General features: G+C 45.6%; 229 protein-coding genes and 1 other annotated feature (2 of these 230 cut by a window edge). Of the genes, 27 read left to right on the top strand and 202 right to left on the bottom strand.

Annotation, left to right across the window (positions count from 1 at the left end):
- The 5 genes from JOD82_RS07580 to zwf form a co-directional block, all read right to left on the bottom strand.
- Nucleotides 1-338, bottom strand: the 5' portion of a protein-coding gene (locus JOD82_RS07580) for an OsmC family protein (protein WP_069010234.1). 109 nt of this gene lie to the left of the window's left edge; 338 of the gene's 447 nt are visible here — the first part of the coding sequence; its start codon is at nt 336-338; the stop codon falls past the left edge of the window.
- Between the two features lie 55 nt (nt 339-393).
- Nucleotides 394-1602 carry an MFS transporter gene (locus JOD82_RS07575; RefSeq protein WP_069010235.1) on the bottom strand — a complete coding sequence of 403 codons (1209 nt, stop codon included), beginning with the start codon at nt 1600-1602 and terminating at the stop codon, nt 394-396.
- Between the two features lie 380 nt (nt 1603-1982).
- A complete protein-coding gene (locus JOD82_RS07570) occupies nt 1983-2657 on the bottom strand; it encodes an SOS response-associated peptidase (RefSeq protein WP_209948064.1) in 675 nt (224 codons plus the stop codon).
- Nucleotides 2658-2816: 159 nt separating this feature from the next.
- Nucleotides 2817-3710, bottom strand: coding sequence for a phosphogluconate dehydrogenase (NAD(+)-dependent, decarboxylating) (gnd, locus tag JOD82_RS07565; RefSeq protein WP_209948062.1), 894 nt, complete (start codon nt 3708-3710; stop codon nt 2817-2819).
- A gap of 54 nt (nt 3711-3764) precedes the next feature.
- A complete protein-coding gene (gene zwf, locus JOD82_RS07560) occupies nt 3765-5267 on the bottom strand; it encodes a glucose-6-phosphate dehydrogenase (RefSeq protein WP_209948060.1) in 1503 nt (500 codons plus the stop codon).
- Nucleotides 5268-5557: 290 nt separating this feature from the next.
- Here zwf and JOD82_RS07555 point away from each other — a divergent pair, with 290 nt between their 5' ends.
- Together JOD82_RS07555 and JOD82_RS07550 are read left to right on the top strand one after the other, a co-directional pair.
- Entirely contained in the window at nt 5558-5878 is a 321-nt protein-coding gene (locus tag JOD82_RS07555; RefSeq protein WP_007430161.1) for a winged helix-turn-helix transcriptional regulator, read from the top strand.
- A gap of 142 nt (nt 5879-6020) precedes the next feature.
- A complete protein-coding gene (locus JOD82_RS07550) occupies nt 6021-6350 on the top strand; it encodes a hypothetical protein (RefSeq protein ID WP_165175555.1) in 330 nt (109 codons plus the stop codon).
- 10 nt (nt 6351-6360) lie between these two features.
- Here JOD82_RS07550 and JOD82_RS07545 read toward each other — a convergent pair whose 3' ends face one another.
- The 7 genes from JOD82_RS07545 to JOD82_RS07515 form a co-directional block, all read right to left on the bottom strand.
- Nucleotides 6361-7284, bottom strand: coding sequence for an NAD(P)/FAD-dependent oxidoreductase (locus tag JOD82_RS07545; protein ID WP_209948058.1), 924 nt, complete (start codon nt 7282-7284; stop codon nt 6361-6363).
- Nucleotides 7285-7524: 240 nt separating this feature from the next.
- A complete protein-coding gene (locus JOD82_RS07540; RefSeq protein WP_025722870.1) occupies nt 7525-8127 on the bottom strand; it encodes a nitroreductase family protein in 603 nt (200 codons plus the stop codon).
- Between the two features lie 109 nt (nt 8128-8236).
- On the bottom strand, nt 8237-8515 hold the full coding sequence (locus tag JOD82_RS07535; RefSeq protein ID WP_209948056.1) for a hypothetical protein: 279 nt from the start codon (nt 8513-8515) through the stop codon (nt 8237-8239).
- A gap of 130 nt (nt 8516-8645) precedes the next feature.
- A complete protein-coding gene (locus JOD82_RS07530) occupies nt 8646-8972 on the bottom strand; it encodes a (2Fe-2S) ferredoxin domain-containing protein (RefSeq protein WP_061830316.1) in 327 nt (108 codons plus the stop codon).
- Nucleotides 8973-9007: 35 nt separating this feature from the next.
- Complete coding sequence (locus tag JOD82_RS07525; RefSeq protein ID WP_165175558.1) at nt 9008-9508, bottom strand: metallophosphoesterase family protein; 501 nt, start codon at nt 9506-9508, stop codon at nt 9008-9010.
- Between the two features lie 24 nt (nt 9509-9532).
- Nucleotides 9533-9967, bottom strand: coding sequence for an Rrf2 family transcriptional regulator (locus JOD82_RS07520; protein WP_013310015.1), 435 nt, complete (start codon nt 9965-9967; stop codon nt 9533-9535).
- Between the two features lie 97 nt (nt 9968-10064).
- Nucleotides 10065-10442, bottom strand: coding sequence for a DivIVA domain-containing protein (locus JOD82_RS07515; protein ID WP_023988297.1), 378 nt, complete (start codon nt 10440-10442; stop codon nt 10065-10067).
- Between the two features lie 144 nt (nt 10443-10586).
- Here JOD82_RS07515 and JOD82_RS07510 point away from each other — a divergent pair, with 144 nt between their 5' ends.
- Nucleotides 10587-11156 carry a TraR/DksA C4-type zinc finger protein gene (locus JOD82_RS07510; RefSeq protein ID WP_209948054.1) on the top strand — a complete coding sequence of 190 codons (570 nt, stop codon included), beginning with the start codon at nt 10587-10589 and terminating at the stop codon, nt 11154-11156.
- Between the two features lie 92 nt (nt 11157-11248).
- On the opposite strand, the gene JOD82_RS07505 is transcribed toward JOD82_RS07510, so the two are convergent.
- The 5 genes from JOD82_RS07505 to hrpB all read right to left on the bottom strand — a co-directional run bounded on the left by JOD82_RS07505 (nt 11249) and on the right by hrpB (nt 17628).
- On the bottom strand, nt 11249-12253 hold the full coding sequence (locus JOD82_RS07505; RefSeq protein WP_025722876.1) for a Gfo/Idh/MocA family protein: 1005 nt from the start codon (nt 12251-12253) through the stop codon (nt 11249-11251).
- A gap of 19 nt (nt 12254-12272) precedes the next feature.
- Nucleotides 12273-12635 carry a replication termination protein gene (locus JOD82_RS07500; RefSeq protein WP_013310011.1) on the bottom strand — a complete coding sequence of 121 codons (363 nt, stop codon included), beginning with the start codon at nt 12633-12635 and terminating at the stop codon, nt 12273-12275.
- A 315-nt stretch (nt 12636-12950) separates the two neighbouring features.
- On the bottom strand, nt 12951-14123 hold the full coding sequence (locus JOD82_RS07495) for an acyltransferase (protein ID WP_029519036.1): 1173 nt from the start codon (nt 14121-14123) through the stop codon (nt 12951-12953).
- Nucleotides 14124-14393: 270 nt separating this feature from the next.
- A complete protein-coding gene (locus tag JOD82_RS07490) occupies nt 14394-14981 on the bottom strand; it encodes a general stress protein (protein ID WP_029519034.1) in 588 nt (195 codons plus the stop codon).
- A gap of 118 nt (nt 14982-15099) precedes the next feature.
- A complete protein-coding gene (gene hrpB, locus JOD82_RS07485) occupies nt 15100-17628 on the bottom strand; it encodes an ATP-dependent helicase HrpB (RefSeq protein WP_069010244.1) in 2529 nt (842 codons plus the stop codon).
- A 314-nt stretch (nt 17629-17942) separates the two neighbouring features.
- Between hrpB and gluQRS the strand changes: the two genes are divergently transcribed.
- Complete coding sequence (gene gluQRS / locus JOD82_RS07480; RefSeq protein WP_069010245.1) at nt 17943-18938, top strand: tRNA glutamyl-Q(34) synthetase GluQRS; 996 nt, start codon at nt 17943-17945, stop codon at nt 18936-18938.
- A 64-nt stretch (nt 18939-19002) separates the two neighbouring features.
- Here gluQRS and JOD82_RS07475 read toward each other — a convergent pair whose 3' ends face one another.
- The 13 genes from JOD82_RS07475 to JOD82_RS07415 all read right to left on the bottom strand — a co-directional run bounded on the left by JOD82_RS07475 (nt 19003) and on the right by JOD82_RS07415 (nt 30746).
- Complete coding sequence (locus JOD82_RS07475) at nt 19003-19377, bottom strand: DnaJ family domain-containing protein (RefSeq protein ID WP_069010246.1); 375 nt, start codon at nt 19375-19377, stop codon at nt 19003-19005.
- Nucleotides 19378-19501: 124 nt separating this feature from the next.
- On the bottom strand, nt 19502-19696 hold the full coding sequence (locus JOD82_RS07470) for a Rha family transcriptional regulator (RefSeq protein ID WP_029517081.1): 195 nt from the start codon (nt 19694-19696) through the stop codon (nt 19502-19504).
- A gap of 109 nt (nt 19697-19805) precedes the next feature.
- Nucleotides 19806-19973, bottom strand: a complete 168-nt coding sequence (locus tag JOD82_RS07465; protein WP_071558834.1) for an aspartyl-phosphate phosphatase Spo0E family protein — start codon at nt 19971-19973, stop codon at nt 19806-19808.
- 304 nt (nt 19974-20277) lie between these two features.
- Complete coding sequence (locus JOD82_RS07460) at nt 20278-21696, bottom strand: helix-turn-helix domain-containing protein (protein WP_208332492.1); 1419 nt, start codon at nt 21694-21696, stop codon at nt 20278-20280.
- A 332-nt stretch (nt 21697-22028) separates the two neighbouring features.
- Nucleotides 22029-22211, bottom strand: a complete 183-nt coding sequence (locus JOD82_RS07455; RefSeq protein WP_069010248.1) for a hypothetical protein — start codon at nt 22209-22211, stop codon at nt 22029-22031.
- A gap of 390 nt (nt 22212-22601) precedes the next feature.
- On the bottom strand, nt 22602-23486 hold the full coding sequence (locus JOD82_RS07450; RefSeq protein ID WP_069010249.1) for a PD40 domain-containing protein: 885 nt from the start codon (nt 23484-23486) through the stop codon (nt 22602-22604).
- Between the two features lie 46 nt (nt 23487-23532).
- The gene (locus JOD82_RS07445; protein ID WP_069010250.1) at nt 23533-24438 is read right to left on the bottom strand and encodes a copper amine oxidase N-terminal domain-containing protein; all 906 of its coding nucleotides are present in this window, start codon (nt 24436-24438) and stop codon (nt 23533-23535) included.
- A gap of 86 nt (nt 24439-24524) precedes the next feature.
- Nucleotides 24525-25415, bottom strand: a complete 891-nt coding sequence (locus JOD82_RS07440) for a copper amine oxidase N-terminal domain-containing protein (RefSeq protein WP_208332490.1) — start codon at nt 25413-25415, stop codon at nt 24525-24527.
- A gap of 973 nt (nt 25416-26388) precedes the next feature.
- Nucleotides 26389-27270: a copper amine oxidase N-terminal domain-containing protein gene (locus JOD82_RS07435; RefSeq protein ID WP_069012758.1), complete on the bottom strand. Its 882-nt coding sequence runs from the start codon at nt 27268-27270 to the stop codon at nt 26389-26391.
- Between the two features lie 122 nt (nt 27271-27392).
- Nucleotides 27393-28283, bottom strand: a complete 891-nt coding sequence (locus tag JOD82_RS07430; RefSeq protein WP_208332488.1) for a copper amine oxidase N-terminal domain-containing protein — start codon at nt 28281-28283, stop codon at nt 27393-27395.
- 470 nt (nt 28284-28753) lie between these two features.
- A complete protein-coding gene (locus tag JOD82_RS07425) occupies nt 28754-29038 on the bottom strand; it encodes a hypothetical protein (protein ID WP_069011430.1) in 285 nt (94 codons plus the stop codon).
- 319 nt (nt 29039-29357) lie between these two features.
- The gene (locus JOD82_RS07420) at nt 29358-29672 is read right to left on the bottom strand and encodes a hypothetical protein (RefSeq protein WP_141695489.1); all 315 of its coding nucleotides are present in this window, start codon (nt 29670-29672) and stop codon (nt 29358-29360) included.
- 798 nt (nt 29673-30470) lie between these two features.
- Nucleotides 30471-30746, bottom strand: a complete 276-nt coding sequence (locus tag JOD82_RS07415; RefSeq protein ID WP_176715718.1) for a hypothetical protein — start codon at nt 30744-30746, stop codon at nt 30471-30473.
- Between the two features lie 137 nt (nt 30747-30883).
- Between JOD82_RS07415 and JOD82_RS07410 the strand changes: the two genes are divergently transcribed.
- Entirely contained in the window at nt 30884-31057 is a 174-nt protein-coding gene (locus tag JOD82_RS07410) for a hypothetical protein (protein ID WP_176715717.1), read from the top strand.
- A 430-nt stretch (nt 31058-31487) separates the two neighbouring features.
- Here the strand turns inward: JOD82_RS07410 and JOD82_RS07405 are convergent, their stop codons facing one another.
- Together JOD82_RS07405 and JOD82_RS07400 are read right to left on the bottom strand one after the other, a co-directional pair.
- Nucleotides 31488-32558, bottom strand: coding sequence for a hypothetical protein (locus JOD82_RS07405; RefSeq protein ID WP_081317569.1), 1071 nt, complete (start codon nt 32556-32558; stop codon nt 31488-31490).
- On the bottom strand, nt 32548-33123 hold the full coding sequence (locus JOD82_RS07400; RefSeq protein WP_039273518.1) for a sigma-70 family RNA polymerase sigma factor: 576 nt from the start codon (nt 33121-33123) through the stop codon (nt 32548-32550). The genes JOD82_RS07405 and JOD82_RS07400 overlap by 11 nt, the downstream gene beginning before the upstream one ends.
- Before the next feature lie 611 nt (nt 33124-33734).
- Here JOD82_RS07400 and JOD82_RS07395 point away from each other — a divergent pair.
- The gene (locus JOD82_RS07395) at nt 33735-34943 is read left to right on the top strand and encodes a helix-turn-helix domain-containing protein (protein WP_069011428.1); all 1209 of its coding nucleotides are present in this window, start codon (nt 33735-33737) and stop codon (nt 34941-34943) included.
- 135 nt (nt 34944-35078) lie between these two features.
- Here JOD82_RS07395 and JOD82_RS07390 read toward each other — a convergent pair whose 3' ends face one another.
- The gene (locus JOD82_RS07390; RefSeq protein ID WP_069011427.1) at nt 35079-35849 is read right to left on the bottom strand and encodes an SDR family NAD(P)-dependent oxidoreductase; all 771 of its coding nucleotides are present in this window, start codon (nt 35847-35849) and stop codon (nt 35079-35081) included.
- An 817-nt stretch (nt 35850-36666) separates the two neighbouring features.
- Between JOD82_RS07390 and JOD82_RS07385 the strand changes: the two genes are divergently transcribed.
- Nucleotides 36667-37641: a stalk domain-containing protein gene (locus tag JOD82_RS07385; protein ID WP_029517069.1), complete on the top strand. Its 975-nt coding sequence runs from the start codon at nt 36667-36669 to the stop codon at nt 37639-37641.
- Nucleotides 37642-38093: 452 nt separating this feature from the next.
- On the opposite strand, the gene JOD82_RS07380 is transcribed toward JOD82_RS07385, so the two are convergent.
- Nucleotides 38094-38279 carry a hypothetical protein gene (locus JOD82_RS07380; RefSeq protein ID WP_069011426.1) on the bottom strand — a complete coding sequence of 62 codons (186 nt, stop codon included), beginning with the start codon at nt 38277-38279 and terminating at the stop codon, nt 38094-38096.
- Nucleotides 38280-38933: 654 nt separating this feature from the next.
- On the opposite strand from JOD82_RS07380, the gene JOD82_RS07375 reads away from it, so the two are divergent.
- Entirely contained in the window at nt 38934-39770 is an 837-nt protein-coding gene (locus tag JOD82_RS07375; protein ID WP_069011424.1) for a copper amine oxidase N-terminal domain-containing protein, read from the top strand.
- A gap of 679 nt (nt 39771-40449) precedes the next feature.
- On the opposite strand, the gene JOD82_RS07370 is transcribed toward JOD82_RS07375, so the two are convergent.
- From JOD82_RS07370 to JOD82_RS07330, 9 genes are all read right to left on the bottom strand, one after another.
- On the bottom strand, nt 40450-41259 hold the full coding sequence (locus JOD82_RS07370; protein WP_023988269.1) for an SDR family oxidoreductase: 810 nt from the start codon (nt 41257-41259) through the stop codon (nt 40450-40452).
- Between the two features lie 265 nt (nt 41260-41524).
- A complete protein-coding gene (locus JOD82_RS07365) occupies nt 41525-42361 on the bottom strand; it encodes a hypothetical protein (RefSeq protein WP_069011423.1) in 837 nt (278 codons plus the stop codon).
- Between the two features lie 12 nt (nt 42362-42373).
- Complete coding sequence (locus tag JOD82_RS07360) at nt 42374-43126, bottom strand: vWA domain-containing protein (RefSeq protein WP_013309992.1); 753 nt, start codon at nt 43124-43126, stop codon at nt 42374-42376.
- A gap of 84 nt (nt 43127-43210) precedes the next feature.
- A complete protein-coding gene (locus JOD82_RS07355) occupies nt 43211-45256 on the bottom strand; it encodes a serine/threonine-protein kinase (RefSeq protein ID WP_069011422.1) in 2046 nt (681 codons plus the stop codon).
- Nucleotides 45257-45457: 201 nt separating this feature from the next.
- Nucleotides 45458-45733: a WXG100 family type VII secretion target gene (locus tag JOD82_RS07350; RefSeq protein ID WP_013309990.1), complete on the bottom strand. Its 276-nt coding sequence runs from the start codon at nt 45731-45733 to the stop codon at nt 45458-45460.
- Between the two features lie 247 nt (nt 45734-45980).
- Nucleotides 45981-46517, bottom strand: a complete 537-nt coding sequence (locus JOD82_RS07345) for a WXG100 family type VII secretion target (protein WP_029517064.1) — start codon at nt 46515-46517, stop codon at nt 45981-45983.
- 5 nt (nt 46518-46522) lie between these two features.
- Nucleotides 46523-47365 (bottom strand): hypothetical protein, encoded by an 843-nt coding sequence (locus JOD82_RS07340; protein ID WP_029517063.1) that lies wholly within the window; start codon nt 47363-47365, stop codon nt 46523-46525.
- A 16-nt stretch (nt 47366-47381) separates the two neighbouring features.
- Nucleotides 47382-51377, bottom strand: a complete 3996-nt coding sequence (gene essC, locus JOD82_RS07335) for a type VII secretion protein EssC (RefSeq protein ID WP_029517062.1) — start codon at nt 51375-51377, stop codon at nt 47382-47384.
- A gap of 67 nt (nt 51378-51444) precedes the next feature.
- Entirely contained in the window at nt 51445-51765 is a 321-nt protein-coding gene (locus tag JOD82_RS07330) for a hypothetical protein (protein WP_029517061.1), read from the bottom strand.
- A gap of 389 nt (nt 51766-52154) precedes the next feature.
- On the opposite strand from JOD82_RS07330, the gene JOD82_RS07325 reads away from it, so the two are divergent.
- Complete coding sequence (locus tag JOD82_RS07325) at nt 52155-52394, top strand: hypothetical protein (protein WP_013370782.1); 240 nt, start codon at nt 52155-52157, stop codon at nt 52392-52394.
- Nucleotides 52395-52523: 129 nt separating this feature from the next.
- On the opposite strand, the gene JOD82_RS07320 is transcribed toward JOD82_RS07325, so the two are convergent.
- Nucleotides 52524-52673 (bottom strand): hypothetical protein, encoded by a 150-nt coding sequence (locus JOD82_RS07320; RefSeq protein WP_023988262.1) that lies wholly within the window; start codon nt 52671-52673, stop codon nt 52524-52526.
- A 216-nt stretch (nt 52674-52889) separates the two neighbouring features.
- Between JOD82_RS07320 and JOD82_RS07315 the strand changes: the two genes are divergently transcribed.
- Nucleotides 52890-53909, top strand: coding sequence for a flagellar motor protein MotB (locus JOD82_RS07315; RefSeq protein WP_209018285.1), 1020 nt, complete (start codon nt 52890-52892; stop codon nt 53907-53909).
- A 118-nt stretch (nt 53910-54027) separates the two neighbouring features.
- On the opposite strand, the gene JOD82_RS07310 is transcribed toward JOD82_RS07315, so the two are convergent.
- From JOD82_RS07310 to JOD82_RS07300, 3 genes are all read right to left on the bottom strand, one after another.
- Complete coding sequence (locus JOD82_RS07310) at nt 54028-54366, bottom strand: L,D-transpeptidase (RefSeq protein WP_029517059.1); 339 nt, start codon at nt 54364-54366, stop codon at nt 54028-54030.
- Between the two features lie 12 nt (nt 54367-54378).
- Entirely contained in the window at nt 54379-55569 is a 1191-nt protein-coding gene (rsgA, locus tag JOD82_RS07305; protein ID WP_208332486.1) for a ribosome small subunit-dependent GTPase A, read from the bottom strand.
- 479 nt (nt 55570-56048) lie between these two features.
- The gene (locus JOD82_RS07300) at nt 56049-56645 is read right to left on the bottom strand and encodes a DUF2087 domain-containing protein (RefSeq protein WP_029517057.1); all 597 of its coding nucleotides are present in this window, start codon (nt 56643-56645) and stop codon (nt 56049-56051) included.
- 294 nt (nt 56646-56939) lie between these two features.
- Here JOD82_RS07300 and JOD82_RS07295 point away from each other — a divergent pair, with 294 nt between their 5' ends.
- From JOD82_RS07295 to JOD82_RS07285, 3 genes are all read left to right on the top strand, one after another.
- On the top strand, nt 56940-57911 hold the full coding sequence (locus JOD82_RS07295; RefSeq protein ID WP_029517056.1) for a YpdA family putative bacillithiol disulfide reductase: 972 nt from the start codon (nt 56940-56942) through the stop codon (nt 57909-57911).
- A gap of 22 nt (nt 57912-57933) precedes the next feature.
- Nucleotides 57934-58377, top strand: a complete 444-nt coding sequence (locus tag JOD82_RS07290) for a DUF441 domain-containing protein (protein ID WP_039273550.1) — start codon at nt 57934-57936, stop codon at nt 58375-58377.
- A gap of 115 nt (nt 58378-58492) precedes the next feature.
- Complete coding sequence (locus tag JOD82_RS07285; protein WP_039273552.1) at nt 58493-59005, top strand: hypothetical protein; 513 nt, start codon at nt 58493-58495, stop codon at nt 59003-59005.
- A 134-nt stretch (nt 59006-59139) separates the two neighbouring features.
- Here JOD82_RS07285 and JOD82_RS07280 read toward each other — a convergent pair whose 3' ends face one another.
- Nucleotides 59140-59442 carry a HesB/YadR/YfhF family protein gene (locus JOD82_RS07280; protein ID WP_039273555.1) on the bottom strand — a complete coding sequence of 101 codons (303 nt, stop codon included), beginning with the start codon at nt 59440-59442 and terminating at the stop codon, nt 59140-59142.
- Between the two features lie 582 nt (nt 59443-60024).
- On the opposite strand from JOD82_RS07280, the gene JOD82_RS07275 reads away from it, so the two are divergent.
- Both JOD82_RS07275 and JOD82_RS07270 read left to right on the top strand, forming a co-directional pair.
- Nucleotides 60025-61782 (top strand): ABC transporter ATP-binding protein, encoded by a 1758-nt coding sequence (locus JOD82_RS07275; RefSeq protein WP_069011420.1) that lies wholly within the window; start codon nt 60025-60027, stop codon nt 61780-61782.
- The gene (locus tag JOD82_RS07270) at nt 61782-63869 is read left to right on the top strand and encodes an ABC transporter ATP-binding protein (protein ID WP_069011419.1); all 2088 of its coding nucleotides are present in this window, start codon (nt 61782-61784) and stop codon (nt 63867-63869) included. Before JOD82_RS07275 ends, JOD82_RS07270 begins: the two co-directional genes overlap by 1 nt.
- Before the next feature lie 125 nt (nt 63870-63994).
- On the opposite strand, the gene JOD82_RS07265 is transcribed toward JOD82_RS07270, so the two are convergent.
- The 3 genes from JOD82_RS07265 to JOD82_RS07255 form a co-directional block, all read right to left on the bottom strand.
- A complete protein-coding gene (locus JOD82_RS07265; protein ID WP_069011418.1) occupies nt 63995-64963 on the bottom strand; it encodes an S-layer homology domain-containing protein in 969 nt (322 codons plus the stop codon).
- Between the two features lie 263 nt (nt 64964-65226).
- Nucleotides 65227-66957, bottom strand: a complete 1731-nt coding sequence (gene argS, locus JOD82_RS07260) for an arginine--tRNA ligase (protein ID WP_069011417.1) — start codon at nt 66955-66957, stop codon at nt 65227-65229.
- Nucleotides 66958-67019: 62 nt separating this feature from the next.
- Nucleotides 67020-67276 (bottom strand) — a binding site (T-box leader).
- Between the two features lie 77 nt (nt 67277-67353).
- The gene (locus tag JOD82_RS07255; RefSeq protein ID WP_029517049.1) at nt 67354-67683 is read right to left on the bottom strand and encodes a four-helix bundle copper-binding protein; all 330 of its coding nucleotides are present in this window, start codon (nt 67681-67683) and stop codon (nt 67354-67356) included.
- Nucleotides 67684-67947: 264 nt separating this feature from the next.
- Here JOD82_RS07255 and JOD82_RS07250 point away from each other — a divergent pair, with 264 nt between their 5' ends.
- Nucleotides 67948-68463, top strand: coding sequence for a MogA/MoaB family molybdenum cofactor biosynthesis protein (locus tag JOD82_RS07250; protein ID WP_029517048.1), 516 nt, complete (start codon nt 67948-67950; stop codon nt 68461-68463).
- A gap of 66 nt (nt 68464-68529) precedes the next feature.
- Here the strand turns inward: JOD82_RS07250 and JOD82_RS07245 are convergent, their stop codons facing one another.
- The 103 genes from JOD82_RS07245 to JOD82_RS06735 all read right to left on the bottom strand — a co-directional run bounded on the left by JOD82_RS07245 (nt 68530) and on the right by JOD82_RS06735 (nt 174624).
- The gene (locus JOD82_RS07245) at nt 68530-69993 is read right to left on the bottom strand and encodes a nicotinate phosphoribosyltransferase (RefSeq protein WP_069011437.1); all 1464 of its coding nucleotides are present in this window, start codon (nt 69991-69993) and stop codon (nt 68530-68532) included.
- Nucleotides 69994-70111: 118 nt separating this feature from the next.
- Nucleotides 70112-70678, bottom strand: coding sequence for a cysteine hydrolase family protein (locus tag JOD82_RS07240; RefSeq protein ID WP_029517047.1), 567 nt, complete (start codon nt 70676-70678; stop codon nt 70112-70114).
- A 66-nt stretch (nt 70679-70744) separates the two neighbouring features.
- Complete coding sequence (locus tag JOD82_RS07235; protein ID WP_023988247.1) at nt 70745-71533, bottom strand: NUDIX domain-containing protein; 789 nt, start codon at nt 71531-71533, stop codon at nt 70745-70747.
- A 65-nt stretch (nt 71534-71598) separates the two neighbouring features.
- On the bottom strand, nt 71599-72021 hold the full coding sequence (locus JOD82_RS07230; RefSeq protein ID WP_029517046.1) for a PaaI family thioesterase: 423 nt from the start codon (nt 72019-72021) through the stop codon (nt 71599-71601).
- A 122-nt stretch (nt 72022-72143) separates the two neighbouring features.
- Complete coding sequence (locus JOD82_RS07225) at nt 72144-72596, bottom strand: YlbF/YmcA family competence regulator (RefSeq protein ID WP_023988245.1); 453 nt, start codon at nt 72594-72596, stop codon at nt 72144-72146.
- Between the two features lie 80 nt (nt 72597-72676).
- On the bottom strand, nt 72677-74230 hold the full coding sequence (gene miaB / locus JOD82_RS07220) for a tRNA (N6-isopentenyl adenosine(37)-C2)-methylthiotransferase MiaB (protein ID WP_209948052.1): 1554 nt from the start codon (nt 74228-74230) through the stop codon (nt 72677-72679).
- 300 nt (nt 74231-74530) lie between these two features.
- The gene (gene pduL / locus JOD82_RS07215) at nt 74531-75103 is read right to left on the bottom strand and encodes a phosphate propanoyltransferase (protein ID WP_013309962.1); all 573 of its coding nucleotides are present in this window, start codon (nt 75101-75103) and stop codon (nt 74531-74533) included.
- Between the two features lie 142 nt (nt 75104-75245).
- The gene (locus JOD82_RS07210; protein WP_029517044.1) at nt 75246-76334 is read right to left on the bottom strand and encodes a low temperature requirement protein A; all 1089 of its coding nucleotides are present in this window, start codon (nt 76332-76334) and stop codon (nt 75246-75248) included.
- A gap of 177 nt (nt 76335-76511) precedes the next feature.
- Nucleotides 76512-77579 carry a dipeptidase gene (locus JOD82_RS07205; protein WP_029517043.1) on the bottom strand — a complete coding sequence of 356 codons (1068 nt, stop codon included), beginning with the start codon at nt 77577-77579 and terminating at the stop codon, nt 76512-76514.
- 122 nt (nt 77580-77701) lie between these two features.
- Nucleotides 77702-77962 carry a stage V sporulation protein S gene (locus JOD82_RS07200; RefSeq protein WP_007430104.1) on the bottom strand — a complete coding sequence of 87 codons (261 nt, stop codon included), beginning with the start codon at nt 77960-77962 and terminating at the stop codon, nt 77702-77704.
- A 129-nt stretch (nt 77963-78091) separates the two neighbouring features.
- Nucleotides 78092-78886 carry a TIGR00282 family metallophosphoesterase gene (locus tag JOD82_RS07195; RefSeq protein WP_013309959.1) on the bottom strand — a complete coding sequence of 265 codons (795 nt, stop codon included), beginning with the start codon at nt 78884-78886 and terminating at the stop codon, nt 78092-78094.
- Nucleotides 78887-78963: 77 nt separating this feature from the next.
- Nucleotides 78964-80508, bottom strand: a complete 1545-nt coding sequence (gene rny, locus JOD82_RS07190) for a ribonuclease Y (protein ID WP_013309958.1) — start codon at nt 80506-80508, stop codon at nt 78964-78966.
- A gap of 374 nt (nt 80509-80882) precedes the next feature.
- Nucleotides 80883-81632, bottom strand: a complete 750-nt coding sequence (locus JOD82_RS07185) for a regulatory protein RecX (protein ID WP_069011415.1) — start codon at nt 81630-81632, stop codon at nt 80883-80885.
- A gap of 195 nt (nt 81633-81827) precedes the next feature.
- The gene (gene recA / locus JOD82_RS07180; protein WP_023988239.1) at nt 81828-82889 is read right to left on the bottom strand and encodes a recombinase RecA; all 1062 of its coding nucleotides are present in this window, start codon (nt 82887-82889) and stop codon (nt 81828-81830) included.
- 242 nt (nt 82890-83131) lie between these two features.
- A complete protein-coding gene (locus JOD82_RS07175; protein WP_039273576.1) occupies nt 83132-84400 on the bottom strand; it encodes a competence/damage-inducible protein A in 1269 nt (422 codons plus the stop codon).
- A gap of 95 nt (nt 84401-84495) precedes the next feature.
- Complete coding sequence (pgsA, locus tag JOD82_RS07170; protein ID WP_013309954.1) at nt 84496-85083, bottom strand: CDP-diacylglycerol--glycerol-3-phosphate 3-phosphatidyltransferase; 588 nt, start codon at nt 85081-85083, stop codon at nt 84496-84498.
- Nucleotides 85084-85292: 209 nt separating this feature from the next.
- A complete protein-coding gene (locus tag JOD82_RS07165; RefSeq protein WP_013309953.1) occupies nt 85293-85784 on the bottom strand; it encodes a YajQ family cyclic di-GMP-binding protein in 492 nt (163 codons plus the stop codon).
- A gap of 144 nt (nt 85785-85928) precedes the next feature.
- Nucleotides 85929-86093 (bottom strand): hypothetical protein, encoded by a 165-nt coding sequence (locus JOD82_RS07160; protein WP_023988236.1) that lies wholly within the window; start codon nt 86091-86093, stop codon nt 85929-85931.
- Between the two features lie 84 nt (nt 86094-86177).
- On the bottom strand, nt 86178-87266 hold the full coding sequence (locus JOD82_RS07155; protein WP_208332484.1) for a RodZ domain-containing protein: 1089 nt from the start codon (nt 87264-87266) through the stop codon (nt 86178-86180).
- Between the two features lie 30 nt (nt 87267-87296).
- Nucleotides 87297-88070, bottom strand: coding sequence for a DUF3388 domain-containing protein (locus JOD82_RS07150; RefSeq protein WP_013370747.1), 774 nt, complete (start codon nt 88068-88070; stop codon nt 87297-87299).
- A 227-nt stretch (nt 88071-88297) separates the two neighbouring features.
- On the bottom strand, nt 88298-88552 hold the full coding sequence (locus tag JOD82_RS07145; RefSeq protein ID WP_013309950.1) for a DUF3243 domain-containing protein: 255 nt from the start codon (nt 88550-88552) through the stop codon (nt 88298-88300).
- A gap of 102 nt (nt 88553-88654) precedes the next feature.
- Nucleotides 88655-89422, bottom strand: coding sequence for an elongation factor P 5-aminopentanone reductase (ymfI, locus tag JOD82_RS07140; RefSeq protein ID WP_209948050.1), 768 nt, complete (start codon nt 89420-89422; stop codon nt 88655-88657).
- Nucleotides 89423-89442: 20 nt separating this feature from the next.
- On the bottom strand, nt 89443-90723 hold the full coding sequence (gene yfmH / locus JOD82_RS07135) for an EF-P 5-aminopentanol modification-associated protein YfmH (RefSeq protein ID WP_039273585.1): 1281 nt from the start codon (nt 90721-90723) through the stop codon (nt 89443-89445).
- Between the two features lie 2 nt (nt 90724-90725).
- A complete protein-coding gene (yfmF, locus tag JOD82_RS07130; protein ID WP_209948048.1) occupies nt 90726-92006 on the bottom strand; it encodes an EF-P 5-aminopentanol modification-associated protein YfmF in 1281 nt (426 codons plus the stop codon).
- Between the two features lie 160 nt (nt 92007-92166).
- Nucleotides 92167-93018 carry a spore cortex-lytic enzyme gene (gene sleB / locus JOD82_RS07125; protein ID WP_209948046.1) on the bottom strand — a complete coding sequence of 284 codons (852 nt, stop codon included), beginning with the start codon at nt 93016-93018 and terminating at the stop codon, nt 92167-92169.
- Between the two features lie 226 nt (nt 93019-93244).
- A complete protein-coding gene (locus tag JOD82_RS07120; RefSeq protein WP_209948044.1) occupies nt 93245-95917 on the bottom strand; it encodes an FtsK/SpoIIIE family DNA translocase in 2673 nt (890 codons plus the stop codon).
- A gap of 103 nt (nt 95918-96020) precedes the next feature.
- Complete coding sequence (locus tag JOD82_RS07115) at nt 96021-96233, bottom strand: YlzJ-like family protein (RefSeq protein ID WP_023988229.1); 213 nt, start codon at nt 96231-96233, stop codon at nt 96021-96023.
- Nucleotides 96230-97078, bottom strand: a complete 849-nt coding sequence (locus JOD82_RS07110) for a ClpP family protease (protein WP_029517034.1) — start codon at nt 97076-97078, stop codon at nt 96230-96232. The genes JOD82_RS07115 and JOD82_RS07110 overlap by 4 nt, the downstream gene beginning before the upstream one ends.
- Before the next feature lie 229 nt (nt 97079-97307).
- Nucleotides 97308-98987, bottom strand: coding sequence for a ribonuclease J (locus tag JOD82_RS07105; RefSeq protein WP_013309942.1), 1680 nt, complete (start codon nt 98985-98987; stop codon nt 97308-97310).
- A gap of 349 nt (nt 98988-99336) precedes the next feature.
- The gene (dapA, locus tag JOD82_RS07100; protein WP_029517033.1) at nt 99337-100218 is read right to left on the bottom strand and encodes a 4-hydroxy-tetrahydrodipicolinate synthase; all 882 of its coding nucleotides are present in this window, start codon (nt 100216-100218) and stop codon (nt 99337-99339) included.
- A gap of 39 nt (nt 100219-100257) precedes the next feature.
- Nucleotides 100258-101475, bottom strand: a complete 1218-nt coding sequence (dapG, locus tag JOD82_RS07095; RefSeq protein WP_069011410.1) for an aspartate kinase — start codon at nt 101473-101475, stop codon at nt 100258-100260.
- Nucleotides 101476-101498: 23 nt separating this feature from the next.
- Nucleotides 101499-102536, bottom strand: coding sequence for an aspartate-semialdehyde dehydrogenase (locus JOD82_RS07090; RefSeq protein ID WP_013309939.1), 1038 nt, complete (start codon nt 102534-102536; stop codon nt 101499-101501).
- Nucleotides 102537-102670: 134 nt separating this feature from the next.
- Nucleotides 102671-103264, bottom strand: coding sequence for a dipicolinate synthase subunit B (locus JOD82_RS07085; protein ID WP_029517031.1), 594 nt, complete (start codon nt 103262-103264; stop codon nt 102671-102673).
- The gene (gene dpsA, locus JOD82_RS07080) at nt 103261-104160 is read right to left on the bottom strand and encodes a dipicolinate synthase subunit DpsA (RefSeq protein WP_029517030.1); all 900 of its coding nucleotides are present in this window, start codon (nt 104158-104160) and stop codon (nt 103261-103263) included. Before dpsA ends, JOD82_RS07085 begins: the two co-directional genes overlap by 4 nt.
- Before the next feature lie 185 nt (nt 104161-104345).
- A complete protein-coding gene (gene dut / locus JOD82_RS07075; RefSeq protein ID WP_013309936.1) occupies nt 104346-104792 on the bottom strand; it encodes a dUTP diphosphatase in 447 nt (148 codons plus the stop codon).
- Nucleotides 104770-106035, bottom strand: coding sequence for a M16 family metallopeptidase (locus tag JOD82_RS07070; protein ID WP_209948042.1), 1266 nt, complete (start codon nt 106033-106035; stop codon nt 104770-104772). Before JOD82_RS07070 ends, dut begins: the two co-directional genes overlap by 23 nt.
- Before the next feature lie 66 nt (nt 106036-106101).
- Nucleotides 106102-107106, bottom strand: a complete 1005-nt coding sequence (locus tag JOD82_RS07065; protein ID WP_209948041.1) for a polysaccharide deacetylase family protein — start codon at nt 107104-107106, stop codon at nt 106102-106104.
- A gap of 229 nt (nt 107107-107335) precedes the next feature.
- Nucleotides 107336-109438, bottom strand: a complete 2103-nt coding sequence (gene pnp, locus JOD82_RS07060) for a polyribonucleotide nucleotidyltransferase (RefSeq protein ID WP_039274655.1) — start codon at nt 109436-109438, stop codon at nt 107336-107338.
- Between the two features lie 214 nt (nt 109439-109652).
- Nucleotides 109653-109922, bottom strand: a complete 270-nt coding sequence (gene rpsO / locus JOD82_RS07055) for a 30S ribosomal protein S15 (protein WP_007430074.1) — start codon at nt 109920-109922, stop codon at nt 109653-109655.
- 132 nt (nt 109923-110054) lie between these two features.
- The gene (locus tag JOD82_RS07050) at nt 110055-110993 is read right to left on the bottom strand and encodes a bifunctional riboflavin kinase/FAD synthetase (RefSeq protein WP_029517026.1); all 939 of its coding nucleotides are present in this window, start codon (nt 110991-110993) and stop codon (nt 110055-110057) included.
- A 169-nt stretch (nt 110994-111162) separates the two neighbouring features.
- A complete protein-coding gene (gene truB / locus JOD82_RS07045) occupies nt 111163-112101 on the bottom strand; it encodes a tRNA pseudouridine(55) synthase TruB (RefSeq protein WP_209948039.1) in 939 nt (312 codons plus the stop codon).
- Entirely contained in the window at nt 112098-113075 is a 978-nt protein-coding gene (locus JOD82_RS07040) for a DHH family phosphoesterase (protein ID WP_029517024.1), read from the bottom strand. Before JOD82_RS07040 ends, truB begins: the two co-directional genes overlap by 4 nt.
- Nucleotides 113076-113126: 51 nt before the next feature.
- Nucleotides 113127-113477: a 30S ribosome-binding factor RbfA gene (rbfA, locus tag JOD82_RS07035; RefSeq protein WP_010346342.1), complete on the bottom strand. Its 351-nt coding sequence runs from the start codon at nt 113475-113477 to the stop codon at nt 113127-113129.
- Nucleotides 113478-113497: 20 nt separating this feature from the next.
- Complete coding sequence (gene infB / locus JOD82_RS07030; RefSeq protein WP_029517022.1) at nt 113498-116053, bottom strand: translation initiation factor IF-2; 2556 nt, start codon at nt 116051-116053, stop codon at nt 113498-113500.
- Entirely contained in the window at nt 116046-116369 is a 324-nt protein-coding gene (locus JOD82_RS07025; protein WP_029517021.1) for a L7Ae/L30e/S12e/Gadd45 family ribosomal protein, read from the bottom strand. The genes infB and JOD82_RS07025 overlap by 8 nt, the downstream gene beginning before the upstream one ends.
- On the bottom strand, nt 116362-116670 hold the full coding sequence (gene rnpM, locus JOD82_RS07020) for an RNase P modulator RnpM (protein WP_007430067.1): 309 nt from the start codon (nt 116668-116670) through the stop codon (nt 116362-116364). The genes JOD82_RS07025 and rnpM overlap by 8 nt, the downstream gene beginning before the upstream one ends.
- Before the next feature lie 23 nt (nt 116671-116693).
- Complete coding sequence (gene nusA, locus JOD82_RS07015) at nt 116694-117791, bottom strand: transcription termination factor NusA (protein ID WP_013309927.1); 1098 nt, start codon at nt 117789-117791, stop codon at nt 116694-116696.
- Nucleotides 117792-117892: 101 nt separating this feature from the next.
- Nucleotides 117893-118354, bottom strand: a complete 462-nt coding sequence (rimP, locus tag JOD82_RS07010; protein WP_029517020.1) for a ribosome maturation factor RimP — start codon at nt 118352-118354, stop codon at nt 117893-117895.
- 311 nt (nt 118355-118665) lie between these two features.
- Nucleotides 118666-122982: a PolC-type DNA polymerase III gene (locus JOD82_RS07005; protein ID WP_209948037.1), complete on the bottom strand. Its 4317-nt coding sequence runs from the start codon at nt 122980-122982 to the stop codon at nt 118666-118668.
- Nucleotides 122983-123186: 204 nt separating this feature from the next.
- Complete coding sequence (proS, locus tag JOD82_RS07000) at nt 123187-124635, bottom strand: proline--tRNA ligase (RefSeq protein ID WP_039274666.1); 1449 nt, start codon at nt 124633-124635, stop codon at nt 123187-123189.
- Between the two features lie 51 nt (nt 124636-124686).
- A complete protein-coding gene (gene rseP, locus JOD82_RS06995) occupies nt 124687-125958 on the bottom strand; it encodes an RIP metalloprotease RseP (RefSeq protein ID WP_069011406.1) in 1272 nt (423 codons plus the stop codon).
- A 105-nt stretch (nt 125959-126063) separates the two neighbouring features.
- Nucleotides 126064-127203, bottom strand: coding sequence for a 1-deoxy-D-xylulose-5-phosphate reductoisomerase (locus JOD82_RS06990; RefSeq protein ID WP_165147574.1), 1140 nt, complete (start codon nt 127201-127203; stop codon nt 126064-126066).
- 145 nt (nt 127204-127348) lie between these two features.
- Complete coding sequence (locus JOD82_RS06985) at nt 127349-128140, bottom strand: phosphatidate cytidylyltransferase (protein WP_029517015.1); 792 nt, start codon at nt 128138-128140, stop codon at nt 127349-127351.
- Nucleotides 128141-128157: 17 nt separating this feature from the next.
- Nucleotides 128158-128925, bottom strand: coding sequence for an undecaprenyl pyrophosphate synthase (locus tag JOD82_RS06980; RefSeq protein ID WP_039274672.1), 768 nt, complete (start codon nt 128923-128925; stop codon nt 128158-128160).
- Between the two features lie 84 nt (nt 128926-129009).
- Nucleotides 129010-129564, bottom strand: coding sequence for a ribosome recycling factor (frr, locus tag JOD82_RS06975; protein WP_069011404.1), 555 nt, complete (start codon nt 129562-129564; stop codon nt 129010-129012).
- Nucleotides 129564-130292, bottom strand: a complete 729-nt coding sequence (gene pyrH / locus JOD82_RS06970; RefSeq protein WP_013309918.1) for a UMP kinase — start codon at nt 130290-130292, stop codon at nt 129564-129566. Before pyrH ends, frr begins: the two co-directional genes overlap by 1 nt.
- Before the next feature lie 120 nt (nt 130293-130412).
- Nucleotides 130413-131063, bottom strand: coding sequence for a translation elongation factor Ts (tsf, locus tag JOD82_RS06965; RefSeq protein ID WP_013309917.1), 651 nt, complete (start codon nt 131061-131063; stop codon nt 130413-130415).
- Nucleotides 131064-131193: 130 nt separating this feature from the next.
- Nucleotides 131194-131892 (bottom strand): 30S ribosomal protein S2, encoded by a 699-nt coding sequence (rpsB, locus tag JOD82_RS06960; protein WP_013309916.1) that lies wholly within the window; start codon nt 131890-131892, stop codon nt 131194-131196.
- Nucleotides 131893-132145: 253 nt separating this feature from the next.
- A complete protein-coding gene (locus tag JOD82_RS06955; protein ID WP_069011403.1) occupies nt 132146-132793 on the bottom strand; it encodes an endolytic transglycosylase MltG in 648 nt (215 codons plus the stop codon).
- Entirely contained in the window at nt 132790-133422 is a 633-nt protein-coding gene (locus tag JOD82_RS06950) for a hypothetical protein (RefSeq protein WP_069011402.1), read from the bottom strand. Before JOD82_RS06950 ends, JOD82_RS06955 begins: the two co-directional genes overlap by 4 nt.
- Before the next feature lie 41 nt (nt 133423-133463).
- Nucleotides 133464-133784, bottom strand: coding sequence for a hypothetical protein (locus tag JOD82_RS06945; RefSeq protein ID WP_029517010.1), 321 nt, complete (start codon nt 133782-133784; stop codon nt 133464-133466).
- An 82-nt stretch (nt 133785-133866) separates the two neighbouring features.
- Entirely contained in the window at nt 133867-135276 is a 1410-nt protein-coding gene (locus JOD82_RS06940; RefSeq protein ID WP_039274680.1) for a flagellar assembly protein A, read from the bottom strand.
- A 44-nt stretch (nt 135277-135320) separates the two neighbouring features.
- On the bottom strand, nt 135321-136109 hold the full coding sequence (locus JOD82_RS06935; protein WP_013309911.1) for a FliA/WhiG family RNA polymerase sigma factor: 789 nt from the start codon (nt 136107-136109) through the stop codon (nt 135321-135323).
- Nucleotides 136110-136123: 14 nt separating this feature from the next.
- Nucleotides 136124-136537 carry a hypothetical protein gene (locus JOD82_RS06930; RefSeq protein ID WP_029517008.1) on the bottom strand — a complete coding sequence of 138 codons (414 nt, stop codon included), beginning with the start codon at nt 136535-136537 and terminating at the stop codon, nt 136124-136126.
- Between the two features lie 2 nt (nt 136538-136539).
- Nucleotides 136540-137037, bottom strand: a complete 498-nt coding sequence (locus JOD82_RS06925; protein WP_010346358.1) for a chemotaxis protein CheD — start codon at nt 137035-137037, stop codon at nt 136540-136542.
- Nucleotides 137030-137656, bottom strand: coding sequence for a chemotaxis protein CheC (locus tag JOD82_RS06920; RefSeq protein WP_029517007.1), 627 nt, complete (start codon nt 137654-137656; stop codon nt 137030-137032). The genes JOD82_RS06925 and JOD82_RS06920 overlap by 8 nt, the downstream gene beginning before the upstream one ends.
- 3 nt (nt 137657-137659) lie before the next feature.
- Entirely contained in the window at nt 137660-138121 is a 462-nt protein-coding gene (locus tag JOD82_RS06915; RefSeq protein ID WP_007430046.1) for a chemotaxis protein CheW, read from the bottom strand.
- A 62-nt stretch (nt 138122-138183) separates the two neighbouring features.
- The gene (locus JOD82_RS06910) at nt 138184-140280 is read right to left on the bottom strand and encodes a chemotaxis protein CheA (RefSeq protein ID WP_069011401.1); all 2097 of its coding nucleotides are present in this window, start codon (nt 140278-140280) and stop codon (nt 138184-138186) included.
- Between the two features lie 33 nt (nt 140281-140313).
- Nucleotides 140314-141864, bottom strand: a complete 1551-nt coding sequence (locus tag JOD82_RS06905; RefSeq protein ID WP_029517004.1) for a chemotaxis protein CheB — start codon at nt 141862-141864, stop codon at nt 140314-140316.
- 30 nt (nt 141865-141894) lie between these two features.
- Nucleotides 141895-142782, bottom strand: coding sequence for a MinD/ParA family protein (locus JOD82_RS06900; RefSeq protein WP_069011400.1), 888 nt, complete (start codon nt 142780-142782; stop codon nt 141895-141897).
- On the bottom strand, nt 142779-144221 hold the full coding sequence (gene flhF, locus JOD82_RS06895) for a flagellar biosynthesis GTPase FlhF (protein WP_069011399.1): 1443 nt from the start codon (nt 144219-144221) through the stop codon (nt 142779-142781). Before flhF ends, JOD82_RS06900 begins: the two co-directional genes overlap by 4 nt.
- Complete coding sequence (gene flhA, locus JOD82_RS06890) at nt 144218-146251, bottom strand: flagellar biosynthesis protein FlhA (RefSeq protein ID WP_016820963.1); 2034 nt, start codon at nt 146249-146251, stop codon at nt 144218-144220. The genes flhF and flhA overlap by 4 nt, the downstream gene beginning before the upstream one ends.
- Nucleotides 146252-146274: 23 nt before the next feature.
- Nucleotides 146275-147387, bottom strand: a complete 1113-nt coding sequence (gene flhB, locus JOD82_RS06885) for a flagellar biosynthesis protein FlhB (protein ID WP_039274693.1) — start codon at nt 147385-147387, stop codon at nt 146275-146277.
- Complete coding sequence (fliR, locus tag JOD82_RS06880) at nt 147387-148172, bottom strand: flagellar biosynthetic protein FliR (protein ID WP_023988198.1); 786 nt, start codon at nt 148170-148172, stop codon at nt 147387-147389. Before fliR ends, flhB begins: the two co-directional genes overlap by 1 nt.
- Before the next feature lie 10 nt (nt 148173-148182).
- Nucleotides 148183-148452 (bottom strand): flagellar biosynthesis protein FliQ, encoded by a 270-nt coding sequence (gene fliQ, locus JOD82_RS06875; RefSeq protein WP_007430038.1) that lies wholly within the window; start codon nt 148450-148452, stop codon nt 148183-148185.
- 37 nt (nt 148453-148489) lie between these two features.
- Nucleotides 148490-149245: a flagellar type III secretion system pore protein FliP gene (gene fliP, locus JOD82_RS06870; protein ID WP_013309901.1), complete on the bottom strand. Its 756-nt coding sequence runs from the start codon at nt 149243-149245 to the stop codon at nt 148490-148492.
- Nucleotides 149242-149775 carry a flagellar biosynthetic protein FliO gene (locus JOD82_RS06865; RefSeq protein WP_029517000.1) on the bottom strand — a complete coding sequence of 178 codons (534 nt, stop codon included), beginning with the start codon at nt 149773-149775 and terminating at the stop codon, nt 149242-149244. Before JOD82_RS06865 ends, fliP begins: the two co-directional genes overlap by 4 nt.
- 12 nt (nt 149776-149787) lie before the next feature.
- Nucleotides 149788-150153, bottom strand: a complete 366-nt coding sequence (locus JOD82_RS06860; protein ID WP_010346372.1) for a response regulator — start codon at nt 150151-150153, stop codon at nt 149788-149790.
- Nucleotides 150154-150182: 29 nt separating this feature from the next.
- Complete coding sequence (fliY, locus tag JOD82_RS06855; RefSeq protein ID WP_029516999.1) at nt 150183-151493, bottom strand: flagellar motor switch phosphatase FliY; 1311 nt, start codon at nt 151491-151493, stop codon at nt 150183-150185.
- Nucleotides 151483-152481, bottom strand: a complete 999-nt coding sequence (gene fliM / locus JOD82_RS06850; RefSeq protein ID WP_029516998.1) for a flagellar motor switch protein FliM — start codon at nt 152479-152481, stop codon at nt 151483-151485. The genes fliY and fliM overlap by 11 nt, the downstream gene beginning before the upstream one ends.
- A 43-nt stretch (nt 152482-152524) precedes the next feature.
- Nucleotides 152525-152998 carry a flagellar basal body-associated FliL family protein gene (locus JOD82_RS06845; RefSeq protein ID WP_023988194.1) on the bottom strand — a complete coding sequence of 158 codons (474 nt, stop codon included), beginning with the start codon at nt 152996-152998 and terminating at the stop codon, nt 152525-152527.
- Complete coding sequence (locus JOD82_RS06840; protein WP_013309896.1) at nt 152995-153219, bottom strand: flagellar FlbD family protein; 225 nt, start codon at nt 153217-153219, stop codon at nt 152995-152997. Before JOD82_RS06840 ends, JOD82_RS06845 begins: the two co-directional genes overlap by 4 nt.
- A 60-nt stretch (nt 153220-153279) precedes the next feature.
- Nucleotides 153280-154089 carry a flagellar basal-body rod protein FlgF gene (gene flgF / locus JOD82_RS06835; RefSeq protein WP_016820955.1) on the bottom strand — a complete coding sequence of 270 codons (810 nt, stop codon included), beginning with the start codon at nt 154087-154089 and terminating at the stop codon, nt 153280-153282.
- 103 nt (nt 154090-154192) lie between these two features.
- Nucleotides 154193-154573 carry a TIGR02530 family flagellar biosynthesis protein gene (locus tag JOD82_RS06830; protein WP_039274704.1) on the bottom strand — a complete coding sequence of 127 codons (381 nt, stop codon included), beginning with the start codon at nt 154571-154573 and terminating at the stop codon, nt 154193-154195.
- Nucleotides 154570-155103: a flagellar hook capping FlgD N-terminal domain-containing protein gene (locus JOD82_RS06825; protein ID WP_029516995.1), complete on the bottom strand. Its 534-nt coding sequence runs from the start codon at nt 155101-155103 to the stop codon at nt 154570-154572. Before JOD82_RS06825 ends, JOD82_RS06830 begins: the two co-directional genes overlap by 4 nt.
- Nucleotides 155104-155122: 19 nt before the next feature.
- On the bottom strand, nt 155123-156580 hold the full coding sequence (locus tag JOD82_RS06820; RefSeq protein ID WP_069011398.1) for a flagellar hook-length control protein FliK: 1458 nt from the start codon (nt 156578-156580) through the stop codon (nt 155123-155125).
- A gap of 26 nt (nt 156581-156606) precedes the next feature.
- Nucleotides 156607-157590: a magnesium transporter MgtE N-terminal domain-containing protein gene (locus JOD82_RS06815; RefSeq protein ID WP_023988189.1), complete on the bottom strand. Its 984-nt coding sequence runs from the start codon at nt 157588-157590 to the stop codon at nt 156607-156609.
- Nucleotides 157591-157637: 47 nt separating this feature from the next.
- The gene (gene fliJ / locus JOD82_RS06810; protein ID WP_029516992.1) at nt 157638-158081 is read right to left on the bottom strand and encodes a flagellar export protein FliJ; all 444 of its coding nucleotides are present in this window, start codon (nt 158079-158081) and stop codon (nt 157638-157640) included.
- Between the two features lie 10 nt (nt 158082-158091).
- Nucleotides 158092-159411 carry a flagellar protein export ATPase FliI gene (fliI, locus tag JOD82_RS06805; protein ID WP_029516991.1) on the bottom strand — a complete coding sequence of 440 codons (1320 nt, stop codon included), beginning with the start codon at nt 159409-159411 and terminating at the stop codon, nt 158092-158094.
- Nucleotides 159398-160234, bottom strand: coding sequence for a FliH/SctL family protein (locus JOD82_RS06800; protein WP_029516990.1), 837 nt, complete (start codon nt 160232-160234; stop codon nt 159398-159400). Before JOD82_RS06800 ends, fliI begins: the two co-directional genes overlap by 14 nt.
- The gene (gene fliG, locus JOD82_RS06795; RefSeq protein ID WP_013309887.1) at nt 160227-161243 is read right to left on the bottom strand and encodes a flagellar motor switch protein FliG; all 1017 of its coding nucleotides are present in this window, start codon (nt 161241-161243) and stop codon (nt 160227-160229) included. The genes JOD82_RS06800 and fliG overlap by 8 nt, the downstream gene beginning before the upstream one ends.
- 11 nt (nt 161244-161254) lie before the next feature.
- The gene (gene fliF / locus JOD82_RS06790) at nt 161255-162838 is read right to left on the bottom strand and encodes a flagellar basal-body MS-ring/collar protein FliF (RefSeq protein ID WP_013309886.1); all 1584 of its coding nucleotides are present in this window, start codon (nt 162836-162838) and stop codon (nt 161255-161257) included.
- Between the two features lie 35 nt (nt 162839-162873).
- Nucleotides 162874-163188 (bottom strand): flagellar hook-basal body complex protein FliE, encoded by a 315-nt coding sequence (gene fliE / locus JOD82_RS06785; protein ID WP_029516989.1) that lies wholly within the window; start codon nt 163186-163188, stop codon nt 162874-162876.
- A 39-nt stretch (nt 163189-163227) separates the two neighbouring features.
- Entirely contained in the window at nt 163228-163680 is a 453-nt protein-coding gene (gene flgC / locus JOD82_RS06780; RefSeq protein WP_029516988.1) for a flagellar basal body rod protein FlgC, read from the bottom strand.
- Nucleotides 163681-163686: 6 nt separating this feature from the next.
- On the bottom strand, nt 163687-164094 hold the full coding sequence (gene flgB / locus JOD82_RS06775; protein WP_013309883.1) for a flagellar basal body rod protein FlgB: 408 nt from the start codon (nt 164092-164094) through the stop codon (nt 163687-163689).
- A gap of 409 nt (nt 164095-164503) precedes the next feature.
- A complete protein-coding gene (gene hslU, locus JOD82_RS06770; protein ID WP_029516987.1) occupies nt 164504-165904 on the bottom strand; it encodes an ATP-dependent protease ATPase subunit HslU in 1401 nt (466 codons plus the stop codon).
- Nucleotides 165905-165940: 36 nt separating this feature from the next.
- Nucleotides 165941-166483 (bottom strand): ATP-dependent protease subunit HslV, encoded by a 543-nt coding sequence (gene hslV, locus JOD82_RS06765; protein ID WP_013309881.1) that lies wholly within the window; start codon nt 166481-166483, stop codon nt 165941-165943.
- Between the two features lie 26 nt (nt 166484-166509).
- On the bottom strand, nt 166510-167850 hold the full coding sequence (gene trmFO, locus JOD82_RS06760) for an FADH(2)-oxidizing methylenetetrahydrofolate--tRNA-(uracil(54)-C(5))-methyltransferase TrmFO (protein ID WP_039274718.1): 1341 nt from the start codon (nt 167848-167850) through the stop codon (nt 166510-166512).
- Nucleotides 167851-167877: 27 nt separating this feature from the next.
- Nucleotides 167878-169980, bottom strand: a complete 2103-nt coding sequence (gene topA / locus JOD82_RS06755; RefSeq protein WP_029516985.1) for a type I DNA topoisomerase — start codon at nt 169978-169980, stop codon at nt 167878-167880.
- 352 nt (nt 169981-170332) lie between these two features.
- The gene (dprA, locus tag JOD82_RS06750) at nt 170333-171451 is read right to left on the bottom strand and encodes a DNA-processing protein DprA (protein WP_029516984.1); all 1119 of its coding nucleotides are present in this window, start codon (nt 171449-171451) and stop codon (nt 170333-170335) included.
- 226 nt (nt 171452-171677) lie between these two features.
- On the bottom strand, nt 171678-172607 hold the full coding sequence (gene sucD / locus JOD82_RS06745) for a succinate--CoA ligase subunit alpha (protein WP_029516983.1): 930 nt from the start codon (nt 172605-172607) through the stop codon (nt 171678-171680).
- A gap of 49 nt (nt 172608-172656) precedes the next feature.
- Nucleotides 172657-173817: an ADP-forming succinate--CoA ligase subunit beta gene (gene sucC / locus JOD82_RS06740; RefSeq protein WP_029516982.1), complete on the bottom strand. Its 1161-nt coding sequence runs from the start codon at nt 173815-173817 to the stop codon at nt 172657-172659.
- A gap of 336 nt (nt 173818-174153) precedes the next feature.
- On the bottom strand, nt 174154-174624 hold the full coding sequence (locus JOD82_RS06735) for a MarR family winged helix-turn-helix transcriptional regulator (protein WP_209948035.1): 471 nt from the start codon (nt 174622-174624) through the stop codon (nt 174154-174156).
- A 147-nt stretch (nt 174625-174771) separates the two neighbouring features.
- Between JOD82_RS06735 and JOD82_RS06730 the strand changes: the two genes are divergently transcribed.
- A complete protein-coding gene (locus tag JOD82_RS06730) occupies nt 174772-175200 on the top strand; it encodes an organic hydroperoxide resistance protein (RefSeq protein ID WP_209948033.1) in 429 nt (142 codons plus the stop codon).
- A gap of 280 nt (nt 175201-175480) precedes the next feature.
- Here the strand turns inward: JOD82_RS06730 and JOD82_RS06725 are convergent, their stop codons facing one another.
- From JOD82_RS06725 to JOD82_RS06590, 28 genes are all read right to left on the bottom strand, one after another.
- The gene (locus JOD82_RS06725; protein ID WP_209948031.1) at nt 175481-177100 is read right to left on the bottom strand and encodes a YifB family Mg chelatase-like AAA ATPase; all 1620 of its coding nucleotides are present in this window, start codon (nt 177098-177100) and stop codon (nt 175481-175483) included.
- A 161-nt stretch (nt 177101-177261) separates the two neighbouring features.
- Nucleotides 177262-177813, bottom strand: a complete 552-nt coding sequence (locus JOD82_RS06720; RefSeq protein ID WP_209948030.1) for a nitroreductase family protein — start codon at nt 177811-177813, stop codon at nt 177262-177264.
- 155 nt (nt 177814-177968) lie between these two features.
- Entirely contained in the window at nt 177969-178352 is a 384-nt protein-coding gene (locus tag JOD82_RS06715; protein WP_039274735.1) for a YraN family protein, read from the bottom strand.
- Nucleotides 178352-178651 (bottom strand): EscU/YscU/HrcU family type III secretion system export apparatus switch protein, encoded by a 300-nt coding sequence (locus JOD82_RS06710; protein ID WP_023988176.1) that lies wholly within the window; start codon nt 178649-178651, stop codon nt 178352-178354. Before JOD82_RS06710 ends, JOD82_RS06715 begins: the two co-directional genes overlap by 1 nt.
- Nucleotides 178648-180774: a prolipoprotein diacylglyceryl transferase gene (locus JOD82_RS06705; RefSeq protein WP_209948028.1), complete on the bottom strand. Its 2127-nt coding sequence runs from the start codon at nt 180772-180774 to the stop codon at nt 178648-178650. The genes JOD82_RS06710 and JOD82_RS06705 overlap by 4 nt, the downstream gene beginning before the upstream one ends.
- Nucleotides 180775-180866: 92 nt before the next feature.
- Complete coding sequence (locus tag JOD82_RS06700) at nt 180867-181514, bottom strand: ribonuclease HII (RefSeq protein WP_081112524.1); 648 nt, start codon at nt 181512-181514, stop codon at nt 180867-180869.
- A gap of 209 nt (nt 181515-181723) precedes the next feature.
- Entirely contained in the window at nt 181724-182584 is an 861-nt protein-coding gene (gene ylqF / locus JOD82_RS06695) for a ribosome biogenesis GTPase YlqF (RefSeq protein ID WP_029514994.1), read from the bottom strand.
- 86 nt (nt 182585-182670) lie between these two features.
- Nucleotides 182671-183297, bottom strand: a complete 627-nt coding sequence (gene lepB / locus JOD82_RS06690; protein WP_029514995.1) for a signal peptidase I — start codon at nt 183295-183297, stop codon at nt 182671-182673.
- A 101-nt stretch (nt 183298-183398) separates the two neighbouring features.
- Nucleotides 183399-183743 (bottom strand): 50S ribosomal protein L19, encoded by a 345-nt coding sequence (gene rplS, locus JOD82_RS06685; RefSeq protein WP_010346403.1) that lies wholly within the window; start codon nt 183741-183743, stop codon nt 183399-183401.
- A 224-nt stretch (nt 183744-183967) separates the two neighbouring features.
- Nucleotides 183968-184786 carry a tRNA (guanosine(37)-N1)-methyltransferase TrmD gene (gene trmD / locus JOD82_RS06680; protein ID WP_209948026.1) on the bottom strand — a complete coding sequence of 273 codons (819 nt, stop codon included), beginning with the start codon at nt 184784-184786 and terminating at the stop codon, nt 183968-183970.
- Nucleotides 184786-185301 carry a ribosome maturation factor RimM gene (rimM, locus tag JOD82_RS06675; protein WP_013309864.1) on the bottom strand — a complete coding sequence of 172 codons (516 nt, stop codon included), beginning with the start codon at nt 185299-185301 and terminating at the stop codon, nt 184786-184788. Before rimM ends, trmD begins: the two co-directional genes overlap by 1 nt.
- Before the next feature lie 97 nt (nt 185302-185398).
- Nucleotides 185399-185629 (bottom strand): KH domain-containing protein, encoded by a 231-nt coding sequence (locus JOD82_RS06670; RefSeq protein WP_013309863.1) that lies wholly within the window; start codon nt 185627-185629, stop codon nt 185399-185401.
- A gap of 23 nt (nt 185630-185652) precedes the next feature.
- Nucleotides 185653-185925, bottom strand: coding sequence for a 30S ribosomal protein S16 (gene rpsP, locus JOD82_RS06665; RefSeq protein ID WP_013309862.1), 273 nt, complete (start codon nt 185923-185925; stop codon nt 185653-185655).
- A 66-nt stretch (nt 185926-185991) separates the two neighbouring features.
- Complete coding sequence (gene ffh / locus JOD82_RS06660; protein WP_069011393.1) at nt 185992-187368, bottom strand: signal recognition particle protein; 1377 nt, start codon at nt 187366-187368, stop codon at nt 185992-185994.
- Between the two features lie 51 nt (nt 187369-187419).
- Entirely contained in the window at nt 187420-187788 is a 369-nt protein-coding gene (locus tag JOD82_RS06655) for a putative DNA-binding protein (RefSeq protein ID WP_029514999.1), read from the bottom strand.
- A gap of 166 nt (nt 187789-187954) precedes the next feature.
- Complete coding sequence (gene trhA, locus JOD82_RS06650) at nt 187955-188605, bottom strand: PAQR family membrane homeostasis protein TrhA (RefSeq protein ID WP_025721713.1); 651 nt, start codon at nt 188603-188605, stop codon at nt 187955-187957.
- 165 nt (nt 188606-188770) lie between these two features.
- Entirely contained in the window at nt 188771-189787 is a 1017-nt protein-coding gene (gene ftsY, locus JOD82_RS06645) for a signal recognition particle-docking protein FtsY (protein WP_025721714.1), read from the bottom strand.
- A gap of 38 nt (nt 189788-189825) precedes the next feature.
- The gene (gene smc, locus JOD82_RS06640; protein WP_165147625.1) at nt 189826-193395 is read right to left on the bottom strand and encodes a chromosome segregation protein SMC; all 3570 of its coding nucleotides are present in this window, start codon (nt 193393-193395) and stop codon (nt 189826-189828) included.
- Nucleotides 193396-193651: 256 nt separating this feature from the next.
- Nucleotides 193652-194350, bottom strand: a complete 699-nt coding sequence (rnc, locus tag JOD82_RS06635) for a ribonuclease III (RefSeq protein WP_029515003.1) — start codon at nt 194348-194350, stop codon at nt 193652-193654.
- A gap of 12 nt (nt 194351-194362) precedes the next feature.
- Entirely contained in the window at nt 194363-195601 is a 1239-nt protein-coding gene (fabF, locus tag JOD82_RS06630) for a beta-ketoacyl-ACP synthase II (protein ID WP_029515005.1), read from the bottom strand.
- A 228-nt stretch (nt 195602-195829) separates the two neighbouring features.
- On the bottom strand, nt 195830-196063 hold the full coding sequence (locus JOD82_RS06625; RefSeq protein ID WP_007429985.1) for an acyl carrier protein: 234 nt from the start codon (nt 196061-196063) through the stop codon (nt 195830-195832).
- Between the two features lie 108 nt (nt 196064-196171).
- Nucleotides 196172-196921, bottom strand: coding sequence for a 3-oxoacyl-[acyl-carrier-protein] reductase (fabG, locus tag JOD82_RS06620; protein ID WP_039274753.1), 750 nt, complete (start codon nt 196919-196921; stop codon nt 196172-196174).
- Nucleotides 196922-196971: 50 nt separating this feature from the next.
- A complete protein-coding gene (gene fabD / locus JOD82_RS06615; protein WP_209948024.1) occupies nt 196972-197916 on the bottom strand; it encodes an ACP S-malonyltransferase in 945 nt (314 codons plus the stop codon).
- A gap of 81 nt (nt 197917-197997) precedes the next feature.
- Nucleotides 197998-198987, bottom strand: a complete 990-nt coding sequence (locus JOD82_RS06610; protein WP_029515009.1) for a beta-ketoacyl-ACP synthase III — start codon at nt 198985-198987, stop codon at nt 197998-198000.
- Between the two features lie 8 nt (nt 198988-198995).
- Nucleotides 198996-199988: a phosphate acyltransferase PlsX gene (gene plsX, locus JOD82_RS06605; RefSeq protein ID WP_039274759.1), complete on the bottom strand. Its 993-nt coding sequence runs from the start codon at nt 199986-199988 to the stop codon at nt 198996-198998.
- The gene (fapR, locus tag JOD82_RS06600; protein ID WP_069011389.1) at nt 199972-200568 is read right to left on the bottom strand and encodes a transcription factor FapR; all 597 of its coding nucleotides are present in this window, start codon (nt 200566-200568) and stop codon (nt 199972-199974) included. Before fapR ends, plsX begins: the two co-directional genes overlap by 17 nt.
- A gap of 281 nt (nt 200569-200849) precedes the next feature.
- Entirely contained in the window at nt 200850-201023 is a 174-nt protein-coding gene (gene rpmF, locus JOD82_RS06595) for a 50S ribosomal protein L32 (RefSeq protein WP_007429979.1), read from the bottom strand.
- Nucleotides 201024-201209: 186 nt separating this feature from the next.
- Nucleotides 201210-201728 (bottom strand): YceD family protein, encoded by a 519-nt coding sequence (locus JOD82_RS06590; RefSeq protein ID WP_029515015.1) that lies wholly within the window; start codon nt 201726-201728, stop codon nt 201210-201212.
- 356 nt (nt 201729-202084) lie between these two features.
- Between JOD82_RS06590 and JOD82_RS06585 the strand changes: the two genes are divergently transcribed.
- Nucleotides 202085-203320 carry a nucleotidyltransferase gene (locus JOD82_RS06585; protein WP_209948022.1) on the top strand — a complete coding sequence of 412 codons (1236 nt, stop codon included), beginning with the start codon at nt 202085-202087 and terminating at the stop codon, nt 203318-203320.
- On the opposite strand, the gene JOD82_RS06580 is transcribed toward JOD82_RS06585, so the two are convergent.
- Nucleotides 203310-204341: a YlbL family protein gene (locus JOD82_RS06580; protein ID WP_029514737.1), complete on the bottom strand. Its 1032-nt coding sequence runs from the start codon at nt 204339-204341 to the stop codon at nt 203310-203312. The two genes, JOD82_RS06585 and JOD82_RS06580, sit on opposite strands and share 11 nt — an antisense overlap.
- Nucleotides 204342-204538: 197 nt before the next feature.
- Here JOD82_RS06580 and JOD82_RS06575 point away from each other — a divergent pair, with 197 nt between their 5' ends.
- Nucleotides 204539-205822: a nucleoside recognition domain-containing protein gene (locus JOD82_RS06575; protein WP_069011387.1), complete on the top strand. Its 1284-nt coding sequence runs from the start codon at nt 204539-204541 to the stop codon at nt 205820-205822.
- Here JOD82_RS06575 and coaD read toward each other — a convergent pair.
- The 8 genes from coaD to JOD82_RS06535 form a co-directional block, all read right to left on the bottom strand.
- On the bottom strand, nt 205785-206306 hold the full coding sequence (gene coaD / locus JOD82_RS06570) for a pantetheine-phosphate adenylyltransferase (RefSeq protein WP_013309846.1): 522 nt from the start codon (nt 206304-206306) through the stop codon (nt 205785-205787). The genes JOD82_RS06575 and coaD overlap by 38 nt on opposite strands.
- On the bottom strand, nt 206299-206940 hold the full coding sequence (gene rsmD, locus JOD82_RS06565) for a 16S rRNA (guanine(966)-N(2))-methyltransferase RsmD (protein ID WP_209948020.1): 642 nt from the start codon (nt 206938-206940) through the stop codon (nt 206299-206301). Before rsmD ends, coaD begins: the two co-directional genes overlap by 8 nt.
- A gap of 313 nt (nt 206941-207253) precedes the next feature.
- Complete coding sequence (locus tag JOD82_RS06560) at nt 207254-207376, bottom strand: cyclic lactone autoinducer peptide (RefSeq protein WP_023988155.1); 123 nt, start codon at nt 207374-207376, stop codon at nt 207254-207256.
- Between the two features lie 5 nt (nt 207377-207381).
- The gene (locus JOD82_RS06555; RefSeq protein WP_209948017.1) at nt 207382-207897 is read right to left on the bottom strand and encodes an accessory gene regulator ArgB-like protein; all 516 of its coding nucleotides are present in this window, start codon (nt 207895-207897) and stop codon (nt 207382-207384) included.
- Entirely contained in the window at nt 207890-208522 is a 633-nt protein-coding gene (locus tag JOD82_RS06550) for a hypothetical protein (protein ID WP_209948015.1), read from the bottom strand. Before JOD82_RS06550 ends, JOD82_RS06555 begins: the two co-directional genes overlap by 8 nt.
- A 171-nt stretch (nt 208523-208693) precedes the next feature.
- Nucleotides 208694-209812, bottom strand: a complete 1119-nt coding sequence (locus JOD82_RS06545) for an acyltransferase family protein (RefSeq protein WP_209948013.1) — start codon at nt 209810-209812, stop codon at nt 208694-208696.
- Between the two features lie 138 nt (nt 209813-209950).
- Nucleotides 209951-211768, bottom strand: coding sequence for an APC family permease (locus tag JOD82_RS06540; protein WP_029514744.1), 1818 nt, complete (start codon nt 211766-211768; stop codon nt 209951-209953).
- 193 nt (nt 211769-211961) lie between these two features.
- Nucleotides 211962-212798: an AraC family transcriptional regulator gene (locus JOD82_RS06535; protein ID WP_029514745.1), complete on the bottom strand. Its 837-nt coding sequence runs from the start codon at nt 212796-212798 to the stop codon at nt 211962-211964.
- 138 nt (nt 212799-212936) lie between these two features.
- On the opposite strand from JOD82_RS06535, the gene JOD82_RS06530 reads away from it, so the two are divergent.
- The 3 genes from JOD82_RS06530 to JOD82_RS06520 all read left to right on the top strand — a co-directional run bounded on the left by JOD82_RS06530 (nt 212937) and on the right by JOD82_RS06520 (nt 217557).
- Nucleotides 212937-214964, top strand: coding sequence for a beta-galactosidase (locus JOD82_RS06530; protein WP_209948012.1), 2028 nt, complete (start codon nt 212937-212939; stop codon nt 214962-214964).
- 69 nt (nt 214965-215033) lie between these two features.
- A complete protein-coding gene (locus JOD82_RS06525) occupies nt 215034-216260 on the top strand; it encodes an MFS transporter (RefSeq protein ID WP_209948010.1) in 1227 nt (408 codons plus the stop codon).
- 556 nt (nt 216261-216816) lie between these two features.
- The gene (locus JOD82_RS06520) at nt 216817-217557 is read left to right on the top strand and encodes a BclA C-terminal domain-containing protein (RefSeq protein WP_397376022.1); all 741 of its coding nucleotides are present in this window, start codon (nt 216817-216819) and stop codon (nt 217555-217557) included.
- Between the two features lie 246 nt (nt 217558-217803).
- Here the strand turns inward: JOD82_RS06520 and JOD82_RS06515 are convergent, their stop codons facing one another.
- From JOD82_RS06515 to JOD82_RS06495, 5 genes are all read right to left on the bottom strand, one after another.
- Nucleotides 217804-218634 carry a DegV family protein gene (locus tag JOD82_RS06515; RefSeq protein ID WP_039274794.1) on the bottom strand — a complete coding sequence of 277 codons (831 nt, stop codon included), beginning with the start codon at nt 218632-218634 and terminating at the stop codon, nt 217804-217806.
- A 21-nt stretch (nt 218635-218655) separates the two neighbouring features.
- Nucleotides 218656-219093: a MarR family winged helix-turn-helix transcriptional regulator gene (locus JOD82_RS06510; RefSeq protein ID WP_069011383.1), complete on the bottom strand. Its 438-nt coding sequence runs from the start codon at nt 219091-219093 to the stop codon at nt 218656-218658.
- Nucleotides 219094-219480: 387 nt separating this feature from the next.
- Nucleotides 219481-220062 (bottom strand): NAD(P)H-dependent oxidoreductase, encoded by a 582-nt coding sequence (locus JOD82_RS06505; RefSeq protein WP_069011382.1) that lies wholly within the window; start codon nt 220060-220062, stop codon nt 219481-219483.
- A gap of 78 nt (nt 220063-220140) precedes the next feature.
- Nucleotides 220141-220563 (bottom strand): MarR family winged helix-turn-helix transcriptional regulator, encoded by a 423-nt coding sequence (locus tag JOD82_RS06500; RefSeq protein WP_039274799.1) that lies wholly within the window; start codon nt 220561-220563, stop codon nt 220141-220143.
- 212 nt (nt 220564-220775) lie between these two features.
- Nucleotides 220776-221897 (bottom strand): NADH:flavin oxidoreductase, encoded by a 1122-nt coding sequence (locus JOD82_RS06495; RefSeq protein WP_069011381.1) that lies wholly within the window; start codon nt 221895-221897, stop codon nt 220776-220778.
- Between the two features lie 246 nt (nt 221898-222143).
- On the opposite strand from JOD82_RS06495, the gene JOD82_RS06490 reads away from it, so the two are divergent.
- Complete coding sequence (locus tag JOD82_RS06490) at nt 222144-222740, top strand: TetR family transcriptional regulator (protein ID WP_029514753.1); 597 nt, start codon at nt 222144-222146, stop codon at nt 222738-222740.
- Nucleotides 222741-222835: 95 nt separating this feature from the next.
- On the opposite strand, the gene JOD82_RS06485 is transcribed toward JOD82_RS06490, so the two are convergent.
- Nucleotides 222836-223987: an iron-containing alcohol dehydrogenase gene (locus JOD82_RS06485; RefSeq protein WP_069011380.1), complete on the bottom strand. Its 1152-nt coding sequence runs from the start codon at nt 223985-223987 to the stop codon at nt 222836-222838.
- Between the two features lie 253 nt (nt 223988-224240).
- Here JOD82_RS06485 and JOD82_RS06480 point away from each other — a divergent pair, with 253 nt between their 5' ends.
- The 4 genes from JOD82_RS06480 to JOD82_RS06465 all read left to right on the top strand — a co-directional run bounded on the left by JOD82_RS06480 (nt 224241) and on the right by JOD82_RS06465 (nt 227500).
- Complete coding sequence (locus tag JOD82_RS06480; protein ID WP_029514755.1) at nt 224241-225275, top strand: C40 family peptidase; 1035 nt, start codon at nt 224241-224243, stop codon at nt 225273-225275.
- A 270-nt stretch (nt 225276-225545) separates the two neighbouring features.
- Nucleotides 225546-226076 carry a GNAT family N-acetyltransferase gene (locus JOD82_RS06475; protein ID WP_029514756.1) on the top strand — a complete coding sequence of 177 codons (531 nt, stop codon included), beginning with the start codon at nt 225546-225548 and terminating at the stop codon, nt 226074-226076.
- Between the two features lie 202 nt (nt 226077-226278).
- Nucleotides 226279-226650: an iron chaperone gene (locus tag JOD82_RS06470; RefSeq protein ID WP_029514757.1), complete on the top strand. Its 372-nt coding sequence runs from the start codon at nt 226279-226281 to the stop codon at nt 226648-226650.
- Between the two features lie 172 nt (nt 226651-226822).
- Nucleotides 226823-227500, top strand: coding sequence for a tetratricopeptide repeat protein (locus tag JOD82_RS06465; protein ID WP_029514758.1), 678 nt, complete (start codon nt 226823-226825; stop codon nt 227498-227500).
- A 102-nt stretch (nt 227501-227602) separates the two neighbouring features.
- Here JOD82_RS06465 and JOD82_RS06460 read toward each other — a convergent pair whose 3' ends face one another.
- The 5 genes from JOD82_RS06460 to JOD82_RS06440 form a co-directional block, all read right to left on the bottom strand.
- Nucleotides 227603-228247, bottom strand: coding sequence for a GDSL-type esterase/lipase family protein (locus JOD82_RS06460; RefSeq protein ID WP_039274815.1), 645 nt, complete (start codon nt 228245-228247; stop codon nt 227603-227605).
- Nucleotides 228248-228318: 71 nt separating this feature from the next.
- Nucleotides 228319-228741, bottom strand: a complete 423-nt coding sequence (locus tag JOD82_RS06455; protein WP_039274816.1) for a GNAT family N-acetyltransferase — start codon at nt 228739-228741, stop codon at nt 228319-228321.
- 43 nt (nt 228742-228784) lie between these two features.
- Nucleotides 228785-229339: a nucleotidyltransferase family protein gene (locus JOD82_RS06450; RefSeq protein ID WP_039274819.1), complete on the bottom strand. Its 555-nt coding sequence runs from the start codon at nt 229337-229339 to the stop codon at nt 228785-228787.
- A gap of 19 nt (nt 229340-229358) precedes the next feature.
- Nucleotides 229359-230612 carry an MDR family MFS transporter gene (locus JOD82_RS06445; protein ID WP_029514763.1) on the bottom strand — a complete coding sequence of 418 codons (1254 nt, stop codon included), beginning with the start codon at nt 230610-230612 and terminating at the stop codon, nt 229359-229361.
- A gap of 54 nt (nt 230613-230666) precedes the next feature.
- On the bottom strand, nt 230667-230686 hold the end of the coding sequence (locus JOD82_RS06440; protein ID WP_209948008.1) for an ATP-binding protein. 1696 nt of this gene lie beyond the right edge of the window; the window shows 20 of its 1716 coding nt (coding positions 1697-1716); its start codon lies off the right edge, out of view; the stop codon is at nt 230667-230669.

Raw genomic sequence — 230686 nt, 5'->3', positions numbered from 1 at the left:
TCGATCTGCGATTCTGTCGCATCGGCGGCCAATTGAACCTGCGGACGATGCACAATTCGGCGATATGTAAAAATATTGTTCGTTACATCGACAATCCCTTCGGATTTCAGCGCCAGTGACGCCACCGGGAGACTCGCGCGCTCCATCATCGCCGCCAAAGTAATCAAATAGCAGGTAGCGGCGGCACCGAGCAGCATTTCATCTGGATTGGTGCCCACACCAGGGCCTCCCATCTCGGCCGGGATCGAAATTGCAGTCCGCAACTGTCCAGCCTCAATACGACCGTCACTGTTGCGCCCCCCGTTCCAGTCTGCCTTGAGCAGAAAGGTATGCTCCATTTCAGGTCACTCCTCTCTCTTATATTATGAATCTTCACACAGGTGAATGTAAAGGTTAGTCAATCTCTTGATTTTTGGTTTCCGTACCCAGCAACCATACAGCCGCTGCTCCGATCAAGATAGCTACGAAGAAAATCACAAAGATAGATGGTAACGCTACGCCCTGTCCTACGAGTATACCGACTGCAAAAGGCCCGATAACGCCTCCAATACGACCAAACGCAGCCGCCATACCCACACCGGTTGAACGGACGGATGTCGGGTACAATTCTGGTGTATAGGCGTACATGGCTCCCCATGCACCGAGATTAAAAAAGGACAAGCAGATACCAGCAGCTAGCAGCATTCCCGCCGTTTCCGAGGTGCCAAACCAAATGGCAGACACGGCTGTGAGCAGCAAGTAGATGATCAGTACGAATTTGCGGCCCAGCTTTTCAATTAGATAGGCGGCGGTAAAGTAACCTGGGAGTTGGGCAAGCGTCATGATCAGCACATACTCAAAGCTTTTAACCAGTTCGAAGCCTTTCATAAACATAATGCTAGGCAGCCACAGGAACATGCCGTAGTATGAAAATACAACTGTGAACCATAAAATCCACAGCATCAGCGTAGACTTGCGATTAGGTCCCGACCAAATCGAAGCCAATCGTGCACGCAGCGGAAGTTTAACGCTTTGCAGCTTGTAACGCGGTGAATCATCAATAGCTCTACGCAGATAAAGAGCGTACAGCGCAGGTACTGCGCCGAGAATAAATGCCATTTGCCAACCATACTTTGGAATAACAAAATAAGCAATAAGAGCCGAAAGGATCCAGCCTGCCGCCCAGAAGCTTTCCAGCAGCACAACCGCTCTCCCTCGTTCTTTCACAGGCACTGATTCTGACACCAGCGTCGAAGCAACCGGCAATTCCCCGCCCAAGCCTGCACCAGCAATAAAACGCAGCACCAGCAGCATTCCGAGGCCTGTCGCCAAAGCTGATAAGCCGCTGGCAATAGAAAAGATCAACAATGTCCACACTAAAATGGCGCGTCTGCCGTAACGATCAGCCAAAATCCCCGCCATAGCGGCTCCGAACACCATTCCTATCGAATTCATTGCAGTCAGCAGTCCAATTTGCTCAGATCCCAGATGCCACTCCTTTGCCAACGCTGCGACTATAAATGAAAGCAGCCCCACATCCATAGCATCAAACAACCAGCTAAGCCCTGCGCTAAACAGCAATTTTCTTTTTTTGGCTGGTGGTAATGAAGTTAATTCACTCATGATTTGCTCTCCCTTAAAAATATATCGTATGTAGACGTATATTCAGGTGTCTTGTCACCTGTAGCCTAGCATCTATTGTACCGTAAGCTTCCTTAATCTGCGAGCTTTTTAACACAGAAAAAAACGGAAGATTGCCTACGGCAATTCTCCCGCCTTCTGGAACCTGCCACTTACCGGTTTTGGACCAGACCGATGATCGTCACCATGAGCACCAGCAGCTGGATGAGTGTATCGTTACTCATTCCAATCGCCTCCATCCCATATGAGATACTCCTTCGGCCGTTTCCCCTCTCCCCGGATCATGACGCTTGTTCCCCAATACATACCTATGCAGGTGGCGGGAAGCTTATGATCAATAATGGATGAAAATCTTCATACGTTTAAGGTTTAATCCAGGACCACTGCAAATCCATTTCCTGAATACATTCACGGTTATCATGTTCATCATTGGCCACCAGTGGGGTCACTGGATAGATGCTCATGTCGCCTTGCTCATACGTGCGCAGTAGAGGCAACAGCTCATCTATGTTCTGGACAGACGGATCTAGCCATGAATCTATATGATCAGCTTCCAAAATAGCTGGCATACGGGTATCGAATTCACGTATATCCGTATTGGCCTGAACGGTCATCATCGTACAGGTGCGTAAAGGCTCCTTACGACTATCCTGCCATACTTCATATAGCCCCGCGACCGCAAACATCTTCTGTTCCGGCAGTACCACCCGTACAGCACACATGCGTTTACCCAATTTTCTCCAGTAATAAAATCCATTGCATGGAATGATACAGCGCCGGGTTTCGGCCATCTTGCGATAACTCGGATTTACCCGAACCGTATTCAAATCTGCATTGACACAATCCTTGCCCCAGTAGGGAATAAATCCCCAGCGAAATTCATCAAGTACCCGTTCTCCATCCTGATGCAGCACAATTGGTACATGCTGAGTGGGACTCATGTTATAGCGTGTTTTGTAATAATACAGCACCCGTTGTATACCAAAGTGATCCCTTACCTCATCCAAATCAGCCGATAACGAAAACCTTTTGCACATTTGCTATTCATCCTTCCGCCTTTTTCACCTATTGTGCGGATATACAAGGAAAAATATGCATATACAGGTTTTGCTAAAATCCAATAAACGCCAAAACACATAGCAATATCCCCGCAGTTGTGAAGCTACTACGGGGATAGATACTAGCTTATATTGTTATTACTTCTTTTCTACCGCGTGACCGCCAAATTCATTGCGCAGCGCAGCAACCACTTTCCCGTTGAACGTGTCCGCATCAAGAGAACGATAGCGCATCAGCAGGGACAAAGCAATGACTGGAGTTGCAGCTTGAATGTCCAACGCTTCTTCAACCGTCCATTTTCCTTCACCAGAAGAGTGCATAACCCCACGAATTTCGTCCAGGTTTGCATCTTTGGAAAATGCACGTTCAGTCAAGCCCATCAGCCAAGAGCGAATAACAGAACCGTTGTTCCACACACGCGCTACTTGTTCATAATCAAAGTCAAAGCTGCTTTTTTCTAGCACTTCAAATCCTTCACCGATGGAAGCCATCATGCCGTATTCCACACCGTTATGAACCATTTTCAGAAAATGTCCGCTTCCGGATTTACCTGCATACAGATATCCATTTTCCACTGCTGTGTCGCGGAAAACAGGCTCAACAACCGCCCAAGCTTCCGGATCGCCACCGATCATGTAACAAGCGCCATTGCGTGCGCCTTCCATCCCGCCTGAGGTTCCGGCATCCATGAAGCTGATACCATATTCTTTTAGACGGGCATGACGAGCAATTGACTCTTTGTAATGGGAATTACCACCTTCAATAATGATGTCCCCTTTGGACAACATCGGTTGAAGCTGATCCAGCACAGAATCAACAATTTGGTGAGGAACCATAATCCATAATACTCTAGGGGATTGAGTTGTCTGTACAAGCTCTTCCAATGTAGAAGCACCTTTAGCTCCATAATCCTTCATTTCTTGAATTGCGGCCGCATTGACGTCGTAAGCGACAAGTTCATGCTTATGATCGATCAAATTTTTTCCGAGATTCAAGCCCATTTTTCCCAAACCAATTAATCCTACTTGCATAGTAAAGGCCTCCTGCCGTAGCAAACATATTTTGTATATACTTTCTTATAAGTGTTAAGAACGAACGACTGCTTTCTCAGAGCTTTCGGACTTTTCGTCCAACCACCATGTAAAGCCTTGCTCCTCTAACAATTGATCTGAAGCTTCTGGACCGTAAGAGCCTGCTGCATACGTGTGAAGTGGAACCTCACCACGAGCAAAAGCTTCCAGTACAGGTTGAACCCACACCCATGAAAGCTCAACTTCGTTCCAATGAGCAAAAAAGGTGGAATCGCCGCGCAACGAATCAAAGATGAGGCGCTCATAGGCTTCTGGTACATCCTTGGCCTCGGAATGATAATTCATCAGAACCGTTTCCAGTTGACCAGCGTTTAGCGGGTCTCTGCTATTCAGACGCAGCGTTACCTTTTCATCCGGGTTAACATGGATGATCAGCAAGTTCGGGTCAGTCGGTTGCCCTTGAGCGGCATAAGGATCTGTGCTGTCCTTTTTGAATTCCACGACGATACGAGTAGATTTTTCTTTCATACGTTTGCCGGTACGAATATAGAACGGCACACCAGACCATTGTTCGTTGTCAATCCATAGGCGAGCTGAAATGAACGTATCATTTTGTGAATCTGGACCGATGTCCGGCTCTTCTTTATAGGAAGGAACTGCTTTTCCGTTGATCTCACCGTTGGTATACTGTCCTCTTACCACGTTGGAAGCAATGTCGGAAGGATCAAGCGCACGAAGCGCGTCCATAACCTTACTTTTTTCATCCCGCACCTGGTCAGCCGTGACATGTCCCGGCTTGTTCATAGCCGTCATCATCAACACCTGCAGCATGTGATTTTGTACCATATCACGAATAGCGCCGGAATGATCATAGTATCCCGCTCGCTCCTCCACCCCTACAGTCTCGGAAGCGGTAATTTGCACATTGGCGATGTATTGATTGTTCCATACCCCTTGAAGCAATGGATTAGCAAATTTTAAGGCTTCCAGGTTTTGTACCATGGGCTTACCTAAGTAATGGTCAATACGATAAATCTCATCCTCAGCAAAGGTTCTGCTTAGCCGATCATTCAGCTCACGTGCTGATTCCAGATCGTGCCCAAATGGTTTTTCGATAATGAGCCGTTTCCAACCCTTTGTTTCAGCTAAACCACTTTCTCGAATATTGAGGGCAATCACATCAAAAAATTCCGGTGCCACCGATAAGTAAAACATGCGGTTCCCCGGAATTCCCAAGTCATTTTCACGTTGCTCAGCAAGCTGTAGCAGCTTTTTATAATCTTCCGGGTGGTTGACGTTCAATGCGCTATAACGGAAAGCACTTAAGAACTGATCCATCTGTGCACGGTCTTCATTCACGTGTCTGGAAAAATCCTTAATGGATTGCTCTACATTACTTTGAAATTGCTCGTCCGCCACTTCACGACGCCCCATCCCAATTACAGAAAAGGAAGCCGGAATTTTACCTTCTACAAACAAATTATACAAGGCAGGGTAAATTTTGCGTTTCGCCAAATCCCCTGTCGCTCCAAATAAGACAAATGTCATTGAATCCATGAAATATTCCTTCTTCCCATTATAAAGATGAGGTTATTAAAAGTTACCTGAGGAATTAACGTAACCCATAATACACCCAAAATAAGGGGCAAGTCAATCAAATTTTAGCGAAATCGTGAACATTCGATATATCCTGTAATGATAACGTTTTCTGTGGTATGATTGACGAAAGGAAAGAGAAAAAACTGTTAAATATGTCACAGTTGATACAAAGCGTTATAGTTACTATTGGTATACAGAGTTACTTTTAGTATACTGTTTAAAACAACAATGAAATTGAGGGGATTCAGATGAGCGACGACAGGCAGCCTAAGCTTTTGTGCGGTAAGGTGGAACAGTCCTTTCAGATCATCAGCAAAAAATGGACCGCTCTCATCATTCATACTTTGATGGAACATCCCAAACGATTTAGTGAAATTCACGTCTCCATACCTGATCTTAGCAAACGCATGCTGAACGAACGCATCAAGGAACTAGAGCTTTCCGGCCTGATCCTTCGCAATGTCATCACAGAGCGGCCTGTGCGTACTGAGTATTCGCTGACACGCAAGGGTAAAGAGCTAGGTGATGCATTGAATGGTGTGGAGAGCTGGGCCGAGAGATGGCTTTAACCGCTAACAGGAGGTCATCATACATGGTCTCCTGTTATTGTGTTACCCCATGTGGATCATAATACAAACTATAGTACGAAATTAATGGGACAACCGCGTAGCAGCTCATGATTTCAGAATGAGCCAAGGAAGGATGAAAACGATGGCATTTGGCATTACTCGCCAGGAACTTATGGCCTGGAAAAGAAAGGTCAGTCGTGGTGAAATTGCTTTTCTGACACATTACTGGCTGGATGATCGCTTTCCAGGCATTACAACTGTCACCAAGGTAGGATGTTCTGATTTGGACAAGCTGCGCTTATGGTGCAACCAAAACGGATTAGACCCCCAATATATTCATCAGCGTCAGCCCTATCCGCATTTTGATCTCATCGGTAACAAACAAGCGGAAATTTTACGTAAGTATGGCATTAGCGATCAATTTAAACGCTTTGAACTTCAACTCCCAACGAGTACACGCCCATCGTTCTAAACCGCAGCTCTCAGAGCTGCGGTACTTTTGTTTTCATACCAGTTAATACCTTGTGTATCCAAATCGCTGACATAGCCCCTTCTCCCATCGCCACAGTCGCTTGCTCGGCATGAGCTCCTAAGTCCCCGGCTACCCATACATTTTCCACATTTGTCATTTTGCTGCGAGGATGAGTTTCAATATGCTTATTGTGCAGCAGATGTACACCCAGTTGCTCTGCCAGCTCTGAATGAACATGATTGCTGCCAAAAGCTAAAAAGCCCCGCTCTGCTCGAACCACTTGTCCATCAGCCAGCCGCACTCCTTCAAAACAGCCCGGTTCTCCGGTTATAATCTCAGAAATGGCTTCTTCCTTATAGCCAATCCCTTTTTCCCGCAGCTTCACAATCAGCTCGTCCGGCACCTCTGAACGCTCATGATTGACATAAACAAGTTGATCGGTGCGCGCTGATAAAATCAGTGCCATGGAAGCTCCTGCTTTGCCAGCCCCCATGACGACCGTACTGCGATCCTGAACCTCATAACCGTCACAATCCGGGCACACATATACACTGTTGCCCAAGCAAGCTTGTAACCCATCCAGTTTTGGAAAACGATCCGTTAGCCCTGTCGCCAACAGCAGCGTCTTTGACGAATACATGGAGCCTTCCTCCACTTGAATGTCAAAAAGCTCATCCCTTTTGACGGCTTTGACCGCCTTTTCTTCAACAAACTCAGTTCCTAGTTTCGTAGCCTCGCTACGTCCACGCCGTCGCAGCTCTTCACCAGAAATTCCGTCAGGAAAGCCCAAAATATTATGATACTGGTGGCACAGCGTAGATCGACCATAGCCCGAATCTATCACTAGAACTCGATGACTGCTGTATCTCCCCAATTGAATCGCTGCTTGCAATCCGGCAATTCCCCCACCAACAATAATGCAATCATAGTTCATCATTTTTCCTCCTTTGAATGCGCGTTATCCTAGACATCTGCATAAAACCGCAATAACACCAATGTAAACTTCTCATCCAATTTTAAACATAATATCACCCACTAACGGATGAATTAACCCCTGTGTCCGTCCATATCAAAGCCTATATGCCTTAAAAATGGAATGACAAAAAGCACTGTGGATACCCACAGTGCTTTACCAGGCCGAGCCTGAATCGTCATTTTATCGTGAAAATTATAATTATTTAAATGTTTTTACTCGTTCTTCAACAGGCTGGAATTCTTTTTCACCTGGTTGGAATGTCGGTTTACCAAATGGCATTTCAGCAATCAGTTTCCAATGCTCAGGAATGTTCCATTCGTTTTTCACTTTTTCATCAATCAATGGGTTGTAATGCTGAAGGGATGCCCCCAGTCCTTCTTGCTCCAGAGCCGTCCATACTACCAATTGCAACATACCATTAGATTGGTTGGACCAGATTGGGAAATTGTCCGCATAGGCTTCAAATTGTTGTTGCAGACCAGCCACCACGTTATTGTCTTCAAAGAACAAGACTGTTCCGTATCCGCTGCGGAAACCGTTCATTTTCTCGGCAGTAGACTTGAATTGCTCCTCATTGCCTACAACCTCACGCAAAATATCTTCTGTAATATTCCACAGTTTATCATGATGCTCTCCGAGCAACACTACAGCACGTGAAGTTTGGGAGTTGAAAGAGGTAGGTGTATACTTAACAGCTTCCTCTACAATCTCTTGAATCCGTTGGTCAGAAATAACCTGTTCTTTGCTAATACCATAATAGGAGCGTCTGTCTTTCAGAGCTGTGAAGAAGTCTTTAGCCATTTTTTTGTTACCTCCTGAGAAAAATTAATTACTTTTCGTAACTTAATATACATTACATATATCTTAAAGTCAAGAGATTTCTTTCTAAATATCACCAGTTAGTTGATGATTATACGCCACCATTGTATTTTTTCTCACTGGAAGAGGTGTGCTTGGTTGCATCCTTGTCTCTCTCCTCCTGTCTTTCCATCTTCAAATCCTCTACAGGAATGGCGTCTACCGTCTGCTCGATCTCAAAACGGTCGAAAAAGCTTTCCTGCTCTGTCGGATACTGCTCTGCATGATCTCGATTGATCGACTGTTTCTGATGTTTAGACTCCGTTGTTCCTTTCCCCGTCTGTCCTTTCTGCTGATTATGATCGTGCAGGTTATCTTCAAATGGGGCCATTTTACTTCCCTCCCTATCGGATTGGTGTCCACAGTATACTTTTACCTTTCACATCGGGGATTAAACGCAAAAAAGAGAAAATCTCTGCAAAGATTTTCTCTACTCATGTACTTATAGATGGTTGATTGAATTATTCCGAACTGGATTGACCTGTACACTCATGAAAAAGATGAGGTTCCAGCTTCTCTCCCGTTACGAGCTTCTGCACCAGTTGAGTCCCCGAGTCAGGGGTCATTTGACCATACCAGTCCCCTTGAGGATATACGATCACAACCGCAGCATCATGACAACGCCCATTACAGCGAGTTCTGGTCGTGTGAATATATGCTTCTGCATTTTGTTTACGAATTTCATCCCGAATTGCCTGTGTAACTTCTTCACCCTCATGTCGCATACATGTGCCTCCATTGCAGATCAACACATGATGCTTCATTGGTTCTAATTCAAAAATAGCCATAGCTTCCCCTTTAATCAACAGTTGTTGGTTTTAAATCAATGTTTATCTGGATAAAGAACAAGCTGTGCTTCCATCTGATCAGCTTCAATCGTCAGCACGATAAATGAATATTCGTCTTCGCCACGTTTGTCCGTCGGAGACCCCGGATTAAGGACAAGCTGACCGTCAATCGTTTTGACCACCGGAATATGCGAATGTCCATAAATCAGACAATCCAGCGTTTCTCCCTTAAACGTATTCAATGCGATATTTTCTGTCGTTCCTCGCCAGCCGTGACCGTGAACCATACCGATCCGCTTGCCTTCAACTTCAACGATTCGCTGATAGCCTAAACGCTCCACGATGTCCATTCCATCATTGTTTCCGGCAATGCCTTGCACAGGCGCAAACTCAGCTAGACGTTCATATACGAACCAATCCGTCCAGTCTCCGGCATGGAGAATGAGGTCACTGCCTTTTAACTCCTGTACAAGCCGACTAGGCAACGTTTTGCTTCTATGCGGCATATGAGTGTCTGAAAGTACGATGATTTTCATATCAATTTCTCCTTACCAGCGTCTTTACACAGATGAACTTTGTTGCCCCACGCGCTGCTGAAGTGCCTGCTCCAGATCTCGCAGCGTAACGGTCTCGAAAAACGCCTGTATTTTCTGCTCTGCCACGGTATATAAACCATCCAACAATGCGTCTATGTTCCTGCCTACCTCACAATTATGATTGCTATCGGTATGGATGGCGAACAACGGACCTTCATCCTTGGTCGCCTCATAGATCATTTTCAGATTGATGTTTGAACTGGACATACTTAGACGAAAGCCGCGTGCTCCAGGCGACGAATCCACCAAACCCGCTTGCTTGAGTCGGCTCATAATCCTTCTCACAACTACCGGGTTTGTATTGATGCTGGAAGCAATAAGTGACGATGTCATTCGCTCCGGTGCCCCTTCAGCCAGAAGAAGCAGACAATGGATACTAACGGAAAAATGGGTACTCATGTTAACCACCTTTATGTGTGTGCCTCATTAAATGTTTGGTAAAATGCATGTTTCCATCATACCACAATAGAGGCACTAACACAGTGCTTACTGCACCTTACTCCGGAAAATAGTCATTTTCAGGACGTACTCGCACTTTTAATTGGCGTACACTATATTCCAACTGCTTAACGATATCCTCCAGTTGACGACGGTCAAGTCCATTAAGGTCGGCGGCAGGTTTAGGTGCATTTTTCAAATCACGTATGGTTGCCTGCTGCTCCTGCCACTTGTCCATCAGGTCGGCTATATTCGCATAAAAGCGTTCGTAATCCTTAATCACTTCATCCAGAAAGGCATCCACCTCGTCCGGATCATAGCCGCGCATTTTATTCTTAAACTGTTTCTCATGAATGGAGAGCGCGTCCAGCTGAATGCCCAGTTGCTTAAACAACTGCTTTTGCTTATCCAGACGACGCTTCATATGTTCATCCATCGGTTATTCCCTCCTTAACACACTATTCTTTTTATATCACATTCTAGGCTGGGAATAAAAGTCTCTGCTGATTGCCCAGCCCTATGAACGGGTATAAAAGAGCATACGTGTCACTTATCCAGACCACGAAGGGGAGAGATGATCATGAACCACTTGAACGATTCGCAGCTTGCAGAGCTGAAACATATGTTGTTGGAGCAGAAAAAGGATTTAGAAAAGCATTTTGAACAAAACGGTCAGGAAAACGCTCCATTGGGAGAAACACTGACAGATTCTACAGGTGAGCTCTCGTCCTATGACAACCACCCTGCTGATATAGGGACAGAAACCTTTGAACGGTCCCGTGATCTGGCGATTAATGATTCGCTGCAAGACGAGCTGGAGCAGGTCAATGCAGCCCTTCAACGGATGAAGGATGGGACGTACGGGATATGTGTGGAGAGCGGGGAAGAAATTCCTTTTGAACGTTTGCAAGCCATTCCATATACAGCCTATACCGTCGAGCACACGCCAACTCGAGAATTATCGAATGGCCGCCCGGTAGAGGAACAGGTCATGACTCCGCCACCCAAGGGTGCAGGTGAGGTTCGCCAACGAAATGCAGGACGATTTGATGATGCGGGCGCATGGGACGCCGTAGAAAAATACGGTACATCGAACTCGCCTGCAACTGCCGCCAAGCGTGATGTCACCGATTATGATGAAAATATGTAATGCTATACGCTTATGTATTCGTTCATCTAAAAAAGCAGCTTGTCCTTTGGACAGGCTGCTTTTTATGCCTTACGGGAATACGGTGATCCCGTTTATCCAATTTCTATCCGTTTTCGACTGCGAGCTGACTCAATACAAGCGTCGATCACCTTCATATTGCTCACCGCATCTTCTGGCTCATACGGCAACGGGACACCGTCAAGCACCGCTTTAGCAAAAGCATCCGCTTGTAGTTCAAAGGAATTAAAACCTTTCAGACGTTCCTCACGCGTAACCGAACCGACGTGGACGAAAATTTGCGGTACTACAGACGTTCTTTCCCAACCGAACATTTTGGGCATCGCAATCGTACCCTTGCTACCGAGAATTTCCATGTTGGAACGGTTGGCTGCCCACATGCCACAATCGAAAGTAAGGTTGACTCCACCCGGAAATTCCAGCAAGCCGGAAGCCATCATATCGACGTTGTCATGCTCCGGGGAAAATAAGGCATGTACCGTCACTGCCTCCGGCTCCCGGTCCAAATACATACGAGCGGCTGATATCGGATAGACGCCCACATCATATAGCGAGCCGCCGCCCATGTTTTTATTAAAGCGCACATTATCTGCCTGATCGGTATTGTTAAACGTAAACGTGCAATGGATGCCGCGAATGTCACCAATTTCCCCACTATTGATAATTTCCTTAATTCTTCGATGTTTGGGATGATAGCGATACATAAAAGCCTCTGCAAAGATCACTCCTGCACGTTGACACGCTTCAATCATGCGTCTTGTCCCAGCCGAGCTAAGAGAAGATGGTTTTTCACACAAAACGTGCTTCCCAGCCTCCGCTGCCCGAATGGTCCACTCTTCATGCAGATGGTTTGGCAACGGAATGTACACCGCTCCGATTTCGGGATCAGCCAACAGTTCATCATAGCTTCCATAACTTTTTGGAATATCGAACTCCCGGGCGGCCTCAGCGGCTTTATCCGCATTACGACTAGCAATCCCAAGCACTTCTCCGCGTTCAGATTGCTGAATCGCAGGAATTACAGCGATTTGGGCGATCTCCGCAGTGCCTAAAATTCCCCATTTCAGCTTTCTACCCATCATTCTCATCCTTTCGTGGTTAGGAATAGTTGTCTTGTTCCGCTTTATGCAGCATACCTAAGCAACGGTCCAAATCAGCTTTGACCTGCTTCTTGTACAATCGGGCTTTCTCCTCCCCATCATCTGTAAAGTGATAGAGTACAATCTCCTGAAAATCCACGCGCGGGTCTGTTCCTTTCAATCGCTTGGTACGGTAAAAAACGCCTTCCTGTACCAGCTCATGCAGCGCCCGGTAAACTTCGCTCTGAGGCGGAACATATCCAAACCCACTAAACTCATCCTTCATCGATTCGAGCATCTGATATCCATAACCGCGATGCCTCTCCACCATTGTGATCAGATAAATTTTGATAAAAGCCCGCTGGGATATCATAAACGCCATTTCACAGCCTCCTCCACACCTTATTCATACACCTTACCTTCCATTATAAACCACTCTGCGTCCATAGACTATTTCCTTTGATGATATGAGAGCTTATGAGAACTCTCCATCCCTTGTGACCTGTTTTAAGATGGCGAGAGATATAGAATGAGGCGATATAGAGTAGTGTGCGAAGTGCTGAGAAATGAGTTTATGGTTTACTATTATGAACTTTTCATATGTTGAAATAATATAATATCAGTTAAAAAAGTATCCCTTGGCCTTATTTCTTGGCTTTGGGATACTCTTGTGAACATATGTGATTGGATTATCAAATCAAGCTTGCTTTTGTACGGCTGGCGGACTCCCAGTCGGGCGAGGACGAACCCGAAGCCCCACGATCCATTTGCCCAGAGGCAAACGTGCCAGCAGCCATGTTCCGGCAACGGAAAAGATCATACAGAGAACGAATGAAGCCAGCATACGAAGAACGTGGCTCCAGTCTGCAAACAACGTCTCGTCAAAATAATAGGTCACACGCAGCATAAAGGCATGCATGAGATACGCTCCATAGGACAACGTTCCGATGGCCGTCAGCATACTCGCCGCACGTCCCCCCTTATGAGCAATCCACGTCGCTACCCGATAAGCTACAAAAATAGACGCGACGCAATATACAGCCATGACCGGACGCAGCAGAGACAAATAGTTAAAGGAAAGAACTGTACCTTGCGGTGTCTGGAACTGACCGATCATCTCATACAGCAAGTAGCCAGTAATTACGATAAACAACGGCCAGTATATCATTTGTGCTTTGGTTACCCATGCATTCCAACGCTTGACGTTCATCCCGGCTGCCGCTCCCAGCACAAAATAAAAGAAAAAGTAGATCACATTCCGGTCAGCATACAGGGTAAACCAAGAGGTAATGACCGGAAGCTGGAGCTTATCCATCGCTTGGTATACGGGTCCAACGGCGAACATGAGCAAAATATATAGCACGCCGAATACAGCCAATGCAGCGGGTCGCCATGTTGATGGCAGTAGCGCAGACAAACGACGGACAGCATAACGAAACACAGGAAATAACACATAACATTGAATAATCATTACGATGTACCACAGATGATAGCTACTTTTCCCGTTCAACAGCTTCTGGAAAAAATCCAGCGGGTGAATATATCCTCCACTTTGAGCAAGCTGATTTCCCAATTCGTATAAAAGAGACCATATGATATAAGGAACGATGATGTCCAGGAATCTTTTACGTAAAAACGTTCCGTACTTTAAGGCTCCATCATAATTGTAAAATAGCACCATTCCAGTGATAAATACAAACACAGGAACTGCAAATTTGGAACACAGCAGTAAAAGTGTCATCAATACCCCGTCCTGGACGCGCGCCCCCTGCGCAACCGCATAGTGTGCGACGGAATGCTGAAGAACAACGGCCGCAAAAGCCAGCCCTCTCAGCAAAGCGACTTCGGAAATTCTCTCTTTTTGACTCATGCCACTCTCCTGTTACATCTAGCAATTTATAAATCCAGGATTTTTTCAAAATCCTCAATCTATTATAACGACAATTCTGTAAAAATATATAGAAGGTTAAACGTGCCAACGGCAAGCTTAGCATCATTTATCTCAGATTTATTCTATGATCCACAAATATGTAAAAACAGCAGTCCTCCCTCTCGGGGAGACTGCTGCTGTAGAAACAACCCATATACAAAGGAGATAGGAAAGCCTGTTAAATCACGTTCTCAACTAGCCGTTAGGTTTTTACAGGTTCCTTCTCGTATCTGTGTATGCATCTGTACGCGGCGTGTCTGCCAACGTATCATCATACGTTCTGTAACGATCCGCATTCAGCGAACGGTTGGTGCGGAAAATATCATAAACATCCCTGTTATGGTCAGCGGAGTCCACCAGCACTAAAATCTTGCCCTGATCGACGTAAGTCTCGTATTGACGTGCATCATCTTCCGGAATACCCAGCCCGACCAGTCCACCGACCAAGCCACCTGCTCCCGCTCCGACAGCTGCTCCGGTAAGGGTAGCCGCGATAGGTCCAGCAGCGAGGATTGGTCCGATACCTGGAATAGCCAAGGCCCCGATGCCCGCCAGCAACCCAGCAACGCCGCCTACAACGCCGCCGGTAGCCGCACCGGTCGCTACACCCTCCGGTGCTTTGGTGCCTGTCTCTTCACTAATCGTCCTCAACTCGTCACGGTCACGGGTGATCACAGAAATTTCACTGCTTGGGATTCCTTTGCTCTGCAATTGTCCTATCGCACGAGATGCTTCCTGCTCTGTATCAAAAACACCAACAATCTTCTTTTCATTATAATCGTTTAAGTTATTAGCCATGATAGTTGCCTCCCAATATTTTAGTGTTGAGTGGTTCGTTTTTCATTACCCCGCTATTATGACGTTTAAACGATTTTACAAAAATTCAAAAAGTCGATTAGCATAAAACAGCTTCTATTTAACGCTTTGGCTTTGCTCTGTTGGTCGCCACAGCTTCCAGTGGATCATCCGGCCAATAATGCTTGGGATATCTGCCTTTCAGGTCCTTTTTGACTTCAAAATAAGCCTCGCTCCAGAAGCTGGACAAGTCGGATGTCACTTGGACAGGTCGCTGGGCAGGTGACAGTAAATGCAATACAATGGGCACACGTCCGCGTCCAATACGAGGCGTATCCCTCATACCGAACAATTCTTGTAGTCGTACGGCCAGCGCTGGTGCCTCAGGATTCGAATAATCGACAGGAATGCGGGAACCGCTGGGTACACGGATATGCGTCGGCGCTTCCTGATCAAGCTGCTGCCGCTGTTCCCAGTCCAGCCTGCCAAGCAGCAATGCAGCACTGTCCAGCCGTTGCAGATCGGATACGTTTTTGGCTCCTAGAGCAAAAGGCAACAGCCACGATTCCAGTGAATCCAGCAATGCCAATTCCGTGCAGTCCGGCCAGTCTTCAGGCGCTGAGAAGTGCATAAAAATCAAACGAGCCTGCAACTGGAGGGTTTGCCGATTCCATGACAACAGCTTCAGACCGCGTTCACGGACACCCTGCATCAAGGCGGCAGCAACTTCCTCTGCCGGAGGTCGCTCATAGGACGTTTCCTTTAAGACGAGTGAGCCCAGTCGCAGTACCTTGCGGGCTCTCACTGCTGAGGCGGAGCTATCCCAGTATACGCTGGCTTGTTCCAGCAACAAATCGCTGCAATGCTGGGTCAGCTCTTGCAGTTCAACCGGTGCCGCCAACTGAATGGCACCATCTGCTCCCTCGTCGTCCACTTCGGCGGCGACGAGATAGGATGAACGCGACATCCACTCCACTTGTCGGAGTCGCGCGCCCCGGCCGCCGCTAAGCAAAAAGCGGCCGTCCCCTCGGCCCTGCGCGATCCGATCCGGATACGCAAAGGCCAATAGCAGCCCGCAAGCCGCGGAGCCGTCAGGCTCGTCCTGCGCTGCGACTACTGTCGGCAGCGAGGCTAGCAACTGCCGGCTCTCTTGCACGATACGGCGAATCACCGTATCGTCTGCCGTCCGCAGCAGGCTGTGCGTGCTGCGGGCATGGGTCGCCTCGCGCAGGGCATCCAGCCGCGGGCGCAAATCCGTTCCGCCATGGGCGCGGAACGGGTCCCGCTCTTGCAGCAGCGCAGCCAGACGGCTGGCAATCAGGGCCAGGCCAAGGGCTGCTGCACGCAACAGCATGTGCCCGAGGCGTGGGTGCGTGCTCAGGGCGGACACCTCGCGCCCATGCGCGGTGATGACGCCTGTAGTGCCATCGGCTGCTTCATCCAGACAGCCGAGCTGGTGCAGCAGACCTGTGGCCTGGCCGTACGCGGCCTCAGGCGGGGCATCCAGCCAGGCCAGCTCGGCGGGCTCGCGCACGCCCCAGGCCGCCAGCTCCAGCGCGAGCGGGGCCAGATCCGCCGCCGCGATCTCCGGGCGGCTGGCTTCGGGGAGCGCTGCATGCTCCTGCGCGCTCCACATCCGGTAGCATACGCCCGGCTGGAGACGCCCCGCCCGTCCGCGCCGCTGGTCGGCGGAGGCCTTGGACACCTTGACGGTAGTCAAACGGCTCATGCCAGTTCGCGCGGAAAACAACGATTCCCGCGACAGTCCGCTATCGATCACCACCGTGATCCCGGCGATGGTCAAGCTGGACTCGGCAATCGAGGTGGCCAATACCACTTTTCGACTGCCCGAAGCCGATGGTCGTATTGCCTCATCCTGCTGCTCCAGCTTCATGCTGCCGTACAGCGGAATTACTTTGACGTGTGCTGGTAAATGCTTTGAAGCCAATTCTCGTTCCGTTCTATGAATTTCTCTGGCCCCTGGTAAAAACACCAGCAGATCGCCTTCATGAGCATGAAGCGCCTTTTCTACTGTCTCAGCCGTAAAGGACTCTAATGAGGTTGACGAAGGCTTGGACATATGGAAGGTTTCTACCGGAAATACGGTGCCTGGACATTTCAGTAATGGCGCATCCCCTAATAGTCTACATACAGGCTCTGCCTCCAAGGTGGCAGACATGATCAATATCTTCAAATCCGGTCGCAGCAGCGCCTGGCTTTGCAGGGCAAGTGCCAATCCCAAGTCTGCATGCAGGCTGCGCTCATGAAACTCATCAAACATAATCAGCCCGACTCCCTCCAACGCCTGATCATGTTGCAACATCCGGGTGAGTACGCCTTCCGTAACCACCTCAATCCGCGTGTTTGGCCCTACTTTTGTATCCATGCGAACCCGGTAGCCCACCGTCTTTCCGGTGGGCTCTCCCAGCGTTTTTGCCATTTGTGCTGCTGCTGCACGTGCTGCCAAACGCCTCGGCTCCAGCATAATTATCTTTTGCCCTACCAGCCACGGCTCATGCAGTAGCTCCAGCGGTGTTACCGTCGTTTTCCCCGCTCCCGGCTGTGCAATCAGTACCGCCGCCGAATGAGATTGCAGTGTATGTTTAAGCTCGGGGATCACTTGCATAATAGGCAGTTGTTTATCTGTCAATGAAATCTCTCCAATGATACGCTTGATGCGTAGAATCTAAGTTTTAGTTCTTTTATTATTGTGAATTTTTCATTACCTGTAATTATTGAATAGAAAAGGTTAAGCTGCCCTCTGGAACTTCTCCTCGGTCTGTCATACATAATTCTTCTAAATCTATTATACAGATATTTAAATTTCCCGTCTGATCATCGCGGCTATGTATGCTTCGTCTTTAGCTTCTATACCTATCGGGATGCACTCACGGCAAGATCGTTTTATAATATAGTTGATATGGATTGCTGAAGGACGGAACACAGAATCGAGGTCACTTTCGTATGGAATTACAGGCCCAACCCATCAGAGGGCGATTTGCCCCAACACCATCGGGATGGATACACTTAGGAAATGCTCGTACCGCCTTATTATCCTGGCTGCACGTTCGTTCCCTGGGCGGAACCTATATTTTGCGCATGGAAGATATTGATATGACGCGAGCTCGCAGCCAGTTGGCGCAAGGGATAATGGAAGATTTGCGCTGGATCGGTCTGAACTGGGACGAAGGACCCGACGTAGGCGGTGCCTACGGTCCCTACACTCAAAGCCAGCGGCTGGATCGCTTCCAATCTGCATTGGAGAAGCTACAGGGGCATGATTTGCTATATCCTTGTTTTTGCAGTCGGGCTGACATTCTGGCTGCCTCTCATGCTCCACATGGACTGTCTGGTGAAGGACCCGCATATTCAGGGGCATGTCGTAATCTTAGCTCTCAAGATGCCGTAGCCAAAGCACAGCATAAACTCCCTTCACTTCGCTTTAAAGTACCGCAAAGTCCAGATGCCGTTATTTCGTTTCATGATCAGGTAGCAGGTCATGTGACCTTCGGTGCGGCAGAAGGCGGCGATTTTATCGTTAAACGAGCGGACGGCATGTTTTCCTATCAGCTGGCTGTCGTTGTCGATGATGCGGATATGCATATGACCGACGTACTCCGCGGGTATGATCTTCTCGATTCAACGCCCCGTCAGCTATTGCTGTACCAAGCTTTGGGCTTGCAGCCGCCACGTTTCGCACACGTTCCCCTTGTCCTAGGCCCTGATGGACGAAGGCTGGCCAAACGACATGGTGGCGTAGCACTCCGAGCCATGCGTCGACAAGGGGTCTCACCGGAAGCAGTCATTGGCTGGCTCGCCTATTTTTCAGGGCTGCTGGATTCACCCGAGCCTGTGAAGGCAGTAGATTTAATCGATGACTTTCATTTAGACAAACTGCCCAAAGAATCCGTCATCCTGACGAAGCAATGCCTCACGAGATTATCTGCACTGCAACAGTAATGAGGTAAAGCGTAGAAATTAAAGTGTACGGGCAAGGGCCTTCCGCCCTTCGCTCCTCTTGTTTCTATTCCTCCAGTCGCTTACGCATAGCGGACTCATATTCATAAAATACAGACGACGTATTCAGCCCTCTTTCCTCCAGCAGCATACGGAGACGAAGTGATTTTTCAGTCAGCCTGCGACTGATCCGCTCTTGCTCTCCCGCCTCATGACAAGCGTGAAGCAAATCACGTAGCTGGACACATTCCTTTTGCAGCTGAAGCTCTTCCGGTAAAATGCCTGCATTCTTCAACAGCTTGTACGACATCCGCAGCTCCTCTGGAACATGTGACAAATCCTCGATCACCAGTGGCTTGCCCTCTCCCGGTAAATGATCAAATTCCCCTTTGGCCATCGCCTCCGCAATCTTCTGCTCTGCCATTCTGGAGAACATTCCCATCGACCCTTTCCACTCCTTGTATTAAGCATCCTATGTATAATCTATATTAAATAAACCCGGAGTTCTTTGCCACTGTAGCTTACATATCATTAGGATGTCTTGTATCCATAAAAGAGAAAGGGAGTTATTCTTCGATCCCCAGCAATTGAGATACTTGTACTCTATATTTTTTGGCCTTACGTGTTCCATGAATGAGATTAGACAAGCGGCTAGCAGGAATATGGTAGGTATCACAAAATGTTCTCTGATCCATTTGCCTCTCGACTAGCTTTTCTTTGATTTTCCAGCCAAAAGGGGTTACAGGATTTCGTTTGTTCAACAACGTTATCACCTCTTCATAGTATAAGATTTAGGATTTAGGATTTTGATTGGGGTTTGGAGATTGGATTTCACGCTCTTCCTTTAGCAATATGGCATGAACTCATTTGTTAGGATTTCATTTTGTATATTTGGTATTGATTCAATAGTTCATCCAGTTTCATGGATTGTTCAATCACTTTGGGATGCGTTAAAAATCCGTATTTCTTCTGGACTTGGTACAGTCTTTTTCTGGCCCGTTCGACACGAAGTAAAGTCACACCTGGATTCATCAGCATGATTCCCCCTTCTGTGTCATATCTTAATGCAAAACGTAAATTTTTGGATTTTTTTAAAATACGCTTACCAAAAAAAAGTGCTTCTGGAATATTCCAGAGGCACTTTTTGTCGGTATATGTTTATTTTTAGTTGGTTTCAAGTTGTTCACAGGGTAGTTTCAATCAACAACACCACCCATTAACAAAAAAGTTTAGTGAATGTTAATTCTTATTTTACCTTTAAGCACCTCCAATAGTATCGTTAAGCTGAATAATATGGTGTTGGTTATAATCATGATTAGGTACAGCCACGATAAATAAAAAGCTAGCTGCGACGATCAGAAGAACCATTTTTCTTAACATTGTCTAACCACACCTTTTCAATGAAATTTAAAAACTGCGTCTTTGTTTCATGTGCTGCATTCATTCTGAAATGTAAGAATAATCCCATGCAGTTTATAAAATAAGTTTCATTATTTATTATATGTGACTTTAGCATTGCATACATCAAGTGTTTAAAACCATCGTTATACCTCCCTTGATGCAAATAGTAATAAGCTAACTCGTATCCAAGACGTGCAAACTGTTCTGGTATCACTTGTTGGGTATACATATCAGATGACGGATTGTGTTGGGCAAATAAGTCAATTTTCTTTTTAAACCTTCGAAGTATATGATCTACATCTATACTATACTGGTTTGCCGCCGACATAACATTCAACACTTTTGTAACCATTTCTTTTTCAGAAGCATCTGGCGATGCAGCAATATATTCAACATAATTGTTTAGTACACTTATATCTCCAGATAATAGTTTATAGGTGTAGATATTACCTTCTGCCCAATCTTGAAACTGTTTAATCCAATGCAGAGTATCCTCGTCAGTCTCTTTGACCCAATCTAAATTAGCATAGGCGTATGTATATTCTAATGCCTGCTCATAATCGCCTTTGGCCTCATATACACTGGCACACAGTAAATCAGAATATGTAATGTACACAAATAATGGACGGCTCAGCCTCTTTTCAATTTCCGCAGGCTTTCGTTTTTTCTGCTGATGCTCTAATGTATATTGGATTTCCGCTTTATCTCTCATTTTTCGAGCAGTCACATCAAGCCGATCCCATAAACGCAAAGAACGATACACATTCGCCAAATCTTTTAGCGCATCAAGTTGGTCTATTTCATCCAGGCGTTCCACGAAGGGTTCAAATAGCGTTGCTGCCTTGAGATTACGGCTTTGGTCGTCTCCAACTTGAATCGAGAATATACGATATTGGCAGGTGGCCAAGCGTTCAGAATGCTGATATTTCTCCACTTCTGCGACATTCTCATAGAGAGGCAGCGCAGCAGCATGTCGTCCCTGTTCAAATAATGCTTCTGCAACATCAAATAGCCTGGACGCATACAGCGGATTATCCATGATATGCCCTACCATTCGACGGATTGCATCCAGCTTGTCCAGTTCTGCACAACGATACAATAATGGCTCGATTCGCCTAAAATTCGGGGAAAGATCAATGATGTAATTTTCTATGTATAGGTCATAAAAATAGCCTTCTGGCAAATCCATAGCCACAGTAATTCGGTCCAGCTGCTGTACGGAAACAGGACGATGCTGAGTAATCCAATTACTAAGCGTTCTTTGATGTACCCCTGAATATTCGGCAAATTGACTCAACGTCATATCATTTTGTTTTAGATAATACTCAAACTCCGCTGAAATCGTAGGTGTATGCTTCAAGTCATAACCACCCTTCACATAAAAATTCCATTATTTTAAAAATCACCCTCTATTCTTCTCCATAATTAACCATCTGTCAATATATTATGCAACTAATGTTCATAACGAAAATTCAGCATAACTTACACATATTGAGACATATTGGACGAACGACATCCTGAAATGATTGGATGGTTCCAAGTAAAAGGTTTCACAATGTTGACATGACTATAGCATTTCCCTATGTGCATTCTCACCAGTAAATGATATAGAGATCCCATGCAGAAACTCTGTTGGACCTTTTAATTACATGAAAAATCCCCTGATGTTGATGCAATCAAGGGATACATAGGTCATTTCTCTCGCTTTGATAATGCAAAGTTGATTATTTCTCCAGTCACAATTCCTGTCAAAATTGCATAGATTCCCATAGCGCTCATCTTATACCCCAAAGCGTAAAATAAGCCTATACCTATTGCGTAGCTCAATAAAATCGCTGCATAACGCCTTAGAAACTTACTCATGAAAATGCTCATAAGCAACTCCCCGGTTAATTTTATACTTCAATTATTGTAAAAGTTTGGTATCAATTATCAACACAAATTCCGTAATTGTTTCTCCTAGCTGTGAATATCCTTCCGACCGCATTCTCTAACTTTGTGCCTCTTCATTCTAGACAGATTGCATTGCTGATATCGAGTATTTGCGCGTCATTGCGAACCACACATACTTTCGTCCCATGATCAGCGCGGCTAATTTCCATCACATATGCTTTTTTCAGCCCTTTGTTGACCACAAGCAATCATTAAATATTCAAAAGTAAATCTATAATGTTGATAGAGTGCATTAAAGTTGAAAAAAGTGGAGTTTAAAATTATGACTATATAGATGATACGGTTTCAAAATACTCTCTCTGTATATGTCAATCAAGATTTCGGTGTTAATTGAGATATCTTCTGCTCATCATTCTTAGTTAAAGAACCCTTCTTTAAAATTGATTTTTTTGTTTCTGAGTAAGTATAGAGTACTGCTTGTGGAGAATCGTCACCTTTACTCACAAAGTCAAAACTTTTCCCATCTTTATGCCAAACTATAGATGAAATCAATGTAAAGTCCTTATCGGACACATGCATATAGCTCTTACGCTCAACATTGTATAGTCCGATATAACTTGAACCTAGATCACCGATTCCAAACGCAATCTTTTTTCCATCAGGCGACCAGTTATAGGCATCAATCTTTTCGCTCCCGGCTCCGTCACTATTCATCTCAAACATGTTTACAATAGTTTGAGTCCCATCGGATAAATTAATTAAAATAAGTCTACTCCCCTCGTGATCGCTTACATGAAGAGCTACCTGGTTGCTTTTAGATAAGGAAAGTGAGTTAACTCTCAAAGGTCGTGGGTTGAGCTTAACGAGTTGCTCTCCACGCTTACCTTTTATTTTCATAGAATTCACAACTTCATTGGCTTCGGCGGCTTCTTCCCCTTTAGCGTTAGTTAATTTTGCTGTAAAAGTAACGTCTTTATTTTTCCATACAATCTGTTTCCCCGAAACTACAACCTTAGATTTGTCTTGGTTATTATCATACTGAGAATAATCTAAGGTATTCACCTTTTTAACAGTTGCTCTAGATGTTTCTACAGTTGCTTTTTCGTCTACTTTTTTTACACCTTCCTTTGTGCTGTTTACCCCGGTATTATTCACTTCGGTCTGAGGTAGTTGATGATTTGAGCTTGCCTTACCACTACACCCTGAAATCACTAACATCACTATCGCACCTACAGACATAATCTGCACGAATTTCATAGTTTCCTCCTTACAATACAATGTGTCGTTATCCCTGCGTTCCCTTTTATAGTTGTTCTTCTTCTGGAATAGAGAAAAACATTTGCTTCGCCTGATCTTCAGTCGCTTCCCCCAGACGAGTTTTTTTGCCAGCTTTATCAATAGTCCCGAACGTGGTGCCACCCGGAACGCTATAATTATAATAAACTACGCCCTTTTGGATCGTTGGCATTTTGCCGCTTTGTTCAACAATTTTGTTGGTGAGGAACGGCAGGCTTGCATTTTTAGCTTCCTGTTGCAGGTTCAGCCTTGCAGACCAGAGCAGTTCTACATGTGTGTCAATGATACGATAGTAATTCACACTGTCCATGTGTTGTTCAAAAAATTCACTGGATTGGTTTTTTGGGAAGTAGCGAATATAAGCCATACTATCCCCTTCTTTACCTGACAGTACATTAACTTTGGCAATACGTGGAAGACTGTATGCACCATGACGAGCTACAGAAATATCGCTAGATTGGATTTCTTTCAGCATCTCTTCTGTCGGCTTAGCTACGTAAACTGTACGATCTGGGGCATCCCAGTACACTTGAGAACCGGACGCATCTGCAATGAAACGCAGCGGTACCATAACACGACCATTTTTCATTGCAGAAGAGGTAGACAGCGTTACTTTTTTATCACCTACCATTGTCTCTTTTTTACCAGCCACCAGTGTTGATTTTGTTCCGTTATTATCTACAGTTACCGTTTTAGAAGTATTGTTCCAGTTGATCGTTACACCAGGAATCGATCTTATCATATTCAATGCTACTAATGTGGAACCATTCTGAACATAGGGGTCTACATCCCCTGGCATGGGTACGTTATTCACTTGCACAATAATGGACTTGGAGGCTGCTCCAGAAACACCGCTAGCAAGCATACTAAAAGATATTGTTGATGCAAAAGCCGCTTTGAAAAATGTATTCATAATTATATTCACCTCAATAGTGTCTTCTTGTCAGCATTTCAAACTAAATTGAGCTTAGTAGTATTAATACATCGATTCAGTATTAGCTAGTGTTTTCTCGTCTCATTAGGAATAGGTTGGATAATATCTGTATAGGATTTCGCCTTTGCAGTGAGATCTTTTTGTTGACCTTTATCATCTTTGTATACAGCTTTGATATTCCCATGCTCATCATTAAACATCAAGATATCAGTCACCCATCCGACGTAATTATAACTTGGTTTTTGGCCAGCACTAGACACAATATCAGACATACCATTTCCTTGCGTAAATTGCCAAACTGCTTTGGCTACTCCATTTTTAACTTCGACTACCGTATTACCAACTCTGTTTAAATACATATATCTGGATGAATCCCCTCTCGGGAAAACGTAAGTATAGCTTAGATTAGCCCCCGGTTTTTCTAGAGAAGAAAGCGATTTGTAAGAGAATTGAATCGGCAACGATATAGCAGCCTGACGGGCTGCTTGTAAATCTTCTGCCTGTAAGCTCTCTTGGTCTACCTTATAATTACCGTCTTGAATAAATAAAATAGACCGAATCTTCTCATAGTTTGCCTTGTAGCCAAAGTTCTCCGACACAAAACGAATAGGTACCAATATCCTTCCTTGAGTCATTTGGACAGGAACGTCTACCTGAACTGCTTGGTTATTTTTAAATGCTTCTTTTTTGTTGGCTGTCAGCTTAATTTGATCTGTGCCTTTTGTGATGAAAGCAGATTGACTTTTACTATCCCATTGATAGGTTACCCCCAGTGAAGCAAGCGTGCGTATAGGGACCAAAACACGCCCGTCCTTAATAATAGGTGAAACATCGGTTGCTATAAACTTCCCATTCACATTCACCGCGTTAACGGATATCGGATTGGCAGCATCAGCAATCGCCCAGGATTGAAACATAAGTACGAAGAAAAACACAAACACAATAACCTTTTTCAAGATAAATTACCTCCTTTTTCAATAAGCACCCTTACATAAGACGTATGAAATAATTCGAAAGTTTCTAATCTATACCAAAAAATTCATATGTTTTGAGATGATGAGCGAAATGTAGCGTTCATGGTGTTTTTTGCCCTCCCTAATCCCTTTTCAAGGTCCTTCATTCGCTCCGTGGGTCTTGCCACCTTAGAGCCAGTAGCAATGAGCCTGCTTCCCTGTCTTATCCTGCCTACTCTCCTGCTCACCGATCTGGAAGCCAGCCGCTTGCTACAGTATCCAGGCTGGTTCAAACCAGCCTTTAGGGTTACAACCGGCCATTAAAAAAGAACGCTCTTGGATTCCTCCAAAAACGCCTTTTCTAAACAATGACCTTTTCCGAAATTACTTTCCTTTACGAATTATGCTCATTTTTGTAAACTTGCACGCAAAAACTGTATAATAATTGTATAACTGTAAACTAGGTGAGGGGAGAGAACGATGCTAAAAAATCCTTATTATTTAACTTTTGTTCTTTTGGTATGGCTCATAGCTAGTCTAGTTTTGCGAATTTCATATAATTATCCGAACACTCTTTATAACTGGTTGTTAGCATCATTAATAATCCGTTTAATTGTACGCGCTATTCATGCAACATATCAGAAAAATGGGAAGACCAGTAGGATAACTGATTGGGTTGTAGAATTATTTATGCTTCTCATTTCATTCGGAGTTATCATATCCATATTTTCAACTAAAGACTTTTTATGGTCAGATCAATTAATTTTTCTGCTTGCAGAGCTATATTTACTTATTGGTGTGTGCGTTAATCTTATCAAAATCAGAAAAAAGGGGTGCTCCTAGATTTCTCTAGCCCCCTACTAATTGTTTTTTTTAGCCTATCGACTTCCTGAAGCTCGGATCAGAAAACTTAAAAGGAAAGCATAGATAAAGGACGTCCCTTATTGCTCAGAACGTCCAAAATGAAGTGAAAAATCTATTTTATTTGATCTTTCCTTACTTCGCCGGAAATAGGTACAATAATATCTGCTAATCCTGTAGTATTTTTAGGCAAAGCTTGCGTTACTGGCTTCTCGGTCCCCACTTTACCATATGTGACACTATGATCCACACGTTCTTGTAAAAAATAATATTGTGTTTTGTCTTCCGATGGACGCTTTCCTTTTTCTTTCATTTTCTTCCTCGAATCTTCTTCTACACCTTCCCAAACTATATGTTTAACATCATCCTTAATTTCATAGTAAGTATATAAATTCCCAACAACATAATAATATCTCAATGCTTCTCCTTCAGGAAAGATATACTGATAATAAACACCCTCCTCGGTATTATGAAGCGCATTTTCATCCTTAGAAGGAAGATTTACAGCGATTTTACGTGCCGCCACCAAATCCGTACCTTGATACAACTTCTTATATTTTTCTGCTTGGTCAGCACTCCGAATAATGACAGTATTTTTGTCCGCTTTCCATTTTACCTCTGCTTTAAAGGCTTCGCTGATGAAGCGCAATGGTACAACTACGCGATTCTTGTTTAATTGAGCAGGCACATCCAAAGTAAGTGTTTTTTCTCCATAAAAAGCTTCTTTTTTGCCGATCGTAAGTACAAGTTTTTCTTTTACCCCAGGAGCATTGACAGTCACCGTCTTCTTGTCCGCGTTCCAGACTAGATTAAGCTTTAGCGGCTTTAAGGAAGCTAAAGAAACCATAGTCCTTCCTGCAACGGAAACAGGTGGAGCATCTGAATTAGCGACCTCACTATTGATCACCAATTGAATGGATGGTGCAGCAGAAAGCGGAATAGCAAATGTTAAAAGCATACCTAAAGTAAGCATAGATGAAAGAAAGATTTTTTTCATACCCAACTAACCTCCAATAATTTGTAATTCACTAAAAATCCATTGCTGCTTATAATTTGAATTCATAAGCAAAATAAAGAACATCCCTTGCTAAGGACGTCCTTAATAAACTGGTTCAGTTACTATTGTTTTCTCGTCTCATTAGGAATAGGTTGGATAACATCTTTATAGGATTCAGCTTTTACAGTGAAATCTTTCTGTTGACCTTTATCATCTTTGTATATAATCTTGAAATTTCCATCTCTATCATTACCCATTGTAATGTCTGTTACCCATCCGACGTAATTATAACTTGGTCTTTGGCCAGCACTAGATACAATATCATCCAGACCATTTCCTTCTGTAAATTGCCAAACTGCTTTGGCTATTCCATTTTTTATTTCGACTACCGTGTGTCCAACATTGTTTGAATACATGTATCTGGACGAATCCCCTCTCGGGAAGGCGTAACCATAGTCTTTATTAGCACTGGGTTTTTCTAATGAAGAAAGCGATTTGAAGGAGGATTGAACCGGCAACGATATAGCAGCCTGACGAGCGGTTTGTAAATCTTCTGCCTGTAAGTTCTCTTGGTCTACCTTATAATTACCGTCTTGAATAAATAGAATAGACCGAAGCTTCTCATAGCTTGCCTTATAGCCAAAATTCTCCGACACAAAACGAATAGGAACTAATATCCTTCCCTGAGTTACTTGGACAGGAACATCTACCTGAACCGTTTTGTTATTTTTAAATGCTTCTTTTTTGTTGGCCGTCAACTTAATTTGATCTTTGCCTTTTGTGATGAGAGCAGATTGGCTTTTACTATCCCATTGATAGGTTACCCCCAGTGAAGCAAGCGTGCGTATAGGGACCAAAACACGCCCGTCCTTAATAATAGGTGAAACATCAGTTGCTATAAACTTTCCATTCACATTCACCGCGTTAACGGATATCGGATTGGCAGCATCAGCAATCGCCCAGGATTGAAACATAAGTACGAAGAAAAACACAAACACAATAACCTTTTTCAAGATAAATTACCTCCTTTTTCAATAAGCACCCTTACATAAGACGTATGAAATAATTCGAAAGTTTCTAATCTATACCAAAAAATTCATATGTTTTGAGATGATGAGCGAAATGTAGCGTTCATGGTGTTTTTTGCCCTCCCTAATCCCTTTTCAAGGTCCTTCGCTCCGTGGGTTGCGTTAAGCGAGCGCCAGGAAAGTAGAGCGCCTTGGCCGGACGCTTTCTCCCGGCGTAGGCGCTCTAGTTATCGGCGTGAGTAGCGGCCCAGCGGTGCGTACTGGCTCTTAGGTGGCCGCTCTTGCCGCCTTAGAGCCAGTAGCATGAGCCTGTTTCCCCCACTCTTGTCCTGCTCGCTCCCTTACTTGCCGATCAGCGAGTCTATTTTTTACAGATATCCCGGCTGGTTAAAACCAGCATTTAGGGTTTCAACAGGCTCATAAAAAAAGACTCTTCCGGTTTCACAGAAACGTCCTTAATAATCTTCAACCCACAAAGATACATATATAAATAATACGTAAGCTAAAAGGAAGAACCCAATCACACTAAAAAGGATAATCCAGATAAAACGTTTTTTTAATGGAGACAGGATTTCCCCGCATCGTCTTAGGATTCTCTGACGGGTAGGCAACAACTCATATTCTAATTTCTTTATAACATGTTCTGCTTCTTCCTCATCTCTAACTAAAAGTTCACTCCATAATTGCTCATAGCGTTCTTGAATTTCTTCTTTTTTAGAACTATTCTCTAGAAAAGCCATTTAGTACCTCCATAATAATCCATTTATGTATAAAAGATTTGAAAAATGTACAGCGCCATTTTCCGAAGTCTTCTATTTTCCAACCTTACACATTGCCCACGTAACATAAAGAAAAACACAGGTTCCTTTTTGTTGGACCCGTGTTTTATCGTTTATTAAATTAGTTGTGGTCGATGGATAAGGCCCCGCTTATGGTATTAGCACTGTTATATGTGATACCAAAGAAATAATTTTATTTTTATTTAAATTGTAAATGCGTACAAAAATGCGCTCACCTGTTTTAAAAGTGGAACTGGACACAGCGTTATTACTGCCTAATTCATATACAGTAATGGTATAGATTCCCTAATGTGGGTAATCCTCCATTCACAGTTCCTCTAATTTTAATTTCTCCTGAGCTGTTTGTAGGGAAATAGTAGTTAGTATAAATAGTGTCTCTTACACCTGAAAATTCAGCAATATAAGTACCTTGGCTGTTAATGTTCCAGAACAAGGTTGGGTACGTAATGCTGAATAACCCTAAGCTGCTTGAAGTGCTTATTTTCTTAGGATCAAGAGCAAACGTCTTATCTGTTGCTGGATCTAATATTTCGACTTTAGCATCACTCGTTGTTTCTATAACTGGTTTATTCATATTATCTACAATACCAATTTTATCTACCGCTTTTTCGTTACTTCCAGTTCCTACTGGCAGAACTTCGACAGAAGGAGTCGCCTGATCTTTAGTTATTTGCTAGCGGCAGGAACCGAAGCGGCGGATACAGAAGCACCTAAAGCAGCAACCATTGTAAGTGTAGCAAGCATAGTAAACCATGTTTTCTACATTTGTAATTCCCTCCATCCTTTAATTTTTATTCTATTGATGTATAATCTTTGTATGCAAATAGTTACTAATCTTTTTTTGTAATTTACAACTATTTTTTTATATTTTTCGGAATATCCATGTTAATTATACAGGTAACTTGATATTTTTTCCAACATACTCAATTAATCAATAGCGAATATACCGGAATTGAATATATAGCACTTGTTTTTGTTAAATGCGCAATTTAGGAAGATTCACCTTCCCCATGACAACTTGATTTTTCAACAATTATAATCTCGTATATTTTTTCAGGGGGGAATTTACATGGGCTTTTTGATCTTCGTACCACAGTTTCTAATCCAGGTGTTTACCATAGTCGTCGCTTTAGTGATATACGATAGATTTTTCAAAAGAAGATAATCAATCAGTAACATAGTAGAATACATAATCACGTAAAAAAGAGCGATTTTTATCGTTCTTTAACATTCATTTATATGTATTCAGTTGATTATCCTGTCCGTCGCTCCCTGATCTCATCAGAAAAGTTATGTACCAGCTTCCCTTGGTATATCAACGTTTTTAACTGATTATGTGATAATGAGGGGATATTTCGCACCCATGTTTCGTTTATCGCGTTTTACTTAACAGTATCAAGCCCCCATACACTTTAGCTGTGACGAAGTTTACTGCCTGGCTAGCAGGGTCCACAGCCCAAAATACATCAAAGTAACCCCCTCTGCTATTATCCGCATAAACAATGGTAGCACCTTTTACAGTGCTTACTCCCCAACCTGGTATACCCAAAAACGAAAAAATACCGGTAAAGGTTCCTCCGGATATTGCGAATTCTCCCTGTACTTCATTTGGCGTTGCTACTGTACTGCTGATAACAAGCATTAGCATAACGGATGCCATCCAGGCTGATACAAATTCCTCATTTTACCACCTACCACCTAATAATATGATATAATTGTAACAACAATACATAGAGTACATATATATCACTATTGGCACACTTTTTTTAGAAGGAGTTTTCAATTTTGAAGAATATCGCAACAATCTTGGTCGTTGGATTTTTTACTGGAATATTGACTATATATATACTTAATGGAAAGGTAGAACTAAATGGTTTATTAGTTTGCTTTTTAAGCGCAGGTATAGTAGCACTAGGCTTCTTGGCTGTACATTTAATAAAAAAGTGCGTAAAAAAATGAACACACTCTAAAATGAGTCCGGATCTCATGGACTCATTTTCATTCACACACTACAGCGTTATCGCATATTGTTTTAGCTGGCATATGTATAAAACCCAACATTTTGTGCACATGTCTGCCCCTCCCACGATCGCAAAAACGGCCGTTTTCGGCCTTATCCTTCGGCGGCTCATGGACGTTTACTTCTCCAAAAGCTTCAGCACGTTGTCCCAATCACTCGGCAGTCGGATTTTTGCCTATTCTGCCGGCATTTCTTCGTCTTCAAATTGACTCAAAATGAACTTTCCCTTCTGTATCAATGATGACCATAAACAACCAACCCATGCCCTATTTTTTGACTGTAAAGAAGCCATTATTGCATTTCGAATGCAATGTAAGAATATCTAAAAAATAAAATACAGGCGCCATTTCTGGCGCCTGTATTGTCTTCCTACCAAGGCGTTTCCGTTTTGTGTTCAATCACTTTCAATACTTTGGGTTCCAGAATCCGTTTCAATAGTTCCAGCGTACGATCGTCATCAGTAGCTGCACCATGCGGATCGGCTTGGATTTGTTTTTTTGCCTGCGTACTTGCGATTACGTCCATGACTTGTTGTTTGGAAATCTTTTTAGATGCTGCGATCTCGACGACAGATGCCCCCTTTGCCAATTCTTGTTTCAAGTCTGCTGGACTCATGTGAAGTAAAGAAAAGAGCTCTTCATCGTTTAAAAAGGCATCCGCAGTATAGTCAGGCTTGCCGTTAGTCATGAAAAAGCCTTCCACGGATGGAGCAGGGCCGCCTCCGATCAGAGAAACGCTGATCGTATTCCCTTGAACGAATGCCTGATAAAACGGCGTTGTTGATCCCTTTTCGGTGTAGTTCAATATAAATGTTTTTTGGTCCGGGTTCTGCATCGGCTCCATGTTACATTCGTACTTACTGGAGCTGCCGTACAGTTTGTTAATGAGGTCATCTACTTTCGATTTGATTTCTTGATCGGTTAAGGAGATGACCGGCTTCTCCTGAGGCTCCCAATTCTCTTGGTTCACTTGTTCGATTTCACCCGTGATACCGTTCAAATCAAGTCGGACCTTTTTGCCGTGAGCTCCCTTTTCCTGCAGCACGATGCTTGTTTGAATGGCTTTCCCCTGACTTGTATTCGCGGGGTCTCCTCCAATCTGGCTGGCGTCGATAATTTCAAACGACTTGGTTTCCGGATAAGAGCGATACAACTTTTCAAGCGCTGCTTGGCCAACCGCATCCATCTTGACTTGTTGGGCTGTCATCGGTGTCCTCGTAATCATTTCAATCAGGGGAGGGGCCGCGAATGCCGCGGTTGGAATCATAATTACTGCAGCAACAATGCCGCCGATCAATCGTTTTTTCATCGTTTTTTTGCTCCTTTGCCGTTGTACGTATTGAGAATAGGATTGTTCGATTCGTTTGGAAACAGCCGGGGGACATTCCATGGTCTCTGCCTCTTGGTGCAGGTACTCGCTGACTTGACTTTCAATAGGCATTGTTCTTTTCCATCCTTTCCAACGGGAGATTTCCCAATTGTTTTCGAAGCGACTGCAGGCCGGCATGATATCTGGACTTGACTGTACCCAGCGGAATATCGAGTAATGTCGCAATCTCCTCCAGCGTATAATCGTGATAAAAGCGGAGGATGATCACCGTTCGCTGTTTATCGGTCAGCTTGTGCATGGCCCTCGATATCTCGGGGTCTGTCCCATCCGTCCTCAACGTGGGCTGATCCCAATGATACTCTTCCCGAGAAAAGACACGGATGCGTTCGAAAATTCGGAATCTCCTCCAGCTTTTCACCCGGAATCTTTGCACTTGTCGGATGACCAAGCCGTGCAGCCAGAAGTGGAAAGGACGATTCGGATCGTAGTTGGGAAGCGAGGTCCACATTTGCATGTAGATCTCATTCATAATATCTTCGCGATCCTGCGGATGATCCACCAGAAAAGAGACGGTCCGGTAGACATCCTTGTAGGTGGCATCATACAACGTATGAAACGCCTGCTGATCTCCTTCGATCATTTTTGTGAGCACGTGGTACATAGATTCACTTTGCATTCAGAGGGCCCTCCTGAGTAAGCAGCTTACACCCTATATTGTCGCTCGATGGAAAAAAGGTTCGGTTTTTTATGTTTTCGGTTGGGAGCCTATGGATTGTAAGAAGGCGAGCAGCGGCATGAAAGCGTGGAAGACATGTTGTTCTTCCGTCAGACTGCACGGTGAGCTCAAGGAATTAGGCCTTTGCAGGAGCTATCTGATCAAACCCAATAAAGATGAGTTCTGAACAATAAAGTTGAGTTCTAACTGAAAAAAATACAATAAAGTTGTGTTCTCAAAATTAAAGAGACCCGACGGTAGGTTACATCATAAGAACTCTTTTAGAGCAATAAGGGTAATTGATAATTAATTCAAAACTCAATATTATTGTATATGCTCGAATGAAAATGATGATTTTGTGAGACCAAGAACTCTACTTTATTGTCCATAGAGGGTTACAGAAGAAAACACCATTTTTTTTTACTCTAGGATCTCCAAAAGAAAAAGTGATCGATGTTATGGGTACTTCAACGTCAATCATAGAAACTCATGGTCTATAGCAATAATGAGGTTATACTATAAATCTTAGTTATTGACTGACAGGTTACTTAATCAATTTAGGAGTGGCAATAATGGTGAAACAAAACTTAGAATATATCTCTCAATTGATCTATGACACATACAATATTCCTCTTTTTATTTTCAAGAATAAAAGTCATCGTATTACTAGAAGTGGAAAACAGCTAAGACATCCTCTTTTTGATTCAATAGAAACATTTATAAACAGGCTCATTCAACCTGGCGATCAACAAAACGTTCCTTTGATTAGAATAACAAACTATCTAGAAACGCTCATTGTATTTCATTCATCTTCCACAGAAACGATAATAATCGGACCTTTCACTTCCTTTGAGGTTACCGAGAACACCGTAAATGGTATTATGCATGATCATCAAATATCCTCTAGTTATCAGCAAGAGTTATGCCATTATTACAGTCAATTAGAGCTGTTAAACCAAAAACAAATTGTATCGCTTTGTTCACTCACGTATTTTTTAATCTACCAAGAGCCTATGGATGAAGAAATAGTGAGATCTCAATTAATGAATTTTAACGAAATTGAACCCACTCATATTGAACAAGCAATACGGCATCTTCGTCTGGAAACGTCTTTTCATTTAGACCATAAAACTGAGCAGAAAATATGGCAATATGTGAAAGAAGGCAAGAAGGAAAAGCTGTTACAGCATTTAGAATCAATTGAAATGGAGGGATTGAGTCAACTTTCGAAAAAAAGCCACCTTCGTAACATTAAAAATCAAATCATCATTTATATTGCACTTGCGACGAGGGCAGCTATTGAAGGCGGTCTTTATCCTGAAATTGCCTATACAATGAGCGATATTAGCATTCAAAAAGTTGAAGAAACGTTTGACCTACAAAAAGTTTTATTAATTGGTGATAACTTATTATTTTCATTAGTTGACCGTATGAATGAAAATAGGGAAAGTGCACATTCTAAGGCTGTGAATACTTGTAAAAACTATATATTCAATCATATATTTGAACAAATTTCGATAAAGGATTTAGCAGACCTCGTCCATTTAAATCCAGTTTATTTATCGCAGCTCTTTAAAAAAGAAACAAACAAACATATTGGAAAATATATCCAAGAAGAAAAAATAAAAGAGGCACAAAAATTATTGATCCAAACGGACTATTCTGTAGCCGACATTTGTATGTTGCTTCATTTCAATAACCAAAGCCACTTTTCAAGCCTATTTAAAAAATTTACGGGTGTAACACCAAATCAGTACCGAAAAAATATACTCAATCATTAATTGATTGTTCACGAAAAAAACTGCTAATCCATGCAGATTAGCAGTTTTTTCTTATTAGATGCGTCTATCTCTCTATTAACCTATACCTATTAATAGCATAGATCGCAATATGCACCATCTATTTCATTTAAGGTATTAAGCGTTAATAATGACACCGCCATCTACATTGATTGTTTGTCCCGTAATGTGTCTAGAGTCTTCACTCGCTAAAAACAGTACGACAGGTGCAATATCCTCGTAAGGCGTGCCAAACCTTCTTATAGCAGTTTGTGAGAAACCTAAATAAAGTGGATCTCGTTGGCCTTCAGGCATTTGGTCCAAATATGCTTGAATCGCATCTGTAATGGCACCTGGGTTTACGACATTTACATTAATATTGTCAGGTCCCCATTCACGCGCAGCTACTCTCGAAAGACCACGAATTGCTTCTTTAATCGCTGCATATGCTGCATAGCCTTCTTGTCCTTCATTCCCACTTCCAGAGCCAAAGTTAATGATTTTACCACCATTTTCTTTCAGGTATGGATAGCAAAGTTTCATAAAGTCCCATGTTGTAACAAGACCCGTCTGGTAGCTTCGTTCTAGAGTCTCCCGCGTATGATCTAAGAACGAATGAGGTGGCTCAATCGCCATCGCTAAATTTACTAAAATATCTACAGTTTGATATTGTGCAACCGTATCGGAAATAAATGCTGTTGACTCTTTAAGATCAGTAGCATCAAATGCTTTTGCAAATACATCTGCACCTTTGCTTTTACATAATTCAGTAGTTTCGTTAAGCCCTTCTGCATTGATATCACATAATGCCAGTTTAGCACCTTCTTCTGCAAAACGAAGTGCAATATATTTACCTAATCCGCCACCTGCCCCAGTAATAACAGCAACTTTTCCAACTATTTTGTTCATAATGTCTTCTCCTTCTTTGCTAACAATTGCTTTAAAATCGATGAAGTAGCCTGTTAGTCAATAACAAAGATTTGTAGTACGGTTTCATTTTAAGCAAATTTTTTAGTGTAAAATATGCATTTTTAAAGATTTTTATAAGGATTTATAGGATGTTTACTTTTTGTTATTTCAAAATATTTAATTTATTTTATCAGGGTTACGTAAGACAATTGAAAGTGCAATTCGTAATGGAAAAGTAAAATCCAGTTTGGAAACAATCAATAATACTCCTGTTTTTAAAATCTTATTTTTGTGCTTAACGATGTAAATGCAATACCTAGAGTCATCCCTTATACCACAATCGGGCGCATTTGTGGAGTAACGCAGGATGAGTACTATTTTTTCTAATGAATAAATTTAAAATTATGGAATTTAGTACACAACTTTATTGTATGTACACACTATCAGCACCAAATATTAAGTTGGCTATAATTTTGTATATAAATCTGTTTGAGTGTAATGGACATGGCCGCAACCAATTTTAGAACTGAAAAATTACTAAAGGAGCTGGAGGCTCTTTTCCAAAATTGATTGAGTCACTTGCAGAGTAAATGGGATCAGAACACCAGACCACTTCAACCTTGAAGTGGTCTTTTTTATATAGAGAATAAGCTCTACAGGAATGTTTAGCGCAACAAGGCAGCTGATCCATGAGTCTGTGGTCAGCCAATCTATGGATGGAAACTTTTTCAAGTTCACCCGCGTCTAACATACGAATAAAGATTGCTGGTATGCATTCGGAAAGAACGCTGCCGTCATGAGAACAGGAGTGGATACTATGAAAAAGCTTCTATGCACATTCGCCGTCATCGGTGCATTATCCGTCGGTACAACCGCATTCGCCACCGTGGATATTGGCATTACGGTGAGGAGCAAGCCGATCGCGACCGACAGTCCCCCCATCTACGATCAGGGACGGGTGCTCGTGCCGATCCGAGCTGTCTCCGAAGCACTGGGCGCTGCCGTCGATTGGGATGCGAAAACGGACACCGTGGTCGTCCGAAAATGGTCGCAGACGATTAAGCTGACCGTCGGGAAGAAGACGGCCGCGACCGAGACGTTTGGGAATAACTCGTCCTCGTCGGGTCCGATTTCGCTCGACGTGCCAGCGAAGGCCGTCCATAATCGCGTCTACGTGCCTCTGCGCTTCGTCTCCGAGCAGTACGGCTACAAGGTGGAATGGAAAAACAACACTGTCGCCATCGAGTCGCCACTCTCCGATAAGCAGCGGGACGCGCTCTATACCGGCGATCTGGCCGCAAGCAGGAATCTGGTCATGGAAGCGATGTTCTCTGGAACCCATTACGAGCATACGCCACTGCGGACGCTCCACGAATCCGAGGATTACAGCACCGCCTTCCTCTTTCCCGAAGGAGAGGCACTCCGCTTCTTCACCATCGAGGGCAATGAGACGGCGACCTATTACGAATACAAGGACGATTTCCTTGTCGCGACATGGCAGGCCCATTTTGACGGAAGCATTGGAGATAGCTTTCAACTGCTGCTGGAGGAAAAGCTGAAGGACCGTACGGGTCCGACGCCGAAAATCGACAAGCCGCTGGTATTCTATAGCAGAGGCATTGCCGGAGATTCCAGCACCGAGGAAAGCGGCCTGATCGGACTGGACGGGAAGGTCACCCGGATCGGCTTCGAGCATACAGTCGGCGGTTCCGTGACCGACTCGTCTGGAAAGCTAACCGTGACGCAGCCGGACGAGGTGCGCAAGGAGGTCGTTCCCATCCCGCAAAATTAACAGCCTCAACGGATGTTCAAGTCTATTGCTTCTATCAGGAGGCGCCAGTAGGCAAAAAGGGATGGGATAAGATTATAAGTTCTTGTCCTTTTCGGGTACCGATTCATGTCTTGGGAAAGAACATGTATCACGATAAAAACAAAAATCCGCGAAATCCGCGAACCCGATACGTAATATGTTCTTTTCCTCCGACACATCCGTCAGGAGCATCGGAGAATTAACTGAATAGACCAGTGAATCTTGGCGTTTAACATGATTTTTTCGGATAAAAAATAAGTTGGGGCTACCGTGTGGCGCAGCCTCTTCGAAGTTAAACTAACGTTCTCCGTTAGCTTAGTCTTTTCTCAGGTTTTGAACAGGTTGTCCCCGTACTATGAATTTCTTAACATCTGTAGACTGGAATTGCTTAATAAAGCGGGTATTATCTCGTGAACGCGCACCGGATTTTGATGTTAGTCTTGTCTCTGCTCAATGCTCAAAAGGTCGACAATAGACTTGACATAGGAACGGGCGAGTCCACTTGTCATCGAGATGTGAACACCACCTGTTCCAAGCTTCTCTAAGAAGCCTTCGTTCATGACGACGCTTTCGACAGATGCATCATCCCATAAAATGGTTGCAACAATTCCCCTGCTCATTACTGTCTCAACCGGCCGGGACGCCAGCTGTGCGCCCTGAGCAACTAGGAAAAAATTAATGCTACTCTCTTACCTTGAACCAGCGCTCGAAGCGTTCGATGTTGGCCTGTAAATCAGCGCGGAATTGCTGTAACCCACCGATCTTCTGGTCAGCCTCTGCGAGATGCTACCGCAGGATAGAGAGGACTTTCTGCTTAGGTTGTACTCCACTAGGGTCAATGAAATAGAGATCAATAACGTCCCTTATTTCTTCCAGGCTGGCGGTTGATGTTGGTTTGCAGCATAGTACAGAATGTAATGACTGGGCTCCTTTCATGCTCATTGAAGGTGTAAAAGAGCCTTATACTTTTAAGCCACGCTTTGAGCCTGATCAAGAAGTACAAATGAAATTTTATGTCCCTTCTGACTACAAGATCGACAAGACTATAATGACGGATCATACATTAGAAGAGTTCGTTGGGCTACATCCTACATTGGTAAAGATTCAGAAGATAATATTCCTTGGCGAAACAGTCAAACCTATGATTATTGTTCTATGCCACGGAGTAAAGTTGTAGTGGATTACGTACATGGAGGAGAGGAAACAGATAATATATTTTTAGATTGAATTCCATGAGGGGCTGCTAGCCCCTCTCTTTTAAGGAGGATATTTTTATGGGAAAGATGTTGTTCAGAATTATGCTTATAGGTGCATTGTTTCTTTGTTTTTCTCTACCCTATATAGGAAAAATGTCAGCTCAGAGTATAACTCCAAACACTCCATTTTTGAAGATTAACAATTACTATGTCTTGTTCACAGCCCCCAAAGCACCTTATATTGATCAGAATAATCGCTATATGGTACCTTTGAGATCCATAAATGATTTGTTGGGAGGACAGACTACGTTTAACCCAACTTCTAATACGGCTACAATTAAGTTTGGAACACACAAGGTTGAGTTTAAAATGAACTCCACTGAGATTGTTACCGACTCGAGCTCGTCCGTGATGGATACCGTCCCTGTGCTTTATAAAAATGCGATGTTTGTCCCTTTAGGGGTACTTACTAAGCACTTAGACATACACCAGGAATGGGATCAGCAAAATAAACTGTATTCCCTCTCTGGGAAAGAATTAATGAAGACACCTTTGATGGAGAATGTAGAAGATTTGGATCATTTTAGAGAACAAGTGGATAATGAAAATGCATTCCAGTTGTTATCGTACAAATTGACCATGGGAGAAAAAATTCATCTGGCCATTACAGCTAAGAATATGACAGGGAAAAAGATTAGTGAGGGCATTGAAGATTTAAATACCACTTTTATTTTTTCTGACAATAGCACGGCCGGGGAAAATAGAAATCGTAAAAGGCCCAGTATAGATAAGGATGAAATTGTAACTCGCGAAGATGACATAGATTATGTGAAAACAATAGAGAATAATAAAATTATCAAACATGAACTGTCGTATATTCTCTTTAAGGGCAGAACTCTAAAGACTCACAAGTAAAAAAGTACTTTTACTTGTAGAGTGGAATGGGTCAATAGTAAAGCTGATCCTAGAAAGGATCAGCTTTACTATTAAATATTAGATTTGTGAGTTTCAAATTCCTTACGTTCATAAAAATACCCCAACCTACTCCATTGTCAATTAGGGACAAACTTGATAAATAGTGATTGCTTTCTCCGTTCCGAACGGCGTTTTACTTGACTGATTATTTATGTATTAGAAAGTTTATCAAGAGTATGTCTATATTTTCGACTGCCTTCTTTATTCTGGGGTGTTATCATGACGATCATCATTTTTATTCATATAATCCTCCTCGTGCAAATCTTCGTTTATAAAATAAAAATGCTGACTGTACTGAACCACGACTTGTTCTAAACCAAACCTTTTACCAGCCAACAAATTCGCAATCCACGCACTCATATAGAGTGCGACGACAGCGAAAATGAAGGAATTAATACCCTAATGATATCAATTCCATGCATTTCCGAAAAAAACGATGCCAAAAAAGCTTGAATCGACTATTGACTTCTAACGAAGAAAGCTAATTTAAAACCATTTCGACAAATTTCGAGGTGCGAAAGATCCAGGGTTTTTATGTGAGCTTCACATTTGCACCGTAACCAAGACATACACTCAGGATACCACAAAACATTTCTCTGTCCCAGACAATGCTCTATTTCTAAAACAATAACGACTCTGCCCCGTCAATGACAATTTGTGCGCCAGTAATGTGACGCGAATGATCTGAGGCCAAAAATGTTACCAAATCAGCTACCTGCTCGGGTTGACCCGGTCCATCTGCCAACGGTTGCCCTCCTTCAGGAAACTTGACGGGGATGGTAATTTGCTTTAACCCTTCCGACTTCTCCGTGGTTTCATCAATATTCGTCGAAATGGCACCCGGATAGATGACATTGACACGAATACGAAACTTAGCCAGCTCCAGTGCAGCCATTTTAGCAAAACCAGTTTGACCCGCCTTCGATGTGCTGTAGGCTGACATCCCAAAGCTGGTAAAGCGCTGATTTCCATTAATGGAACTGGTAATAATAATGCTGCCGCCACCGTTCTTTTTCAAATGTGGAATTGTATACTTCACCGTCAGGAAGGTACCGTCCAGATTCGTGGACAATGTTTGCCGCCAATCCTCAATGCTCAGATCCTCGATCGGTCCGACGACTCCGTTAATCCCCGCATTAGCAAAAATGATATGCAGACCGCCAAATAATTCAACCGCTTCCAGAACTGCTTTTTCCACACGCACCGGATCGGCAATGTCCACGTCAAATGCCCGCGCTGACCCTTCACGTATAGCATTAATTTCTCTTTCTGTCTCCAAAATACGCTCATTACTTACGTCAAAAAGAGCGACATTCGCTCCTTCTCTAGCCATTTGAATGGCCGTTGCCTTGCCAATGCCAGAACCAGCCCCCGTGATCAGAGCCGTTTTTCCTTCAAAGCGTGCGCCTCCTGCATATGTGTAGCTCATATGTATCGCTCCCTTTCAGTAATCTGTATAATCACAAGATTACCCAAAAGGATATACTTTATAATCACCATTTTTGCGCATTTTTTGCTATTCCTTTGCGATATTTAAGAAAAGTACGAATATTACGCGCATTAGCGCGTCTTTCCTTCTCCTCCTCGTTACATTCTATAAATATCTTAACGAATCGTAATGTTCTATGTATTCATCAAAAAAAGGACGTATACATCCATATCCATGGTTGTATAACGTCCTTTTGCTTATTCATTTACCACTGCAGCTCAATAAATGCAGCATCATCATCAAGTCCCCCGGTGTGGGATGCATCCAGCAATACCTGTATCTGCTCATCAGGGACAGGCTCGCGAATGGGGTCCAAATCGGATAAACCGTCCGTATATACCTGTAATCTCATCGGCATATCTGCGGATATGCTTCTTTCATACCAATGAGGCTTCCCTCCAATCGGCCCACGGCTTGTAGACCAGCGCTCCGCTGTAGAGAAGGTATGATCGAACAGCTCGCTGATTTCTTCGGCACCGTTCCATAGTCGCAAACGTGAATCCCCTTGCCAGGCAAGTCGGAGACGGCCACGGCTGCCACGCTTCGGCAGTTCGATTTTACCGCAAATATACATGGACTGGCTACCTTGACGACGTTTATCTTCCAATACCGAACGCATTAGGCCTGATTCGTGATCCAAAGGCTGCCGATCCAGTTCCTCTGCCGCTGTACCTGCCAAACGTTCAAGGTACACTCTCAATTGATCAGCAGACAGATCTTGTCCCCGTTCCATCCAATCCAGTAAAGAAGAACCCAGATAGCGGGCCGCAAAATCTCCTCGGTAACTGAGCCCGACACCATCACACAAGACAAAACAACAGACGGATTTATGAATACGTACTGCGGCGAAATCCTGTCCGCTTTCTCCCATACTGGCAGATTCGGCAGACCTTCCATAGCCATAACGACACATAAAACGACTGTGATGAGATGATAAAGGCTGATCGCCTGTCTGAGAGCTTATGTAAGCAAATTGCTGAGTCAGCCTTGCATTCATTCCCTTTTTTTTGCTCGCGGGGAGCAGGGACAGCGGTGGATTCATGCTTTTACCTCCTTACCGTACAGGCGTTGCGGCCGACATTTGAAACCCAATGGACACCAGCTCCGCACAGGTTCCGGGCAGCATCATAATGGCTCCTTCACCTAACTGATAATCTGCCTCAAATAGCATTTCCCGATAGCTTTCAGGCAGCACAGAAGACATATCACGCAATTTCACAGCATGTTCATCCTGCAACGGCGTATTATGTGTCAGACCTTTCCAGCGACGGGGGTCCTGAATAGGCGTTTCCAGCAACCTGTCGGATAAAAATATATTTTCCACCAGTACATTACCGTCCGGTACGCTCATGCTCATAATACGCTTCGCAATCGGTTCGGGATCATCACCTGTGGAAACTCCATCTGTCATATGACAGACCAAAGGTGCAGGACAGTCCTGCATCCCTGGTAATTCCGCTTGCAAAATACGCTCAGCTTGCAAGAAGGCCTTTGCTGAATCTGAAAACCGTTTGGGCGTCAAATCGGGCAACGAACCAATGGCCGCGATTTCATCAATTCCCTTGACACCATTCAGCAGGTCATACACGTCGTCACTATAAGCCAAAATCGCAATCCGATAGCGCGCTGTCAGCCGATTTCCTTTGGTTGATCGAAAAACCATCTGCCGGATCGCCAACGATATAGCTTCATATACAACGTCAATACGCCGCCGCCCCTCCATCAGCATGTTCATCGACGCGCTGATGTCAATCAGGTAAATGATCAGGGCGGGAGTGCGTTGTGAAGCCTGTATTGTATAATTCATGGTTTGTACATGCTCCCCTCAGTTACCTTCTATCTCCATCTGTTTCGTATCTATCATTCCGCCTATATATAAACATATGAAATATTAAATTTTAGGCAGTCTAAAATTCGTATCTCCTAAAAAATTATAAATAGAGGAGGCCCGATATCCTACTTCACCTACCGAACGATAATAAGAAGGATTACTATCATATAGTGATCTAAAACGCTTCGCAAAGCTCTTTGCCTTCGCAGCGCTGCCACCTTCCTGAGAGGCATACGCCTTGTTGTACAGGGAAATAAGCTGAAGAACGTTCTCCTTGTTTCGTGCATGCATGGACTCTTTTTGCTTTTGTTCCGCCTCGGCTGCTGCCTTACGAGCTGCCTCTTCCTGGGCGGCACGAGCTTCCTGCTCTTTTTTCAAAGCCAAGTATTTTTCATACTTTGCCTGTTGATCATACGCTTTTTGCTTCGCCAACTTGGCAGCCGCCTGCTTATTTTGTTCCTTTTGAGCGAGATAAGCTTCATATTTAACCTGTTGAGCGATAAGGGCTTGCTGTTTCTTCTGCTCTTCCTGTTGCTTTTGAGCAGCAAGTGCCTGTTGTTTGGTCTGCTGTTCCGCTTCCTGTCGTTGTTTCTCCGTCAGCAATTTTTGAGCCGCTTTCTGCTCGGCTGCCAGCTTTTCCTCGGCCGCCTTTGCAGCCTTCGCTGCCTCTTCCTGCTTGGCTGCCTCGATTTGCCGCTGATTGGACTGATCTGCAAGAATATTCACGGCTGGGATTCCAGCTGCCAATAGAACGACTGCGGCCGCAGTTGTCACGATAAACGCTTTGGAGCGATACCAGGCTTTTGTTTTTTCAGGTTGCTCTGGCGTCATGGGATTCAACTGCTCCTCTAGTCCTGTGATCGCAGCTGACACCTCCACATGCAAAGGACTGCCGTCTTCTACAAAATGATACAACGACCGGTATACTTCCAGCGCTGCAGCAGGTTTGTTTTGCTGCTCCAAATCACGTGCCTGTCGGAACAGCTTGTCCGTTACCCCACGCTCTCCTTGCTCCAGGGCGGCCTGATTTAGCAGTGCAGCCTGTTCAGTCTTGAGCGGTGCAGGCGCTGACAAAGAGGATGCAGCTTCACTGGAAAGGCCACCCACCGCTGCCGATTCTATTGTTTCTGTCGCAGCAGGTTCCGGTTCTATAGCCTCAACTGAAATTTCCTGCTCAGTAACCGCATTAAGTACAACCAGCCATTCGCCAAAAGTAGGGCAACTGCTTAAATCCTGACTATCCCAAGCACGGCTGAACAATTCTACCACCTTGCTGCCCCAACGAGATTCCAGCGATTTTCGTAAAATAAAATAACGTTCGCAAGGCGTCTGCATTTCATGCTGATCAAAATAACTTTCGCCCCACGCTTTGTCGACTACTACACGGTCAGACCAGCCTAACATTTCTCCTATAATGATTGCCCCTGCAAAACGGTCTGCATACGCACTCCACAACCCGCTGTGGACGGTACGATGGGCGGCATACCCTGGCGAACCTGCCAATAGAGCGTCTGGACGATCCATTTTAGTACTATACATTTGTTCCACGTCCACCAATTCCACAGCTGACGTGCCTTCAGGCAGTTCCACTTCAGAAAAAAACGGAAGCATCACATTCGGCGCCGATAAATCACAGTGCGCCAATCCTTTTTGCTCCATAGCTGAACCGATCCCTGCCAATGCTCTGGCTAAAGCCAGACTATCGGAAGCCTCAAGCTGACGCTGATCTGTGAGACAATCGAACCATGTCATACCGTGAACCCATGGCATCAGTACCGCATACAGCAAATCAGGCTGCTCGGCAATCAGACTTCCGTTTCTTTCTGGAGTGAGCACATCACGCTTGCATACCTGCAAACCGGGAATATCCCCGTATGCTTCCATATGCTCAGATTGATAAACCATAGCCGGGATGCGGAACTTCGGAAAAAACACCTTAAGGGCTTTTGCCTCATGTGGCGCTCCGTTTTTGGCATTTAGCTGGTATACAATTCCCTGACGCCCTGCTTGAGCATAGGCTAAACCGGGTGCAGCGGGATGTCGTCCAACCACATAAGCTGTGCCGTTTATGATCAATTCGTCTCCCGGATTCGGTTGAAAAGACATGAAACATCCCTCTCCTTACATCATTCAGTATGCTAGTTTTCCTCACCTTATTATATACATCTATGGATGGCAAGAAAACCGGGTATCCGAAGATCGCCCGGTTTTTCCTGAACATCCTGTGCCAAACCGTGAGGAATGGCTCACATATTGCTTCTTAATAGAGTGGTATATGATAAGTTAATGCCTATCAGGCAAGACAACTTATTTCGTTTGGTCAACCGTGCGGAATTTGTTAGCGATAGCTGTCAATTCTTGACTGATGCTGTTCAAAGTCGTTACGAAAGCTTGCATTTGTTTGCTAGCTTCCTGAAACTCTTGGAAGAAGCGTTGTTTAGTCATACCTTCCCATTGACCTTCCATACCTGAGATGGACTGTGTCAAACTGGAAACGATCTGCTGGCTTTGCTCACCACTTTGTTTAAATTGGTTAGCCACCTGATCAACCTGTTCTGGGGTAATTAAAATGCGTCCTGCCATTTTTTGAGTCCTCCTTGATGATAAATAATGTTTTTGTTTATCTGGTTCAAATTGTACTATGGCTATTTAATTCCCTACAAAAGGCAAAGGACCTAATTGTAACAATCCCACTTTTTAACTATAAAACAGCACCTAACAGTATAATATTAACAAAAAAACACCTAATAAGTCCCATAAAGCCGGGAATTGTGGAACGAGCTCAAGTAATTTTGCAATCGATCCAGATTGTCCCGGAACGCGATCCCAACTAAGCGACAGGCTGATCTCTTACTGTAGACGGATCAGTAAAATACCAATCCTGCGGACTGCTAGAAGACGCCTGCATCAGAATATCCTGATGCAACGTTTCTACATCCGAAGACTGTACACCAGAAATGGCATGTACGACAGACTGCGGGTTAGAAATCAGGCTGCTTCCTTCCGAAGCTTGCCCAGGCAGAATAGACGGTGATTGCTGATTCGACCAATCGAGCATCGTGACGGGTCGTCCCAATGGTTGGCTGGCAAATGACAGTATCGTTTGATAGTTGTGGTCAACAGACTGAAACTGCTCTGCCTTTCGGTTCAGTTGTGTACCTGATGTATGGAGGTAAGCATGGATCTGTTCTGACATCCGCTTGGCCTGCATCCAATGATTCAAGATCGCCTCGCGTGCAGATACATCCCAATCCAGCGATTGTAACGCCTGCTCCAAACCTGCTGTTAACTGTTGAATTTGCTCCGCCGCATGCTGTAGCTGCCCGCTAAGCCCCCGAAGCACATCCGGTTCAACTCGAATGCGCATATCCATCACCCTTCTTCTGTCACTTCTTCATTCACTGCCGACTGTTTCAACCAATTTAATAATAAATCCACAAACTGATCTCTTGAAGCCATAGCTGCAATCAGCCAGTCCCCGTTACCACTAGAGCTCATCCGAAATATCCAGTTCATTGCAGGACACAGGACAAAGGCTGCCCGTTGTGATTCCCACTCCCTGCCGTTCCAAACCAGCAATTGCAGTTCTCCCTCAGCTACACGGGAACTCAAAGACTGAGCCAGTCTTGCAGACCCCTCTGCATCTCCGCTAGCCTCGGTCAGTTTACTGCTGATCAAAGACACACTTTCCCCTGCCGATTGCTCGTAAATTTTATTAAACGCCTGCTTGGAGAACATTAGTGCGGGGGATTCAGGCACAAGTCGATCTACCCAACCCATTTTATCAATCAATGTCTCGCAAGCCTTTTCCACATTACCCAGATCGTACAATCGATACTCATCGGGTTCATCAGCGGATTTCACGAGTTCCACTACACGCTCGTTCGTGCAATGGAGATAGCCTTCAAATTGCTTACCTCCCCGCACATAGCGTATACGGCAAGCCCTGTTGGATAATCCCGCGATAGCGACTCTTGAAAAAACAGTAGGAGGCATTGCTAGCTCTTTGCCCTTATCTACCCGCTTTAGATAACCCTTTTCCAAAAGAGTAGCTTTTACTTGCTCCCACTCTTCCGCCAACTCCTCTGCTAGATAGCCCTTAAACGGATCTTCCACCCCAAGCAGTCGGTCAGAACCCAATACGCCTGCCAGAAAAAACAGTTCCTTCGCCTTGAGGGTTATTAACTTCTGCTTGGAAGCTTGAAACGTTAACATTATGAGCCACCTCCCTTCAAACTACAACATGCCATCGGTCACGAATTTTCGTTATCCAATCCTCACAGCTCACTTGCTCTGAGAAGGGAATTGCCGCTTTTATCCTGGTAAATTTGCGCCGTACGTAGTACCCCTGCCCAGGTGGCAGGACTTTTAGTCCACCAGTAGCGGCGTTCGCCTCCGAATAAGGGATACGAAAGAACGATAGATCATTCGAATCTAGTGTTCCAAATAGCATACCGCTTTGGCTTGCCTTGACATCATTAAACCAGTCCACACCAAAGGTAGGAAAATCAGATGGCACACCCGAGAGCACGACATGCACATTGCGATCACGTCCCAACCGTACAATGGCGGAGAGCTGATCCTTTATCATAAAATCATTCAGTTGCTTGCTTAACATATCCGCATCATCAATGACCAGGAGCAATTCGGGATCATTCCCCTCCTTGTTCCGTTGTTGAACAATATCATACACTTGCTGTACCAGAGGTCCCATTTCTTCCTCACTTTCAGCAGCAGCCTTAACATGAGGAAGATGTCGTAATCTAGATAGTCCCCCGCCTCCATAGCGTGTATCGATCGTATAGACTTCCAATTGATCGGGTGATGTGTAATAAGCCAGCGATATAATCCAGCTCATTAGAAAGGAGGTTTTTCCACCCTCCATTGGACTACCCACAATAAAATTGGGCCCTTCTTTCAGATTCAGGAGAAAAGGCTCAAGATCGTCACTCTGTAGGCCTACAGGTACTTCGTAAGGTAGTGCGCCCGATGGTCCACTCGTCCGATCCCACTGCTGAAGCAGCTCCGATAGTGGAATCCGCTCAGGTAATGGTAGGATAGCTGGTGCGTGCTTGCCTTTCCATTCCTGCACAATGCCAGCAATATTGCGGCGTAGCCGTGCTGATCGCTCCGCCTCATCTTCTCCTGGTGAAGGCAGTGCCGTCTGGAACTCCAGCGGAGGAACATGCCCTTTAACCAGAGCGCGACCTGGAATTAACGGTCCTGGCGTTTTGGCTGGTCGCCCTACCGCATAGTAATAGTCACTCGGGTCGGACATTTCAAAAGAAACAGCATTCGGTATGTTACTGCGGAATTTCTCAAACACATCGGTAATCCGGTTCGCTGTAATGATAAACGTGATGCCTAGACTACCCCCTTCTCGCAAAAGAGATTCCAGCAGTTCATTTTCATCTGGATAAGCATTACGGAAATTAAGATATCCATCAATAACTACGACAATTTGCGGAATATCCTCGACAGCAGAACGTCGATAAGAGCTTATTGTTTTGACTCCAGCCTCGGAAAGCATTTCCTTGCGTACGGCCACCATCTTGAACAGATAACGGAACAATCGCTTGATCCGGTCATCCTCCTCAGCCATCATAACAGCCCCGATTTGGGGAAGTTCCCCAAAGTCGCGCATCGTTCGACCCATGTCAATGATATAACCGTTCCAATGATTCGCAGCAAATCGCTGAGCCGTGGACATCAGCAACGTATGCAAAAAGGTTGTTTTCCCCATGCCGGGCATGCCATACACAGCCCAATGACCATGATCTAGCGATGCATAAATTGGCTCCTGTCGCTGATTCGGCAAATCATCCACTAGACCAATAAGAGCCTTCAGCTCCAAAGGTGATGATGTACTATCTATTTCGGTGCATGCCGGCAAATTTGTTAAATCCAGCAATTCAGGCAGCGGCGGAAGCCACGGTCCCTGAAGCCGTTCGATCCCTGCCTTAGCAGCCTCATTCGCAATATAATCAATAAATACTTGAAGCTGTTTAGGGGCTTCTTCTCCTTTTAAGCCCGAGCTTGCCCGTTCGCCGCCCGTCAGTAGCGCTTCACGTTTTCCGTTCAGTCTCACTTCATGTACAGGTAGTGCAGAAGAAATATCGCTGTTGCCTATATACGGCGCACCGCTCCAAGCAAACTGCATCTCTTCAAATACTTCGTCACTACCCACTTGGAAATATCCTCGTCCCGGCTTCGTAATCCACGCGGCATTCGGTATTTTCAACATGTCACGGCTATCGCCTTCGCTTTGCACCCGTAAGCAGATGCGGAATCTGGAGTTACTCCAAATCTTGTCATCCACGACACCTGCGGGCTTTTGCGTCGCCAAAATCAAATGGACACCTAGTGTCCGCCCAATCGCAGCAATACTGATTAGCTCGTCCATAAACTCTGGCTGATCCCGCTTTAATTGTGCAAATTCATCAATAATAATAACCAGATGAGGCAGCGGTTGTTCCTGCCGCTGCCGGAGTAGTCTGTAATATTCATCAATATGCTGTAAATTGCCTGCATCGTTCAATATCTTCTGCCGACGAACCAGTTCTGCTTTAAGAGATATTTTGGCACGTTCAATCAAATTATTGTCCAAGTTCGTGATCGTACCCACAACATGCGGCAAGTTAACGAACGTGTTGGACATGCCTCCACCCTTGTAATCGATCAGCATAAAAGCAAGATCATGCGGATGAAACTCGGCAGCAAGCGAGGCTACAATGGACTGGATAACCTCACTCTTTCCTGAACCCGTTGTACCGGCGATCAAGCCATGGGGACCATGCCCTTGACGCTCTATCTTATCATGCAGGTTAATCATAATCTTCTTGCCGCCTGCTCGCACGCCCATTGGCACAGGTAAGGTATCAGGATGGCGGTTACGTCGCCACCGATCTGCCACATCCAGTTCTTCCACACTTGCTACGCTCATCATATCAAACAGAGGCAGCACAGCGGGAATATCAGAAGCAGAGGAACGCTTCAAGCGAATAGGAGCCATGTACCGCGCTAATGCATCGGCTTCCTCTTTTGACAAACGATCCGGTTTAAAACTTTGCTGTTCAACCTCCGCCGACTCTGATTTACGGGCATATACGCCCTGCTCTTTGGAAGCCTCCACAATCAGCTGACACTGCATCGGCAAAGCCTCTTTACGAGAAGCCAGCACAATCGTACACGCATCAATGGTTCGGCCGTCTTCCAATAACAACGGCAGTAACGGTTCTTCCTCAATCAGCTGGGTGTCAGATAAAACAACGACATAACAAGGGACTTCCATCCCTTTGCCTTGACGCTCATTACGATTATTTTTACGGCGGTTCAGTCTGGCAAACAGAAAATCTGCTAATTGATGTGCACTACTACTGCGGTCTGACATCATTCTCTGGATTCGGTCATCATCCCACACATGTGGAAGCCAGCGCATCCAGGTCCATTCACTTTCCTCTCGCTCGTCATAGAAGGAAGCAATTTTCACTTCATCTGGCGAGTGACGAACCGTCACTTGTGCCAAAATGACTCTTAACGCAGCAAGGGTATGTTCCCGATCGCCGACCAATCCAACCACTTTGGATTGAAACAGCGGTAATGCAATGGAAGCAGCGTCTACCAGACGAAATTCTTCTTCCAGTTCATCCGCAGCTCCCAACAAAGGATCTCGGTCATAACCGTCTGGGCGTGGAATTTGCAATTTTATATGAAAGGGAACTTGTCCAGTTCCAATACGCACCTGCAAAAAGTCCTCATCCTCCGGTGATCGTTCCCAAAGTGAACTGTTGCGGTTTTTGACAATTTGAGTGCATATTTGCGGGTCACCGTGAATTTCATATAGTGTGCGAATTTGCTCCTCGCGTTTCATTTCAAGTTCTTCACGATGCTTTTGGAGCTGTTCCCGGTACATGCGGTCCCGTTCCTCTAGCTTGCGCTTGTATTCCTTCTTATTATTTAGATAGACAAAAAAAGGAATCGTATAAGATGTAAGCATCATGACCACAGTGACCATTTGGAACATCAAATAGTTACTGTTACCCATCTTGCCTGTTTTGCTCATATATACGTAAAAGCCTATAGTCACCAACGTCATCATTAACGGAATAAGTATAGATATAATAGAAAAAGACGGCTTGCTCGGCTCAGCCGGAGGCCGTAAAATCTCCAGCTTCTCCTCTCGGAGCGCCGGCCTTAATCTCGGGGATCGCTGGTATAATGCATTCAAGACAAAAGTCCCCCTTTTCGCTTACTATTTCATTTTACCAAGGTTTCATATAATTTCATGTGTGTATTTACCCATTTTTTTCATTTTGAAACAGAGAACGCCTTCCATACACAGGCGCTTCGTCCTGAGTTGTCGAAAAAGCGCGCTGAATACGCACAGTACAGCCTTCCCGCAAGCCGGATCCTGTAAGTAGCTGGTTATCTCCCACCCTGAACCAGAGCCCTTCCGGGAACTTTGCTTCCATAATATATTGCATGCCTTCCGCCGGAGGCTCGCCGAAAATGCGCACACCCAGCATCAGCTTTAAATGTTCCACCGAGTATTCATCAGCTACCTCGATGTCAAACCACTCTGTTTCCTGTCGTCCTGAAAGCACGGTCAGGATCATCTGTCATCCCTCCCGATCCTTAATATATAGCAAAGTTCACGCAAAAAGCCTATTTCCACGGAAATATGGCTATCGTAACTGTAGCATCCGACTATTAGACTGTCAATTTGTTACAAAATACCCACTCCAAAAATAAAATAGTGACTTTGGTCATATTTTCTCATATTAGTAGAGTCATTGGTATCAATAATATGTATTGGATCGGTTCTAATATGGGTATATACGTCATTTTGTCGATTAGTTAGAACTAAATTCGATTGTTACCTAGATTGTTGTGAACACTTTGTAAATTTTTCAGACCTTTATGTTTTTATAAGGTGTTTTTAAGGTAATTTTAAGAAACGGGCACTACAATTAAGCCATGAAATAACTCAGGCGAGGTGATTTTTGTGAGAACATTAATTACATTTCAAAACAAACGTATTCCCGTATACTTCAATCAAGAAAATAAGCAACCAGTACAAAAAACATTAAAACTTCTAAGTAACACTTTGGAGAATAAAATCTCCAGCGGCAAGCGTGCCCTTCAAAAATGCCTTAACTCTTTGATCAGTATAGAGATTGTCGGTTGTGAAGCCATCCTGCATAGTGTTAGTGAAAATGATTCATTGGCATTGTCCCTCTATTAAGAGGGACTTTTTTTTGTCCACTTTAGACACACAAAAAAGAGAGGGACATTTCAGCACCCTCTCCATATCAGCAGCTTTAAAACATGATACATGTGACTTACCGCAGCTTATGGATTGATCAGACTTTATTTAAAGTATTCTGCGATAACCTTTTTTACCGCCTCGTTCCTTATTCTGCGCCTTCTCAATCCGTATTCTAAACAGTTCTAGTAAATTAGCGCGTGTATGCTCTTCCCGGCAGTTGTCCAGCTTTTTTAAGATAAAACGGTCAATGGACATATGACTCAGGCTCCTTTACAGCAAGCTGCCCCTGCTTTTCAAGGGGATGATCAGGCTATCCATTTTTAACCATTCTGCCTGTTGTTTAAACAGGTACGTTCCTTATAGGATAAAGCAGGCGGGATTACATACCCTTTAATAAGGGTAAATACATAAAGTTTCGATAATTTTATCACGTTAAGCCTGGAAGCTATGGACAAGGAGCGAACAAAAACCATGAGTAAACACATGATTACCAAAATAGTCTGCAACCTTTTATTCGCATTCTTAATTCTAACGATGCTGGCTGCATGCAGCAGGGAAAAAGCTTCAACCCGGAGTATAGCCCAACATGAAGCTGAAGCACGTGCCTACACCGTAACGGGTAATCCCAACCAAGGTGCATCATCCCTTGATGAACGAGCTGCCAATCATACACCTGTCCATCAGCAAGGCAGCAGCTATGTCGAAATATCAGGTGGCGTCAGCATTGATAAAAATACCGTGAAGGTTACAGGACATTCCAACCTCCCGGCCGGAGCACGGATCAAAGGGAATCTTGCGGTCAAAAACTCCCTGTTAACTGGGTACACGGATGAGACAACCGTTCAAAAGGACGGAAGTTTTGTACTCCAGGTACAACGCCCCGGAATACAGGGCAGTATGGATCTGACTGTTCTGTTCCGTCCAGATGACCAAGACAATGAAATACGAAATCTGTATGGCAGCGGTGGCAACAAATTGGAAGGTCCTTATGTATATCAATACGAAGAAAACAAACAGCTTCTGTATGAAGTTCGGATTGGGGCTGAATTTGATCCTGAACAAGAACGCAATACCCCTTTAGTTAAGCCCGTCTGGAACAAACCTAAGGACTACGGCAGCCCTCAAGTGTGGATTAAGCCTGATGTGAAGCAAGAGGGTAACTATTATCATGTATATGCGCGCAGCAATTTGCTGGAAGGGTCGGACGTCAAACTCAAGATTGATTTTCCGGGACGATGGCAGTTTGGCTACGATGATCAAACCAAAGTTATGCCTGACGGCTCCTTCAGCATGAGGGTCAAAAAGCCGAGCCTTGCCAACCGCTACATCATAGTCATAAGTTTCGAACCAAACGAAGATATGTGGACCAACGCCAAACAGGCGTATGGTACACAAGGAGAACGTCTTTCGGGACCGTTAGTCAAATCTGCAGACGAAAAAGAGGGCTCCAAACAGATTGAAGCCCGTATCCCTATCCAACCCAAATCGTAACTAAACGCAGCATCTAACTTAAAGTTACGGCCGTTCGCCATGAAATACGCTTCACAGATACAGTCTATGACGCGGTTTCCACGTATGAGTAGATACAGAGTCTCATGTCGTCTAGCCGCTACGGCTGTATCGTGACTGGCGTGCCTATACTTACCCTCTCCTGAAGCTCAAGCACATCCTTATTCTGCATTCGAATGCAGCCATGTGACACCATCTTGCCAATGGACCATGGCTCATTGGTGCCGTGAATGCCATAATGCGGCTTGGACAGCCCCATCCAGAACGCTCCGAAAGGTCCGCCCGGATTAGGTTGTTTGTTAATAATCGTAAATTGCCCATGCGGTGTCTGTGTAGCCAGCTTGCCAATACCGACTGGATAATTAAGAACAATCTGATCTCCATCCTTCAAATATAAACGACGATCCGATAAATCCACCACAATGCTGTAGTTCGGCATATATTCACCCCTTTATACCATATGCCGACTACAACATAGATTTTCGTATATTTTTACATTTGATACTTCACTGCAGTTCGGCTCACCACTCCACATCACGTCGCCAGCCACTTCGCTGATCCCTAGCCAGCCACTTCGCTGATCCCTACGCCCCGGGGTTGTGCTTGAACGACTATCTTTCCTGCGCCGGTCTGCTTCCTTACGCGCCTGATATTCCAGTTCCCGCTGCATTTTGCGATAATTGTTCACTCTGGATTCCGACAATTCCCCTCTCTCTATAGCTTCCTCCACTGCACATCCAGCTTCGCCCTTATGCTTGCAATCTGCAAAACGGCACTGCTGCGCCGTTTCCATAATATCCGTGAAGGTATGAGCGACACCCATGGAATCATCCCATAGATTAAGCTCGCGCATACCAGGTGTATCCAGCAAAACGGCTTGCTTTGCGATAGGAAAAAGCTGTCGGTGAGTGGTTGTGTGCCTGCCCCGACTGTCTTCCTCCCTCACATCCTGTGTCAGTTGAACCTCAGACTCGGAGAGCCAGTTTACTATCGTGGATTTGCCACTACCGGAAGAGCCTGTCAAAGCAACTGTAGAGCCAGGCTGAAGAAACGTCTCCAGTTGCTCTCTGCCTTCATTCTGCAAAGCAGAAATAACGATAACAGGTACACCAGGGGCAACTCCCTCCGCTTCAGCAACCCGTTGTTCGACATCTTCACAAAGGTCACTCTTACTCAAAACGACAACCGGGTTTACCCCGCTGTTCCAAGCCATAATTAAATACCGTTCCAGTCTGCGCATATTAAAATCATGATTCAGCGCATTAACAAGGAACAGCGTATCCACATTGGTAGCGATCAGCTGCTCCCTCGTCTCAAAGCCCGCTGCCTGTCTAGATATTCGACTTTTCCGCGGCAAGACGGCATGAATTACTGCATCCGACACTTCATCTGGCGTAGTGATTGCTAGCCAGTCCCCTACAGCAGGCATTTCCGCCGGATCGACAACAGCATGTCGTAGCTTACCTGAAGACACTCCCCAGCGTTCTCCATCCATTGTGATAAGCTTCACCTTTTGTCCGTAATCGGCAATCAAGCGAGCAGGACGTACCTGTGTATTTCCTGTGCGTTCCTCAAAGCCTTGCTTCCATTGGTCCCAAAAAACGTTCCAGTAATCAGACCAACCGTATTCATGTATACTCATTGTTTTCCTCCTGAATTCATTGTTCATTTTTGATCGTAATGTTATTTGATAGGTGTACATTTTCTCCCCGCATGCGAACAACGCGAAAAATCCGCAGGGGTTTCCCTGCGGAGGGTATACGATTCAGGTCGATGCGATCCGTTCGTTCACTTAAGCAAGCAGTCTCTCACAGACCACTCCCCAGAACCAACAACTGGATAACAAGACGCCTAACCATAAAAAATCCGCAGGGAATCACTCCCTGCGGATTTTGTTGGTTCTACTGTCCAACCAACTGCTAAGCCAAGACTATAGATCTATACAGTCTTTAACTGTGCATTGTCCGTGCGGGAGACAAGTCATTCTGCTGCTGAACCCATCCATTCATGTTCGTACGCATATAACATCGCCTCCTCCTAAAATTTCCTTTATCATACAAGTCCATCAATTGTCTGTCAAGGCAGCTACGAAACTTTTTTGAAATCTTTGTCAAGTTTCGTTTAGCGTACCTGATCCCAGCGCGTCCACATCTCACGCGGGTTCAATTCGTACATTTCCCGTTCCCTGTACATAAACTGATGCATAATCAGCTCACGCCGAATCGTTGCAAAATCCTCATGGTATTGCTTGATCCACTCGTTTAATTCACGTTCAGGATACATGCGGCCTGGCTCCAGCTTTTCTGCCAGCATCTGAAGTACGATCAATTTTTTCTTATACTGCGCAGGGATTTGGCGCAACTTGCCGTCCTTGGAAAAAAAATTGCGTAAGACCGATGCCTCCAGCGTTTCATTCAACTCTGACATCTCTTCCTCCCCCTCTCCTTTTTCGAAAATAAATCGCACCGTCGCCTCGGCATGCTGCCGGATCAATTCTGGATTCAGTGTAAAATACACCGTGTTTTTATCACGTCGTTCCTTAATCAACCCAGTCTCACGAAGTTTGGAAGCATGATGCGTAACAGTCGGTTGGGACAAATTCAGCTTTTTCGCCAAAGCTTGGCCATGCATCTCCCCACAGGACAAAAGAAGTAGTATCCGCATTCGCGTTGGATCAGCAAGTGCTTTATGATAATTGACCATTTTATCCAGTTGCATCGTTATTGCACCTCTTTTCACTAGTACATACTTGCTATGCAAACGAATTCAATCACATAAATTAGATATATATCTAATTATATGTTCACTAAATGTGGCTGTCAATCTTCACCGTCTGTCATCTTTTCTGAAAACGGCTGGATATTGTGTTCGCATTGCGGTAGGATTATTATTTGAAAACTTCTCACATACTGAGCGATTTGCTTCAATCCTGAGATCCGTTTTTAATCGTCAAAATAATGTTAACCCTACAAAACTGGCGTAATAAACCAATACAACTGGAGGTTCAACCAAATGCACGACGTAATCATTATCGGTGGCGGACCCTGCGGACTATCTGCTGCAATCGAATGCAGCCGCAGAGGTTTGCAAACTGTCATTATTGAAAAAAGCAACATCGTTCACTCCATTTTTCTGTATCCGACGAACATGCAGTTTTTTAGCACCGCTGAACTACTTGAAATCGGTGATATTCCATTCAGTACCCCTAATGACAAACCTTTTCGTCATGAAGCACTGGCGTACTATCGTAAGGTAGCTACACATTATAACTTGAACATTCAGCATTATGAGGAGGCCCAGTCTATTCATCGCCAGGATGACGGTACATTTACTGTACATACCCTGAGCAAAGGAGAAATAACCAAAACGTATTCGTCACGCTATGTCGTTGTGGCTACAGGATATTTTGATCATCCGAACTATTTGGGCATTCCCGGGGAACAATTGGATAAAGTCACTCACTATTTCAGCGAAGCCCATCCCTACACAGGAACCCGGGTTGCAGTTATCGGTGGCAGTAACTCTGCGGTAGATGCTGCGATGGAATTAGTGCGGGTCGGAGCTACGATTGATATGGTATATCGTCGAAGCGAGTTGTCCCAATACATCAAGCCGTGGGTTCGTCCACTGTTTGACAGTATGGTACAAAAAGGGAAGATCACGCTGCATTTAGGCGCACGCATTACCGAAATTCATCCAGACCATGTCGTAGTCACTCCGCTGGACACTGAAGCATTCCGACTCGAAAATGATTTTGTACTGGCACTGACTGGATTTCACCCGGAACGAAAACTACTGGAGTCTGTCGGCGTTCATATGGCTGAAGATCTGGACAAACCAGAATTTAATCCTGCCACGATGGAAACGAACATCCCAGGTATATATGTCGCGGGGGTCATCGCTTCAGGCAGCAATGCCAATGAAGTGTTTATTGAAACAGGCCGCTGGCACGGGCGTCAAATCGCGGAGCATATCCAAAGCTAAATAAACGAAGGAGAACATCTGTATGGATTACAGCTCACTTATCTTACTGGTATTGGCTGGTCTTGGGATTGTTAGTGGCAACTCTACCGTGACTATTGCCATGGTTGTATTACTGCTGCTGCGGGTAACCAGCTTTCATTCTGCTTTCCCCTGGCTCGAAAAGTATGGCCTGACGATCGGAATTATTATTTTGACGATTGGGGTCATGACCCCGCTAGCCAGCGGTAAAATCAGCATCAATCAGGTGATGGAGTCCTTCCTGCACTGGAAATCACTGCTCGCGATTGGTATCGGAATTCTGGTAGCCTACCTTGGCGGCCGCGGAGTAACTTTGATGTCTGGACAGCCCATTATTGTGACAGGTCTACTGATTGGGACCGTCATTGGCGTTGCCTTCTTTAAAGGAGTTCCTGTTGGACCTCTAATTGCTGCCGGATTGCTTTCCTTGTTAATTGGCCGCAGCTAAATTCGTACAACAAATATAGGAATAAATGATAGCAATCTGCATGTCGGGCTGAATTCAGTCCCGCTTTGTGGTATACTCATATCGCATAATTTGGTAAATGCAGGAGGCTTGACCGATGTCTCGACAATTTGTAACGGAAGCTGTAATGGTGGCTATATATGGCCAACTTCTTACATCTCCCGCCCCTGTGGAATATATGGTGCCTTACACATCACTGCTAGAGCTATACGAATTCCAGGATAGCACAGAGCCGCTCATGGATAATCCTATGGACGATCAACATGTGAAGCGGAAGGTAAGCGAGTTGATCAGTTATTTTGAGGAACCGTTGAATCAGAAAAAAATTCGGCGTGCGCTTCAGATGCCTTGGGCCAAGAGCTTGCCTATTCTATTCGATGCCAATACATCACTCATTATCATTAATGCTGTTGATACAGCACATTACGGAGAATATTTTGATCCAATTGAGACTGAACTGGTGTTAACAGCTCAGCGTGAATCATTACCCATTCTGACGGATCAATTGGACTGGATCCACCGCATTATCGAAGCTTCCGTACCTGTACATGTGTACGACATTGATGATTTTGATTTTGCACTCGATGGCCCGATACTTAACAACCCTTAACATACGACATACCCGCCTTAACCACAAAAAAGCGGCGGAGTATCGTGTTACAGGTTCATCTCCTGTAACACGATACTCCGCCGCTTTTCATGTCCAAGAACAATTATTTGCACGCTATGATTGACAGTGGAGTACTAAGCTTGTCCATCCTCAACATAGGTATAAATAATGTCATCATGTTCCTCCAAATACTTAACTTCCAGATGATGGCCCTTGAGATACCAGTAATCCTGGTCCTCCATATAAAACGTAATGCCAGCCGCTTCATGCTGTAATACGGGGTGCTGCGGAGGCTCTACGGCAATTCCCAGAGAAAAGCCTGGATGCAACCCACCGCCAGAGCTATAGCGAACAAAAAAACGGATCGAATCTCCACGTTTCAAACCAAGCTCCTTAATGTACCACTGTGCCGCAGGTTCAGTTACCTGTATGCTCATACGCTATTCTCATCTCCTTATACAATGACGTCTGCTAACTATATCATAGCATTTTTTAGAATGACCACCAACCGTCCTAACCCAGCCAGCTTCTTGGAAAGCCATATACATTTTTTTGAAAAAGGTTTGACAATTCGCAAAAAAGGGTGTTAAGATTCAACCATACGAGAACCATTTTGAAATTTATTACCAATTTGAACGATTACTCATGTTAGAATGAATCCATTTTGAGGAAGAAAGGAGTGTTACCGGTGCTAAAATTTCCTATTGCATTTTACCCACATCTACAAACACAACAACTTCATACCGGAGCATCTCCCCTGTCGCATCCTTCAGAATTGGGCCATTCATGTTGTATGGTTTAATACGAGTGGCTGCCTGCGTTTGAGCAGTTTTTCAGTGGTGAGTGTGCTGAAAATACCTGCGCGCCATATGATATTGAGATTTAAGGCATATCGTCTGCGGACGGTATGCCTTTTTTTCGCCTGTTGTCGGATCATACTTGTGGCAGCAAGCCCTGTTGTTTCTTCAAAATGGTACACAACTCTCGAATGAACTTGTCATGAAAGGATGGGATTCCTCTTGTTTTCAGTACTTAAAAATTTAAGCTGGTTTTTTAAAAGAGAACGAAGCCGATACTCCATTGGACTGTTTTTGCTGATAGCTGTTGGGGTACTGGAGCTTGCTCCACCTCGGCTGCTAGGTAGTGCCATTGATGAAATTGTGCGCGGTTCGATTTCCTGGTCCTCACTTTGGCATTATATTTTGTACATCATAGGCATTCTAGCCGTCATTTACTACATTACGTACATATGGATGCACAAGCTGTTTGGTGGTGCCAATCTGGTGGAGCGCTTACTGCGCACACGCTTTATGAATCATCTGCTGCGGATGACCCCTCCATTTTTTGAACGTAATCGCACTGGCGATCTGATGGCTCGTGCTACGAACGACCTTCGCTCCGTAGCAAGTACAGCGGGCTTCGGCATGCTGACACTGACAGACTCTACGGTCTATCTGAGCGTGGTATTAGTTGCCATGGGCACCCTAATCAGTTGGAAGCTGACACTGGCAGCTATCCTGCCCCTACCTTTTATTGCACTGGCTATGAGCATTTACGGTAAAGCCGTTCATGAGCGTTACACACTGGCACAAGATGCATTTGGTGATATGAACGATCAGGTGTTGGAATCCGTGGCTGGTATCCGGGTCATTCGCGCCTATGTGCAAGAGCGAATGGACGAAAAGCGTTTCGCTGATATTACTGACGATGTATTTCGTAAAAATCTGGCTGTCGCCCGGATGGATGCCCTCTTTGAACCAACAATCCGTTTATGTGTAGGACTTAGCTACGTCATTGGACTCGGGTATGGTATTTATCTGGTATTTCATAACGATATCACGCTAGGCGAATTGGTCTCCTTTAATATGTATCTAGGAATGATGATTTGGCCGATGTTTGCCATTGGAGAGCTGATTAACATTATGCAGCGCGGTAGCGCTTCACTGGACCGGGTCAATGAAACTCTCGATGTCCAGCCAGACGTTCAGGATGCCGCTCAACCTGTTCCAGTGGACCGCCTCGAATCCATCAGGATGAAAGACGTTACCTTCCGTTACCCTACCTCCACTATTGACAATCTGTCACATGTGAGTCTGGATCTCAAACGCGGAGAAACGCTAGGCGTCGTCGGTAGAACTGGCAGCGGAAAATCCACTCTGCTCAAACAGTTACTGCATGAATATCCGACGGGTAGCGGTGATATTTTAATCTCCGGCATACGTTTGGAGGACATTGCAGTAGAACAACTACACAGCTGGATCGGCTACGTGCCGCAAGAGCAAATTTTGTTTTCCAAATCAGTGCGCGAGAACATTCAATTCGGGAAACCTCATGCAGCTGATGACGACATTATGGAAGCAATCCGTACTGCTGCCTTCGATCAGGATTTAGGTACCCTGTCTGACGGGCTAGATACACTGGTCGGAGAAAAAGGTATCGCCCTGTCTGGCGGCCAGAAGCAGCGCGTTTCGCTGGCACGCGCCTTTATCGGTGACCCGGATATTCTATTGCTCGACGATGCACTGTCTGCAGTAGATGCCCGGACGGAAGCTAGAATTATTGACAATATCCGACGCAAGCGCTCAGGTAAAACGACTCTGATCTCCACCCACCGCCTCTCCGCTGTAGAACATGCAGACCGGATCGTCGTGTTGGAGCAAGGACGCATTATTGAGGAAGGAACCCACAGCGAGCTGCTTCAGACTGACGGATGGTACCGACAACAGTATGAACGGCAACAAGTGGAATCTGATCTGACCTCAGGGGAGGTATCCTAATGAAACCCAATATCGGCAAAAGGCTATTCCAGTACGCACTGACGAGCAAAGCAGGCTTTATCGCCGCTCTCATCGCTTTGGCTATCGGAGTAGCCGCCGAGCTGGCTGGTCCCTTCATCGCCAAAACGATGATCGACGACCATATGCTCGCTATTGAAAAACCATTTTATGAAACAACTCGTGTGGACGACGGCACTGTAAGCTATGCGGGAACCCACTTTAAGCGTGAAGATCGCTTTGAGTCCGGGGAGACTAAAGGTCGCGAAGCGAGAATTTTACAAGTTGGAAAATCTTTCGTATTTGTGGATGGCTCGGTTCAAGTGGCTGACGGTAATCGCTCCTTTACGAACGGAACGCTGACTGTGACACGTGGCTCCGACACCTTTCGCTATGAAGCCAAGGTTCTGACAGCTGATGAACTGTATAGCTTTTACAAACCGGAAATGCCCGGTATCTTTCAACTGATTGGTTGGTATTGCTTCTTCCTGGTTATTTCCATTTTTGCTGAATTCGGCAAAACATACTGGCTGCAATCCTCGGCGAACAAGGTCATTCAAAAGCTTCGGCTTGATTTCTACGCGCACATCCAGCGGTTGCCAGTTTACTTTTTTGATAACTTGCCCGCAGGTAAGGTCGTATCCCGTGTTACGAATGACACTGAGGCAGTCAAAGATTTGTTTGTGGCTGTGCTGTCAAATTTCACTTCAGGGATTGTAACGATGGCAGGAGTATATGTTGCACTTTTTTTACTGGACTTCAGACTGGGTCTTATCTCTCTGTTTATTGTACCGTTACTGATCTTGTGGATTGTATTGTATCGTAAGGTCGCCACCCGCTATAATACGATCATTCGGTCCAGACTCAGTGAGATTAATGCGATTATCAATGAATCGATTCAAGGGATGTCCATTATTCGCGTATTCCGACACCAGAAACAAACGCAGCAAGAGTTTGAAGAACTGAATGATGACTACATGAAGCATCAGAATAAAATGCTGAATTTGAACGCCTTCACTTCGCACAATTTAGTCAACGTGTTGAGAAATCTCGCCTTTGCCGTCGTGTTGTGGTATTTCGGATCTGAGGCGCTTGGCACTACAGGTAGTGCTGTATCACTAGGCGTATTGTATGCCTTCGTCGATGTATTGGGACGACTGTTCCAACCTATGACGGGTATGGTCAACCAACTCGCTGTACTGGATACTTCCATCGTATCCTCAGGACGCGTATTTGAGTTGATGGACGAAACTGGAGAGCCAGTGACGGACGGCACGATGCCGCGCTACAAAGGCCAGGTAGAGTTTAACGACGTTTCCTTTGCTTACAAAAAGGATGATGTACTTAAACATATTTCCTTTACAGCACACCCCGGGCAAACAGTTGCCCTTGTTGGACATACCGGATCAGGCAAAAGTTCGATTATCAACCTGCTATTCCGGTTCTATGATCCGCAAAAAGGAACGATCACCATTGACGGAACGTCTGTCAAAGACATCCCTAAGCAGTGGCTTCGACATCATATGGGCATTGTTCTTCAAGATCCATATTTGTTCACAGGTACGGTAGCCTCCAATGTCAGTCTCGGAGACAGCCGAATCACGAGAGAACAGGTAAATAAAGCGCTGCATGACGTTGGAGCCGACAAATTGCTGGCCCATTTGCCGCAAGGATTCGATGAGCCCGTTATTGAAAAAGGCAGCACCTTATCAGCCGGACAACGCCAGCTTATTTCCTTCGCTCGTGCACTAGCCTTTGATCCCGCAATTTTAATCCTAGATGAAGCTACCGCCAATATTGACACCGAAACGGAGGCGCTCATCCAATCCGCTCTTGAGGTACTCAAGAAGGGACGTACAACCTTTATCATTGCTCACCGTTTGTCCACCATTCGCAGTGCGGACCAAATTTTGGTGCTGCATCGGGGTGAAATTGTTGAACGGGGTAGCCATGACGAACTTATGGCTCAAGGCGGTCGTTACTTCCAAATGTATCAGCTCCAGTCGGGAACAGTTGCAACAGAATCAGATTCATCCTCTGCTACACCTCCTGCGCAAAATGACTTACTTACTGGCAAAGTCAGCATTTAAAGCTTGAATAGCCCTATTCTTTAGGGCTAACGATGAACATTTGGCATCAAAAAAACCAGCAAGTCTCCCCTACACATTGGAGACTTGCTGGTTTTATTTTTATATAGGACATATGGCTTGTAATTTTATTTAGCTACAGACGTGCCTGTTCCTGTGGGTGGAAGCACTGTTCCATCTACTGCTTTGAGCGTAACCTGATACTTGCTGTCTACCAACGTACTTGTGTGGGTATCCGTAATGACCTGAATATTCATTTCCCCTGGCTTTGGACTAGTCAGCTTGTAGTAAATTACTGCATTTGTATCATCTACGTAGTCGATGTGATCCACTTCAATGCCGTAACCTGGATTAGGTGCCTGCAGACGGGTGATTGTCACTTTGTTCAGCTGGTCATTTGCCTTCTCTATACTCATACTAATATTGTTTTGTTGAACCGGATCTACAGGCTCAGCCGGATTTTCAGGAGTAGCTTCAACCGTTTTATGACTTTGTACAAATTCGGATGCGTTATAGACCATTTCTGCTGCCTCCATCCGCGTTACTTTACGATCCGGGTTAAAGTTGCTCTGTTCGTCCAATTTTGCAATTTTGGTCAGTAGCAGGAATTGAACTGCTGCGTTTGATTCCTGGTCTAGTTTATTGCCATCCGCTACATTAATTAACATACGGACAGTTGGATATTCACCCGTTGCACTCACTGCTTTATACAGAATATTAGCAAATTGTTCTCTTGTCATACGAGTGCTTGGATCAATATCTGGTGACAAAGGGATTTGGTGTTGGGCTGCAATCCGATAGGACTGAGCATACCATGCGGAAGCCGGAATGTTTGCAAAGGAACCCGTTGTAAAATCAGGCATTACCTGAAGATCCATGGCACGAACAACCAAGTGTACTCCTTGTGCATACGTGAGCGTTTGATCCGGTACAAATTTATCCTTGGTTATTCCTTGAATAATTCCTTTGTCCTGAAGTGAGTTTACGATCTTCTCCTGTTCAGCTCCCTTTATATCACGAAAAGCAGAGGCCGACGTTGCTACTGCCAATGAGCAGATGACAAGCAGGGCAGCTGTCACGCTTTTGTTCTTTTTCATGAGATACACCTCCATGTTTACTTTGCTTCTACACTTACCGACGCAATAAAAGCATCAAATGTTTCAAATATGCACAAATTGGTTGCAAGACAGTGGAATACCTGCGATTAGTGTAACCCGTCTAACTCTTTTCTGCTCACAATCTTTATACATACCCAAAAGTGCTTGTAACAGATTAATCTTTTACAGTATTCCTTTGGAAGAGCCAGGTATGGTAGCAGTCATCCCGCCAGCAAAAACTCGCTGCCCTTTGTTCGCTTTGCTTACATTCGATTCGGTGCTTTCAGACCAAGAAGTTGCAACGCGCATGCCAGAATATCCGCAGTTTGTTCCGCCAACTGAATACGCCACTGTCCACCATCGACAATCCTTTCCTTGGCGTAAAAACGGTTAAACGCCTGGGACGTATCCAATGCAAATCTCGCAATTACCGAAGGCTCCAGTTGGCGAACCGCACGTATCAGTTGTCCGTGATAGCGACCCAACTGCTTAAGCAGCGCCCAACCTGCGTCACCCAACATTTCATCCGATACGTCATTCAAATCACGAGAATGGCTATCTTGGACAAGATCGTTGTCGCTAGGATTAGTATTAACATCAACATCGGCGCGAGCATGGGCTTTCTCCAGAAGGCTGCGGATGCGCGCATGAGTATACTGTACATAAGGCCCGGTCTCGCCTTCGAAGGTCAGCGCCTCCTCCAACGAAAAGTCCACTTCATTCAGCCGGTTGTTTTTTAAATCACCAAAAATAATCGCCCCAATTCCAACGTTCTCCGCTATTGCCTGCTGTTCCTGTAAACCAGGGTTCTTCTGAGTAATGATGCCTTGAGCACGCGCTACAGCTTCATCCAGCACCTCCTCCAGCTTCACAACCTTGCCACGTCTTGTGGACATTTTCTTACCCGCAAACCGCATTAATCCAAACGGCACATGCTCACATTGCTCCGCCCATGCCTCCCCTGCATGCTTCAGCACCGCAAACACCTGCTGGAAATGCAACTTCTGTTCCCCACCAACAACGTACAGCAACCGATCAGCCTTCATCACTTCATGACGATAAATCGCTGTTGCCAGATCACGTGTCGGATAAATGGTGGTTCCATCCTTTTTCAGAATAAGACACGGAGGCAGTTCCTCGTCTTCCAGGCGAACTACGAGCGCCCCATCACTTTCCTCCAACAATCCTTTTGCTCTTAATTGATCAATAACTGCCTGCATCTTATCATTGTAAAAACTTTCTCCCAGCACATGGTCAAATGTAATGTTTAGACGCTGGTACATACGATCAAATTCACCCAGACTGATTTCAACAAAAAACTCCCATAGTTGTTGAGCCTCAGCATCCCCATGTTCCAAACGTCGGAACCACTCGCGCCCTTCATCCTCCAAAGTCGGATCATGATCGGCCTCCTGATGAAAACGCACATATAGCTTTAGCGATTCACCAATCGGATCATGTTGTAACTGCTCCTCATTTCCCCATCTTTTATAGGCCGCAATTTGCTTACCAAACTGTGTTCCCCAATCCCCAAGATGATTCACACTAATAGGTACATAACCTGTTTCACCAAGTATGCGATACAAGGCAGCACCGATAACCGTAGAGCGAAGATGACCGATACCAAACGGTTTGGCAATATTAGGCGAGGACATATCAATAACTACCCGCTGCCCGTTCCCGATATTAGGCCTGAGGAAATCAGCCTTGCTCAATTCAGCAAGCATAAGCGGAATATGAACCGATCGATCCAAGGTTATGTTTACATAGGCACCCGATGCTGAAGCGGTTAAACCTTCTTTATGGCCTACTAGTTCCGCCAATTCCAGTGCAATGTGCTGCGGAGACTTTCGAAACTTTTTAGCCAGCACAAAACACGGAAACGCCATATCTCCCCATTCAGGCTGCGGAGGCACCTCAAATAAAGATAAAATTTCTTTCTCCTCCAAGCCCGTATGGGCCAATATCGCTTGAGCAGCAATCCTCATTAACATGATGATCTCTCTCCTTCTTTTTATAGAATCTAACAAAAAAAGCCCCCGCCTCTTGAAATCATTCAAGAGACGAGAACTTCAATATCCCGCGGTACCACTCTTCGTAAATCGGTTGTGCAGCTAAAGCTAACTACACAAATCGCGATTTCACTCCAATGACTAATAACGGTGTCTGCCGGGCTGATCTACTAGAAGTTCTGCTCGTTGGATCAACCGTCTCCCGGGTGCGCTTCACATCGGATCTCATACCGGCTTCCACCTCTTCCGGCTCGCTGTAATGATATGGCTTCGCTGCTACTCTCCCGTTCCATGACGTTAATTCCAATCATTATACAAACCTATTCAGTAGAAAGCAACCTTTTATTTCCTCTTCAGGCACTAGTTCCATATATGTAATTATACTGCCACCAATTGGCGGCAGGCCTGAACGCAACGACGGCAGGCTTCTGCACAATGATTGCAATGATCATGGGAATGCTTGCTGCATTCAGCAGCACATACCTCACAGGCCTTGGCGCACAGCTCACAGATTTGCTCGGCAAAATCCGTTCCACGCTGCAGCATTTGGGCAGCAAATCCGCATATTTCTGCACATTCCCTACTCACTCGAATACATTCACGCAGCATAGCTAAATCATATTCCTTCAAACTCGCTACGTAACATACATTGCAAGCGTTCATACATTCCAGGCAAGCATCCACGCATTGTTGGTATGAATGATTCATATTACATTACCTCCCAGTTGTTGACCCTGCTGTACTATTACCCGCTGTCCCTTGAGGTTAATCATTTGATGTGCGCGCTTTCAATAATAAAACAAAACAATATAATCCCGACTTATGTAAGGAAGTGTACTATATTCCAGTGTGCAAATGCAAGGATATTAATCACATAGATTTTTAGCCCCTGTTTCTGACTTGCATACGCTCAGTCATTGCTCTATTGTAAAAAGTGTATGTCTAACCACCGATCAAGGAGTGAACATTTTAATGAATATGTCTTCTGTAGAGGAACACCGTCAGGAATCCCCCCAACAAGTGAATTGCATGGTCGTGACTGTCTCGGACACACGCACCGTGGAAACAGATACTGGGGGACGACTGCTCATGGATCTACTAGAAACCAATGGATATACAGTTGTTCGATATGTCATCGTCAAGGATGACTACGAAGGTATTCAGCAGTTAGTATCCGAAGCAGCGGCACAGGATGACATCGAGGCTGTTCTTTTGACAGGTGGTACCGGTATTTCTCCACGTGATACTACATATGAAGCTGTCTCTTCTCTACTGGATAAGGAACTACCTGGCTTTGGGGAAATCTTCCGTTATTTAAGCTTTGCTGAGGACATTGGTTCAGCAGCTATCTTAAGCCGGGCTGTAGCTGGCACTGTGGGCCAGACAGCTGTATTTTCTATGCCTGGCTCACGCGGAGCCGTTCGTTTGGCAATGGAACGCATTATTGTCCCTGAGCTACGACATGTGATGAGAGAAATTTATAAATAAGCTCCTATTTCCTACATGCTTCAACACAAAGAGGCACCCCATGCATTCATGAGGTGCCTCTTCCAACTATTCTTTTTCTTCAACTTCGGGCTGCATATAGCTGTCGATCAGCTTTTGCTTTAGCTCCCATACCTTCTCGCTCAGATTTACACGATAAATTTCAGGGTTCAGCTTCCGCAAATATTCTGGCCAGAACAGTTTCAACTGTGAAGTATGGTAGGCACGAATTTCATCCAGCTCGGGAAGCTCATATACCTTCTGTCCATTTATAAAAATAGGCTCAAGCATCGGCACGGCTTCGTAATTTTCTACATACTTCTTCATATACGGATGCAAAGGGTTAAACAGCTTCAGGCGCTTACCATTACGCGGACGCTCTTCATCCGGAAAAGAAATATAATCGGCTACAGCTCTCCCTTTCTTCTTATCCACAATGCGATATACATCCTTTTTGCCTGGTGTGGATACTTTTTCTGGATTCCCCGAGATCTTAATCGTCGGCAGCATTTCGCCATCTACTTCACGCTCAACCAGCTTGTACACCCCGCCAAGCGATGGTTGATCCGAAGCCGTAATAAGCTGTGTTCCTACACCCCATACATCAATACGTGCCCCTTGGGCTTTCAGGTTAAAAATCGTATTTTCATCCAAATCATTGGAAGCTACAATTTGTACGTAATCTAAGCCTTCAGCATCGAGCATTTCCCGCGCCTGAATGGATAGATAAGCCAAGTCACCGCTATCCAGACGAATTGCATTCATACGCTTGCCCTGACTCTCTAGCATTTTTGCTGTCCGAATCGCATGAGGAACACCGCTTTCCAGCGTATCAAAGGTGTCTACCAGCAGTGTAACCTGGTCTGGCAAAACCTTCGCATAGACGTCAAACGCCTCCTGCTCCGTCATAAAGGTCTGCACCCATGAATGGGCATGTGTCCCCTTCGTCGGGATTCCAAAATGTTCGCCTGCCAGCATATTAGAAGTCGCGTCAAAACCAGCCACATAAGCTGCTCGTGCTCCCCAAATCGCTGCATCTGCCTCCTGCGCACGCCGTGTTCCAAATTCGAGCAGTGTATCGTCACTTGCCACCTGCTTGATGCGCGATGCCTTTGTCGCAATGAGTGTCTGATAGTTCATAAAATTCAGCAATGCCGTTTCGACAAGCTGCGTTTCCATAATCGTTCCTTCAACACGTACCAGAGGCTCGTTGGGAAAAACAAGGGCCCCTTCTTTCATCGAATGGACCGTTCCACCAAACTCAAACTGGCGAAGCGCCTCCATGAACATGGGATCGTACTTCTCCTCCTGTTCAGACAGGTAGCGAATGTCCTCTTCTGTAAACCGCAAATTTGAAATATAATTCACAATGCGTTCCAGACCCGCGAACACGGCATATCCATTACCAAAAGGGAGTTTACGAAAATACGCCTCGAACACAGCTTTACGCTGGTGACTTCCGTTCACCCAGTGGGCGTACATCATATTAATCTGATATTTATCTGTATGTAATGCGAGGCTCGTTGACTGCATTGTAATCATCCTCTCTGACTGTCTCCAGGTTTGTGGCGCTACCGCCTCATCTGTCCAGATTCAGCAATATCCGGCTCCATTTTGTTATCGGACATTGGTGCACAATCGTTAAGTTATTTTACTTCTTCTGGCGTAAAACCGTATCCTCAGCCGATCGTACCGCGGCTCCAAGACTTCCCTCAAAATGACCCAAAGCCCAATCATGTCCAGCTTGATTAAAGCTCGCCACAGCGTCCTTGTATACAGTAATAGCAAAACCTTTGTTATAAGCATCTACAGCCGTATGCAGTACACATATATCCGTACATACACCAATCAGATGAACTTCCACAATACCACGTTCTCGCAGCCTGAGTTCCAGATCTGTGCCCGCAAAAGCACTATACCGTGTTTTATCCAACCAGTAGATAAGATCACTTTGTTGCTCATAGAGGCTATGAAGCTTGCCATACAAATGTCGTCCGTTGGTTCCACGTATATTATGCGGAGGAAACAGCTTGCTCTCTGGGTGATAAAGGTCGTTCTCCTCATGCAAATCCACAGCCATGACGACAAAGTCCCCTTGATCTACATATGCCTGCGTAATTGCTGCGATCCGTTCATCCAACTCAATCGCAGGTTGTCCTACAGGCAAACTACCATCCACAAAATCTTTCGTGTAATCAATCACAATTAGTGCCTGCATCGTACGGTCAGCTCCTTATCCTCAAAGTGAAATTGTACGTTCTATGCGTACCTATTACATTAGACGTTACGTGTAGATAGATAAACGCGGTACTCTGTCACTAAAACGGTACAACTGTGCCGGTCTTTGTGAATACTGGTTGGAACTGAGCGGTTTGCCGTTCTCATCACGCACCTCTTCCAGAATTCCCTGTCTGCTACGAGTCGATGTTATTTTGCGAATAAAGTTTGGCTCTTCGAAGTCCGGTACGACACTCTGTATCACCTGATATAATTCACCCAGTGTAAAATGTAGCGGTAAAAACTGCTTGGCGATCGTCGTCTGAAGCATCTGCAACTGAATTTTGCGATAAGCATCTACTATGATATCCCGGTGATCAAATGCCAGCTCCAATTCCTCCAACGCTTCGCGGATTGTGAATAGCCCCACCTCGGAAGCATCATCGGCCGCCTGACGCTGTTCCAACATCCATTCTTCTACCAGCGCAAAAAATGCATGCGATATGATCCAGCCGCGCGGATCACGTCCCGGTCCACTATATACACCCAAATACTCCAGATGCCCGCCGTCCACACCCGTTTCCTCTAACAGTTCCCGCTTGGCAGCTCCATACATGGATTCATCTTCCTGACAAAACCCTCCAGGCAACGCCCAGCGTCCTGCAAACGGCCAACTGCGGCGCTTGATGAGCATCACTTTCAGCTCCCGAATCGGCAATGTCTTTGTTACCGTCTTGCGCTCCCGCTTCGTTAAGGTAAACATAACGATATCCGCCGGAGCTCCATCTGGAGTGCGGTATTTCTTAATGTTATACGACGCCTTTTGCGCCTCTTCGTTTATACGATTGCTATCCATTGGCATCACCATATTATATCGTTTTGATAAATTCATTATGACATAATAAAAATTTTTGTCAAGCGTCAGGCCTTACCTGAATCACTTGCTTGTGTACGTAATACTCGGAAGGTTGCTGTAGATGTAGACCCAAGTGTGCCTTCACTATCCCTTACTTCCGCCTCAGTGGTTATAGTCCGACCTCCCTGATGAAGAATCCGCGCCCTAACCTCCAGTCGGCCTTGCCTCATGGCTGACAAGAAATGAACATTCAGGTTCGTCGTTACACATGGATCCATATTTCGTGAAGCCATACTGACCATCCCCATCGCCTGATCCATCAATGAAGTAAGCACACCCCCATGGACAATACCCATCACATTGGTATGCTCTTGTTTGGCTTCCAAAGCGATCTGTACCTCGTTTGCATCAGCTGCAATCAGCTCACACCCTAAATACTCCCAAAAAGTATTATTTTCGCCCTCTAGCATCTTACCGAACTTATCCATTCCCTTGCTTCCATCCCTTCTATGTTGTCCCATTTCTCTTGATGTCTTATAAATATATACGATGGCAAATTGCTTTCGAAAAAAAGGCGTGGAAGCTACGCCTCCACACCATAAATTTCATTCTAATCACTGCAATTCGACGAGGAAGTACTTTTTCCCTCTTCAACGTTCACCTTCTCAGCAACGGTATCACGAATCGCCATGATCACCATTTGCAGTAGCTCATTAATTTCCACCTGACTCTGCTGAAACTCCGTTACAATTGGAATACCATCAAGTTCTTCCTGTAGCTCCTGTAGCTCGGCCTCTATTTTGGCAATCATTTTTTGATTTTTTAAGGATTCAAATGCAACAATTTCCTTTTGCTTCTTTTTCATCGTTGCAATCAGTTGCTGAATGCGCCCATGATCCTGAATCTTTTCTTCTGCTTTCCGGAATACCTGTACTTCCTCACTGCTACCCAAAATACCTGCTAATTCTTTGGCTTTTGCCAATATCATTTCGCGATTGACCAAATGATCATGCTGGCGCGCCGCCGATTGAAGTTCTGTTTGTTGCAACCGCTCCTCTGTCATTGTCCATCGCTCCTTTTCTCACTTAGACGGCCCTGCACACAACCTTACTCAGACCGCATGCAACCCGCTAGAATATTCTTTTATCCGTTAACTGCTACAGCCGTTTCAACCAGATCACCTTTGATGTAAAAGGTCATAGGTTCCGTAATTTTCACTTGAACAAAGGAACCAATCAGGTCCTGAGAACCCTCAAAATGTACAAGCTTATTGGAACGGGTCCGACCGGCAAGCACTTTGCTGTCATTTTTGCTCTCGCCTTCCACCAACACTTCAACCACTTCGCCACGCAATCGACTATTAAAGCGAAGGCTGTTTTGGTTCACCGCAATGTTCAGACGCCGGAGACGCTCTTTTTTGACCGACATAGGCACATTATCTTCCATCGAAGCAGCTGGCGTACCTTCACGTGGTGAATAAATGAATGTGTAGGCAAAGTCATAGCCGACCTCGCGCACCAAAGATAGAGTATCTTCAAACTGCTCGTCTGTTTCGCCCGGGAAACCTACAATGATATCCGTTGTCAGAGAAACATGCGGAACAGCTGCTTTAATCTTCGCTGCCAGTTCCAGAACACGCTCACGGGTATATTTTCGGTTCATTTTCTTCAATATATCCGTATTACCGGATTGAACAGGCAGATGGATATGCTCCACCAAATTACCACCCTTACCGAGCACTTCTACCAAATGGTCATCAAAATCACGTGGATGTGATGTTGTAAAACGTACACGCGGGATATTGATTTTGCGCATATCATCCATCAGATCCCCGAATCTGTAATTCAAATCTTTCAAATCCTTACCATAAGCGTTAACATTCTGCCCCAGTAAGGTGATTTCTTTAAAACCTTGACGTGCCAAATCCCGTACTTCAGCGATAACATCCTCTGGACGACGGCTTCTTTCCTTACCACGTGTAAAGGGAACAATGCAATAGGTGCAAAATTTATCACAGCCGTACATAATGTTCACCCAAGCCCGCATACCCTCGCGCTTCTTCGGCAAGTTTTCGATAATGTCGCCTTCCTTAGACCACACTTCGACCACCATTTCTTTGCTAAAGAGTGCTTCCTTGACGAGCTGAGGCAGACGATGAATATTATGGGTACCAAAAATCATATCGACAAAACCGTGTTTTTGCATAATCCGGTTAACGATGTTCTCTTCCTGTGACATGCAGCCACACACGCCGAGCAGCAGTCCTGGCTTTTCTGTTTTGAGATGCTTGAGGTGACCCAGCTCGCCAAACACTTTATCCTCCGCATTTTCACGGATAGCACAAGTGTTTAGTAAAATGATGTCTGCTTCCTTCCGATCCTCGGTTGATTGGTAGCCCATTTGCTCCAGCAAACCTTTTATGGTTTCGGAATCATGCTCGTTCATTTGGCAACCAAATGTGTATACGATGTAATGCTTTCCCTCACCGATATGCTTTAGCTCATCCGGGACTGCGTTATCATATAATACCTGTACATCCTCTTTACCGCGTTGCTTTTCTTTTCTATGGTTCGGCTCCGCCATAATGTTGATTTCACGTCCGCGAATACGGATCTTTTTGCTATGCTCATCTTCAGAAATAATCTTCGCATCCGAGAAATCAAAATATTTGGAGTAATCTTTTGTTTTCTTTTCCATTCCTTAGTCACTCCTTACACCATCTATTTCACGAGCTAATTTGTGATTTTACTGTATCTTTAGGCATGGGTAAATTTATTTTAAGTTCTAAAAAAACCTTTAAAAAAGGCATTACACTAAATTATAGCATGATTTATAGGCCATCGCCATAGATCAACCGCAGATACCATTGAGTGCAAAGTGAACTCATGTTCTTTTTGTACATAAGTGAAGTATCTGTGAATTATATAGTATGTAAAAAGCCCGATTCTTTTGCAAGAATCGGACTCTTTAAGCCTTCCGGCATTTAAATCGTGTATATTAGTCTACGATTTCAGCGTTGTCACCGTTTTTCACACCGGCACCGTTCGCTTCATCTGTATCAATGTGCATATCCAAAGCAAAAGAATCGGACACACGTGCAAGAACATTTTCAAATACAAGACCACGTTCGCCGCCAACACGTACTTTCAGCAACTGCTTGTCCTTAATGTCCCATTTAGCTGCATCAGATGTATGGAAATGAATATGGCGGGCTGCTACAATCACGCCTTCTTGCAGTTCCACTTCACCAGCTGGTCCTTTTACTGTGATTCCTGGTGTACCATCAATGCTACCCGATTCGCGTACAGGTGCTTTTACACCAATAGCAAAGGAATCAGTGCGAGAAATTTCCAACTGGGAAGCGGGACGAGCAGGTCCCAAAATGCGAACCTTATCAAATTGGCCCTTAGAACCAATTACAGCTACCGTTTCATTTGCGGCAAATTGTCCTGGTTGGGACAAAGGTTTAAATTCGGTTAATTGATAGCCTGCTCCGAACAAAATTTCAATATGCTCTTGAGTCAGGTGAATATGACGGGCGGAAACGCCGACAGGTACGATTTTACTCATCGTGTGGTCACTCCTTTTTCTCTATACAATACTTTACACATCCATGCTATTATACTCCTATTTTGCCAAGAAAGAAAAGAAGAGCGTATAAAGTTCCCTTTTTCGCCCCAATCATCGTTAAATATCATCCCTATAAATCAGATCAAATCGTCGTTTTAGCGAACAGGAGAAAGAAAAGCATGATTTCAGCTACAATGAGATGAGGGGGGACGACAATAAATATATTAAGGATAAACAGGACACAGAGTATTCCAGTTAAGAAAAAAATGACTCTGAGACGGGGTTTAAGATGACTTAATCTGTACTGATGAAATACCAGTAAAACCGACAAAAAGTAAATAAAAACAGAAGCAAAGGTAAAGCAAAGCACAAAGATATAGTCTACTTGTCCCAAAAACAAGAGCTGAATCGAAGCAGCTAGCATGCTAAGGGAAAGATAAATAAACAAATGACCATAAATAATAGTCTGTCCTGCTGATTGTTTTGATTTATCTACGCGCTTCTCCATATTCTCAAAATATTGCCACCAGATTGCGATGACTAATATAAAAGCCAAAGCGGCAAATACAACGGAAGAAACCGTAAAATGATCGGATTGTAAAACAGAAAGCATACTTATCACAGATTCGCCAAGCAGAATTAAGGTGAACTGTGCAAATCGTTCTAAAAGATGCTCCGTATGGATTGGTGTGATCACCAACTTTTTACGACCAATCAAAGGAACGAGGATATCAACAGCTATACCGGTATATAAAATCAAATATCGAACCCAAGAGTCAAAGAAAAGGGAGAAACTAGAGATGACTATTCCAATCCAAAAATAGGTTCCGAAAAAACGAGCTGTTTCCTGTTTATGAGCCGTTTCTTTGGGCGCCGAAAGTAAATATTGAACGACAGTTAAACCTCTTAACCCAATATAGCCAACAAAAAAAGATACATAATACGCATCAAAATCTATATTCAAACTGGCAGTCATGATTAACACGAAAAACAATTGCAGGATCATAAAGATTCGATGCGTTATACTGTCTTGACCAAAACGGTTGTTGTAGACAGTTTGCCCCACCCAAGCCCACCATATCGGGATAAAAATCATAATGAACTTCTCCATATGTTCCCACGAGATACTACCATGCTCAACATGTAGTAAAACATGAGTGGCCTTAGAGACAGCAGCTACGAATAGTAAGTCATAAAAGAGTTCAAGCCAGGTAACCTTTTTTATTAACATTGTGTAATGGAGCCCCCTCTGGTATAGCGGTGCAGCATGGTGCACCATCAGTCTCGCTCCATTGTCTGCCGTATTTCTGCAAATATTATTTAAAATCTAAGATACTTCTCATTATTTCGTAATCGTTCTCGCTTTGTCAAGAGTGTTCGCAGCCAAAACATCCCCTTAAATAGCTATTTAAGAAGACATTTTAGAAGGCAGATTCGTTTGCAGATATTCCAGGGCATGACCTCCCAGCCATCCTTTGACTAGCTCCTCAGGGTAATGCTTCAGCAGCAGTTCTGCAAAAGCCGGATATTTCCCCGAGTGTTCCAAGCCTTGCACATGGTGCTCGATACCGTCAAAATCAGAGCCAAACATCAAATGCCTTTCGCCCCCTAATGAACAAATATGCTCAATATGCGGTAGCAGATCCTCAGCAGTTACTGTATCCTGCTCTTTGAGAAACATGGTGACGAAGGTCAAACCAATCCGTCCGTTACGGGCGATCAGTGCACGAATCTGTTCATCCCGCAGATTACGAGGATGAGCACATCTCGCAAAGACATTCGAATGCGAGGCGATGGGCGGTAGAGTAGCCTCCTCCAGCACCTCCCAGAAGCCCTGTACGGACAGATGCGACACATCTAACAGCAGTCCCAGGTCATTACAGCGATTGACCAAATCGCGCCCCTTGCTAGTCAGCCCGCCACCTCTATGTTCCATAATGCCGTCAGCTGCCCAGTTCGCATAATTCCATGTCAGCCCAATCAATCGTATTCCCATGGCATAGCATAATTCTGCATAAAAAGGGTTCCCTTCCAGCGCATCTACCCCCTCCAGTGAGAGCAAAGCCCAAGGTGCCCATATATGATCCGTCCCATTACCATCCAAATACGTTATCTTTTCCGTGCGCTTCTCTTCTCCTGCCTGCTTTACTTGCTCTTCCTGATGCACTGCGGACGCATTTTTCCACATTGCCAAGTCTTCCTTCCACAGCAATGGTCTCAACCCACCGGAGATAGAGGTAACATGCTGCCTGAACAGCTCAATTTGACGTACCACATGCTCAAATCTTGGTGTGCCTAATACCTGTGAAATATATATAGCAAACGTTTGCAACTGCACGTTACCTTCTAGCAAACGTTCTTTTGTGACATCAAGCGATGGATGACTGAAATCGATCTGCGCATCGAGCTGCATTTTACATAACACATCACAATGAAAGTCAACAACTGGCCAATTCACTTTTAGCTTATCATTCATGCATCTTACCTCCATTTATAGATTGAAGCACCACAAATTTATTTTAAAAATCATAGTAACAGACTCACAATGCAAAAAAGCCCGTTTACAAATCGTAAACAGGCTCAGGCAACTTACATTTATTATCTTGGCTCTACAATCAATTTGATCGCAGTCCGATCTTCTCCATCAATAACAATGTCTGTAAAAGCAGGAATACAAATCAAATCCACTCCGCTTGGTGCGACAAATCCCCGGGCAATGGCTACCGCTTTAATGGCTTGGTTTAGTGCACCCGCTCCAATCGCCTGTAATTCTGCATTTCCGCGTTCACGCAGTACTCCTGCGAGTGCGCCTGCAACTGAATTAGGATTGGATTTTGCTGATACTTTTAATACATCCATAGTAAGTACCTCCCCTGGGAATGATGATGGTTTGATTCCACTATTAGATGTTATTCGAGGGTCAGCAAAAAATTCCTGCTTTTTGGTGACAGTTTTCCTTATTCTTTCCTTAAGCAGCTTACAAAAAAGTTAATCCATCCGCCATTCATCTTCTTTGAGTCTGATTTTCTGAATTTTGCGGGCTTTTCCATCGTTATCATTCAGCTCTACGCTGATGGCATGGAAATGCCATTTGCCCATGTCCACTTGAAAACGCACCGGAAGCTGGGTCTGGAATTTCTGTAACACAGCCTCTTTCTGCATTCCAAGCACTCCCTCATAAGGACCTACCATTCCCGCATCTGTCTGATACGCAGTTCCTTGTGGCAAAATTGTATCGTCATTGCTCTGTACATGTGTGTGCGTACCTACCACGATTGAAGCACGTCCATCCAAATGCCAACCCATAGCGATTTTTTCCGAGGTTGCTTCGGCGTGAAAATCAACTAGGATATGTTTATGTTTTTTGCGCAACTCATCGACAATTTCATCTGCTGCACGGAATGGATCGTCAATAGCTGGCAAAAAGGTTCTACCTTGCAGATTAACAATAGCCAGCTCCTTACCTCCACCCTTTACAACGGTATAACCTCGGCCCGGTGTTCCTGGTGGAAAGTTAGCCGGGCGAATGATCCGTGGCTCATCATCTATAAAATCAAATATTTCCTTATTGTCCCAAGTATGATTTCCCATCGTAATCCCATGGACGCCCCAATCAAAAAACTCTCTGGCGATAGCAGGGGTTATGCCTCTTCCCGAAGCTGCATTTTCTCCGTTCACGATAATAACATGCGGATTGTATTTTGATTTGAGCGAAGGAAGATTTTCCCTCAGTGCCTTTCTGCCTACACTGCCGACGATGTCTCCAATAAATAATACGTTGATAGAAAGCCCTCCCTAGTCTGCCTTACATAAATGAAAAGTGGCCCTACAAACAGTGGCCACTTTTCATTGAAATGCTTTTATTTTGCGTATTCTACCGCACGGGTCTCGCGAATAACAGTAACTTTGATATGTCCCGGATAGTCCAGTTCATTCTCAATCGTTTTCGTAATATCGCGGGCCAGTCGGAATGCTTCCGCATCATCAATTTTCTCTGGCTGTACCATGACACGAACTTCGCGTCCGGCTTGAATCGCGTATGATTTTTCAACGCCTTCAAAAGATTCGGAGATGCGTTCCAGCTTCTCAAGACGACGGATGTACGTCTCTAGCGTTTCACGCCGCGCTCCCGGTCTTGCTGCTGATAGAGCATCTGCCGCCCCAACCAGCATGGCGATCACTGAAGTCGCTTCGCAGTCGCCGTGATGTGAAGCAATGCTGTTGATGACGACCGGGTGTTCCTTGTACTTCTTCGCCAGTTCCACGCCAATTTCAACGTGCGATCCTTCCACTTCGTGATCCAGCGCCTTCCCGATGTCATGCAGCAATCCTGCCCGTCTTGCCAGTACAACGTCTTCGCCCAGTTCCCCGGCCATTAGACCTGTCAAGTATGCAACTTCCATCGAGTGCTTTAATACGTTCTGTCCGTAACTCGTACGGAACTTAAGACGTCCCAAGATCTTGATCAAATCCGGATGTAAGCTATGCACGCCCACCTCAAAGGTGGCCTGCTCACCATATTCACGGATTCGTTCGTCCACCTCTTTACGGGATTTTTCCACCATCTCTTCAATACGAGCCGGATGTATCCGTCCGTCCGCTACGAGCTTTTCAAGCGCAGTACGCGCAATCTCTCTACGAATCGGATCAAATCCGGACAAAATAACAGCTTCCGGCGTATCATCAATAATGAGGTCAATTCCTGTAAGGGTTTCAAGTGCACGGATATTACGGCCTTCGCGCCCGATAATCCGGCCTTTCATTTCTTCGTTCGGCAATGTGACGACAGAAACCGTCGTTTCTGCTACATGATCTGCCGCACAGCGTTGGATGGCCAGTGTGATGATTTCACGAGACTTTTTGTCCGCTTCTTCTTTGGCCTGCTGTTCAATTTCTTTAATCATCTGAGCTGTTTCATGACGAACTTCCTGCTCTACGTTGGTCAGAATAATACTTCTTGCATCCTCCATCGTCAGATTGGAAATACGCTCCAACTCAGTTACCTGACTCTTGTAAATCAAATCAATTTGCTGCTGGGTTTCATCGATTCGTTTCTCTTTGTTGGCCACCTGTTCTTCTTTGCGTTCCAGCGATTCCAATTTTTTATCCAGCGATTCTTCTTTTTGCAGCAATCTTCGTTCCTGTCGTTGAATTTCATTGCGACGTTCACGAGTTTCTTTTTCAGCTTCGGCACGGATGCGGTGAATTTCATCTTTCGCTTCCAATACCGTTTCCTTCTTCAGCGCTTCTGCCTCTTTTTTCGCGTTCTCCACGATTTGCGCGGCAGCTTCTTCCGCACTGGAGATCTTAGCTTCTGCAATAGATTTGCGAATAAAATAACCAATCCCGAACCCAAAGAATAACGCGGCTACAGCAACGAGAACGAACCAGATCGCAGTCATCATACTGTTCACCTCCCCGTTGGTTCCTCCAAGGCATTCCTTGGGACTTTTTGCAATTGTCACATTTACTTTGATCGTCAAACTAAGATAACGACACAAGGTCGTTTCATTTCATATGCACATGCTTTCACATGTACAATTCCGCCTGGCATAGCGGCATCACTTGTTATTTGGCGATGAGAACTCACCGGTGGATTCCGCTTTTTTGGAAGGAAAAAGGGCGTTCCACAAGTATCGTTTCATATATATTTTATTATTTGACAAATGGCATTGTCAAGGGAATGCAAACATTAGTAGAGTACCATGCAGCTTTCCATGTAATAACTAGCTCATCCTATCCGTTCATACTAGCCCAAGGTTCAGCAGCCGTTTGGCAATTATTCCTCCCACTGCAACAATTCCTCGTCATCTGAAGCAGCGTCATGCTCGGCCGCAGTGAGATGATTGACCACTCGGCGTGTCATATCCCCCGAATATCCGCGTCTCATGAGAAAAGGGTAGGTTTTCCTTTTTTTCTCCATTATATCACCACGTACCTGATTCCATTTCTTACGTCCGATCGTCAAAGCACTCTCCCACTCCTCATTATCGGTGATTTCACCTAACGCTTCCCCAATAGAGGCTTTAGAGATGCCTTTCTGACGGAGTTCTTGCCTAACCCACATCTTCCCCTTACGTTGGCTAGTTATACGCTGCCTTGCCCATTGGCGGGCGTACAAATCATCATCCACGAGTTGCTCCCTTTCCAGTCGGACCATTACTTCGTCAATAACAGACTGATCCAGTTCTTTTTGCACCAAACGCTGGGCAATTTCCTGACGTGTGCGAGGCTTTCGCCCCAAATATCGAAGCGCGAGTACATAGGCCTGTTGCTTTTCATCTGCCAGAACAATATCTTCCAGTTCTTTTTTGACGAATGACGTTCCTTTGAACATATTGTACTTGATCATTACATCTTCTAATACAGACAATGAATACGGGCCAAAATGAATGATATAGCGTCCACGTTTGCGTCCCTGTCCCTGCTCTACCCTAGTAATCATCAATTCCTCATGATCCGGAAAAAGAGAAATCTCTTGTTGCTTATTTGCTTCCGCAGAATATTCATCTTCATCGTCCAACTGCAATATGTTTCCCTCACTTTGAAATTCACGAAAGCAGTCTTTGGACAACTGCTACGCAAAAGTTAGATTCCGCTGACAAAGCAGCTTTAATTGATGCAAAAATGCCCTGCACAACTGTGCAGGGCATCAGAATCATGCTATTCAACCGGATTGTGCCATAACCCTGGCTCCAGTTCACAAATCAGGATTCACCAAGCTTTATTCAAGCTCCAACAATTCCTGTTCTTCCTTGGCTTGCTGTGCCAACTCTTCTTCTGTAGGCGGAGCAACCGTCGTAATCAAATTGCTTGCCACCCGAATTTTTTGCTCGATCGTACTAGCAATGTTCGGATTTTCCTTCAAAAATTGCTTCGCATTCTCACGTCCCTGACCAAGGCGCTCACCTTCGTAGGAATACCAAGCTCCACTCTTGTCGACAATGTCATGCTCCGTACCGATATCGATCAAGCTACCTTCTTTGGAAATGCCCTCACCGTACATAATGTCCACTTCAGCCTGACGGAATGGAGGGGCAACTTTATTCTTCACGACTTTAATACGTGTGCGGTTACCCACAATGTCGTTACCCATTTTCAAACTTTCAATACGACGAACATCCAAACGTACCGTAGAGTAAAACTTCAAGGCACGTCCACCTGGTGTTGTTTCAGGGTTACCGAACATAACACCTACTTTTTCACGTAGCTGGTTAATAAAAATAGCAATAGTTTTCGATTTGTTAATGGCTCCAGACAGCTTACGCAATGCCTGCGACATCAGACGTGCTTGAAGACCGACGTGGGAATCTCCCATTTCGCCTTCAATCTCTGCCTTCGGCACAAGTGCCGCTACGGAGTCAACAACTACAATGTCTACTGCTCCACTACGTACAAGGGCTTCGGCAATCTCAAGCGCCTGCTCTCCTGTATCTGGTTGCGATAGTAACAACTCATCAATATTGACACCCAGCTTGCTTGCATACGACGGATCAAGCGCATGCTCGGCGTCGATAAAGGCGGCTTGTCCGCCTGTTTTTTGCACCTCTGCGATAGCGTGAAGAGCTACTGTCGTTTTACCGGATGATTCCGGTCCGTATATTTCAATAACCCGGCCTCTTGGAAAGCCGCCCGTTCCTAACGCAATATCCAAAGCAATCGAACCACTGGGGATCGTTTCCACTTGCATGTGGGTAGACTCACCCAACTTCATAATGGAACCTTTACCAAATTGCTTTTCTATTTGACGGAGCGCCATATCCAGCGCAGCACGACGATCTGACAATAAACTCACATCCTTCATTGTTTGTACTTTAATAATACCTTGTTTTGACACGCTTGCCAAGCATTTTTTCGAACATACATTCGTTTTTTTTATTCACACAGCTCTCTTCTGTAATTACACCTGTCTCTTAAAACAAAAAAAGAACCGCTGGCAAAAGGCTTTGCAACGGTTCTTCCGATAAGGTGATTATATCATGAATATCTATCTAAAACAACTCTACGACCCACACTGTACATAGATGATTAAGAGAGTTTCTCGTTCTCTACCAGCCTGCGCCACAATCTGTACAGAATCGCTTTGACTGATCGCAGTCGGATTGTTTCGCGGTTACCACTCAGTCTCAGTTCATGTACTTCCGTTTCCTTGTCGCGTTCAGCAATGCCAATATACACTAGACCGACTGGCTTCCGTTCGGAATACCCAGGCCCGGCTACACCAGTAACTGAAAGTCCAAAATCGCTGTCCATGATCATTCTCGCCTGCTCTGCAAGCACAAGGGCCACTTCCTTACTCACTGCACCTGGCGCTTGATCCCCTTCCAAATAATCACAAGGCACGTTGAGTAATTTCATCTTCATTTCATTGGAATAGCACACGATGCCACCTTGAAACATAGTAGCACTGCCAGGTATAGAAGTGAGGTGTTCCATCAGCATTCCACCTGTACAGCTTTCTGCCGCACTCACAGTGAGTCCGCGATTGGCCATTAGATCTACGATAACCTTCTCCAGCGTAACATCTTCGCTTGCATACATAAATTCCGAAAGACGCTGCTGAATTTCTACTTCCGTAGCCGTCAGCTTAATCAATGCTTCACTTTCGCTGGCCGCCTTGGTGGATATACGGATCGTGACTTCCCCTTCCTTGGCATAAGGAGCAATCGTGGGGTCTGTCTGGGATTGGATCAGATCTAACAAACGGGTTTCAAGAGCTGACTCACCAATCCCTGCAAATTTTAGCATTTTTGAATAAATTGGCATTTCCTCACCGCTCAATGCCTGCTGAAGCAACCAAGGTTTGGCCTGGTTTGCAAACATCGGTTTGAGTTCCTTAGGAGGTCCAGGCAAAACTACATAAAATTTACCATCCTGTGCAATTGCGTCGCCCACAGCTAGCCCTGTCTCATTTTCAAGCGGAGTAGCACCTTCAATAGAAAGCGCCTGCCGGCGGTTATTTTCGGTCATTTCTACCCCACGGTTACGAAAAAATTGATCTAGCTTGTCCATTGCAAGACGATCTATGTGCAATTTTCGCCCCAATACAGACGCTATCGCATCTTTCGTCAAATCATCCTGGGTCGGTCCCAGACCGCCAGAAAATAAAATAATATCCGCACGCTTCTGAGCAATTCTTATGGCTTCCTGAAGCCGATCTATGTTATCGCCAACCACAGTCTGAAAATATACATCGATTCCAATTGTAGCCAACTCTTGTGACAAATATTGAGCATTTGTATTCACTATTTGTCCGAGCAATAACTCTGTTCCTACCGCAATTATTTCAGCTTTCATCAATTCTTCCTCCTGTACTGCGAATATGATGGGAATTATATAAAGAAACAGCAATAAGTTTAGTCCCTATTGCTGTTTCCATAAAATTTATACTGTTAAACCTTGGAGGAGCTCAGCAAATGGATATTTTTCACGAAATAATCAATACCCGAATAAATGGTGATCAACACCGCTGCCCATATCGCTATTAAATCAAACGGTATACCAAGAAAAACAAACGGGAAATTATTAATGAGCAGCGCTACTATAGCAACAATCTGAATGATCGTCTTTAATTTGCCCCAATTGCTTGCAGCAACCACAGACCCATCCAGCAAGGCAATCTGACGCAGCCCCGTAACCGCAAACTCACGGCTAACAATCACAACAACAATCCACGAATCAATTTTCCCCATTTCTACCAAGGAAACCAAAATGGCGGTTACCAAAAGCTTATCAGCAAGGGGGTCCAACAGCTTGCCCAAATTGGTGACCATATTATTTTTACGTGCCAAATACCCGTCAAGACCGTCCGTGCTGGCTGCTACAAGGAAAATGATAGCCGCAATCAGCTGATTATACGGCAGCTTGAAAGCTCCGATCTCAATCGGTGGCGGATAAAAATCAAAGTCCACCAGCAAAGCCAGCATCATCACCGGGATAAGGCAAATCCGCGTTATTGTAATTCTGTTGGGTAAATTCACAACACACTCTCCCCTGATTATCGTACTTGATTACAAATGGCAGTTTTCGGATTAAATTCAACCCTATGTAAATCGCTTTCGGCGAGCGCTATACACCTGAATTGTCTGCATTTTCGTTACAAGTATAATATGGCGCAAAACGCATGTCAAAATAACCTGCCGCACATCAAGCAACGTTTTTCCTGCAAAATATATGAGGGAAAACGTCTTTATTTCATGTTTGTAAATTGAAGCTCCAATGGCAAATCAGCTTTACGTAGCAATTGAATGATCGCCTGTAAATCATCCCTGTTTTTCCCGGTCACCCGGATTTGATCACCTTGAATCTGACTTTTAACTTTTAGCTTGGAGTCCCGAATAAGAATGTTAATTTTCTTGGCATTATCCTGATCAATTCCCTGCTTCAGCGAAAGACGCTGACGCACTGAACCTAGAGAAGCGGGTTCCAATTTGCCATACTCCACATTTTTGAGGGACAGACCTCGTTTAGCCATTTTAGACTGCAAAATATCAATCACCGCATTCAGCTTGTATTCGTCTTCCGATGCAATCGTAAGAGCTTCTTTCTCAAGCTTGAGGCTACTTTTGCTATCCTTGAAATCAAATCGTGTTTCAATTTCACGCTCCGTCTGATGAACCGCATTTGTTAACTCCTGCATATCCATTTTGGAGACGATATCAAATGAATTTTCTGAAGCCATCGTTTCACTTTCCTTTCCACAACAAAGTTCAATATCTAATTATAGGCTAGTCATTTACAAAAATCCAATAATCGGTTGACTAAAAAGGCGTTCTTGCCAGTTTTCCTGACAAAAACGCCTTTATTTCATTTACGGTCAAAATATCTAATTATGGCTTCGTGTTGGAGTTCGGAACATATCCAAAAGTCCAAGCACAATGTGAGCAAGACCAAAGCCCAGTATGCCATAGCCCCATGCATTCGGTGTCAGATAATAGCCCAGTAAACTGACAATTATACCGAGCCCAGTCACAATCCAGCTGACGGTCATAACGTATACACCTCACTTTGCGGAAAATGAAATGACTGCCTTTCCAGGAATTACAGTCATTAGTATTTCCTCGCACCAAGGCGTTTATTCACCATTAGTAGTTGTAGAATCTGTACCACTTTGTGCTGAATCCGTACTGCTACCTGTCGTAGAATCTGCAGGTAAACCCGTCACCCCTGCACTCGTTCCGGTCGAAGAGGCTTCTCCTTGCTGTATCAGTACACGAGTAGTCGATTTATTATCTGTTATCGGTTGACCTGCTACGGAAATATCTGTGGCAGAAGACCGCCCTGATTTGATATATAAACCTTCTGGACCAATATCGAAAGACATGGCATCTCCACTTTTAGTCATACCATAACTCAGCTTTTCTCCACGGGAATTTTCTCCCTTGTATACTTCAAGCCAGCTTTCACCCGTAGCTTTAATATCAACCTTGGCTGTGGCTCCCGTTGCACTGGAAACTTTAAAAATCGTCGTCTTGCCTTGCTTGCCGTCCTGTGCCACAGTTACACCTTGTTGTGGAGTAGTCGTATCCGGCTGTTGTCCAGTATTTGGAGTAGTAGCATCCGTATTCCCCGTACCATTTGGCTGAGTTTGTCCGGTTTGCCCCGCACCAGGAGTCTGCCCACCAGCACCATTTGGAGCCGTCGTTTGACCATTGTTCGGCTGTGTCGTAGTGGTATCAGGAGTAGACGTGTTTGGTGTTGTACTCGGTGTTGTACTCGGTGTTGTACTTGGTGTAGTAATCGGTGTTGTGTTTTCTGCTGTTTTTGGAGTTGAATGGTTGTTGCTCACCCAATAAGCATAAATAACCCCAACAATGAGAACTAGAAAAAGCCACATTAACGCTGTAGGCAACCATTTAAGATTACCAATCGTGGCGGGACGGCTGGAGCGTTTCTGTGTAACAGGCTCCATGACTGCTTCCGGTTCAGGTTCAGGCACATTGCTTTGATGCCCTTCCAGAATCTCATCAGGATTCAACCCGACCGTTTCAGCGTATGTTTTAATAAAAGCTCTGACATAAAAGCTTCCCGGCAGCACTTTGTAATCGCCCGTCTCAATGGCTTCCAGATAACGTTTGCGTATCTTCGTCATTTCCTGAACATCGTCAAGGCTCAATCCTTTTTGCAGCCGGGCCTCCTTTAATTGCTGACCCAGTTCTGACATGTCATCATCTCCTTGTGTAATTACGCTTATTTAAAGATCTTCTGTATAACTGGCTGTAAAGGTATCATAAATAATTTCCTCAGCCGGATTATTGCGAAGTTCAATAATGATATTGAAATCGTCAAAGCTGTATCCCGACTCACGTACAAATACATCAGGATGCTCAATCACTTTAGTACTTGGCATGCTCATAATTTCCTGAAGCAGGTGATAATGTCTTTCATTTGACCGAATTGTACTCACAATACCATCAATAATAAACACATTGTTTGGGTTCATTTCTTCTTCAGAGAGCTGACTGCGTACCGTCTGTCGTAGTAGCGTCGAAGATACAAAAGTCCAACGCTTCATTGCGCATACACTACTGGCAATAATGGATTCCGTTTTGCCCACACGTGGCATCCCGCGAAGACCGATCACCTGATTGCCGTCCCTCTTTAATACTTCACCCAAAAAATCGACCAGCAACCCAAGCTCATCGCGTGTAAAGCGAAATGTTTTACGATCATCCGAATCCCGATCGATGTAACGGCCATGTCTTACTGCCAATATATCAACCAGTCTCGGAGCACGTAAGGCCGTGACTGTAATGTTGCTCGCTTTTTTTAACGTGTCTCCGAGAATACGTATCTTCTCATCATCGTCTGTTTCAAGCAGCATTCCCCGTCTTTCACCTTCAACACCGTTGATCGTCAGTATATTAACCCCCAGAATACCAAGCATGGAAGCAATGTCTCCCAGCAGTCCGGGTCGATTTTTATGTATCTTGTACTCCATGTACCACTGTTTCGTTTCTTCCGTCACGTTAGCACCTCATTCACATTCAAACCGTCAACAACTCCAAATCAAAGCATTATTGTATCATAAAATAACATCTTTCGACAAAACCAATTATTGAAATTTGATAGGCTGCATTGTGTTGTAAGCCTCAATCACGTTTATGATATATAAATTACAATGGAATTACAAGAACAGCTCTGTAACCATTACAGAAAAGCCCCCAAAAGGGAGCTTTTCATGTTGGTTCTTACTTATGCGTTGCTCTTGGCCAATTTAACCATTAGCCGGGCGATGGTGTGACGCTCGTCCTCATCGGCAACTCCCCACAGTTCTTTCAATGCGCGGTTGGAGTGGTTGGCTGGATCGACCTTCTCATCCAGAAAATCACCGATTTCATAAGCAAGCTCTGAAATGGTATCTTGGCTGATTCCCAGCTTCTCCGCTTGCTCTACACGCTGACCGAGGAACTTTTTCCAAACATCAAAATTCTGAACAACTGTTGACATACTTAAATCCTCCTTAGATGATTCAGATTTAAAATCAACAGTTGTAATATGCTCTTCTCAGACGCTTACTATACTGGTGGATTCCTCCAAGCGCTATTTCCCTTAAGTCACCCATCCTCCGTTAGGACTTATGACCTGGCCATTAATATAACCTGACTCAGGAAGCGCAAGAAAATAAACCAGGGATGATATCTCATCAGGTCGAGCCAATCGTCCGGCAGGAATTTCTTCTTCCAAACTGGTAATTTCGCCTTCATCTAAATGATCCAGCATCGACGTATTCACTGCACCTGGAGCTACTGCATTCACTGTCACCCCGGAAGGTGCTACTTCTTGAGCCAGCGCTTTAGTGAAAGCGTTAATGCCTCCCTTCGTGGTGGAATACAACACCTCGCACGAAGCCCCACATATCCCCCACACGGAGGAAACATTCACAATGCGGCCATAGCGTTGGGAAATCATATGTGGCATAAAAACCTGCGTACACAGAAAGGTTCCCTTAACATTGACTGCCATCACTTCGTCCCATTCCTCTTCCGAAACATCTGTCAACAGCCCATAATGAGATAATCCGGCGTTGTTCACAAGAATATCCGGCTTCATCCCGTGATTATCCAGCTTTTCCCGCATGCGTTCGATCTGCTCCTTGCTCTGCAGATCCGCTGACACGGTCATTACCTTGCCTGAATAAACCATGCAACGACGGGCAACTTCATTTGCTTTTTCATGGGACTTCATGTAGTGAATGACCACATTCATCCCTACAGCTGCAAAACGCTCAGCAATAGCCGCACCAATTCCGCCACTCGCTCCTGTAATCAGCACAGTTGTATCGCCAATCGCTTTTAATTCTCCGCCCTCAGTGGTCATCGTTTCCCTCTCCCTGGACATTACGGACTCACCACTAGTGATATTGCGAGTTGATCCCACTGGATATGGTCTTTCAGACGGCGATTTACATCCTCAAGCGTAATACTTTCATAAATCGGAAGCAGTTGGAAAAAATCACTGCCCCGGAAGCGATGTCTTGTAAATTCATGCGCAATATTTTCTGGTGAATTGAGTGTACGCAGATAACCACCGATTTTCTTTTTGCGTGCCCGTTCAAAATGTTCTGCTGCGAAGCCCTGCTTCTGGATGGACTCCACCTCTTCACGTATTCTCGCCAACAGCCGATCCGGGTCTTTGGTATCTCCACCGATTGCGGAAAATGCATATTGCTGCGTACTATTGTACTCATGGCCAAAACTGTCCGAAATCAGATCCTCATCGTAGAGCTTTTGATACAGTTGTGTACTGGAACCAAATAGGAGATCAAGCATCAGCTTGGTTTCCAGATCATGACGAAGCAATTCTTCACCCGTTAAGCCTACTTCAGCCTCCTTGAATCCAAACAGTAGCTTTGGCAGAGAAACGGCCAGCTTCACCTCACGACGTGGTTCTGCAACTGTAGTGGGTTCATCGTCGAAAATCCGCTCAATCTCTCCCTGCGGCTTATAGTCCTTTTTGGCCTGATTGTTACGTACCAGCTCTATTACTTCAGCTGGATCCACTCCTCCCACTACAAAAAGAATCATATTGCTTGGGTGGTAGAAAGCTTCATAGCAACTGTACAGCGTTTCCTTTGTAATCGTACTGATGGATTGAATCGTACCTGCGATATCAATATGCACCGGATGGACCTTGTACAACGCCTCGATCAGACCAAAGTAACTCCGCCAATCGGGGTTATCTTCATACATATTGATTTCCTGGCCAATAATGCCTTTTTCCTTCTCTACATTTTCATCTGTAAAGTAAGGATGTTGAACAAAATTGACCAGCGTGGTCAAATTTTCTTGAATACGCTCAGTTGCCGAAAACAGATATACGGTTTGATCAAAGCTCGTAAATGCGTTCGCCGATGCACCATTAGAGGAAAAGGTAGCAAAAATATCTCCTTCAGGCTCTTCAAACATTTTATGCTCCAAAAAATGGGCTATGCCATCCGGCACCTTTACGGGCTGTTGACCTTCTACGCGGAAATGATTATCAACCGAGCCGTATTTAGTCGCAAATGTGGCGTACGTCTTCTGAAAACCCGGTTTGGGCAACACATAAACGTGTAAGCCGTTATCCATTACTTCATAGTACAGCGTTTCCTGCAAATGCTCATAAGGTATATGCTCCACCGTTATTCCCCTTTCTGGTCTCTCAAGAAATAAATAGTGTCCAGTCGGAACGTCCGGGCGGCATCCTGAACATCCTGCACCTTGACTGCCTCCACCTGACTCAGCAGCTCATCTACCGTCCGCTCTTTACCGGAAAGCTGTCTGTTAAAATCATAGGCGATCATCTCAAAAGCGGAATCCTGCATCTCCTTCAGCAAGTTGCGAATCATCGCCTGCGTTTGGGTCATTTCCAGCTCAGTAATCGCTCCGTTTTGCGTATCTTCCAGTTGCTTGCGGATAATAGTAACCGCTTTTTCATAATTAGGAATTTCAATACCAGATTGAATCGTACCAATCCCTTTATGCCCGTCATATCGCGATGAAGCGTAATACGCCAAACTTTCCTTTTCCCTTACATTAACGAACAGCTTTGAATGCGGATACCCGCCCAGAATGCCATTGTACATCAGAGCGGATGCATAGCGATCGTCACCATACGTAATAGGGGTCCGCAATCCCATGTTGAGCTTGCCCTGGTTCACATCAAGACGCTCTACAACAGTTTGAACATCACGCTCTACCAACTTGGGCTGTTCCGGAACATACCCTGCTTCCGCTGAACGGTTCAATTGAAAATAGCGATCAACAAACTTCTCAACTTCTTCTAGCGTCGTATCTCCCACAACGTATAAATCCATGCTGGCATGATTCAGCCATTCTCCATAAGCCTCATACAAGCTCTGTGCATCTATACTGTCCAGATCAGATCGTTGACCAAGAGGGTGCAGACGATAAGGCTCATCTTTGCACATTTCCTCCATGCAGCGCTCACCAGCATAACGTATTTTATCGTTAACTATAGATTCCAGCTTCTTGCGCACATTTTCTCGTTCCTGCTGAACGTATCCAGTTTGAAATGCATCATTTTCCAATGCAGGCTTCGTCAGCACTTCTCCAAGGAAAGCAAACGAACGATCCAGCAAACTATCCGGACTGTTTACAAAGCTGTCATTAATCGTATCCATGCGAAATTGCACGATCTGATAATCTCCACGTTTATACACATCGAATCCGAAACCTGCGCCATACAATTGCTCTAACTGTTCTCTGAATTGTGTAGTCTGCGGATACGATTCTGTACCCCGGCGCAGAACGAAAGGTACCAGCCCCACTTGAGTTACGGTTTCCTCCCGTAGCGGAGTGCCTACATACAATGATATAGCAAACGTCTTAAAGCGCTTGGTTGGCAGTACATGAATCCTCAGTTGTCTGCGTGTGCCACGCTCGAAACCTGTTTTGTTCAAGTCCAAAACTCCTTTGTGACGTCAATTGGCGTCTAGCCTTTGATTAGCATTAGCTGCTGTAAATCGTCCTCCTGTAAAGAGGTAAAGTGTACCAATCTTTATTCTAACCATGCAAAAGCCAAGAAGCAACCGGAGACAAGCTCCCGGCTGCTTCGGCGTTTTACATGCAAAAAATATGTTCCCCGATGGTTTTCACCTGCGGACGGGTCCAAATCCATTTGGAGGTGGCTGTTTTTGGATTAAAATAATAGAGACATCCTCCGCTTGGGTCCCAGCCGTTCAGCGCCTGTCGTACTGCCTTCTGTGCAGTTTCATTCGGCGTAAGCCAGATTTGTCCGTCTGCTACAGCTGTAAAGGCCCCCGGCTGGAAAACCACCCCAGATGGTGTATTTGGAAAACTAGGTGATTTAACCCTGTTCAAAATAACCGCCGCCACGGCAACCTGCCCTTCAAAGGGCTCGCCACGGGATTCACCGTAGACCGCATTAGCCAAAATCTTAAGATCGTTTGCAGATAGTCCCATGGTGTTGGCCGATCCCATTGTTTCATCATTTTGATCCGCTTTATCATTATTGTCCGCTGTGTGTCCCTGAGCGGAACCTTGATTGTTACGATGCATAGGAGTTTCCGTTGGCTTCCAGTTAGGGGTAGCATTCACCAGCTTTAATTTCGTCTTTGCTCCGACCACTCCATCGGGACGGATACCAAATTCCTTTTGAAAACCTTTAACAGCTTTTAGTGTACTGCTGCCAAAATGGCTGTCCACTTTCCCGCCAAAAAAGCCCAGCAACTTCAAACGTGATTGCAACTCATATACATCCTGACCGTAAGATCCAAAATCAACCGCTCCCGAGCTGAATGTCGGCTCGGATGGTTGCGCCGCTTGTACTTTCTGCTGTGTGTTGAGCGACTCTGTTTGCTGCTGTGCAGAGTCATTTTTAAAAAGTCCTGTGTACGTAATAGCCGAGGCTGCGAGGATACCCGTGCAAATCCAGACCATTGTCTTTTTCATATGCTGCGCTCTACCTTTCTTTTGTGGGATTAACAGGATGGCTACGTTTATTATGACAAGCTCCGCTTAAAGCTATTCACCCTTTTAATCTTCTTTCAGCAGGTAGTCGCCACACCTCAAAAAAACATCACAAAAAAACGCTGTTTGTACACTTGGAGTTGTCATTTTAGAACAACTACCTTGCGAACGAACAGCGTTTTAATGTAGTGCTGGGTAGAGATAATGCTTAGGAACTAACTTTATTTTGCTGATATTGCTCCATTGAGATAAGAACCTCACGGGGCTTGCTGCCCTCGTAAGGGCCGATGACTCCGCGAGCTTCCATGGAGTCAATCAATCGAGCAGCACGTGTATAACCGATCCGCATACGGCGCTGAAGGAGCGAAACGGAAGCTTGTTTAGCCTCTAAAATGATGTTGACAGCCTGATCGTACAGCTCATCCAGCATTTCATCTGCATCAGCCGATACCTCTTCCACCTCCGGCACTAGCGTCTCATCATACTGCGCTTCACCCTGTTCACGTACGTAGTTAACAATATTTTCGACTTCTTGATCGCTCATGAACGCTCCCTGAACGCGGACTGGTTTAGAAGCACCCATTGGCATGAAAAGCATATCACCACGTCCGAGCAGCTTCTCGGCTCCACCCATATCCAATATGGTACGGGAATCTACCTGCGAGGAAACGCCGAAGGCAATACGTGAAGGAATATTAGCTTTAATTACCCCGGTAATTACATCAACCGAAGGTCTTTGCGTTGCAATGATAAGGTGGATGCCTGCTGCGCGCGCCATTTGGGCAAGTCGTGCAATCGCATCCTCCACATCTCCCGCAGCTACCATCATTAAATCTGCCAACTCGTCCACAATAACGACGATGTAAGGCAGAAATGCATCCGGGTTATCTTTCATCAAATTATTGTATCCCTCAATATTACGGGTTCCTGATTTGGAAAATAACTCATACCTTTTTTCCATTTCGACTACAATTTTCTTCAATGCAAGTGAGGCACGCTTTGGATCAGTCACGACCGGAGCCAACAAATGCGGGATTCCGTTGTACACGTTCAACTCCACCATTTTAGGATCGACCATCAAAAATTTGACCTCATCCGGCTTTGCTTTGTACAAAATACTCGTGATGATCCCATTGATACACACTGATTTACCCGAACCTGTTGCCCCAGCTACAAGAAGATGGGGCATCTTGGCCAAATTACCGACAATCGTCTGTCCTGCAATATCACGTCCGAATGCAATAGACAAGCTGGAAGCTGACTCCTGGAAAACGGTTGTCTCCATTACCTCACGCATCGTTACAATGGAAACTTCATTATTCGGAACCTCAATTCCGATAGCAGATTTGCCAGGAATCGGAGCCTCCATACGGATATCTTTGGCAGCAAGTGCAAGCGCAATGTCATCCGTCAGACTCACAATACGGCTGACCTTCACTCCAATGTCCGGCTGAATTTCATAACGTGTTACGGCAGGGCCACGGACAACCTCCAGCACCTTCGCCCGCACACCGAAGCTTTCCAGCGTTGCTTCCAGTTTGCGTGCCGTTTGCATATAATCCTTTTGTCCCATACCTTTGCCTGCATTTTGTGGTTTAGCAAGCAAACGAAACGATGGTAGCTTGTACGGTTTAGGCGGCGGCGGAGCCGGGATAGCTGTATGGGTACCTTCAACCTCTTCGCCTGCCACCCCAGTTGCAATCGTCTGAGCTTGTCCCTGAGCACCTTCTAATGTCCCCTGAATCGTAGTCGAATCATCCATATCCTTATTCGCATTGGCACCCACAAAGTCATCATCCAGGGGTTCGTCAATAATGGAAGTCGTCTGCTCTGCCCCTGTCAGGGACTCTCCAAATTCAGCTTCCGTTCTTCTTTCCTCATGCTTTACTTGTTCGAAGAAATCCCTAATAATCGGCGACCTTTTTACCGGAATTGCAGCTTCCTGCTCAGCGTGTTCGACTACGTCAGACAGCTCTTCACTCTGGTTGCCATTTCTCCACTGGGCCTGCGCGTCCTCAGCTTCATATGGAAAATCATGCTCATCCTCATCGACGGAATGCTCTTCCTTGTCCGCTTTATCTGAATTCTTAAGACCAAACAACTGAAAGAAAATCGGTTGTTTGCGTGCAGGAGGCTGCATTTCGTCAAAGTCATCATCCATGTCTTCCTCATAGGCAGGAATCGGCTCAGACTTGATCTTTCTATTTCCATTACCTTTGCTAGATGCCGAAAGCGGAGTAGCTTTACCAGTCCACTTTTTGCGCACACTTCCCCCAGCTGCTAGCAGCTTGGTCTTTACAATCCGCACCAAATCCACATAGGACAGTTGAGTCATCAGCATGAAACAAATGACGAACATAACAATCATGATCAGTTTAGCTCCCGTGAGACCAAACAGCCACAACAGAACAGTAAGCTGCAACGCGCCTACGTAACCCCCGCTGATATCCTTGTTCAGCATTGAGGAATGGCCCTGCTGATCAGGCGACAGCAACTGCTCGCGCATATCTATATGTATCTGGGTCATCACTCCGCCCGGCTGAAGCGCGTTGATCGGCCCCAAACGCTGCTCCATAGATGAAATAGAACTCATAAGTGTAAAGGCAAATACCAACAGGAGCAAACCCGTTTTACGCGAGTTCCACTGGTTCGGCCACTTGCGGTGAATCATCACCATCAGACCATAATAAATGCCAATCAGAGGGATAACAAAATAGAATTTCCCCAATACGAGCCCAAACATCTTGGATAGCGACCGACCAACTGCCGCTTCACCCGATAACGCAATGACCGCTAATGTAATCAGCACAATGCCGTAAATTTCAAATTTTAGAACTCCGCCAAATGCGGCTTTCTTTTTTCTTTTTCTTCTTCTGGACATACAAGGTCACCCCCCAGAAGAATATTATACCACGTCACCCGGTATCCGCACATATGTTCTTTTTCAGCAGTAAATGACCGATTTCTATACTATTCGACACCTTTTACGACCATTCGATGACTTGACCGGGTCCATAACGCGGATTCAGGTAGGCTTCCAGCGGGCAGTCCAACAACCGTACAATGATCCCCCGACGACTTTCAAGCGGCTGTACCTGCATAAGTAGACCGTCTACTCGAACCTCTGCAAGCTCCTCAGCCTCTTTCCACATCCCTTGCCACACCATTTCCATTGGCATTACAGTATATAATGTCATTGAGATAGCTCCCCGCTATGCTCCCCTGACAGTGTCTCTGTAGGAGTTCCTGTGGCACTGGGAATAAAAGGAGCATACGGAGCCTGCTGTTGGATCCCAGCGTTCCCGTTTTGCTGACGCCGCGTTTCAATAATGGTGTTCAGCTGTTTTAAAGCCTCTCCGATCCCTCCAACCGCGTCCATCAATCCATACTTCACTGCATCGGCTCCCCCAACCGCTGTACCAATATCGCGGTTTAACTCACCGGTTTTAAACATCAATTCCTTAAACTGCTCTTCTGTAATACGAGAATGAGAAACGACAAAGCGTACGACACGTTCCTGCATTTTTTCCATATATTCAAAAGTCTGTGGGACTCCAATGACCAGGCCGCTCATACGAATAGGATGAATGGTCATCGTCGCACTCTCCGCAATGTAGGAATAAGTGGAAGACACAGCAATCGGCACACCGATGCTATGCCCCCCGCCTATCACAATGGTCACCGTTGGTTTACTCATCGATGCGATCATTTCAGCAATAGCCAGTCCTGCCTCTACATCACCACCAACTGTATTCAGCAAAATCATTAATCCTTCGATACGAGGATTTTGTTCTGCCGCTACCAGTTGGGGAATAATGTGCTCATATTTTGTCGTTTTGTTTTGAGGCGGTAAAATGAGATGCCCTTCAATCTGACCGATAATCGTCATGCAAAAAATATTGGACTCGCCTCCAGGCATGGAGGTTTGACCCAGTTGCTGCAAAGCCTCCATAGCAGGTAACGCGGGTCTTTGCCCAATTTCTGGTTGATCTGGCGTTTCCGTTTCCTCGTTGCCAGATGATAGATTGCTGTATTGTTCCATATGGGTGATCTTCCTTTCGCTTTACGCATCTATATGACCCGTAGTCACCCTATAGTATGGGATGTAAATGGAATATTTTATACCTACCCCCATGCTTTTCCTTACCCCGAAAAATCAAAAAAGCCTCTCCTTCCGCGGAAACCGTCCAATATTTCCTGCGGGAAGAGAGGCGACTGTGTGCCTGTGACTTAAGTTTTTAATTCAGGTTTTTGAACAAATTTCAATTGAATCACACTTCCATTATAATTGGCAGGATCATCGGTCTGCGACGAGTTTGCTCATACAAGAAGCGACCCAGTGCATCCTTGACATTTGTCTTGAGGGAAGCCCATTCATTTACATTTTCACTCATGAGCTTATGCAGTGTACTTGAGACAATACGATTCGCTTCATCAAGCAAACCTTCCGATTCACGGACATAAACGAAACCGCGGGAAATGATATCTGGACCCGATTTAATCGTTCCGTCTTGCTTGCTCAGCGTGACAACCACCACCAAAATACCGTCCTGTGACAGCAATTTACGGTCGCGCAATACGATATTTCCTACATCCCCTACGCCTAGTCCATCGATCAGTACGTTACCTGCTGTAACTTTACCAGCTCTGCGTGCTCCGCCATTCTGAATTTCAATGACTTCACCGATATCCGTGATGAAAATATTTTCAGGCTCAATACCTACGCCTTCAGCAAGAAGGGCGTGACGACGTTGCATTCTGAACTCACCATGAATTGGCAAGAAGAACTTTGGTTTCATCAGATTCAGCATCAGCTTAAGTTCTTCCTGGCTTCCGTGTCCAGAAACGTGAATACCTGGATTAGCTGCGCTGTAATATACATTGGCACCCAGACGGAACAGTTCATCAATTGTGCGTCCAACGTATTTTTCATTACCCGGTACCGGAGTAGCTGCAATGATGACTGAATCCCCTGGAAGAATGTCAACCTTTCGATGTGTGGAACGAGCCATTCTTGTCAAAGCGGACATCGGTTCGCCCTGACTGCCTGTGCAGAGAATAACTACACGGTCCGCTGACATTTTGCCAACTTCTTCAGGCTCAATCAGCATTCCATCCGGAATTTCCAAATAGCCCAAGTCCGAAGCAATGCCTACGACATTAACCATGCTTCGACCAATAACTGTTACTTTACGTCCCGTTGCTTCAGCAGCATTAATTACCTGCTGAATACGATGTACGTTAGAAGCAAAAGTGGCTACGACCACACGCTGTCTCGACTTGCGGAAAATGTCTTCCAGCACAATACCAACGCTCTTTTCCGAAGGTGTAAAGCCCGGTTTCTCGGCATTCGTACTGTCTGACAAAAGAGCCAGTACGCCACGTGTGCCAATTTCAGCCATACGCTGCAAATCTGCATATTGTCCGTTCACCGGAGTATGGTCAAATTTGAAGTCACCTGTATGAACAACAGCGCCTTCAGGAGTATCAATACATACACCTACAGAATCCGGAATACTATGGTTGGTTCTGAAGAAGGTTGCTTTTAGTGTGGAACCCAGCTTGATTTCGGAATCAGCATTGATCAAAATACGTTTGGTTTCACCAAGCAGATTCGCTTCCTTCAGCTTGTTTTCCACCAATCCCAGCGTCAATTTGGTACCATATACTGGTACATTCAAATGTTTCAACACGTAAGGCAAACCGCCGATATGGTCCTCGTGACCATGAGTCAGCACAATGCCTCTTACTTTGTCGCGGTTCTCTGTAAGGTAGGAAATATCAGGAATAACGATATCAATGCCCAGCATGTCCTCTTCCGGGAATTTCAGACCGGAATCCACCACGACAATGTCATTGCCGTATTGAACGACATACATATTTTTCCCGATTTCACCGACGCCGCCCAAAGCGAAAATCATCAATTTATCGTTGTTTGTTTTTTTAGACAAATGAATCTAAACCTCCTATGGTAGTTGGACGTCGTACCTTGATTTGTTATTTAATTTTCAAAAAAATACCGCACCCAGTCACTTGACCCCATTATACATGATTAAAATACGAAAAAACAAGTCATCCTGTTCGTTACGCTAGGTTTCCCATTGCCGTCTCAAACCATTAGTATCTGTCATTTTATCTATATGCATGGTTAAAAGCACAGCAAAAAGGACGTCCTATAAGAACGTCCTTCATGCTGGAGGACCTTGTCAGACAATAAACTCTATCGGTTTTGTACCTACCGACTGCCCTTAACAAGGTTACTCCTTAGTATTAATTAATATCCTACATTCCTATTTGTCTTTAGCGGGTAAATAATTTCTTAATAAATTCCGCTTCATCCTCAGTTGGAGGAATGAGCGGCAACCGAACCGAACCAACCCTAATCCCCCGTAATTCCAATGCATATTTTACTGCCACTGGATTAGGCAGAGGATGAGGACAGCCAAACAAACCCTTGAAAATCGGGAACAACTGCTGATGCAACTTTGCTGCCTCCTGAGAGTGTCCTCCTACAAGTGAATCGATCATCTGCTTCATTTCAGCACCTACCACATGGCTCGCTACGCTGATAATACCATAAGCACCTACAGCCATAGCAGGCAACCCAGAAGCATCATCCCCGGAATAAACCAGAAAACCCTCTGGCGCTGCCGCTGCAATCTGTGTAACCTGCGCAAGTGATGCACATTCTTTGGTTCCCACAATATTTGGAATTTGTGCAAGACGCAGCGTTGTTTCAGCTGTTAGACTCGCTCCAGTACGGCTTGGAACATTATACAGTATAGCTGGAAGGGATGTGGAGTTTGCAATACTTTCGAAATGCTGATACATCCCTTCCTGATTCGGTTTATTATAATATGGCACTACCAGTAGAACACCATCTGCTCCTGCCTGCTCCGCGGCACGGGTAAGATGAATGGAGTGACGCGTATTGTTGCTGCCAGTCCCGGCAATAATTTTACATCGTCCAGCTGCTTTTTCTACAACAAAAGCAAACAACTTGATTTTCTCATCATCGCTCAGGGTAGGAGACTCTCCTGTTGTTCCAGATACAACAAGTGACTCTGAATGCTGTTCTTCTATTAAATAATCAATCAACGAGGACAATGCAGTCCAGTCAATCTCTCCTTGCTGATCAAAAGGTGTCACCATCGCGGTAATCAATCTGCCGAAGTTCACCATGCTGCCTCCTTTTTGCAAATCCGAGCACGGACCATGCACCTATTGATGGAGTTCAAATTTATTATGCAATGCGCGTACAGCCTGCACCATATCTTCTTTTTTAACAAGTACCCAGATCGTCGTGTTGGAATCTGCGGATTGAAGGATCTGTACGTCTGATTCTGCCAATGCCTCCACAATCGTCGCCATAATGCCCGGTACCCCGTTGATACCACCGCCTATGACAGAAACTTTAGCACATCCGGCCAGTATCTTAGGTTCTAGACCCAACCCGTTCAATACTTCAACCGCTTTGCTTCCATCATAATCGAACACAGTATAAACTGCCCCCGATGGCGTTACATTAATAAAATCAACGCTGATTCCATGTTCAGCCATAGATTTGAACACTTGTAATTGCAAGTGCTCCATACCCGGCTTTAATTCAACATTAATCTGAGTGACATTGCCAACATACGCAATACCGGTCACGAAACGGTCTACGATGTCTGCCTGCACGTCTTTAAAGCCTTCCGGATGGGTAACTAACGTACCTTCTCCTTCGGAGAAGGTAGAGCGAACACGGACCGGGATATTAGCCTGCATGGCGATTTCAACAGCACGAGGATGGATAACCTTTGCTCCCTGATGAGCCATATTACAAATCTCCGTATAGCTAACATGTGTAAGCGGCTTTGCGTTTTCCACAATGCGCGGATCGGCGGTCAATATACCATTCACATCCGTATAAATATCAACCATATCCGCATGTAGAGCAGCACCTAGAGCAGTAGCTGACGTATCGCTGCCTCCCCGACCCAAGGTAGTCATATCACCGTCTGCTGTTTGTCCCTGAAAACCTGTCACAATGACAACTCTGCCTTGGTTCAACTCTTCAACAACACGGTCTGGCTTTATATCCAAAATACGAGCATTGCCGTATTGATCATCCGTAATAAAGCCCGCCTGTGCCCCAGTTAGCACTGTAGCAGGAATACCTTCCTTCTCCATCAGGCTGCATAATGTAGCAGCAGAAATAATTTCACCACAGCACAGCAATAAATCCCGTTCGCGCTTTGGCAGACTGTCGCCGTTAGACACCGCCCAATCCAGCAGCGTGTCGGTGGCATAAGGCTCTCCTTTTCTCCCCATGGCCGACACAACAACAACCAATTGAAGATTTTGTTCCAGCTCCCTCTTCACATGTGCCAACACAAGTTTACGTGCTTCAGGTGTGGAAAGCGAGGTTCCTCCAAATTTTTGCACCAAAATACCCATTATTTTTCCCCCATATTGGAACGTTACTCCGCGTTTGCAGCAATAATTTCCGCGATTTGCACCGCGTTCCATGCCGCTCCTTTGAGCAGATTGTCGGATACGACCCACAAATTCAATCCACGGCTATTGCCCAAATCACGGCGTACACGCCCCACAAATACGTCAGGTTTTCCTGCAGCTTCAGATGCCAGTGGATAAAGCTGAGCAGCAGGATCGTCCACTAGCGTTACTCCCGGTGCTGAAGCCAGCAAATTACGGATTTCTTCTAAATCATAATCTTTTTTAAGTTCTACATATACAGATTCCGAGTGACCATATACAACAGGAATACGTACACACGTTGCTGTTACGTCCACCGATTCGTCACCCAGTATTTTTTTCGTTTCACGTACCATTTTCATTTCTTCCAGTGTATAACCATTGTCCTGGAATTTATCAATTTGCGGAATAGCATTGAAAGCAATCTGATGTTTTACTGGCAACGAGCCTACTGGCAACAGATCAGGCTGAACTTCATCACCGTTAAGAATCGCTGCGCTTTGACGATTCAATTCATCAATAGCTCGGCTTCCAGCCCCGGAAACGGCCTGGTATGTGGATACTATGATACGAGAAATGCCATACTGATCATATAATGGTTTCAAAGCAGCTACCATCTGAATGGTGGAGCAGTTCGGGTTCGCAATAATGCCTTGATGCTCGGCAATTTTGTCGCTGTTCACCTCAGGCACTACAAGAGGAGCTGTCGGATCCATTCGGAATGCATTGGTGTTGTCAATACAAACTGCCCCATGACGAACAGCATGCGGCGCCAATTCCTTACTTACGTCTCCACCTGCACTAAACAAAGCAATGTCGATTCCCTCAAAGCTGTCGGGGGTAGCAATCTCTACTGGAATTTGCTGACCTTTAAAGCTAATTAACGTGCCGGCAGAACGAGGCGAAGAAAGAAATTTGATTTTGTCCACAGGAAAATCCCGTTTTTCCAGCAGATTTACGATCTGTTCTCCTACAGCGCCTGTCGCTCCAACGACAGCTACATTAAACTTTCTATTGCTCATCTGGTATATCTCCCCTTCTCGACTAAAAAACCATTTTTTATTCTGAAAGCATCCACCGCCAACAAGAAATTAGACCCGATACAATATCGAATCATCTTCTAGGCGAGGGATGCTCAGCAGTTAACTATAATACTTCATGGGGTCTTGCGTTCCACAATCATCGGCTGAAGCTGTTTGCCCTGCAATGCTTCATAAGCAGCCTCCGGAATCAACTCCATGTTAGCTACAAGCGAGTTCGGCTTTTTAACTGGATTGTCCTGTCCGAACGGTACAAAAAAGATATTTTTGGCTACGAGTAATTTGGCGATATTGGCAGCATTTAGGCCCAGTCCATCATTAGTAGATATGGCTAAAAGAAGTGGACGGCCGTTGCGCAATTGCGCCTTGGCAGCCATCAAAACCGGACTGTCTGTCATCGCATTCGCTAACTTACTCATCGAATTCCCCGTCAAAGGTGCAATCACCAGCACATCGAGTATTTGGGAGGGACCCAGTGGCTCAGCCTCCACAATTGTAGAAATGATATCATTCCCTGTTATATCTTTCAACTGTTTTTGCCAACTTTGCGAAGTACCAAAGCGAGTATCCGTTGTTAGCACTGTATTGGATATAATAGGGACGACCTTTGCACCCTCATCAACAAAGCGCTGTATAACAGGCATTACCTCTTCAAATGTGCAATGTGAGCCTGTAATTGCATAACCTACTGTTTTCCCTTGCCAACTCATTGTGCATCCCCCCGATCAGGATTATCTTCCATTAACAACTGCACCAGCGTATTCGCTATAATGGCACCAGCAGTTTTGGGAGCAACAATACCGGGAAGACCAGGGGCAAGCATAGCCTTGATTCCACGCTTTTCCGCATAACGGAAATCACATCCGCCCGGGGCGGAAGCAAGATCTATAATCACGGTGCTCAGTGGCAATTTAGACAGGATTTGCGCTGTGATAATCATAGAGGGTATCGTATTAAAAATCAAGTCAACTCCCTTTGTCTCATGTGCTAAATCCCTTGTCATAAAAGGCTTCCAACCCATTTCCACGGCTCTCGCTGCATCCTCTGCCCGCCGTACTCCAACCTTCACTCTAGCTCCCAATCCCTGTAGTGCCCTTGCCATGGTAAATCCAGTCCGTCCCATGCCTAGAACCATACAATCTGCACCGTGAATCGTAAAATCAGTATGCTGAATGGCCATCATCAGTGCGCCTTCGGCCGTAGGTATAGAGTTGTATATGGCCACATCATCTCGCTCCAGCAGCTCTACCAGCTTTAACTCATGTCTGGTACAAATTTCTTTTAAGTACGTCCGCGCCATTCCTGTATATACAATACAATGAGGTGGAAGAGCAGCAGCATGCTCATTCAGGAACTGAAGCTTCTGTGCTCCGAAAAGTGCATTTACGTTGCCTTCCTCATCGCATCCCACCACCGGCAAAATCAATGCATCTGACGATTCCAGCAGCTTGACAGACAGTGGTTCTAGTGTCACTCCTTTGAGTGGTACTTCAAGCTTGTCAAAACCGACCACACTGACGGTAGCATCCATGTCCACACATTTACGGATTACCTCAAGCTGCCTCGCATCGCCACCCAAAACAACGACGCGTATTCCTGTTAGCATCCGGATCACTCCTTTCCGAGACACGATATGCTTTTAGTCTATGCGAGTGCCCGGAAAGGGGTGAAAAAACACAAAAAAAAGCCGCCTCTTTATGAGGCGACCTTTATATGCATACATGCTCTTAAGCAAGTAAATTCGAAGCTTTTACAAAATAGATATTCGTACATTTTAAACCAACCATCGCCTCAGCGTCCTGTATGACCAAAGCCTCCAGCACCACGCACTGTTTCAGATAATTGGTCTACTTGTTTCAGCTCTACCTCAGGTACAACTTGAAATACCATTTGTGCAATTCGCTCATTGCGCGTAATCGTGAATGATTCCTCGCCCAAATTAATAAGAAGTACCTTAATCTCCCCACGATAATCCGCATCAATTGTTCCCGGTGTATTGAGACAAGTAATACCATGCTTAAGAGCCAGTCCACTTCGCGGACGGATCTGTGCCTCCAATCCCGCCGGCATAGCTATTGCAAATCCGGTTGGAACGAGGCAACGCTTGCCGGGTTCCAGTACCAGATTTTCCTGTACTGCTGCATACAAGTCAAACCCTGATGCAAGCTCTGACATTTTGCGGGGCAGCTCAATATCTTCATTGCCCGCGAGTCTGTTAATTTCCACGTAAGTTAACAAAATAGTCCCTCCTCATATCCTTTACCGCTGAATCACTCGCTCCCACCATCGACAGGGCAAACGGCTCCGAGAACATCCGATCCAGCACTTTGTTCACATCATTCGCCGTCACTTGCTCGATATGTTCGATCATTTGATCCAGCGTATAATGCTGACCAAGCATTAATTCATTTTTTCCAAGCCGATTCATCCGGCTACCTGTACTTTCAAGGCTTAAAATCAAACTTCCTTTTAATTGCTCCTTACCTTTACGAAGCTCATTAGCGTCTAAACCGTTGACAGCCACATCTCGTAAAAGCTCCAGAGTCAAATCCAGCACGTCCTTTGTTTGTTTAGGAGCCGTACCTGCATAGATCGTGAACATGCCACTGTCCGCATGGGAGCTATGATAGGAATAGACCGAATAAGCAAGCCCACGCTTTTCCCGAATTTCTTGAAACAAACGTGAACTCATGCCGCCGCCGATCGCGTTATTCAGCAAAACCATAGCATACTGGAGGTCGTCACCCGTCGCAAATCCAGGTAGGGATAAACAAATATGATTTTGCTCCGTTGCTTTCTCATGATACAACAGTTCACCGTTAAACGCAGGTACTGTCAGCGGCGAAACGGTTCCATGATTGTCAAAATGTCCAAAATGTCGCTCCAACAATTCTACCAAGCGATCGTCAACATTACCAGCCACACTGATAACCGTATTGTCGATTGTATAATGTTCCCTCATATAATGGCTGAGATGTGAGCTATCCATAGCAAGCAGGTGATCTTCGGTTCCGAGAATCGGATAAGCCAGTGGATGTTCACCATAGGCGGCGCGAGATACAAGATCATGCACCATATCATCCGGTGTATCCTCATACATGGAGATTTCCTCCAAAATCACATTCTTCTCTTTTGCCAATTCTTCCTGATCTAGTTTGGAATTAAAAAACATATCAGACAGCACATCAACTGCGATCGGTAGATGCTCATCCAACACTTTGGCATAATAGCATGTATATTCCTTCGAAGTAAAAGCATTAACATTTCCTCCGATGGCATCGAATTGCTCAGCGATTTCCTTAGCGTTAAAACGCTCTGTTCCTTTGAAAAGCATGTGTTCGATAAAATGAGAAATACCGCTATTGTCCGGCGTTTCATTCCGGGAGCCAGTTTTAACCCAGATGCCGAAAGAAACTGAACGCACGGTTGGAATTTTTTCAATGACCACTCTTAGGCCGTTTTTGAGTTGAATTCTTTCCACGATTGGCCCTCCTAAACTGAATTGCATACTTAGCCATAATGTTCAATCCTAACAGAAAAAAGACGTTCACTCAACCGGAACAGGTAGCTGCCGATCAGGAGAAAGCGTCTGACTGACAGTTCCGAGCATAAGTCCCTTACTACGAATGGCATGGATCATGCCTTTGAGAGCAGCCGCTGAGGAATCTGTTGGGTGCATTAATATCAGGGAGCCTGATTCAACCTTACTACTGATTTTGTTAATCACCGATTCCGGTGACGGATGTTTCCAATCTACTGTGTCCAATGTCCACAACACTGTTTTGAGCCCACTTTCTGCTGCTATATCCACCGTTTGCTGATTAAAATCACCCGAAGGAGGGGCAAACCAGTAATTTTTGATACCCAAAGTTTCTTGGAGAAGTACTTGAGTCTTTTCAATTTCTTGTGTGGCTCTGGCCCGACTCAGACGGCTCATATTCGGATGAGAGTAAGCATGATTTGAAAGCTCATGCCCTCTTTTTTGAATCTCCTTGGCGAGATCAGGATTTTTTTTCAACCAACTTCCATCAAGAAAAAATGTAGCCTTGATCTTTTCCTGATCCAACGTGTTCAGTATCGGCAGGATAAATTCATTCCCCCATGCTACATTGATCATGAAGGATACCATCGGCTTTTCGGGATTTCCCCTGTATATTGGAACATTACCAAGCTGATTTAAATGTATTTTAGGTGCCAATTGCCGATATACATATTGAATGGGTCGATCCGGAGATGCAATCGCTTTGCGATAGGTAGCATCCAAATCCACCTCCAGCCCGTTATAGCCTGGAATAGCCCTCCATACCCTGTCGATCTTGGCATCAACTGGCTCCCGCCGCTGACGGGCTGCTTCTGTTCTTAGTCGCTGCATAAGCGCATTATCGGGTAAAGCCGCCATCGCCATCGCTGTTTCAACTTTAGGCTCCCCAACTCCTGTAACGTCTCCATTGCGTAATTGATCAGCGAAGTCACGAACCCCGCTAAACTGTCCGATTACCAGTGTGATGGCTAAACTGGCTACCACCCACACTGCTCTTTTTGTCCTACTCATGATTCCTTCAGCCTCCCGCCCGTTTGTCCACATTGTATGCGGAGAGGAAAAGAACTATGACGCAGTAGCCTCTAGAAGCCCACTTTGGCGCAGCTTGTGCATATGTATGAAAAAAGAGCCAGAAACGTAGCTCTGCCTCTTTCCAAAAGCTTAAACAATGCTATTCAAATCCCTTGTACTGTTAATACGAAAAGCTACTCCTGTCTTTCTAGTCTGCAACATGCAGGTCCTAGGATTTTGCAGGTGCTTCTGCTGTCAGAACAGCCTTACGGGACAGATTGACACGTCCTTGTTGATCAATTTCGGTTACTTTCACCGTAATTGTATCCCCAATAGCAATTACATCTTCAACTTTGGCTACACGCTCAGTAGACAGTTGAGAAATATGAACCAGACCATCTTTACCTGGTAAAATCTCAACAAATGCACCGAATTTCTCAATCCGTTTTACTGTACCGATGTAAATCTCACCGACCACGACTTCCTTTACGATACCCTCAATAATGGAACGTGCTTTTTCATTCATCTCTTGATTTGTGGAAGCGATGAACACACGACCATCTTGTTCAATATCGATTTTCACGCCGGTTTCTTCGATGATTTTGTTGATGATTTTACCACCAGCACCAATAACGTCACGGATTTTGTCCGGGTTAATGTGCATCGTCATAATTTTTGGAGCATACGGAGACAACTGCTCACGTGGCTTCTGGATCGCTTCCATCATTTTGCTAAGAATGAACAAGCGTCCTTCTTTAGCTTGCTTGAGTGCATCCTGCAAAATCTGGCGGTCAATACCGTTAATTTTAATATCCATTTGAATGGCAGTTACGCCTTCCGCAGTACCAGCAACTTTAAAGTCCATATCGCCCAGGTGATCTTCCATACCTTGGATATCAGTCAATACGGAGACATGATCTCCATCCTTGATCAATCCCATCGCTACACCTGCAACCGGAGCTTTAATTGGTACACCTGCATCCATCATAGCCAGTGTACTTGCACAAATACTAGCTTGTGAAGTCGAACCATTCGATTCCAGTACCTCGGAAACCAGACGGATGGTGTATGGAAATTCAGTTTCGGAAGGAATTACTTTGGAAAGCGCACGTTCACCAAGAGCACCATGTCCGATTTCACGACGACCTGGCGCACGCAAAGGACGAGCCTCCCCTACGCTGAATGGCGGGAAATTGTAATGATGCATAAAGCGTTTTGTTTCTTCCAGATCAATACCGTCCAAAATTTGCACATCACCCAATGCACCAAGTGTACAAATGCTAAGTGCTTGCGTTTGACCGCGTGTAAATAAGCCCGAACCATGAGTACGCGGCAAGATGCTAGTGTCGCTTTCAATCGGACGAATTTCGTCAAGCTTACGACCATCAGGACGCACTTTATCATGCGTGATCAGACGACGTACTTCTTCCTTGACGATATCATAGAGAACTTCGCTCACGTCGCTCAAAAGCTCTGGTGTCTCTATGTATTGTGCTTCAAAATGGGCAACTGTCTCTTCGTTGACTGCATCAATCGCCTCTTGACGGGCATGTTTTTCTGCAATTTTAACAGCTTCCATTAAACGTTCAGCTGCATAAGCACGTACTTCACTGTTCACTTTTTCATCAACAGCATGCAGTTTAACCTGCATTTTCTCTTTACCTGCTACTTGCACCAATTGTTCAATGACTGCCACAATGTTCTTAATCTCATCATGACCGAACATAATGGCTTCCAGCATAACTTCCTCTGGAATCTCATTGCCTTCGGCTTCTACCATCATGATGGCATCTTTCGTTCCGGCTACAACCAGGTACATGTCGCTTGCATTCTGCTGTGCAATATCCGGGTTAATCACAAATTGTCCGTCTACACGTCCTACAGCGACTCCACCGATTGGCCCATTAAAAGGTACATCCGAAATGCTAAGTGCTGCCGAGGTTCCGATCATTGCTGCAATTTCAGGTTCGCAATCCTGATCGACACTCATAACCAGGTTCAACACCTGTACATCATTCCGGAAACCTTCCGGGAACAATGGGCGAATTGGACGGTCTGTCAAACGGCTGGACAAAATTGCTTTTTGACTCGGACGTCCTTCACGTTTAATAAATCCGCCAGGAATTTTCCCCACAGCATACAATCTTTCCTCATAGTTTACGGTCAGTGGAAAAAAATCCAAATCTTTCGGCTCACGGGAAGCGGTCACGGTACAAAGCACAACTGTTTCTCCGTAACTCACTTTAACTGCCGCATTGGCTTGTTTCGCAAGACGTCCTGTTTCCAGCACCAGCTTTCTTCCGCCGAGCTGCATTTCTACGCGTTGCTCCATGGTATCCCTCCATTTCATTTCATTGTAAAAGTTCTATACATATTCAGTATTTCCTGCGCAGGTCTTATTCATAAGAAGCTCGCAGGCAAACCAGGATATGTAATTCAAAAAAAGATTCCTCATTTCAAAAAAGAACCCGGCTGCTGTCCGCCGTCGCCTTAGCAGGGACAAGCGGTGAACAACCAGGCTTCTTTTCTCATTACATGTCTGAAAATTAACGACGCAGTCCGAGACGCTCGATCAACGCACTGTAACGTTTAACATCAGTCTTCTTCAGGTAAGCCAAAAGTTTACGACGCTGACCGACCATTTTCAACAACCCGCGGCGGGAGTGATGGTCTTTCTTGTGCGAACGAAAGTGACTTTGCAAGTTGACGATGTTTTCAGTAAGGATAGCGATTTGTACCTCTGGTGATCCTGTATCGGATTCATGAGTTTTGTACTCCTCGATCAATTGCTGTTTACGCTCTTGAGTCAATGCCATCCTGTTCACCTCCTTCATTATAATCGCCATTAGCCTCGTAGCCGCCGGTGAAAGCGGACAACCAAGCTAAGGTTCATCGTTGTTTACACAACATAAGTCAGTATAACACAGCGCCTGTCTTATGTAAATAAATTAGCCTAACAGCTTTTTAGCCGTTTGTGCGTCATTGCCAATTTGGTTGATCAGCTCATCCACCGAAGAGAATTTGCGTTCAGGACGGATGTAGTGGTGAAGCTCCACAAGTACAGACTCTCCATAAATTTGCTGATTAAAATCAAATAGATGTACCTCAAACGACGGATTCAGCACACCTTCATGGAAAGTAGGCTTAACCCCTACATTCATTACACCGTTTATCCAACGATCACCTACTAGTGCTCGTACAGCGTATACACCCTTGATCGGAATCACGTAAGTATCATTCAGTTTGAGATTAGCGGTCGGAAAACCGATCGTACGTCCACGCTTCTCCCCATCCATTACAGTACCCTGGATACGATAAGGACGTCCCAACCAGCGAGAGGCATGCGCTAGATCCCCAGTCTGTAAAGCACGGCGAATTCCAGAGCTGCTCACCTTGTCTCCATCCAGTTCGAACGGTGGTACGGTGTGCACAGACATCAGCTTTCCCCCCAGCGTCCGAAGTGTATTCTCATGCCCTGCTCCCCGGTGGCCAAACCGAAAATCAAAGCCTACTACCGCTGTTCGAATTTGCAATGGAAGCAGCACGTCGCTCATAAACGCCTCAGGGCTGACCTTGGAAAATTCTTCGTTAAAACTCAAAATATAAAGTACATCCACACCCATATCAGCCAGAATAGTCTGCTTGTCCGCAAGCGGTGTTAAATAACCTTCATAATCGCCTTTTTTCATGACTTCCTTCGGATGAGGGTGAAATGTCATGACAGATACCGGCATTTGCTGTTCACGAGCCAGCGCAACGGCCTCGCGTATCACGCTTGCGTGTCCAAGATGAAGACCATCAAACTGACCGATCGCCGTGACCTGTGGACGTCCCCATTGCTGCAAAAGCTCATCACTCAATGGATAAGATAACGATACGGTAATCATTATTAATTCACCTGCATTTCACATCATTTGACTAACTTCGTCAAAATTATAGCACAATTCAAGGTAAGAAAAACGTCTATCGACGTAATTCACGGAAGCCAGACCACGTCTAGCGGAAGTTTTTCTTGCGATTATAGAATTGTTCAGCTCCCCTGAAAATCTATAAATTCTATAATCTTAAAAAAACTTTAATGGGAACAATCGCGTCTGATTCATCCCGACCAAATATGCCTAAAAACGTTTTATCCTCTTTATACAAACGGAAGGGCTGGTTGTCCGTCACAGGTGGTGAAATCATATTCAGCGACAGGCGTTGGCCTTGCAGAGCCGCAGTTACCTTGGCTTCAGCCACTATATGCTCAGGCATATAGTCAATCGCCTGATCCGTTGTAATAAGTCGCTCTCCAAGACTGCCATCCGCTACGAAACGCTCTATCTCTTCGAAAGTCAGACAACGTTCCGCAGGAATTCCCGCAGACATGGTTCGCTCCAGCTTAACCATCGTTGAAGGATATCCTAATTCACGGCCAATATCAACACACAGTGTACGGATATAAGTACCTTTGGAGCATAAGGCACGAAAAGAAATATCCACATACGCCCCCGTCTCCGCGAATCCCGTCATCTCCAACTCATAAATGCTTACTTCACGGCTTTGGCGCTCAACAGTTTTGCCTTCTCGAGCCAGCTCATATAGACGCTTGCCGTCCACTTTTAGCGCGGAGTACATTGGAGGCACTTGGGAGATCGTACCAACAAAATGCTTCAGAACCGCTTTGACTTCCACTTCCGTCACCTCTACTGGACGTTCACTTTCTTCCGTAATTTCCCCAGTCAGGTCCTCGGTATCCGTGGCAATGCCTAATCGCAGTGTAGCCCGATATTCCTTGGGCCGCTCTTGCATGTATTCCACCACGCGGGTGGCACGTCCCAGACACAAGGGCAAAACACCGGTTACTTGCGGATCAAGCGTTCCAGTGTGTCCGATTCGCTTCATACCTAATAAACGGCGAGCCTTGGCCACCACATCATGAGAGGTAAATCCAGCAGGTTTATAGACTGGTAGGACGCCTTCCCAAGTTGCCTGTTCCTTCTTTATCGGGTTCATAGCTCAGACTTCACCCGCCCTACAACTGTCTTAATGATATCTTCCAGTTTACCCTCTAGCCGACAGCCAGCCGCACGCACATGTCCACCGCCTCCAAATGATTGAGCCAGCGCGGCTACATCTACATTCCCTGCCGATCTCAAGCTGGCCTTGACCGCTTGATCATTAATAACCTTAAAGAAAATGCCTACCTCAACACCACGAATATTTCTTGGGTAATTCACGATGCCTTCCAAGTCCTCATTTACAGCGCCACATTCTGTCATATCGTCAGGTGATACAACGACCCAAGCGACTTTTCCATCCTCCGACATCGTGAGCGTTTGCAATGCTTTTGTCAGCACCTTCATTTGTGGAAAGGTCATCTCTTCGAGCAATTTCTCGGATAAAGAGGGACCATCTACACCGTAAGTAAGTAGCTGTGACACCGTAGACATTACTTTCGGTGAAGTGTTGGAGTAGCGGAAACCTCCTGTATCCGTCAGCAACCCTGTATATACAGCCGTTGCTACTTCGACGTCCCAGGTTACTGCAAACTCTTCCAGTAGATCAAAAAGAATTTCCGCTGTTGCTGCAGCATCCGACTTAATCACATTAACTGTACCATAAGCATCATTTGTTGGATGATGATCAATATTCAGGATAATGGCATCTTCCGTAAAAAACTGCTCTGTCAAACCAACACGACGGTAATCCGCACAATCTACACAAATGATCCGATTGTATTTCCGTTCTGGCGGTTGCTGGCTCATATCCATAATCTCATCGGCATGCCATAAAAAATCCATGCGCTTGGGAATAGGTCCCTCATTCAGCATGGTAAATTTCTTCCCCAGACATGAGAGAAGCCAGCCCACCGTTACGGTGGAGCTGACTGCGTCTCCGTCCGGCTGTACATGCGATACGATCAGGTAATCATCATGCTCCAGAATAAATTCCTTCGCTTGTTGAAGCGCCTGTTCATAGGTATGCATTGCCTTCTCCTTTACATTCAGTTCATGGTTCCTTCAGACAAACTAAAAGTTTTATTTTTCATCCTTGTCGATATCACTCAGCAGTTTTTCAATTCGACTGCCGTAAGCAATAGATTCGTCAATTTTGAAAATCAACTCAGGAATATGGCGCAGCCGTATCCGTTTGCCGAGTTCAGAACGAAGATAACCGTTCGCTTTGTCCAATGCTTTCAGGGAAGAATTTTTTTGTTCTTCATCCCCGAGCACGCTCAAGTATATTTTCGCTTGGGACAAATCATTTGTAAGATCGACACCCGTTACCGTGATAAAACCGATGCGGGGGTCTTTTAATTCAGTTTGGATAAGTTGGCTTAGCTCCTTCTTGATCTGCTCGCCAACCCGACCTGTACGTATTTTAGCCATGGATGCTCACCTCTCTGCCGTTAGCGCTCCACTGTTTCCATGACGAACGCTTCAATAATGTCGAGTTCCTTAACATCATTATAGCCATCAAGGGTAATACCGCATTCGTAACCTTGGGCAACTTCTTTTGCGTCGTCCTTAAAGCGTTTCAGTGAGTCGATTTTACCTTCAAAAATGACGATGCCATCACGAATCAGGCGTGCTTCTGCTGAACGGGTAATTTTACCGGATGTCACCATACAACCAGCGATCGTACCGACTTTAGTAACTTTGAACACGTTACGTACTTCAGCATGCCCAATCACATTTTCTTTATATTCAGGATCCAGCATGCCCTTCATGGCTTGCTCTATTTCTTCAATGACATTGTAAATGACACGGTGTAGACGAATGTCCACTTTTTCAGCTTCCGCTGTAGATTTCGCCTGGTTATCCGGACGAACATTAAAACCAATGACAATAGCATTGGAAGCTGCTGCCAAAATAATGTCGGATTCGGTGATTGCTCCTGCACCACTGTGAAGAATTTTAACGCGCACACCTTCGACTTCAATCTTGTTCAAGGAACCTTTCAACGCTTCGACAGAACCTTGCACGTCACCTTTAATAATGACGTTCAGATCCTTCATTTCGCCATCCTTGATGTGTTGGAACAGGTCATCCAGTGTTACGCGTGTATTACTGCCCAGATCAGATTGGCGTTGTGTGATCGCACGTCTGTCAGCAATAGCACGAGCTTTCCGCTCATCCTCAAACACCATGAATGGATCACCAGCAAGTGGAACCTCTGTCAAACCAGTAATTTCAACTGGAGTGGAAGGTCCTGCTTCCTTAAGACGACGACCTTTATCGTTGACCATGGCACGCACACGTCCGAAGCAGTTACCCGCTACGAAAGCATCGCCGACTTTCAGTGTACCATTCTGAACGAGGATACGGGCTACAGAACCGCGGCCTTTATCCAGCTCTGCCTCGATGATGGTACCACGTGCCCGTTTGTTCGGGTTTGCTTTGTACTCATTCACTTCAGCTACGAGCAGAATCATTTCGAGCAGGTCTTCCAGACCCATTCTTTGTTTCGCGGAAACGTTGACGAAAATCGTATCGCCACCCCACTCTTCAGGTACCAATTCATATTCAGTGAGTTCTTGCTTCACTTTATCCGGGTTGGCATCCGGTTTGTCGATTTTGTTCACAGCTACGATAATTGGCAGACCTGCCGCCTTCGCATGGTTAATAGCTTCGACTGTCTGTGGCATAACACCGTCGTCAGCTGCAACCACGATAATCGTCATATCTGTCACTTGAGCACCACGTGCACGCATAGCGGTAAAAGCTTCGTGACCCGGTGTATCCAGGAAAGTGATTTTTTTGCTATTAATTTCAACTTGGTATGCACCAATATGCTGTGTAATACCGCCAGCTTCGCCACCAGTTACATTAGTCGAGCGAATGGCATCCAGCAAAGTTGTTTTACCATGATCGACGTGACCCATAATCGTTACAACTGGTGGACGTGTTTTCAGATCCGCAGGATCATCATTTTCTTCCACCGTTTCAAAACGATCTTCTTCGACCGGAATTTTCACTTCTACCTCGACACCAAAGTCTCCGGCAAGCAAGAGAATAGTATCCATATCCAGTTCCTGGTTAATGGTCGCCATCGTTCCGAGCATAATCAGCTTTTTGATGACTTCTGACGCATCTTTATGAAGAAGCTTGGCAGTTTCGCCTACGGTCATCTCACCACGAACAATAATTTTCTTTGGCGTGTTGTCGATTTTCTCGCGACGTTCCTGTTGTTGACCTTTACCACGATTGTTAAATTTCCCGCCACGATTGCTACCACCGCGATTATTGCCTCCACGACCACCGTTACCACCGCGTCCGCCGCCTTGACGGTTATCGTCAAAACGTCCTTGACCGGAACGGTTACCACCGTTGTTGGAGTTACTGCCTGTACGGTTGCCACCACTACGGTTCGCATTGTTGCTACCTGTGGAGGATGATGTTCTTACAGCCGTACCACCCTGACTACTTCCCTGAGGGCGTGAGTTAGTGCTTTGGCTACCTTGAGGACGCGAACCTGTGTTACCGCCGGGACGCTGTTGTCCTCCCTGTTGTTGACCATTACTGCGGTTTTGTGTACTTTGCTGACCAGTGGGTCTGCTAGTACTTTGTTGACTGCGGTTTTGACCGCCCTGCTGACTGCTTTGCGCTTTTGGAGCGCTGCTTCGGTTACTGTTTTGGTTGTTGTTTGTCCTATTCATACTTACCTGCTTTTCCTGTTGATTTTTGGTTTGCTCAGTTGAATGATTACTATTCTGGCTTGAACCGGCCTGATTCGAGCTTACTTGCACCGTACCTGCTTCGCCTTGCTTGGCCGCAGCATTGGATTTAATATTCTTAAAAAAACTTTCCACTTTACCTACGGCATCATGTTCCATGACGCTCATATGGTTGTTCACGGGAATATCCAGCCGTTTAAGAATGGTGATAATTTCTTTGCTGCTCATGTTCAACGATTTGGCGTATTCGTATACCCGCACTTTGTCTTTGTTTTCTTGTTTACTCAATATACTCCACCTCCGACATTATCCCCGTATGTTTCTTGATCAATTTCGCGAATCCTTGATCCGTCACAGCCAGCACAACCCGTTCAGGCTTGCCGATACTGCTTCCCAAGCTTTCCCGGTCAAATCCTATCATTAAGGGGATTTTGTACGTCCCGCATTTGTCGCGGAATTTCTTTTGAGTATTCATTGAAGCATCTTTCGCAAGAATGACCAGCTTGGCTTCTGAAGACCTGATCGCTTTATAAACGATCTCATCACCTGTTAGCAGCTTGCCAGCTCTCATGGCAAGACCCAATCCAGACAGCGCCTTATTCATCCTGCACGCTGCCTTGTGCCGCCAGGAATTCTTCCTCGACGGCAGCAAAATCACGACTTAGCTGCTCATAAATATCAGGATGAACCGAGTGCTTCAATGCTCGATCCAGTGCCTTGCTCTTTTGAGCCAGCTTGAAGCAGGCGGCTTTGCCGCACAAGTAAGCGCCGCGTCCCGACTTTTTGCCAGTCAAGTCAATCAACACTTCGTCTTCAGGGGTTTTGACGACACGGATCAACTGCTTCTTTGGCATCATTTCATGACAGGCCACACATTTGCGCAAAGGTATCTTTCTCTGTTTCATGCATTAACCCCCCTACACTCCGCTTAATCTACAGAAACGGAATCCTGATGCATTTCATCGGTGGATGTTCTCGGTCTGCCGAGTTCTTCCTCCGCCTGTGTTTCACTCTTAATATCAATTTTCCAACCCGTAAGCTTAGCAGCAAGGCGAGCATTTTGTCCTTTGATACCAATAGCAAGAGAAAGCTGATAATCAGGCACAATAACACGCGCCATTTTCTCTTCTTCAAACACCTGCACTTCGAGCACCTTGGATGGACTCAGCGCATTAGCCACGTATTCATCAACATTATCGGAATAACGTACAATGTCGATTTTTTCGCCACGCAGCTCGTTCACAATAGTCTGTACACGTGTTCCTCTAGGACCCACACAAGAGCCGACCGGATCCACCTCGGCGTTACGGGAATGAACCGCGATTTTAGAACGGAAGCCTGCTTCACGCGCTACGGAACGAATCTCTACAACACCATCAAAAATTTCAGGCACTTCGAGTTCGAACAAACGCTTAAGCAGACCCGGATGTGATCGGGACAGCATAATTTGCGGTCCTTTGGTTGTGTTTTCTACTTTGGTAATATAAGCCTTAATTCGATCCAGATGGCTAAATTTCTCATTAGGCATCAATTCGCCTAACGGGAGAACCGCTTCCACCTTACCAAGATCAATATAAATGTTACGTGGGTCTTGGCGCTGTACAGTTCCTGTTACAATATCTTCTTCCTTGTCCACAAACTTGTTGTAGATCAGTCCCCGTTCCGCTTCGCGGATACGCTGGGTCACGACCTGCTTCGCAGTTTGTGCAGCAATCCGTCCAAAATCACGTGGTGTAACTTCAATTTCAGCGATATCTTCCAACTGAAAATGCGGGTTAATCTCACGAGCCGCAGGCAATGAAATCTCGGTGCGAGGATCCAATACCTCCTCAACGATCAGCTTGCGGGCATATACCTTAATGACTCCCGAGTTGCGGTTCATATCAACACGCACGTTTTGTGCGGTGTTGAAATTCCGTTTGTAACTAGAAATCAAGGCTGCTTCAATGGCCTCAAACAGCACATCCTTGCTGATCCCCTTTTCTCTTTCCAACTCGTTCATTGCTTCAATAAAATCCATACTCATGGATTACTGCTCCCCCTTTCAAATGATGCACCTGCGTACTGGTCGGCACACGAGGCAAAAAAACATGTAGTACATGTCAAACAGCAACAGTCAAATCTGAATTAAAATATGATCGCGAGCCTTGCACCAGCTACCTTGTCATAAGGTATAGCATGCTTCTTTTGTCCGCTTTGAACGGTGAGTTCCCCATCTTCAAAAGAAAGCAAACGACCTTCAAATTCCTTCAGGCCGTTGATCGGCTCGTATGTAGTAACGAATACGTTTTTGCCTACCGCTTTAGTAACGTCCTCCGCTTTTTTTAGCGGTCTTTCGGCGCCTGGTGAAGACACTTCCAGAAAATATGCTGTAGAAACAGGGTCATTTTCATCCAACTTTTGACCCAAATATTCACTGATCATACTGCAGTCGTCCAGATCAATTCCTCCGTCTTTGTCTACAAAAACGCGAAGAAACCAATTACTGCCCTCTTTGACATACTCGACATCGACCAGTTCAAAACCATGCTCTTCGAGGTAAGGTTGGGCCATTTCTTCTACTACTGATTTGATCTTTGGTGTGCTCAAAGATTATAACCTCCAAAAGTGAACTTTCCTGTGTTGAAAAAAAGATGCCCTATTGCATGGACAATGCTTCTCCATCACCGGCATTTTCATTTTCATTTGATGTAATGTTCATTTCGGGCTCACTGCAAATAAACCGGCGTACCGGTTTCGTGCCCAAAAACTACCTTTTCACGTTGTAACTGTATATCAAACAGTAAAGAGTGGGTTTCCCCACTCTTTTAGCAACGGTTTTATCTCCATGATTACCAAAAAAATTATAACATAACCGTAGTTATGTGACAAGTGCCAGAGCTTGACTACTGTGGTTCGGATTAAAACAGAGACAACTGATTACTCTCTGGAAGACCTCGAAAGCAACCCATCTGGGACAGCATTTCGACAATGGTTTTACTAGCCTTCGATTTTTGTTGAAAATCCTCGACAGACAAAAATTCACCATGTTCACGGGAGGCTGCGATGTTACGTGCCGCGTTGTCTCCAATTCCCTGAAGAGCTCCGAATGGCGGAATGAGTGAATCTCCATCCACCTTGAAGCGTGTAGCTTCGGAACGGTACAAATCAATGGATTTAAAACTAAACCCGCGAGCCGTCATTTCCAGAGCCATTTCCAGGATCGGAAGCATCCCTTTTTCTTTGGGAGGTGCCTGAAAACCGAGTTGCTCGATTTCGACAATCTTCCGCGCGATTGCATCATATCCCTGACAGCACAGCTCAATATCAAAATCGGCTGCACGTACTGAAAAGTAAGTCGCATAATATTCAATCGGATGATACAGCTTAAAGTACGCTGTGCGCACTGCTGAAATAACATACGCTGCAGCATGCGCCTTCGGAAACATGTACTGGATTTTCAGACAAGAATCAATGTACCACTGTGGCACCTTGCATTTTTTCATTTCTTCAATCCATTCAGCACTAAGCCCCTTACCTTTACGTACGCTCTCCGTAATTTTAAAGGCCAGACCTGCGTCCATGCCTGCCTTGTAAATCAAAAACAGCATGATGTCATCACGGCAACCAATTACAGTCTTGATGTTACAGGTATTATTCTTAATCAGTTCCTGTGCATTCCCCAGCCATACGCCCGTGCCGTGAGACAGTCCGGATATTTGCAGTAAATCGGCAAAAGAACTTGGCTGCGACTCTACTAGCATTTGGCGCACAAACTTCGTCCCCATCTCTGGTACACCATAGGTTGCTACAGGCGTGCGGATTTGCTGGGGTGTAACACCGAGCGCCTCCGTGGAGTTGAACATGCTCATCACCTTAGGATCATTCATTGGAATGGTCGTAGGATCGACACCAGTCAAATCCTGAAGCATCCTCATCATGGTCGGATCATCATGACCCAGAATATCGAGTTTGAGTAAATTCGCATCAAAAGCGTGATAATCAAAATGCGTTGTTTTCCATTCCGAGCTTGTATCATCGGCGGGGTACTGTACCGGCGTAATATCCTCGACCTCAATATAATCGGGAACAACGACAATTCCGCCTGGATGTTGCCCGGTACTGCGTTTGACCCCTGTACAGCCCGAAGCCAGCCTATTCAGCTCAGCCCCACGCCATTTTTTATGATGCGCCTCTTCATATTTCTTGGCAAAGCCAAAGGCTGTCTTCTCAGCAACGGTACCGATGGTTCCAGCACGGAATACACTTTTTTCACCAAACAGTACTTTCGTATAGTTATGTGCGACAGGCTGATATTCGCCAGAGAAGTTCAAGTCAATATCGGGAACTTTATCTCCCTTAAACCCAAGAAACGTTTCAAACGGAATATCCTGTCCCTCACCCTTCAGTTTGCCGCCGCAATTCGGACAATTTTTGTCCGGCAAATCAAATCCACTCGGCACACTACCGTCCAAAATCCATTCGCTATGTCTGCATTCAGGATTACCGCAAATATAATGTGCAGGCAGTGGATTAACCTCGGAAATACCGAGGAAGGTAGCGACCACAGAAGATCCAACAGACCCCCGTGAACCTACCAGATATCCATCCTTATTAGACTTTTTAACCAAGCGCTCGGAAATAAGATAGTTGGCAGAGAAACCGTATTTAATAATCGGCTCCAGTTCTTTTTCAAGGCGAGCTACAACCACCTCGGGCAATTCCTCACCATAGATAGATTTAGCCGTCTCATAGCAAGTGTTACGGATTTCCTCGTCCGCCCCATCCAGCAAAGGTGTAAACAGCTTGTCAGGGAACAACTCCAGCTCCTCAAATCGATCCGCCAACTCACTGGTATTCTTCACAACGACTTCATAGGCTTTCTCCTCGCCCAAAAACTCGAATTCTGCCAGCATTTCGTCTGTGGTGCGTAAATGCGCATCAGGCTTACGAATATCTTTTAGCGGACTAAATCCCGTAATGCCATGTATCGTAATATCACGGTACAACTTATCGCGCGTTTCCAAATAGTGAACATTGCCTGTGGCAATTACGGGCTTATCAAGTCGCCGCCCAATTTCGCATACTTTGCGTATTGCCGTTTTCAGAGCATCAGGCCCGCTTACCAGTTGTTTTTCTACTAAATGCATATACATCGTCAAAGGTTGAATCTCCAACACATCATAAAACTGTGCTATTTCCTCGGCTTCTTCCTCGGACTTGTTCAACACAGCCTCGAAGAACTCTCCTTTTTCGCAGCCAGAAATAATAAGCAGTCCGTCCCTCATTTCTGACAATTTTGATTTAGGAATGCAAGGCACACGCTTGAAATATTCGGTATGAGACATCGAAACCAGCTTGTACAGATTTTTTTTACCAATCGGATTGAGGGCATAAATACAACAATGAAATGGACGAACGGTCGATAAGTCCTTACCCACATAATCATTCAGACGATCGAGCATTTTTAAACCCTTAATTTGTTCCGCATCATTCAGCAAGCCATTCAGCACTTCAGTCAGTGCGACTGTATCGTCAATGGCTCGGTGATGGCTTTCGAGCGCCACTTTATATTTGGTCGTCAGCGTATTCAGACGATGGTTTTTCATTGTTGGAAACAGTAAACGAGCCAGTTCGAGCGTATCCAGTACCGGATTGGTCATTTCAGGCAAACTCATATTTCGAAGGGTGGCCTGGATAAAACCGACATCAAAACGCGCATTATGGGCAACCAATACAGCATCGCCAGCAAAAGCTACAAACTCCTTCATAACAGGTTCTACATCCGGCGCGTCCTTGACCATTTCATCGTTAATGTTGGTCAGTTGCTGTATATTATATGGAATGCGCTCATGCGGATTGACAAAGGTAGCATAACGATCAATTTCTTTGCCATCATGCATTTTCACAGCTGCAATCTCAATGATTTTATTCTGTGTAACCGATAAACCGGTGGTTTCAATATCAAAAACGACATAAGTCGCTGTTTTCAAATTTAATGGCTGTGCCTGCATTACAACCTCAACGGCATCATTAACCACATTGGCCTCAACACCGTAGATCATTTTAATGCCGTTTTTCTTTGCAGCCTTAGCAGCATCAGGGTAGCACTGCACTCCGCCATGGTCGGTGACTGCAATCGCCTTGTGCCCCCATTTGGCGGCTGTTTTAACGTATTGATCAATCGAGGCAACAGCATCCATTGCGCTCATCTTTGTATGGAGATGGAACTCGACTCGTTTTTCCTCTGCTTTATCCTTACGTGTGGGTGGAGCCTGTACTTCAACTAGATCAGAGGGAATCATAACCAGCTCGGGAATTTGCATAAAACGATCATATTCAACTCGACCCCGTACTTTGACCCATTTCCCGTTAGCCAACAAGCTGAGGATCTTCAGATCTTCTTTAGTTTTAGCAAACATTTTCATTTGCAGGGAATCACTAAAGTCGGTCAAATAATACGTAAACAACGTACTGCCATTGCGCAATTCTTTACTATCCAAACCGAAGATTGTTCCTTGTAAAGTGACTTTCTTCTCTTCGTCCTGAATATCTTGCATCGGAACAGCCGGTTCTTTGATGTCATAACCGAATTGAAGCCGTACGTCTCCTTCTTCTTCATCCAAAGGCGGCATTTCGGATTCCATACTTTCCATCATCTGCTGAATGACTTCGCGTTCTTCCTGCATTTTTTTCTCTTGGAATTGCTGTAACGCCTCCTGGTTACTTTCACCCACCTGGACTTTAATGCGCATAGAAAGCCCGAAATATTTATCGTAAAATTTGATGATAGCTTGATCTATCTGCTTTTTACGCGCCAGTTCCAACGACATACCGTCGCTCATCGTTAGCAATAATAGACCGTCGTCCCACTCATGCACAGCCCGATTCATCCAACCGTTAACCGATGGAATCTCACGATGTACCCACTCTAGAAAAAGTTTCCAGTATTCACTGATGATATCACCAGGCTGAATCTGCTCACTGTACTGAAAACGGAACGTAATTTTTGCGATGTGACTCATTTTTTCCTGTACTTGAATACAGAACGTACGATACACCTGAGCGGGGACCAATGTCTCCTTGGCAATGGTGATGTTCCAATCCTTATTGGTTCGGCTAATCTCCACTTGGTCAATCCAACCGTCCAAAAAATAAGGTTCAACCACTCCCGCCGGCATCCCAACTTGCTTCATTAGCAGTTCCAGCCGCTTTCTCTTTTCTTCAGCTCCGCCCATGGCTCTCCCCCCAATTTCAAATCTACCATTCTGAAAACATGAAAAGCTTCTGCGTCAAAAACATCTCCGACCGCAAAAGCTTTTCGTAGCCCTCTTCAATCCTCTTCACAACGACACATAGATCCTTCGGGACATTGTCCCGTAACAGTTACCATGTCAGCGAAGAGAATGAAGTGAGTATAGTGGTATTGCCCTACTTCTATATTAGTACGCCCGTGCGAACACTACTGTATGCTTGGCAGGTTTGCCACAGCACAAACATGTGGACTTTTGCTCGTTTGTTTTAAACGGTATATTACGGCTTGTAGCACCTGTCACTTCTTTAACTTTATCTTCACATTCTTCAGATCCGCACCAGCCTGCCAAAGTAAAGCCGCGTTTTTCTTCCATGAGAGTCTTCATTTCATCCAGCGTATCAACGGAATAGAAGTTTTCTTCCATGAAATTTTTCGCACGATCAAACATCTCCTGCTGTACCTGTGCGAGCATCGCGTGTACTTCCTCAACCAGATTATCCTGCTGCACGATTTTTTTCTCACCGCTGATACGGGATACGAGCACACAGACACCGTTTTCCATATCACGCGGCCCGATTTCCAGACGAACCGGCACACCGCGCATTTCATATTCATTAAATTTCCAGCCTGGGCTTACATCGCTGCGGTCGTCCATTTTAACACGCACTCCAGCTTGTTTCAACTGAGCGAATAGTTCATCTGCACGAGCGATAACGGCATCACGCTTCTTAGGTGGCCCAATTGGAACCATAATAACCTGCGTAGGCGCAACTTTAGGAGGCAATGCCAAACCACGGTCATCTCCATGGACCATAATCAGTGCGCCGATCAAACGTGTACTTGTTCCCCATGAAGTCGTATGCGCGAATTCCAGGTTGTTTTCACGACTCAAATATTTGATATCAAATGCAACTGCAAAATTAGTTCCCATATAGTGGGAAGTTCCAGCTTGTACTGCCCGTCCATCCTTCATCATCGCTTCCAGTGAAAATGTATCCTTCGCACCTGCAAACTTTTCAGAAGGTGTTTTCTGTCCAGTAATAACCGGAATAGCCAGAACTTCCTCAATAACCTCACGGTATACTTCCAGCATTTTCATCGTTTCTTCACGTGCTTCTTCTTCTGTTTCATGGGCCGTGTGACCTTCTTGCCACAAAAATTCACTTGTGCGCAAGAAAGGCAGCGTGCGTTTTTCCCAACGCACTACATTAGCCCATTGGTTAATAAGCACGGGTAGATCACGATAGGATTGAATCCATTTGGAGTACATATGACCAATCATGGTTTCCGAAGTCGGACGAATTGCAAGACGCTCTTCCAGCTTTTCCCCGCCAGCCTCGGTTACCCAAGGCAGTTCAGGATTAAACCCTTCAACATGCTCTTTTTCCTTTTGAAAAAAGCTTTCTGGAATGAACATTGGAAAATAGGCATTACGGTGACCTGTTTCTCTGAAGCGCACATCCATGGCTTCCTTGATATGCTCCCAAATTTCAAAACCATCGGGGCGGAATACAATACATCCGCGAACAGGGGAATAATCCATCAGTTCTGCTTTTTTAATAACATCAATATACCATCGGGAAAAATCTTCACTCTGTGGCGTAATTTCCTCGACAAACTGTTTATCGTTCGACATAGAAATGCATGTCCTCCCATACAGACCGTTTTTATATAAGTCCGTCTCTAATTAACCATTAATTAAGCGTAAAATATCGTTATACGTGACCGCAATCATAAGCAGGAATAGCATAGCAAAACCAACGAAATGGACCATACCTTCCCTACTCGGATCAACGGGACGTCCTCTTACCGCCTCCACACCAAGGAAAACAAGTCTGCTTCCATCCAGCGCCGGAATAGGCAATAAATTAAATATCCCCAGGTAAAGACTCATTATAGCAGTCCAATACGTCAACTGCTCAATCCCCTGCTTGGCAATTTGCCCTGTCACTTCAAAAGTACGTACCGGGCCTCCCAGGTCATTGATAGAAAAACGTTGGATGAGCTGGCTAAATCCTTGGAAAATAATATCGGTCGTTCTGACCATAGATTGGCCGGCAAATTTGAACGTTTCTCCCACACCTGCTTGGCGTTTTGGAAGTTCGGGTACAATACCCACCTTGCCACCCTTTTGTCCTTCCATAGCACGAGGTGTAATCGTAAGATCAAAGGTCTTACTATCACGGCGAACCGTCCACTTCATCGGCTTGTCTTGAGAATCCGCAATCAGTTTGATCATGTTTTCAACATTTGCACCAATGGCTATTCCATTCACCGATTCGATGATATCTCCCTTATGCAAATCAGCTTCAGCAGCAGGCATACCTGCTGTAATTTCACTAATTTGGACATAAGTCGGGTTGTCCACTTGTATGCCGACCATCTGAATATGCAGACCAAACAAAATAAAAGCAAGAATAAAATTCATCAGGGGTCCAGCAAAAATAGCCATCGCACGCTGTCCTACTGTTTTACTCCCGTACTGCCGATCCTTGGGTGCAATCTGAATGGATTGACCTTTGGTTACCATCATCGCTTGCGGATGTACAGTGTATTGCTGATCTTCGCCATCCACATCCAATTTTAAAGTTAATGACTGTTCCAGATCAATATCCAACACTTCGCCGCGCACCACATTTTTACGATTATCCAGTTGATCTAGATAGATGGTTTTAACGACGTCATCCGTTACGCGTACAGCAATCGTTTGTCCGGCCTCAATTTCATTGACCTCCGGATCCTCTCCCGCCATGCGGGCAAAGCCACCGAACGGCAACAAACGCAACGTAAATCGCGTCTCGTTTCTTTTATAAGAAAACAGTTTCGGACCGAAACCGATCGCAAACTCCCGTACCAGAATCCCGGCGCGTTTGGCAAAATAATAATGCCCCCATTCATGCACCGTCACTATGACGAAAAACATGAGCACCGTCATCAACACTATTTGAATCGTTTCCAATCGTTTCTGTTCCCCTTTCAATGAGATCGAGTTTGTCTTCCTAGATTATCATTATTCTCCGATCCCGCACAAGAGAATCACATTTCGTTTCTAACCCAACTTAGCCTACAACCCCGAAGATATGCTACGAGTCTCTTCGTCACAGGCTTCAATTGCAGAAAGATCAGGATTAGCCACATTGACATGCCGCTCCAACACACGTTCAATAATAGCTTCAATATGCAGAAAAGAAATTTCTCCACGCAGGAAACGGGCAACTGCAATTTCATTAGCTGCATTAAATGCGGTCGGTGCTGTACCACCCATTTTACCACATTCGAAGGCAAGCCTTAAACAAGGAAAACGATTATAATCCATTTCCTTAAAATGGAGTTTACCCACTTCAGCCAGTGACAACGGCTTCGCCGGGGACTTCATACGCTCAGGGTAAGTCAATGCATATTGAATGGGTACTCTCATGTCCGGATTCCCAAGTTGAGCAACAATGCTTGTATCCTGAAACTCAACATAGGAATGAATAATGCTTTCCGGATGAAGCAACACATGAATGTGCTCATAATCAATTCCGAATAGCCAATGCGCCTCAATGACTTCCAGCCCCTTGTTTACCATCGTCGCTGAATCAATCGTAATTTTGGCCCCCATTGACCAATTGGGATGCTTGAGTGCATCTTTCACTGTAACTTCACGCAACTGTTCTCTTGTCAAATCTCGAAAAGAACCCCCTGATGCTGTGAGGGTAATATGTGCCACATCTTTCATACGCTCACCATTCAAGCATTGGAAAATAGCTGAATGCTCACTGTCAATCGGCAGCAACGGCACTCCTTTCGCCCGAGCTCGCGCTGTGACCAGATGACCAGCAGTAACCAGTGTCTCCTTATTGGCCAAACCGATCTGTTTTCCAGCCTCAATCGCGGCCAGCGTGGAGTGCAATCCGACACTGCCCATTACAGCCGTCACAACCATATCCGCCTCCGTGTTCGCAGCAAGCTCAACGAGTCCTTCATTTCCCCAATACAGTTCCATTCCAGAAGGCAGTAAAGGACGAATTTCATCCGCCAACTGCCGAGTACCCACAGACACTTTTTTGGGTTTATAAAGATGCGCCTGCTCAGCAAGTAACTTTATATTAGAACCACCTGCTAAAGCCTCAACAGTAAACTGATCCGGGTGCATGGACACTACATCCAGCGTTTGAGTTCCAATAGAACCGGTTGAACCAAGTACCGTAATTCTTTTCATGATGCACCTTCCTATCCTGAAAATCACTTTTATCCAGGAGCTCATTGATTATTATTCAGGCAGCTATGCTACTGGTTCCAACCTTCTAGTAGCGCAGAGTGAGCAGCATAGAGATTAGCCTGAGCATAAACTGTAATCAATAGACTCATGGAAGCAGCATCAGCATATGTACAAATGGAAAAACGACAATCCAGCTGTCGCAACGGTCTAGTATACCACCGTGCCCTGGCAGCAGATTACCGGAATCTTTAATGCCGTACACTCGTTTGTATGCAGATTGTACCAAATCGCCCAGTTGTCCCACAACTGCACATGACAAACCGATGCCGATGGCTTTGCCCCATGGCAGCAGTCCACCCGATAATCCAGCGAATACAAGAGCTATAACCAACGCTAAAACGATGCCGCCAATGGATCCTTCGACCGTTTTATTCGGACTAATCGCAGGCCATAATTTCGTCTTTCCTGCCATTTTGCCTACAAAATATGCCCCTGCATCACTTGCCCAAATACAAGCCAATAATAAAAATGTCCATAACAGTCCATGTTCCATATGACGTGATTCCGCAATATACGAAAATCCAAACCCTATATAAACGGTACCAAGAAATAATATAGCTACCGTTTGAATCGGGATTTTATTTTTTGTTCCTACCGTGATGATCATAAAAGCTATCATTACCAGCCAAAGCATACTGGCAAAGGGTAAGGGTGAGTGCAAGCCAAAAGGTTCATACGGGAATACAAAAGCTAATATGCTTACGTATCCAAGTATTGCTGTACCTCCAAAAGGAGATACCTGCGTCATTCGTGCGAACTCATAAAATCCGATTAGGGCCATCGCCAATATAAGCAAATGGTAGGCCAAGCCGCCCCACAGGACCATCGCCAAAAAGAATATGCCTGCCAGAATACCGGTAATTAATCTCTGTCTCAACGGCTTTCATCCTCCATTTACTTCAGTCCGCCATACCGTCGTGTTCTTTGCTGATATTCGATCACTGCTTCGTATAAGTGTTCTTTCTTAAACTCAGGCCAATAAATATCAGTAAACCACAACTCACTGTAGGCAAGCTGCCAGAGCATAAAATTACTAAGTCTAAGCTCACCGCTTGTTCGAATCAGTAAATCAGGGTCTGGCATACCGCTAGAAAGCAACGTACTACCGATCAGCTCAGATGTTATATCTTCCGATTTAAGCTTCCCATCCGCAATTTGACGGCCCAATGTTTGCATGCATTCGGTGATTTCCAACCGACTTCCATAATTTAATGCAAAATTAAGAACAAGTCCGGTATTATTTTCAGTTCGTCGAGTCGCTTCAGTCAGCGCTTCAACGGTATGGGAAGGTAAATGTTCTTTATTGCCCATCATACGTACTTGCACATTTTTTTCAATCAACTCATCTAGCTCAATAGCCAGAAATTCCTGCGGTAAGCGCATTAGAAAATCAACTTCGTCCTTTGGACGCGTCCAATTTTCAGTTGAAAATGCAAACAAAGTCAAATACTTAATACCCAGTTCATCCGCCGCAATTGCTGTGCGTTTCACTGCCTTCATTCCATTTTGGTGCCCTACAATCCGCGGCATTCCAATCCGTTTGGCCCATCTGCCGTTCCCATCCATGATGACAGCAACATGCTGCGGAATATTGTCTTTTGAAATGGCCGGTATTTGCTGTTTTTGTTCCCCGTTCCACCAAGACCGAACCCGTTTGATCATTCCAGTTCCTCCAGCATTCTCTGAAAATGTGCCTCAGGCTTGAAAAGAGACAAACCCCACCGTAAGGGAGGGGCTGCCAATCTTTTAGACTTCCATGATTTCTTTTTCTTTTGCAGCTAAAACTTTATCCACTTCAGCGATAAACTTATCAGTTGTTTTCTGGATATCTTCCTGATGTTTACGAGATTCGTCCTCGGAAATATCACTTTTCTCCAATTTTTTGATGTCATCATTGGCATCACGACGAATGTTACGAATAGCGATCTTCGCTTCTTCACCGTTCTTCTTTGTCAACTTCACCAAGTCAGTTCTGCGCTCCTCCGTCAAAGCAGGAATGCTAAGACGAATGGTGTTACCGTCATTCGAAGGTGTCAAACCTAAATCGGATTTTTGTATAGCGCGCTCGATATCGGCCAAGGAAGATTTGTCCCAAGGCTGAATCATCAAGGTCCGGCTGTCAGGTGTATTGATATTCGCCAGTTGGTTGACTGGAGTCATTGTACCATAATACTCTACCTGTACACGGTCCAGTAAAGCTGGTGTCGCCCGTCCTGCACGCAAAGATGCAAGATCACGTTGCAATGCCTGGATTGCTTTTTGCATGCGTTCCTCAGCACTCTTTTTCACAGATTGTGGCATTAATTTACACTCCCTTTGACGATCGTACCAATTTTCTCACCCAGCACGACACGTTTAATGTTACCTTGCTCTGTAATAGCAAAGACAATCAACGGAATATTGTTATCCATGCACAACGAGGAAGCAGTAGAATCCATGACACCGAGATTTTTGTTGAGCACATCCAAATACGTAAGCTGCTCATATTTCTCAGCTGTGCTATCTTTAAACGGATCAGCAGAATATACGCCATCCACTTTATTTTTAGCCATCAGAATCACTTCCGCTTCGATCTCAGCGGCACGCAGTGCAGCTGTAGTATCAGTCGAGAAGAACGGATTACCTGTACCTGCTGCAAAAATAACAACCCGACCCTTTTCTAAATGACGGATAGCTCTACGACGAATGTAAGGTTCTGCAATCTGTTGCATCGCAATGGATGTTTGTACACGGGTAGGTACCTCAATCTGTTCCAAAGCATCCTGTAAGGCCAGTGAGTTCATCACCGTTGCCAGCATACCCATGTAATCTGCCGTGGCCCGGTCAATTCCGTTGGCACTTCCAGCAATACCGCGCCAGATGTTACCGCCACCACACACGATAGCAACTTCTACTCCCAGTTCCACTACGTCTTTGACTTGTTCTGCAATGGATGCAATCGTATCCGCGTCAATACCGTAACCGTTAGGACCTGACAGCGATTCACCACTAACTTTCAGGACAACACGCTTAAACACAGGTTTTTCCAAATGATCACCCTCCAATATCATTTATACTTTATGTAACAGGATAGGTGTCCTGTTGCAAGAAATGGAACACTGATGTGTCCCATTTCCATTTTTCCATATGCGATTACCGTTCGTTGGTAATTATTGTTTCACTTGAGACATAACTTCTTCGTAGAAGTTGTCTTCTTTTTTCTCCAGACCTTCACCCAGTTCAAAACGAACAAAGCGACGCAGGGAGATGTTTTCGCCAATCGTACTGATTTTTTCGTTGATAAGCGTGGAGATTGTTTTGTCTGGATCTTTGATGAAAGATTGCTCCAACAAACAGAACTCTTCATAGAACTTACCAATACGGCCTTCAACCATTTTTTCAACAATTTTTTCTGGTTTACCTTCGTTCAGTGCTTGTGCTTTCAGGATTTCTTTTTCTTTTTCGATCTCTTCCTGTGGCACTTCTTCACGACGAACATAACGAGGGTTCGATGCAGCGATATGCATTGCAATGTCGCGCACAAAATCTCTGAACTGGTCTGTTTTAGCTACGAAGTCTGTTTCGCAGTTTACTTCTACCAGTACGCCGATACGGCCGCCAGCATGAATGTAGGATTCAACAACACCTTCAGTAGCAATACGACCTGCTTTGTTGGCTGCAGCTGCAAGTCCTTTTTCGCGCAGAACTTCAACCGCTTTTGTCAAATCACCGTTTGCTTCTTCAAGCGCTTTTTTACAATCCAGCATTCCTGCGCCTGTTTTTTCACGAAGCTCTTTTACTGCGCTAGCATTAACTGCCATATTATTTCCCTCCAAATTTGATTTTCAGTGGTATACCGTGCTTATTCCTTAAAAAAAGGGTAGTGAGAGGTTATACACCTGCCAACCACCCTTTTCATTTAATTCATATAGTTATTTCCTAATGGAAATGTTATGCTGTAGTTTCTTCGCCTTGGTTTGCTTCCATAACTGCATCAGCCATTTTACCTGTCAGCAATTTAACAGCGCGGATTGCGTCGTCATTACCTGGGATAACATAGTCGATTTCGTCTGGATCGCAGTTTGTATCAACGATACCTACGATTGGGATACCCAATTTGCGAGCTTCAGCAACCGCGATACGTTCTTTGCGTGGATCAATGATGAACAGAGCACTTGGAAGGCCCTTCATGTTTTTGATACCGCCCAAGAATTTTTCAAGACGATCTTTTTCTTTGCGAAGAATGATAACTTCTTTTTTAGGAAGAACTGCGAATGTACCGTCTTCTTCCCAAGCTTCTAGTTGTTTCAAACGGTCAATACGTTTTTGAATCGTTTGGAAGTTAGTCAGCGTACCACCCAACCAACGTTGGTTAATGTAGAATTGACCAGCGCGTGCTGCTTCTTCTTTAACGGAATCTTGTGCTTGTTTCTTCGTGCCTACGAACAGAATTGTACCATTCTCAGCTGCAATGCTTTTTACAAAGTTGTAAGCTTCCTCAACCTTTTTCACTGTCTTTTGCAAGTCAATGATGTAAATACCGTTTCTTTCAGTGAAGATATAACGATCCATTTTCGGGTTCCAGCGACGTGTTTGGTGACCAAAGTGAACCCCAGCTTCCAAAAGCTGTTTCATGGAGATTACTGCCATCTTCACGCACCTCCTAAGTTTGGTTTTTTGTGTGTCCTCCGCCGACATCATTTTTCATAAAGACTTTCCATTGGAAAGCACCCTTTATAAAATTAACCGACGTGCGTTTTTAACACCGTTAATTAATATACCATAACACTTGCATCGTTGCAACCAACTTTTCGACAATAGTTAGAACAACGCAAGATGTGACGTTTTACGCCTCTCATTGAACTTTTCAGCAAGAATAAAAGCCGGCCACTTCCCAGTCTGGTCAGTTGGACGGCTTTTTCGTAATTTTAGTAATGATAGAACTGAAATCCTCACCTTTAGCAAACTGATAGGTACCGGTACGAATTTTGGTATTGATTTTTTTAGCCTTAGCTGCTGCCTCAAATGCACTAGCATCCGATACGACCCCTGCCCGTTGCAATCCTGATGCCACACTTCTCAAATTGCTTCCGGATGCAATGTTATACTGCACTTGTGGGGTGGCAGGCTGCTTGGGGATATTGGGAGTCGCTGTAGTGCCAGAACTTTGAGTTTGCGGCTTATTCGGACTTTGTGGAACCGATGTGCTGGTCGAAGGTTTAGAACCAGCCGAGGATATGCTGTTTGCAGGTGCCTTTGGTGTTGCTGGCGTTTGAGCTGGTTTAGCTTTTTGGGGTGCAACGGGAGTTTTATTACCTTCCTTGATTACCTTATTACGCCATTCCTCTTCTGTCATTTTCGGGTTAGAGCTGTCACTGACCTGGAGATTTAATCCGGCTGCTGCCTTTTCTAATTGCTCTCGCGTCATGTTTTTCGGGTCTGTGGAAGATTGCTGCGATTGCCCCTGACCGATCAATGCCAGTTGCAATAGCAATGCCCCCGTTATAAGACCAGTACCCATGCCTAGCATAAATGAACGGTTTTTGATCACGTTACATCCTCCCGCTCCGCGAGTTGCAAAATAAGCTGTACTTCACCCCGTTGAATGCCTGATTGCTTAGCTATATAGTCCACTGACTTGCCTTGCTCATGCAGCGCAAACAACTCTTGATAACGATCACGGATGGACTCTGCTTCCTGCTCAGTTTCAGGATCTTGTAATGCCGTCTGTTCCTCCATAGTTATGAGGGGAGCTTCTGAACCAGAGTAGCCTTCCTGCACAGACATTTCAGGTTGCGGACTTTGAAATTGACCGTATGCAACCGCTGCCTGCTGAGAAGCAGTTGTATGTTGTATCTCCTTAGGTACAGGCTCGGTATTCATAGACACAGTTGCAAACATAGCCTGGCGCTCAAGCTCCACGATACGGCTCCGAAGCTCAGCTACTTGCTCCTGTAATGCCGCCTGTTTCACTGTATGCTCCTGCTTCATACCAGAAACGAGCTCAATCAACTCGTCATTATCGTTTTCAATATCGGCCATATATTGCTCTAATGTGGCCTCGACCTTTTGGACGACGGCCTCTTCTGTTCCCCGGCCTGGCTGACGCTTAGGCTGTAGCCAGGCATAGACAACAGCTGCGGCGCCCAGCAGAACAATATAAATCCATGGTTGATCCACTGCCCATCGTCTCCTTTAATAACGCTTCTCCACCTGTCGGATCAGAGCGAAAAATCAATATGGTGTCCCTTGAACGGATGCTCTGCCGGATGCTCCTTAGGCAGTTCAGCCTCATCTGGCCGGGAGCGGCTCTGCTGGGAAGAATCTCTGCTCTGTCCCCCTGTTTGCCGCTCACCGACAAATGTTTCCGCAGACTGATCTACAGCACTGCTTCGCTGACGCATGTTCTCCGTCTCCAGCGCGGCCTTTTGTCCAAGCAATGCTTGATCATTCATCGGCCGCTGCTGGGACTCACTTTGGTATTTTCCAGCTTCGCTGGTGCGAGGTACGGCAATTTGCAATTCAACAGCCTTCAAGCTCATTGGACCACACCCTTTCCGATTGGGCATCCGTATCTTTCTTCCAAGGAATACAATGTTAAATGTTGTTTATCAGTGTGCCGAATTACACGTAGGAGGACATGCTGATGTCTCCCTCATGATAATAAAACGCCATTCTTTCCACTGAATCTTTAATAAATTTTGTATATCTGCCGATAACTATTTTAGAGCCACCGTAAATCACATTTTTCACTTCTACCCGTGCGCGGCTTGTATCCTCTAATGTTCGTTCAATTTCAAGCATTCTGGACTTGGTTTCCAAAAGCTCCTGTTCATTAGATTTTTTAGTAGATGTCAGCTTGATTCGCATAGCCATTCTTTCAGGTGCAAGCTGTCCGGCGGCGGCAAGCTGATCCAATATGGTAAGAGCCTTATTCGTTTTATCCTGGCTGTCTGTCTGCTGCTTCAAACGTGCGCGGAGTTCTGTCAGTTCATCGCGCAGTTCGGGAAGTACACCCACTTCGATATTGGTAGCTGTGGACATCGTATTACCGACGGTACGAGCCACTACCTTTTTACCAGCTTGTACACTGCCACCTACGATAAGCCCTTTTGTCCCTTCGCAGATTACATTATTACTCGCTTTGATCTGGGAATGCATGATACTCTGGGATACAAGTACATCGCCTCCCGCAATCACGTTACCATCTTGTATAAACGAGCATTTCACATTTTGTGCAGCTTTCACGAACCCCTTATGGTATCCGATAATACCGCCAGTGATTTCCACTGAACCTTCCGCCACAATTTCGGCCCCTTCCACACCACCGATGACACGAATGTCGCCAGCCGCCCGAACCCGGAAACCTGTCAAAACATTCCCACGAATGACGACGGTTCCAACAAAATCAATGTTGCCGACACTATAATCGACGTCCCCGTTAACTTCATATACGGGGAACACATTAAGTTTGCCCTTTTCAGTCGTAGTTACCAGTCCGTCAATAGCCGCATACATCGCAACACCTTCTGGATGAATCACTACATTTTTTCCAACTTTAAAACGCGCCTCTTTACCTGGAAGAAAAGGAATTTCCTCTCCGGTTACAGCAATCCCCGGTACACCTGGCAGAGGATCAACCCGTTCGGCAATCAGTTGACCACGTTTTACATTTCTTAAACGAGTTAGTTCTTTATAATCCACCCGTCCATCCACGGTTTCAAGCGGCTTATGTGCATCTTCGCCAGTCACAATATCAGCCAGATTGATTTTTCCGTCTGTGCCATGGATCGGCTGCTTTCCCTGAGCAATCAGTAATTTTCCGAAGAAATGATCTTCCGGACTTGCCGCAAATACGCGAATTGCATCGGTTATTAAACCGTAGGATATTTTTTGGTTGCTTAGAAAACGCTCTAATTCTTCCACAGAACAGGCAAAGCCTTCTTCACGTTTGGCAAACTCCAAGTAGGCGGTTTGTTTGTCAGGTGAGACAACCACTTTTAAAAACTGGTCCAAAGCATATTGCTTCTCCACAAGGGTGCTCCTTCCGTCTAACTGTTACTGTAACCTCCCGTACGTTAATCTTTACGCATTAGCAAATCCCGTTGTTTGTCCAATGTCGCTCTCAGACGTAATATTGCTTTGGAATGCAACTGTGAAATTCGCGATGGAGATAGCGACATGACCTCAGCGATTTCGCTGAGTGACAAATCCTCGTAATACAATAAAGAAACAACGATACGTTCTTTTTCAGTCAATTTATCAATGCCTTGTGCAAGGGCATCACGAAGTGTAAATTCATTGACCTTATGATCCGGATTTTTCGCCTTCTCGTCCACCAAAAGGGAAAGCCGTGTTTCCGATTCCTCTTCGCGGATCGGATCCTCCAGTGAGACAATCGACATAACAGCGACCTCTTGGATCATATTTTGAAACTCTTTCTCAGAAACGTCCAAATAATGACTCATCTCTTCGTCGCTGACCGTGCGTAGATATCTTTGTTCCAAATGCTGGTATGCATCCTCGATTTTTTTCGCTTTTTCCCTAACTGAACGAGGAACCCAATCCCCTTGACGAAGACCATCCAAAATCGCTCCACGAACACGCCAAGAAGCATAAGTCTCAAACTGCAAACCACGCTCATAGTCAAATTTCTCTAAAGCGTCAATCAAACCCATAACGCCGTTACTCGCCAGATCATCCTTGGATACATTTTTAGGCAAGCCTACTGCAAGACGGCCTGACACATACTCCACAATATGGAGATACTTTTCAATTAACTGTTTTTTTGCTTCCTTGTCACCGTGTTCTTTCCATTGTTCCCATAGTTCGGAATGGTTTAAATGAGCGGCTTTTCGCTCGTTCATCGGCTTCACCCTCCTTATTTGTCTGTCAGGTGACGAACGGCCTTGGCCAATTCTTCAGGGTCCTTGTTGGAAACCAGCTTAGGTGGGTTTAAAGGTGCAAAACCATTATCCCCCTCGTCCGTCTGCTCTGGTTTCGGTTTCAGCAATTCATTCAGGTCTTCATTTTCGTCTGGTGTCGTCAGGTCCAGATTCCCCCCTACGCCATCTACCTGAGAGCTTGCCCGGCTTTGGGCATTCCCCAGATCTGGCCGCGCTACAACACCTAGTGTCCAGCGCAGCACAAATGCAAGTAGGAACCAAAAAACGAAGGCGATCAAGCCACGAATTAAGCTCGTGGTCAGCAGATTGCTGCCAACGGACAACACAAAAGTCAGAATAAATCCGACTACTCCAGACCAAAGATTAATGCGTAAGCTGCCAAATAACATGTTTATAATTCCTTTACACCTTTTTGTACGCTTCGAATATTCAAAACGCCAGTTTCAGAGTCCAACTCAATCGTTCGTCCATAATTGCCGCCTGTGTCCTCCGCAATCAAAGGAATGCCGAGATCTACGAGCATTTCCTTGCATGATTCTACATTACGTGGACCAATCCGCATGGTGTCTCCACTACCAGCAAAGGCGAACATCTGCGCTCCCCCTGCCATTTTAGCAATCAGCCTGCGTCGTTCTGCACCCAATTTCAGCATCCTCTCAAATAACTCGGGCAGCGCCGTATCCGCATATTTGGCTATATTCAGCTGCCCTTCACGCGCAATATCTGAGGACGGTAGCATCACATGTGCCATGCCTGCCAGTTTCAAATGAGGATCATAGAGGGTCAATCCGACGCAGGAGCCAAGTCCTGTCGTACGAATCGAGTTCGGATTGCTGGTAACATTTAAATCTGCCATGCCGACTTTAATGATGCTTTTATCCTCAATCATCGTTCATCGGGACTCCTAACGACCTAAAGATTTTCCCGAACGATTCTGGATCAGGAATCAGGAAAAATTGACCCTCTATCTGATTCTGCCCTTCCAGAAACGATGTGTCAATCAATAATGCAGCATCTCCCATCTGCCCAAACTGCAGCAGTCCGTAGCTAAGAATTGCTCCTGCCATGTCCAACGCCAGCGCAGGGACTGTTGGATACATGGATAAACGTGTGAAATCGGCCAGCGAAGACAGGTAAGAGCCCGCTAAAATGTTTCCGATCTCCGACAGGGCTGAGTGCTCCATTTCGTTAAAACTGTCCTCGTCATCTGAAGGAATATTCGCCAAACGGGAAAGTAAGCCTTTTGCCGCCTGAGGCTGCAATATGAAGAATAGATTGCCGGGGGCTTCCCCTTCTACCCTAAAAAATATTGCAACAACAAGTTGCTCATTTCCACCGACTTTATCGGCAATTTCCTCAAAAGGCAGCATTTGTACTTTAGGCACACCCATGTCGACCGGTTTATTGAGAAGCCGGGAGAGCGCTGTAGCAGCGTTCCCCGAGCCAATGTTGCCGACTTCTTTCAACACATCCAACTTGAAGTCTTCGAGATTCCCAAGATTCTCCATATGTTAATCCTCTAAGCCTTCCAGTTGGTTCATTTCGCTACGATTCAGGACTTCGGACAAGTTCAGCATAATCAACAAGCGCTCTTCACCAATTTTAGCAACTCCGCGAAGATATTTAGCCTTAACTCCGCCAATCACTTCCGGTGGTGTCTCGATATTGTCAGTATTCAGGTCAATAACGTCATTCGCTGAATCAACGATAAAGCCGACTTGCATTTCGCCCACTGCAACGATAATGATGCGGGTTTGATCGGTATATTCAGCTTCAGGCAATCCAAATCGGCCACGAAGATCAATAACCGGAATGACTACGCCTCTCATGTTGAATACACCTTTTACAAAATCGTAAGTTCTTGGAACCCGTGTAATCGGCACCATGCGTTCAATAGATTGGACTTTTTCTACTTCAACACCGTATTCCTCTTCACCAAGCTTAAATACGATAACTTTAATTTCTTCTCCCATGTCTAAAAACCCTCCTTATTGATGTCAGCAACTTCACATTTCTTTCATTTCTGATGAAGACATTATTTAATGAAAACATTCGGGTCAATGATCAACGCAACCTGACCGTCACCCAGAATCGTGGCACCTGAAATTCCTTGGATGTTTGGAAGGTATTTGCCCAGATTTTTAAGGACAATTTCACTTTGTCCCAAAAAGTCCTGTACAGAAAGAGCTGCCAAACGGTCTCCCTTGCGGATGACCACGACCTCTGTCTCTTCTTCTTCATCTTCATTGAAGTCCGGTACCTCAAACAGCTGACTCAAGGAGATGAGCGGGATATGAGAATCGCGGAAAGCAATCATTTTATTGCCATGTACAGAACGAATTTGTGTCCGTTTGACAATCGCAGTCTCCACAATGGAGGACAATGGGATCGCATATTTTTCAGAACCGATCTGTATCATCATGGCTGCAATAATGGATAGGGTGAGCGGCAATTGCACAGAGAAATTAGTGCCTTGGCCCAGTGTAGAGTGAACCGTAACATTGCCACCCAAAGCAGTGATTTTGGATTTAACAACGTCCAAACCGACACCGCGTCCTGATACGTCTGAAATGACTGCAGCTGTGCTAAAGCCTGGAGCAAACAATACCTGATAAGCTTCCTCGTCGGTCATGACCGCTGCTTGCTCTGCTGTCAAAATCCCTTTAGAAATAGCACTGTTTAGTACCTTATCGCGATTAATACCATTTCCGTCATCTTCAATCTCGATGAATACGTTATTTCCGCTATGAAAAGCACGCAAGTTAACCGTTCCTGTCTCAGGTTTACCAGCTGCAATCCGATCGGCTACCGACTCAATGCCATGATCCACGGAGTTACGAAGCAAATGCACCAGAGGATCGCCAATTTCGTCGATAACAGTGCGGTCCATTTCAGTCTCTGCTCCAGTAATAACCAAATCAAGTTTTTTATCCAGCGATTTGGCCAGATCGCGCACCATACGCGGAAAACGATTGAAAACAGTGTCTACTGGTACCATTCGCAATTTAAGAACGACGTTTTGTAAATCGCTGCTCACACGACTCATGTGCTCTACCGTTTCTGTCAGTGCTGGATTGGAAGCTTCACTTGCCAACTGCTCTAACCGCACGCGGTCAATGAGCAACTCGCTAAATAAGTTCATAAGTACATCCAGACGTTCAATATCTACACGAATCGTACGGTTATGCGTAGGGGCAGCTGCCTTAGCTGCTGGCGTCTTACCTGCAGCTGCCTTAGCCACAGAGGCCGCAGCTGAAGACTGCGGCTGGGATGGAGCAGGTGATTGCACGGCAACAGGAGCTTCCTGTACCGCAGCAGTCTCAGCCAGTCCAGCAGTAACTTCGCTCATTTGTTTAAGCGATTCCTGATCTAGTTGTACCACTGAGACAGTGTCAATCTCAGAGATGCCCGCGATTTCCTTTTCCAGCTCCCCAACTTCTTTCTGCGTTATGTAATATAACGAGAAGCTTTGCTCGAATTTCTCCTGCTCAATATCCTGTACCGACGGATAGGCCTTGACGATTTCACCAGAGTTTTCCAGTGTATTAAACACCATAAAAGCACGCGCCGCCTTTAACTGGCTCTCTGAGCTGATTGTTACCTGTATATAGTGAACACGATGTCCTTCAGAAATAGATTGCTCCAATACAGAATACTGGAACTGATCCAAAACAAGCCCAGCACTATCGTTTTTGCCCACTTTTTTAGATGGAGACTCCTCAGTCGCAGCATTTGCGCCGGTCTTTTGGAAATCCCCGCTCACGATGGATTGTAGTGAAGATACAATAGAGGAGACATCCGCTTTTCCGTCGCCTCCCTCTGTAATGTGCTGCACCATGGACTCCAGAGCATCCAATCCCTTAAATAAGGTATCGAATATAAATTCATGCATCGCCAGCTTGTTGTTACGTACAAGATCAAGAACGTTTTCCATTTGGTGGGTAAGCGATGCTAGGTCTTCAAACCCCATCGTAGCAGCCATTCCCTTGAGGGTATGGGCAGAACGGAAAATCACCTGAACGATACCTAGATCAGTTGGATTGCTTTCCAGTTGAAGCATTTTTTCGTTAAGAGATTGCAGATGATCATTCGACTCATCAATAAACATGTTTAAATATTGGTTCATGTCCATTGTGAGACACCTCCTCCATGAGTTACACTCCGATTATTTCACAACTTGTACAAGCTTGGGGGCGATCTCCTGCATTGGCAGAAGGTGACGCACACATTTTAACTCTACTGCTGAGCGGGGCATTCCGTACACTACACAAGTTTCCTCATTTTCAGCAAATGTGGATTGTACCCCAGCATCATAAAGCTTCTTCATCATTTTGGCCCCGTCGCTCCCCATTCCAGTGAGCAATACTAGATGCCGCTCCAACGAGGTTAACGAGAGCAACGATTCAAACATCGTATCTACGGAAGGACGGTGACCATTGCGAGCTTCCTCCGTCTTCAGTGACACAGTGTATTTACCACCAGCTCCTGGTACAATTCTTAGTTGATATCCCCCTGGGGCAATGTAGGCCGTTCCAGTCTCCAACGTCATTCCCTGCTCAGCCTCCACAACTCGGAGTGGACTTAACGTGTTTAAGCGTTGTGCCAGCGAACGAGTGAAGTTTGGCGGCATATGCTGAACGATAACGATTGGAGCAGGAAAATCACCAGGAATGCGTTCCAACAGCGTCTTAAGCGCCCGCGGACCGCCCGTAGAACATCCCACCGCCACTAGTTTGCGAAAGTTGGACGTGTGCACACCTTTTTTAAGTGACAATCCCTTAGGTGCGGCAGGAACTGTAGGTGCCGCTACTGGAGGCGTAGCAGCCGCAGGAGTACGAGTAGCTGATGAAATCACCGTCTTATGGGGCTCCGGCTTAACCAAGCCTGCTTTATCCTTACCATGCAGCGATTTGCCAGCGGCCGTAGTAGTACTGTTTAGTTGCCCTGGTGTTCGTCCTATCCCCTTGGACAAATCTTCCTTCTTCTGAACAGTAGGTGCTTGGACTGACTTATTGCTTGGCTGAGCAGCTGGCTGCTGTTCTATGCGCCCCGCTGTAACAGATGTTCCAGACTGTTGTCGTTTAGTTTCCTGCTTGGCTACTGCCGGGGCGGACTTGCCAACATCACGCTTCGGCTGAGCTGATACAGCAGGTGAAGGAGCAAGCGGAACAACAGGAGACTTGTCTGTCGAAGCTTGACTGCCTGATCGCTTCTCAGTCACAGCCTGTCCTGGAGGCTTTTGCTGTGGCGTTTTTTTCGCTTGTTCCAATGCAGCTTTGCGCTCATTAGCTTCCTTGCGCTCCAGACGACTCCGCACTGCTTGCATAGCAGTGTGCATCTGTTCCAGCAGCGCCTTACTCACTTGCTCAATATCTTGCGCATGAGCGATGGAAGGCTTTCTTATAAAATCGAAAGCTCCTGCCTCCAGAGCCATGATGGTCTCCTTCATGCCTTGTTCATTAATGCCTGACAGCATAATTACAGGTAGCGGATGGGCTGCCATAATCAATGGCAATGCTTCAAGACCATTCATTTCAGGCATCTCGACATCCATGGTGACCAAATCGGGCTGCAATTCCTTCACTTTCTCTACAGCCTCTTTGCCATTGGCGGCTGTACCTACGATGTTGAACGACTCATCCCTTACAATTAAATCTGTAATAATTTTGCGCATAAAGGCCGAATCATCTACAACCAGCACCCGGTAAGCACACATGTTAAACACCTCTGTTTCCTCTCATCAAAATCAATGTACAGAACGCCGCAACCATTTTTGCATAAACCCTTTAATTCCACTCAATGCACCTGATTGCGGAATCTGTGGCATTGCTGCAAAACGGTGTGCCAGATTCAATACATCTCTTGAAGCCGCACATCCCGGAAAAGCAACCATAAATGGTACTTGCCTTTTGACTGCTTGCATGACATGAGTATCATCACTGATATGTCCAAGCAACGGGATATCGATCTCCAAAAAGCGTTTCGCAACCAGTGCGATCTTATCGGCAACTTGACGGGCCTCATTATCGTTATCGGCACGATTGACTATAATTTTGAATACCGTATCCTTTTGCAAACCGCTGACGACTTTAATTAGCGCATACGCATCTGTTAAGGACGTCGGTTCCGGTGTAGTTACAACCAGGCATTCGTCAGCTGAAGTGATGAATTTAAGGTTTTCTTTGGATAAACCTGCACCTGTATCAAATAGAATATAATCCATATCTGCCGCCATTTTCTCTACTTCTTCGGCAAAATAATTCAGATCGTCATCCGATAACGTAAACAATTCGCTCAAACCCGATCCTCCAGCAATATAAGGCAAACCACCTACACCCGTTTGAATAATTTCATCAATTGATTTCTCACGTTTTAGCAGGTGAAAAAGATTGTATTGTGAATTGGCTCCCATTAATACATCAATATTGGCCATACCTATATCAGCATCAAACACAAGTACCCTTCGACCAAGGGATTGCAGAGCAAGAGCAAAGTTCAGCGTGAAATTGGATTTGCCCACCCCGCCTTTACCACTGGTGATCGTTATAATTTTTGCTTGACGATTACGTGGGGGCAATCGATATTTATCCAAGGAAGAAGCCATTTGTCTAAGTGATTGGGCTTGGTCACTCATATGGAATCTCCGTTAACTCCTGTTGATGTTTTGGGTCCAAGCAGCATGCTTGTCACCATTTCTGTATCGGGATGAAGCAAGTCATCAGGAACATTTTGTCCATTGGTAATATAGGCCAGCTGCATCGGAAATTGATGCAAAAGATTAAACATTCCACCGCAGCTACCTGTCTCGTCCATCTTAGTAAACACAACCTTACCGAGACCAAACTTGCTGAAATGTCCAGTTATATTGAGCATATCTTTGCTTTTGGATGTTAGGCTGAGTACCAGATACGTCTCACTTTCATTAATAGGCGAAAGCAGACTTTGCAGTTCCGAAACAAGTAATTCATTTCGATAATTTCGTCCTGCCGTATCCATGAGGATCAGGTCACAATGTTCCAGACGTTGCATGGCTCTGTGAACGTCACCGGGAGATTGCACAACTTCAAGCGGTACATTCAAAATCGTAGCATATGTACGCAGTTGCTCGACGGCAGAAATCCGGTACGTGTCAGAAGTAATAAATCCAACTTTGCGATGATGCTTAAACAACTGTTCTGCTGCTAACTTGGCAATGGTTGTTGTTTTCCCTACTCCGGTAGGACCTGCCACATACACAATTTTGGTATCTTTGGAGATCCCTTTGTCCAGTCTTGTCTGAATAAAACTGGCCACTTCCTCACGAAAGGTTTGTTCCCAATCGAAAGTTTCAGGCACAAAAGGGTGCTCACTCCGACGCACATATACCTGTTCGAGCCAATACTCCAGTAAATCACGTTCCACTTCCTGTTCCAGCACACGCTCACAAATCTCTTGCAGCGGCTCCGGCCAAGTACTTTCCATTGAAGAGTTTCGGGAAAACCGAGTCATCATAGCTTTCATTTCCCGCAATTCATTAAGCAGAGCCTGATTTTCCTCCGCTCCGCTCTTGTCTGAAACGCTTGCTTCAATGGGCTGTTTAAACAGTTCACTGGATGATTTCATGTTCGAAAGTAATGCTTCATGATCAAGTGCTTGAGACGTAGTCTCCAGATTATTAGCAGACCTAGATGACAAATGCTCAGTTGCTGAAGCTGCTTGTTCTGCATCGATCATTAATTCAGCTTGTTCTTCTTTGGAACCACCCGTCATCTGCGTTACCCGCCGGTAAGCTTCTGGAGCAGCTTGTCTGGGAACCACAGGCATAAATGATTTTTCTGGCTGTTCAGGAGCGTTCATTTGAGGTGAAGCCGCCCGGGCAAGCTCTTGTGAAGATGGTCCAAACCGTCGTGGCTTTTGAGGTTGCTTCTCCTCTACCGCTGCAACCACTTCGATTTTCTTTTTACTGAACATTCCCATGAAACCGCCGACCTTCATTTCCTTTGTACTTAAAATGACGGCGTCTGTTCCTAAGTCACCCCTGATTTGCAGCATGGCTTCTGGCATGGTATCCACTACATATCGTTTTACTCTCATAAGTTCACCACCCCGACACTTTGAATTTCAACGTTCGGCTCCAGCTCACTGTACGACAGCACCGGGACATCCTGCATCGTCCGCTCCATCACTTGCCGCAAATACATACGAATTGTCGGTGACGTTAATACAATAGGCTGCTGTCCAGATTGAATAAGGCGGTTGATTTGCTCCATCATCCTTTGATACACCGTTTGCGTAGACACCGGGTCAAGAGCCAAATAGCTACCTTGCTCCGACTGTTGTACGCTTTCAGCAATTTTCTTTTCCAATCCTGGTCCCACTGTAATAACGCGTAACGTCTCCCCTTGTTGGGCAAATTGCTGCGTAATCTGGCGGGACAACGCCTGACGGACATATTCAGTCAGCACGTCGGGATCTTTTGTATAAGTACCGTAGTCAGCTAGTGTTTCGAAAATAGTCACCATATCGCGAATGGAGATTTTTTCTTTCAACAGCTTGGCTAACACTTTTTGTACATCCCCAATCGCAAGCACAGAAGGAATAAGGTCGTCCACCAGCACTGGATAATTCTCTTTGAGATTGTCGACCAGCGAACGTGTCTCCTGTCTGCCAAGCAACTCATGAGCATGTTTCTTGATCGTCTCCGTAAGATGAGTAGCTACAACTGAAGGTGGATCAACTACGGTATAACCAGATAATTCCGCAACATCCTTGGTGTTCTCATCAATCCAGAGCGCAGGCAATCCGAAGGCTGGTTCCGTCGTTTCGATTCCTGTAATAGAATCATCGTCGTATCCTGGACTCATAGCCAGGTAATGATTTAACAGAAGCTCTCCGCCGCCCACGGTATTACCTTTAATTTTAATTACATACTCGTTAGGTTTGAGCTGAATGTTGTCTCGAATACGAATGACCGGTACAACCAAACCCAGTTCCAAAGCACATTGACGACGGATCATAATAATCCGATCTAATAAATCCCCGCCCTGCTGTGTATCCGCCAGCGGAATTAACCCGTATCCAAATTCAAATTCAATTGGATCTACCTGAAGCAAATTAATGACACTTTCCGGACTACGGACTTCTTCAATTTGTTGCTCCTCTTCCAGCTGTTCATCGGCTATCTGCTTGCGCTCCATATTGCCCTGCATTCTTCGAGCCGCAAAAAACAGCAGAATCGCCAGTGGAAGAGTTGTAATGATATGAATAGGTGTGAAAAGCCCTAATAATGCAATTGTGGCAGCCACAATGTAGATCAGTTTTGGATAAGAAAAGAGTTGTCCAGTTAAATCCTCTGCCAAGTTGCCATCTGACGTAGCCCGCGTAACAATCAAGCCTGACGCCGTGGATATGAGCAGTGCGGGAATCTGACTGACCAGTCCGTCACCGATGGTGAGGACAGAATAAGTCGACAGCGCCTCTTGAAATCCTTTTCCCTGAACGGCCATACCGATAATAAAGCCACCGACCAAGTTGATGATCAAAATGATAATACTAGCAATGGCATCACCTTTAACGAATTTACTCGCACCATCCATCGCTCCGTAAAAATCTGCTTCCCGTTCGATTTTACTGCGTCGTTCACGGGCTTGCTGCTCATTGATCAAACCTGCATTCAGATCCGCATCAATACTCATTTGTTTACCCGGCATTGCATCCAATGTAAACCGTGCGCCTACCTCAGCAACCCGCTCAGATCCCTTGGTGATAACAATGAACTGTACGACCACGAGAATGAGAAAGACAACAAAACCGACGGCAATTTGCCCTCCTGCAATCCAACTACCAAACGTAGCAACTACTTCCCCTGCATGGCCCTCACCTAAAATAAGTTTGGTTGTAGAGATATTAAGTGCCAAACGAAATAACGTTGTAATGAGCAGCAATGAAGGGAAAATAGAGAACTGTAAAGCTTCCTTCGTATTCATAGAAACGAGTAGAATCATTAAAGCAATAGAAATATTAATGACGAGTAGGATATCCAGCAGCCATGATGGGATCGGGAGAATCATCATAAGAACGATACCGATGACGCCTGCAAGGACAGTTATTTCTTTTATTTTCACGGGTCTCTAGCCCTCCGATCCCTTTATTTCACTTTACCTTTTAATTTATATACATACGCCAGCACTTCGGCAACGGCCTGGAACAGATCAGCTGGTATCGCATCCCCGATTTCGGCTCTTTGAAACAGCGCCCGCGCCAGCGGCTTGTTTTCCATCGTTATAACGCCGTTTTGCTTGGCAATTTCTTTAATTCGGAGCGCAACGTAATCTTGCCCTTTCGCAATAATCTGCGGCGCTTCCATCTCCGAACCGTCATATTTCAAAGCCACAGCAAAGTGCGTAGGGTTGGTAATGATGACATCTGCATTAGGAACCTCCTGCATCATACGCTGCATAGCCATACGGCGCTGACGCTCGCGAATTTTCCCTTTGATCAGCGGGTCACCCTCCATTTTCTTGTATTCATCCTTGATGTCCTGTTTGGACATTTTCAGGTTTTTCTCATGCTCATAACGTTGATACATATAGTCCAATACCGCTAAAACGAACAGCACCACACCAATTTTGAGCCCCAGTTCCATCGTTAATGAAGCTGTAAAGCTCAACATCTGATCGCCGGACATTTCAGCCAGTTTGGGTAGGTCAGCCTTTGTTTTCCAGAGTACGCTGTACACCAGATAACCAATTACGGTCATCTTTAAAACAGATTTCAGGAATTCAACCAATGACCTCATGGAAAAAATATTTTTGAATCCTTTAATCGGATCAATCTTGCTAAACTTGGGCGTAATGCCCTCTCCGGTTAATAAAAAACCGATCTGCATGTAATTCGCTGCTATCCCAATGACAATGGCCCCAATAAAAATAGGTGCCAGCATAATTAAGATTTGCACGCCATATTCGCCCATCATCAGCAGCGTTGTGTTCGGCGTTACCTCCATAGAAAGCCGATTCACAAAAATATCTCGAAATAGTCGAACCGCATGGTCCTTAAAATACCCGCCGAAAATCATGAGGCAAAAAAACGTAACCAACAGGACACCAGCGGCGGGCAACTCCATGCTTTTGGCAACCTGCCCTTTTTGTCTTGCATCCTGTTTCTTTTTGGGTGTAGCTTTTTCCGTTTTTTCCCCTGAGAACAACTGCAGGTTCATAGCATATTTAAATGACAAACTACGTTCCTCCAGACCAGACATTAAGGACGATTACCCATAATATCCAACAAGTTGCGCATGGATTCGAACATCACAGAAAACAATCTTTCGAATATAAAAGCAAAACTTGGCATGAGAAGCAGTAACATGAACAGTCCCACAATAATTTTAAGAGGTACACCAATGACAAAAATGTTGAATTGTGGCGCTGTTTTAGCTAAAAAACCGAGTCCCACATCCGTTAAAAAGGTAGCTACTACAATGGGGGCAGCAATTTGAAAGGCCAGCATAAATGATTCCGCAAAAGAACGTACCAGAAATTCAGTTACACTGCCACCATACAGCTTTACAAAAAAATCATTTGTCAACGGTACCCAATCATAGCTGTATAAGATAGCATTTAGCAGATGATGGTGCCCATTTATACTTAAAAAGAACAATACAGCTATGGCAAACTTAAAATTCCCTGTTAAAGGCGTTGAAGCCCCTGTCATGGGATCAAACACACTTGCCATTCCGAACCCCACCTGTAAATCTATAAATGAACCTGCGGTTTGGATCGCTGTCATGAACAGATATGCAGTAAATCCCAATAACAACCCAATCAGCACTTCACGGCCCACTAACAGCACATACGCTACATCGGTCGGTACCTGTTGATGCGTACCATATGTAAGATACACGACCAAAGCTAGAAATCCTGAAATTCCGACCTTAAAGATATTAGGTACACCTCGGGTCGAAAAAATAGGCGCTACTACAAAAAATGAGGTAATCCGACAAAAAATCAGCAAAAAAACAGGAAAACTTTGTAACAATATGTTCATAACATTCAGCCTAACCTATATATTTGTACAAATTGTCCAGAATGTTATACGTAAAGTCCACTAATGTGGTCAATATCCAAGGCCCGAACAAAAGCAATGCCAGCAATACGGCGACAATCTTCGGAACAAAGGCCAGTGTCTGCTCCTGAATTTGGGTTGTCGCCTGAAAAATGCTGATAATCAAACCCACGACTAGCCCCAAAATCAGCATCGGAGCGCTCACCTTGAGTACAATGTACACCGCTTGCCCAGCCAGGGAAATAATAAACTCCGAAGTCATTGCCGTCCTCCTTGATTGCTGTCCTTGCATGAAGTACTCATGTGTTAAAACTTAGAAGCAACGATTTGACTACCAAATACCAACCATCTACAAGTACAAAGAGCAGTATTTTAAAAGGAAGTGAAATCATTACCGGTGGTAGCATCATCATCCCCATAGCCATGAGTGTACTCGACACTACAATGTCTATAACTAAAAATGGTATGAAAATCATAAAGCCCATCTGAAAGGCCGTTTTCAACTCACTGATTGCATAAGCCGGAACCATCACCGTTAGTGGAATATCCTGATAATTCTTTGGTTTTTCCATCTTGGTGTATTTCATAAAGAGCAGTAGATCCTTCTCACGTGTATGAGAGAACATAAAGGTCTTGATCGGTACCGATGCCTTGTCCAGCGCCTGAGACTGTGTTATATCCCCCTTGAGATACGGCTGAAGCGCAGTTTCATTCATAGCTGAGAACGTCGGTGCCATAATGAATAAAGTGAGAAACAAAGCCAGTCCAACAAGCACCTGATTAGGCGGCATCTGCTGGGTTCCCAGCGAAGTTCGCACAAAGCCAAGCACAATCACAATTCGTGTAAAACTTGTCATAAGTACAAGCAACGCGGGCGCTACACTAATGACAGTAATAAGTAAAATAATAGACAGCGAGGTGGCACCGGGCTGTCCTTTGTCCGAATTGCCGACTTGAATATCAATGTTCGGAATCGGTTCCGCAGAGGCCGCCGTCACCGAAATGAAGCTGAACAAGACAAGCAGCAAACATGCAAGTATAATCTTTTTTCTCATGAATCTCCCGACCGATCTGTAGTATTCTCCTCATTGCGCAGCTTTTCAAGTTTATCCTTACGATTCGGCATTTGCCGAAGCTTGGATTCAAACATCTCGTGAAAAGATGTCTCCTCTTCAGGCTGCTGCTGTGCCGCGTTGTTCCGGCGAAGCTTATCCGCAATTTTAGCGAATAGCGGGGCAATCGGGCCGCGCTGCAGAGAAGCTTCTTGCTCCAGTGCGGCCAAAATTTGCTCCACTTCTTCAGGATCGGATACTTTGTCAACAAGCTGGATATCTTCTCCCACACCAATGAGGTACACACTGCTACCTACTTCAACAAGCTGAAGGGATTTATTGGGACCCAGTCCCACGCCTCCCAGTATGCGAACGGAGCGGTTGCTGAACCAGCTCTGATTTCTTTTACTCAAAAACCGTATCAAGTACACGATCAGTACGATGATAAAGATTAGCACGAAAAGGACCCAGGCAATGTTGCCTATATTGCTGGATGTACTCAATGCGTCAGAGGCACCCTGTTGTGTATCCATACTGGGTGCGCCTTAGACACCCAGTGTTTTGTTGATGGCTTCGATAACCCGATCCGATTGGAAAGGCTTAACGATAAAATCTTTTGCGCCAGCTTGAATGGCATCAATAACCATTGCTTGCTGACCCATCGCGGAACACATGATAACCTTTGCATTCGCGTCAATTTGTTTGATTTCCTTCAGAGCGGCAATGCCGTCCATTTCAGGCATCGTGATATCCATCGTAATCAGGTCCGGACGAAGCTCCTTGAATTTTTCAATGGCCTGTGATCCATCTTGGGCCTCTCCTACTACCTCAAATCCATTTTTGGACAGGATGTCCCGAATCATCATTCTCATAAATGCAGCATCGTCCACGATCAAAATACGGTTTGCCATCTGAAATAAATCCTCCCTAAATTATGCTTTTATTGTAATTTTTGAATACGGTCCCATTGACTTACAATATCTGTTACGCGCACACCAAAGTTCTCGTCGATTACGACAACCTCGCCCTTGGCAATCAGTTTGTTGTTTACCAAAATGTCCACCGGCTCCCCAGCAAGCTTGTCTAGTTCAATAATTGAACCTTGTGAGAGCTCCAGAATATCTTTAATTTGCTTTTGGGTCCTTCCTAATTCTACGGTGACTCTAAGGGGAATGTCCATCAATAAATTTAAATTGTTTTCATCCACTTGCGCAAATGCACCGGACTGCAAGTTAGAAAATTGTACAGGTTGTACATTTACATTACGTCCCGGTACTGCGCCGTAGTGATGAGGCGTTCCGTAAGGAGCTTGCGGCGGTACACCAGCTGGCATTCCATAACCCGGTGTTCCATAGCCTGGAGCGCCCTGCTGCCCATATCCCGGGTCTTGAGGATACATTGGCGGTTGTTGTCCATAGCCTGCGTCTTGCGGCGCCTGCGCGGCTGCAGGTGGCTGTTGATAGGCTGGTGCAGGCGGTTGCTGCGGAACGCTAGCTTGTTGCGGCACTTCGGGAGCAGCTGTTGCAGCTACCTGCTGTGCAGACGCTTGCGGTTGTTCTTCATCCTCTCCGCCATTCATTAGGATGCTCACCATTTTTTTGGCGAAATTAACAGGTAACAGTTGCATCAGCGTAGAGTCAATAAGATCCCCGATCAATAACCGGAAGGAGACTGTGATGAGCGTCTCTTCATCCGGCAGACTGGATACTCCATCACCGTGCATAGGATCCAAAATATCAATCCCCGGTGGAGAGATATTAACAAAACGATTAAACATAGTAGACATTGAGGTCGCCGACGATCCCATCATCTGGTTCATCGCTTCCTGCACAGCACTAATGTGGATTTCATTCAATTCTTCATCTGCTGGGTTTCCTTCACCACCAAGCATTAAGTCCGCTATCACTTGTGCATCACGCTTTTTGATTACGAGTGAGTTAATACCCTCGAATCCATCGACATAATTTACATGTACAGCTACGTGTGGCTTTGGAAATGCAGTTTCAAATTCAGAACGGGTAATAATTGAAACTTTAGGTGTCGTAATATCCACCTTTTGACCGAGCAGTGTGGAAAGAGCCGTAGCTGCGCTGCCGAACGTTATATTACCGATTTCCCCGAGAGCATCCTGCTCCAGAGGAGTCAGAAAATCGTCAACGGTCTTGCCTGCGGGAGTAGAATCCGTCCCCGCTTCAGACTGTTTCAGCAAGGCATCGATTTCCTCCTGGGACAAATAGTCTTTACTCGTCAATTTCTTCAACTCCTTCGTTGACAATTTCATCAATTTGTACGGCAACACGATCTCTTACCATGCCGGGACTTCCCATAAACTTCAATTTCTCGCCTACCCGGATGGATAGTCCTTCTTTGACAGGTTTGTTCAATGAAATGACATCCCCGACCGAAAGACCCAGAAACTCGGCTACATTTATCCGGGATTCACCCAACTCCGCAATAATAGGGAGCTCTGCTTTGGTGACCCGTAATCTCAAGGCGTCAATCTCTTCGGGCGCCCTTGATTTCTTTTCGGATGTAAACCACTGGTGCGTGGACAGTCTAGCCATAATAGGTTCCAATACCACATGCGGGATACAGAGGTTAATCATCCCTGTGGTATCACCAATTTTGGTACTAAGCGAAATCAGAGCAATCGTTTCATTCGGCGAGACAATCTGCATGAACTGCGGATTTGTTTCCATCGCCTCTAGGCGCGGTTCAATGTCCAGTACCGTTTTCCAAGCCTCTTGCAGGCTATCAAAGGTACGACTGAAAATTCGCTCCATAATCGTCGTCTCGATTTCGGTCAACGCAGTAACCTTTGACGGTGCCGAACCTGTTCCTCCGAGAAGCCTGTCCAACATGGCATAAGCAACGTTCGGGTGAACCTCAAGCACCATACGGCCTTCCAGCGGTTCAGCTTCAAAAATGTTTAGAATGGTCATTTTCGGAATGGAGCGAATGAATTCATCATAAGGAAGTTGCTCCACCTGAACGACATTAATTTGGACAAAAGTACGAAGCTGCGCTGAAAAATATGTGGTCAGATACCGTGCAAAGTTCTCGTGTATCCGCGTCAGACTCCGTATATGATCCTTGGAAAACCTAAGCGCTCTTTTGAAATCATAAGCGCGAACTTTCTTTTGGGTATCTTCCTTTTTAAGTTCTTCCGCATCCATTTCACCGGACGAAAGAGCTGCTAAAAGGGCATCAATTTCCCCTTGTGACAGTACATCCACCAATGTTATTCACCCCCTTACGTGTTCCTGACAAGTTCACCTGGAATCAAATGGCTGCCAGCAAAAAGTCTGTAATTTTGGCGTTCCCCAGGTGACCTTCAGGGAGCGACTTGTTGATGAGATCCGTCAGCTTGTCACTGAACTGGTCCCGGCCTTTAGCCGTTCTGAGCTCATCAGGTTTGGTGTCTGCAAGTAATTGAATAACGATGGGCTTAATACTGATGTCTTTGATTTTTTCAAAAGATTCTTTTGCTTTGGCATCGTTCAATTGAAAAGATAGGTTCATCTGAACAATGTAATCTGCGTCTGCCAGATTTGTTTTGATACCGGTAATTTCAGAGCTCACTTCCACCAATTCATCTGCTGACAATCTTGGAAGTTGTTCTGCCTGAGCAGCTTGCGCATTCGGTATGACTTCCGACTTCTTCCCGCTAAGCGCTGGTATAAGTACAAAGGCCGCGCCTGCAATCAAAGTAATCGCGAGTAAAATTGTAATGAGCCATGGCAGCATCTTCTTCATTCGTCTTCCTCCATTTGTTGCACTTTTATCGTGGCGGCATGCATACCGATTTCACGGCTGTAACCCTTGATCAAGGAGACGACATCTGCCGCTTTTTCCAATACAATCAACCGTTTCCCCGTCACCAAAGTGACGTATGTATCCGGTGTTTCCTCCACAGTCTCAATGAGCAGCGCATTAAGCCACATAGGCGAGCCGTTCAGCCGCGTTAACGGGATCATCGTAATACCAACCTCCTGATAGGTGCGGAGGAGCCTCTACTCCTCCGCGTTTAAATGAGATTATCGTTTCAAGTTTACAACTTCCTGAAGCACTTCATCCGAGGTCGTAATGATACGCGAGTTCGCTTGGAATCCGCGCTGAGCTACGATCATTTCGGTAAATTCGCCTGTCAGATCAACGTTGGACATTTCCAGCTGACCCGCGATGATAGCTCCACGCCCCTCTGAGTTGGCTGCTCCAGGCTCAAGTTCATCAATGTTGGAGTTGACCGTTGTACGATACAGGCTGCCTCCAATTTTCTCCAAACCTTCCGGGTTAGTAACTCTGGCTATACCAATTTGCGTGCCATTATTCACTGTACCATCATCTAATTGCTGTACAATCGTGCCATCCTGTGAGATAGAGACTGCCGTAACATTGTCTTCAAGTGTGATTGGATCTCCATCCAAATTTCCCACAAAAAATCCATCGGAAGTAACCAGATTCCGGTTTGCATCTATGTGGAAATCACCCGCACGAGTCAGATAGGGAACTTCCTGTGCATCATTCATTTTGACCAGGAAAAATCCGTCACCGTTAATACGCAAATCCGTTGGATTGTTCGTAGTCATTGCACTACCTGGAAGATGCAGTGTATCAATCGAGCTGACCGACACGCCTAGACCAACCTGTTTGGCATTTTGACCTGCAGTTGTCGTAGCGTCTGGTGCGCTTGCACCTGAACTCGTTTGGCTCAAGATATCCTTGAACATCACTCGGCTGGACTTGAAGCCTGTAGTATTTACGTTTGCAATGTTGTTACCGATAACGTCCAGCTTTGTTTGAAAGCCCTTCATGCCCGATACACCTGAATACATTGATCTCAACATTGAGTATAAATCCTCCTCTGATTGGTTGCTTAGTTGACCGCATCAGTCGATCCGCGGCTTTTTCATGGCTTTCCTATTCGGGCCAGCCACTTCATATACATTTTTATGAAATAATCACAGCACTATCTATCTGCGTAAATACGTTATCCTCCATGGACTTCTTATCCATCGCGGTAACAACTGTTCGATTAGGTACACTTACAATCAAAGCCATATCCTGCATTAAAATCAATGATTCTTTGGCGCCTTTGGCAGCTGCTTTATCCACAGCAGAGTTAATTTTCGCCATTTGGTCACTTCTCAACTCTATTCCCCGCTGCTCCAGACGCTTGGCTGCATGGTTGCTCAGCTTGAGCACCTGTTCCTGCAACACCTGACCGAACGGTCTGGCATCCTTGGATACCGAATTTACTCGGTTTTGTGAGATTGCTGCCGGGGGCACGTTGGCGGGAAAAAGGCGTCCGACCGTCATTCTATCATTCATGAGTTCTCACCGCTTCCAGTAGAGGAAGAAGATGAAGTATCCGATGTATTTATAGCGGGAGTCGTTGTATTAGCCTGACTCACTGATGTTACATCTTTTAATGCCACCTCAGCCGCTCCCATTTTGGCATACTGCACACCGTCGCGAATAACGATGGAATCCACGATTCCACTTTTTACGGTACCCGCACCTGTTTCACCTGTGATGGAGTCTTTTTTACCTGCCTCAATCCAGCTGACTTCTTTTCCTATCAAACCGGAAGCCGTACCTAAAGACTGTCCCAATGCATTCAACTGCGTAGAAATGTTCATCAGTTGTTCCACTGAGGAAAACTGGGCCATTTGAGCGATAAATTCTTTATCCTCCAAAGGCTGCATCGGATCCTGATTTTGTAGCTGGGTGATCAAAATTTTCAGAAATTGATCTTTACCCATAGTCTTAGTATCCTTAGCACTCGCCGTTTTGACATTGTTCACATTGTAATTCGGCCAGACGTTGCTGGTGGATACATTGTTGTCTGTCGTCGTCATTGTGTTCTCACCTCCATCATTACGCTTGTGCTGTAAAGGAGCCTGTCCGATTTATATCATCTGCACGTTGTTCTGCTGTCCAGTTACGGAGTTCCTCTGCCATTTCAGCTACCTTGATAGCATCTTCGCTCTCTTCTCTACCACGAGCTTTGGAACGTTGATTGGATTGCTGCTGCTGATTAGCTCCAGATCCGCGCCCATCCTGATACATATGGGAGGAAAGCGACTCATTGTGCGTGACTTCTACCTTATCCACCTGGATACCTTGGCTCTGGAGACTCGAACGCAGCTGCGACATTTGCTGTTCCAGCAAATCCTTCGCTCCGCTATGCTCAGTCATGAACTGGGCAACCAGATGACCATTTTGCATTGTCAGCTTAACCTCCAGCTGGCCCAGATGATCTGGACGAAGCATGATAGTCGCTTCCGTCAACCCAGTGTGTTTTACAATGTCAAGTTTCTGCACTACAAATTCGGTCATCTCCTTGGCAAATTGCCGCACATGTACGACTGGTTGAGCCGGAGCCGAAGGTGTTGTTCCTTGCATTTGTACCGAAAGCTGTCCCGCAGTCGTGATCACTGGAGTCTGATTGTCAGTTGCTGTCGAATCCGCTTGCTCAGTTGCATCTACGAATGCACTCGCTTCATCCGCTCCAGTCGTCTTAACTGCAGACTGAACGAGAATATTAGTTGATGAACGTTGCCCTTCTGAACCTCGTTGATTAGTTTCGCCCTGACTAGCTTGCTGCTGAGAAGCAACAACCTGTTTGTCTGTAGTGGCTGTAGCTACGGTCTGAGTACCATTTGCTCGATTTGCAGAAGGCTGAACTGCTTGTGAATCCCCACCATCAGCAAGTTCCACAGCTTTCATTACACCATTCCACTGCTCATCGGAAATTGCTCCCCTACCTGCCGTTGCGCTTTGGAGCGATTGTAGCAACTGTGTCACCTGGGACTTTTGGTCTCCAGAAGCCTGCTCTGCTACATTGGCAAGTTGTGACAAAGCGTCCTGCAATGCAAATCGAAGAGTAGCCGGGTTGGCTGCCAAGGCTGTTAAGCCTGTCGCCTCTGTCGTTTCTCCACCGTTTAACTGTTGATTTGTTCCGTCGCCTTGCAAAAACTGTTGTACTTGCTGAATCCAAGCTTGCAGAGTTGCAAGCAGAGCAGGATCGGCAGCTACTTGATCATCCAACTTTTCGAGATTCTGCAGCAAAGGAGCCAGTGTTTCGACCAGCGACTCCGTTGGAGCTTCCGTGGATTCTCCAGTCGCAATAAGCGGGAGTACCATAACTAATGGAGAACCGTTCGCATCTGTGCCTGCTGAGCCCGTTTGCCCGCCTGTCATCATTTGCGTAAGTGTTTGATTAAAAGCACCCGTGGTTGCTCCAGCAGCTGTGGCTGTAGTCGTTGTTGAGGCCGTTGTACTGCTAGCTGTCTGACTGGAGCCGAGCGATACACTTTGAGAAATAAGGGTCATTTATTTTTCACCTCCCTTCATTTAAATTACTTACTGCCCATCAGTTTGTTTAAAATTTTTGCGGTCTGAGCCGCATCCTTGGCAGACATATTTTGTAGTAAAGAACCACGTGTCGAATCATCTACTGTATTTAATATGTTTAATGCCTTGTCTGGACTGATTTTGTAAGTTTGCAAAATAAGTTCGGCACCGCTCTTCTTGTCCATGGAAGCAAATGTGCTACTGATTTGAGTGCTTTGCAAACTCTTACTCGTCGTGCCAGCTGTGGTACCTTGATCCTTTTTCAGACGAGACTGCAACGCAGCAACTGACAAATCCGTAGATGGCGTTACGTTTTTCAGAGCCATAGTAATATCGGCTGCTTTTTTAGCGTCCATCTTTTGCAAAATCTTCGCACTGTTGGCAGGGTCCATGTAGCTTAGCAGCTGCACAGTCTCTTCCGTAGTCAGATTCTCCATAATCGGTGCCGCTTTACTAGCTGTCATTCCTTCATACATACTAGCAAGATCTCTGGCCTGTTTTACATAAGGATCTTCATTTGTTGTTCCACCTGTAGTTTGCGTACCAGCCTGTCCCTGCTGACTGGCCTGTGGCTGCTGTTCCTGTTGCGTTTGGAGCGTATTGACCTGATTCTGCAGTTCAGTAACCTTTTTATCTTGTGTCGTCTTAGCAGCGGTAGCCTTTTTAAGCTCCTCCGTCTGCTTGGCTAGATCTGCCTTTAACTGCTGAATGGTTGCTTCAGAACTTTCGGACTGAGCCTTTTGATCTGCCTCTTTCGTCTGTGTAGCCTTATCTTTCGGTTCAGGTACCCAATTTTTAACAACTGGTATTTTGTTCCCTAATGAAATCATTTCGCTTCTGAAGTCCATATTGAACAATGTAAGCAGGACCCCGACCAGAACGATTGTGAACACAATCGGAATCAGGAAAAACATAAACCGTTCAAATCCCCCGCCTGATTCTTTTCCTAAATCCATATCCAGTTCATTTTCTGCTAACTTCTGTGCCATCGTCTTCCTCCTCAGGCAGCTGATATGCGTATCCTATGACTTTCCGCTTACCGGGCTTTCATGGCAAATCGCACGGAAGCCATTTCATCCAGCTCGTTCTGCTCGCGCAGGAGCACTTCCTGTTGGAATTTCACGTTGGCCTTCTCTCTCGCTTTCAGCCAAACCTGTTCATCCAGCATTTTATCGGTCAAAACGGTTTGTTTGCTTTGCACATTTTGCTGCGCATATTGAACATCCCTATGCTTGCGTGTAATACATTGGTCCAGATGATTAACATAAGCCTGTAATTCCTGAATGGTAGAGAGTGGTGCGCAATCCTCGGCAGCCTTTTGAATGGCTGATATGACTCGATTCCTTTCGCCTACAAGCTGTGTTAATGTCTGCTCCTCAGCCTGCAATTGTCCAACAGCACTGGAAAGCAACCATTCGGCCTGTGACTTTTCGTTGGTTTTCAAGTCTACAACTTTCTGAAAGGAATACTGAAATCTCATCGTTCAACCTTCATCTCCTCGTAAATTCAGAAATCAAACGCTCTCTTACCTCGTCCAGCTCAGCCTTTTCATCTGTTCTTTGTCTTGTAAAATCCCATATATCCCGTATACGCTCCATGGATTCGTCAATTTCTGCATTTGAACCCTGCTGATAGGCCCCAATATTAATCAGGTCCTCCGAATCTTTGTAAATGGCCATCAAGCGCTTAATGTTCTCGGCAGCGTCTATCTGATCTCGTGGTGCGATATCCTTCATAACCCGGCTAATACTCGCTAACACATCGATTGCCGGAAAATGTCCTTTGTTCGCAATTCCACGATTCAAGACAATGTGTCCATCCAAAATCCCGCGCACCGCATCCGCGATGGGCTCGTTCATATCATCACCATCGACCAGTACCGTATAGAAAGCGGTTATGGAGCCAGTAGGGCCTGTCCCTGCACGTTCTAGAAGCTTAGGTAGACTAGCAAACACGGAAGGTGTGTACCCTCTCATTGCCGGTGGCTCCCCTACGGCTAGGCCGACTTCACGTTGGGCCATCGCATACCGGGTAACTGAATCCATCATCAGCATGACATTCAACCCGCGGTCCCGAAAATATTCCGCGATCGTCGTTGCAATAAGTGCACCCTTAATACGGATTAACGCAGGTTGGTCGGAAGTTGCCACAATGACCACGGAACGTTCTAGTCCCTCCGGACCTAAATCCCGTTCAATAAAGTCCAGCACCTCGCGTCCACGTTCCCCGATCAAGGCGATTACATTCACATCAGCTTCCGTATTACGGGCAATCATTCCCATCAAGGTACTTTTACCTACACCCGAACCTGCAAAAATACCAACCCGTTGTCCTTTACCGATAGTAAGCAACCCGTCAATAGCGCGCACCCCGATACTGATTGGTTCCTGCACACGCGGACGATTCAGCGGATTGGACGGAATATTGAAGGTTGAATATCTCGCCATTCGCGAGGGAATCAATGAGCCATCCAGAGGCTGACCCAAGCCGTCCAGCACCTTGCCTAACAGTTCCGACCCGACCTGCACATTCAACGGCTTCCCTGTTCCTACTACATCACAACCGGGACCAATGGATTGCAGTTCTCCAAGTGGCATTAGAAGCACTTTATTGTCCCTGAAGCCTACAACCTCCGCTTGCAACGGCTTTGCCGTTTTACCCGGATAAATGTAACAAACATCCCCGATACTGGCATCCGGACCTTCCGATTCAACCATCAGGCCGATAACCTGCGTAACCTTGCCATTTACCCGAACCGGGTCCAGCTGGCGCAAATGATCCATGTAGCGCTGCGTATTAAGCCCCTTCATGTCTTCGCTCCTCATTCTCATGTGCCAGACGCAGTAGTTCCTTTTTGATCTCAGCTAATTGCGTATCAATCCGCGCATCCACGCTCCCAAAAGAAGAACGGATAACACAACCGCGATCTTTCACGGTACCATCAGGAATAATTTGCAGTTCTGCCTGCGAATCGACAGTTAATGACAATTCTTCTCGTGCACCTTGCACAAATGCGAAATGCTGAGGCGACACACACAATGTAATGGTTCCTTTTTCCCGCTTACGAGCCAAATTTTTACGAATTAATTCAATTGTGTAGTCCGGCTCAAGGCTAAGCTGTTTCTCAATGACCTTCTCAGCAATAGCACTACTCAGTTCAACCAGAAAAGGCTCAGCTTCCTGAATTAGTTGTTCCTTTATCTCATAGGCCTGACGTAGAATATCCTGTGCTTCTTCCATCATCTGCTCTGATTTCGTCTGAAGCTCGGCCTCAGCCAGCTTCTGACCTTCTTCATATCCTTGCTGAAACCCATCAGCCTTTAACGACTGAGTCAGCTGATCGTCATGCTCGCGTCGCTCCTGCCACCAGGCTTCAATCTGCTGCTGCGCCTCCTGAAGCATCCGTTCCGCTTCTTCAGCTGCCTCGCGAACCTGACGTTCGGCAAAATCCTTAGCATCTTTCAGCATTTCATCCCGTAGCCGTTCAGCCTCATGATCTCGCTGAGGCTCCGGCTCCGTATATTCAGTTGTGATTTCTTCGTCCGTCGTTTCTGGCGCATACGTATGTGCCACATCAATTGTTTTCAAAGCCTCTACAGGAACATATTGGAAAGACTTGATCAAGTTAGACAATGATGTCATCTCCTCCGCCGCGTGCGATTATAATCTCACCGGCCTCTTCCAATCTGCGGATCGTCGATACGATACGTGTCTGTGCTTCTTCCACATCACGCAACCGCACCGGTCCCATGTACTCCATTTCCTCTTTGAAGGTTTCTGCCATACGTTTCGACATATTTCGGAAAATCACATCACGTACTTCTTCACTGGATACTTTAAGCGCCAATTGCAAATCTGCATTGTCGATATCGCGGACAATGCGCTGAATGGAACGGTTGTCCACATTGACGATATCCTCGAACACGAACATTCTTTTCTTAATTTCCTCAGCCAGTTCTGGATCTTGAATTTCAAGCGAGTCGAGAATCGTACGCTCGGTTCCGCGGTCTACGCCATTCAAAATCTGAACAATGGACTCGATACCACCGGCATTCGTATAATCCTGCGTCGCGGTTGCAGACAGCTTTTGCTCCAACACTCGTTCCACCTGGGAAATAACTTCCGGAGATGTACTGTCCATGACAGCGACCCGCCGGGCCACATCTGCCTGCTTTTCCTGTGGCAGAGACGACAGAATTGCAGCCGCCTGCTCAAATTGCAAGTACGAAAGCACGAGGGCAATTGTTTGCGGATTCTCATTCTGTATAAAATTCAATATCTGGTTTGGATCAGCCTTGCGGGCAAAATCGAAGGGTCTTACCTGTAACGTCGCTGTTAGACGGTTAATGACCTCAACTGCTTTTTGCGATCCGAGTGCTTTCTCCAATATTTCTTTAGCGTAATTAATACCGCCTTGAGAAATGTACTCCTGAGCCAAACAAATTTGATGAAACTCGGCCATGATGGAGTCCTTCTCAATGGCATCGACCTTCCGCACATTGGCAATTTCCAATGTAAGTTGCTCGATCTCCTCATCACGCAAATGCTTGAATATTTGAGCAGATACCTCTGGTCCCATTGTGATCAGAAGTATAGCTGCTTTCTGTCTTCCCGTTAAACCTTGACTGCTTGCCTTTGCCAATGAACTCACCTCTATTCGTCAGCCAGCCATGTACGAAGCAGATTGACGAATTCGTCGGGTTTCTTTTTCGCCAGACTTTCAAGCTGTTTACGCACTTGACTTTCATTTGTCACACTTTCCATGGTAATAGACGGGAACTCCGTCGGCGTTGGCATAAGTTGCAATTCTTCATCCAACTCTTCTTCCTGCTTACGACGACCGCGTACGATGAGGAAGATTACACCCGCCAGCAGTGCCAGAACAGCAGCTCCGATGCCCCATAGCCAAGGGTTGGAAGCTGAGAAGAATGTATTTGTGCTCGCAGGCGCCGGAACTGCTTGTGAGAACACCGAAACCTTCTTAGCCAAATCAGCGTCTGTAATTGTAGTACCAGAATTCGCCAACGACGCTCTTACGATATTAACCAAAATATTTTGAATTGCTGTCTGAGTTGCAGTATCCAACGTTTGCTGACCTGTTGGTGGTTCAACTGCTACATTAATGGTTAAATCTTTTACAGTATACGGACTTTGGATAATATCCCTTGCAATTCGGTTAACTTCGTAGTTAATCGTACTTGAGCTCTTATCTGAGCTGGTATTGCCGGAATTAGCTCCTCCGGGGTAGCCCGGAACATCCTGTGTTCCTGTTCCTGCAACTCCTCCGGTTTGTCCACTACTACCTGTATAGCTTTCCTGAATTTGTTGGGCGCTAATTTCAATACCCTTCATTTTCGTTTGGTCAACAGGTGTGACCATTTGTTCCTTTGATGTTACTTTGTCGAAATTTAGCTGGGACATCACAAGTACATTTACCTTGTCGTCTCCAACAATTTTCGACAAAAATTGTTGAACATTATTCCTTACATCGCTCTCAAACTTCTTCTGTAGAGCCATGTTTTCTTGAACACCACTAGTGAGCCCACCTTGGCCGCCCTTGGCCGTTGGAATCAACTCATATTCCTTATTAGTGATCGTAATGTTTTCCACTGGAAGATTCGGTACTGCCGTTTTTACCAGATTAAAGTATCCATCGATCGCCTGCTGATTTGGAGTAAAGCCAGGCTCGAATTCCATTTGAATCGAAGCGGAGGCTTTGTCCTTTTCCTCAAGTCCGGCAAAAATGTTTTCCTTTGGCATATTAATGACAGCTTTGGAGCTTTGGACACCATCCATCCGTTCCAACAGTTGCTGTATTTCGCCGTTCAATGCATTATTGTACTTCACATTGAACTCGTTCTCCGTCATGCCAATGGCAGAGGAGGACTGGTCAAAAGCGCTCATGCCGATTGAACCCTTCTGAATCAGGCCTTGAGACCCAACATCTACCTTCGCCTTATCCGCATTAGCGGTTGGGACTGAGATTTGTGTCCCACCAGCATTAAGTTGATACGGTATACCCGCAGAATCGAGATATTTAATGACTCCGGCAGCATCGTTAGCATTTAAATCTCGGAAAGCCACTTCATACTCGGTTTTGGTAAACTGCATCGTTAGCACTACAACAGCGATAATGATGAATGCTAATGTCGAAACAAGTAATATCTTCTGTTTTTTGCTAAAATTATTCCAATACCCGGAAATCTTATCCCGATATTGGGCGATTCTCTCGTTCACTCCGTCACCCCATCCGAAACTTTGCTAAACCCTCTTTACATCTGTGTACGCATGATCTCCTGATAGGCTTCGATCGCTTTGTTTCGGACCTGTGTAGTAAGCTGCAGGGAAAGCAGCGCTTGTTGGGAAGTGATCATGACCTGATCTACATCAACTTTGCCTGCCATGAATTGGTCGGACATCTGGTGCGTAGCGGCTTCCTGCTGCCCTACTTCATTGAGAGCATCCTTTAGGAAGGAACCAAAGTCCTTCAAGGATTCGGAAGGCGTCGCTTTCGCCAACTCATTGTTAGGCGATTGAATCTGCTGTATTACCGGTGTCTGTACATTAAACATGGCGTTCTGAATCATGTTTTACTCTCCCTATTAAGTAATTAGTAGTCCTAGAGCTTAGCGACCGATTTCAAGCGCTTTGGAAACCATAGCCTTTGATGCATTCAGAGCTGTTACATTGGCTTCGTATGAGCGTGTTGCGGAAATCATGTCGACCATTTCTTTCATAATGTCTACATTAGGCATATATACATAGCCATCTTTATCAGCATCCGGGTGACCCGGATTGTACACAGGCTTCAAAGGTGACTGATCTTCCTGAATTTGCGAAACCTTAACGCCAGCAGCGCTAGTTCTACTTCCTTCCATTTGAGCCTTCAAAACATCGGCAAAGCCAGATTGGTTCGGCTCCAAAACAACCGTTTTTCTCCGATATGGAACTGCTTGTCCATTCTCTACTTTCGCCCGAGTTGTCTCTGCGTTGGCAATGTTGCTAGATATAACGTCCATCCGCAACCGTTGGGCCGTAAGAGCAGACGCACTAATATCAAAGCCGTTGTTAATCTTCACCTATTCCTATCTCCCTTCTACCGCTGTTCTCATCATCTTGATGCGCTCATTAATTTCTTGGATGTAGGTATTATATCTTAGTTGATTTTCAGCCATAAGACTCATTTCTCTGTCGATATCTACGTTGTTCATATTGTTATTCATGACTGAGTACCCATCTTTGGTGACCGTGGCATCTGGAATGGAGTTCACAGGTCCTATTTGAAAATGTCTTGAATTGGTTACTTTTCCACGTAGTGGTGTGACATCCCCGTCCATTTGCTGCTGAAGCAGTTCTTCAAATGAAACCTCCGAACGCTTAAAATACGGGGTATCCGCATTGGAAATATTGTCAGCCATCACACGTTGTCTCGTATTTGCCGCCTGTACACCTGCCTGAAGCTTTTGAAAGCTCATATCACCCAGCAGATTCATTTAGCTCCTCCCTCCCAGCGTCTACTCCAAAGTAAGATTCAATAAAACAAGATTTTTCACTTTTTTTCGACAATAAAATTTCATAATTATACATTTCTTTTAGGTCTTAAGTAGAAAATAATAACTTTCTGTCATATATTCTAAGTTTCGTAGAGTTGGGACCTAATTACAATAAGAAAAAAGCCCTATCTTTTTAAAAAAAGAGGGCTTTAGATGCATAAATTGTTAAATTTTTCAGGTTTTTTTCAAGAAAATGAATGTTTTCTTAGCACTTTACACCTGTAAAAGATTATACGTCCTACTTTTGGAATAGACAGAAAAATCATCAACTTGACCATTATCTAGGTCTAAATGACGGTGCAAGATAGTGTTATTCTGGACCACACACCCTATTTTTAGAAAACCCTATTCATAAAATATACTGACTAAGGTCCCTGTTTTGGGCAATATCTCCCAGCTTCTCACGTACATATTCCGGGGTAATGATCATACGATCCAATGTAAGCTCTGGTGCTTCAAACGACAGATCCTCCAGCAGCTTTTCTAGAATGGTATGCAAACGACGTGCGCCAATATTTTCGGTGTTGCGATTTACAGACTCAGCAATACTGGCAATCTCACGAATCGCTTCCGCAGAAAATTCGACTTCAATCTCCTCGGTACGGAGTAGATCAGTGTATTGCTTGGTCAGCGCATTTTTAGGCTCCGTCAGTATCGACACAAACTCATCCAAAGTCAGGCTACTTAATTCCACACGGATTGGAAAACGGCCCTGAAGCTCAGGGATCAGGTCAGATGGTTTTGCAACATGAAAAGCTCCTGCAGCAATAAACAGAATGTAATCTGTTCTTACCGGACCGTATTTGGTCATGATGGTAGATCCCTCGACAATAGGTAAAATATCGCGCTGGACGCCTTCTCTCGACACATCGGGGCCACTCCCCTTACCCTGGCTGGCAATCTTATCTATTTCATCGATAAAAATAATACCCGATTGCTCAGCACGCTTCACAGACTCCTGAATCACATCGTCCATATCGATCAATTTGGCGGCTTCATCTTGAATCAACACCTTGCGAGCTTCCTTGACTGGCAGCTTGCGCTTCTTCGTCCGCTTGGGCAGAAAACTTCCGAACATCTCCTGCATATTCATACCCATTTGTTCATTCCCTTGCCCAGCAAACATATCGAGCATATTGGGTGCAGTATCCTCCACATCAATCTCTATGACATCATCCTCAAGCTTACCGGACAACAGATCGAATTTAACCTTACGGCGCTTTTCTGCCAAAGATCCATCCTGTTGTGGTGGTTCTTCTTCTACCGAAGTTCCCGTGTTATTGCCAAACAGCATTTCAAAGGGATTACGTTGCGATTTGTTTGACTTTTCTGCAGGTACAAGGATGCTGACAATCCGTTCATTTGCCATGTCCTCCGCTTTGTCCTTCACATTCTCTGTTCGTTCCGACTTGACGATGCGAATGGAGGTTTCCATCAGATCACGCACCATGGATTCCACATCACGACCGACGTAACCTACTTCTGTAAATTTGGTCGCCTCTACCTTGACAAAAGGAGCCCCCACGAGCCGTGCAAGTCTACGTGCAATTTCAGTTTTACCCACACCAGTCGGTCCGATCATCAAAATATTTTTAGGCACAATTTCATCCCGTATGTCATCCGGCAGCTTGCTACGCCGATAGCGGTTGCGCAAGGCAACAGCAACAGATTTTTTTGCTTCCTTTTGTCCGACAATATACTTATCCAGCTCGGATACCACTTGTCTGGGCGTCAACGATTGATTATTCATTTTGCACTCCTCCACCCTTGAATACTCAGAGCCGATTTACAGTTCTTCCACGATAATCTGATTGTTCGTATACACACATATTTCCGAAGCAACCTCTAGCGCTTCCCGTGCCATGTCCTTTGCTTCCATGCCAGAGCCATGGCGTTTGAAAGCGCGGGCAGCAGCCAATGCAAAATTGCCACCTGAGCCAATGGCAAGCACATCATCATCCGGCTCGATAATTTCGCCGCCTCCAGAAATGAGCAGCATCCCGGAAGAGTCCATCACAATCATAAGCGCTTCCAGTTTACGCAGGATACGATCCTGACGCCAGTCCTTGGCCAGTTCCACGGCTGCTCTTTGAAGATTTCCGTGGTGTTCCTCTAGCTTATTTTCAAACTTTTCAAATAACGTGATAGCATCGGCCACCGAACCCGCAAATCCTGCAACGACCTGACCACGATACAATCTGCGTACTTTTTTTGCCGTCTGCTTCATTACAACACTGTTACCGAACGTTACCTGTCCATCACCCGCAATAGCTCCTTTGCCATTGTGGCGTACAGCGCAGATGGTGGTAGCATGAAAGGACATATCCATAACGCGCTCCTCCTTTTCCTTCATCCCTATGCCTGTACTTCAGCTGATATAACTCCCGTTTCATTGATATAACCGCGCAAACTTTCCAACGCGCGACTAGCGAGAGCTTCATTCTTTTCCTTTTTGTTACGAATCCGTTTTTCCAACTTTGGAAGCAAACCAAAGTTTGCATTCATCGGTTGAAAATGTTTAAAATCAGCGGTCGTAATATACCGCGCCATGCTGCCTAATGTCGTTTCTGCAGGAAATACAAACATTTCCTGTCCACGTGCTGCTCGTGCCGCATTCATCCCGGCCAGCAGACCAGAAGCTGCCGACTCCACATATCCCTCTACACCGGTCATTTGTCCGGCGAAGAATAGATTACTTCTTCCCTTGAACTGATAGGTTGGATGAAGTTGCTGCGGTGAATTAATAAAGGTATTGCGATGCATCACACCATAACGTACAAACTCTGCCTCTTCAAGACCCGGAATCATTGAAAATACACGCTTTTGCTCCCCCCATTTGAGGTGAGTCTGGAAACCAACCAGATTATACAGCGTTCCTGCAGCGTTGTCCTGCCGAAGCTGAACAACTGCGTGAGGCAGTTCACCTGTATGCGGATTTACGAGACCCACAGGTTTCATAGGTCCGAACAATGCCGTTTGTTTCCCACGTTGCATCATCACTTCGATGGGCATACAGCCTTCAAAATAAATTTCTTTTTCGAATTCCTTGACTTGCGCTACCTCAGCCGTAATCAGAGCCTCATAAAAAGCATCAAATTCCGCTTCGTTCATCGGACAATTCAAGTACGCTGCTTCTCCCTTATCATAACGGGAAGCCAGATAAACCTTGCTCATGTCGATAGAGTCCTTTTCCACAATCGGGGCCGCCGCATCGTAAAAATAAAAATACTCCTCTCCCATCAGTGATTTAATCTGTTCCGACAAAGCTGGAGAAGTTAAAGGCCCCGTCGCAATAACCACAATACCGTCCTGTGGGATTTCCTGAAGCTCTTCATTAACAACCTCGATCAAAGGATGTTGATGAAGCGTATCAGTAATATGACCGGAAAATCCGTCACGATCTACTGCCAATGCACCGCCAGCCGGAACAGCATGACGATCTGCTGCGCTCAGAATCAAGGAGTTCAGTATTCTCATCTCTTCCTTCAGTACGCCTACTGCATTCGTTAGGCCGTTTGCCCTCAAGGAATTACTGCATACCAGTTCGGCAAATTTATCTGTATGATGTGCTGGTGTTTTTACAACCGGCCTCATTTCATATAACTTGACTGGCACTCCACGGCTTGCAATTTGCCAGGCAGCTTCGCTGCCCGCCAAGCCTGCTCCGATGACCGTTACCTTTTGTAGTTCACTCACGTTTAAATCCCCCTGCTAATGTTGTTCTTAAGAAGTCTCTACACTCTCATCGCTCTCTTCCAGCATTTCGCTGTGATCGCAGACAGTACAGTTGAGCTTCGTTCCTTGTTTCGTACGTTTTTCAACCATTAGGCTACTGCAACTTGGGCAAGGCTTAATGGACGGTTTATCCCAGGATACAAAATCACATTCCGGGTAGCGGTCACATCCGTAAAAGATACGTCCCTTTTTACTTCGTCGTTCGACAACATGTCCCTCACCGCATGTAGGACAATCAATCCCGATATCCTTAACAATTGGCTTTGTGTTACGGCAATCTGGAAAAGCAGAACAGGCCAGGAATTTACCAAATCGGCCAAGCTTATAGACCATTTGGCTGCCACACTTATCACAAATAACATCGGATACTTCATCTTTTATTTCAATTTCTTTCATTTCTTCTTCAGCCACTTCAAGTCGCTTCTCGAATGACTCGTAAAAGTCACTCAACACTTTGACCCAATTACCTTCGCCTTCTTCGACGTGGTCAAGATCACCTTCCATATGAGCTGTAAATTCCACATTCAAAATCTCTGGAAAGAACTCCTCCATCTGTTCGATGACCAATTCGCCCAGCTCTGTAGGGAAAAACTTCTTCTCTTCAATAGCAACGTACCCACGTTTCTGAATGGTTTCCAGCGTCGGCGCATACGTACTTGGACGTCCTATACCCAGTTCTTCCAGCGTCTTAACAAGTCGCGCTTCCGTATAACGGGGAGGCGGTTGTGTAAAATGCTGCTTCGGCTCAACTGCTTCTTTTTTTAATTTATCGCCTGGTTGAAGTGGTGGCAGCAGTTTATCTTCTTCGGTTTTACCGTCGTCATTTCCCTCTACATACACTTTCATGAAACCTGGAAAACGAACCTTCGAACCTGCTGCCCGGAATATCGTCTCACCCGCTTCAATATCTACGGACAAAGTATCCATAATAGCAGAAGCCATCTGGCTGGCCATGAAACGTTCCCATACCAATTTGTACAAACGGAACTGATCCCGACTCATAAACGGTTTAACTGTTTCCGGTTCGCGTAACGCAGAGGTTGGGCGAATCGCTTCATGCGCATCTTGGGCGTTGGCCGCTTTTTTTGAATATTGACGAGGAGTTTCAGGTACAAAAGCTTCGCCATATTTTTGAATAATTAATTCTTTCGCTTCCTCTTGAGCTGAAGCGGCGATCCGTGTGGAATCCGTACGCATATACGTAATTAGACCCACGGTCCCTTCTTTACCTAAATCCACACCCTCATATAGCTGCTGAGCTACAGACATCGTTTTAGAAGCACGGAAGTTGAGCTTCCGAGCCGCCTCCTGCTGCAAGGAACTTGTTGTGAATGGAGGAGAAGGATTGCGTAAACGCTCTTTCTCTTTCACATCGCGCACCTTGTAAGACGATTTTCCGATAGCTTCCAACACTTCTTGTACATCCGCTTCGCTGGAGAGTTCTTTCTTTTCACCGCGCAGCTTATGAAATTTCGCTTCAAAGGTGCTGTCTTTAATAGCTAGTTTAGCTGTAATCGTCCAGTATTCTTCTGGTACAAACTCACTGATCTCGTTTTCCCGGTCCAGAATAATTTTCACCGCAACCGACTGCACACGCCCAGCGGATAGGCCCTTTTTCACCTTTTTCCAGAGCAACGGGCTGATTTTGTAGCCTACAAGTCGATCCAGTATCCGTCGTGCCTGTTGAGCATTGACCAAATCCATATTGATTTTACGGGGTGTTTTAAAAGCATCTTTGACAGCCTGCTTTGTAATTTCATTAAATACCACACGGCAATCTGCCGTATCGTCCAGTTCCAGCGCATGCGCTAGATGCCAGGCAATAGCCTCACCTTCGCGATCCGGGTCAGCCGCCAGATATACTTTTTTCACTTTTTTTCGGGCATCCTTTAATTCTTTTAGAATTGAGCCTTTACCTCGAATGGTAATGTATTTGGGATTAAAATCATTTTCGACCTCTACGCCGATCTGACTCTTCGGTAAATCCCTGATATGACCCATGGAAGCCTTGACGATATATTTGCTGCCTAAGTATTTGCCGATCGTCTTCGCCTTGGAAGGCGATTCCACGATGACGAGTGAATCCGCCATAGGCTCTTCCTCCTCTCAATTACACACATGAGTATGATAGACTTCCTGAAATGTGGTGAGCTATAGTTCGTAGAGAAGTTACACGATGGAATTGATCTTACAATTGCTGTTTGTAACGGAATTCTTAGATTTTATAAACCTTCGATAAAGTTAGAATTCCATTACAAAGGCGAACGCTGTCGCTTTTCCAAGTTCAAATCCAACGCTTCACTAGTACGAGCTATAAATTCAACACATTTCAGGAAGTGGGGAAGGAGTAGGAATCCGCGGCGCGGATAAATGCCATACTGCCCTCCACCTGATGTTTAAAATTGAATTTGTGCATTTACTAAGGACTTTGCAAAAACAACTACTAAATAAGCTTGTATTTTGTGCCCGCTAGCTGGGCGATCCTTTTTTTTATGATTAACGATAACAGAACTGCGTGTAAAAGTCCAAAATCCCATGCCGTAGCATCGAGCAGTTCATCCAGAGTCATGGTTCCCTGTTCGAGCAACAGTATGACACGGTTTTCCTCAGAAGTCTCACTTTCTGGCAATTTGGAGACCTCCTTCAGATTAGGACTCTGCTCTCTATTGTATGAAGAAACCTCCCTTGTACGCAAATCCGCTTCATACTCCTCAATAATATCCGAAGCTTCAGTGACTGTTTTGGCTCCTTGCTTAATCAAGCTCAGCGTGCCTCTACTCTTCGGTGACGTAATGGGTCCGGGAACAGCAAACACATCTCGATTTGCCTCTAGCGCAGCATCAGCTGTAATCAAAGAACCGCTTCTTGCATCTGCTTCGACGACAAGCGTTCCCTTCGTTAGGCCGGCTATAATCCGATTACGTTGTGGAAACATTCCCGGATGCGACCTTGTGCCTGGAGGATACTCTGATACGATCAAGCCTTTGCTAGCCAGCTCTGCAAATAAAGACGCATTTTGGGGAGGATAAATTTGATCGATCGCTGTTCCCAGTACACCAATCGTGTTTCCTCCCCGGCGCAGGGCTGTTTCGTGACAAATACTGTCAATGCCTCTCGCCAATCCGCTAACTATTGTAATCCCTGCATTACATAATCCCTCTGTTAGTATCTCCGCTGCTCTACGTCCATAAGCGGTGGGAACGCGAGTTCCTACCATGGCTACAGAACATGTATGCAAAAGTGATTTATCCCCTATTGTATACATTACCCAGGGTGGATCAACTGTTTCCTTCATTAATAGGGGATAATCCTCGTCCACATAAGTTACCGTTCCAATATCACCGGATTGGACTCGCTGATATCGTTCATGCACCCATTCTTCATCGTAACACTGGGCCGCAATGCGTGCCTGAGCAGGGCTTAACCCTATCTCAATCCATTTTTGTTCGCTAAAATGCAGTAGCTCATGCAATTGATAGTCACTCGACCAAATACGCTGGATTGTTTTTCTTCCGATTCCCTCTAACTCATGTAAGCCTAACAAAAGCCATCTTTCTTCCAAACTATGGTTCCCCCATTCACGGAAGAGTGAACCCTCCCTTATTTTGTGGCACAATGAGTCATTTTGCAAGCGTTTCCCTGATAAGCCTGTCTTAACGCAAAAAAAGCAACCTTTTCATCCCCTGTTTCAGAAGATAAAAAGGTTGCTTACCTTTCTTTCATTATACACTAGCCTGCGGCAAATTTCGATGCGTTTTATGGCCTGTATATTAATGAAGGAACACGATTTAATGTGTCGTGCACAAATTCAAAATACCACGTGCTTCCAGCACACTTACCAGTGTCGAGCCCATTTCGGAAGGAGTCGGTGCCACCTGGATCCCGCAGGCTTCAAGCGTGGCGATTTTCTCTTTAGCCGTTCCTTTTCCGCCAGAAATAATGGCACCAGCATGCCCCATCCGTTTGCCCGGAGGCGCAGTCACACCGCCGATAAAACCAACCACCGGCTTCGTCATATTGTCCTTGATCCACTCAGCAGCCTCTTCCTCGGCTGTACCCCCAATTTCTCCAATCATAATGACAGCGTGAGTGTTGGGGTCCTCATTGAAACGTTGCAAAATATCAATGAATTCCGAACCTTTAACGGGGTCACCGCCAATACCAACAGCGGAAGATTGTCCTATACCCCGGGTCGTTAACTGATGCACTGCTTCATAGGTCAAAGTGCCACTACGTGACACAACGCCTACATGACCTGGTAGATGAATGTAACCTGGCATAATACCGATTTTACATTCTCCTGGTGTAATAACACCTGGACAGTTAGGGCCAATCAGAACGGTCTTTTTACCTTCCATAAAACGTTTGACCCTAATCATATCAAGCACCGGAATGCCCTCCGTGATACAAATCACGAGATCTAAATCCGCATCTACAGCCTCCAAAATGGAATCTGCTGCAAAAGCCGGTGGCACGTAAATCACGCTCGCTGTTGCGCCAGTAGCTTCCTTGGCTTCGCTCACTGTGTTAAACACTGGCAATTTGACCTGTTGTCCGTTCTCCAGTGTAATTTCTACCTCGGTGCCCCCCTTACCTGGAGAGGTGCCACCTACCATTTGTGTACCGTAATCAAGTGCACCCTTGGCATGAAACAACGCCGTTTTTCCCGTAATCCCCTGTGTAATCACCTTTGTATGCTTATCGACCAAAATACTCACGATCTTCACATCCCCTATCGTTTATTCGGCATATCGGAATGCAAACAGGCTATTGAACAAGTTCGACGATTTTTTGGGCGCCATCCGCCATAGAATCGGCTGCCACGATATTCAAACCGGATTCCGCTAAAATCTGTTTACCGAGCCCAACATTCGTCCCTTCAAGACGGACAACAAGCGGACGAGTCAGCCCCAACTGTTTGGCAGCCTCCACGACGCCGTTCGCAATGATGTCACACTGCATAATTCCGCCGAAAATGTTCACGAAAATACCTTCTACCTTCGGATCGGACAAAATGATTTTGAACGCTTCGGTTACCTTTTCCGTCGTCGCACCGCCCCCCACGTCCAGGAAGTTGGCCGGATCGCCACCGTAATATTTGATAATATCCATGGTTGCCATCGCCAAACCCGCACCATTGACCATACAACCAATATTTCCGTCCAGAGCGATATAGCTTAGATCGTATTTAGATGCCTCAATTTCCTTCTCATCCTCTTCATCCAAATCACGCAGTTCCAAAATATCCTTGTGACGGAACAATGCATTAGAATCAAAATTCAGTTTGGCATCCAACGCCAGTACATTCCCATCACCCGTAACGACTAAGGGATTGATTTCTGCAATCGAACAGTCCTTGTCCACAAAAGCTTCGTATAGTGCCAACATAAACTTGACCGCTTTGTTTACCAGTTCATTAGGAATATTAATGTCATACGCCAACTTACGGGCCTGATACACCTGAAGCCCAATCGCTGGATCAACAACCGCTTTAAAAATCTTCTCCGGAGTAGCTGCAGCCACCTCTTCGATTTCCGTACCACCTTCTTCTGAGGCCATCATTACGATACGTCCAGTCGCACGATCTACGACAACACCGACGTAATATTCTTTACGAATATCGCAGCCTTCCTCAACCAAAAGGCGTTTGACCTCTTTACCTTCAGGTCCAGTCTGATGCGTCACCAGCACCTTACCCAAAATTTCAGCAGCAAAAGTCCGCACCTCATCCAAACCTTTGGCAACTTTCACGCCACCCGCTTTACCGCGTCCACCAGCATGAATTTGTGCTTTTACCACCGTAACAGCGCTCCCAAGCGATTCTGCCGCAGCAACGGCTTCCTCCACCGTATAGGCAACCTTACCGTTCGGTACAGCCACTCCGTACTGTTTCAATACTTCTTTACCCTGATATTCATGGATATTCATTCTGGAATCCTCCTATCAACATGACTGCAACAAGGGCGGTTCACAAGGAAATCTATACTAAACCTACATCATTGTAACATGTTTTTAAAACGCTTTCCTTATAATTTAACCTTATGAATTACAGTATTTTGATATCATTATCATTCCCAAAATCGAATGTTTGGATATTATTGGATATTATATATAATACAAATTCACACAAAAAAAGCACCTCTACAATATGGGATTACTAATCCGCATTAAGAGGCACTTTATTTCTTCAAGCATGATTAGGTATTTTTTCTTTCAGTGGAGATTAACTCATGCCGTAAGATTCGCAGAGCAACTGAAAATACCTTATGATTTTTCGATTTGTACATTCGCTTGATGAACACGATCGAGCAGATCATTGAATTGGAGCAGAAGCGACCCAAATTGATCATGGGTCATACTTGTTTTTTCCTGGATGCATCCAGGTACAGACAGAGCTTTTTCCCGTAATGCGATTCCCTCTGTCGTCAAAGAAATCAGCACCTTACGCTCATCCTGAGTGGAACGCTTTCGATCGATCAGCCCGGCGTTCTGCAATCTCTTCAATAGCGGAGTTAGTGTGCCGGAGTCCAAATATAGTGCCTCACCTAATTCCTTCACTGTACACTCTTCACGCTCCCAGAGCACGATTAGCACCAAATATTGTGAGTACGTCACACCGAGCTTTTCCAGATAAGGCTGGTATAGCTTCGTAATCTCTCTGGAGCATGCATATATGGCAAAGCATAACTGATTATCAAGTTTCAACGCTGCGTGTTCATTGAAGTTATTTTCCATACTGTCTAGTCACCTACTTTCGTCATTATTTTAGCACATTATATAGCAAAGTACATTCTAATTGCATAAAATACTTTACAAACAATAATTATTTTGATAAATTAAGTTGTGTAAAATATAAGTTAAGTGAGAGGCAGTGATTGGATTATGATGACCATTCAACAAAAAATGTATGAAACAACAGTAAAAGCGGTTGGTGGACGTAACGGTTATATCGAGTCTTCTTCCCCTGAAATTCGTTTAGATATTGATACCCCAAAAGAAATGGGCGGCGCAGGCGGTGCTGGTACGAATCCAGAGCAATTGTTCGCAGCAGGCTATTCCGCTTGCTTTGATAGTGCCTTAAATATGGTTGCCCGCATGCAACGTGTTAAGCATGAAGGTACTGAAGTAACAGCTACGGTCCATTTCGGCAAAGTGGAAGACGGTGGTTTCGGAATCGGAGTAAACCTCGACATACTGGTAAAAGGCGTCGATCATGAAACTGCAGTAAAACTGGTGGAAGGCGCGCACGAACAATGTCCATACTCCCGCGCTACCCGCGGAAATATTGAAGTGAAACTGAACGTTTTGTAACATAGAGTTAGAATGAATTTCACAACAAGCCCCTGAACCGTATTGGTCGAGGGGCTTGTTGTTTTTCCATCAAGTAACATGGGAGATGATGCATAATCGTATATACGAAATTGATATACTCATAGTATAATCACTATTGTCATAATCTTTTTTGCTTCTCCAGGTCTTTTTGCCTGGAGCTTTTTTTTGTCCTTATTTCCGTTTTCTCTCGTATACATATCCTTTGGAAAAACTTTTTCATAAAAATGATCATGCTGTATCTGCTAATTTTATCGCCTTTTTACATTTCGGGAAAATTGGAATTTGCTCTATCCATCTGGCGGTATTGAATAGCTTCAGCCACATGTGAAGTCGTAATTTTCTCTGACTCATGTAAGTCTGCAATGGTGCGGGACAGCTTGAGAATTCGATCATACGCACGCATGCTTAAACCAAGTGCATCCATCGTCTGGTCAAGCAACTCCGCTGCATTTTGTTCTAATACCGCATATTTACGCAGCAGCTGACCGGACAGCTCACTATTCCATGAAAAAGGAAGCTTGCTGTATCTGCGGATTTGTATTGCTCGAGCAGCCAACACCTGCTTTCTCATATCAGCAGACGACAGTGATTCTTTTTCCTCCCGCCAATCCTTCGGCTGCGATACTTCAAGCTGAAGATCGATCCGATCCAGCAGTGGACCGGAAATACGTGAACGGTAGCGGGCTACTGCTGCAGGTGAACAGGTACAGCGCTGATGTTCCGTATCATTTCCGAAAAAGCCACAGTGGCACGGATTTAAAGAGGCAGCAAGTAAAAAATGCGCCGGATACTTAAAAACAGCACGTGAACGACTGATCGTGACATTGTGGTCTTCCAATGGTTGGCGCAGTACTTCTAGTACATGACGGCTAAACTCAGGCAGTTCATCCAGAAATAAAATCCCTCGGTGTGCAAGACTGATTTCTCCTGGTTTGGGTATGCCTCCTCCGCCTACCAATCCAGCAGCAGAGATCGTATGATGAGGCGAACGGAAGGGACGAACATGCATGAGATGGGGCGATGACTCCTTCCATTTTCCTGCTGCGCTGTATACCTTGGTCACTTCTAGCGACTCCTTTTCAGTCAAAGGCGGCAGGATAGAGGACAATCTGCGGATGAGCATCGTTTTTCCAGCACCCGGCGGCCCCATAAGCAAAATATTATGCATTCCTGCTGCAGCAATAACTAACGCACGTTTGGCGTGTAGCTGACCCAGCACATCGCTGTAATCCTCCATATTACTGGCTAGTTCCTCTTGCTCGCACAACGCTATATGCTCTGCTTGGGATAAATGGTCATAGGAATGGATTATAACTTGTTTACTGGCAGTACAATTTTGATTGGTCACTTGGCCGTCCGGGGTGTCTTGTACATGCTCATTAACCGGGATAAGATCCACCAGATGGTGTATAGCGTAAATACGTATATCCGCAATTAGACGAGCCTCGCTTGCGTTTTCTTGAGGAAGCAGCACGGAATCGAATCCTTCTCGCTTGGCCAGATCAACCATAGACAACACCCCATTTACAGGACGAATGCTGCCATCCAGTGCCAGCTCGCCAATAAACAGCGTTCGTTCCCCTACTGGTAAAACAACCTGTCCGCTGGTTGTCAGCAAGCCTAAAGCGATAGCAAGATCAAAAGATGAGCCTTCCTTACGCAAATCTGCAGGAGCTAAGTTAATCGTGACACGCTGGGACGGATATTTGAAACCGCAGTTTTTGATTGCTGCTCTCACACGCTCTACTGCCTCTCGAATCGCTGAATCCGGCAATCCGATAATTGCGGTCTGAGGCAAGCCATTGGACAAATCAGTCTCAACTTCGATCAGAACGCCATCTATCCCATATAGGCAAGCTCCATGTAATTTTCCATACATATCAAAAAAGCACCTCTCCTCATATTGAAATGTCCCTCTCGGGAATCATTGCCTATATGAAAAAAGGTGCTTCCAAATTTTCATTTATTGCAAATATAATGTTCTAATTTTAGCTCCGAACATGCTTTCAAAATTCTTGACTAAGTTTATCTAACGAAAGATTATTTGTCAAACAAGGTCAGCTTATCGGCTGCCGGAGTACGTGGCCTTGATTCTGGGATAACGTCAGGATAGCCTGCATATATCATTCCTATTACCTTCTCACCCGGTTGGATTCCCAAATGTTCACGGAACTTAGGCGAGTATAAAAATGGCTTTGTCACCCAAAACGTTCCGATCCCTTTGCTCCATGCAGCAAGCATAAAGTTTTGAACAAGCGCGCTGACTGCTGCAAAATCCTCATCCCAAACCGCTTGACGCGGATCTTCTTCCATCACCACTAAAAGCTGAATCGGGTTGTGCAGAATTCCACTCTCAAACTTGTTGTCTTTACCAATATCGGCTGCAATGGCTTTTGCAAGCTTTTTCCGTCCTTCGCCAGCAAACAACAAAAAACGCCACGGTTCACGCATTTTATGATTAGGAGCCCACACAGCGACGTCCAACAGTTCTTTAATTGTATCTACCGGAATGGAGTCGGATTTAAATCGTTTAATCGTTCGACGTTCCTGAATTACATCTATGACATGTTCACTAAAGGTACGCTTTGTCACGTAAATCCTCCTTCACAGGTACAACTTCTCGATATTCATTTTAAGATGAAAATGATAACTATTCTCAATAAAATATACCTGTAGCTTTCCTTTCTGTCAACCTGCACATTTGAATTCAGTCCCGCACTCTTACCTTCGCAAAAGCTCTTACTCTTTTAAAATGCACCTATTAAATGGTCCGTAACAACTGCCTTTTCGTCAGTTAATTGTACAGAAATCATGTCAAAGCGGATTGGAGCATCTCCAATCCCATTCATATGCAAATATACAGCAGCTGTTTGGCGAACTTGGGCTATTTTACGCGCAGTAACTGATTCTGCTGGCGTTCCATATTTGGAGCTACTACGACTACGTACCTCAATAAACACGAATGTATGCTCCTGCTTGGCAATCAGATCTATTTCACCACTGCGGCATCGCCAATTACGCTCTATGATACGGTAACCCAAGTTTTCTAAAAACAAAGCCGCTGCCTCTTCGCCCATCGCTCCTTTGGCTTTCCGTTGATCCTTGCCTCCAGCCTTCATCTCATTCCTCATCACCAGTCATCCCTTGATGCAAGTCGATCCATTTGATAAATATAGGTAAGCACCTCTGCCACCAACTGATAGAGCTCAGCAGGGATTTGTTCGTCCAAATCAAGTTTGGATAGTACTTCAACCAGCGCAGCGTCCTCCTGTACCGGAACACCATGCTCTTTAGCTTTTTCTAAAATGCTATCCGCAATACGGCCGCTCCCTTTGGCAACGACAATCGGTGCTTCGCTCTCACCAGGCGTATATTTAAGGGCGACCGCCTTCTTTATGGAAGGAGAAGGAGGCTCCAACGGCTCTTTCATATTTTAAGATCGACTCCTTTATACGGCTGAGGTACATAGCTTTGTACTTCAGAAGAGACGAGGCTGTTCTGTTCAGTCCTTATGGGCATGGGCTCGGTACGAAGCGATAGAAGTTGGTATCCTAGTGACTCCAACGCTGTGTGAATGGACTCACGCCCACTGGTTAACAACGAAGCCGCCCATTCATGATCATTATGGAGCTTGACACTTACAATCCGATCTACAACCTGGACATCTACCAGGGTCGGTCCAAGCCCCTTCATGTCCAAATCAAACCAAAGACGACAGTTGGAGGCGTCCAGTTCTCCCCGTTTGCCGCGGCGAGACTGAATCTGGATCGTAGCTGTTTCACGACCGTCCGGTCCAACGAACGGTATAAACATGTGTACTTGTGCAAAAGGCGCCGTTCGGTCTGTATTGAGCAGCAACTGCTGACCTGTCAGGTTCTGTACAACCTGCTGAGCCGCCTCTTTCAAAGCGGGCGGCAGGTCGTCACTGCTCATCAGCTGGAGCAGCGCACCTTTTACGGTGGCTGCGTCTGCTGACACTGTGTCGCCTGACGTAGCCGCTAATCCCGGCAGTGTCTGGGGCATTCCCTCTGGCGACTCCATACGTGCCGTCGCCCCTTGCGCGACCTGTGTAGTCGCGCGGTGCACTTGCTGCTCATGCTCTGCACCGAGCAGCTTCAGTACGCGGCCCACCCACGGATCCTCCGTGGGGGTGAGCTGCGGGCTGGATGCCGCAGGCTGTGAAGCAGCGGCATCCGCAGTCCGCGAGGCGCCAGCCGCCGGCTGCGCTACCTCTCCCGTGGACTGGTCTGGTGCAGCCGTGCTCAGTTCGGGTGGCACGGCTGCACGCAGCTCTTGCAGCAGGAGGCGCAGCCGCTGGAGCGGCGCCTCTGGCGCAGTAACGTTGTTCGCCGCGGATGGTAGCGTAGAGCCAGCGGCTTGCTGTGCGGAAGGACGGTCTGCCATGACTGCGTTTAAGGCAGACTTCGTCCCCGTAGGCTCTGCCGTGGCCGGAGTTGGAGCACCATCGGCATCCTTAAGCTGCGTACCTGCCGCAGTAGCTTGCTGTTGTTGCTCCGCTTTGACGCGGGAGCCGTTTAATGCATCAGCAGCGCCCGATTCAGACGCATTGGCACCAGCATCCAATACCACTGGCGCTCCTCGCCCGCTAACTGCTTGCGGTTCTTCTGAAGCAGTCCCGTTGGATGCAAATGCAGTAGATCCCGCCGAAGTATCCGAATCTGTAGCCAAAACACTCGCTTCGCTTACTGTAGCAGCGAGATTGGCTGCCTGAGTCCCTTTTAACAATTCCTTGCCACCTGTGACTTGTTGTCCTGTTTCTGCCTGTTTTGTAGCAGCAGAGGCAGAAGCATCCTTGGACAATGTTAAAGCTTGGCCTTCCTGTCCATCTGCAATCACCACAGAAGAAGTGCCTGTTGGACTAACTGACGTTCGGTCAGTGCTTTTTATTGTGGCTGCTTCCCCTACTGAACGGTCAGTAGGCGTTCCCTGTCCTTGCTGCTTTAACACCGCTTCAAGTTCTTGCTCCAGCGAAGACAACAGATCATTTAAAGGAGGCCCAAACATCGCTTGACGCAATCCGTTTATGCTTTCTGCCGTCAATGGAAGTCCCCGCTGAAAAGCAACTGCCGCCGCCTGCACAAACGTTCCCAACTGTACATTGCCACTTTGCTTCGCCATAGCTTCTCGCAAAGAAGCCGCATTTTCAGATGTCAACGGCACACCATTCTTTTGCATTGCCTGTATAAGCTCCCTGTTCTGAGCTGTATCCGGCAGTCCCACCGATTCCAATACATCTGTCAGCGCTACGGTTTGCTGTGGTGTATTGGCCACATCGTTCAAAGGTTTAAGCACCGTCATTCCGCTGGGGGAAGCCGGTTGAACCTGAAACGTTGTAGTCTGCCCAGGTTGAAGAGGGGTCTCCAGCTTTGCCCTGACCTGAGAACCTTGTATTTGCAATACAGCCTCGTCGCCGTCCTCAGACACCTTTAATACGACTCCTCTTACGACCTGGCCTGGCTGCATATCAAGTTTTTTTGCCTCTCCCGCCTTCACATCTCCAAGTAATCCCCGAAATACAGATCCGATGTTCATATCGCCCCTCCTCTCACTCTCCCCCTACTCAAAAGGGGCTTATGGTATTAGTTATCCTTTATATCGGCATTGTCCCGATTCATAATAAGTAATCACAGATCAAACAGCGTCGGTTGCTCCGTCAACAGATTTCCCAGAAAGCTGCGTCTATGCATCTTTGTAGGTCCTAGCGCCAAAATTTGTTCCCTATGCAACTTGGTAGCGTAACCTTTATGTATACCGATCCCATATTCCGGATACTTCGCATCCCATTCACCTTTGCACAGCCGATCACGGGTTACCTTGGCGATGATAGAGGCCGCCGCAATAGACTGACTGTTCGCATCTCCTTTAATAATAGAGAGCTGAGGAATAGGCACATCTACCTTTTCTGCATCCACCAGTAAATAATCAGGAGACACATGTAAAGCCTCAATAGCCTGCTTCATAGCCAAACGAGCTGCTTGCTTAATATTGATATCATCAATCGTCTGCGCATCTACATAGCCAACTCCTACAGCAATGGCCTTCTCCATAATCAGCTCGTAGTACGCTTCTCTCTTCTTATCCGTCAATTTTTTGGAATCATCCACACCTTCCAGTAACTCACCCACTGGTAAAATGACTGCTGCGGCCACAACATCACCAAACAGACATCCGCGACCTACCTCGTCAATTCCTGCAATCCGCTCACAAGACTGCTCCCAGCATTTTTTTTCATAATGTAGCATGTCCTTCACTACAATCTCTTTATCTTCCATATTCAATACCTGCCCATCTATATGTAGTTTAACGCGTCATTCATGCCGTAGCTCTAGCGATTGAATTCAGCTTACCACAGACCTTCATCGTCCAAAACCCTTTTCTAACTGCCTTCAAATACCAAAAAAACCTTCCTCCTCTCCGGAGAGATGGGGAAGGTTCTTCCTTGCCACAAAGTGCTATGTTCTGTATCGGTGTACCTGTAGAATCAGTAAGGAGCTTCCAGACTGAACCGTCCCAGCTTCCCTGCACGCAGCTCACGCAAAATGATTTTTGACGCCTTTTCAAGATCCACACGTCCGCCGCTAACAATACAGCCGCGTTTACGTCCGATCGCTTCCATGACGTTGACAATTTCATCAGGATTTTCTGTATCTTCAGGACGTTTGGTGAGCTCAAAGCGCTCTGCCATTACATCCCAATAGTACTGGACCAAATATTTAGTCGCAAAAAAAGCAATATCCTCGACATTCAGAATTTCTTCCTTGATCGCACCTGTAACAGCCAGACGATAGCCTACATTCTGATCCTCGAATTTAGGCCATAGAATACCTGGTGTATCCAGCAATTCAATTTCACCGATCTTGATCCACTGCTGTGCCTTCGTTACCCCTGGACGGTCACCCGTAGCTGCAATATTACGTCCCGCCATTCGGTTGATCAGTGTCGATTTACCGACATTCGGAATACCAACAATCAACCCACGCATAGGACGCGGGTTCATTCCCTTCCGAATCTGCCGATCTATCTTTTCCTTAAGCAACAGCTTAGCCTGAATCGGGATTTCTTTTAGCCCCGTTCCAGTTGTGGCATCCACTGGTAAGGCCACATGCCCCTGTTCCTTAAAGTAGGCAATCCATTGCTGTGATACTACGGGGTCCGCCAAATCTGCTTTATTCAATATAATCATTCGCGGCTTGCCTTGCAAAATATCATCAATCATTGGATTTCGGCTGGAGAGCGGCAATCGAGCATCAATCAGCTCAATAACCAAATCAATCAGCTTTAATTTTGCTTCAATTTGGCGGCGCGCTCTGGTCATGTGACCAGGAAACCATTGAATCGTCACCGTCATCACCCCATTGTGCGTAACTCCAACTTTTACTCTTAGGCTCTTAGTTAGGATTACGGCAGCTATGCTGCTTATTAGTTATTCTAGTGGTTAATCCACTGCATATCTTTCGCCGGCCAGAAAATAACGTCAGCCCGACCCACGACTTCTTTCAAATCAATATATCCGATCATCCGACTGTCTGTACTATTGGAACGGTTATCTCCCATTACAAAAATATGCCCAGCCGGAACTTTTCCATCCTTAAACTTCTCATTTGGAAAATTTGTAAACTTGTTGTAAAGCTCGCCATTTTGATGCGCTTCTTCCAAAGGAGCTTTCAGGTAAGATTCCTGAATCGGCTTGCCATTTACTGTAATTGTGTCACCTTCTACCTTGACCGTATCTCCTTCAACGGCAATGACGCGTTTGATAAAGTCTCTTCCTTCCTCCGGCACATGAAACACGATCACTTCGCCTGGTCTAGGGGCACGGAAATCATACAAAATCTCATTCACAATGACGCGTTCTCCGGTATGAAAGTTAGGCTGCATCGACGGGCCATCCACAATAAACGGCTTAAAGAGAAGCCAGCGGATTAAAAAGACAAGCACTAACGCAATAATGATGGCCTTGAGCCACTCAAAAATCTCATTTTTTGGTTTACGCTTGGGCGTACCATCCTGATCAGTTGGCTGCTGTACAGCTCCTTGTCCTACTTCTTGCTCCATAGCTCACTGTCCTCTCTTTACGGTCAATAATCCACAGTTCCCTATGTACGTAGAAAAAACGAAAGGAGCTTGTAACCAAGCCCCTTTCGTTATTCGTTGTATTAACGACGAATTTCTTTAATTCTCGCTGCTTTACCGCGCAGTTCACGAAGATAATAAAGCTTCGCACGACGCACTTTACCACGGCGAGCCACGTCGATTTTATCGATTTTCGGGGAATGAAGCGGGAAAGTTCTTTCCACACCTACACCGTAAGAAATTTTACGAACTGTAAAAGTCTCACTGATTCCACCACCACGGCGTTTAATTACAACACCTTCAAACAACTGGATACGCTCACGAGTTCCCTCAATAACTTTCACGTGCACTTTCAAAGTGTCACCAGGACGAAAGTTAGGCAAATCTTTACGCAGTTGTTCTTCAGTGATCGCTTGGACGATATTCATCTATGACTCCCTCCTTCCGTACAGGTGTTCATGCTTCTTCTGGAAACACAACCGTTTCCTTCATCATCCACAGAGGACCACCGTATTACACACAACAGATGTATTGTATCATGGAGGATACCGCATTGCAACAACAAAAAGGGATTTGACCAAACATTATTTAATTGACTTTATTATAGAACAGGTCACTGCCTGCTTTCAAATCCACTCATGTTTAAAGCGTTTTAATGCTTGTCTTCCAAAAATTCAGCTTTGCGTTGCTCCTCAATCCACACACGCTCCTTGCCTGTCAGTTCAGCTTGTTCCAATAGATCCGGTCGGCGTTCCATCGTGCGACGTAACGCCTCTTGTCGTCTCCAAGAATCAATATTGACGTGATGCCCTGACAGGAGTACATCGGGTACTTTCCAGCCCCGAAACTCCGCAGGCCGGGTATAATGGGGGTATTCCAGCAGCCCCGTACTAAACGAGTCCGTTACCGCACTCGTTTCGTTCCCCAGAACTCCTGGAAGCAACCGTGTCACACTGTCAATGACGGTCATGGCTGGAAGCTCACCACCAGTCAATACATAATCTCCGATAGAAAGCTCATCCGTCACCAAATGCTCTCGAATACGCTCATCATAACCCTCGTAATGCCCACATATAAAAATAAGATGGTCCTCTTTAGCCAGCTCTTCCGCTTTCTTTTGCGTAAAAGTCTCGCCTTGTGGACACATCAAAATGATACGCGGAGATTTTATGTCTGTGTTACGTTCTACCCCTTCAAGTTGGTTAACTTCATCGGCAGTCTCTAATGTTGGTTGCTCTGATTTATCCAACAGCGCTTCCACAGCAGCAAAAATAGGGTCAGGCTTCAAAACCATGCCGCCCCCACCGCCATAGGGCGTATCATCCACTTGTCCGTGTTTGTTGCCGGCATACTGACGAAAATTAACCGCTTGCAGTGATACAATTCCCTTATCCCTTGCTTTTCCCAGAATGCTTGCATTAAATACTCCATCAAACATCTCTGGAAACAGGGTCAGCACATCCACCCGCATTACAGCAGACCTTCCATTAACCGTACCGTAACTCGTTTTTCACGCACGTTTACATCCAAAATAACATCTTCTATATACGGCAATAGCAGTTCCTTGCCTTTAGGCATTTTGACTACCCATACGTCATTGGCTCCCGGAGTCAAAATTTCCTTGACCACGCCGAGCTCATTTCCGTCCTCGGTCACCACTTCCATGCCGACTACTTCATGAAAATAGAATTCATTTTCTTCCAATTCGCCTAACCGCTCAGCAGATACCTTCAACAATGTACCTTTATATTTTTCAACTTCATTAATATTGTGATATTCCTTAAATTTAGCGACAACCATATTTTTTTGAAAACGCGCTGTTTCAACAGTTACGGGGATCGGTGCTTTACCTTCAGCCGGAACAATCAAAAGCTCACTGCCTTTTGCAAAGCGATCCTCTGGAAAATCTGTCGTCGTTAATATTTTTAGCTCCCCACGGATTCCATGGGTGTTCACAATTTTTCCGACATTAAACAATTGTTGCATCGTGTTCCTCCTGCTTGTAATCGGTCCCGCTCCATATCATCTTCATCATGTACGAAAAAGGGTTAGGACATACATCCTAACCCACTTTCGTATATCTTTAAGATATGATGTCTACGGTAACCCGTTTATCCATCTTAACGGCTGCTGATGCAACCACAGTGCGAAGCGCCTTGGCGATACGACCCTGCTTACCAATGATCTTGCCTACATCCTCAGGATGTACACTAAGCTCATATACAACAAGCCGATCCTTCTCCAAGGTCTTCACGGTTACATCTTCCGGATGATCGACTAAAGCCTTAGCAATGATTATCACTAATTCTTCCATGGTTGACCCTCCGTATCAGCACCTTATTTCTGTAGTTTAGACTCATGAAACTTTTTCATTACGCCCGCTTTGCTAAGCAAGTTACGGACTGTGTCGGATGCTTGTGCACCATCTTGCAACCATTTCAGCGCTTTATCTTCATCAATTTTTACAACCGCTGGTACTGTGATTGGGTTGTAGTAACCGATTTCTTCGATAAAACGACCGTCACGCGGGGAACGAGAATCAGATACCACGACGCGATAGAAAGGAGCTTTATGTGCACCCATACGTTTCAGACGAATACGAACTGCCACGAAAATTCACCTCCTTCAAAAAGTAGACTGTATATTGTTATCCATAATTCCAAGGGCCTATTGGCCTTAGCGGAAAGGAAACTTCATACCTTTACCCATACTCTTCAACTGCTTCATAGCCTTGTTTTTGCCACCCTTAGGTCCCATCATATCTGAGAACTGCTTCATCATGCGACGCATTTCGTCAAATTGCTTTATCAGACGATTTACCTCAGCCAGTGATGTTCCACTGCCTACAGAAATACGTTTGCGACGGCTATGATTAATCATGTCTGGGTTTTGCTTCTCCTGTGTGGTCATAGAATGAACGATAGCCTCAATTCGGCCCATCTGTTTGTCATCCACTTTGATATCTTTCATTTGCTTCATGTTGCCCATACCGGGAATCATATCAAGAATCTGGTCGATTGGGCCAAGCTTCTTAACTTGATCCATTTGCTCCAGAAAATCTTCGAAAGTAAACTCGGCATTACGCATTTTCCGTTCCATTTCCTTCGCCTTATCGGCGTCGATATTGGACTGCGCTTTTTCAATCAGGGACAACATGTCACCCATACCTAAAATCCGTGAAGCCATCCGTTCAGGATGAAACGGCTCCATCGCATCCAGCTTTTCACCCAATGTAGCAAACTTGATCGGACATCCCGTTACAGCTTTAACCGATAAAGCTGCACCACCACGAGTGTCGCCATCCAGCTTTGTCAGTACAACTCCCGTTAACTCTAGGCTAGTATTAAAGTGCTCCGCAACGTTAACCGCGTCCTGCCCCGTCATGCTATCTACAACCAGTAAAACTTCATCCGGGTTGACGTTGGTATGAATCTGGCGCAACTCTTCCATGAGCTCTTCATCAACATGAAGACGACCGGCAGTATCTATAATAACGTAGTCATTTCCATTATCCTTAGCATGCTGCAAACCCTGTTTTGCGATTTCCACTGGGCTTGTCTGATCTCCCAGAGTAAATACAGGAGTATTAATCTGCTCCCCAAGAACCTGAAGCTGCTTGATCGCGGCTGGTCTATAAATATCACCAGCTACAAGCAATGGGCGATGATTTTGCTTTTGCAGCAATTTCGCCAGTTTACCAGATGTCGTCGTTTTACCTGCGCCCTGGAGACCCACCATCATAATGACCGTAGGCGGTTTGTTTGCTTTGGCAAGCTTGGCCTGACTGCCACCCATCAACTCGGTCAGTTCCTTGTTCACGATGTCGATGATGACCATGCCTGGCGTAAAGCTGTCCATCACTTCCTTACCAACGGATTTCTCCTTTACCTTGGCAATAAAGTCCTTTACAACCTTGAAGTTAACGTCCGCCTCAAGCAAAGCTAATCGTACTTCGCGCATCGCCTGAGCTACATCATCCTCAGACACTTTTCCTTTACCGCGCAGTTTACTGAATACATTTTGCAAGCGAGTCGATAATCCTTCAAATGCCATACTTTCGCACCTCCTTGTCTACCAGGGTTGTTTGTTCTTAATCTATATGTCCTACAGTTCCTGCAGGCGATTTACAATTTGATGGACATGTTGCAGAGTACCTTCATCGGACTCACTGATTTTACCGAATGCCTCATACAACGTCTTATTTAATTCATCGAGATCTTGGATTCTGCGCTCATACTTACTTAGCAAACCAAGCTTTTCCTCGTACATTTCCAATACCTGTTCAGCACGTTTAATATGTTCATATACTGCCTGACGGCTAATTTGAAATTCCGATGCAATTTCCCCTAAAGAAAAATCATCATGGAAGTAATATTTTAAAAACATCTGTTGCTTCTCTGTAAGCAGAGGTTCATAGAAGTCAAACAGTCGGTTAATCCGGTTTGTCTTTTCCAGCCGATTCTCCTGACTCATCTTGTATACCTCCATCGTCAAGGAAAAACACTTTACAGTTCTTTTCAACGTTCCTTATGATACCTAAAAGAAAAGAAGATGTCAAGCGTTATCCCTTGTCATACAAAAAAAAGCCGATCCACTGTCCTTAAACGGAAGTACGGATCGACTTTTTACCCATTGTTACTTAAACCCTTACCGGAGTAAGATACAGCAGAACAGCCAGAAAATGAAGTATGCTGCCTGCCAGAACAAACAGATGCCAGATCGCATGGTGATATGGAAATGCCCGCCACACATAGAAAATCGTGCCCAACGTATACATAAGGCCACCTACGAACAATAACGTCATCCCTCCGGCGGGAACAGTCGCAACCAGAGGATTCCAGGCAATGGTGATGAGCCAGCCCATCACAATGTAAAACACGGTAGACATAAACAGGAAGCGCTTGGTGAAGAACGCCTTGAACAACACACCGAACAGTGCAATCCCCCAAATCACTCCAAACAGTGTCCATCCCAGAGTACCTCGCAGTGCAACGAGCATAAACGGGGTGTAGCTACCTGCAATAAACAGGTAAATGCAAGAATGATCGAATATTTCGAACAAATCCTTCATTTTTCCTTCACGCAGGCTATGAAGCAACGTTGAATTGGTGTACAACAACAGCATCGTAATCCCGTAAATCGTAAAGCTGACGACATGCCAAGTGGTTCCTTTCATGCTAGCAAAAACAATAAGCAACACAAGCGCTGCCACGCTTAAAACGGCTCCAATTCCATGTGTAATGGCGTTGGCTACTTCTTCCCGTCGGGAGTAGGTATAGGTGTTTGCCATCGGTTTTTCACCCGGCTTCCTGATTTATATTTTACATACAAGATACATTACATATACGACATCGACAGACCTCTTGCTTTCATTATACATCTGGGCAAACTTGAACAGCAACAGGATGGCTACTTAGTTATCCCAAACGTAGCATGAAAGCCCACTTTAAACGTATCAGTTCTGTTCTTCCTCGCCTGTAGCAGTTGCTTCGACCGTCTCTTCCTGAATCAACCCCGCGAACAACGCATGAACGAATTGCTCGGAATCAAACGGTTGAAGATCATTCACTTTTTCACCTAAGCCCACCAGCTTAACAGGCAAATTCAGCTCCTGACGGATGGCCACAACAATCCCGCCCTTCGCTGTACCATCCAACTTCGTTAGTACCAGCCCGGTTACACCGCTTTTCTCACCAAACAGCTTGGCTTGGTTAAGTGCATTTTGTCCAGTCGTCGCATCAAGTACCAACAACACTTCATGAGGAGCATCTGGAATTTCGCGTTGAATCACACGGAAAATTTTGTTCAGTTCCTCCATCAGATTGCTTTTATTCTGAAGACGTCCTGCGGTATCACACAACAAAACATCCACTTGTCGCTGCTTGGCAGCCTGTACGGCATCAAACATAACTGCAGCCGGATCGGAACCGGATTGCTGCTTAATAACCTCTACACCTGCCCGCTCGCCCCATACCTCCAACTGTTCGATCGCACCCGCCCGGAACGTATCTCCGGCAGCCAATAATACTTTTTTTCCCTCTTGTTTAAAACGATGAGCTAACTTGCCAATGGTTGTCGTTTTGCCGACGCCATTGACTCCCACGAATAGAATGACTGTAATTCCGTCAGGACTCATTTTGAGCTGACTGTTGTCATTCCCCCGCAGCAACTCGGACAGCTTTTCCGACAATACAGGCTGTAATTCGGATGCATCCTCAATTTTGCGCTTTTTCACTTCTTCTCGCAGGTCTTCAATGAGGTTCATAACCGTGTTGACGCCTACGTCCGCTCCGATCAGAATTTCTTCCAGTTCCTCATAAAATTCCTCATCAATCTTTTTACGGCGAATCATCAAGTCCGTTACTTTTTCAACAAAACCTTTACGCGTTTTTTCCAAACCATCTTTGAACTGTTTTGTGACCGATTCAGTTTTGTTTGCAATGCTTTCCTTCAATTTCCTAAAGAAACTCATGGATTCCCTCCGTTGGTCTGAAAGTATGTTGTTTAATGTCAGGCAATCTCAGCTTCATCGTTGTCCAGCTTGACAGATACGAGTTTGGAAACCCCGCCTTCCTCCATCGTAACCCCGTACAGCACATCAGATTCTTCCATTGTGCCCTTGCGGTGTGTGACTACAATGAACTGTGTCTGCTCCGAGAATTCTCGTAAATACTGGGCAAAACGCACCACGTTTGCTTCGTCCAATGCAGCCTCTACTTCATCGAGTACACAGAATGGAACAGGTTTAACGTGTAAAATGGCAAATAGTAACGCCATCGCTGTTAACGCACGCTCACCGCCCGACAGTAGCTGCAAGTTTTGCAGTTTTTTGCCCGGTGGCTGAGCTACGATGTCAATTCCCGTCTCCAATAAGCGTTCCGGGTCAAGTAACACGAGATCAGCACGTCCGCCTCCGAACAGCTTGGAGAATACCGTTCCAAATTCGCGCCGAATAGCATCGAACGTAGTCTTAAAGCGTTTGGACATTTCTTCATCCATTTCACGAATAACCTGATAAAGTGTTGTCTTGGCCTCCACCAAATCAGACTTTTGCTCATCAAGAAACGTATAACGCTCATGCACACGCTGGTATTCATCAATGGCGCCCAGGTTCACCTCACCCAACGCGGAAATACCACGTTTGAGCCTTTCTACCTCGCTCTGCGTGCCTTCAATATCTTCCGGTATAGGGTAACGCTGCTTGGCTAACTCATAGCTGAGTTCATAATCATCACTTAATTTTTTCAGTACGTTTTCCAGCTCCACATCAAGCCGATTTACTCCAATTTCCGTTTGACGAAGCAACTCCTCCACTGACTTGAGCTGAATTCGCTGTTCTTTCGTGTCGTTCTCAGCCACTTCAAGCTTTTTGGACAAGCTACTGCGTGCAGCCCGTTTGAATTCCAGTTGCTGTGCGGCTTCTTCCTTTTTCAAACGGTATTGATTGAGATTTTCAATCTGTTTCACGGTCTCCTGCTCATTGGTCAGCAAATCTGCTTCGATGGAAGCAAGCAAGGTTTTGTTTTGTCTCGAATCTTTACCAAGAGTATCATAATCCCCACGCAATCTGCGCAACTGCTCTTCCAAAGAAAAGCGCTCTTGGTCCAGCTTTCCTTCTCTTACCTTGAGATTCGTAAGCTCTCCCTGCAGCTGCTCTTTGGCAGATTCGTTAGCTTTACGGGCAAATTCAGCAGCGTGAATGGCCTGATGCGTTTTCTTTTCTTCTTCTTCCAGCGCAGCCAACTTTACCAACGCTTCTTCACGGGAAGTTTCCAGCTCCTTGATTTCCTGATCAAAGCCCTTTTTCTCCTGACCAGACGCAGCGACCTGCTCCAGAACATGACGAAGTTCATGCTCCAGTTGCTTGAGTTCCATTGCCATCTGCTGCTCTTCACCGCGCTTCACATCGCCGCCCTGGCGCAACTCGTCCAGACGGGTCTGTGTCTCTTCCAACTGGCGTTTGGTATCTATTGCACTCTGGCGCAACCTTGCAATTTGCTGCTCCGTATCTACAATGTCCTGGTCCAACTGATCCAGCTGACGTTTGCGTCCAAGCAGATTAGCATTTTTCTTAAACTGGCTTCCCCCAGTCATGGAACCCCCTGCATTGACAACATCGCCTTCCAAAGTGACCACGCGGTATCTATATTGGCAACGGGCCGCAATACGGTTTGCATCTTCCAACGTACGGGCAATGACCACATTCCCCAAGAGACTGCCTACAATTCCGGCATATCGATCATCATACTGAACAAGATCTGCACCGATTCCGACAAAGCCTTCGGCTCCTTCTGCAATTTGGCGTTCTCCTGCACCGATTTGACGCGGACGGATAACATCCATAGGCAAAAATGTCGCTCTGCCCAGTTGACGCTGCTTTAGAAAACTGATTGCCTGTCTGGATACGGATTCATTTTCCATCACGATATGCTGAACTGATGCACCCAAAGCAGTTTCCATTGCCTGCTCTAAATGCTCAGGCACCCGAATCAGCTCTGCTACCGCTCCATGCACACCGTGCAAGGTTTCTTTTCGTGCAGCCTTCAATACCTCTTTAACTCCAAGCATGAAGCCGTCAAAGTCATCCTGCATTTCCTTCATTGTATCTCGCCGTGAAATTTGAGCCTCACGTTTTTGTTCCCATTTACGAACTGTACCCTGGTTTTCTTCCAAAAGTTTTTGCAGGGCCTGGTACTTTTCACTTCCCTGAATATAGCCACTACGCAAACTACTGATTTCCTGCCCCAGCTTCTGAACCGCAGCTTCCAATCCCTTTTTGCGCTGTTCAAGTTGTACTTTCTGGGCTTCCCATTTGCCGGATTCGTCACTTACACGAGTCACACGCCGTTCCAATGCTTCCTTCTGTTGGTCTGTATAACGGATTTCGTTACGCGCCTGCGCCATCTGATTCATCAGCTCCAGCAGACCACCCTTTAGGCTTTCTTCCTGCTCCTGGCTGATTCCGCCTGTAACTCCAATCAGTTTGGCCTCTTCGTCAGACAGCCGTGCACGCAACTCGTCAAGCTCTACATTCAGTGCAGACAGCTTTTCGTTCAGCTGATCCAGTTCACTCTTGCGCTCGGAATGCCGTGATTCGCTTGTGCTAAGTGATAAGATCAGCTGTTCCCGATTAGCCGCCAGATTGCGTGTGCGCTCTTTGAGCAATTCGCCGTAGCCTTCACTTTTCTCCGTCGCTTCACTGTATTGCAGCAGATCCCTTTGCAACTGTTCTACCTGCTCTTCCAGCTGGCGTAATTCGTTGCGGTCGCTTTCCAGCATCGCATCATGGCGGGAGACCACCGTAGACAACTGAAGTTGCTCCTGCTGCAGCAAAGCTAATTTGGAAGTCGCATCGCTCCACGAAGTATGAATTTGTTCAATTTGATGGACGTACATAGAGATTTCTTTTGATTTCAATTCACCGCGTAGCTCTTTAAAATGAATCGCCTTTTCAGACTGCTCCTTAAGCGGTCCAATCTGATCTTCCAGTTCACTAACTAAATCGTGAATACGCAGCAAATTTTGCTCCGTCTCATCCAGCTTGCGAACCGCATCTTTTTTACGGGATTTATATTTTACGATACCCGAGGCTTCCTCAAAAATACCTCGACGATCCTCAGATCGAGTACTTAGGATTTCTTCAATGCGTCCCTGCCCAATAATGGAATAAGCTTCTTTACCAATCCCTGTATCCATAAACAGCTCTGTAATATCTCGGAGTCTGCATGATTGCCGATTAATGAAATATTCACTATCCCCACTTCGATGTACACGTCGCGTTACCGTGACTTCACCAAAATCCAGAGGCAACGCCTGATCTTCATTATCCAACGTAAGCGATACTTCACCGTAATTAACAGCCTTACGAGCATCACTACCTGCAAAAATAATGTCCTCCATTTTGCCGCCACGCAGTGATTTGGCACTCTGTTCGCCCAGCACCCAACGAATCCCGTCGGAAATATTACTTTTTCCGCTTCCGTTAGGTCCGACGACTGCCGTAATGCCGCGGACAAATTCCATTTCCGTTTTATCTGCAAACGATTTGAAGCCCGCCAGCTCAATGCGCTTTAAAAACATGCTCAATCTCACCTCTAACATTTCAAATATGCTTGTACAACACCGTTTACCTGATTGATATGAATTATCCCTATTGTAGCATAAACTAGCTTGTTTAAAGCACAGTACCAACACTCACATTACACCAGCAAAGCCACGAAAAAAGAGCAAAACGCAGTCCATTCGCCATTACGGGCCGGGACTCCCCGCGGACTGCCCTTTGCTCTTACTTTGTGCCCCCTGCTTGCGTAACCCGTCCGGGCTGCTCAGGTACCGATTACGATTCTGCCAGCTTCAAACGGTTTAAAGCTACTGCCGCCGCTTGCTGCTCAGCTTCTTTTTTGGAGCGCCCCGTACCTGCCCCTAGCCGTTCGCTGTCCATATATACCTCGGCTACAAACTCGCGCTCATGGGCTGGTCCGCGCTCCTCTACAATCTTGTATTCAAGCATCCCCATGTTATGATGCTGTGTCAGTTCCTGAAGCTCTGTTTTGAAATCACTCATCTGAAGTTTACCATTTAATACAATTTGAGGGAAAATATAATGTTCCAGAAACGAACGGACGGCCTCCAGACCCTGATCCAAATAAAGCGCACCTACGAACGCTTCGAATACATCAGCCAACAGAGCCGGACGAGTACGTCCACCTGTCAACTCTTCACCTTTTCCAAGCAGCACATATTGCCCAAACTCAAGTCCGACAGCAAACTTCACCAGAGAAGGCTCACAGACAATAGCTGCACGCAGCTTGGTGAGTTCGCCTTCGGGTCGGTTAGGGTACTGATTGTACAATTGCTCGGACACCGTCAGTTCCAGAACAGCGTCACCTAAAAATTCAAGACGCTCATTGTCTGCATGCTGACTGAACCGATGTTCGTTTACGTAGGAAGCGTGCGTAAAGGCCTGCTTCAGAAGCTGCCGATTGTTGAATTGAATATGAAGTTTCTGCTGTAATTGCTTCAAGTCTCCACTCAACGAACTGACCCCTTATGCTTCATATTTTTTTAGAATAACCGTAGCATTGTGACCGCCAAAACCAAAGGAATTGGACATAACCACATTCAGTTCCGCTTTTCTCGGCTTATTAGGTACATAATCAAGATCGCATGCCGGGTCTTGATTATCCAAATTAATCGTTGGCGGAATCGTCTGGTGCTGAAGGGCGAGACCACAGATCACGGCTTCAACGCCGCCCGCTGCACCCAATAAATGCCCTGTCATCGACTTAGTTGAGCTGATCGCTACCTTATAGGCATGATCTCCAAGCGTTTTCTTAACTGCTTCCGTTTCGGATTTATCACCGACTGGCGTAGACGTACCATGTGCATTGATATAATCAATCTCCTCAGGATTCAATCCGGCATCACGGATCGCCATTCTAATGCAGCGTGCCGCTCCCTCTGGATCAGGCTCCGTCATATGATGAGCATCGCCAGAAAGACCGTAGCCAATCACTTCACCGTAAATACGCGCACCACGCTTCAAAGCATGATCCAACGATTCCAGAATAAGAACACCAGAGCCTTCGCCCATAACAAACCCGTCTCTTTCGGTATCAAAAGGGCGGCTTGCCTTTTCAGGCTCGTCGTTACGCGTGGACATCGCTCGCATGGAACAAAATCCAGCCATACCAATCGGACGAATAGTCGCCTCAGCTCCTCCGCAAATCATGGCGTCTGCGTCGCCGCGCTGAATCATGCGGAAGGAATCGCCAATAGCATGACTGCCCGTGGCACAAGCCGTAACTGGTGATGTATTGGGGCCTTTAGCACCGAGCGAAATCGACACTTGACCGGAACCCATATTAGCAATCATCATCGGGATGAAGAAAGGGCTTACGCGTTTAGGTCCTTTTTCAATCAGTGCGTTGTGCTGATCTTCCCAAGTTCCCAATCCGCCAATACCGGAACCGACAGATACACCAACACGCTCAGCTTCCGCATTTTCTCCGATTACAAGTCCGCTGTCCTCAAGCGCCAATTTACTAGCAGCAACCGCAAACTGCACAAAGCGGTCCATTTTACGCGCATCCTTACGTTCAATATAATCCTCTGGATTAAAATCTTTAATGGAAGCGGCTATTTTCGTAGTGTACTCACTTGTATCGAAAGCTTCGATTTCACTGACGCCGGATTTTCCGGCCATCAGATTATCCCATAGTGTGTTCAAATCCTGTCCCAGCGAAGTGATTACACCCATTCCTGTTATGACAACACGTTGTTTCAAAGATAATCACCTCTATGTCTACTGCATATTGTATTTTAAGACCGCACACTCTTGTGCGTTAAAATAATATAGAATCAACTAAAGTTAGTAATGCGGCATACTTCTCAGCCTTTGACTAAGTTAAGCTGAACCAAACTCAAAAACACGCGGCAATTCCGCCTTTAGTTCAATCTGTATAATTAGGAGAAAGTCCCGCCTGTAACAGAACGGGACTTTTGATGACATGAATTAGGTATGAGATTGTATGTACTTCACAACTTCACCTACAGTTGTAATTTTCTCTGCATCTTCATCAGAGATTTCCATATCAAACTCATCTTCCAATTCCATTACCAATTCAACTACATCGAGAGAATCAGCGCCTAAATCATCTTTAAAAGATGCTTCAAGTGTAACTTCGGCTTCGTCGGCTCCCAAACGGTCAACGACAATGCGTTTTACGCGCTCCAATACATCGGACATCCGGCTCACCTCCTCTTAGGTATTATACGAAAATTACAATTAAAATGCCATAGAAGAGAGTTTTCTTTGACAACTCTTCATCGGGGCATGCAGATTGGCAACATGCTACTACATATACATGCCGCCATCCACATGCAAAGTCTGGCCCGTCATATATGAGGAAGCATCCGAGGCCAAGAACAGCACCACGTCAGCAATTTCCTCAGGCCGTCCAAGACGGGCCAGCGGAATACCGCTAAGCATATTGTCACGCAAATCATCAGCCAGTACCTGCGTCATCTCAGTATCGATGAATCCAGGAGCCACGCAGTTCACTGTAATACCTCTCGAAGCAAGCTCTCGAGCAGAGGATTTGGTAAGACCAATCACCCCTGCTTTAGCAGCAACGTAGTTGGCTTGTCCTGCATTGCCAAGAACACCAACCACGGAGGAGATATTGATAATTCGGCCAGAACGCTGTTTCATCATTGGACGTGTTGCCGCCTTAAGACAATTAAACACACCCTTCAGATTCGTTTCGATCACCTGATCGAATTCCTCTTCCTTCATGCGCATGATTAAATTATCTCTTGTTATGCCGGCATTATTCACCAGGATGTCAATCTTGCCCCAAGCGCCAATCACATCCTTGATCAACTGATCTGCTTCGTCAGCGCGACCGACATTAGCCTGAACTGTAATAGCCTCCACACCTTTGGCACGAATCTGCTCAGCTACCTCAGTCGCAGCCGCTTCACTACCAGCATAGTTTACCGCCACATTAGCGCCTGCATCAGCCAGCGCCAGCGCGATACTACGGCCAATTCCGCGCGACGCTCCCGTAACGAGCGCCGTTTTTCCACTTAATGGCTTAGACATCATAGTCCTCCCTTGCAAGTATATAACCCGTTAAGGCAATAATTATACTTTTAACGGGCCTCCAAGGCTTCCGTTACAGAAGCAATCGACTCCAGGCTACTTATATTATACAGCTTAACCGTTTTGTCGATTTTTTTAACCAGTCCAGTCAAAACACTTCCCGGTCCAAACTCAACAAAAGTGTCAACACCTTGTTCCAGTAGCCATGCTACACTGTCTTCCCACAGTACCGGAGAATAGACCTGATCCACCAACAGTTGGCGGATTTCATTCCCCTCACGTACAGGTTTAGCTGTTACATTAGCCACCACCGGAATCTGAGCTTCAGAGAAAGTTACAGTCCCCAACTTCTCTGAGAGCTTGGTCGCTGCTTCCTTCATCAATGACGAGTGGAAAGGACCGCTAACCTCCAGAGTAATAGCACGCTTGCCGCCTGCTTCCTTCACACGTTCAGCGACAGCAGCTACGCCTTCCTTCGTACCAGATACGACAATCTGTCCGGGACAATTGATGTTGGCTAGTTCGACCAGTTGACCAGACTCCGTAATATCACGGCACAATGCTGCCAATGCTTCACGATCAGCTCCCAACACAGCAGCCATACCGCCTTGTCCAGCAGGAATAGCCTGTTCCATAAACTGACCACGTGCACGAACAGTCTCAACCGCATCCGCAAATGCAAGGACACCTGAAGCAACTAGCGCGCTGTACTCTCCTAGACTGTGCCCAGCTACATAATCGGGATGAATGTCCATTTTTTCCTTGAACGCTTCATACAGTGCAATGCTCGCCGTTAACAGTGCAGGCTGCGTATTGGATGTTTGCTTCAAAGCTGTGTCTGGCCCTTCAAAAACCAGTGTGCTTAGTGCGAACCCTAACCGTTCGTCCGCTTGGCGAAATACTTCTGTTGCAGCTGGAACTGCTTCATAAGCATCTTTAGCCATACCTACAGCTTGTGAACCCTGACCGGGGAATATAAATGCCGTTTTGCCCATCGTGTATGCACCTCTCTATATCCAATGCTTGTCCTGTAAAACACTACACAAATTCAATATTATATCAAAAATTCCATCTTATTACCAGACAAGAACCGACGCTCCCCAGGTCAAGCCACCGCCAAAGCCCACCATTAATACACGGTCGCCTTCCTTCATGCGGCCTTCCTCAGCTGCTTCTACTAGGGCGAGAGGGATTGATGCTGCGGATGTATTCGCATATTTATGAACATTAACAACTACCTTTTCCTCTGGCAAATCCAGACGTTGCATCGCCGATTGGATGATGCGAACATTGGCTTGATGTGGAACGAACAGATCAATATCATCTTTGGACAGCCCTGCTTTTTCCAACACATCAACCGTTGCCGTTCCCATAACACGAACCGCGAACTTGAACACTTCGCGTCCGTTCATGTAAATATAGTGCTGTTTATTCTCCAGTGTGTCTGCACTCGCAGGCAAACGCGAGCCACCAGCTTCCAGCTTAAGCAAGGTTCCACCTGCGCCTTCAGCCCCGAGATCAAAGGATTGGAATCCTCTGCCTTCAGGCACTTCGCCAATCACTACAGCTCCTGCACCATCTCCGAATAGGACACAGGTATTGCGGTCGGTATAATCTGTAATCCGAGAAAGACAGTCTGCCCCAATGATTAACGCATTATTATAAATACCTGTCTTAATGAAGCTCGTTGCCGTAGCCAGTCCGTATACAAAACCCGAGCATGCCGCAGACAAATCGAAAGCCGCTGCGCCTTTGGCTCCCAGTTTGTCCTGAAGAATGCAGGCAGTTGACGGAAACGCCATATCCGGTGTAACCGTAGCTACAATAATTAAATCCAGATCCTGTGCCGTCATACCCGCGGACTCCAACGCCTTAATTGCTGCTTCATAAGCTAAATCAGATGTAGCCTGCTCTGGAGCTGCAATATGGCGCTCCTGAATCCCTGTACGGCTGACAATCCATTCATCACTTGTTTCTACGATTGCTTCCAAATCTTTATTGGTCAGAATTTTCTCAGGTACGTATTTCCCTGTTCCGATAACACCAACCGGCCGTAATTTATTCATATCGTCACTCACTTCCTGCTGATTTCCTTGGATATACTTTCCACCAACCGGTTTTGCAAGGCCGTACGAGCCTGCCTTACCGCATTTTTGACGGCAACGCCGTCAGACGAACCGTGACTTTTCAGGACGAGTCCACTCAAACCCAGCAAAGGAGCCCCGCCATGCTCTTTATAATCCAATTTACCTTTCAGACTGCGGAGCTCAGGCATAATCAAGGCTGCCGCAAGCTTGGTCTTCAAGGATTTGGTGAATTGCTCTTTTAAGAGAGAAAATATGGCCCCCGCTGTACCCTCTAGTGATTTTAGCATGATATTTCCAGCAAATCCATCACACACCAGTACATCGCAATTCCCAGTTAACACATCTCTCGATTCAACATTACCCACAAAATGGACAGGTAACTGCTCAATAAGTGGAAATGCCAACTTCGTCAGTTCATTGCCCTTCCCAGCTTCAGTCCCCACATTCAGCAGACCCACCCTTGGAGAAGTCACACCGTGAACTTTCTGACGATACAAGCTCCCCATCAGTGCATACTGGGCAAGATGCTCAGGCTTGGCATCCATATTGGCTCCCAAGTCAAGCGCCAGAATACCCTGATCGTCAATCGTCGGTATCATCGGTGCGAGAGCCGGACGTTCAATGCCCTCCATTCTTCCAACCACCAGCAACCCCGTGGTCATTAGCGCGCCTGTATTACCTGCAGATATCATGGCATCCGCTTCGCCTTCTCTGACCATTCGACCAGCTACGACCATTGAAGCATCCTTTTTGCGGCGCACCGCCTTTACAGGCTCGTCCTGCGCATCTATCGTTTCGGATGCATGGCGAATGCTGAGGTTCGTCGGCAACGCTCTACCGTTCAGAACCGATTCAATTCGTTCCCGGTCACCAACCAGCGTAATGTCCGTATCCTTCCATTCCGCCGCCGCAGATAGCGCGCCCTCTACTGTCGCCTCAGGAGCATTATCTCCCCCCATGGCATCAATGGCGATCCGCATGCTGACTTCCTCCTTCGCTATACTCTTCCTCCGTGGAGCGATAAATGATAAAGTTGCCTTGGAACACCATTTCTTCTCCTACGTAGGCGAAAACTTCCACTTTAGCCTTCCCTTTTTGTTCTGGATTTGAACGTACATATGCCTTGGCAATGCACTTCTCACCTAAATGAACCGGGCGGACAAAGCGTATATCCGCTGATGCAGTCAATGCTATCTCATCATTAATCACAGCAACGGCCAATGAATTGGCCTGAGCAAATACATAATGCCCCCGCGCAATGCCAGTACGCGAAAAAACATGTTCCTCTTTAATCTCAAAAATCGAAATACCGCTTCGATCCAACTGCAGATCAACGATATCCCCGATCACTTCATGCAAAGGCAAGGAACGAACCTGGTCGTAGGAGCGCTCAGCCATCAGCTTTAGCCGTTCCCGCAATTCGGGGATTCCCAGCTCCATCCGGTCCAGCCGAATAGTCTGAATACTCACCTTCAGCTGTCTTGTCAATTCCTGATCCGTTACGAATGGATTATCATCAATTAATTGAGTCAGCCGCTGCTGTCTCTGTCTCTTCGGCAAACGTTCGATGTCAGTGACGCCTCCTTTCCCTACAATAAACCATCGTTCAGACGACAGTTCGGGTTACTTTACTTCACTTTCTAACGGCGAAACTTCAAGCCGATTTGTCTTCTTGTATGTATAAAGGAACCCCTTCGGCCCTTCTTTCTTAGAACCTGGTACTAAAACAGTATATAGCATGCTGACGTAAAAAGGAAGCATGCAGACAAAAAAAGTAGCGCCTCACTGAAGTGAAGCGCTACTTTTTCTGCGAAGATTCCAAAGAATCCGCTTATCGGACATTATTGAGAGATGATCTCTCTAGCTTTGTACGTTCCGCAAACTTTGCACACATGGTGAGCAAGTTTCAATTCGCCGCATTCGGAGCATTTCACCATACCTGGTACTGCCAGTTTAAAGTGAGTACGACGTTTGTCGCGACGAGTTTTGGATGTTCTCCGTTGAGGTACTGCCATTATTCCCACCTCCTTAACCAGATCAACCCCGCATAACGGGTATGACTTCTTATCTCATTCAAGACTGAAGAAAATGCCAGAAGCAATTATCTTACAGCCGGTGAATCAAGCCTGCAACATCCACGCATCGGTTCTGTAACTTTCCGGCACAAGCGGATGATGATTTTTCAGAATTGAACTCAATTCTCATTTAAAAAAATCCTTAAGCCCTGCCAGACGCGGATCAATCTTTTCCGTATCGCCATCGCTACTGTCATCGGAGCCAATACTCCAGTTTTGTCCGGTCTTTGGTGCGATTCCCTGACAATCCTCACTGCACAAAGGCGCAAACGGCACATGCAGTACAAACAGTTCTTCACAATACGGTGCAATGTCGAAGGAGTCCTCCGTCACTGCGATAAAATCGCCATCTTCATCCTCCTCTTCAACACTCGAAGAGGTTTGCTTGAACCGTTCACGGAATTCAATCTTTAAATCCTCGTGCATCGGGCTTAAACAGCGTGAGCAGAGCATGTCCAGACCTGCGGTCAACGTGCCTTCCACGCTCATCAACCCTTGACCCAGACTAACGGCGACCAAGTCGGTCTCCAGCGGGGAAACGGCCGTAACATCAGCACGATCATCCACCAATTCACTCACATTAAGAGATTCACGGATAGGAAAAGGACCGTCACTTGTTGCTACTTTGCGAAAAAATAGTTGCATCACTATCACTCCAAACAAACAAAAATTATTATACCGACTGATCGAGTCGTTTGTCAACACCTTTCACTTTACACCACTCACAAATCCACCGGTTTTCCAATGGTTCGACAAGTTTTATGCAGAAGCAAAAATGCATTGTGCTAAACATGTACTGATGAGTATTCGTACCCCCGCCACTCTTCGTGTACAATAATGCGAGTATAAAGCTTTTTCGTCCAGGTCTCAATGGTCTTGTTCATGCCGATGCTGAAAAATCAGTATAGCTGCCCTGAAAACAATCATTCACGGGTACTTAACCATTATTGTCAAAATAGTTATCCAATAAGCTACTATAAGAAAGGAGCCGACATACGGTCTTGAAAACACTCGGTATGATTGTAGAGTACAATCCCCTGCATAACGGACATGTCCATCACTGGGAGGAATCTCTTCGCATCACTGGTGCACAGCGCACAGTGGCTGTGATGAGTGGTCCTTTCCTTCAGCGAGGTGAACCCGCGATTACAGACAAATGGTCCCGCACCGAAATGGCACTCGCCATGGGTGTGGACCTCGTTCTGGAGCTGCCTGTGGCCTATGCCGTCCAGCCTGCAGAATGGTTTGCCCGCGGAGCAATCGCCCTGCTCCATGCGACAGGCATCGTAGACGCGCTCTGCTTCGGCAGCGAGAGCGGAGACATCGCCCCGCTGCGCGCGCTGGCCCGCGTGCTGGCGGCAGAGCCGGCCGAGCTCAAGGCCGGCATCGCGCAGCGCCTGAGTAGCGGCGCGAGCTATCCCGCTGCCTACGCGGGAGCCGCAGCCGCGCTCGCGGCCGAAGGAGCGGACGGCGCTGCGCTCGCCGCCCTCATGCAGCAGCCCAACAATACGTTGGGGCTGCATTACTTGATTGCGCTGGAACGGCTGGGCAGCACAATCAAGCCCTTCACGGTAGCCCGCACGGGATCGGGCTACCATGAAGCCGTGGCCCCTGCGGACGGAGTCATCGCCAGTGCCACGGCCATTCGCCGTCTGCTGCTGGACGGCGGGCCGGAGGCCGCGTCGCCATACATACCTGCGGCGACACTGGGGATTTTGCGGCGCGAGTGGCAAGCCGAACGCGCTCCGCTGCATTGGGAAGCGTTCAGCCAGCCGCTGCTGAACGCCCTGATCACACGTAGCTCGCAGCAGCTGGCGGAGCTGCACGAGGTCACCGAAGGGCTGGAGCATCGTCTGCGACAATCGCTTTACACGCTGCCCCAGCCCTCTGTGGAGGCCCTGCTCGCCGCGATCAAGACAAGGCGCTATACTCGTACGAAGCTTCAGCGGATGTGTGCACATATTTTGCTGAATCATGCCAAAGCCGATATGACTCCGGCTGAGCTGGCGAAAGGTCCGGGCTATATCCGCGTGCTTGGCTTTAACAGGGCTGGACGCGAACTGCTGGCACGTATGAAGCAGACAGCCACCCTTCCGGTATGGGTCAAGCTGTCTGCCGGATCACATCCTCATCTGGACTGGGATACAGCCGCAGCCGCCATACATGCAGCCGGGATGCCACGCCCCGCCATCCGCGACATGTATGCTGATTACTTGCGACCGCCCATTATGGTTTGATGGGCAGCTTTTCCATATAATTCAGCGCATCGCCAAGTTTGCGAACCGGAACAAGCTTCATCCGGGTTCCAATTTGCTCAGCTTTGGTCTTGGCCTCTTTATAATTATCCGCAGGGACGAAAAACAAATCCGCACCCTGACGGTCAGCAGCAACTATTTTATACTTTGCACCACCAATCGCTCCAACCTGACCGTCCTTATCAATGGTACCCGTACCGGCTACACGATATCCCTTACTCAAATCACCTGGTGTCAGTTGGTTATAGATTTCCATGGTAAACATCAAACCTGCCGAAGGACCGCCAACATCCGTAGATGTAAAATGAATCGTTTTACGTCCATCCTTCGGCTCTACCTTCTGTACCGTGGCAATACTGACGCCAAATCCGGAACGTTGCTTGCCCGTCTCACTGTCCGTAATGGTCGTTAAAGGAGCTTGCACGGACAGCAACTTTCCATCGCGCTTTAGCTTCACTTTAGCCATTATTCCCGGTTTTTCGTCCTCCAAAGCCTTCCGAATGGAACGATTATCGGTCACCCTCACGCCGTTCAGCTCCAATATTTCATCCCCGGGGTCAAACACGCTGCTCGATCCCGGGACCTTAAATACATACACGTAATCCGGCACAATGCGATAGGGGACATGGGCACGGGTGTAGGCAGCCTCCATCGCGGAAGATTGGGAATCCCCCATATACCATAACTGTTCTGCCGCATACTCGTCTTCACTTTTTCCATGCAGACGATCCTCTTTGCGCTGAATCTCCGAATTGCGGTCCAACTTGGACAGACCCAACATGATAACATTGGCATAACGCGCCGATACCGTCGTCATCATAAAGGCCCCCCGTTCGATGCTGTCACCCTCCCGGACTCTAACCATCGGTTTGATCTCATTTGCCCCACCTGGTCCGTAGATCAGATAAGGGGTTGGCATATAGACCAGCACATAGACCATTGCAGCCAGCATTAAGACATAACCGGTTGTAAAAAAAGCTCTTTTCCGGTTTATTCGTTTCATTGCTTCTCCCCCCTTCCAGCCTAACTTCTCCCATCTTATCCAAGTGCCTCTGTGCACCTGTTCTCAAGCCTTTCAAAAAAGCATACATTATTTACGACAACGTATACGAACAACCTATCCCAAGACAACGAACGTGAATAAACGCTGGAGATAGCATCCGACTCTCCTTAGCATATTTATGAGAGGTGAATTTTTTGATGCAAAAGGAAGCCCATTCCGCTCCTTATTGGACAACCGTACTGCTTGGCCTCGGAGCCATTTTGCTTGTACTGGCTGTTGTCGCCTCACCAGAAAAAGTATTTCAAGCCTCTACTCAAGGCCTTAAGCTATGGTGGAGTATTATTTTCCCAGCTATGCTACCTTTTTTGATGCTGTCCGAAATGCTCATCGCCTTTGGTCTAGTACATGGACTAGGTGTCCTGCTGGAGCCGTTTATGCGATTCTGGTTCCGTCTACCCGGACGAAGTGGCTGGGTGTTGGCCCTCGGCCTGACCGCGGGATTCCCGGCTGCTGCGGAAGCAGTACGCCAATGGTCACAACAGGAAGATATGACCGCGCTTCAGCTTCGACGTCTAACCGCCATCGCTCATTTCTGCAATCCGATTACCATCCTGCTCGTCATCGGGACAGGGCTACTGCACAATGCTGCCGTAGGCGTGATGTTACTTGCCGTTCACTGGATTTCCGGGCTGCTGGCAGGCTGGATCACCGCCAGACTACCTGTATCGTCCAAAGAATTGCAAAAACGGGAAACGCCAGCTGCCCTTCGGCGCACCTCAGTTTCCCGTACTTCTCCCTCCCTGATCCGATCCGCATGGGAAGCTACCCGTTCTGCCAGAGAACGGGACGGCCGCAGCTTCGGAAAACTGTTGGGCGAAACCGTATCCCATGCTGTACAGACGCTGATGGTGACAGGTGGATTCATTATTTTCTTTTCCGTACTGATTCGACTGCTGTCCATATACACAGGCCAAGGATCGCTTTCTTTCATATGGCCTGCTTGGATGGAAATCCATCTGGGTTCCTATGAAACCAGCCGTCTGCCCTACGATCTCCGTACACAAGCAGCGCTGATCAGTGCTGTGTTGGGCTGGGGCGGCCTGTGCGGCTGGCTTCAAATTACCGCCGTCACCAGACCTTCCGACAAGGGTATCACCTTCACCTTGTCACGAGTGCTCCATGGGATCATTGCTTTTGGACTTACCTTGGCGACATGGGTCCCGCTTAACCGCATCGTCAGCAATACAATTCCCGCTTACGTCAGTCGCAGTTCTGTGTCTTCTTTTGCGGAAAGCGTAAATGAATCCGGCACGCATCCTGTCATGGCCGAAGCCAGCAGCTTACTAACACAAATAGAAGGAACATCTATGTACCCCTGGCAACTAACCGTACTGTCCATTGCGCTGCTGGGTACAATTATAGTTACCCTGCTGGCCTTTTCCTTTATGACTTCATGGTGGAGCCGCCGCGATTTGCGTTGACCTTTGCACGCAGCGCGTCTTCCACCTCCGGTGCCACCAGATCTACAACCTTGCCATCAAAATGCGCAATTTCCTTCACCATACTGGAACTCAGATATGAATAAGCCGGATTGGTCATCATAAAGATCGTTTCCGCATCCGGGTTCAGCTTATGATTTGTAGAGGCTAATTGCAGCTCATATTCAAAATCAGTCACCGACCGGATTCCTCTGACAATAACTTGGGCCCCTTTTTGACGTACATAATTAGCTGTCAAATCACGGAAGCTGTCCACTTCAACGTTCGGGATATCGCGAGTTACCGTTCGCAGCAGCTCCATTCGTTCCTCAAGTGAAAACAGCGGATTTTTACTAATATTGTTAAGAACCGCGACAATCAATAGATCAAACTGTCTGGCTGCTCTTTGAATAATATCCTGGTGCCCCATTGTCACAGGATCAAAGGTTCCCGGATATACGGCAATACGTGGTTTGTGCTCAATCATGATGGTCCTCCCCGTCTGATTCGATGATGCCGAACTTGACCACTCCGGCTTCTGTATGTTCTTCGACATCCGATAAAGCATCGGCTGCAAAATGATAAATGGATAACGCCGTTTCCCCATAGACTGCTTTTCTAACCTGTTCGAACGGCCCGAAGCTTTCCGGATATTCATGTCCCGATTCATACTCCAGCACGATGATTGCATCTGAACGAAGCAAGTTCAATTCAACCATACGGCTCATCAATTCATCTCCGTGTTTGAGACGATAGGGCGGATCCAGAAAAACAGCATCAAAAAGAGCTCCACGTTTTGCCAGCGCCTTGAGCGCTCGTCCGGCATCATTGCGGAACACTTCAGCCTGTCCTTCCAATCCAGTTTTTCGCAAATTTTCTTTAATGACATCAATGCTTTTGGATTCCATATCAATAAAAACAGCCTTGTCCATCCCCCTGCTAAGCGCCTCTATACCCAGGCCACCACTGCCAGCAAACAGATCAAGTGCGACTCCCCCATCAAAATAAGGACCTATCATGCTAAATAGCGCTTCCTTGACCTTATCCGTGGTTGGCCGCGTCCCTGTGCCGGGAACTGCCTTTAACAGCCTTCCTTTGGCACTACCCGATACCACTCTCACGCTGAAACTCACCTATTTTCTATATGTGTTCATAACCATAGATTATGACGCTATCGTACCACATGCACCGCCGTTTGAAAAACTTAGGATGAGGCAGGTATAAAAAACCATTCCCTGGGCATCCTTAGGATATCGGCATTCAACCAATGTCGTAGACAACCGCGGAGAAGACTTACGTTTCCCCATAAGCTCTTCGTCCGGTTTCTCCTCTCCCATTCGGGCGCTCTTTAAATGGAGCGCCTGATTTTTTTTGCATAAAAAGGAGCTGCTTAAGAGCAGCTCTATGTATCATTTTTCTATTTCGGCATTTTGTTTATTTCAGTAGTTCCTCGGGTGTATCCCCTTGATAAACATACACGTAACTCGCCACTGATACAGCAAATGTAGCAAACATAGACAACGATGTGGCTAACCCATATACCATTTTTCTCATCATTCCACTCACCTCCTTCCCCGGATCAATGTTAGGCTTTGGACCAAAAAAGCAACAGCCACTACAGAGGAAGCGATTACAAAATTAGTACATACAAGCAAGGAGGATAACAGCCGCAAGAGGGGATAAAACCGTACTGGAATGCGCGACTGCTTTTCAATTCTGGACGGGGCAAAACATAAAACGAAAATGAGAGCTATTCCGGTAAACAGGTTTGTCCACCAACTATTTAAGGCAATGCAGGATATGTAAGTAAAAGCTGCTGAGGTCACCAACACACATGTCATGCCCGTTTTCAAATGAATGCCTCCTGACATTTGGCGCAGTAGGGCGAAAGCGACGAGAATCGTAACAGCCTCTACCATACGCCCCGTGAAGAATGAGGCGAATAGTGTCAACACAATGATCAGGGACGCATTCAGAATGAGAGCAAGTGCGTATTTAAGTACCGCGACAGAGGCCGGATGATCAGGCACAGTACGTTTGATCTGGTTAGCAAGTTTGAAAGCCATCGCTTCAATCATCCCGGTATTCCTTTCCGATTGCATAATAGATGAAAAATCCCGAAACCAGTGCAAAAAATATCATACTTAACCATACCTCGTTATAGTAGAGCACAATAGAAGTTGAAATGAGAGACAGGATAATCAGCGTGATGACAATGCCATATTCCTCTTTGAACTTAAGCTTCTTGAAATTAGGGGAAAAGCCGATCCCTTTTCGAGACAACATCAATGAAATAAGCAGTCCTACTGCCGCGCTTACCACTTGTAGCTGATAGCCCTTCAAGGACCCATCCTGCAGCTCAGAAACCGGAAGATTGCCGAACATGACTTTTAAGAATACCGACTGAACAACGGCATATGCAAAATAACCTGTAACCGTCATAATACCGGACCACACAATCGGAATCTTCACGACCGTAGCGAGTAAAAAAATAAAAAGCAGCATATTTACGACAGGCACCAAATACGAAAGGGAAAACTCCTCTCGAAGCATATAACTTTGCATATTCATAATCAGGTTAACAAAAATGGCCTGCCATAGATAAGGGGTCATTTTAACTTTAAAAACACTCAAAATAAGCGCAAAAACAGCGACTCCCTCAAGTGTGGAGAAAAGCAAAAAGCCGATTGGCTTCAAAAGCATGCGTGCATCTCCTTTACAATTCCAACAAACCTCATCGGTGTATTCAAAAACTTGGATGTACATCGAATATAAAGGGCTGGGAGCTACTTTTCAAGAGGTCTTTTCAATTATTTCATAGATTTATTCAAGCACTTCAACCAAATGTTATCGGATGCTGCTTCAAGTTGTAGCTTAGGCAACACTTTCTTTGACCGAATCTCCCTGCTTGCGCACAGGCTTCATACGTGATATAAGCTTTTTCCCCCAACGGATGCCGGGCTGTTCAATCCACGAGTAGGTAAACCAAGATAGTCCGATGGTGACTAGCAACGTCATGATAAACATAAGTGTGAGGCTGACTAGGGGAGCAAAAGGTATTTTAACCTGTACGACTAGTCCCAGAGCCAGCATATGCGTCAAATACATGCTGTAGCTAAGGCGGCCGATCCATGACCATACCCGATTAAGCAGCCATATCGGCTGCCAGTGATACAAAGCATACGCTCCCAGCAGCAACCCGACACCTATGAGAACATCGGTCATGCCTTCTAAAAATGAAAATAGCACAGAAACAAGCAGCAAAACTCCACTAACCCGGTCTATACTTTTCCAATGCCGCTCGTCTTTCCAAATGAAAAACAACAATATACCTAGCCCAAAGACAGGCAATTGATTCGGAAACCATAAATACAGATAGTGCCCCCATAAAGAGTGATCACTAATCCATGGATATTGAACACTTACCGTATTTAGCCCCAAGCTTACCACAAGCGCCATCACGACAAACCACGTCGCATGGCGGACGGATCGGATTAGCTTAAATAATAGAGGGATAAACAGATAAAACATACATTCCACCGCAATGGACCATTCCACACCGATAATGCTGTTGATCCAGTACGGATTCAGACCATTCAGAAACAGGACATGAGCTGCGATATTGGCGGCAGTGACTCCCTCCTGATCCCCAAGCCAAAATCGTGGACCTGTCCCGTTCACAACTAAATAGATTCCTAACATCACGTAATACAAAGGAGCAATCCGAAAAAAACGACGCATCAGGTAAGCTGAAATTCTTTCACTCTTGTTACCCGAACGTCTGCTTAAGGACAAAAATAGCGTAAAAGCGCTGGCCATATAAAATAAAGCGACACCTTTGGCTCCTATACTCAAGCCTTTTTGCAACCATCCGTTTAATCCGTCCACATGCTGGCTGACATGCACAAGCAAAACTCCAATAATAGCCAGCGCCCTTAGCGTATCTACAAATTGCAGCTTGTCATCTTCCATTTTCCCCTTAGCTTCGGGCATCGTATCCCTCCATAACAGCCTCAAATGATACATTTTGTATCTATAATACACAAAATGTATCACTAAAGTAAATATCCTCGTTATGCAAAAAAACACCTTCCGACCGCAAAGAAATGCGGCCAAAAGATGTTCATTTTGTCATTTGTTTAAATGAAAAGGTACGGTCGTTACGATCACGTCTTTATAATTAATTAAATAAGCTCTCATCAGTAAGCTGGTCTGATTGTGTAGAATATTTTCCCACCAGTGCTTGGTGATGAATTGTGGAATGAGAACAGTGATATGGTCCTCGTCTGCTTTTTTCCACTCTACTGTATCGATGAACTTGCGAAGCGGATTAATAATGCTGCGATAACGGGATTTCAGTACGACCAAACGTATACCGACATCCCACTCTTCCCATTTCTGTTCCATTTTGCGAATTGCATCATCATCCACACCCACATATACGGCAACCACATTGTCCGACAAGGTTTTGGCATAGCTGATCGTATTCATGACGACTCGCGTAATGCCTGCCACCGGAATAATAATCGTATTGCCTTTCACCATAGGTTTATCCTTGGTAATATCAATGCGCAGTTGTTCAGCCGTATTTTTGTAATGCCTGTTGATCTTCATAAAGAAATACAGAACCAAAGGCAGGAAGATAAAGACTACCCACACCTGGCTAAACTTGGTGAAGATAAAGATGAGCGTAATCGACAGCGTGGTCAGCATCCCAACCGTATTAATAGCAAGTTTGACAATCCAGCCTGGCGGTTTGAGCTTGATCCAGCGAATCATCATACCAAGCTGTGAAAGGGTAAACGGGATAAATACCCCTACTGCATAAAGCGGGATCAGATTTTCTGTGTTGCCGCCAAATACGATGACCAGCAATGCCGAGAAGATACTCAGAAACAAAATACCATTAGAGTATCCGAGCCGATCTCCACGAACCATGAACATGTGCGGCATGTATTTGTCCTTCGCGAGCATAAAAGCAAGCAATGGAAAGGCCGAATAGGCTGTATTCGCCGCCAAAAACAAGATGAGCGCCGTTACACCCTGAATGATGTAATACATCACACCGCGCCCGAAAGTGGCGTTCGCAATTTGCGAAATGACCGTTTCATGCGGATTAGGACGAACACCGTACCAATAAGCCAGCAAACTGATTCCGATAAACATACACCCGAGAATCAAACCCATCATCATTAGTGTAGTTGCTGCATTTTTGGCAGCTGGCTTGCGGAAGTTCGGAATGGCATTCGAGACAGCTTCTACCCCAGTTAACGCCGAGCAACCCGAGCTGAACGCCTTCAGTAACAGGAACAGGCTGACGTTGGATACCGTAGCTCCAAATTGCGGTGCTGCAGCATGAGCTCCCCCTGCCACGTAATGAATGATACCGCTAATAATCAAAACAAATATGGCAACAACAAATAAGTAAATCGGTACAGCCAGCACTGAGGCAGATTCTGTTACTCCGCGCAAGTTCATAATCGTCAAAAAGATGATCATAATTAGAGCAATGGCGATCCGATGATCATGTAACGATGGGAACGCCGATGTAATGGCATCTGTACCTGCTGATGAGCTAACTGCTACCGTCAGAATATAATCGACCAGCAAAGAACCGCCTGCAATCAGACTCGGACTCTTTCCCAAATTGTCCTGTGCAACAATGTACGCTCCTCCGCCACCAGGATAGGAAAAAATGGTCTGTCTATAAGACAGGATCAGAATGATCAGCAAACCCAATACCGCAATGGATATAGGAATGGAATACCATAGGGCAGCAAAGCCGGCTGTAATTAAAACCAGCAGAATTTGCTCCGTTCCATAAGCTACAGAGGATAAGGCATCTGAGGACAGAATGGCCAGTGCCTTGAGCTTATTCAGCTTCTCATCTTCAAGGGCCGTCGACTTTCGCGGACGACCGATTAATAATCTTTTGACTTTGCTCAGCATTTCGTTGACTCCTTCTTTGGATGAGGGTTTTGCAAAAGAATTATGGATCTTATGTTTATTATGTCACCTGCACATCAGATTGATGAAACAAATGAACTATTATTTTATACTCCCTCTTCCTGAAAAAAACAATAAGGAATGCTCCCTAAAAAGAGCATTCCCGAGTAAGAAAGAGCATTTCGATAAAATACCTTTATGTATACAGTAATTTGAACCTTTCCGGGGTAATTCCTTCAGCTCGGCGAAAAGTTGCCACAAAATGACTGGTATCTCGGAAGCCCACTCGCTCCGAAATCTCCTTTACTGTTAATTGCGGATATTCCGCCATCATTTCCTTGGCCTTCCGCAGCCGAATCACAATCAGATAAGCATACGAAGTCACACCAAACGCTTGCTTAAATAATGTATTTAAATGACGGGAGCTGACATTCATCATAACTGCCATATCACCTAGGCCCACATCTGGACTGGCATAATTTTGCTCCATAAAGGCCAGTACAGGGGTTAATCGTTCCACATTATGGGATAGGGAAGGCATCGAGCTATGTTGTCCATGTTTACGCAGCAGAGTCAGAAAACGATACATATTGGCCGAAGCATCTAATCCAGACAAATCACGTTCACTAACCATGGAATGAAGCATCGTTTCCCCAAAACTGTGCAGCTCGCTATCCGGGTCCCAATGATACCCACGCGTATGCTTTAACCCCAGTGCAGTCAGTACAGCAGCGGCGATGGGGCCGTCAAATGTAATGTATAACGTTCGCCATACCTTGGTCGCCCGTCTGTATGCATGGGATTCCCCAGGTAGCAGCAGAACTCCAGACTGCTCCCCCAGACGAAAGGTCCCCCCTTTAAATGTAAACATCCCTTCACCAGACACCGTCTGAATCCAGTGAAAGCACGGATAGCCCTCTGGACGGGACACATCCTCCTGCCTGCTGTTAAATCCGATACTTTCAATAAAAAGGGGTAAAGAGTGCTCACGCGTAGTCAGGAAAAATCGCAAATGATGGGGAGTTAAAATCATAAAAAGCACCTCCGGCGTATGCGGGTATGTATTTCTCATGTAGATCCATATTGTTATATACACGTTCATTTTATTATATTTAAAAGCAGTTATTTGTATTATAAGATAGAATTATTCTTATATACAGAGGTGATTGGCATGATAAGCAGTAAACTACCTAAAGTATTTTACGGTGGAGATTATAATCCTGAACAATGGGATAAGGCCACGCATCAGGAAGATTTACGGATGTTCAGGCAGGCAGGGATTGATATCGCCACGGTCAACGTATTCTCATGGGCCAAAATTCAATCCGACGAAATCACATATCATTTTGAATGGCTGGATCAATTGATTGACAGTCTTTATGAAAGCGATATCTTCGTTTGTCTAGCTACTAGCACGGCAGCACACCCTGCTTGGATGGCTACTCGCTACCCCGACGTTCTCCGGGTGGACGCTGACGGACGGAAGCGGAAGTTCGGTGGTCGCCACAATTCTTGTCCGAATAGTCCTACGTATCGAAAATACTCGGAGCAGATGGCTGACCAACTTGCAGAACGATACAAAAACCATCCCGCAATCCTCGTGTGGCACGTGTCCAATGAGTACGGCGGAGATTGCTATTGTGATAACTGCGCGGCCGCATTCCGGATGTGGCTCAAGCAAAAATACGGATCACTGGAAGAGCTAAACCGGGTGTGGAATACTTCCTTCTGGGGTCATACCTTCTATGATTGGGATGAAATCGTGCCACCAAATAATTTGAGCGAGCATTGGGGAGAAAATCACTCCTCCTTTCAGGGTATATCCCTCGATTATGCACGATTTAATTCAGACAGTATGCTGGATTGCTATCTGCTGGAATACAACGCAATTAAAAAGCATATTCCCCATGCCGTGATAACGACCAATCTGATGGGATTTTTCAAACAACTGGACTATTTTAAATGGGCTAAGCACATGGATATTGTATCTTGGGATAGTTATCCTGCGGCTAATACCCCGCCGAGCTATACCGCGATGGCACACGATCTGATGCGCGGCTTGAAGGATGGGCAACCCTATATGCTAATGGAGCAAACACCGAGCCAGCAGAACTGGCAGGCGTATAATTCGCTTAAACGGCCCGGCGTTATGCGGTTATGGAGTTATCAGGCAGTCGCGCATGGCGCGGACACGGTCATGTTCTTCCAGCTTCGCCGCTCAATCGGCGCATGTGAGAAATTCCACGGGGCTGTTATTGAGCATGCCGGGCATGAGAACACACGTGTATTTCGCGAGGTGGCACAGCTTGGCAGTGAGCTTGGCGCATTAGGCAACACGCTACTTGACGCGACCGTCAATGCCAAAGTAGCCATTTTGTTTGATTGGGATAATTGGTGGGCATTGGAAAAATCAAGCGGTCCTTCTGTCGCCTTGAAATATGTGGATCAGGTGCATAAGTATTATGCGACCCTCTTCCGGCGTAACGTACAGATAGACCTGATTTCCGTTGATGCAAATTTCCAGAAATATGATCTCATTATCGCGCCTGTACTCTACATGGTCAAGCCAGGTACCGCCGAGAAGCTGGAACAATTCACAGAGCATGGAGGCACCTTCGTAACGACCTTTTTCAGTGGCATTGTAAATGAAAACGATTTGGTCACAACCGGAGGATATCCTGGTAAACTGCGTAACTTGCTCGGGATCTGGGTGGAGGAAATTGACGCGCTTCTGCCGGAATCATACAATCGCATTGTATTAAAAGAAAAGGTGGGCGTATTACAAGGTGAATATCAATGTGGCCTGCTCTGCGACTTGTTGCATAGCGAAGGTGCCGAGGTGCTGGCGGAATACGGCGATGATTTCTATCAGGGCATGCCAGTGCTGACACGCAATCGTTTCGGTCAAGGCGAGGCATGGTACGTTGCTTCAGATCCTGAAGAGACTTTCCTTGATGGCCTGTTGGGCTACATTTGTGAGCAAAAAGGGATTCCATCCCTGCTGCGCGCTCCTGCGGGTGTAGAAACCACTGTACGGACCAAAGATGGAAAATCATATCTGTTCATTCTGAATCATAACGCCCAGACGCAGCAATATCATCTGGATGATCAGAAAGGGAATGAGCTAATCAGCGGTAAATACCTGGAAGGAGATATTTCTATTGAAGGCTACGGCTTTCAAGTACTGGAGCTAGCATAATCACTCAGATTTGACACATACAGTTCACTTTGCTGCATGAGTATAATCTAGGTATCAAAGGAGTTCATCATGAAACGACTGCTATGGATCGGCAGCTTGTCTTATTTTTTAATCGGCCTGGCACACGTGGTTGTAGGCTCCCTACTGCCTGTGTTGTTAGAGCATTACGGTAGAAACTATACGGATGGCGGTAGTCTAATCTTCGCTCAATTTTCCGGTTTTCTGGTTGGAGTCCTGCTGTCACCGTGGCTTGCCCGAAGTTTCGGCAAACGCCGAAGTCTGGTATTCGCCCTGCTCTTGCTGTGCGCGGCTGAAGTGCTATACTCATTGCTGCCGCCTTGGGGTTGGCTATATGCCGTCGGGGCAGCAGCGGGGTTTGGCTTCGGCATGGTAGAAACACTCATTGGCACTATTATTATCAGCGGCATTACTCAAGGAACGGGCGCGGCGATGAGCCGTCTGGAAGTCTTTTTTGGGATCGGCGCTTTGGCTATGCCCGCTATCGCCAGCCAACTTATCGCTCTTGGTTGGTGGCGATTGGCCTTTCCCATCATTTCCATGTTTGCAGCCGTGACCATTATAGCTTGGCTGCGCGGGTCCTTCGGCACGCTGGACGCTGTATTGGACCCACAGGAACACCGAGATAACAGCCTTAAGCGTTCGACTAATTCTCTGAAGTCACCCACGGAGAAAGCCTCTGAGGGTAGCCCTATTGGCAATTGGAAGCTACTTACACTATTTATCGTCTTTTTCTTTATCTATGTAGGAACAGAGATGAGCTTGGCCAATTTCCTGCCCTCCATGTTCATCGAACGGCTGGGCCTCACTCAAGCGGAGGCAGCACTCAGTGTCACCTGCTTCTGGCTAGCAATGGCTACCGGACGGTTGTTCGCAGGAAGTATTGCTGATCGGTACGGCTATGGTGTCTTTGTAGCCCTAAGCTCGCTGGCGGCGACCGTGCTGCTATGCGTGTTCCCGCTGATCAAGGGAACTACCGTTGCCTTTGTCCTTATCACACTGCTGGGGCTGGGCATGTCGGGCATTTTTTCCATCGCACTTGTTTTTGCCAGCAAAATGATGCCAGGCACCGAAGAATCTACCACCAGCCTGCTTATAGGCGCAGGTGGAGTTGGGGGAGCTCTGCTGCCTTTATGGCTCGGAAATAGCATGGATCGTGGTGGAGCAGTCTCATCGGCGTGGTTGCTGGCAGGCTTCACATGTATCCTGTGCCTGCTTGGGGGCATCTTGTACGCCCTATATGTGCGCAAAAAGCGGCTTCAAACCGCCTCATCATGATATATACCTCTACTGGTGCCTTTGTCTGTTCCTTGGTTGTCATCCAAGTGCACATTCAAAGGTGCTTTTTTTACATACTAGACGAATGTACCTTGTACAGTAGCCTGTTTTTAGTCAAAATAGATCGTTTCCTATGAATCACAGGACAGATATCCATGCCTCCTCTAGATGAATGGAGTAGTATACAACAAACCATATGGAGGTGTTTGTATTGGGTCATCCTGAATTAAAACGAAAAAAAGGCCGTAAAAAAAATGTTTTTGTCCGTGCCTGGTTTGATAAGTTAGAAAAAAAGTTTGATGAGAAGCCCCCAAAGAGAAAAGGCCGCTCGAAAAGAAAGTGCCACTCGAAAAGAAAGTGCTTTTGTAAGGAAATCGTCGTCAAAAAGCAAATCGTCCGTGTAAATATCCCTCAAGATGTTTTTGGTGCAACGGGTGCTCCTGGAGCTATAGGTGCAGCAGGTAACGTAGGTGCAGCAGGTAACGTAGGTGCAGCGGGTGCCGTAGGTACAGCTGGGGCTGTCGGGGCTGCCGGAAATGTTGGCGCAGCGGGGGCTGTGGGTACTGCGGGCGCCGTTGGGGCTGCCGGAAATGTGGGTGCAGCGGGGGCTGTAGGCACTGCGGGTGTGGTAGGACCGGTAGGACCAGTAGGACCAGTAGGACCAGTAGGACCTGTAGGACCTGTAGGTCCTGCGGGCGTTGCTGGATCAGTAGGACCAGTAGGTCCTGCGGGCGTTGCTGGACCAGTCGGCCCTGTAGGTCCTGCAGGCGCGGCAGGTGCTATCGGTCCAGCAGGTCCTGCGGGTGCGGTAGGTGCCACTGGTGCTACGGGTACCGCTGGAGCGATGGGGGCCACCGGCGCTACTGGAGCTACTGGAGCCGCAGGTGGAATAGCACAGTTTGGTTATATTTACAACTTAGGTGCTCAAGTCGTTCCGATAGAAGCGGATGTCATTTTCGATACGAACGGTATACTTACACCTGGTATTACACATGCTCCCGGCACTACACAGATTGCAGTAACTGACGCGGGGATCTATGAAGTTAATTTTTCAGTATCGGGTGTAGAGCCAAGTCAATTCGCAATATTTGTTAATGGAACCCTTGCTGCGGGAACCATATACGGCTCAGGAGCTGGCACACAGCAAAATACAGGGCAAGCCATCATCGCTCTGGCATCCGGTGATGTTCTTACCCTGAGAAATCATAGTTCTGCCGCTGCGGTTACCCTCCAAACTTTAGCTGGAGGTACCCAAGCCAACGTAAACGCTTCTGTGGTTATCAAAAGATTAAGTTAGATCTGGAAACATCCCGTTTATTTTACTACTAACGGCTCATTTGTTCAGATCAAACATCAGCTTGTTCCCGCTTGGGCCAATGACAGAAAATCTATTCACTTCTTCATGGATTGCAACCATGGAATTTCCTTAAAACCCCTGTCGCTTGAGCGGGAGGAGAGGGGTTACCTTCTCCATTCCATACATTACTACCAATCTCGATTCTTGTTCCAATGGGCAGTCATCATTACAGTCCACTTCTATAGCTTAAAACGCCATAATAATACCTTTGTCATTGGCATACATTGAACTAATCCCTCTGGTGGACACAATATGAATATCTTTAAATTGATAGCGTTTCTTCAGCGCATTCATTAATTTTTCCGCCAGCCCAGGATTATTGCAGTGAGTAATGACAATGCTCTCTCCTTCGGTAGCCCGGCCACTTTTTTCAATAGTATCTGCCAACTTTTCGATAATTTGATTCTGGCCGCGTGCTTGAGTAAAAAATGCGATATTACCGTCACCATCCGAGCCTAAAATAGGCCTGATATGCAAGAGTGAAAGTATCTTTCCAGTGATTTTATTCATCCGCCCGTTCTTAACCAAATTATCCAGATTTTCTAAAACAAAGTAGGTTTTCATCTTGCTGATAAAGCTCTCTAAGGAAGAAATAATTTCGCTTTTATGATATCCCTCGTCAATCAACTTGCGCAGTTTTAGAGCTAACAAGAGCTGTCCAGCCGAAGCGCTTTTCGAATCAAATACATGAACATCCGCCCCCTCTTCTTCCGCCATATCTTTTCCTACCAATGCACTGGAATACGAACTGGACAGGTTGCTGGATAATGTAATGGCAAAAGAAGTATGCGCACCTTGAAAGGCTTCCTTATATAGCATAGGTGACGGTGATGCGGATCCTATTTTGGTTGTACAGGCTTTCATTTCTTCCATAAACTGAGGTAAGTCCAATGTGTCATCATCTACAAAGCATTTATCTCCCAGCGTCATATTTAACGGGATCGTAGTAATCTGCATCTCTTCTCTAAGCTCTCTCGTTAAATCACAGCAACTATCTGCTATTATTTTATATCTCACCCGGTACACCCTCACATTATGTTATTTTTCAATAGAACGAGCGTTCATAGTACTCAAAGAAAGCTCAATTAACCGTATAAATTCCTTCACATTCTTCTCACCCAAACCTACTACAAGCGCTTCAAAATAACCTTCAATTCTCTCTTGCTTCTGTCTGATCAAGGATTCACCATCTACTGTGAGCCTTACACACATTCGTCGTCTGTCATGCTCTGACATTTCCATAGTCACATAGCCTTTTTTCCTTAATCCCGTAAGCGCTGCCGTAATTCTTGATCTGGATACATGCAGATCATCGCTGAGCAAGGAAGGATTAACTTCATCATCCCGATGCTGAACTAAATATTGAAGCACATGGTTTTCCCCCTGAACAAGCTCCGTCAGGCTACTGAATAATTCCATGTCATAAATCCGGTTAACGGATTCTCTCAATTCGTCCCTTAGTTCATAATCTTTCATAGTGAACCTCCGCAACACACATAATACATACAGTTAACTATTAATACTATGTACTATAATGAATTGCCCACGATAATAACAATGAAATATTTGTGAATTTTTATACTTTATCCCCCCCTTGAATGTCCAGTAACAGGAGGTTTTATACCGTGGACTGTGAGACACCCAGAGGAGACAACAAGGAGTGTTTTATTTTATGAGGTTCTGGAAATGTGTTATATCATAGAATTTCAAGGAAAAGGGGGATTTGAGCAGCTCCAAATGAGATTGTTGTTTGGACTATATTAGAGAAGTATTAACATTTACAAGAAAAGGCCAACCACTAAATACGGGTTGACCTCATCATTTAAAGACTGTCTTACGTTTCTAAGAGAAAATGAACTGACTTTACAGCACCGTTTTAACCGTATCTTGGACTTGCTTTAGCAGCCCTTTATAGCCATCTTCATCAAGGTAGCCGATACTTCCAAGCAGCAAGTGACCGACGGATTCAATTCCAACGAAATCAAAAATTCCCGTATCGGATGTGATCTTCAATCCTGCGGTCATACCGATTTCATCGTAGATTGCGTTGGGAGTACCATGTGTATTCACGATAAAACCTTTTTTACCTGTAAGCAGCTTATTAATCCCTTCCGCACCAGCCGTATATGCAAAGCCGTATGCAAATACACGATCAACGTAACCTTTCAGGATAGCCGGAAGACCTGTCCACCAAATGGGAGAAATAAAAGTAATCGTATCCGCTTGTGAGATGTATTCCTGCTCCAATTTAATATCAGCCGGAGTTTGCCCTGCTCTCATAGCGGCAGTATCCTCAGGTTTTAATACAGGTTGAAAATTAAGGGCATAAAGATCGCGTACAACGACTTCATCACCTTTTTCTTTCAAGGTATTTACAACCGTTTCGAGTATCGCGTGATTGAAGCTTTCTGCGTTTGAGTGAGCATAGATAATAAGATGTTTCATTTTAATAACCTCCAGATGTTTTATTGTTATTTTGATATTAATATTAATATAGATATCTATACATTTACTTAAAAAAATTTATAATCTGTTTTTGACATGCTCCAGCAAATATTCCAGTTGTTCTTTTTCTTCATCTTTGAGACCACCATAGATGGTTTCTTGTAATCTATTGGAGATCATCTCAAATACAGGCTCTATCTCTCTTCCCTTATCGGTCAGAAATATCAGGGTAACTCGGCTATCCTCCCTTTCTTTTTTTCTTTCGACATATCCCAACTTCACTAGCTTGTCGATCAAGACAGTGACCGTGGGTTGCTGACGAGAAATTTTTTGCGTCAATTCCTTAATGGAAAGCCCGTCGTTTTGATAAAGGAACATTAGGATTCCGCCATGAGTAGGAACAATCCCTTCAATTCCATTCGATTCGAGCTCAGACACAATCAATTTATTGATCGAGTCTCTAATGGTTCCTATCAGTGCAGCTGCATTATTTTTTAACATACAAACATTATTACATAGATATCTATATATATCAAGTATTGATACCAGTCTGAACTAAAAGCAAATATGACTTAATCTATAATGTTTCATGATGGACTACTATCGCAGCCGCATAAAAAAGCCAAAATACCAAAGTTCCTTACCTGACTTTGAGTATTTTGGCTTACAGTGTTTATTTATGAAATAAAGAGGTATTCGAAGTATGATATGTTTTAGTTGAGCGTTTGAAGTACCTCAGGTGTAAAGGTTTGAAGATCATGAATTCGGCCTTCACGTATTTTCGTAGCCCATGCAGGATCGCCCAGAAGCGCACGCCCAACAGCTACCAGATCAAATTCATTGTTGTCGAGCCGTTCCAGAAGTTCATTAATATCTTGGTGTCCTGCCCCTTTCCCTTCGATATAACTTACAAAATCCTCATCCAGACCTACAGAGCCAACCGTAATCGTAGTTTTTCCAGTCAGCTTCTTCACCCATCCGGCAAAGCTCAAATCGGAGCCTTCAAATTCAGGTACCCAAAAGCGACGTGTCGAGCAATGGAAGATGTCCACGCCCGCTTCTACTAATACATTCAGGAATTGCTCCAGTTTATCCGGTGTATCGAACGGCTTTGCGTTGTAATCATTCATTTTCCATTGGGATAGGCGCATGGCAATAGGGTAGTCAGGGCCAACCTCAGCACGAATAGCTTCCACAAGCTCAATGGCGAATTGAGCACGTTTTATGATATCGCCACCATAGCGATCCGTACGTTGGTTCGTTTTCTCCCAAAAGAATTGATCAACCAGATAGCCGTGCGCTCCGTGAATTTCAACGCCGTCAAAGCCCAGTCGTTTCGCATTCGCAGCTGCATCGACATAGGCGCGAATGACCTTGACAATTTCTTCTTCTGTCATCGGCTCGGTCACTTTATTGCCTTCCAGATCCAGCCCCGATGGACCAATCGATAGCGCTTCGGGATTCGGCTGAGATCCCAAAGGACGAGCCATCCCCATATGCCAAAGCTGTGGGAAAATTTTACTACCAGCTTCATGAACCTGTCTGACCACTTCAGCCCAACCGTTTAAAGCCGCTTCCCCATAAAAATTAGGTATCCTCGGCTCACTTGTTCCAGCCGGATGGTCAATCACTGCGCCTTCAGTAATAATAAGACCTACATCATTCTCTGCGCGACGGCGATAATAAGCGGCTACATCCGGTCCTGGCACACCATTTGGTGAAAAAGCGCGGCCCATTGACGGCATTACAATACGAGTCTGTAGGGTTAGATTATGAATGGTATAAGGTTGAAATAAAGCTTCTGTTGAATGAACATTTTGCGGTTGATTACTCAAGGATTGTACCTCCTCATTTTCTTTTATTCTTTTAAAGGATTATATATAAGGCTCGTGCATCATCAAACGGGGTGCAAGTGAAATGTTAGCAATGTTTAATTTATCATTCAACCGACAAAATGTTCATTCTGTTGCTTAACCAAAAGGGTTATGAAATTGTTGTATATCTAAATTCACTTGTTGACAAAACAACACATGTTTATAATGGGGGAATCATTTGATTTACCTGAAAGGAGTGTCTTTAGGATGCCTGGTGTAACTTCACCCAACCCAAACGATCCTCGCGTCATTCGAACACGTAGATTAATTCTCGACGCATTCGTTGACCAATTAAATAAGAAAGACTTCTACACGATTACGATCAATGACATTACCCAAAAAGCCACCATTAACCGCGCCACGTTCTATGCACATTTTCAAGATAAATATGCACTGCTTGAAACCCTTTTGTCAGATGCATTTTTGGAGTATGTTATCAAGAGGATTGATGCTGAGGCACGTTTGTCGGAGGAGATCATTCAGAAACTTATTCTTTCGTTATGTGACTATCACGACTCAAGTAACCAATGCGTTCATAAATATAATTCAGTGGCACCGATCCTGGAAGAACATATTAAGAATCAATTACAGCAATTCATACTTCAACTCATAACAAGAGAAGCCAATAATACAGACCAAAGAACGTTAGAACTTGCCGCGACCATTTTAAGCTGGTCCATTTATGGTGTAACCTTTCGCTGGAATGTGGAAGGAAAAAAAGAGTCTCCTACAGATTTAGCCGAGAGAGCTGTGCCTTTAATCTTCAATGGGGTTGTCTTATCTCTAGTCTCACAAATCTCTTAGTAGAAAATGCGAATAAAAAGGGCCGTTCCCAGTATACTTCGATCAGTTCCTGGGACAGCCCTTATAGTATTTAGTAAAATAATTGCCTCTTTTATTTAAAGAATTTTCTTAAACATCTCGATAACTTGTTCTTTGCTAGGTATAAACGGATTGCCCGGAGCGCAAGCATCCTTCATTGAGTTCTCGGCAAGCAGATCCAAATCCACTTCATTTACACCTAGTTCAGAAAGTTTGGAAGGAATCCCTACTTCCTTCGACAGGTCTTTGATTCTTTGGATTACATAGTCTGCGCATTCCTTATCCGTTTTCCCCTTATCTTCAAAACCGATGGCTTTAGCGATGGCACGAAACTTCTCCGGTACATGCTTGGCATTCTCCTCCTCCACGATTGGCAGCAGCATGGCATTACAAACACCATGAGGCAAATCGTAAACGCCGCCAAGCTGATGCGCCATCGCATGAACGTAACCCAATCCGGCATTATTAAATGCAAGTCCTCCCAAGAAAATAGCGTATACCATTTGCTCACGCGCTTCTATATCATGACCGTTTCTCACTGTACGAGCTAAATGTTTAAAAATAATTTCTACTGCTGCCAAGGCAGTTGCATCCGTTACAGGATAAGCACCTGGCGTAACCAAAGCTTCAATGGCATGGGTCAAAGCATCTAGCCCTGTAGCTGCCGTTAATGCGGCGGGTTTATCTACCATCAGTTCAGGATCATTTACTGAAATCGTAGCTACACTATTCTTATCAACCATAACCATCTTGACCTTGCGCTCTTCGTCCGTAATGACATAATTGATCGTGATTTCAGCAGATGTTCCTGCTGTGGTATTAATGGCGACAATAGGAAGCGATTTATGCTTGGATTTATGAACGCCCTCATACTCGGTTATATGTCCCCTATTGGTGGCAATAATGCCGATTCCCTTAGCCGTATCCTGTGGTGATCCTCCGCCAATCGAAATTAAAAAGTCACATTCATTTTCTTGCAGAAACTGAACACCATCATGTACATTTTTACAGGTCGGATTTGGTTTTACTTCATCGTATACCGCATAGTTCAATCCAATATCATCCAGCAAAGATGTAACCTTGCCTGCAATACCACTCTTCATCAAAAATTTATCCGTCACGACTAGAGCTTTGTTTAAATTCAGTTCTTTTATATACGGCCCAACTTCTTGCAAACAGCCTGTTCCCATAAGATTGATAGATGGTACAAAAAATACATGTGCGCTCATATAAAATCGGCCTCCTAAAGGATTCACTTCTTGTTGCCTCGCTAAATATAAGGGTATTTCTCAAAAGTGAAATATTTCACATATATAATGTTATCTTTATTTTATTTTGGTGTCAACAATTAAACACAGATATTTATTGGTTTTATTTTTGTTTGTTTACGTTTTTCGAATCAGTCCAATATTTGGTACACAACTAATCGGAGGAAGCCTCGTACAACTTAGATGAACATATTCACAATGAGGTGATGACAGCATGACAATCAACAAGAAAGCATTGCTAGCTCTGCTAGCAGTATCACTGCTCCAAGCAAACCCGTCGTATGCGAAGTCGGTACCGCTGACTCCGGTGACGACCGTTTATGTAGATGACCGCCCACTTCAGCTTGCTGCCCAGCCGCTGCTGCTAGAAGGAACAGCGCTCGTCCCGATGCGCCAGTTGTTTGAGGCACAAGGAGCCGAGCTTTCCTGGAACGCATCCAGCAAAACCGTAACAGCTACCAAAAATGAAGCGGTGCTGACCTACCGTATGGGGGAACTTGCTGCCACCTTAAACGGCAAAACGCTGTCCCTGAATGTTCCTGGACAAATTGTTGAGGGCAACACAATGATTCCACTACGTTTTGTGAGCGAGGCACTTGGGAGCACAGTGAAGTGGGATGCCCTGACCCGAGCGATTCGGATTGTCTCCAGTAACGATTTTTTTACAACGGTTCTTTCGGGAGTCAACCTGCGCAGCAAACCGGATTCGTCGGGAGCTTCCCCTTCCCTGCGGCTTATTCCAGCCAACGAAAAGGTTCATGTCATCCGTGAGATCAATGCCCTCTGGCTGGAAGTGCGCACTAAAGACAACCTGACCGGATACATATCGGCTAAACCCAAATACAGCGATTATACCAGCTCATCCCTGGTGGAACGGCAGGGAGATGAACTCATCGCCTACGGAGAGAAATTCCTTGGTACTCCTTATGAATTCGGCGCAGCAAGCGGCCAGACATCGACCTTTGATTGTTCTTCTTTTGTGGGGGAAGTGTTCCGACATACGCTCTCCATCGACCTCCCCCGTGTCTCTTACGATCAGGCTAAAGAAGGCCAGAAGGTCGGGCTAAACGAGCTACGTAAAGGCGACCTGCTGTTCTTCAGCGCACGCGGCCTGGAGATCGGCCATGTGGCTATTTATGCAGGGAACAACAAATTGTTGCATACATTCTCCAAAGAACGTGGCGTTCATTTTGACACGCTTGATGGTAAATGGCAGAATCGTTTCGTAACAGCCCGCAGGCTGTTTTAAGACAAACTGGATGGCTAATAATAGCGGGCTATTCCAGTACCACATTCAATATTTTCTGTTTGCATTTTTGCCGGACGCCTCCCTTGCGGTTTGCGTTCAGGTGGCAAAAGGTATTGATTCGTTCCCATTGTTCAACAAGTAATTCGATCCTCTTCTCTAGCACTTTCTCTCAAAATCTTGGATCTTCCCCATCAGATCTGCTTAAATAGGATTAATAGAATGTGCAAAAAACACGAATATGTATGCTAATTATAGACAGGAGGAATCGTTATGCAATTTGAGACAAAACGGCTCATCATTCGTGATATTTGTACATCCGATTGGGGAAGTATACATACCTACACGTCATTGCCTGAAGTTACTAGGCACACAGCATGGGGACCCAATACAGAAGAAGATACAAAGGCATATATAGAACAAGTTCTAGCCTCACAGCAGGAAATGCCACGACAAGACTACGAACTAGCCATATGTCTGAAAAACACTGGAATCCTGATCGGCGGTGTTGGTATTCATGTCAAAGATACTAATGCAGAAATGGGCTATATTCTAAACCCAGATTATCAAGGAAAGGGTTATGCAACAGAAGCGGCACGAGCCCTGCTAGGCTTTGGATTTAGCACACTTGATGTCCATCGTATTTATGCAACATGTCGTCCAGAAAATAAGGCTTCTGAGAAGATTATGCAACAGATCGGAATGCAACGTGAAGGTATAATGCGAGAACACTGGTACTACAAAGGCGAATTTCACGATTCATATTTGTACTCTATTCTTTCTGAGGAATATAACAGGACATAAAAGGTATTGTTTACATCTTGGGAAGCATGTTGCTGCGATAAATTGATAGTAAACCATTTTGACTATCTAGTTTGAAAATATATATCGTTGGAAATAGGTGTTGTTAAGAACGTGTCTGAGCCATTCTATGAGGAGTTTTAACGACAAATAGGTTCGAGGAACTTCTCTGAACGATACAATTTTTAATTAAGGAGGGAACAACATGGAAGCTTTTGCAGAATATTTAGCGCATATTGATAACCCCCAACATCGGGCTCGAACGCAAGAAGTATTGGCTTGGGTAACCAAGAAATTTCCAAATTTAATGCCAAAAATTGCGTGGAATCAGCCTATGTTTACGGATCACAGCACATTTATTATTGGCTTTAGCGTAGCCAAACATCATTTGGCCGTTGCCCCTGAAAAGGCAGGGATTAATCATTTTTCTGAGTTAATTGTGCAGGCTGGCTATGATCACACCAAGCAGTTGGTACGTATCCAGTGGGATAGTCCAGTTGATTTCTCATTACTTGAGAAAATGATCGAGTTTAATATTTTGGATAAGGCAGACTGTTCAACCTTTTGGCGGGAATAAAAAAAGGTTCCTTTTCTCGTAAAACTATACACCGAGCATCACAAATAAGTGTTTTTCTTCTCACCCCCTCTACCATCCTTCGAAATCTCATCAGGCTAATGCCCCTTAAAGCGGCTTTATGCTATAATGTGGAAAGTATGGATTGTTACATGCACAGGAGGATTGGAGAAAAATGATTGGGAAATTTTTAATTTTCTCTCTACTATGGAGTTTGCTCGGCAACCCGTTTCTGGCACTGCTCGTACTCTTAATCGTGATCTATATATTGGATCGTAGCTTTGTCGGTGTATTGCCCAGCATCAGCAAACCATGGAAAAGAAGACGCAATGCCGCTCGATTGCGCCAACAGATTGCGCTAAACACCAACGATGTGGCTGCTAGGTTCGATTTGGCTCGTATCTGGATCGAAAGCAAGAAATATCCGCAGGCTTTGGAGCTCTTATTGGAAATTCAATCCCGTTATGAAGACTCAGCAGACTATTGGAACGCACGGGGAACGGCTGAAGTACATACAAACCATCTGGAGGATGGAGAACAACATTTACTAAAAGCACTGGATATTAACCCGCGGGTACAGTACGGTGAGCCTTATTTGCATTTAGCCGCTGCTTTCAAGGAACGTGACGTCAATAAGTCGCTTCATTATCTGCAGCAATTTCAGGAGATTCAGTCTTCTTCCAGCGAGGGTTATTATCTGACAGGCTTGATGTACCGTATGCTGGGACGCAAGGATGAAGCCACTATAGCCTTTAACCAGTCCATTGCCGTCTATCGCTCTCTACCCAAATACCGCAAACGAAGTGAGCGCAAGTGGGCTGCGCGTAGCTTATTTCGTAAATCAATCGGCTAAACAGCGCCTACTAACGCAAACAAAGAGGTTCATAATGGTCAGTTTCTACTGTCATCATGAACCTCTTTCTTTAATATACTTTGTCTGATCCAAAGCATCCTCTCACGCTCGCCTTAATGGCGCATAACCAAGCCGATTCAACTCTTCCGCAATCACGCGATAACCACGACTGTTCGGATGCACCCGGTCTAACGAAAGTAGTGCCCGTTCATAGCCCTCAAATGCGGGATAAATATTCGCCACCCGGTAATTCGGTCCGCCTAATGTATAGAGAAACGAGTTGTACTGACGCACATATACTCCCGCCTCCCTTACTTCTGGAAAAGGATTATATAATCCCACCATTCGAATAATAAATGGCTCACGCTGACCGGACTTTATCTGATACAGGGCATGTACAATTTGGCGTACATGTTCTTTTGTGTGATTCAACGCTTGTGGAATGGAAGAACCCGATAAGCCGGACCCTCCAGCAAGGGCGCTGATGTATGGGCGCAGATCATTCCCGCCGATCGTTACCGTTATAAGTTCAGCCCGGCTGATCGCCGACCGAAAAAGTGGATTGTTTCGGACCATGGACAGCAACTCCTGCGATGTCAGCCCGTTAATTCCCAGATTCTCGTAACTGACTGGCGTACGCAGATGTCTTTCTGCCATTCGCCGATAGATAGGTACAAATCCGCCGCTCAGCAACGTCCCTGCACCTGTTGTTAAAGAATCTCCAATCGCTGTGTAGTGGTACGCCAATGAAACCCACCTCCCTCTTTCTGCATAACATATCTTATGTAGAAAGAGGGACGCGGGACCCGGAGATTCGCTTATTCTTCGTCTATTTCATATACACAATGGAATTGCCCACCATCCGGCAAATCCTCTGATCCATACACGGCAAAGCCCACGTTGCGGAAAAAATCTGCCCCCTCCGCATCCGTGTCCACAGTAAGCCGTTTTGGATTACGCTCCTGAATGAGCGTAAGTAGCATACCTCTGGCATATCCTCTATGACGGTTTTCAGGCAACACGGCCAGATGGCGAATTACAGTTGTTCCATCCTCCTGGTCCTCAAAGCCGACAATACCTACAATAAGTCCTTCATCTTCTACACCGAACAGCTTCCAGTCATCCGAGGCTTGATAGGTACGTAAAACTGCTTCTCCGCGTTCAGGGTGATCCAGCACGGCGTAGGTTAACAGCTCCAGAACTTCCTCACGATCTGAATCTATTTTTATATTTTTAAACATTGTTTGTCGTCTCTCCTTAATATCCTAAAATTAGGATTTCACTCTAATTCTCCATAATAAGCAACGGCCAGTTATCAAGCCATTGCTTCTCAAATACACGCTGACGATAAGCCGTTGTGTGACGAAACAAAGGGCTTTGTCGTACCCGCATATCCAGCAGATCTTCCAATCCATGCGGACAAATGACCTCTATTTGATCCTTGTCATTCAATCTAACCGCCACCGCCGTTGCCGTCTCTGGCCAGCGGCTCATCGCATCCTCTACCGAGGAATAAGGAGCCTCCCCGTTGCGAAAATGCATCCGAGCCTGATTTTTGACAGACCAATTACGTCCGGCCTGCTTACGGTTCAAGGACAACTCTAGATACTCATCTCGTTCCTCTAGCGTGTTTTTCGGGTCAAAATAGATAACATCTATATCGTTTAAAGGTGTAGCCGTTGTATACCCATGGAGCTTGTCCCAAACGCGGTTACGTACATAGCCTGCGGCAATACATCCTTGCGGCAACTTCAGCTCTCGCACATAGCGCAAGTCTTCCAGTACCTGCGGATCATTCATATATTGTATGACTCGTAGCACATCTTCTTCCGACTTCATCCTGCACTCAACTCCCTTTTTATGATGACAGTTGCTGCACCGATTCTCCTCCTTGAGCCGCGATCCGTGCTGTACGCTGCACCAGGCGGCGGCGTGCGACCAGAAGGAACGGAATGCCAATCACAACCGACAGGGCAACCGGAACAAAAACAACAAGCGGCGCCGTTTGACCATAGATATCCAGCAACCAGCCACCAAATAAAGGAGCCAGCACGCTTCCCAAATTATTAAAGCCGATTGTACCGAAGTAGGTCCCTTTATATTGAGCATCTGCAATTTGGTCAATCAATACGTCCAGCATCGTGAACAATAACACTTCACCAACCGTAAACAGCACCATATCCAGTATAAACATCCAGCCTGAGTTTAGCATACCGCACAGCAACAGGCTGACCGCAATACATATATTCCCTGCAATCAGAGAATTCACCGGGGAAAATCGGCTTGCCAGCCGCACCAGCGGATATTGAAATGCCAATACACAAACCGCGTTGACCGTCAGCATATATGTAAACCATCGAGTTCCTTCCGCGAAGGATAAGGACAAGAATTGAGGCATTGTGGAATTGGAATGCGCATAGCCCATCACACAAAATACCGTTCCCAGCAAAATCGGCATAAACACCGGATCACGGCTGGCTGTACGGAATGCCTCAGCCATTCGCAGTGGAGCCTCTCTCGCCGTTGTACCTATATGCAGATCCGATGCATAACGGGCAAATTGGATCAACAACAGTACTCCGTATAGTGCGTACACACCAGCAGCTACCATGAACGGCGTACCATTGGATGCAGATCCTAACATCAAACCAAGCAACGGCCCTGCCACTACCCCAACATTAATGGCCGCATATCTCATATTATAGATAAGCAGTCTTTTCTCCTTGGGGGTTACATCTGATAACAGCGCCCGCGAGGTTGGCTCGAACAAGGACCTGCACAGTCCATTTAGAGCATTAATGACAAAAAAGGCCCAGGCCGCTTCCGCCAACGCAAAAGCAACGAATACAAGCGCCCAGCTCGCAATGGACACCAACATCACCTTACGCCGTCCGATTCGATCTGAAATATATCCACCGTAAAAGCTGGCAAAAATGCCGACCAACGAGCTTACCGACACGATCACCCCCGTATGAAAGGGGGACACCCCTAAACGGGTGGTAAGGTAAATTGACAAAAACGGGATACTCATGGATGTCGCCATCCGCCCGAAAATAGTACCGACAATAATCGTCCAGGCCAGCGGGTGAATGGAACGCAACTGTTCTTTCATATATGCCTTTACGTTCTCCTTCCGGTGCAAGTCTAATAAAGGGGGGGAAACGGTCTAGCACTGGTGAATATAGC

The organism is Paenibacillus sp. 1182, from assembly GCF_017833915.1.
Lineage (GTDB): Bacteria > Bacillota > Bacilli > Paenibacillales > Paenibacillaceae > Paenibacillus > Paenibacillus polymyxa_D.
This window is presented reverse-complemented; position numbering and strand designations above follow the sequence as displayed.

What these genes read in the sequence shown, in the direction of transcription:
- JOD82_RS07160 (WP_023988236.1), bottom strand. Translation starts at nt 86,093, where the DNA reads ATGACCGTCAGCTGGATTGTGACTGGGCTCGGTATAATTGTCAGTTTA.
- JOD82_RS07545 (WP_209948058.1), bottom strand. Translation starts at nt 7,284, where the DNA reads ATGAACTATGATTGCATTATTGTTGGTGGGGGAATTGCCGGATTGCAA.
- JOD82_RS07350 (WP_013309990.1), bottom strand. Translation starts at nt 45,733, where the DNA reads ATGGCAGGACGCATTTTAATTACCCCAGAACAGGTTGATCAGGTGGCT.
- JOD82_RS07165 (WP_013309953.1), bottom strand. Translation starts at nt 85,784, where the DNA reads ATGGCTTCAGAAAATTCATTTGATATCGTCTCCAAAATGGATATGCAG.
- gluQRS (WP_069010245.1), top strand. Translation starts at nt 17,943, where the DNA reads ATGGAATTACAGGCCCAACCCATCAGAGGGCGATTTGCCCCAACACCA.
- JOD82_RS07375 (WP_069011424.1), top strand. Translation starts at nt 38,934, where the DNA reads ATGGGAAAGATGTTGTTCAGAATTATGCTTATAGGTGCATTGTTTCTT.
- dapG (WP_069011410.1), bottom strand. Translation starts at nt 101,475, where the DNA reads ATGGGTATTTTGGTGCAAAAATTTGGAGGAACCTCGCTTTCCACACCT.
- JOD82_RS07420 (WP_141695489.1), bottom strand. Translation starts at nt 29,672, where the DNA reads ATGAATAAACCAGTTATAGAAACAACGAGTGATGCTAAAGTCGAAATA.
- rimM (WP_013309864.1), bottom strand. Translation starts at nt 185,301, where the DNA reads ATGCAACAATTGTTTAATGTCGGAAAAATTGTGAACACCCATGGAATC.
- JOD82_RS07110 (WP_029517034.1), bottom strand. Translation starts at nt 97,078, where the DNA reads ATGGAACAATACAGCAATCTATCATCTGGCAACGAGGAAACGGAAACG.
- JOD82_RS07450 (WP_069010249.1), bottom strand. Translation starts at nt 23,486, where the DNA reads ATGAAATTCGTGCAGATTATGTCTGTAGGTGCGATAGTGATGTTAGTG.
- JOD82_RS07225 (WP_023988245.1), bottom strand. Translation starts at nt 72,596, where the DNA reads ATGACAGAGGAGCGGTTGCAACAAACAGAACTTCAATCGGCGGCGCGC.
- flgB (WP_013309883.1), bottom strand. Translation starts at nt 164,094, where the DNA reads ATGAATCTGCTGGGTGATATGAGCTTTCAAAAGCTTCAGGCAGGTGTA.
- JOD82_RS06845 (WP_023988194.1), bottom strand. Translation starts at nt 152,998, where the DNA reads ATGAAGAAGATGCTGCCATGGCTCATTACAATTTTACTCGCGATTACT.
- smc (WP_165147625.1), bottom strand. Translation starts at nt 193,395, where the DNA reads ATGTTTTTAAAGCGCATTGAGCTGGCGGGCTTCAAATCGTTTGCAGAT.
- JOD82_RS06865 (WP_029517000.1), bottom strand. Translation starts at nt 149,775, where the DNA reads ATGGATACACAACAGGGTGCCTCTGACGCATTGAGTACATCCAGCAAT.
- JOD82_RS07390 (WP_069011427.1), bottom strand. Translation starts at nt 35,849, where the DNA reads ATGAACAAAATAGTTGGAAAAGTTGCTGTTATTACTGGGGCAGGTGGC.
- JOD82_RS07475 (WP_069010246.1), bottom strand. Translation starts at nt 19,377, where the DNA reads ATGGGAATGTTCTCCAGAATGGCAGAGCAGAAGATTGCGGAGGCGATG.
- JOD82_RS07255 (WP_029517049.1), bottom strand. Translation starts at nt 67,683, where the DNA reads ATGAATCATTCATACCAACAATGCGTGGATGCTTGCCTGGAATGTATG.
- JOD82_RS06560 (WP_023988155.1), bottom strand. Translation starts at nt 207,376, where the DNA reads ATGATGAGAAAAATGGTATATGGGTTAGCCACATCGTTGTCTATGTTT.
- JOD82_RS07315 (WP_209018285.1), top strand. Translation starts at nt 52,890, where the DNA reads ATGAGTAAACACATGATTACCAAAATAGTCTGCAACCTTTTATTCGCA.
- JOD82_RS07310 (WP_029517059.1), bottom strand. Translation starts at nt 54,366, where the DNA reads ATGCCGAACTACAGCATTGTGGTGGATTTATCGGATCGTCGTTTATAT.
- JOD82_RS06910 (WP_069011401.1), bottom strand. Translation starts at nt 140,280, where the DNA reads ATGGACATGAACCAATATTTAAACATGTTTATTGATGAGTCGAATGAT.
- JOD82_RS07490 (WP_029519034.1), bottom strand. Translation starts at nt 14,981, where the DNA reads ATGGCTAATAACTTAAACGATTATAATGAAAAGAAGATTGTTGGTGTT.
- JOD82_RS07115 (WP_023988229.1), bottom strand. Translation starts at nt 96,233, where the DNA reads ATGACATTATATACTGTAATGCCAATGGAAATGGTGTGGCAAGGGATG.
- JOD82_RS06725 (WP_209948031.1), bottom strand. Translation starts at nt 177,100, where the DNA reads ATGTATGGAAAATTACATGGAGCTTGCCTATATGGGATAGATGGCGTT.
- fliQ (WP_007430038.1), bottom strand. Translation starts at nt 148,452, where the DNA reads ATGACTTCGGAGTTTATTATTTCCCTGGCTGGGCAAGCGGTGTACATT.
- JOD82_RS06580 (WP_029514737.1), bottom strand. Translation starts at nt 204,341, where the DNA reads ATGAAACGAATAAACCGGAAAAGAGCTTTTTTTACAACCGGTTATGTC.
- sucC (WP_029516982.1), bottom strand. Translation starts at nt 173,817, where the DNA reads ATGAATATCCATGAATATCAGGGTAAAGAAGTATTGAAACAGTACGGA.
- JOD82_RS07270 (WP_069011419.1), top strand. Translation starts at nt 61,782, where the DNA reads ATGAAACCCAATATCGGCAAAAGGCTATTCCAGTACGCACTGACGAGC.
- argS (WP_069011417.1), bottom strand. Translation starts at nt 66,957, where the DNA reads ATGTTAATGAGGATTGCTGCTCAAGCGATATTGGCCCATACGGGCTTG.
- JOD82_RS07515 (WP_023988297.1), bottom strand. Translation starts at nt 10,442, where the DNA reads ATGGATGAACATATGAAGCGTCGTCTGGATAAGCAAAAGCAGTTGTTT.
- JOD82_RS06825 (WP_029516995.1), bottom strand. Translation starts at nt 155,103, where the DNA reads ATGACGACGACAGACAACAATGTATCCACCAGCAACGTCTGGCCGAAT.
- fabD (WP_209948024.1), bottom strand. Translation starts at nt 197,916, where the DNA reads ATGGGCAAAACGGCATTTATATTCCCCGGTCAGGGTTCACAAGCTGTA.
- JOD82_RS06485 (WP_069011380.1), bottom strand. Translation starts at nt 223,987, where the DNA reads ATGAGCGCACATGTATTTTTTGTACCATCTATCAATCTTATGGGAACA.
- JOD82_RS07040 (WP_029517024.1), bottom strand. Translation starts at nt 113,075, where the DNA reads ATGCATACCTATGAACAGGCGCTTCAACAAGCGAAGGAATTTATTCTG.
- JOD82_RS06555 (WP_209948017.1), bottom strand. Translation starts at nt 207,897, where the DNA reads ATGATTGAAGCGATGGCTTTCAAACTTGCTAACCAGATCAAACGTACT.
- JOD82_RS07345 (WP_029517064.1), bottom strand. Translation starts at nt 46,517, where the DNA reads ATGCGCATTCGAGTTGAACCGGATGTGCTTCGGGGGCTTAGCGGGCAG.
- pnp (WP_039274655.1), bottom strand. Translation starts at nt 109,438, where the DNA reads ATGGAGCAACGCGTAGAAATGCAGCTCGGCGGAAGAAAGCTGGTGCTG.
- flgF (WP_016820955.1), bottom strand. Translation starts at nt 154,089, where the DNA reads ATGTTGAGATCAATGTATTCAGGTGTATCGGGCATGAAGGGCTTTCAA.
- JOD82_RS07400 (WP_039273518.1), bottom strand. Translation starts at nt 33,123, where the DNA reads ATGCAAAGTGAATCTATGTACCACGTGCTCACAAAAATGATCGAAGGA.
- rpsO (WP_007430074.1), bottom strand. Translation starts at nt 109,922, where the DNA reads ATGGCATTGACTCAAGAGCGTAAACAGCAATTGATCGAGGAGTACAAA.
- JOD82_RS06545 (WP_209948013.1), bottom strand. Translation starts at nt 209,812, where the DNA reads ATGCCCGAAGCTAAGGGGAAAATGGAAGATGACAAGCTGCAATTTGTA.
- JOD82_RS07320 (WP_023988262.1), bottom strand. Translation starts at nt 52,673, where the DNA reads ATGTCCATTGACCGTTTTATCTTAAAAAAGCTGGACAACTGCCGGGAA.
- sleB (WP_209948046.1), bottom strand. Translation starts at nt 93,018, where the DNA reads ATGAAAAAGACAATGGTCTGGATTTGCACGGGTATCCTCGCAGCCTCG.
- JOD82_RS06700 (WP_081112524.1), bottom strand. Translation starts at nt 181,514, where the DNA reads ATGGAAGATAAAGAGATTGTAGTGAAGGACATGCTACATTATGAAAAA.
- JOD82_RS07380 (WP_069011426.1), bottom strand. Translation starts at nt 38,279, where the DNA reads ATGAGCAGGGGAATTGTTGCAACCATTTTATGGGATGATGCATCTGTC.
- dapA (WP_029517033.1), bottom strand. Translation starts at nt 100,218, where the DNA reads ATGGTGAACTTCGGCAGATTGATTACCGCGATGGTGACACCTTTTGAT.
- JOD82_RS06455 (WP_039274816.1), bottom strand. Translation starts at nt 228,741, where the DNA reads ATGTTTAAAAATATAAAAATAGATTCAGATCGTGAGGAAGTTCTGGAG.
- ymfI (WP_209948050.1), bottom strand. Translation starts at nt 89,422, where the DNA reads ATGACCACTGAGGGCGGAGAATTAAAAGCGATTGGCGATACAACTGTG.
- JOD82_RS06815 (WP_023988189.1), bottom strand. Translation starts at nt 157,590, where the DNA reads ATGGCACAGAAGTTAGCAGAAAATGAACTGGATATGGATTTAGGAAAA.
- JOD82_RS07525 (WP_165175558.1), bottom strand. Translation starts at nt 9,508, where the DNA reads ATGAAAATCATCGTACTTTCAGACACTCATATGCCGCATAGAAGCAAA.
- JOD82_RS06670 (WP_013309863.1), bottom strand. Translation starts at nt 185,629, where the DNA reads ATGGAAGAATTAGTGATAATCATTGCTAAGGCTTTAGTCGATCATCCG.
- JOD82_RS07535 (WP_209948056.1), bottom strand. Translation starts at nt 8,515, where the DNA reads ATGGCCCCATTTGAAGATAACCTGCACGATCATAATCAGCAGAAAGGA.
- JOD82_RS06465 (WP_029514758.1), top strand. Translation starts at nt 226,823, where the DNA reads ATGATTGGGAAATTTTTAATTTTCTCTCTACTATGGAGTTTGCTCGGC.
- JOD82_RS06590 (WP_029515015.1), bottom strand. Translation starts at nt 201,728, where the DNA reads ATGCAACTATTTTTTCGCAAAGTAGCAACAAGTGACGGTCCTTTTCCT.
- JOD82_RS06905 (WP_029517004.1), bottom strand. Translation starts at nt 141,864, where the DNA reads ATGTGTGCTTACCGGGTGCTGGTTGTAGATGATTCGGCCTTTATGCGC.
- JOD82_RS07145 (WP_013309950.1), bottom strand. Translation starts at nt 88,552, where the DNA reads ATGTCAACAGTTGTTCAGAATTTTGATGTTTGGAAAAAGTTCCTCGGT.
- JOD82_RS06550 (WP_209948015.1), bottom strand. Translation starts at nt 208,522, where the DNA reads ATGCTTTTGAAGCCAATCGGCTTTTTGCTTTTCTCCACACTTGAGGGA.
- JOD82_RS07370 (WP_023988269.1), bottom strand. Translation starts at nt 41,259, where the DNA reads ATGAGCTACACATATGCAGGAGGCGCACGCTTTGAAGGAAAAACGGCT.
- JOD82_RS06900 (WP_069011400.1), bottom strand. Translation starts at nt 142,782, where the DNA reads ATGAGTGACCAAGCCCAATCACTTAGACAAATGGCTTCTTCCTTGGAT.
- flhB (WP_039274693.1), bottom strand. Translation starts at nt 147,387, where the DNA reads ATGTCTGGTCTGGAGGAACGTAGTTTGTCATTTAAATATGCTATGAAC.
- JOD82_RS07435 (WP_069012758.1), bottom strand. Translation starts at nt 27,270, where the DNA reads ATGAAAAAAATCTTTCTTTCATCTATGCTTACTTTAGGTATGCTTTTA.
- JOD82_RS07285 (WP_039273552.1), top strand. Translation starts at nt 58,493, where the DNA reads ATGTCTCGACAATTTGTAACGGAAGCTGTAATGGTGGCTATATATGGC.
- rpsB (WP_013309916.1), bottom strand. Translation starts at nt 131,892, where the DNA reads ATGGCAGTAATCTCCATGAAACAGCTTTTGGAAGCTGGGGTTCACTTT.
- JOD82_RS06705 (WP_209948028.1), bottom strand. Translation starts at nt 180,774, where the DNA reads ATGAACATCGGATCTGTATTTCGGGGATTACTTGGAGATGTGAAGGCG.
- JOD82_RS07240 (WP_029517047.1), bottom strand. Translation starts at nt 70,678, where the DNA reads ATGCAGGCACTAATTGTGATTGATTACACGAAAGATTTTGTGGATGGT.
- miaB (WP_209948052.1), bottom strand. Translation starts at nt 74,230, where the DNA reads ATGGAAAAGAAAACAAAAGATTACTCCAAATATTTTGATTTCTCGGAT.
- rpmF (WP_007429979.1), bottom strand. Translation starts at nt 201,023, where the DNA reads ATGGCAGTACCTCAACGGAGAACATCCAAAACTCGTCGCGACAAACGT.
- JOD82_RS06655 (WP_029514999.1), bottom strand. Translation starts at nt 187,788, where the DNA reads ATGAGTCAGGAGAATCGGCTGGAAAAGACAAACCGGATTAACCGACTG.
- trmD (WP_209948026.1), bottom strand. Translation starts at nt 184,786, where the DNA reads ATGCGGGTGGATGTGCTGACCCTGTTTCCAGAGATGTTTGATGGAGTA.
- topA (WP_029516985.1), bottom strand. Translation starts at nt 169,980, where the DNA reads ATGGCGGATTCACTCGTCATCGTGGAATCGCCTTCCAAGGCGAAGACG.
- JOD82_RS07355 (WP_069011422.1), bottom strand. Translation starts at nt 45,256, where the DNA reads ATGTCTTTTCAACCGAATCCGGGAGACGAATTGATCATAAACGGCACA.
- JOD82_RS07495 (WP_029519036.1), bottom strand. Translation starts at nt 14,123, where the DNA reads ATGAGTCAAAAAGAGAGAATTTCCGAAGTCGCTTTGCTGAGAGGGCTG.
- JOD82_RS06820 (WP_069011398.1), bottom strand. Translation starts at nt 156,580, where the DNA reads ATGACCCTTATTTCTCAAAGTGTATCGCTCGGCTCCAGTCAGACAGCT.
- ftsY (WP_025721714.1), bottom strand. Translation starts at nt 189,787, where the DNA reads ATGAGTTTCTTTAGGAAATTGAAGGAAAGCATTGCAAACAAAACTGAA.
- nusA (WP_013309927.1), bottom strand. Translation starts at nt 117,791, where the DNA reads ATGAGTATGGATTTTATTGAAGCAATGAACGAGTTGGAAAGAGAAAAG.
- JOD82_RS06990 (WP_165147574.1), bottom strand. Translation starts at nt 127,203, where the DNA reads ATGAAAAGAATTACGGTACTTGGTTCAACCGGTTCTATTGGAACTCAA.
- JOD82_RS07385 (WP_029517069.1), top strand. Translation starts at nt 36,667, where the DNA reads ATGAAAAAGCTTCTATGCACATTCGCCGTCATCGGTGCATTATCCGTC.
- JOD82_RS07360 (WP_013309992.1), bottom strand. Translation starts at nt 43,126, where the DNA reads ATGAATTATACAATACAGGCTTCACAACGCACTCCCGCCCTGATCATT.
- JOD82_RS06840 (WP_013309896.1), bottom strand. Translation starts at nt 153,219, where the DNA reads ATGATCCCGTTAACGCGGCTGAACGGCTCGCCTATGTGGCTTAATGCG.
- JOD82_RS07050 (WP_029517026.1), bottom strand. Translation starts at nt 110,993, where the DNA reads ATGATTACCGTATCGTTATCTTATCCATTGAGTGATGAGCTTTTGCAG.
- gnd (WP_209948062.1), bottom strand. Translation starts at nt 3,710, where the DNA reads ATGCAAGTAGGATTAATTGGTTTGGGAAAAATGGGCTTGAATCTCGGA.
- JOD82_RS07530 (WP_061830316.1), bottom strand. Translation starts at nt 8,972, where the DNA reads ATGGCTATTTTTGAATTAGAACCAATGAAGCATCATGTGTTGATCTGC.
- rplS (WP_010346403.1), bottom strand. Translation starts at nt 183,743, where the DNA reads ATGAATATCGTCCAAGCGATCACTGAAGAACAACTGCGTAAAGATTTG.
- JOD82_RS06715 (WP_039274735.1), bottom strand. Translation starts at nt 178,352, where the DNA reads ATGAGGAATGAGATGAAGGCTGGAGGCAAGGATCAACGGAAAGCCAAA.
- JOD82_RS07085 (WP_029517031.1), bottom strand. Translation starts at nt 103,264, where the DNA reads ATGAGTTGGCAAGGGAAAACAGTAGGTTATGCAATTACAGGCTCACAT.
- JOD82_RS06540 (WP_029514744.1), bottom strand. Translation starts at nt 211,768, where the DNA reads ATGCTGAGCAAAGTCAAAAGATTATTAATCGGTCGTCCGCGAAAGTCG.
- JOD82_RS07330 (WP_029517061.1), bottom strand. Translation starts at nt 51,765, where the DNA reads ATGATCCTGACCGTGCTTTCAGGACGACAGGAAACAGAGTGGTTTGAC.
- hslV (WP_013309881.1), bottom strand. Translation starts at nt 166,483, where the DNA reads ATGGATATGTCCTTTCATGCTACCACCATCTGCGCTGTACGCCACAAT.
- pduL (WP_013309962.1), bottom strand. Translation starts at nt 75,103, where the DNA reads ATGAGTAAAATCGTACCTGTCGGCGTTTCCGCCCGTCATATTCACCTG.
- JOD82_RS07210 (WP_029517044.1), bottom strand. Translation starts at nt 76,334, where the DNA reads ATGTTAATAAAAAAGGTTACCTGGCTTGAACTCTTTTATGACTTACTA.
- JOD82_RS06925 (WP_010346358.1), bottom strand. Translation starts at nt 137,037, where the DNA reads ATGATTGAGGATAAAAGCATCATTAAAGTCGGCATGGCAGATTTAAAT.
- JOD82_RS07235 (WP_023988247.1), bottom strand. Translation starts at nt 71,533, where the DNA reads ATGGATAGCAATCGTATAAACGAAGAGGCGCAAAAGGCGTCGTATAAC.
- lepB (WP_029514995.1), bottom strand. Translation starts at nt 183,297, where the DNA reads ATGGAGCAAGAAGTAGGACAAGGAGCTGTACAGCAGCCAACTGATCAG.
- JOD82_RS07395 (WP_069011428.1), top strand. Translation starts at nt 33,735, where the DNA reads ATGGTGAAACAAAACTTAGAATATATCTCTCAATTGATCTATGACACA.
- JOD82_RS06710 (WP_023988176.1), bottom strand. Translation starts at nt 178,651, where the DNA reads ATGAAAGAGCCGTTGGAGCCTCCTTCTCCTTCCATAAAGAAGGCGGTC.
- JOD82_RS06445 (WP_029514763.1), bottom strand. Translation starts at nt 230,612, where the DNA reads ATGAAAGAACAGTTGCGTTCCATTCACCCGCTGGCCTGGACGATTATT.
- fliE (WP_029516989.1), bottom strand. Translation starts at nt 163,188, where the DNA reads ATGATTCAGAACGCCATGTTTAATGTACAGACACCGGTAATACAGCAG.
- JOD82_RS07300 (WP_029517057.1), bottom strand. Translation starts at nt 56,645, where the DNA reads ATGCAACTGGATAAAATGGTCAATTATCATAAAGCACTTGCTGATCCA.
- JOD82_RS07200 (WP_007430104.1), bottom strand. Translation starts at nt 77,962, where the DNA reads ATGGATGTATTAAAAGTATCAGCAAAATCCAATCCTAATTCAGTTGCA.
- JOD82_RS07455 (WP_069010248.1), bottom strand. Translation starts at nt 22,211, where the DNA reads ATGAGCATTTTCATGAGTAAGTTTCTAAGGCGTTATGCAGCGATTTTA.
- JOD82_RS06945 (WP_029517010.1), bottom strand. Translation starts at nt 133,784, where the DNA reads ATGAGCTTGAAGGCTGTTGAATTGCAAATTGCCGTACCTCGCACCAGC.
- JOD82_RS07445 (WP_069010250.1), bottom strand. Translation starts at nt 24,438, where the DNA reads ATGAATACATTTTTCAAAGCGGCTTTTGCATCAACAATATCTTTTAGT.
- JOD82_RS06500 (WP_039274799.1), bottom strand. Translation starts at nt 220,563, where the DNA reads ATGTTAAAAAATAATGCAGCTGCACTGATAGGAACCATTAGAGACTCG.
- JOD82_RS06920 (WP_029517007.1), bottom strand. Translation starts at nt 137,656, where the DNA reads ATGGAGAATCTTGGGAATCTCGAAGACTTCAAGTTGGATGTGTTGAAA.
- plsX (WP_039274759.1), bottom strand. Translation starts at nt 199,988, where the DNA reads ATGCGGATCGCCATTGATGCCATGGGGGGAGATAATGCTCCTGAGGCG.
- proS (WP_039274666.1), bottom strand. Translation starts at nt 124,635, where the DNA reads ATGTCGAACGATAAACAGTTTGTCGAGGAAATTACGCCACAGAGTGAA.
- JOD82_RS06535 (WP_029514745.1), bottom strand. Translation starts at nt 212,798, where the DNA reads ATGATTTTAACTCCCCATCATTTGCGATTTTTCCTGACTACGCGTGAG.
- JOD82_RS06980 (WP_039274672.1), bottom strand. Translation starts at nt 128,925, where the DNA reads ATGATCAAACGGGTTCGGTCTTGGTGGAACGGGGAACAAAAACAGCAA.
- JOD82_RS07155 (WP_208332484.1), bottom strand. Translation starts at nt 87,266, where the DNA reads ATGTCAGAACTGGGTCAGCAATTAAAGGAGGCCCGGCTGCAAAAAGGA.
- JOD82_RS06830 (WP_039274704.1), bottom strand. Translation starts at nt 154,573, where the DNA reads ATGAATGATAGAATGACGGTCGGACGCCTTTTTCCCGCCAACGTGCCC.
- JOD82_RS06735 (WP_209948035.1), bottom strand. Translation starts at nt 174,624, where the DNA reads ATGGAAAATAACTTCAATGAACACGCAGCGTTGAAACTTGATAATCAG.
- JOD82_RS06610 (WP_029515009.1), bottom strand. Translation starts at nt 198,987, where the DNA reads ATGAATAAATTACGGCCGGTTGGTGTTATCGGAACAGGGAAATACGTA.
- fliI (WP_029516991.1), bottom strand. Translation starts at nt 159,411, where the DNA reads ATGAAGGGGCTTAATACGCAGCGCTACATGGATCATTTGCGCCAGCTG.
- JOD82_RS07005 (WP_209948037.1), bottom strand. Translation starts at nt 122,982, where the DNA reads ATGGGCGGAGCTGAAGAAAAGAGAAAGCGGCTGGAACTGCTAATGAAG.
- JOD82_RS07500 (WP_013310011.1), bottom strand. Translation starts at nt 12,635, where the DNA reads ATGGCGTTTATGATATCCCAGCGGGCTTTTATCAAAATTTATCTGATC.
- JOD82_RS07570 (WP_209948064.1), bottom strand. Translation starts at nt 2,657, where the DNA reads ATGTGCAAAAGGTTTTCGTTATCGGCTGATTTGGATGAGGTAAGGGAT.
- JOD82_RS07250 (WP_029517048.1), top strand. Translation starts at nt 67,948, where the DNA reads ATGAATATGTCTTCTGTAGAGGAACACCGTCAGGAATCCCCCCAACAA.
- ffh (WP_069011393.1), bottom strand. Translation starts at nt 187,368, where the DNA reads ATGGCATTTGAAGGATTATCGACTCGCTTGCAAAATGTATTCAGTAAA.
- JOD82_RS07090 (WP_013309939.1), bottom strand. Translation starts at nt 102,536, where the DNA reads ATGAGCAATAGAAAGTTTAATGTAGCTGTCGTTGGAGCGACAGGCGCT.
- JOD82_RS07505 (WP_025722876.1), bottom strand. Translation starts at nt 12,253, where the DNA reads ATGGGTAGAAAGCTGAAATGGGGAATTTTAGGCACTGCGGAGATCGCC.
- JOD82_RS06470 (WP_029514757.1), top strand. Translation starts at nt 226,279, where the DNA reads ATGGAAGCTTTTGCAGAATATTTAGCGCATATTGATAACCCCCAACAT.
- JOD82_RS06530 (WP_209948012.1), top strand. Translation starts at nt 212,937, where the DNA reads ATGATAAGCAGTAAACTACCTAAAGTATTTTACGGTGGAGATTATAAT.
- JOD82_RS07555 (WP_007430161.1), top strand. Translation starts at nt 5,558, where the DNA reads ATGAGCGACGACAGGCAGCCTAAGCTTTTGTGCGGTAAGGTGGAACAG.
- JOD82_RS07065 (WP_209948041.1), bottom strand. Translation starts at nt 107,106, where the DNA reads ATGAGTAGGACAAAAAGAGCAGTGTGGGTGGTAGCCAGTTTAGCCATC.
- JOD82_RS07405 (WP_081317569.1), bottom strand. Translation starts at nt 32,558, where the DNA reads ATGCCTATTGAAAGTCAAGTCAGCGAGTACCTGCACCAAGAGGCAGAG.
- fliJ (WP_029516992.1), bottom strand. Translation starts at nt 158,081, where the DNA reads ATGAGATTTCAGTATTCCTTTCAGAAAGTTGTAGACTTGAAAACCAAC.
- JOD82_RS07290 (WP_039273550.1), top strand. Translation starts at nt 57,934, where the DNA reads ATGGATTACAGCTCACTTATCTTACTGGTATTGGCTGGTCTTGGGATT.
- tsf (WP_013309917.1), bottom strand. Translation starts at nt 131,063, where the DNA reads ATGGCAGTTAATGCTAGCGCAGTAAAAGAGCTTCGTGAAAAAACAGGC.
- truB (WP_209948039.1), bottom strand. Translation starts at nt 112,101, where the DNA reads ATGAACCCGATAAAGAAGGAACAGGCAACTTGGGAAGGCGTCCTACCA.
- JOD82_RS07365 (WP_069011423.1), bottom strand. Translation starts at nt 42,361, where the DNA reads ATGAATCCACCGCTGTCCCTGCTCCCCGCGAGCAAAAAAAAGGGAATG.
- frr (WP_069011404.1), bottom strand. Translation starts at nt 129,564, where the DNA reads ATGCCACAATCTGTGAAAAAGAGTGCTGAGGAACGCATGCAAAAAGCA.
- rnpM (WP_007430067.1), bottom strand. Translation starts at nt 116,670, where the DNA reads ATGAAACAGAGAAAGATACCTTTGCGCAAATGTGTGGCCTGTCATGAA.
- JOD82_RS06730 (WP_209948033.1), top strand. Translation starts at nt 174,772, where the DNA reads ATGATGACCATTCAACAAAAAATGTATGAAACAACAGTAAAAGCGGTT.
- JOD82_RS07280 (WP_039273555.1), bottom strand. Translation starts at nt 59,442, where the DNA reads ATGAGCATACAGGTAACTGAACCTGCGGCACAGTGGTACATTAAGGAG.
- JOD82_RS07415 (WP_176715718.1), bottom strand. Translation starts at nt 30,746, where the DNA reads ATGCTAATGCTTGTTATCAGCAGTACAGTAGCAACGCCAAATGAAGTA.
- JOD82_RS07025 (WP_029517021.1), bottom strand. Translation starts at nt 116,369, where the DNA reads ATGAATAAGGCGCTGTCTGGATTGGGTCTTGCCATGAGAGCTGGCAAG.
- JOD82_RS07175 (WP_039273576.1), bottom strand. Translation starts at nt 84,400, where the DNA reads ATGAAAGCTGAAATAATTGCGGTAGGAACAGAGTTATTGCTCGGACAA.
- JOD82_RS07295 (WP_029517056.1), top strand. Translation starts at nt 56,940, where the DNA reads ATGCACGACGTAATCATTATCGGTGGCGGACCCTGCGGACTATCTGCT.
- trhA (WP_025721713.1), bottom strand. Translation starts at nt 188,605, where the DNA reads ATGGCAAACACCTATACCTACTCCCGACGGGAAGAAGTAGCCAACGCC.
- JOD82_RS07245 (WP_069011437.1), bottom strand. Translation starts at nt 69,993, where the DNA reads ATGCAGTCAACGAGCCTCGCATTACATACAGATAAATATCAGATTAAT.
- JOD82_RS07425 (WP_069011430.1), bottom strand. Translation starts at nt 29,038, where the DNA reads ATGGCTTTTCTAGAGAATAGTTCTAAAAAAGAAGAAATTCAAGAACGC.
- JOD82_RS06480 (WP_029514755.1), top strand. Translation starts at nt 224,241, where the DNA reads ATGACAATCAACAAGAAAGCATTGCTAGCTCTGCTAGCAGTATCACTG.
- flhF (WP_069011399.1), bottom strand. Translation starts at nt 144,221, where the DNA reads ATGAGAGTAAAACGATATGTAGTGGATACCATGCCAGAAGCCATGCTG.
- rny (WP_013309958.1), bottom strand. Translation starts at nt 80,508, where the DNA reads ATGATGACTGCGATCTGGTTCGTTCTCGTTGCTGTAGCCGCGTTATTC.
- fliR (WP_023988198.1), bottom strand. Translation starts at nt 148,172, where the DNA reads ATGAACATATTGTTACAAAGTTTTCCTGTTTTTTTGCTGATTTTTTGT.
- zwf (WP_209948060.1), bottom strand. Translation starts at nt 5,267, where the DNA reads ATGGATTCAATGACATTTGTCTTATTTGGAGCGACAGGGGATTTGGCG.
- JOD82_RS07550 (WP_165175555.1), top strand. Translation starts at nt 6,021, where the DNA reads ATGGCATTTGGCATTACTCGCCAGGAACTTATGGCCTGGAAAAGAAAG.
- JOD82_RS07465 (WP_071558834.1), bottom strand. Translation starts at nt 19,973, where the DNA reads ATGCTGATGAATCCAGGTGTGACTTTACTTCGTGTCGAACGGGCCAGA.
- JOD82_RS06525 (WP_209948010.1), top strand. Translation starts at nt 215,034, where the DNA reads ATGAAACGACTGCTATGGATCGGCAGCTTGTCTTATTTTTTAATCGGC.
- rbfA (WP_010346342.1), bottom strand. Translation starts at nt 113,477, where the DNA reads ATGGCTAAAATACGTACAGGTCGGGTTGGCGAGCAGATCAAGAAGGAG.
- JOD82_RS07540 (WP_025722870.1), bottom strand. Translation starts at nt 8,127, where the DNA reads ATGGCTAAAGACTTCTTCACAGCTCTGAAAGACAGACGCTCCTATTAT.
- fliP (WP_013309901.1), bottom strand. Translation starts at nt 149,245, where the DNA reads ATGAGAAAAAAGATTATACTTGCATGTTTGCTGCTTGTCTTGTTCAGC.
- JOD82_RS06510 (WP_069011383.1), bottom strand. Translation starts at nt 219,093, where the DNA reads ATGAAAGATTATGAACTAAGGGACGAATTGAGAGAATCCGTTAACCGG.
- JOD82_RS07510 (WP_209948054.1), top strand. Translation starts at nt 10,587, where the DNA reads ATGAACCACTTGAACGATTCGCAGCTTGCAGAGCTGAAACATATGTTG.
- JOD82_RS07230 (WP_029517046.1), bottom strand. Translation starts at nt 72,021, where the DNA reads ATGGATAAGTTCGGTAAGATGCTAGAGGGCGAAAATAATACTTTTTGG.
- coaD (WP_013309846.1), bottom strand. Translation starts at nt 206,306, where the DNA reads ATGATTGAGCACAAACCACGTATTGCCGTATATCCGGGAACCTTTGAT.
- JOD82_RS06475 (WP_029514756.1), top strand. Translation starts at nt 225,546, where the DNA reads ATGCAATTTGAGACAAAACGGCTCATCATTCGTGATATTTGTACATCC.
- JOD82_RS06450 (WP_039274819.1), bottom strand. Translation starts at nt 229,339, where the DNA reads ATGAAGTCGGAAGAAGATGTGCTACGAGTCATACAATATATGAATGAT.
- JOD82_RS06915 (WP_007430046.1), bottom strand. Translation starts at nt 138,121, where the DNA reads ATGGGAGAAGAAATTAAAGTTATCGTATTTAAGCTTGGTGAAGAGGAA.
- JOD82_RS06860 (WP_010346372.1), bottom strand. Translation starts at nt 150,153, where the DNA reads ATGGCAAACCGTATTTTGATCGTGGACGATGCTGCATTTATGAGAATG.
- hslU (WP_029516987.1), bottom strand. Translation starts at nt 165,904, where the DNA reads ATGAATAATCAATCGTTGACGCCCAGACAAGTGGTATCCGAGCTGGAT.
- dpsA (WP_029517030.1), bottom strand. Translation starts at nt 104,160, where the DNA reads ATGCTAACAGGAATACGCGTCGTTGTTTTGGGTGGCGATGCGAGGCAG.
- rsgA (WP_208332486.1), bottom strand. Translation starts at nt 55,569, where the DNA reads ATGAGTATACATGAATACGGTTGGTCTGATTACTGGAACGTTTTTTGG.
- JOD82_RS07575 (WP_069010235.1), bottom strand. Translation starts at nt 1,602, where the DNA reads ATGAGTGAATTAACTTCATTACCACCAGCCAAAAAAAGAAAATTGCTG.
- JOD82_RS07120 (WP_209948044.1), bottom strand. Translation starts at nt 95,917, where the DNA reads ATGTCCAGAAGAAGAAAAAGAAAAAAGAAAGCCGCATTTGGCGGAGTT.
- JOD82_RS07205 (WP_029517043.1), bottom strand. Translation starts at nt 77,579, where the DNA reads ATGAATGATAAGCTAAAAGTGAATTGGCCAGTTGTTGACTTTCATTGT.
- JOD82_RS06930 (WP_029517008.1), bottom strand. Translation starts at nt 136,537, where the DNA reads ATGTTATTTGGCAGCTTACGCATTAATCTTTGGTCTGGAGTAGTCGGA.
- JOD82_RS06575 (WP_069011387.1), top strand. Translation starts at nt 204,539, where the DNA reads ATGCAAAAGGAAGCCCATTCCGCTCCTTATTGGACAACCGTACTGCTT.
- JOD82_RS07265 (WP_069011418.1), bottom strand. Translation starts at nt 64,963, where the DNA reads ATGAAAAAGAACAAAAGCGTGACAGCTGCCCTGCTTGTCATCTGCTCA.
- JOD82_RS06935 (WP_013309911.1), bottom strand. Translation starts at nt 136,109, where the DNA reads ATGAACGAGCGAAAAGCCGCTCATTTAAACCATTCCGAACTATGGGAA.
- JOD82_RS07340 (WP_029517063.1), bottom strand. Translation starts at nt 47,365, where the DNA reads ATGTTAACGTTTCAAGCTTCCAAGCAGAAGTTAATAACCCTCAAGGCG.
- JOD82_RS07520 (WP_013310015.1), bottom strand. Translation starts at nt 9,967, where the DNA reads ATGAGTACCCATTTTTCCGTTAGTATCCATTGTCTGCTTCTTCTGGCT.
- JOD82_RS06625 (WP_007429985.1), bottom strand. Translation starts at nt 196,063, where the DNA reads ATGTCCGATGTATTGGAGCGCGTAAAACGCATTGTCGTTGACCGTTTG.
- fabG (WP_039274753.1), bottom strand. Translation starts at nt 196,921, where the DNA reads ATGTCTAAGCCATTAAGTGGAAAAACGGCGCTCGTTACGGGAGCGTCG.
- JOD82_RS06490 (WP_029514753.1), top strand. Translation starts at nt 222,144, where the DNA reads ATGCCTGGTGTAACTTCACCCAACCCAAACGATCCTCGCGTCATTCGA.
- JOD82_RS06505 (WP_069011382.1), bottom strand. Translation starts at nt 220,062, where the DNA reads ATGAAACATCTTATTATCTATGCTCACTCAAACGCAGAAAGCTTCAAT.